The organism is Roseateles oligotrophus (genome assembly GCF_014204525.1).
GTDB classification, from domain to species: domain Bacteria; phylum Pseudomonadota; class Gammaproteobacteria; order Burkholderiales; family Burkholderiaceae_C; genus Paucibacter_A; species Paucibacter_A oligotrophus_A.
The window spans coordinates 209,668-431,320 of sequence record NZ_JACHLP010000005.1 but is presented as its reverse complement, the minus strand read 5'-3'; the positions used below and the strand labels follow the sequence as shown (position 1 = coordinate 431,320).

Annotated in this window: 210 protein-coding genes, 1 tRNA gene and 4 pseudogenes (2 of these 215 running past the window's edge); 115 read left to right on the top strand and 100 right to left on the bottom strand. The window is 65.6% G+C overall.

All coding sequences use genetic code 11. The annotated features are described in order from the left end of the window. Together HNP55_RS14490 and HNP55_RS14485 are read left to right on the top strand one after the other, a co-directional pair. On the top strand, positions 1–26 hold the end of the coding sequence (locus HNP55_RS14490; RefSeq protein ID WP_184300598.1) for a hypothetical protein. It extends 658 nt beyond the left edge of the window; only the last 26 of its 684 coding nucleotides appear in the window; the start codon falls outside the window, past its left edge; it ends in the stop codon at positions 24–26. Further along, the gene (locus tag HNP55_RS14485; RefSeq protein WP_184300595.1) at positions 10–744 is read left to right on the top strand and encodes a Fic/DOC family protein; all 735 of its coding nucleotides are present in this window, start codon (positions 10–12) and stop codon (positions 742–744) included. Before HNP55_RS14490 ends, HNP55_RS14485 begins: the two co-directional genes overlap by 17 nt. A 457-nt stretch (positions 745–1,201) precedes the next feature. Here HNP55_RS14485 and radC read toward each other — a convergent pair whose 3' ends face one another. The 5 genes from radC to HNP55_RS14460 form a co-directional block, all read right to left on the bottom strand. Next, the gene (gene radC, locus HNP55_RS14480; protein ID WP_184300592.1) at positions 1,202–1,930 is read right to left on the bottom strand and encodes a RadC family protein; all 729 of its coding nucleotides are present in this window, start codon (positions 1,928–1,930) and stop codon (positions 1,202–1,204) included. 323 nt (positions 1,931–2,253) lie between these two features. Further along, entirely contained in the window at positions 2,254–2,925 is a 672-nt protein-coding gene (locus HNP55_RS14475) for a hypothetical protein (RefSeq protein ID WP_184300589.1), read from the bottom strand. A gap of 8 nt (positions 2,926–2,933) precedes the next feature. Continuing rightward, positions 2,934–4,160: a hypothetical protein gene (locus HNP55_RS14470; protein WP_004355082.1), complete on the bottom strand. Its 1,227-nt coding sequence runs from the start codon at positions 4,158–4,160 to the stop codon at positions 2,934–2,936. A 112-nt stretch (positions 4,161–4,272) separates the two neighbouring features. Next, the gene (locus HNP55_RS14465; protein WP_004355083.1) at positions 4,273–4,854 is read right to left on the bottom strand and encodes a hypothetical protein; all 582 of its coding nucleotides are present in this window, start codon (positions 4,852–4,854) and stop codon (positions 4,273–4,275) included. Positions 4,855–5,046: 192 nt separating this feature from the next. After that, on the bottom strand, positions 5,047–5,553 hold the full coding sequence (locus HNP55_RS14460; RefSeq protein WP_184300586.1) for a hypothetical protein: 507 nt from the start codon (positions 5,551–5,553) through the stop codon (positions 5,047–5,049). A gap of 125 nt (positions 5,554–5,678) precedes the next feature. Here HNP55_RS14460 and HNP55_RS14455 point away from each other — a divergent pair, with 125 nt between their 5' ends. After that, on the top strand, positions 5,679–5,936 hold the full coding sequence (locus HNP55_RS14455; protein ID WP_082437282.1) for a hypothetical protein: 258 nt from the start codon (positions 5,679–5,681) through the stop codon (positions 5,934–5,936). On the opposite strand, the gene HNP55_RS14450 is transcribed toward HNP55_RS14455, so the two are convergent. After that, positions 5,893–6,093: a hypothetical protein gene (locus HNP55_RS14450; RefSeq protein WP_004355089.1), complete on the bottom strand. Its 201-nt coding sequence runs from the start codon at positions 6,091–6,093 to the stop codon at positions 5,893–5,895. The two genes, HNP55_RS14455 and HNP55_RS14450, sit on opposite strands and share 44 nt — an antisense overlap. A gap of 796 nt (positions 6,094–6,889) precedes the next feature. Next, on the bottom strand, positions 6,890–7,486 hold the full coding sequence (locus tag HNP55_RS14445; protein ID WP_004355091.1) for a Crp/Fnr family transcriptional regulator: 597 nt from the start codon (positions 7,484–7,486) through the stop codon (positions 6,890–6,892). Positions 7,487–7,506: 20 nt separating this feature from the next. Between HNP55_RS14445 and HNP55_RS14440 the strand changes: the two genes are divergently transcribed. Next, positions 7,507–8,007, top strand: coding sequence for a methyltransferase family protein (locus HNP55_RS14440; protein WP_082437283.1), 501 nt, complete (start codon positions 7,507–7,509; stop codon positions 8,005–8,007). 61 nt (positions 8,008–8,068) lie between these two features. On the opposite strand, the gene HNP55_RS14435 is transcribed toward HNP55_RS14440, so the two are convergent. Together HNP55_RS14435 and HNP55_RS14430 are read right to left on the bottom strand one after the other, a co-directional pair. Continuing rightward, positions 8,069–9,760, bottom strand: coding sequence for a phospholipase D-like domain-containing protein (locus tag HNP55_RS14435; RefSeq protein WP_004355096.1), 1,692 nt, complete (start codon positions 9,758–9,760; stop codon positions 8,069–8,071). Between the two features lie 22 nt (positions 9,761–9,782). After that, positions 9,783–10,559, bottom strand: coding sequence for a ribonuclease T2 family protein (locus HNP55_RS14430; protein ID WP_184300583.1), 777 nt, complete (start codon positions 10,557–10,559; stop codon positions 9,783–9,785). A gap of 409 nt (positions 10,560–10,968) precedes the next feature. On the opposite strand from HNP55_RS14430, the gene HNP55_RS14425 reads away from it, so the two are divergent. Further along, positions 10,969–11,523, top strand: a complete 555-nt coding sequence (locus tag HNP55_RS14425) for a hypothetical protein (protein WP_157302052.1) — start codon at positions 10,969–10,971, stop codon at positions 11,521–11,523. Between the two features lie 187 nt (positions 11,524–11,710). Here the strand turns inward: HNP55_RS14425 and HNP55_RS14420 are convergent, their stop codons facing one another. Next, a complete protein-coding gene (locus tag HNP55_RS14420; protein WP_157302055.1) occupies positions 11,711–12,061 on the bottom strand; it encodes a hypothetical protein in 351 nt (116 codons plus the stop codon). A 118-nt stretch (positions 12,062–12,179) separates the two neighbouring features. Here HNP55_RS14420 and HNP55_RS14415 point away from each other — a divergent pair, with 118 nt between their 5' ends. Beyond that, positions 12,180–12,434, top strand: a complete 255-nt coding sequence (locus HNP55_RS14415) for a helix-turn-helix domain-containing protein (RefSeq protein WP_004355102.1) — start codon at positions 12,180–12,182, stop codon at positions 12,432–12,434. Here HNP55_RS14415 and HNP55_RS14410 read toward each other — a convergent pair. Further along, complete coding sequence (locus HNP55_RS14410) at positions 12,365–13,021, bottom strand: GGDEF domain-containing protein (protein WP_157302057.1); 657 nt, start codon at positions 13,019–13,021, stop codon at positions 12,365–12,367. The two genes, HNP55_RS14415 and HNP55_RS14410, sit on opposite strands and share 70 nt — an antisense overlap. A 223-nt stretch (positions 13,022–13,244) precedes the next feature. On the opposite strand from HNP55_RS14410, the gene HNP55_RS14405 reads away from it, so the two are divergent. Next, complete coding sequence (locus HNP55_RS14405) at positions 13,245–13,889, top strand: DUF2325 domain-containing protein (RefSeq protein WP_004355106.1); 645 nt, start codon at positions 13,245–13,247, stop codon at positions 13,887–13,889. 29 nt (positions 13,890–13,918) lie between these two features. Here the strand turns inward: HNP55_RS14405 and HNP55_RS14400 are convergent, their stop codons facing one another. Next, complete coding sequence (locus tag HNP55_RS14400; protein ID WP_184300577.1) at positions 13,919–14,689, bottom strand: hypothetical protein; 771 nt, start codon at positions 14,687–14,689, stop codon at positions 13,919–13,921. A gap of 559 nt (positions 14,690–15,248) precedes the next feature. After that, complete coding sequence (locus tag HNP55_RS14395) at positions 15,249–16,061, bottom strand: helix-turn-helix domain-containing protein (protein WP_221439592.1); 813 nt, start codon at positions 16,059–16,061, stop codon at positions 15,249–15,251. 132 nt (positions 16,062–16,193) lie between these two features. On the opposite strand from HNP55_RS14395, the gene HNP55_RS14390 reads away from it, so the two are divergent. Both HNP55_RS14390 and HNP55_RS14385 read left to right on the top strand, forming a co-directional pair. Beyond that, positions 16,194–17,258 (top strand): alpha/beta hydrolase, encoded by a 1,065-nt coding sequence (locus HNP55_RS14390; RefSeq protein WP_157302063.1) that lies wholly within the window; start codon positions 16,194–16,196, stop codon positions 17,256–17,258. Positions 17,259–17,505: 247 nt separating this feature from the next. Beyond that, positions 17,506–18,468: an IS5 family transposase gene (locus tag HNP55_RS14385; RefSeq protein ID WP_184300570.1), complete on the top strand. Its 963-nt coding sequence runs from the start codon at positions 17,506–17,508 to the stop codon at positions 18,466–18,468. Positions 18,469–18,797: 329 nt separating this feature from the next. Here HNP55_RS14385 and HNP55_RS24795 read toward each other — a convergent pair whose 3' ends face one another. The 3 genes from HNP55_RS24795 to HNP55_RS14370 all read right to left on the bottom strand — a co-directional run bounded on the left by HNP55_RS24795 (position 18,798) and on the right by HNP55_RS14370 (position 20,863). After that, entirely contained in the window at positions 18,798–19,325 is a 528-nt protein-coding gene (locus tag HNP55_RS24795) for a hypothetical protein (RefSeq protein WP_184300567.1), read from the bottom strand. A 139-nt stretch (positions 19,326–19,464) separates the two neighbouring features. After that, positions 19,465–19,779: a hypothetical protein gene (locus HNP55_RS14375; RefSeq protein WP_039920423.1), complete on the bottom strand. Its 315-nt coding sequence runs from the start codon at positions 19,777–19,779 to the stop codon at positions 19,465–19,467. A gap of 91 nt (positions 19,780–19,870) precedes the next feature. Continuing rightward, positions 19,871–20,863, bottom strand: a complete 993-nt coding sequence (locus HNP55_RS14370) for a hypothetical protein (RefSeq protein WP_004355129.1) — start codon at positions 20,861–20,863, stop codon at positions 19,871–19,873. A gap of 176 nt (positions 20,864–21,039) precedes the next feature. Between HNP55_RS14370 and HNP55_RS14365 the strand changes: the two genes are divergently transcribed. The 11 genes from HNP55_RS14365 (at position 21,040) to HNP55_RS14315 (ending at position 28,629) form a co-directional block, all read left to right on the top strand. Then, positions 21,040–21,615 (top strand): hypothetical protein, encoded by a 576-nt coding sequence (locus HNP55_RS14365; RefSeq protein ID WP_004355131.1) that lies wholly within the window; start codon positions 21,040–21,042, stop codon positions 21,613–21,615. Between the two features lie 2 nt (positions 21,616–21,617). Next, positions 21,618–21,854: a hypothetical protein gene (locus HNP55_RS14360; RefSeq protein ID WP_004355133.1), complete on the top strand. Its 237-nt coding sequence runs from the start codon at positions 21,618–21,620 to the stop codon at positions 21,852–21,854. Between the two features lie 110 nt (positions 21,855–21,964). After that, positions 21,965–23,749, top strand: coding sequence for a PRTRC system ParB family protein (locus HNP55_RS14355; RefSeq protein WP_184300563.1), 1,785 nt, complete (start codon positions 21,965–21,967; stop codon positions 23,747–23,749). A 74-nt stretch (positions 23,750–23,823) separates the two neighbouring features. After that, entirely contained in the window at positions 23,824–24,309 is a 486-nt protein-coding gene (locus tag HNP55_RS14350) for a PRTRC system protein E (protein ID WP_004355137.1), read from the top strand. A gap of 87 nt (positions 24,310–24,396) precedes the next feature. Further along, complete coding sequence (locus HNP55_RS14345) at positions 24,397–24,831, top strand: PRTRC system protein C (RefSeq protein ID WP_004355139.1); 435 nt, start codon at positions 24,397–24,399, stop codon at positions 24,829–24,831. Next, positions 24,828–25,859, top strand: coding sequence for a PRTRC system protein F (locus tag HNP55_RS14340; RefSeq protein WP_004355141.1), 1,032 nt, complete (start codon positions 24,828–24,830; stop codon positions 25,857–25,859). Before HNP55_RS14345 ends, HNP55_RS14340 begins: the two co-directional genes overlap by 4 nt. Positions 25,860–25,873: 14 nt before the next feature. Continuing rightward, on the top strand, positions 25,874–26,614 hold the full coding sequence (locus tag HNP55_RS14335) for a PRTRC system protein B (RefSeq protein WP_039920498.1): 741 nt from the start codon (positions 25,874–25,876) through the stop codon (positions 26,612–26,614). Then, positions 26,614–27,312, top strand: a complete 699-nt coding sequence (locus HNP55_RS14330; protein ID WP_004355144.1) for a PRTRC system protein A — start codon at positions 26,614–26,616, stop codon at positions 27,310–27,312. The genes HNP55_RS14335 and HNP55_RS14330 overlap by 1 nt, the downstream gene beginning before the upstream one ends. Then, the gene (locus tag HNP55_RS14325) at positions 27,300–28,148 is read left to right on the top strand and encodes a PRTRC system ThiF family protein (protein WP_004355145.1); all 849 of its coding nucleotides are present in this window, start codon (positions 27,300–27,302) and stop codon (positions 28,146–28,148) included. The genes HNP55_RS14330 and HNP55_RS14325 overlap by 13 nt, the downstream gene beginning before the upstream one ends. A gap of 101 nt (positions 28,149–28,249) precedes the next feature. Next, positions 28,250–28,417: a hypothetical protein gene (locus tag HNP55_RS14320; RefSeq protein ID WP_184300560.1), complete on the top strand. Its 168-nt coding sequence runs from the start codon at positions 28,250–28,252 to the stop codon at positions 28,415–28,417. Next, positions 28,414–28,629 (top strand): hypothetical protein, encoded by a 216-nt coding sequence (locus HNP55_RS14315; RefSeq protein ID WP_004355146.1) that lies wholly within the window; start codon positions 28,414–28,416, stop codon positions 28,627–28,629. Before HNP55_RS14320 ends, HNP55_RS14315 begins: the two co-directional genes overlap by 4 nt. A gap of 66 nt (positions 28,630–28,695) precedes the next feature. Here the strand turns inward: HNP55_RS14315 and HNP55_RS14310 are convergent, their stop codons facing one another. Beyond that, on the bottom strand, positions 28,696–29,895 hold the full coding sequence (locus HNP55_RS14310; RefSeq protein ID WP_004355147.1) for an integrase domain-containing protein: 1,200 nt from the start codon (positions 29,893–29,895) through the stop codon (positions 28,696–28,698). A gap of 1,203 nt (positions 29,896–31,098) precedes the next feature. Here HNP55_RS14310 and HNP55_RS14305 point away from each other — a divergent pair. From HNP55_RS14305 to HNP55_RS14280, 6 genes are all read left to right on the top strand, one after another. Further along, positions 31,099–32,127: a PRTRC system protein D gene (locus HNP55_RS14305; protein WP_004355148.1), complete on the top strand. Its 1,029-nt coding sequence runs from the start codon at positions 31,099–31,101 to the stop codon at positions 32,125–32,127. Beyond that, complete coding sequence (locus tag HNP55_RS14300) at positions 32,127–32,429, top strand: hypothetical protein (RefSeq protein ID WP_004355149.1); 303 nt, start codon at positions 32,127–32,129, stop codon at positions 32,427–32,429. Before HNP55_RS14305 ends, HNP55_RS14300 begins: the two co-directional genes overlap by 1 nt. A 20-nt stretch (positions 32,430–32,449) precedes the next feature. Next, a complete protein-coding gene (locus HNP55_RS14295) occupies positions 32,450–32,947 on the top strand; it encodes a hypothetical protein (protein ID WP_184300558.1) in 498 nt (165 codons plus the stop codon). Positions 32,948–33,012: 65 nt separating this feature from the next. After that, complete coding sequence (locus HNP55_RS14290; protein WP_221439591.1) at positions 33,013–33,402, top strand: CFI-box-CTERM domain-containing protein; 390 nt, start codon at positions 33,013–33,015, stop codon at positions 33,400–33,402. Between the two features lie 11 nt (positions 33,403–33,413). Then, positions 33,414–33,956 (top strand): PD-(D/E)XK nuclease family protein, encoded by a 543-nt coding sequence (locus HNP55_RS14285; RefSeq protein WP_157302067.1) that lies wholly within the window; start codon positions 33,414–33,416, stop codon positions 33,954–33,956. Positions 33,957–34,018: 62 nt separating this feature from the next. After that, the gene (locus tag HNP55_RS14280; protein ID WP_083881232.1) at positions 34,019–34,258 is read left to right on the top strand and encodes a hypothetical protein; all 240 of its coding nucleotides are present in this window, start codon (positions 34,019–34,021) and stop codon (positions 34,256–34,258) included. A gap of 42 nt (positions 34,259–34,300) precedes the next feature. On the opposite strand, the gene HNP55_RS14275 is transcribed toward HNP55_RS14280, so the two are convergent. The 5 genes from HNP55_RS14275 to HNP55_RS14255 form a co-directional block, all read right to left on the bottom strand. Continuing rightward, positions 34,301–34,936, bottom strand: coding sequence for a hypothetical protein (locus HNP55_RS14275; protein ID WP_157302069.1), 636 nt, complete (start codon positions 34,934–34,936; stop codon positions 34,301–34,303). 63 nt (positions 34,937–34,999) lie between these two features. Further along, positions 35,000–36,304, bottom strand: coding sequence for a tyrosine-type recombinase/integrase (locus tag HNP55_RS14270; protein WP_004355156.1), 1,305 nt, complete (start codon positions 36,302–36,304; stop codon positions 35,000–35,002). A 262-nt stretch (positions 36,305–36,566) separates the two neighbouring features. Next, the gene (locus HNP55_RS14265; RefSeq protein WP_184300552.1) at positions 36,567–37,145 is read right to left on the bottom strand and encodes a DUF4337 domain-containing protein; all 579 of its coding nucleotides are present in this window, start codon (positions 37,143–37,145) and stop codon (positions 36,567–36,569) included. Positions 37,146–37,184: 39 nt separating this feature from the next. Then, positions 37,185–37,694, bottom strand: a complete 510-nt coding sequence (locus tag HNP55_RS14260; protein ID WP_184300549.1) for a dihydrofolate reductase — start codon at positions 37,692–37,694, stop codon at positions 37,185–37,187. Further along, positions 37,691–38,524: a thymidylate synthase gene (locus HNP55_RS14255; protein WP_184300546.1), complete on the bottom strand. Its 834-nt coding sequence runs from the start codon at positions 38,522–38,524 to the stop codon at positions 37,691–37,693. The genes HNP55_RS14260 and HNP55_RS14255 overlap by 4 nt, the downstream gene beginning before the upstream one ends. A gap of 238 nt (positions 38,525–38,762) precedes the next feature. Between HNP55_RS14255 and HNP55_RS14250 the strand changes: the two genes are divergently transcribed. The 3 genes from HNP55_RS14250 (at position 38,763) to HNP55_RS14240 (ending at position 41,868) form a co-directional block, all read left to right on the top strand. Then, positions 38,763–40,400 (top strand): sensor histidine kinase, encoded by a 1,638-nt coding sequence (locus HNP55_RS14250; RefSeq protein WP_184300543.1) that lies wholly within the window; start codon positions 38,763–38,765, stop codon positions 40,398–40,400. Between the two features lie 89 nt (positions 40,401–40,489). After that, the gene (locus HNP55_RS14245) at positions 40,490–41,389 is read left to right on the top strand and encodes an ABC transporter substrate-binding protein (protein WP_184300540.1); all 900 of its coding nucleotides are present in this window, start codon (positions 40,490–40,492) and stop codon (positions 41,387–41,389) included. A 68-nt stretch (positions 41,390–41,457) separates the two neighbouring features. Next, positions 41,458–41,868, top strand: coding sequence for an RT0821/Lpp0805 family surface protein (locus HNP55_RS14240; RefSeq protein ID WP_184300537.1), 411 nt, complete (start codon positions 41,458–41,460; stop codon positions 41,866–41,868). A gap of 2 nt (positions 41,869–41,870) precedes the next feature. Here HNP55_RS14240 and HNP55_RS14235 read toward each other — a convergent pair whose 3' ends face one another. From HNP55_RS14235 to HNP55_RS14225, 3 genes are read right to left on the bottom strand one after another with little or no spacing between them, the layout of a single operon-like run. Beyond that, entirely contained in the window at positions 41,871–43,280 is a 1,410-nt protein-coding gene (locus tag HNP55_RS14235) for an efflux transporter outer membrane subunit (protein WP_184300535.1), read from the bottom strand. Further along, positions 43,277–46,411, bottom strand: a complete 3,135-nt coding sequence (locus HNP55_RS14230; protein ID WP_184300532.1) for an efflux RND transporter permease subunit — start codon at positions 46,409–46,411, stop codon at positions 43,277–43,279. The genes HNP55_RS14235 and HNP55_RS14230 overlap by 4 nt, the downstream gene beginning before the upstream one ends. A gap of 15 nt (positions 46,412–46,426) precedes the next feature. Next, complete coding sequence (locus HNP55_RS14225; RefSeq protein WP_184300528.1) at positions 46,427–47,596, bottom strand: efflux RND transporter periplasmic adaptor subunit; 1,170 nt, start codon at positions 47,594–47,596, stop codon at positions 46,427–46,429. A 459-nt stretch (positions 47,597–48,055) separates the two neighbouring features. Here HNP55_RS14225 and HNP55_RS14220 point away from each other — a divergent pair, with 459 nt between their 5' ends. The 4 genes from HNP55_RS14220 (at position 48,056) to HNP55_RS14205 (ending at position 51,561) form a co-directional block, all read left to right on the top strand. After that, positions 48,056–49,654: a YbaY family lipoprotein gene (locus HNP55_RS14220; protein ID WP_184300526.1), complete on the top strand. Its 1,599-nt coding sequence runs from the start codon at positions 48,056–48,058 to the stop codon at positions 49,652–49,654. Positions 49,655–49,724: 70 nt separating this feature from the next. Then, complete coding sequence (locus HNP55_RS14215; protein ID WP_184300522.1) at positions 49,725–50,339, top strand: hypothetical protein; 615 nt, start codon at positions 49,725–49,727, stop codon at positions 50,337–50,339. Between the two features lie 44 nt (positions 50,340–50,383). After that, on the top strand, positions 50,384–50,992 hold the full coding sequence (locus tag HNP55_RS14210) for a DUF4136 domain-containing protein (protein WP_184300520.1): 609 nt from the start codon (positions 50,384–50,386) through the stop codon (positions 50,990–50,992). Positions 50,993–51,114: 122 nt separating this feature from the next. Continuing rightward, positions 51,115–51,561, top strand: a complete 447-nt coding sequence (locus HNP55_RS14205) for a hypothetical protein (protein WP_221439590.1) — start codon at positions 51,115–51,117, stop codon at positions 51,559–51,561. Here HNP55_RS14205 and HNP55_RS14200 read toward each other — a convergent pair whose 3' ends face one another. Next, entirely contained in the window at positions 51,562–53,409 is a 1,848-nt protein-coding gene (locus tag HNP55_RS14200) for an ABC transporter transmembrane domain-containing protein (RefSeq protein WP_184300517.1), read from the bottom strand. Positions 53,410–53,591: 182 nt separating this feature from the next. Here HNP55_RS14200 and HNP55_RS14195 point away from each other — a divergent pair, with 182 nt between their 5' ends. From HNP55_RS14195 to HNP55_RS14180, 4 genes are read left to right on the top strand one after another with little or no spacing between them, the layout of a single operon-like run. Further along, the gene (locus HNP55_RS14195; RefSeq protein WP_184300514.1) at positions 53,592–54,176 is read left to right on the top strand and encodes a MarR family transcriptional regulator; all 585 of its coding nucleotides are present in this window, start codon (positions 53,592–53,594) and stop codon (positions 54,174–54,176) included. Positions 54,177–54,236: 60 nt separating this feature from the next. Then, positions 54,237–55,703: an efflux transporter outer membrane subunit gene (locus tag HNP55_RS14190; protein WP_221439589.1), complete on the top strand. Its 1,467-nt coding sequence runs from the start codon at positions 54,237–54,239 to the stop codon at positions 55,701–55,703. Positions 55,704–55,752: 49 nt separating this feature from the next. Next, complete coding sequence (locus tag HNP55_RS14185; RefSeq protein WP_184300509.1) at positions 55,753–57,006, top strand: efflux RND transporter periplasmic adaptor subunit; 1,254 nt, start codon at positions 55,753–55,755, stop codon at positions 57,004–57,006. 8 nt (positions 57,007–57,014) lie between these two features. After that, positions 57,015–58,583, top strand: a complete 1,569-nt coding sequence (locus tag HNP55_RS14180; RefSeq protein WP_348648707.1) for a DHA2 family efflux MFS transporter permease subunit — start codon at positions 57,015–57,017, stop codon at positions 58,581–58,583. Between the two features lie 4 nt (positions 58,584–58,587). Here HNP55_RS14180 and HNP55_RS14175 read toward each other — a convergent pair whose 3' ends face one another. Beyond that, the gene (locus HNP55_RS14175) at positions 58,588–59,634 is read right to left on the bottom strand and encodes a helix-turn-helix transcriptional regulator (RefSeq protein WP_184300506.1); all 1,047 of its coding nucleotides are present in this window, start codon (positions 59,632–59,634) and stop codon (positions 58,588–58,590) included. A 207-nt stretch (positions 59,635–59,841) separates the two neighbouring features. Between HNP55_RS14175 and HNP55_RS14170 the strand changes: the two genes are divergently transcribed. From HNP55_RS14170 to HNP55_RS14160, 3 genes are all read left to right on the top strand, one after another. After that, the gene (locus HNP55_RS14170) at positions 59,842–61,191 is read left to right on the top strand and encodes a PEP-CTERM sorting domain-containing protein (RefSeq protein WP_184300503.1); all 1,350 of its coding nucleotides are present in this window, start codon (positions 59,842–59,844) and stop codon (positions 61,189–61,191) included. Further along, on the top strand, positions 61,188–62,393 hold the full coding sequence (locus HNP55_RS14165) for a PEP-CTERM sorting domain-containing protein (protein WP_184300500.1): 1,206 nt from the start codon (positions 61,188–61,190) through the stop codon (positions 62,391–62,393). Before HNP55_RS14170 ends, HNP55_RS14165 begins: the two co-directional genes overlap by 4 nt. A 90-nt stretch (positions 62,394–62,483) precedes the next feature. Further along, positions 62,484–63,290, top strand: coding sequence for a GGDEF domain-containing protein (locus HNP55_RS14160; protein WP_184300497.1), 807 nt, complete (start codon positions 62,484–62,486; stop codon positions 63,288–63,290). An 18-nt stretch (positions 63,291–63,308) separates the two neighbouring features. On the opposite strand, the gene HNP55_RS14155 is transcribed toward HNP55_RS14160, so the two are convergent. From HNP55_RS14155 to HNP55_RS14125, 7 genes are all read right to left on the bottom strand, one after another. Then, positions 63,309–64,409, bottom strand: a complete 1,101-nt coding sequence (locus HNP55_RS14155; protein ID WP_184300494.1) for a lipocalin-like domain-containing protein — start codon at positions 64,407–64,409, stop codon at positions 63,309–63,311. Further along, positions 64,409–66,988, bottom strand: a complete 2,580-nt coding sequence (locus HNP55_RS14150) for an FtsX-like permease family protein (protein ID WP_184300491.1) — start codon at positions 66,986–66,988, stop codon at positions 64,409–64,411. Before HNP55_RS14150 ends, HNP55_RS14155 begins: the two co-directional genes overlap by 1 nt. Beyond that, positions 66,967–67,638 carry an ABC transporter ATP-binding protein gene (locus HNP55_RS14145; protein ID WP_184300488.1) on the bottom strand — a complete coding sequence of 224 codons (672 nt, stop codon included), beginning with the start codon at positions 67,636–67,638 and terminating at the stop codon, positions 66,967–66,969. Before HNP55_RS14145 ends, HNP55_RS14150 begins: the two co-directional genes overlap by 22 nt. Beyond that, complete coding sequence (gene miaA / locus HNP55_RS14140) at positions 67,635–68,570, bottom strand: tRNA (adenosine(37)-N6)-dimethylallyltransferase MiaA (RefSeq protein ID WP_246448412.1); 936 nt, start codon at positions 68,568–68,570, stop codon at positions 67,635–67,637. The genes HNP55_RS14145 and miaA overlap by 4 nt, the downstream gene beginning before the upstream one ends. Positions 68,571–68,581: 11 nt before the next feature. Further along, positions 68,582–70,309, bottom strand: a complete 1,728-nt coding sequence (locus tag HNP55_RS14135; RefSeq protein WP_221439588.1) for a pseudouridine synthase — start codon at positions 70,307–70,309, stop codon at positions 68,582–68,584. Positions 70,310–70,374: 65 nt separating this feature from the next. Further along, entirely contained in the window at positions 70,375–72,336 is a 1,962-nt protein-coding gene (gene mutL / locus HNP55_RS14130; RefSeq protein ID WP_184300486.1) for a DNA mismatch repair endonuclease MutL, read from the bottom strand. 50 nt (positions 72,337–72,386) lie between these two features. Beyond that, a complete protein-coding gene (locus tag HNP55_RS14125) occupies positions 72,387–74,801 on the bottom strand; it encodes a hypothetical protein (protein ID WP_184300483.1) in 2,415 nt (804 codons plus the stop codon). A gap of 222 nt (positions 74,802–75,023) precedes the next feature. On the opposite strand from HNP55_RS14125, the gene HNP55_RS14120 reads away from it, so the two are divergent. From HNP55_RS14120 to HNP55_RS14110, 3 genes are read left to right on the top strand one after another with little or no spacing between them, the layout of a single operon-like run. Continuing rightward, positions 75,024–75,692 carry a DedA family protein gene (locus tag HNP55_RS14120; RefSeq protein WP_184300481.1) on the top strand — a complete coding sequence of 223 codons (669 nt, stop codon included), beginning with the start codon at positions 75,024–75,026 and terminating at the stop codon, positions 75,690–75,692. A 47-nt stretch (positions 75,693–75,739) separates the two neighbouring features. Further along, the gene (locus tag HNP55_RS14115; RefSeq protein ID WP_184300478.1) at positions 75,740–76,393 is read left to right on the top strand and encodes a VTT domain-containing protein; all 654 of its coding nucleotides are present in this window, start codon (positions 75,740–75,742) and stop codon (positions 76,391–76,393) included. Further along, on the top strand, positions 76,390–79,725 hold the full coding sequence (locus tag HNP55_RS14110; protein ID WP_184300475.1) for a S41 family peptidase: 3,336 nt from the start codon (positions 76,390–76,392) through the stop codon (positions 79,723–79,725). The genes HNP55_RS14115 and HNP55_RS14110 overlap by 4 nt, the downstream gene beginning before the upstream one ends. Positions 79,726–79,741: 16 nt before the next feature. Here HNP55_RS14110 and HNP55_RS24860 read toward each other — a convergent pair. After that, positions 79,742–79,975 (bottom strand): annotated as a pseudogene (locus tag HNP55_RS24860) (DUF6265 family protein); the annotation flags it as partial. An 81-nt stretch (positions 79,976–80,056) separates the two neighbouring features. On the opposite strand from HNP55_RS24860, the gene HNP55_RS14105 reads away from it, so the two are divergent. Together HNP55_RS14105 and HNP55_RS14100 are read left to right on the top strand one after the other, a co-directional pair. Continuing rightward, positions 80,057–80,317 carry a hypothetical protein gene (locus tag HNP55_RS14105; RefSeq protein WP_246448410.1) on the top strand — a complete coding sequence of 87 codons (261 nt, stop codon included), beginning with the start codon at positions 80,057–80,059 and terminating at the stop codon, positions 80,315–80,317. Continuing rightward, positions 80,283–81,113 (top strand): zeta toxin family protein, encoded by an 831-nt coding sequence (locus HNP55_RS14100; protein ID WP_348648706.1) that lies wholly within the window; start codon positions 80,283–80,285, stop codon positions 81,111–81,113. The genes HNP55_RS14105 and HNP55_RS14100 overlap by 35 nt, the downstream gene beginning before the upstream one ends. Here the strand turns inward: HNP55_RS14100 and HNP55_RS14095 are convergent. Both HNP55_RS14095 and HNP55_RS14090 read right to left on the bottom strand, forming a co-directional pair. After that, entirely contained in the window at positions 81,053–81,550 is a 498-nt protein-coding gene (locus HNP55_RS14095) for a transposase (RefSeq protein WP_184300471.1), read from the bottom strand. The genes HNP55_RS14100 and HNP55_RS14095 overlap by 61 nt on opposite strands. A gap of 10 nt (positions 81,551–81,560) precedes the next feature. Next, positions 81,561–81,737, bottom strand: coding sequence for a hypothetical protein (locus HNP55_RS14090; RefSeq protein ID WP_184300468.1), 177 nt, complete (start codon positions 81,735–81,737; stop codon positions 81,561–81,563). A gap of 198 nt (positions 81,738–81,935) precedes the next feature. On the opposite strand from HNP55_RS14090, the gene HNP55_RS14085 reads away from it, so the two are divergent. After that, positions 81,936–83,119, top strand: a protein-coding gene (locus HNP55_RS14085) for an IS3 family transposase (RefSeq protein WP_221439587.1) whose coding sequence is annotated in 2 segments (ribosomal slippage) — positions 81,936–82,206 and positions 82,206–83,119 — 1,185 coding nt in all. Because the reading frame shifts where the segments join, the coding sequence is not laid out codon by codon here. A 372-nt stretch (positions 83,120–83,491) separates the two neighbouring features. Here HNP55_RS14085 and HNP55_RS14080 read toward each other — a convergent pair. Further along, on the bottom strand, positions 83,492–84,109 hold the full coding sequence (locus HNP55_RS14080) for a DUF6756 family protein (RefSeq protein ID WP_184300465.1): 618 nt from the start codon (positions 84,107–84,109) through the stop codon (positions 83,492–83,494). A gap of 90 nt (positions 84,110–84,199) precedes the next feature. After that, on the bottom strand, positions 84,200–84,652 hold the full coding sequence (locus HNP55_RS14075; protein WP_184300462.1) for a hypothetical protein: 453 nt from the start codon (positions 84,650–84,652) through the stop codon (positions 84,200–84,202). A 215-nt stretch (positions 84,653–84,867) separates the two neighbouring features. Here HNP55_RS14075 and HNP55_RS14070 point away from each other — a divergent pair, with 215 nt between their 5' ends. Beyond that, complete coding sequence (locus HNP55_RS14070; RefSeq protein ID WP_184300459.1) at positions 84,868–85,938, top strand: integron integrase; 1,071 nt, start codon at positions 84,868–84,870, stop codon at positions 85,936–85,938. Positions 85,939–85,985: 47 nt separating this feature from the next. Here the strand turns inward: HNP55_RS14070 and HNP55_RS14065 are convergent, their stop codons facing one another. Both HNP55_RS14065 and tsaE read right to left on the bottom strand, forming a co-directional pair. Then, a complete protein-coding gene (locus HNP55_RS14065; RefSeq protein ID WP_246448409.1) occupies positions 85,986–87,581 on the bottom strand; it encodes an N-acetylmuramoyl-L-alanine amidase in 1,596 nt (531 codons plus the stop codon). Beyond that, positions 87,578–88,075 carry a tRNA (adenosine(37)-N6)-threonylcarbamoyltransferase complex ATPase subunit type 1 TsaE gene (gene tsaE / locus HNP55_RS14060; RefSeq protein WP_281385255.1) on the bottom strand — a complete coding sequence of 166 codons (498 nt, stop codon included), beginning with the start codon at positions 88,073–88,075 and terminating at the stop codon, positions 87,578–87,580. The genes HNP55_RS14065 and tsaE overlap by 4 nt, the downstream gene beginning before the upstream one ends. On the opposite strand from tsaE, the gene queG reads away from it, so the two are divergent. The 6 genes and pseudogenes from queG to HNP55_RS24330 all read left to right on the top strand — a co-directional run. Beyond that, on the top strand, positions 88,076–89,182 hold the full coding sequence (queG, locus tag HNP55_RS14055) for a tRNA epoxyqueuosine(34) reductase QueG (RefSeq protein ID WP_184300441.1): 1,107 nt from the start codon (positions 88,076–88,078) through the stop codon (positions 89,180–89,182). Positions 89,183–89,244: 62 nt separating this feature from the next. Beyond that, positions 89,245–90,207, top strand: a complete 963-nt coding sequence (locus tag HNP55_RS14050; RefSeq protein WP_184300769.1) for a tripartite tricarboxylate transporter substrate binding protein BugE — start codon at positions 89,245–89,247, stop codon at positions 90,205–90,207. Continuing rightward, positions 90,161–91,132 carry a site-specific tyrosine recombinase XerD gene (gene xerD / locus HNP55_RS14045; RefSeq protein ID WP_184300438.1) on the top strand — a complete coding sequence of 324 codons (972 nt, stop codon included), beginning with the start codon at positions 90,161–90,163 and terminating at the stop codon, positions 91,130–91,132. Before HNP55_RS14050 ends, xerD begins: the two co-directional genes overlap by 47 nt. A gap of 56 nt (positions 91,133–91,188) precedes the next feature. Beyond that, the gene (locus tag HNP55_RS14040; RefSeq protein WP_184300435.1) at positions 91,189–91,791 is read left to right on the top strand and encodes a MarC family protein; all 603 of its coding nucleotides are present in this window, start codon (positions 91,189–91,191) and stop codon (positions 91,789–91,791) included. Between the two features lie 536 nt (positions 91,792–92,327). Then, a complete protein-coding gene (gene aceA, locus HNP55_RS14035) occupies positions 92,328–93,629 on the top strand; it encodes an isocitrate lyase (protein ID WP_409993746.1) in 1,302 nt (433 codons plus the stop codon). 109 nt (positions 93,630–93,738) lie between these two features. Then, a pseudogene (locus HNP55_RS24330) lies at positions 93,739–93,837 on the top strand (type II toxin-antitoxin system VapB family antitoxin); the annotation flags it as partial. Between the two features lie 210 nt (positions 93,838–94,047). On the opposite strand, the gene HNP55_RS24855 reads toward HNP55_RS24330, so the two are convergent. The 4 genes and pseudogenes from HNP55_RS24855 to HNP55_RS14020 all read right to left on the bottom strand — a co-directional run bounded on the left by HNP55_RS24855 (position 94,048) and on the right by HNP55_RS14020 (position 97,379). Further along, positions 94,048–94,224 carry an RES family NAD+ phosphorylase gene (locus HNP55_RS24855; protein ID WP_409993745.1) on the bottom strand — a complete coding sequence of 59 codons (177 nt, stop codon included), beginning with the start codon at positions 94,222–94,224 and terminating at the stop codon, positions 94,048–94,050. Between the two features lie 77 nt (positions 94,225–94,301). After that, positions 94,302–94,394: pseudogene (locus HNP55_RS24850) on the bottom strand (RES domain-containing protein); the annotation flags it as partial. Further along, complete coding sequence (locus HNP55_RS14025; protein ID WP_184300432.1) at positions 94,391–94,762, bottom strand: DNA-binding protein; 372 nt, start codon at positions 94,760–94,762, stop codon at positions 94,391–94,393. The gene HNP55_RS14025 and the pseudogene HNP55_RS24850, both read right to left, overlap by 4 nt. 211 nt (positions 94,763–94,973) lie before the next feature. Next, entirely contained in the window at positions 94,974–97,379 is a 2,406-nt protein-coding gene (locus tag HNP55_RS14020) for a TonB-dependent siderophore receptor (protein WP_184300429.1), read from the bottom strand. 224 nt (positions 97,380–97,603) lie between these two features. On the opposite strand from HNP55_RS14020, the gene HNP55_RS14015 reads away from it, so the two are divergent. Together HNP55_RS14015 and HNP55_RS14010 are read left to right on the top strand one after the other, a co-directional pair. Beyond that, positions 97,604–97,978 carry a type II toxin-antitoxin system RelE/ParE family toxin gene (locus HNP55_RS14015; protein WP_184300426.1) on the top strand — a complete coding sequence of 125 codons (375 nt, stop codon included), beginning with the start codon at positions 97,604–97,606 and terminating at the stop codon, positions 97,976–97,978. After that, positions 97,971–98,285, top strand: coding sequence for a helix-turn-helix domain-containing protein (locus HNP55_RS14010; protein ID WP_184300423.1), 315 nt, complete (start codon positions 97,971–97,973; stop codon positions 98,283–98,285). The genes HNP55_RS14015 and HNP55_RS14010 overlap by 8 nt, the downstream gene beginning before the upstream one ends. Before the next feature lie 11 nt (positions 98,286–98,296). Here HNP55_RS14010 and HNP55_RS14005 read toward each other — a convergent pair whose 3' ends face one another. The 4 genes from HNP55_RS14005 to HNP55_RS13990 all read right to left on the bottom strand — a co-directional run bounded on the left by HNP55_RS14005 (position 98,297) and on the right by HNP55_RS13990 (position 101,735). Beyond that, complete coding sequence (locus tag HNP55_RS14005; protein WP_184300420.1) at positions 98,297–99,250, bottom strand: FecR domain-containing protein; 954 nt, start codon at positions 99,248–99,250, stop codon at positions 98,297–98,299. Beyond that, positions 99,247–99,756, bottom strand: a complete 510-nt coding sequence (locus HNP55_RS14000; protein ID WP_184300417.1) for a sigma-70 family RNA polymerase sigma factor — start codon at positions 99,754–99,756, stop codon at positions 99,247–99,249. Before HNP55_RS14000 ends, HNP55_RS14005 begins: the two co-directional genes overlap by 4 nt. A 132-nt stretch (positions 99,757–99,888) precedes the next feature. Further along, on the bottom strand, positions 99,889–100,443 hold the full coding sequence (locus HNP55_RS13995) for an FxDxF family PEP-CTERM protein (RefSeq protein WP_184300414.1): 555 nt from the start codon (positions 100,441–100,443) through the stop codon (positions 99,889–99,891). A gap of 143 nt (positions 100,444–100,586) precedes the next feature. Continuing rightward, on the bottom strand, positions 100,587–101,735 hold the full coding sequence (locus HNP55_RS13990) for an iron-containing alcohol dehydrogenase (RefSeq protein WP_184300411.1): 1,149 nt from the start codon (positions 101,733–101,735) through the stop codon (positions 100,587–100,589). A 105-nt stretch (positions 101,736–101,840) separates the two neighbouring features. Here HNP55_RS13990 and HNP55_RS13985 point away from each other — a divergent pair, with 105 nt between their 5' ends. Further along, positions 101,841–102,749 carry an alpha/beta hydrolase gene (locus HNP55_RS13985; RefSeq protein WP_184300763.1) on the top strand — a complete coding sequence of 303 codons (909 nt, stop codon included), beginning with the start codon at positions 101,841–101,843 and terminating at the stop codon, positions 102,747–102,749. After that, positions 102,746–103,621 carry a YbgC/FadM family acyl-CoA thioesterase gene (locus HNP55_RS13980; RefSeq protein ID WP_184300408.1) on the top strand — a complete coding sequence of 292 codons (876 nt, stop codon included), beginning with the start codon at positions 102,746–102,748 and terminating at the stop codon, positions 103,619–103,621. The genes HNP55_RS13985 and HNP55_RS13980 overlap by 4 nt, the downstream gene beginning before the upstream one ends. On the opposite strand, the gene HNP55_RS13975 is transcribed toward HNP55_RS13980, so the two are convergent. Together HNP55_RS13975 and HNP55_RS13970 are read right to left on the bottom strand one after the other, a co-directional pair. Then, the gene (locus HNP55_RS13975) at positions 103,608–103,907 is read right to left on the bottom strand and encodes a DUF4936 family protein (protein ID WP_184300405.1); all 300 of its coding nucleotides are present in this window, start codon (positions 103,905–103,907) and stop codon (positions 103,608–103,610) included. The genes HNP55_RS13980 and HNP55_RS13975 overlap by 14 nt on opposite strands. Then, positions 103,904–104,863, bottom strand: a complete 960-nt coding sequence (locus tag HNP55_RS13970) for a YgfZ/GcvT domain-containing protein (RefSeq protein ID WP_184300403.1) — start codon at positions 104,861–104,863, stop codon at positions 103,904–103,906. Before HNP55_RS13970 ends, HNP55_RS13975 begins: the two co-directional genes overlap by 4 nt. 81 nt (positions 104,864–104,944) lie before the next feature. Here HNP55_RS13970 and mltG point away from each other — a divergent pair, with 81 nt between their 5' ends. Genes mltG through HNP55_RS13955 form a run of 3 tightly spaced genes read left to right on the top strand, consistent with a single transcriptional unit; the run spans position 104,945 to position 107,630 of the window. After that, on the top strand, positions 104,945–105,970 hold the full coding sequence (gene mltG / locus HNP55_RS13965; RefSeq protein ID WP_184300400.1) for an endolytic transglycosylase MltG: 1,026 nt from the start codon (positions 104,945–104,947) through the stop codon (positions 105,968–105,970). Beyond that, entirely contained in the window at positions 105,967–106,584 is a 618-nt protein-coding gene (gene tmk, locus HNP55_RS13960) for a dTMP kinase (RefSeq protein WP_184300397.1), read from the top strand. The genes mltG and tmk overlap by 4 nt, the downstream gene beginning before the upstream one ends. Beyond that, positions 106,578–107,630: a DNA polymerase III subunit delta' gene (locus HNP55_RS13955; RefSeq protein ID WP_184300394.1), complete on the top strand. Its 1,053-nt coding sequence runs from the start codon at positions 106,578–106,580 to the stop codon at positions 107,628–107,630. Before tmk ends, HNP55_RS13955 begins: the two co-directional genes overlap by 7 nt. Here HNP55_RS13955 and HNP55_RS13950 read toward each other — a convergent pair whose 3' ends face one another. Next, on the bottom strand, positions 107,631–108,338 hold the full coding sequence (locus HNP55_RS13950; RefSeq protein WP_221439584.1) for a DUF4344 domain-containing metallopeptidase: 708 nt from the start codon (positions 108,336–108,338) through the stop codon (positions 107,631–107,633). Between the two features lie 248 nt (positions 108,339–108,586). Here HNP55_RS13950 and HNP55_RS13945 point away from each other — a divergent pair, with 248 nt between their 5' ends. The 4 genes from HNP55_RS13945 to HNP55_RS13930 all read left to right on the top strand — a co-directional run bounded on the left by HNP55_RS13945 (position 108,587) and on the right by HNP55_RS13930 (position 110,845). Then, positions 108,587–108,988 carry a PilZ domain-containing protein gene (locus HNP55_RS13945; RefSeq protein WP_221439583.1) on the top strand — a complete coding sequence of 134 codons (402 nt, stop codon included), beginning with the start codon at positions 108,587–108,589 and terminating at the stop codon, positions 108,986–108,988. Positions 108,989–109,023: 35 nt separating this feature from the next. Beyond that, a complete protein-coding gene (locus tag HNP55_RS13940) occupies positions 109,024–109,800 on the top strand; it encodes a TatD family hydrolase (protein ID WP_184300386.1) in 777 nt (258 codons plus the stop codon). Between the two features lie 17 nt (positions 109,801–109,817). Next, a complete protein-coding gene (locus HNP55_RS13935; RefSeq protein ID WP_184300384.1) occupies positions 109,818–110,456 on the top strand; it encodes an ankyrin repeat domain-containing protein in 639 nt (212 codons plus the stop codon). 137 nt (positions 110,457–110,593) lie between these two features. Beyond that, positions 110,594–110,845: a hypothetical protein gene (locus tag HNP55_RS13930; protein ID WP_184300379.1), complete on the top strand. Its 252-nt coding sequence runs from the start codon at positions 110,594–110,596 to the stop codon at positions 110,843–110,845. 1 nt (position 110,846) lies between these two features. Here HNP55_RS13930 and HNP55_RS13925 read toward each other — a convergent pair whose 3' ends face one another. From HNP55_RS13925 to HNP55_RS13915, 3 genes are all read right to left on the bottom strand, one after another. Next, on the bottom strand, positions 110,847–112,025 hold the full coding sequence (locus tag HNP55_RS13925) for a hypothetical protein (protein WP_184300376.1): 1,179 nt from the start codon (positions 112,023–112,025) through the stop codon (positions 110,847–110,849). Between the two features lie 30 nt (positions 112,026–112,055). Continuing rightward, a complete protein-coding gene (locus tag HNP55_RS13920) occupies positions 112,056–112,823 on the bottom strand; it encodes a transferase (RefSeq protein WP_184300373.1) in 768 nt (255 codons plus the stop codon). 72 nt (positions 112,824–112,895) lie between these two features. Then, positions 112,896–114,068 carry a tyrosine-type recombinase/integrase gene (locus tag HNP55_RS13915; RefSeq protein WP_348648705.1) on the bottom strand — a complete coding sequence of 391 codons (1,173 nt, stop codon included), beginning with the start codon at positions 114,066–114,068 and terminating at the stop codon, positions 112,896–112,898. A gap of 111 nt (positions 114,069–114,179) precedes the next feature. Here HNP55_RS13915 and HNP55_RS13910 point away from each other — a divergent pair, with 111 nt between their 5' ends. Beyond that, complete coding sequence (locus HNP55_RS13910; RefSeq protein ID WP_184300370.1) at positions 114,180–115,190, top strand: DNA-binding protein; 1,011 nt, start codon at positions 114,180–114,182, stop codon at positions 115,188–115,190. A 129-nt stretch (positions 115,191–115,319) separates the two neighbouring features. Here the strand turns inward: HNP55_RS13910 and HNP55_RS13905 are convergent, their stop codons facing one another. From HNP55_RS13905 to HNP55_RS13895, 3 genes are read right to left on the bottom strand one after another with little or no spacing between them, the layout of a single operon-like run. Further along, the gene (locus HNP55_RS13905; protein WP_184300367.1) at positions 115,320–116,561 is read right to left on the bottom strand and encodes an MFS transporter; all 1,242 of its coding nucleotides are present in this window, start codon (positions 116,559–116,561) and stop codon (positions 115,320–115,322) included. After that, positions 116,558–117,592 carry a class I SAM-dependent methyltransferase gene (locus tag HNP55_RS13900; RefSeq protein ID WP_184300364.1) on the bottom strand — a complete coding sequence of 345 codons (1,035 nt, stop codon included), beginning with the start codon at positions 117,590–117,592 and terminating at the stop codon, positions 116,558–116,560. The genes HNP55_RS13905 and HNP55_RS13900 overlap by 4 nt, the downstream gene beginning before the upstream one ends. A gap of 34 nt (positions 117,593–117,626) precedes the next feature. Then, positions 117,627–119,693: a TonB-dependent receptor gene (locus HNP55_RS13895; protein WP_184300361.1), complete on the bottom strand. Its 2,067-nt coding sequence runs from the start codon at positions 119,691–119,693 to the stop codon at positions 117,627–117,629. Positions 119,694–119,823: 130 nt separating this feature from the next. Here HNP55_RS13895 and HNP55_RS13890 point away from each other — a divergent pair, with 130 nt between their 5' ends. The 21 genes from HNP55_RS13890 (at position 119,824) to HNP55_RS13790 (ending at position 141,940) form a co-directional block, all read left to right on the top strand. After that, positions 119,824–120,768 (top strand): helix-turn-helix transcriptional regulator, encoded by a 945-nt coding sequence (locus HNP55_RS13890; RefSeq protein ID WP_184300358.1) that lies wholly within the window; start codon positions 119,824–119,826, stop codon positions 120,766–120,768. A 71-nt stretch (positions 120,769–120,839) separates the two neighbouring features. Beyond that, entirely contained in the window at positions 120,840–121,418 is a 579-nt protein-coding gene (locus tag HNP55_RS13885) for an ANTAR domain-containing response regulator (RefSeq protein ID WP_221439582.1), read from the top strand. 305 nt (positions 121,419–121,723) lie between these two features. Beyond that, positions 121,724–122,944 (top strand): CmpA/NrtA family ABC transporter substrate-binding protein, encoded by a 1,221-nt coding sequence (locus HNP55_RS13880; RefSeq protein ID WP_184300352.1) that lies wholly within the window; start codon positions 121,724–121,726, stop codon positions 122,942–122,944. Between the two features lie 16 nt (positions 122,945–122,960). Next, positions 122,961–123,866 carry a nitrate ABC transporter permease gene (gene ntrB / locus HNP55_RS13875; RefSeq protein WP_184300350.1) on the top strand — a complete coding sequence of 302 codons (906 nt, stop codon included), beginning with the start codon at positions 122,961–122,963 and terminating at the stop codon, positions 123,864–123,866. Positions 123,867–123,870: 4 nt separating this feature from the next. Beyond that, positions 123,871–124,677 (top strand): ABC transporter ATP-binding protein, encoded by an 807-nt coding sequence (locus tag HNP55_RS13870; protein WP_246448406.1) that lies wholly within the window; start codon positions 123,871–123,873, stop codon positions 124,675–124,677. Next, complete coding sequence (nirB, locus tag HNP55_RS13865; RefSeq protein WP_184300347.1) at positions 124,674–127,124, top strand: nitrite reductase large subunit NirB; 2,451 nt, start codon at positions 124,674–124,676, stop codon at positions 127,122–127,124. Before HNP55_RS13870 ends, nirB begins: the two co-directional genes overlap by 4 nt. A gap of 14 nt (positions 127,125–127,138) precedes the next feature. Further along, on the top strand, positions 127,139–127,516 hold the full coding sequence (nirD, locus tag HNP55_RS13860) for a nitrite reductase small subunit NirD (protein ID WP_184300344.1): 378 nt from the start codon (positions 127,139–127,141) through the stop codon (positions 127,514–127,516). After that, positions 127,509–130,331, top strand: coding sequence for a nitrate reductase (locus tag HNP55_RS13855; RefSeq protein WP_184300341.1), 2,823 nt, complete (start codon positions 127,509–127,511; stop codon positions 130,329–130,331). Before nirD ends, HNP55_RS13855 begins: the two co-directional genes overlap by 8 nt. After that, a complete protein-coding gene (cobA, locus tag HNP55_RS13850) occupies positions 130,328–131,125 on the top strand; it encodes a uroporphyrinogen-III C-methyltransferase (protein ID WP_184300337.1) in 798 nt (265 codons plus the stop codon). Before HNP55_RS13855 ends, cobA (HNP55_RS13850) begins: the two co-directional genes overlap by 4 nt. Before the next feature lie 193 nt (positions 131,126–131,318). After that, a complete protein-coding gene (locus HNP55_RS13845; RefSeq protein WP_246448405.1) occupies positions 131,319–132,560 on the top strand; it encodes a cytochrome-c peroxidase in 1,242 nt (413 codons plus the stop codon). Between the two features lie 44 nt (positions 132,561–132,604). Then, complete coding sequence (locus tag HNP55_RS13840; protein WP_184300333.1) at positions 132,605–133,906, top strand: hypothetical protein; 1,302 nt, start codon at positions 132,605–132,607, stop codon at positions 133,904–133,906. Then, positions 133,906–134,451, top strand: a complete 546-nt coding sequence (locus HNP55_RS13835) for an FMN-binding protein (protein WP_184300330.1) — start codon at positions 133,906–133,908, stop codon at positions 134,449–134,451. The genes HNP55_RS13840 and HNP55_RS13835 overlap by 1 nt, the downstream gene beginning before the upstream one ends. A gap of 152 nt (positions 134,452–134,603) precedes the next feature. Continuing rightward, positions 134,604–135,350, top strand: coding sequence for an FAD:protein FMN transferase (locus HNP55_RS13830; protein ID WP_184300327.1), 747 nt, complete (start codon positions 134,604–134,606; stop codon positions 135,348–135,350). After that, positions 135,347–135,802 (top strand): hypothetical protein, encoded by a 456-nt coding sequence (locus HNP55_RS13825; protein ID WP_184300324.1) that lies wholly within the window; start codon positions 135,347–135,349, stop codon positions 135,800–135,802. Before HNP55_RS13830 ends, HNP55_RS13825 begins: the two co-directional genes overlap by 4 nt. Before the next feature lie 122 nt (positions 135,803–135,924). Continuing rightward, complete coding sequence (locus tag HNP55_RS13820) at positions 135,925–136,212, top strand: DUF2249 domain-containing protein (protein ID WP_184300321.1); 288 nt, start codon at positions 135,925–135,927, stop codon at positions 136,210–136,212. Between the two features lie 24 nt (positions 136,213–136,236). After that, complete coding sequence (locus HNP55_RS13815; protein ID WP_184300318.1) at positions 136,237–137,448, top strand: NnrS family protein; 1,212 nt, start codon at positions 136,237–136,239, stop codon at positions 137,446–137,448. A 12-nt stretch (positions 137,449–137,460) separates the two neighbouring features. Further along, positions 137,461–137,928, top strand: a complete 468-nt coding sequence (locus tag HNP55_RS13810) for an RrF2 family transcriptional regulator (protein WP_184300316.1) — start codon at positions 137,461–137,463, stop codon at positions 137,926–137,928. Beyond that, on the top strand, positions 137,915–139,336 hold the full coding sequence (ccoG, locus tag HNP55_RS13805; RefSeq protein ID WP_184300313.1) for a cytochrome c oxidase accessory protein CcoG: 1,422 nt from the start codon (positions 137,915–137,917) through the stop codon (positions 139,334–139,336). The genes HNP55_RS13810 and ccoG overlap by 14 nt, the downstream gene beginning before the upstream one ends. Positions 139,337–139,350: 14 nt before the next feature. Further along, positions 139,351–140,544 carry an NnrS family protein gene (locus HNP55_RS13800; protein ID WP_184300310.1) on the top strand — a complete coding sequence of 398 codons (1,194 nt, stop codon included), beginning with the start codon at positions 139,351–139,353 and terminating at the stop codon, positions 140,542–140,544. Next, positions 140,541–140,870, top strand: a complete 330-nt coding sequence (locus HNP55_RS13795; protein WP_221439581.1) for a metal-sulfur cluster assembly factor — start codon at positions 140,541–140,543, stop codon at positions 140,868–140,870. The genes HNP55_RS13800 and HNP55_RS13795 overlap by 4 nt, the downstream gene beginning before the upstream one ends. Beyond that, on the top strand, positions 140,867–141,940 hold the full coding sequence (locus HNP55_RS13790; RefSeq protein WP_184300307.1) for a hypothetical protein: 1,074 nt from the start codon (positions 140,867–140,869) through the stop codon (positions 141,938–141,940). The genes HNP55_RS13795 and HNP55_RS13790 overlap by 4 nt, the downstream gene beginning before the upstream one ends. A gap of 128 nt (positions 141,941–142,068) precedes the next feature. On the opposite strand, the gene HNP55_RS13785 is transcribed toward HNP55_RS13790, so the two are convergent. Both HNP55_RS13785 and HNP55_RS13780 read right to left on the bottom strand, forming a co-directional pair. Continuing rightward, positions 142,069–142,881: a PEP-CTERM sorting domain-containing protein gene (locus HNP55_RS13785; RefSeq protein WP_246448403.1), complete on the bottom strand. Its 813-nt coding sequence runs from the start codon at positions 142,879–142,881 to the stop codon at positions 142,069–142,071. A gap of 112 nt (positions 142,882–142,993) precedes the next feature. Continuing rightward, entirely contained in the window at positions 142,994–143,752 is a 759-nt protein-coding gene (locus HNP55_RS13780) for a Crp/Fnr family transcriptional regulator (RefSeq protein ID WP_184300304.1), read from the bottom strand. Positions 143,753–144,201: 449 nt separating this feature from the next. Between HNP55_RS13780 and HNP55_RS13775 the strand changes: the two genes are divergently transcribed. The 4 genes from HNP55_RS13775 (at position 144,202) to HNP55_RS13760 (ending at position 147,711) form a co-directional block, all read left to right on the top strand. Continuing rightward, positions 144,202–145,920, top strand: coding sequence for a cytochrome D1 domain-containing protein (locus HNP55_RS13775; protein WP_184300744.1), 1,719 nt, complete (start codon positions 144,202–144,204; stop codon positions 145,918–145,920). 52 nt (positions 145,921–145,972) lie between these two features. Continuing rightward, positions 145,973–146,281, top strand: a complete 309-nt coding sequence (locus HNP55_RS13770; RefSeq protein WP_184300301.1) for a c-type cytochrome — start codon at positions 145,973–145,975, stop codon at positions 146,279–146,281. 269 nt (positions 146,282–146,550) lie between these two features. Next, positions 146,551–147,057: a hypothetical protein gene (locus HNP55_RS13765; protein ID WP_184300298.1), complete on the top strand. Its 507-nt coding sequence runs from the start codon at positions 146,551–146,553 to the stop codon at positions 147,055–147,057. A gap of 99 nt (positions 147,058–147,156) precedes the next feature. Then, a complete protein-coding gene (locus HNP55_RS13760) occupies positions 147,157–147,711 on the top strand; it encodes a hypothetical protein (protein ID WP_184300295.1) in 555 nt (184 codons plus the stop codon). Between the two features lie 158 nt (positions 147,712–147,869). On the opposite strand, the gene HNP55_RS13755 is transcribed toward HNP55_RS13760, so the two are convergent. The 7 genes from HNP55_RS13755 to HNP55_RS13725 are packed head-to-tail and all read right to left on the bottom strand — an operon-like array spanning position 147,870 to position 154,469. Next, entirely contained in the window at positions 147,870–149,459 is a 1,590-nt protein-coding gene (locus HNP55_RS13755; RefSeq protein WP_184300292.1) for a nitrite reductase, read from the bottom strand. Next, entirely contained in the window at positions 149,459–150,745 is a 1,287-nt protein-coding gene (gene nirJ / locus HNP55_RS13750) for a heme d1 biosynthesis radical SAM protein NirJ (protein WP_184300289.1), read from the bottom strand. The genes HNP55_RS13755 and nirJ overlap by 1 nt, the downstream gene beginning before the upstream one ends. Before the next feature lie 25 nt (positions 150,746–150,770). Further along, the gene (locus HNP55_RS13745) at positions 150,771–151,286 is read right to left on the bottom strand and encodes an Lrp/AsnC family transcriptional regulator (RefSeq protein WP_184300286.1); all 516 of its coding nucleotides are present in this window, start codon (positions 151,284–151,286) and stop codon (positions 150,771–150,773) included. Beyond that, entirely contained in the window at positions 151,279–151,827 is a 549-nt protein-coding gene (locus tag HNP55_RS13740; RefSeq protein ID WP_184300283.1) for an AsnC family transcriptional regulator, read from the bottom strand. The genes HNP55_RS13745 and HNP55_RS13740 overlap by 8 nt, the downstream gene beginning before the upstream one ends. After that, positions 151,820–152,854 carry an Lrp/AsnC family transcriptional regulator gene (locus tag HNP55_RS13735; protein WP_184300281.1) on the bottom strand — a complete coding sequence of 345 codons (1,035 nt, stop codon included), beginning with the start codon at positions 152,852–152,854 and terminating at the stop codon, positions 151,820–151,822. The genes HNP55_RS13740 and HNP55_RS13735 overlap by 8 nt, the downstream gene beginning before the upstream one ends. 5 nt (positions 152,855–152,859) lie before the next feature. After that, positions 152,860–154,074, bottom strand: coding sequence for a cytochrome D1 domain-containing protein (locus HNP55_RS13730; RefSeq protein ID WP_184300278.1), 1,215 nt, complete (start codon positions 154,072–154,074; stop codon positions 152,860–152,862). Then, complete coding sequence (locus HNP55_RS13725; protein WP_184300275.1) at positions 154,071–154,469, bottom strand: c-type cytochrome; 399 nt, start codon at positions 154,467–154,469, stop codon at positions 154,071–154,073. The genes HNP55_RS13730 and HNP55_RS13725 overlap by 4 nt, the downstream gene beginning before the upstream one ends. A 110-nt stretch (positions 154,470–154,579) precedes the next feature. On the opposite strand from HNP55_RS13725, the gene cobA (HNP55_RS13720) reads away from it, so the two are divergent. After that, positions 154,580–155,440 carry a uroporphyrinogen-III C-methyltransferase gene (gene cobA, locus HNP55_RS13720; RefSeq protein WP_184300272.1) on the top strand — a complete coding sequence of 287 codons (861 nt, stop codon included), beginning with the start codon at positions 154,580–154,582 and terminating at the stop codon, positions 155,438–155,440. Here the strand turns inward: cobA (HNP55_RS13720) and HNP55_RS13715 are convergent. Then, entirely contained in the window at positions 155,425–156,117 is a 693-nt protein-coding gene (locus HNP55_RS13715) for a Crp/Fnr family transcriptional regulator (protein WP_184300269.1), read from the bottom strand. The genes cobA (HNP55_RS13720) and HNP55_RS13715 overlap by 16 nt on opposite strands. A 381-nt stretch (positions 156,118–156,498) precedes the next feature. Here HNP55_RS13715 and HNP55_RS13710 point away from each other — a divergent pair, with 381 nt between their 5' ends. Beyond that, complete coding sequence (locus tag HNP55_RS13710) at positions 156,499–158,052, top strand: arylsulfatase (RefSeq protein WP_246448401.1); 1,554 nt, start codon at positions 156,499–156,501, stop codon at positions 158,050–158,052. Positions 158,053–158,160: 108 nt separating this feature from the next. Here the strand turns inward: HNP55_RS13710 and HNP55_RS13705 are convergent, their stop codons facing one another. The 9 genes and pseudogenes from HNP55_RS13705 to HNP55_RS24325 form a co-directional block, all read right to left on the bottom strand. Next, positions 158,161–158,859 carry a Crp/Fnr family transcriptional regulator gene (locus tag HNP55_RS13705; protein WP_184300266.1) on the bottom strand — a complete coding sequence of 233 codons (699 nt, stop codon included), beginning with the start codon at positions 158,857–158,859 and terminating at the stop codon, positions 158,161–158,163. A 138-nt stretch (positions 158,860–158,997) separates the two neighbouring features. After that, positions 158,998–160,857 carry a nitric oxide reductase activation protein NorD gene (locus tag HNP55_RS13700; RefSeq protein WP_184300263.1) on the bottom strand — a complete coding sequence of 620 codons (1,860 nt, stop codon included), beginning with the start codon at positions 160,855–160,857 and terminating at the stop codon, positions 158,998–159,000. A gap of 2 nt (positions 160,858–160,859) precedes the next feature. Continuing rightward, positions 160,860–161,864, bottom strand: a complete 1,005-nt coding sequence (locus tag HNP55_RS13695; RefSeq protein WP_184300260.1) for a 4Fe-4S binding protein — start codon at positions 161,862–161,864, stop codon at positions 160,860–160,862. After that, a complete protein-coding gene (locus HNP55_RS13690) occupies positions 161,857–162,675 on the bottom strand; it encodes a CbbQ/NirQ/NorQ/GpvN family protein (protein ID WP_184300257.1) in 819 nt (272 codons plus the stop codon). The genes HNP55_RS13695 and HNP55_RS13690 overlap by 8 nt, the downstream gene beginning before the upstream one ends. Then, a complete protein-coding gene (locus tag HNP55_RS13685) occupies positions 162,675–164,099 on the bottom strand; it encodes a cbb3-type cytochrome c oxidase subunit I (protein WP_184300255.1) in 1,425 nt (474 codons plus the stop codon). Before HNP55_RS13685 ends, HNP55_RS13690 begins: the two co-directional genes overlap by 1 nt. Positions 164,100–164,114: 15 nt before the next feature. After that, positions 164,115–164,540, bottom strand: a complete 426-nt coding sequence (locus HNP55_RS13680; protein WP_184300252.1) for a c-type cytochrome — start codon at positions 164,538–164,540, stop codon at positions 164,115–164,117. 118 nt (positions 164,541–164,658) lie between these two features. Next, the gene (locus HNP55_RS13675; protein WP_184300249.1) at positions 164,659–165,879 is read right to left on the bottom strand and encodes a type II toxin-antitoxin system HipA family toxin; all 1,221 of its coding nucleotides are present in this window, start codon (positions 165,877–165,879) and stop codon (positions 164,659–164,661) included. After that, positions 165,863–166,159, bottom strand: a complete 297-nt coding sequence (locus HNP55_RS13670; protein ID WP_184300245.1) for a helix-turn-helix domain-containing protein — start codon at positions 166,157–166,159, stop codon at positions 165,863–165,865. Before HNP55_RS13670 ends, HNP55_RS13675 begins: the two co-directional genes overlap by 17 nt. A 620-nt stretch (positions 166,160–166,779) precedes the next feature. Next, a pseudogene (locus HNP55_RS24325) lies at positions 166,780–167,674 on the bottom strand (IS3 family transposase); the annotation flags it as partial. Positions 167,675–168,007: 333 nt separating this feature from the next. Between HNP55_RS24325 and HNP55_RS13650 the strand changes: the two are divergent. Next, on the top strand, positions 168,008–169,243 hold the full coding sequence (locus HNP55_RS13650; protein ID WP_184300237.1) for an HNH endonuclease signature motif containing protein: 1,236 nt from the start codon (positions 168,008–168,010) through the stop codon (positions 169,241–169,243). A gap of 37 nt (positions 169,244–169,280) precedes the next feature. Here the strand turns inward: HNP55_RS13650 and HNP55_RS13645 are convergent, their stop codons facing one another. The 8 genes from HNP55_RS13645 to HNP55_RS13610 form a co-directional block, all read right to left on the bottom strand. After that, a complete protein-coding gene (locus HNP55_RS13645) occupies positions 169,281–169,919 on the bottom strand; it encodes a nitrous oxide reductase accessory protein NosL (protein WP_184300234.1) in 639 nt (212 codons plus the stop codon). A 13-nt stretch (positions 169,920–169,932) separates the two neighbouring features. Continuing rightward, on the bottom strand, positions 169,933–170,478 hold the full coding sequence (locus HNP55_RS13640; RefSeq protein WP_221439580.1) for a nitrous oxide reductase accessory protein NosL: 546 nt from the start codon (positions 170,476–170,478) through the stop codon (positions 169,933–169,935). After that, complete coding sequence (locus HNP55_RS13635; protein ID WP_184300231.1) at positions 170,475–171,287, bottom strand: ABC transporter permease; 813 nt, start codon at positions 171,285–171,287, stop codon at positions 170,475–170,477. The genes HNP55_RS13640 and HNP55_RS13635 overlap by 4 nt, the downstream gene beginning before the upstream one ends. Before the next feature lie 2 nt (positions 171,288–171,289). Further along, positions 171,290–172,264 carry an ATP-binding cassette domain-containing protein gene (locus HNP55_RS13630; protein WP_184300228.1) on the bottom strand — a complete coding sequence of 325 codons (975 nt, stop codon included), beginning with the start codon at positions 172,262–172,264 and terminating at the stop codon, positions 171,290–171,292. Then, entirely contained in the window at positions 172,239–173,591 is a 1,353-nt protein-coding gene (locus HNP55_RS13625) for a nitrous oxide reductase family maturation protein NosD (protein ID WP_184300225.1), read from the bottom strand. The genes HNP55_RS13630 and HNP55_RS13625 overlap by 26 nt, the downstream gene beginning before the upstream one ends. A gap of 169 nt (positions 173,592–173,760) precedes the next feature. Beyond that, positions 173,761–176,391 carry a NosR/NirI family protein gene (locus HNP55_RS13620; RefSeq protein ID WP_184300222.1) on the bottom strand — a complete coding sequence of 877 codons (2,631 nt, stop codon included), beginning with the start codon at positions 176,389–176,391 and terminating at the stop codon, positions 173,761–173,763. Positions 176,392–176,493: 102 nt separating this feature from the next. Further along, the gene (nosZ, locus tag HNP55_RS13615; protein WP_184300219.1) at positions 176,494–178,428 is read right to left on the bottom strand and encodes a TAT-dependent nitrous-oxide reductase; all 1,935 of its coding nucleotides are present in this window, start codon (positions 178,426–178,428) and stop codon (positions 176,494–176,496) included. 11 nt (positions 178,429–178,439) lie between these two features. Next, positions 178,440–178,817, bottom strand: coding sequence for a hypothetical protein (locus HNP55_RS13610; RefSeq protein ID WP_184300216.1), 378 nt, complete (start codon positions 178,815–178,817; stop codon positions 178,440–178,442). Between the two features lie 186 nt (positions 178,818–179,003). Between HNP55_RS13610 and HNP55_RS13605 the strand changes: the two genes are divergently transcribed. The 11 genes from HNP55_RS13605 to HNP55_RS13555 all read left to right on the top strand — a co-directional run bounded on the left by HNP55_RS13605 (position 179,004) and on the right by HNP55_RS13555 (position 189,720). Next, the gene (locus HNP55_RS13605) at positions 179,004–179,432 is read left to right on the top strand and encodes a c-type cytochrome (RefSeq protein ID WP_409993744.1); all 429 of its coding nucleotides are present in this window, start codon (positions 179,004–179,006) and stop codon (positions 179,430–179,432) included. Positions 179,433–179,442: 10 nt separating this feature from the next. Further along, positions 179,443–180,486 carry an FAD:protein FMN transferase gene (locus HNP55_RS13600; RefSeq protein ID WP_348648704.1) on the top strand — a complete coding sequence of 348 codons (1,044 nt, stop codon included), beginning with the start codon at positions 179,443–179,445 and terminating at the stop codon, positions 180,484–180,486. Between the two features lie 265 nt (positions 180,487–180,751). Continuing rightward, positions 180,752–182,956: a TonB-dependent hemoglobin/transferrin/lactoferrin family receptor gene (locus HNP55_RS13595; protein ID WP_184300213.1), complete on the top strand. Its 2,205-nt coding sequence runs from the start codon at positions 180,752–180,754 to the stop codon at positions 182,954–182,956. Between the two features lie 23 nt (positions 182,957–182,979). Then, positions 182,980–184,065, top strand: a complete 1,086-nt coding sequence (locus HNP55_RS13590) for a hemin-degrading factor (protein ID WP_184300210.1) — start codon at positions 182,980–182,982, stop codon at positions 184,063–184,065. After that, a complete protein-coding gene (locus tag HNP55_RS13585) occupies positions 184,056–184,928 on the top strand; it encodes a hemin ABC transporter substrate-binding protein (RefSeq protein WP_184300207.1) in 873 nt (290 codons plus the stop codon). The genes HNP55_RS13590 and HNP55_RS13585 overlap by 10 nt, the downstream gene beginning before the upstream one ends. 12 nt (positions 184,929–184,940) lie before the next feature. Further along, complete coding sequence (locus HNP55_RS13580; RefSeq protein ID WP_184300204.1) at positions 184,941–186,008, top strand: FecCD family ABC transporter permease; 1,068 nt, start codon at positions 184,941–184,943, stop codon at positions 186,006–186,008. A 2-nt stretch (positions 186,009–186,010) separates the two neighbouring features. After that, positions 186,011–186,793, top strand: coding sequence for an ATP-binding cassette domain-containing protein (locus HNP55_RS13575; protein WP_184300201.1), 783 nt, complete (start codon positions 186,011–186,013; stop codon positions 186,791–186,793). After that, the gene (locus HNP55_RS13570) at positions 186,790–187,512 is read left to right on the top strand and encodes an energy transducer TonB (protein WP_184300197.1); all 723 of its coding nucleotides are present in this window, start codon (positions 186,790–186,792) and stop codon (positions 187,510–187,512) included. The genes HNP55_RS13575 and HNP55_RS13570 overlap by 4 nt, the downstream gene beginning before the upstream one ends. A 41-nt stretch (positions 187,513–187,553) precedes the next feature. Next, positions 187,554–187,991 carry a ferric iron uptake transcriptional regulator gene (gene fur / locus HNP55_RS13565; RefSeq protein WP_184300729.1) on the top strand — a complete coding sequence of 146 codons (438 nt, stop codon included), beginning with the start codon at positions 187,554–187,556 and terminating at the stop codon, positions 187,989–187,991. A 13-nt stretch (positions 187,992–188,004) separates the two neighbouring features. Further along, a complete protein-coding gene (locus HNP55_RS13560) occupies positions 188,005–188,907 on the top strand; it encodes a ChaN family lipoprotein (protein ID WP_184300194.1) in 903 nt (300 codons plus the stop codon). A 123-nt stretch (positions 188,908–189,030) separates the two neighbouring features. Further along, positions 189,031–189,720: a substrate-binding periplasmic protein gene (locus HNP55_RS13555; protein WP_246448399.1), complete on the top strand. Its 690-nt coding sequence runs from the start codon at positions 189,031–189,033 to the stop codon at positions 189,718–189,720. A 63-nt stretch (positions 189,721–189,783) separates the two neighbouring features. Here HNP55_RS13555 and HNP55_RS13550 read toward each other — a convergent pair whose 3' ends face one another. From HNP55_RS13550 to rimP, 11 genes are all read right to left on the bottom strand, one after another. Next, the gene (locus tag HNP55_RS13550) at positions 189,784–190,299 is read right to left on the bottom strand and encodes a hypothetical protein (RefSeq protein WP_221439579.1); all 516 of its coding nucleotides are present in this window, start codon (positions 190,297–190,299) and stop codon (positions 189,784–189,786) included. Positions 190,300–190,402: 103 nt separating this feature from the next. Next, entirely contained in the window at positions 190,403–191,692 is a 1,290-nt protein-coding gene (locus HNP55_RS13545; RefSeq protein WP_184300187.1) for an MFS transporter, read from the bottom strand. Between the two features lie 8 nt (positions 191,693–191,700). After that, complete coding sequence (locus HNP55_RS13540; RefSeq protein WP_184300184.1) at positions 191,701–193,359, bottom strand: formate--tetrahydrofolate ligase; 1,659 nt, start codon at positions 193,357–193,359, stop codon at positions 191,701–191,703. A gap of 78 nt (positions 193,360–193,437) precedes the next feature. Beyond that, positions 193,438–194,562, bottom strand: a complete 1,125-nt coding sequence (locus tag HNP55_RS13535; protein WP_184300181.1) for an enoyl-CoA hydratase/isomerase family protein — start codon at positions 194,560–194,562, stop codon at positions 193,438–193,440. Then, entirely contained in the window at positions 194,559–195,458 is a 900-nt protein-coding gene (locus HNP55_RS13530) for a DMT family transporter (RefSeq protein WP_184300177.1), read from the bottom strand. Before HNP55_RS13530 ends, HNP55_RS13535 begins: the two co-directional genes overlap by 4 nt. A 109-nt stretch (positions 195,459–195,567) precedes the next feature. Beyond that, the gene (typA, locus tag HNP55_RS13525; RefSeq protein WP_184300175.1) at positions 195,568–197,391 is read right to left on the bottom strand and encodes a translational GTPase TypA; all 1,824 of its coding nucleotides are present in this window, start codon (positions 197,389–197,391) and stop codon (positions 195,568–195,570) included. After that, positions 197,388–198,359 carry a tRNA pseudouridine(55) synthase TruB gene (gene truB, locus HNP55_RS13520; RefSeq protein ID WP_184300172.1) on the bottom strand — a complete coding sequence of 324 codons (972 nt, stop codon included), beginning with the start codon at positions 198,357–198,359 and terminating at the stop codon, positions 197,388–197,390. Before truB ends, typA begins: the two co-directional genes overlap by 4 nt. A 34-nt stretch (positions 198,360–198,393) precedes the next feature. After that, complete coding sequence (rbfA, locus tag HNP55_RS13515; protein WP_184300169.1) at positions 198,394–198,807, bottom strand: 30S ribosome-binding factor RbfA; 414 nt, start codon at positions 198,805–198,807, stop codon at positions 198,394–198,396. An 88-nt stretch (positions 198,808–198,895) separates the two neighbouring features. Continuing rightward, positions 198,896–201,940, bottom strand: coding sequence for a translation initiation factor IF-2 (gene infB / locus HNP55_RS13510; protein WP_184300166.1), 3,045 nt, complete (start codon positions 201,938–201,940; stop codon positions 198,896–198,898). A 75-nt stretch (positions 201,941–202,015) separates the two neighbouring features. Next, positions 202,016–203,494, bottom strand: coding sequence for a transcription termination factor NusA (gene nusA / locus HNP55_RS13505; protein ID WP_124450788.1), 1,479 nt, complete (start codon positions 203,492–203,494; stop codon positions 202,016–202,018). Then, on the bottom strand, positions 203,491–204,105 hold the full coding sequence (gene rimP / locus HNP55_RS13500; protein WP_184300163.1) for a ribosome maturation factor RimP: 615 nt from the start codon (positions 204,103–204,105) through the stop codon (positions 203,491–203,493). Before rimP ends, nusA begins: the two co-directional genes overlap by 4 nt. Positions 204,106–204,474: 369 nt before the next feature. Between rimP and fabI the strand changes: the two genes are divergently transcribed. After that, entirely contained in the window at positions 204,475–205,254 is a 780-nt protein-coding gene (fabI, locus tag HNP55_RS13495; protein ID WP_184300160.1) for an enoyl-ACP reductase FabI, read from the top strand. An 80-nt stretch (positions 205,255–205,334) separates the two neighbouring features. Here fabI and HNP55_RS13490 read toward each other — a convergent pair whose 3' ends face one another. Beyond that, positions 205,335–207,593, bottom strand: coding sequence for an arginine/lysine/ornithine decarboxylase (locus HNP55_RS13490; protein WP_184300157.1), 2,259 nt, complete (start codon positions 207,591–207,593; stop codon positions 205,335–205,337). 169 nt (positions 207,594–207,762) lie between these two features. On the opposite strand from HNP55_RS13490, the gene HNP55_RS13485 reads away from it, so the two are divergent. The 8 genes from HNP55_RS13485 (at position 207,763) to HNP55_RS13450 (ending at position 219,168) form a co-directional block, all read left to right on the top strand. Continuing rightward, a complete protein-coding gene (locus HNP55_RS13485) occupies positions 207,763–208,191 on the top strand; it encodes an NfeD family protein (protein WP_184300154.1) in 429 nt (142 codons plus the stop codon). A gap of 67 nt (positions 208,192–208,258) precedes the next feature. Continuing rightward, positions 208,259–209,173 carry an SPFH domain-containing protein gene (locus HNP55_RS13480; protein WP_184300151.1) on the top strand — a complete coding sequence of 305 codons (915 nt, stop codon included), beginning with the start codon at positions 208,259–208,261 and terminating at the stop codon, positions 209,171–209,173. Between the two features lie 381 nt (positions 209,174–209,554). Continuing rightward, positions 209,555–211,897 (top strand): TonB-dependent receptor, encoded by a 2,343-nt coding sequence (locus HNP55_RS13475; RefSeq protein ID WP_184300148.1) that lies wholly within the window; start codon positions 209,555–209,557, stop codon positions 211,895–211,897. 15 nt (positions 211,898–211,912) lie between these two features. Beyond that, positions 211,913–212,620 carry an ABC transporter ATP-binding protein gene (locus tag HNP55_RS13470; RefSeq protein ID WP_184300145.1) on the top strand — a complete coding sequence of 236 codons (708 nt, stop codon included), beginning with the start codon at positions 211,913–211,915 and terminating at the stop codon, positions 212,618–212,620. After that, positions 212,617–214,074, top strand: a complete 1,458-nt coding sequence (locus tag HNP55_RS13465) for a DUF3526 domain-containing protein (RefSeq protein WP_184300142.1) — start codon at positions 212,617–212,619, stop codon at positions 214,072–214,074. The genes HNP55_RS13470 and HNP55_RS13465 overlap by 4 nt, the downstream gene beginning before the upstream one ends. An 8-nt stretch (positions 214,075–214,082) precedes the next feature. Then, a complete protein-coding gene (locus HNP55_RS13460) occupies positions 214,083–215,606 on the top strand; it encodes a DUF3526 domain-containing protein (RefSeq protein ID WP_184300139.1) in 1,524 nt (507 codons plus the stop codon). Positions 215,607–215,680: 74 nt separating this feature from the next. Then, positions 215,681–217,894 (top strand): TonB-dependent receptor, encoded by a 2,214-nt coding sequence (locus tag HNP55_RS13455; RefSeq protein WP_184300136.1) that lies wholly within the window; start codon positions 215,681–215,683, stop codon positions 217,892–217,894. Positions 217,895–217,935: 41 nt separating this feature from the next. Further along, on the top strand, positions 217,936–219,168 hold the full coding sequence (locus tag HNP55_RS13450) for a GTP-binding protein (RefSeq protein WP_184300133.1): 1,233 nt from the start codon (positions 217,936–217,938) through the stop codon (positions 219,166–219,168). A gap of 249 nt (positions 219,169–219,417) precedes the next feature. On the opposite strand, the gene HNP55_RS13445 is transcribed toward HNP55_RS13450, so the two are convergent. Continuing rightward, positions 219,418–219,507 (bottom strand) — tRNA-Ser (locus tag HNP55_RS13445). Positions 219,508–219,708: 201 nt separating this feature from the next. Here HNP55_RS13445 and HNP55_RS13440 point away from each other — a divergent pair. After that, positions 219,709–220,344: an ATP-binding cassette domain-containing protein gene (locus HNP55_RS13440; protein ID WP_281385254.1), complete on the top strand. Its 636-nt coding sequence runs from the start codon at positions 219,709–219,711 to the stop codon at positions 220,342–220,344. A gap of 8 nt (positions 220,345–220,352) precedes the next feature. On the opposite strand, the gene HNP55_RS13435 is transcribed toward HNP55_RS13440, so the two are convergent. Continuing rightward, positions 220,353–220,562: an SDR family oxidoreductase gene (locus HNP55_RS13435; protein WP_348648710.1), complete on the bottom strand. Its 210-nt coding sequence runs from the start codon at positions 220,560–220,562 to the stop codon at positions 220,353–220,355. A 384-nt stretch (positions 220,563–220,946) separates the two neighbouring features. On the opposite strand from HNP55_RS13435, the gene HNP55_RS13430 reads away from it, so the two are divergent. Then, positions 220,947–221,384 (top strand): LapA family protein, encoded by a 438-nt coding sequence (locus HNP55_RS13430; RefSeq protein ID WP_184300124.1) that lies wholly within the window; start codon positions 220,947–220,949, stop codon positions 221,382–221,384. Here HNP55_RS13430 and HNP55_RS13425 read toward each other — a convergent pair. Continuing rightward, positions 221,381–221,653 carry the final stretch of a pyridoxal-dependent decarboxylase, exosortase A system-associated gene (locus HNP55_RS13425; RefSeq protein ID WP_221439578.1) on the bottom strand. Its footprint extends 993 nt past the window's final position, so the window shows 273 of its 1,266 coding nt (coding positions 994–1,266); its start codon lies beyond the right edge, outside the window — the gene reads right to left on this strand; it ends in the stop codon at positions 221,381–221,383. The two genes, HNP55_RS13430 and HNP55_RS13425, sit on opposite strands and share 4 nt — an antisense overlap.

The window sequence follows — 221,653 nt, the reverse complement described above, 5'->3', positions numbered from 1 at the left end:
GTAAACAGCATGTTCGACCCGTTTAAGGACTTTGACCGGGCCGGCTACCTTCGAAACCTGTATGGCGAGAAGGATCCTCAGATCGTGCGGGAACTGGAGCACACCTTGTTTCGAACTGGGTTGGACGAGGCGCTCGCCCATGTTGCGAAGCGCCGGACGCTCGGATACGCAGACTTCCTTGCCGTTCATCGAATCCTGTTTTCGGCGTTTTATCCTTGGGCCGGGCAGGATCGTGCTGCGACTGTGCCCAACATCGCGGTTTCCAAAGGCAACACCGTGTTTGCCCATCCTCTTGATGCTCGACGAGCGGTTGAGGAAGGATTGCGCATCGGGCAAGACAAGGCTGCCTTGCGGCAGCACCCGGGCGAGGTCATGGGATGGTTCGCCTTCGGTCACCCCTTTCTCGATGGCAATGGTCGGACGATGCTGATCATCCACAGCGAACTCTGCCATCGAGCTGGTTTTTGCATTGAGTGGCAGCGCACTCGCAAAACGGAGTACCTTGCGGCGCTGAGCGCGGAGATCGCATCCCCCGGGCAAGGCCTCTTGGACGGTTACCTGTTGAGCTTTGTCGGTGCCGCACGCGAACGCCAACTGTGGGGTGGGGCCATCGACGGCATCCGAGGGCTGGATGGGCGGAGTATCGAGGACGCGGTCGATGGCGAGTACACCGACGTGCGTGTCATGCAGAAGTACCAAGCGTTTGAAATGAGCCGAGCCATGTCCAAGGCCGACCGGCGTTGATCGTCCGGCTGGCTGGAGTCCCGTTGGCACCATGTCCATTGCGGATAGCGCAGCCTTTCATGCCAGGGCGCAGGCCCTCTCTACTTCTCGTTGATTCCCGGACATCGCTGTTGAACGGAAAAAGAAAACCGCCTTGGCGAACCAAGGCGGTGAAAGGTCTGCTTGCTACAGGGAGGAGATAGCAGGGAGGTGCAGACCTAGCCGTCGAATTATCACCTTGATTCCGCGACGCACAGACTGGGAGTCCCTTGTCGTGGGGGCATCATGGTTGATGCTCCGTGCGTGTCAGAGGAGGGGGGTGATGAACCTCGGCTCGCCTGGGTTTGCACCGAGCGGTCTTGCTGAAGTCCATGCCGCAATCCCGGCAGCGGAACCAGCGCAGGTTGCCGAGCTGGCCCAGCGCGACGCCGGGGCCTGCGCACATAGGGCAGGAGGGAGGAAGGCGTGTGCTCATCGCTCAGATCAACCCGTGTTCGGCAAACGAGTAGTGCCCCTCAGCGGCCACGATGAAGTGGTCGATGACGCGGACGTCGATGAGCGCCAAGCTGGTCTTCAACTGCTGGGTGATCCGCTGATCCGCCATGCTGGGTTCCAGGCCGCCGCTGGGGTGGTTGTGCGCCAGGGCCAGGGCCGCAGCCCCGTGGGCAAGTGCCTGTTTCAGGACCTCTCGGGGATACACGCTGACCTGGGTGAGCGTCCCCCGAAAGAGCTGTTCGACGGTGATCAGCCGATTTTGGGAATCCAGGTAAATGACGAGGAAGACCTCGTAGTCCAACCCGGCGCAATGCAGGCGCAACCATTCGGCCAGTCGCTTGGGTGAATCCATCACCGGACGTCCCTGCAGGTCAGTCAGCATGTCGCGGCACAGCAGTTCCCGTGCAGCGAGCAGGCGCCGGGCGATCCCGGCTTCCAGGGCGGCCGGCAAGGCCAGTGGGAGACTTGCGTCGCAGGCTTGGCTCAGCTCACCTGATCCGATGGGAGGCATGGGGGCGAGGAGTTCGCCCAGCAGCCTGGCGCGGCTGAGTTGTCGTGGGTCGAAGCCGGTGCCTGCGGTGGGTGCGTCTGTCGGTGTGGCGACGCAGGCTGTTGCTGCGGGTTTCGGCGCGGTTCGGCCGATCACCGCCTTGATGGCGTTGCGGATCGATGCGGCCAGCACGGTCCAACGATCCATGCGAAAGGTGCTCATGGTGTTCTCCTGATGGACGGAACACCAGACCTCCCTCGGGATCGGTGTCCCGAATGGATGGGAGGAACCAGCCGCGTGTGCGGCCGGTGCGAAAGGGCAGGTGACGACTGCGACGCCGGGCGTACCCGGAATGGCTCCGCGATGGAGCGCGAGTGGTGAGGCATTGTCTCGCGGCGAGGGTGGGTTCGTGATGGGGGAGGGCGAAACGCCATCCGCAATGCGTGGCAAGTGAAGACGCTTGCGGCTGACGTGACCATCGTTTTCAGGAGCCTCATCTTTCCGCACAAAAAGCGGCCCCGACCACCCGTGTAAAGTGAGGGCAGCTACTGGAAGATGCGCGGCTCGACCGTCTCGCCGCGCATGAAGGCGACGTAGGCGCCGGCCTTGCCAATGTCCGGGAAGCACGCCACGACCTGTTCGTCATGGAGCACCTCCCAGGGACGGTCCGCGTCCTCGCCCGGCCGGATCAGCAGGTCCGGCGCGCGGTACCGGGGATGGCGGAAGAGGAATTCCCCGCTCTCCCAATCGATGATCGCCAGCAGGTAAGCCGTGAGGATGGCGATGCCACCGTCGGCGCCCGGCTCGATCAGCAGCGGCACCTTGAGCGTTCCCGTCGATCGGCCGATCCGGCCGACGACGTCATGCTCGTCGAGCCAGGTCCGGGCTGTCGCGGTGTCGCCCAGGATCAGGCGGACCTTCGCGTTTGCTTCCCGGCACCGTTCCAGGACCCGGGCGGCCTTGGGATCGGTTGCCGGGTCGAAGTAGGTCTTGCGGCTCAAGAGGGACTTCCCCCAGGCCTCCACCGCGGCCAGGTATTTCTGGTAGCCACTGAGGGTGCCGAAGTCCGCTTCACCGAAGGCGAGATCCGGACGCTTCAGGCGCTCGGCCATCTGGTTTGCGTGATCATGCGCGTTGGCGAAGCCGAAGCACGAGTAGCCGCGGCCATGATCGAGCACGTAGAGCTGCTGCTCGGTATTGAGGGTGACGTTGACCATGGCACACCTCACCCCTTCCGCCCGGCTCGGCGACCCGAGGGGGCACCCTCGACCGGTTTCACGGCCCGCAGGCGCAGGACGGAGACATTCGTTCCCGCCGCCTTGAAGGTCCCGGCCGGCAGGGCTTCGACCTCGGCGCCGATGTTGTCCACGAAGGCGCGGAAATTGCGTTGTGCTTTCGTGCGTCCGGTACGCCAGCCCGGCGAGGTCAGGCTCACCAGCACGCCCCCTGGACGCAGGAAACGCCACATGTGGATCACGTGGGCGATGTCCTGGTCCTTGGTGAACGGCGGATTGGCGATGACCACATCGAAGAGGCCGATGTCGGCCAGGCTCAGGGACAGAAAATCCCGCTCCACCACCTCGAAGCCCTTGTTGCGCAGGATCTGCGCGCTCGGGCCATGGTTTTCCACGGTGAGCACCTTGGCGCCGGCGGCGCGGGCGGGCTCGGCCAGGGCACCTTCTCCGGCCGAGGGTTCGAGCATCCGCTTGCCAGCGAGGTCACCCAGGTATTCAGCGGCCCAGGCCACCGTCTCGGCGGCCAGATCCTCTGGGGTGAAGAAGGCTTGCCGCGCCTTCTTAGGGTTGGGCTTCTCGCCACCCCGTAATCGGGTCAGCACCTCCTTGACGTCGATGGCCGCGCCGAACTGGAAGCCGTTGCGGCTGTAGACGCCTCCAGCCGCCAGGATCAGTGCCTTGATGCGGGCGTAGTGCTGAAGCCGCCGGGCGGGCAGCTCGATGCGTTGCCCCTTCGCGCGCAGCAGGGCCATCTCGCCTTGCAGCGACGAGGTGTCGATCTCGGCTTCCGAGTCGGCGTCCTTGTCCGGTTCGGGCGCTCGCAGTTGCCGGGCCGTCTTCTCGAACAGCGCGGCTTGCTCCTCGGTCATCTGGATCAGCAGGCGCGAACCGAGGATCTGCTGATACTTCAGCCACAGGCAGCGCTGCGCCGGGAGGTACTCGATGTAGAAATCGTCGGCGACCCGAACAGTGCGCAGCGAATAGACCACCCCGCTCGCGAGAACTGCCTCGATCAGCCGCTCATAGAGCTTCAGGGCGATCTGCGGCCGGGGACTTGGCTTGTGGGTGGCATCGGACCCGGCGGACTCGGGGATGCCGAAGATCCTCAGGACACTGCGGTCGTGGGGCTCCGCCGCGATCACGCCGGCGAGGATGCGCGGGAACTGCTCGGTCGCGAGGACCGGGGTGGGCGCGTCGGCCCAGAATGTGGAGGGCATGCTCAACTCCTGATGAAGACGTGAGATGCCCTCGCCCGTAGGGGGAAGGCTCCCCCGTCGGGTGGATGAAAAGACCGGGTGGTCTGGGATCAGTGACGAGCGGCTCAGGGACTCAGGCGACCTGCCGCAGCGCGGTGAAGAGTTGCTGTGCCGGCGCCGGCTCCCCGTTCTCGAGGGCCTGGCAGGCGCGGGCGACGTGCGCTTGCACGACAGGCATCGGTTTCTCGATGGCCTCGATGCGCAGCAGCACCGTGCCGTAGTGCGAGCGCACGGTGAGCGTGCCCCGGCCATCGGCCCAGCCGGCTTCGGTCAGATCGGCCGGATCGGCCTTATGCCGATCGGCGGCTACCTGGACGGCCAGTGGGAAGCTCTCGACGACAGTCACGTCCTCGAGGTCGCCATAGTCGCGGTCGAAGAAGCGGACTTCGTAGTCGCTCGGGCCGGGCGGCCACAGGCCGTCCAGGTCCGGCAGCGGCGGCATGGGTGGCATCGTGCCGGTGTCGATTGGCCGGACAACCTGATCGTCGATCAGGCGGTCGAGCTTGAGCAGCAAGGCATCGGCATGGGCGCGATCGTCCAGGATCAGGGCCGTCCGCAGGCCCAGCACCTGCTGAATCATCTGATGCAGCTCCTGGGCAATGGCGCGTTCGGCGCGCTGTTCGATCGAACGCAGGATGTCTGTGGCGGTACTCATGGTGGTGGGCTCCTTTCGAGTGAGCGAAATTTGTGGAGGTCACCGTGCGGGCACGGCGATGGGGGGTGAAAGCCCGCGGCGGGAGCCGGGGCCGGGAAATTGGGGAAATACGCGAGGGGAGGGCGCGGAGCGGCGATGCGCGCCGCACGGACCGGCGTCGGAGGACGCCAGGTCGCGTGGGCACATCGCAGCTCAGGAGGAAGCCGGGTCGGCTTTCTCCGCGCCTGCCTCTGCGGGTGCAGTGGCATCGGGCCGGGCCTTGCGGCTGCGGCGGGGTGGCGTGGTGATGCCGGACGGGGAAGGGGGCAGGGCGGCGGCCGTTTCAAGGGCGCGCGGTGTCTGCCGGGGCGAACGGTCGGCTTCGGGCAGCATCTCGATCGCGATGTCGCGGCCTTCGCTGCCGAACTCCCGCAGGGCCTGCCACGGCATGACGAACAGGGTGTACGCCAGCCAGCGAACGAAGAAGCCGATGCGCTTGTGGCGGGCCTGTCGCGCCTTATCGCGCCGCAAGGCTTCCTTGCAGGACAGGTACAGCGCCAGGTGGCTGCGCTTCATCTCGACATCACGTTCGAGTTGGGCGAGCACTTCGGCGGCCAGCGCAGGATCGCTGCGCACGCGCCGGTAGAACTCGACCCAGGTCCGTTCTTCCTCGGTTTCGATGCCCGAACGCTTCGGGCGGGGACGTTTCTCAGGGGACATGGTTTCTCCTCGGAAAACAGGGAGGCACCGTCCCCGGCCGGGAGACGACTGAGTCTCCCCGGGGTTGCATGGCTGTGCGGCGTGGCTATGCTGGTCGACAACCCCTATCGAGGAGAGCGACGAACATGCTGCGCGCAGGCGATTCACTCCGGTTCACAGCCGCCGAAATCGAGGAGTTCCGATCGCTCGGAATCGATTTTGACGGCGTGCGAACACAGGCCGATGTCGAGGCGGCGCTGGCCAGATGGACCCACGTGCTCGGCGAAGAACGGCCGGATCTGCTGGAGAAGATTGCCTTGGAAATGGCAAAGGCCAAGGAGGTGTCGCTACCCCCGCGACTCAGCGTCGTTGGCCCCGCACCTGATTCTCCTGAGCAATCCTGATCCAGCGGTCGGCGATCCTGTCCAGATAGACGAGATCGTCGGCTTCGATGTCGCCCGCTTCGCGAAGACGGGCGATGACCTCCTTGACCAGTTGCGGGTCATCCTTGGCGAGTTGGATCGCCATGGCTGCAATGCGCTTGCGGTAGTTGCCGAGCATGCTCAGCTCCTGTCAAAGCGCGGTTCGACGGCGCCGCTGGCCGCTCCCGAAGGAGACGGCTGGGGACGCAGCAGTGCGGCCACAGGACGCGACTGCACGGTGGGCGGCCGGCTGTGGCCGGAACCGCCCAACAGCACGCAGGTGCGTGCGACGGATCGGGTTGCGATCGATGCGAACATGGTGTTCTCCTTCGGGTAAAGGGAACACCCATCCCCGGACGGGAAACAGTGTTCCCGTTCGGGTGTGCTCTGCCCGGAAAGGGCGAAGCGGCTCGGTGGCGGCACCTTGCGGTGCGCCGGGGTGGTGGTCCACCGTGCTTGCGCACGGGGACCAGCGCTCCTGCCTGGCGGCAAAAGCTCGGCATCGATGCGATGCGAAGGACACGCATCCGGCGGGCCGGATGCAGGGCATGAAGCCCAGCTACTGGGTCAGCCGTCGAAGCGGCGGACCGACCAGGAAGACCTGGCGACCAGAGGGCGGGTAACGACCGCGACGCCAGCGAAGCTGGACTTCAAGCCACCCGCGATGGGCGGTGTTGAAGGCTGCGCAGACACGATGTCCGCAGGAAGCACACTCAGTGTGATCCGGGAAATGATCGTCTTCAAGGGCGAGTAAAGCCCTTCGAATGCACGCCACCCCCAACTCCCTGCTGATGACGGCTCTTGTGCATTGCGCCTTGAAAGGTGGCGGTCACACTTGCCCAAGGGGCGTGGGGCGTTTCAAGTGCCTGTTGCGCTCCTGGTGTCCTTGGTCCCGCTTGCCGACTGGGCAACGAAGTCCTTTTTCAGTGACAACATCACTGATCGCCTTGCTTGCCGAGCCTTGACTTGATGCGACTCAGCGCCACGGGTGTCACCCGGATGTAGCTTGCAATATCGCTTTGTCGCAAGGCGGCGACCAATTCGGGGTTGTCGTGCATGAACCGTATGTAGCGGTCTTCGGGTGAGAGCGTGAGAAGTTCCATTTCCCGCCGCTCCTTGCGCTGTCCGTAGAACTTCAGAGCGTTGGCGATGGCACGCTGCCAAGCAATATGCTGGCCTGCCAGACGAAGTAACACACGATAGTCGATTTGATGAATGCACGATTCGACAACGGCGTAACTGGAGAAACTTGTCAGTCCATCTTCTTCGAGCGCGGCGACGCTTGCGAAGCAAACGCCGGACTCCGCAAAGCCCTTTACCCACGAATCACCGTTGGGCGTTTCGTAAACCATCTTCACGATCCCCTCATTGACGACGAAGACGAACGGCTTTCTCTCGCCAGCAAGGAATAGCGCTTCCCCGGGCCGGAGTCGCCGTTCGCACGCCGCGCCTTCGACGACGGACCACTCCGGGAGAGCCGACCCGGCGAGGCGCTGAAACGCATCGCTTGTGGAAGAGCGAGTTCTGCGCATGTCATTAACCAGGGTTATCGATGTCGCTCGCCGAAGCGGAGATACTGGATTGGTCTCTTCGATCAGCAGCCATCATGAAACCTCTCTTGCTCCCGCCCGTTGTTTGGCTTGTGTCCGTTGTCTGCATGTTGGTCCTCCATTGGAAGAGCCCCATCGCGGTGTGGCTGCCACAGCCATACAACTGGCTTGGGCTCGCGCTGATCATGGCCGGTCTCGGAATCGCCAATTGGCATGCTCGTCTCTTTCGTCGTCTCGGCACAAACATCAACACGTTCGGCGAGCCGGGCGAACTGACGATGGAAGGACTCTTTCGTCGAACCAGGAATCCCATGTATCTCGGGATGTTTATCTCCCTTTTCGGAGTCGCGTGTGTATTGGGCTCGACTTCCGCACTTGCAGGGCCAGTTGCGTTCTTCGCACTCGCGCAATTCTGGTACATACGCAGCGAAGAAGAGGCGATGACATTGAAGTTCGGGGACAAGTACATCGAGTACCAGCGATCGGTTCCGCGTTGGCTGTAGTTGCGCTTCTTTGGTGCCGGGATTGGCTCAGGCGATGGGAGGCTGGCCCGGGCTGCTCCTGTCAGCCCGCAAAGTAACTGCGCCGCTTCGCGCGATAGTTCGACGGGTCGAGGTGTGGCGGCAGCCATTGATCGGCTCGCTCCTTCAGATAGTTGCCGGAGCTCTTGGGCTTGCGCTGGTACTTGGCCGCCAGGTAGCGCGCGTAGTGATGGTCGAACAGGCGCATGAACTCGCCGAAATAGATGTCCGCCACGCGGGTGTCACCGCGGATCACGAGCATGTTCTCGTCGTTCTGGACCTGGGATGAGCTGCTGAAGTTTGCCGAGCCGGTCACGACGGTGGGCGTGTCGCTCAGCGGATCGACCAGCATGTACTTGGTGTGGATGTAGTCGTTGCTGTTGAGCGGGTTGTCGCGCTCCTTGAGCGCGTTCACCAGAGTGCTTTCTTCCTCGAGATAGCTGCCCGCGGCGAAGATGACGTCGCCGTCGGTGCCGATGTTCTCGGTCTTCTTGAGGGGATCGTCCTTGACGATGTAGCGCAACACGTCGTTCTGCTTCTGAAAGACCGCCTGGAACTCCGGCGCGATATCGAACGCGGCGGTGAAGCACACCAGTTGCTCCGCGGCATCGGCCAGGTTCGCATACCACTGCAGCGTCTTCTGCGCCTGTGGCGTCTCCTTTGCCTCACGAGGACTGAACAGAGGGTAGGTGCCGGGCTGTAGCGGTAGCGGCGGAACCGGGCTTTCCTGGGCATTGGGCTCGCGCAACTTGGTCGCCGTGAGATTGCGCTGGAGGCGCTCCCAGTAGGCAAGATACTGGCGGGCGATTTCCGGGTCATGAACCACGTGGCCGACGTTCGAGTGGCCGAAGATTCCGCCGGCCGAGATATTGGTCGAGCCCGTCCACACGCTGATCGGCTTGTCGTCCTTCAAGAGAACGATGAACTTGTTGTGCCGGATGCCCGCCGTGACGGTTCGGGGATGGACAAAGTCGCCAAGGCCTGCTTTTTCGATCGTGGCTTCGTTCTCCGCCTTGTAGCTGCTCTCCGCGTCATAGACGATCTGCACATCGCCTTTGTCCGCGGCCTTGCGCAGTGCCTGGGCGACAGGCAGGTAGTGAAATTCGTAGAAGGCCGCCCGCAATCCCATGCCCTTCTTGGCGCCGCGCTTGATGAACGCGAGCAGGGCCTCGTACAGGCCGCGCGAGAGCCACTTCATCGGCTTGGATGAGGGGGCATCCGGATCGGGTTCGACGTTGCCGAACTCCCGCGCGTATGCCTGGGAGCCGATCACGCCCCGGTTGAAGTGAATGTCATGCCGGGAGCCTTTCCCGTGAGGTGCTGCGGTCGTTTCGCAGCGAACGCGGACCGAAACCCCCTTGGCTTCGTCGAGCCGGAGCTTCTTGGGCTCGCCGAAGACGGGGCTAACCGCGTATTCGTATTCCACGCCGGCCGTAGCCGTGTAGTCTGCCCACAGAAAGCTCTGAACAGGATGCTCGCTGGTCGGCACCAGCGTTCCCGGGGGCAGCCCTTTGTCTTTGCTTTCGAAGCGCTTGATACCCCGCAGGTAGTAGCTGGTTTCGATCTGCCCGGAGGTGTTGAATTTCTTGCGGTGTATCGCGAAACCGAGAAGGTTGTTGTCGTCGGTGAAGTCGGCAAGGTTTGGCGGTTTCGCGAAATCCCAGGCCAAGACGACGACATGGGTTCCCGCGATGGCACGCAGGCGCAGGTATTCTCCGTTGATGGATGCTCGCATGAACATGCTCCTCCCGAGTTGGCTATTGATGGGGTGTTCGGATTCGGATTTGCTGTGTGTCCGGTGTTCCGCCTGCTGGGCAGGACATGGGTTTCAAGTCCTTGGTCAGGCACACCCATAGTTCCTTGAGCCGGTTGCCGGAAGCCACGTTGACGCGCAGGCTGGCGTCTGGCAGTGCAGGGTTGAGTTTCAGAAACGCTCGCTTGACGTCGATCGCCTGGACGTCCACCAGTTGCCCGGAGCCGGGGCTGATGCCGCTGGTCATCATTTCGCGCATGGTGGGGCGTCGCAGCGACATGTAGACGCTCTGGATGTCAGAGAAATAGCGCTCCGGTGAAGACCATCCGCATGTGCCGTGGGCTTGCCACTCGTTCTGCATCAAATCCTCTCCCGGCACCATGCAGAGGTGCTGCTTGATCAAAGGGACGGAAAGCGATCCGACGGTCTGGCAGTTGCGCGGATGGTCTCGGCTGGATCGGGCCCGACCGTTCTGGGCCCAGAGGCCGTGAACCACCCATTCGAACCTATTGTCGGAGAAGCACTGAAACGCGTGCTTCTTTCGCTGATCCTTGGGCTTGTTCCGCTGCGCTTCACAGTGCTCTGGCGACCAGGAGAGGACCAGTACCAGGTAATCCGTTGGAAGATCTTTGTTGACGTAGTCGACAGGCTTGGGAGGCGCCGCTTCGACAGACGCGGGTAAGGTGCAGACTTCCTGCGCGAAGCCTTGGGCGAGCGAAGTTGACAGCAGCACGAAGAGCAGTGCGTGTATTCCTGCGCGATACCGTGGACTGGTGGCCATGAGAATCTCCCGGTGGGGGGGGCTGCGCGCGCCGCGTACGACTCCTGGTGGCACGAGCACAAAGCCCACATTTTGCTGCTGGAATGTGGCATGGAGTCAACCAAGTGGCATGGTTCCGCCGAAAACGCTGGAGCCGCTCCGCCGCAGCCCCGCTCAGACTGTGACGACTTCATTCAGGGCCACACCACGTACCCAGAAGAGTTGGATACCTGTCCGACATTGCTTCCGGATTTCATGGAATGCTCTCCACAATCCAATGTCGCTCGCGTTGGACGTTGATGGCTCGTGGCCTTGCTCTGGGGGCTGAACGTGAAGATCACGTCTGGGCACTCCGGTGAGTGGGGGTGGGTTGCATGCGTCGGCTCCGAGACGATCATTGTCTTGGAGGTATCGACCTATGTCCTTTCGCATGAAACTCGCTTCGCTGCCAGCCGATGCGGCCACATACGAGGCTTTGCGGTTCCACGTTGATGGCGTCGAGCCACACGGGCAGGTGGTGCGCCGTGTCGATCGGGTGCTCGGCCCGCTGGTTGGCGATGAACTGGATTACGGCGCCTTGTTTGCCTACCTGTTTCGGCGCTTTGGGTTTCCGAATGCGCCGTGGGATGCCGGTCGGCTGGCGCGATACGTCCTCGCAACCCCTTGTGCCGATATGTTTCTGGTCATCGAGCCGCGCCTCAACGGCACGGCGACTGAGGTGTTCGGCTTCCATGCTCCGAAGGCGGTGGGAGTGGCCGCTGCAGCCTATTCGGGATCACGCCTTCCCCGCTCGCCAGAGGATTGGGATGGGGCGGATCCCCTTAAGCCCTACGCCATGGCCGCAGCCAAAACCCTGAAAGGTCTGCTGCGTCCGGTGTGCCTGGAAAGCGATGGGGCGATTGATATCTTCGGGGCGGTTCCACGTACTCGGCGTGCGCTCCATCCTGCGCCTTGGGCTCAGCCAGCCGTGTTGAGTCGCACCTGACTTTGTCCTGCAAGCTCTTGTTCAGACGGAGGTTGCCTATTTTTTGTGCGGTACCGAAACTGGGCGCGCCTGGTTCGGTGGCCGTGGGCCTCCCGGTGTCACCGGGATGTAATGTCCCCAAGGTTGTCCACAGAAACTGTGGATATGTTCGGCTGCAGGTGTGCAGCCCAGGGGCGGGCAGCTTGCATCACGAGAAGCTGATGGCAAAGCCATGTTCCTGAAAGTAGGTCCGTGCCGCTGCCAGTTCCTCCTTGGTTGCGGACAGGATGACGGTGCTGGCCGTGCTTTGCCACATGTCGATCACCAGCTTGTGATCGCCGATGACAATCTGCAGCGCTTCGGGCGTCAGGGCTGAACTGAGTTGGGTCATGGCGCCGTTCTCAATGAGCAGGACGCCATCGTGGAAGGCGATTCTGAAGCAGCCGATGCTGAGCCGGTTGGCGGGAGAGCCCAAAGGCGTCTTCTTGAGGCCATCGAGGACTCGGAACGTCTGCGGATCGAGACAGCGCAATGGTTTGTCTGGTGCGGGCGCTTTCATTCTTGTGTTCAAGGTCAAGCAAGCGGGCTTGTGTGTATGTTACTCATAGAGCGTGCTCGTATAAAGCGTAGATTCATGGGGCGTGCGCCGTTAGTGTCCAGTTCAGAGCAAAAAAACCATGGAACTGGACTACGACCCCCTCAAACGCTTCGGCGGACATCTCGCTGCGCTGCGACGCGCCAAAGGCATATCGCAGGAGCGTCTCGCGCTGGAAAGCGGCCTGGCGCGCAGCTACTTGAGCGGAATCGAACGCGGCGTGCGTAACCTGTCACTGATGAATATCTGCATCCTCGCGCAGACCCTTCAGCTTCCTCCCGCACGCCTGCTCGAGTTTTCAATCGATCCAGAGCCGGAATCAACCGCGCCTGGCTGATCTGCCCGAGAAGTGCTCGCGCGGACGATGCAACCCTTGCCGCGGCGCTTGGCTTCCAACAGGGCCTCATCGGCGCGTGCAAGTGCCCGTGCCAGCGATTCGCCCGGGGTTCGCTCAGCGATGCCGGCCGAGAATTTCAGCGACCACGCCTGGGCCGGCATTGTTGTGCAAGCGCTGGATCGAAGGGTGTGCTGGATGCGCAGCAGGATGTGTTCCATGTCCACGTCGGCCGCCCCGGCCAGCATGACCGCGAACTCATCGCCGCCCAGGCGCGCCACTGTGTCGACGGGTCGAAGGCCCTGACGCAGTGCGGCCGCAAAGTACCGCAATACCGCGTCTCCGGCGGCGTGGCCATGGGTGTCGTTGATCCCTTTGAAGTCATCCAGATCGATCATCGCGCAGGAGAGCGCCGACGAGGGGCAATCACGGGGCAGATCACAGGCGCGTCGGAGTCCTCGGCGGTTGAGTAGCGCCGTCAGATCGTCATGGTGAAGAGCCCGCTGCGCTTCTGCAAGCGCCATTTGCAGCTCGACGATGCGGTTCGTGAGCTTGGCGCGGCGACGACGGCGAAACAGGGCTGGCAACACGGGTTGGAGGCGGGCGGAGTGGGCGAACCATCACCGTAGGTTCTCCACCCATCGTGGGCGAGGAGCAATTCGCGGCGGAACAAGTCGTTTTCCACATCGGCGGGGTGTTGCAGTCGCTCACAGTCCTGCGGTTCGCCGACTAAACATCCCTGCGCTTCATCCGTCTTCAGAAAGAAGGTCCTGGATTTGGGCGTGGATGTCCTTTGTGCCTGGAGGTGAAGGCATGGCGAGTTTGTGGTGTGCGCTCGATCGCAAACCGGCTCGGTCAGAGTTGGCCGTGCTGGTGTCCCAGTACGGCAAGGCGCAGATACGCTGCAGCAGCGTGATCGCCGAGCAGGCTGCGCTGATTGATGCCTTGCAGGCCGAGCAGGTGTGCCTGCGTGCCGAACTGGTGATCCGGGTGACCGCCTTGCAGTTCGAGCGTGAGGATCGGATGCGCCTGGAAGCCATGGCGCCTGGGTTGCCCCGCCGGGCTGTGCTCGCGCGCCAGATCGAATACCTGATGGGACGAATCGAGGCGCTGCTGCGGGAGCAAACCCGCTGGCGTTGGGGGCGGGAGCCCCGGCGCGAAGCGCGTCCGTCCTCATCGCCGAAAGTCGAGTCTCCGACATGCGACGGCGGCGGCGGGATGGTTGAAGGCGGCGCGTTCGCCCCCCAGGAGGAGGCATCGACAGGGCCGGCAGAGCAGGAGGCAGAACTGTTGATCTGCCGCACCGGCTGCATCAGCCACGGAGATTATTGGCGCGTGCAGGATCAATGTCGCCGAACCGGCAAGCCCTGCATCCTCATCGACGAACATCAGGCCATTCACGCCATGCGTCAGGGTGACGGCATCGTGATTCAGGCGTGTCCCGTGCGCAGTCTCTGACGGCGGTTTTTCCCGGGCGGCAAGATCCTTCAGCCGCCGTTGCCCAGGGCGCGCGCGGCGAAGCAGCCGTGTTCCAGTATGCGCTCCCGCTGGGGCTGAGGAAGGCAATAGCCCATCGTCGCGTCGTACAGGGCGAGTGCGATCTGCAATGAGTGCTTGATGTCCGTTGCACGCGCATGGCGACCGAACTTGCACTGGAGCGCGAACTGGTTTTCAGGGTCCACCTCGTTCGCGAAATAGAGCTCAAGTTCCTCGAACGTCGAAACGTACTCGGCCGCCTCGACGTTCTTGAAGGGGCAGGAGGTGAACAGCGCCGCACCGGAGCGGGTGACAAGCATCTCGATCAGATAGCGGTGATCGCGCAGCAGCCTGGCGAAGCAGGCGCGTTCGTGCGCGCCCCAGACTTCGAAGTCCAGGGCCACGAACGGTGGGGTGCCGCTGTCTTGTCCGGCGAACCCCCGGCACAGTGCCATCGAGACGGCAAGGCCTGTGGCGTCGAAGCCGTGTGGATCCTCGGGACGTGGCAGTCGGCGGTTGAGCTTGGCGTAGTAACCGTTCGCCGGGCGCAAGCGGAACTCGGCCACCGAGACAGTCGGCTTCCTGCTGCAAAGTACCTCGCGCTTGGACTCTGCCATGACACGGCGGGTGAGATCGCCGGGAAGCGATGCCAGGAGTTCATCCGCCAGCGTATGGATTCGCCCGGAAAACTCTGCCGTGACGGAGGCCCAGCGCTGCTCGTCGTCGGAGTAGGACCGGAATGGCAGCGTTTGCGCCATCCGCTGCAAGGTTTCAGTGAGCATAGGAGCGCCAAAACGAAAGGTCGAGATTCATGCGTGTCCCTTTTGGTTGGGTTCGCCCCATGCCTGTTCGTGGAACCGGCCGTAGCCCCTCACCAAGCATGGGGCGCAAGGTCGCGGCTGACCCGTGCGACTATGGTACCGATTGAACAGCGCCATCGCACGTGGGAGAGATGCACATCGACCGCACGCCGATGAGGCCAGGCAACTTGCCGTAGCTTCGTTGATGCATCAACCTGCGCGAGCGCAACGCCGGGGCCTCCACCGGGCAGGAAAGCATGGGCGCGTGGTCCGGAACGCGGCGTGCCACCTTGAAAACCCACGGGGCCAGGGGATGCTGCAGTTCGACGATGCAGCATACGAGTTGGGCACGACGGCGGCGGCGAAACAGTCCGGGCAATGTCACTATGCAAAGCGCAGTCGAGTTGGATGGACAGTCACCATAGGTTGGCCAGGAAGTTCCGGCGAGCGCAAATTCCGGGGTAATCGGGGTGATTTCGCCACCGGCGCCATCCCGGCTGGCCTTCTCGACAGGAGCAACACGAACTGTCCCGAAGCTCGGTCAGCCCCGGCGCCCAAGTTCTCCGGCCATCAAGCGGTAGTACCAGAAAGCCTCGTCCTTCTCCAGCCGTTCGCCCAGGCACGCTGGCGACAGGCCGGTGACCCGGCGGATTTCGCGCCCCATGTGCGACTGGTCGGCAAAGCCAGCGTCGGCGGCGATGGCGGCGAGGTCCGGGGTCCTGCTGTCCCGCGCCTCGATGCGGCGAAGAAACGCCTCCTCGGCACGGATAAAAAGCTGCAGGTCGCGGTAGCTCTGGCCGGTCCACTCGCGGATTCGGCGCTGCAGCTGGCGCAGACTCCGCCCGGCGGCCGAATGCGCGGCGCGTGTGGCGACGGACCGCACCCAGTCGCTGAGATATGGTGCCGGGCTGGCTTGGCCCGGTCCGGGCCATAGAGGCCGAAACTGCGTCTCCAGCACTGCGAATGGTTCATCGCCACTGGCGTTGAGAACGGCCAGGCAAGCCTGCAGGAGAGCCGGGGGTGCGACCGCCTCCAGCGGCACGTTCTGGTCGAGGTAGGGTTCGATGGGCCGGCCGACAAGGCGGCTGAGGGCTTCGGGATAGAAACCGACCGAAAGCGCATGCACGGGTCCCGGAGACCAACTGACGGAAGGGTAGCGCTGCGGCCCGGAAAAAACGAGCCGTGGCAAGGCCGGACCGAGCGTCGGTCGCGTGCTCGGCCCGCCTTCTTCCACCATGTGCAGTGTTCCCTCGAAGATCCAGGAGATCACCGCCATCGGTGTTGCCGGGTAGTAGTTGAAGCGTTCCGTATCGGTCAGGACGCAGCCGCGCGTATCGCGCTCGACGCCGGCCATCAGGCAAGCTCCGAGGGCGGGCGATGGGATATGCATGATCGCGGCGGGGCGGGACATTCGATGTCGTTTCCGTTCTAGCGGCGAAAACACGACGTCAGCATCATGGCAGTTGTACCAACGTCGGAACGTGAAATGAAGAAAACAATAATTCAGGGCCGTTTTTCACACAAGCTGCGCAGCATGGCGATTTCCGGGTGGATCGCGACCAGGGTCCTGGTCCGACGGGCGCTGAGCCGGCCGCTCGTGGCGGAATGGCCCTTCCTGGTCGAATACGGGACGCTGTATATCCGTGCCCAGTTCAACCACGCCTTTCGTCTGAGCAGCGATATCGCGGAAAGCCGGGCCTATTTCGACAGCGTCTATGCGCTGCTCGAGACCTATCCCGATGTCGATATCCGCCCCACCGGCCAAGGCGAGCCGCGCGGCCACTGGTTCCTGCCCCGGGTGCGCCACAGTGACGCCACCTTGCTTCATTTCCACGGCGGTGGCTACACCTTCTATGCCGGTGTCTCGCATCATTTCGCCGCCTGCCTTGCCAACACGCTGGGGGTTGCGGTATTCGCGCCGGACTATCGATTGACGCCGGAGCACCCCCATCCGGCACAACTCGAAGACGGGCTGGCGGCCTACGCCCATGTGCTCGAATGCGGCGTCGACCCGGCGACCCTGGTGCTCTGCGGCGATTCGGCCGGAGGCCACCTGGCCCTGATGACCCTGGCCAGGCTGAGGCAGGCCGGTTTGCCGAAACCCGCCCTGACACTGGGCCTGAGCCCGTGGACCGATATCGGCCGCCGCGGCAGGAGTCAGTTCGGCAACGACCCCTACGATCTCGTCCAGGGCTACATGACCCTGCAGTTCGCGGCCTGGCTCAAGGGAGGCCAAGCCCTGAGCGATGCCGAGCTGTCGCCGATCTGCCAGGATTTCAGCGACCTGGGGCCGATTTACCTGCAGGCTGGCGGCAAGGAGATCCTCGTCGACATGATCCGCGATTTCGCGACGACGGTTGCCGCCCAGTGCGGCCAGGTGCGGCTGGATGTCTGGGAGCACATGGTGCATGAGTTCCACGGCTATGGGGACTATCTGCCGGAGAGCCGCGATGCGCTGGCCCGGCTGCGCGAGGCCATCGCCTGGGCGCTCGGCCGTCCGAACCGATTTGCAGCCGACGCCTGCACGGAATGCGATCACATGGGAGGGTGACTTATGGATTTCCAAATTGCCTCCCGCCGGAGCGTGCCGGTGCCGCGCCCTGCTCGAAGCTGCCGCCCGGGAAGGCTGGCTCGACTCCGATCCAATGGAGCGAACATGACATGAACCGACTGCTTGTCACCGCCGCCATTCTTGCCGCTGTCACCACTGCGGTCCATGTGCTAGGGCAACGCTGATTAAGTCCCCACGAGGCGCGGCGCTTGCTTGCTAATGCAACGAGCAAGCGAGGCGCACAACGATGAAGCAGCAGACCCTGGCAATGGCGGCCGATCAAGGCGAAGGATTCGAGCGCTACCGCAAGGCGACGAGGCGAGACGAGTTCCTGGCGACGATGGAACAGATCGTGCCTTGGCAGGAACTGTGCGCGGTGGTCGAGCCGTACTACCCGAAGGCCGGCAATGGTCGGCCGCCGGTGCCGCTGCCGTCGATGCTGCGGATGTACTTCGTGCAGCACTGGTTCAACCTGGCCGACCAGGCGTGCGAGGAGGCGCTGCTGGACAGCACGTCGCTGCGGCGCTTTGTGGGAATCGACCTGGGACGCGAGCGCGTGCCGGACGGCACGACGCTGTTGAAGTTCAGGCACCTGCTGGAAGAGAAGAAGCTGGGCGCGGCGCTGTTCTCCAAGGTCGGCGAGTTGCTGCAGGCCAAGGGCATGAAGGTGGGCACGGGCACCATCGTCGATGCGACGATCATCAGCGCGCCGAGTTCGACCAAGAACGAGGACAAGGCCCGTGACCCCGAGATGCACCAGACCCAGAAGGGCAATCAGTGGTACTTCGGGATGAAACTGCACATCGGCGTGGACAGCCAGACGGGGCTTGCGCACAGCGCGGTGGTGACGGCCGCGAACGTGCACGACAAGCACCCGATGCCCGATCTGCTGCACGGGGGCGAGGACAAGGTCTGGGGCGACAGCGCGTATGTATCCCAGCAGGCGCTGATCGCCAAGAAGGCGCCGCGGGCCCAGGACTGTACGAATCAGCGTGTGCGGCCGAGCAGCCCGACGGCCGATCTCGAAAGGATCGTCAACCGCATCAAGTCGAAGGTGCGCCCCAAGGTCGAGCGTGTCTTCGCCGTGATCAAGAAACTGTGGGGCTTCGCCAAGGTGCGCTACCGGGGCCTGGAGAAGAACGCCAACCGGGCATTCGTGGCGCTGGGCCTGGCCAACATCTACCTGGCGCGCAAGCGCCTGGTGGCATAGGTGCGTCCGCCGGGCGCCAAAGCGGCGCCGCGGAGGGTGATTTCAGGGCCGCAGGGCCTCAATTGCCGTCGAAAACGTCAACTCATCCCGCATGACGAGAAGGGGGAGCAGACGCTGCGATTTTCGAGGGGTTGTTCAGCGTTGCCCTAGCTGGCGGCCCGGATGTTGCCGCTCCACTATTGGCATCGTCCATGGCCGTAGAACCGAAGCTCACGCTTTATGCGGTCTGGCACATGGCGTCGGTGGTGCTAGCCATCTCCGTGCCGGCATTGATCGTTGGCAGTTTGCCCCGCCATGCGCGCCCAGCCCGCTATCTCGTACTGTTCGTTTCAGCCCTGTGGTGCGCTTTCGGCCTGGTTTTTCTTGGACTTGCTGCCATTCAGCCCGAGAGCGCTTGGCTCTTCAAGCTGCCGCAGTGGATCTTGCTGCTGCCTGTCGGTCTGCTGGGACTGTGGGGAGGCTCCAACACTGCGCGCCAGGGGACGCGCGCCAAGGAGGGTGTCCCTGAGCAATAACGTGTAGCCCTTTACTGTAAGCAACGCCGTCCCCCGTGCTACATTTCGCCGACTTCTTCCTCGGCGCCAAGTGGTTCCGCTGGTCGCATTACCGTGGTCGAGCCTGAGTCCGTGTGTGACGGCGAAGCCGCGAGCCACAGTGAGCAGGAGGTTGAACTCCTGATCTGTCGCACCGGTTGCATCAGCCACGGTGATTACTGGCGGGTGCAGGATCACTGCCGCCGCACGGGCAAACCGTGCATTCTCATCGACGAGCATCGAGCGATCCATGTGGCTCGCCAGGGTGATGGCGTTGTGATCCAGCCATGCCCGGTGCGCGCGCTGAAAGCGTAGGTCGCGCATGCCGCCATTCCGGGGGGTAGTGGCAGTGCATCAACTCTGTTGTCCGGCGTCTGGGTGCCAGCCTCACAGGGCGACGACATCGCAGGTCGTGGACAGGCCGCGCCGCTCTCCAGCCTTCGGGCAGGAGGCTGGTGAAGGGTCAGCTGAGGTGTAGTTCCAGGAAGCTGCGCGATGGTTGCGGAAGTTTGCCAACGTGAACGCGGCTCAGCGTGTCGATCCGGCCGTTCGACCAGCGCAGTTCACCAGCATATCCCGCGAGGTGCAACTCGCCTTCCTCAAAATCGAGGCCGCCGCGTTCAGGAAGCGACTGAAGGGTCATGACATGACGCTCTTCGATCCATACCCATTCGTCCACCCAGGTCCCGCGGTCGGGGCGCACCATCCGGGAAATCTCGGCGAGGTGGCCGCGCGGTGATTCGAAGAGTTTCAAGACGGTATAGCGCAGCAACGACATCAGAACAGCGGGACAGGCGAGAGGCGAGAGGCGAGAGGCGAAAAGCCTCTCACCTTACCACTCAACATCGCTCAAGCGAGGCCCTTGATCGTCAGGAGACGATGACGATCTGCTTCTTGAACTTCGGAGTGAGCGTCAGATTGTGGGCCTCGTAGGTGATGGTCCGCGTCCGGTCGCGCTTGTCGGGGGCGGAGTTCTCGATGGGGCCGCTTGCCTTCCAGAGACCGAACATGACGATCTCGGCATCGGGCGGGAAGCCGCCGAGCCAGGAAGCATCGGGGTGCGCGATGCTGACCTCGAACGACTCAATACGTTGGGGATCGTCTGTCTTGCGATACAGCGGCCGGCAGTTGAGGAAACTGCTCTTGTACTTGGCGCCGGCGGGGGGCTGATGGAAAGACCGCACCGAGCCGACCAGGGCAACCGGGTAGGGGTTGTTGCCGCTCTTGGTGACCAGTTCCCAAGCTTCATCGAAGCGGTCATGCTCGAAGAAGAACTGTTTCCAGGGGAGTCGCTTGGGGCCCAAGCGCAACACCAGTTCGGCGGCAAGCAATGAATCGGATTCGCACATCGCGCGCAGGACCAGGAGGTCGGCCGTGGTGCGCAGATAGCTGTCGAGCCTCTTGTCCGAGGCGATCACCTCGGTTGCCATCTTGGTCGTTCCGGCGGCGGAGGCGCTGCCATTGACCGTTGGCGCATTTCCCGACAGTCCGTGCTTGCGCAGTCCATTGTGCAACGCGAGCAAGCGCAGTTCCCGCCTCCCATCTTCCAAGGCGTTCAGGAACTGTGGGTCGGATTGGGCTGCAATGATCTTCAAGCGGCCCGATGCGTCGTAGCGGCAGCCGGCAGCATGTTCCGATCCTCGGGTCAGGCCGATGTAGGCCGGGACATCGACGGGCTCGATGCGGTTGGCTCGGTTCTGCTGGTAGCGCGGGACGAACCTGACACTGCACCCGCACGAGGGATCGTCGCAAGCCAGGTCGGGCGCGGTGCCGCCTCCATCGGTCAGCTGTTGCAGTTCCTCCACTGTGTAGGAGCGTCCGTGGCGATCCCTCGCCGAACGCATCTTGATGCCTTTGCTCATGCCACTGTTATGCCTTTTGGTGTTATCGATTATTGAAAGTGTGCCATGCGATGAATTTCGGCGACACCATCTCGGAGTATGCACAGCACCCTGGGCAGGCTTCATGCCGCTGAGAGGGCGCGGTGTGGCAAGCGATCGGTCTTGAATCAAAAGGGGCGGGTGCGACGCTTGTTCGCATGGATGCCCCGACGACACCCGCCAACCGCCCCCTCTATCACGGCACCCGCGATGCCGCCGCCCGCGCCATCCTGCGCGAGGGTTTCCGGCGTTCCCGTTCCCGCAGCTACACCGGCACCGGAATCTGCCTGAGCGAGTCGCTGACCGTCGCCTACGAGTACGGGATGTACGAGGCCGGAGGCTGCATCCTGGAGGCAAGGTTGTCGCCGACGGCCCGCTGGACGGATCGGTTCGATGACAAGGCGAACGGCAAGGATGCCTGGGACGACTTCTTTGTCTGTTCGGGCATGGATGCCATACGCGCCTTCGGCGGCAACGTGTGGGTGGTCTGGAGCCCAGGCGTGCTGGTTTCGCTGCGCCGGCTCAGCCACCGCGAGGCGATCCAGCGGCTGTGCGCGGAGTTCGACGAGGACGGGCCGGCGTGCGGTTATAACGCGCTCGTCTCCGACTACGCCAGCATCTGGTGGAAGCAGGACGCCAGCGACCCGAACCTCATCCGTTTCCCCGATCACCACCGGCAGCTCATGGCGCGCCTGAAGCGCTTCATGGGCCGTGCTCACTCGATGAGGGCCTGACCATGCTGCTCGATCCACGGCTACTGGAGCGGATCACGCCGGACGACCGGGAGGCCTTGGTCGAGGTCGCCCATTTCCTGCGCAAGGCCGAACATGCCTGGAACCGGATCGATGGGGGGAAGCAGTGCGAACTCAACGCCCAGCACCACGACGGCGGTTCGCTCGCGCTCTGTCTGCGCCGGGCCATGCAGGCGGCGGACGAGTTGATCGAAGCGAGCGAGGGCGCGGACAATCGGTAACGCGGTGGCCGGCGGACCGGCCAAGTGCGGGCAGCCCCTCCGGCCCGACGCACGCCCTTGAAGAAGACCCGCCCTGCGAGAGCATGGAGACATCCCATCAGGAGGTCTTCATGGACGCACCCGCCAACCCCACCTTGCCCCTGCGCCGCATCGTGCAGGGCAGGAACCCTCGCACCTACTTCGACCCGGCCGAAATGGCCGACCTCAGGGCCGGCCTGAAAGCCGCCGGGCGCGTCGTTCAACCCATCATCGTTCGCCCTATCCCCAACTCCAACCTCTTCGAGATCGTGGCGGGCGAACGCCGCTGGCGCGCAGCCAAGGAGGTCTTCGGCGAAGACTACGACATGCCCGTCGTGATCGAGGCCCTGAACGACGAGGAGGCCGAGGCCATCGCCGTCATCGAGAACCACCACCGGGCGCCCATGTCGCATGCCGAGGAAGCCCACGCGGCCAGGCGCATGCTGATCCGTTACAAGGGCGACAAGGACGAAGCGGCGGCGACACTGGGCTGGAAGCCCGATCTATTGGAACGGCGGCTGGCGCTGCTGACCTGCACCCCGGCCGTCCTGGAGGCGCTGACCCACCGCCAGATTCAACTCGGCCACGCCGAGTTGCTGGCTGGTGTGCCCCCCGACAAACAAGACACGGTGCTGGCGGGCGTACTGGCGCACAAGGTGCCGGTAGGCGCCCTCAAGGAACAGTTGGGCCGCTTCGCCCGGCGTCTGGCCGATGCCATCTTCGACACCGCCCAGTGCTCGGCCTGTCCGCATAACTCGGCCCGCCAATCCGGCCTCTTCGACGAAAGCCTGGGCGAAGGCTATTGCCAGCATCCCACGCACTACGACGAACTCACCACGCAGGCCATCGAGGCGAAGGCGCAGGGGCTGCGCGAACAGTACCCCATGGTGCGCATCGTCAGGGCCTCCGACGGCTTCACCCCGCTGCCCGTGACCGAAGACGGCGCGCTCGGCGTCGGCCCGCAGCAGTATGGATCGTGCAAGGGGTGCGCCGCGTTCGGTTGCGCGGTATCGGCCCTGCCGGGCAGCCTGGGGGAGGTCACCGCCTCTCTGTGCTTCGATGCCGGGTGCAACAGCCAGAAGGTCGCTGCCTGGCGCAAGGCACGGCGCGACGACATGCCGCAAGCGCCGGAGAAGGCGCCCAAGACGATCGGCAAGGCATCGGCCCGCAAAGCGGCTGCGCCAGCGCCGGCCAGGACCGCGCCGGCGCCCAGCAACCAGACGCCGCAGCGGGTGAAGGACTTCCGGGTAGCCCAATGGCGCAAGTGGGCGGCGAGGGAACTGATGGCCCAACCCGAGCGCAACCGGCGCGTGATGATCGCGCTGGCCCGCTGCGGCCGTACCGGCGACGTGCGTACCCGCGAGTTCGGTGCAGCCGCCAAACGCATCGCCGGGCCGTGGGTGCTCGAACGGCTGGACTTCGCGGCGGCCCTGCCCGAGGCGGACGCCATCGGCGCACAGCACGTAGAGCAACTGATGCTCGCGGTCACCGCCTCGGCGGCCTTCGGAGTGAATCCGCGCGACCTGGAAGCCATGCTGAGCTATCTCGACGTTGACGAGCGAAAGCACTTCAAATGGAACGCCGAGTTCCTCGAACTCTTCACCATGAGCGAGTTGGAGTCGCTGGCCGGGGAGGTGGGGCTGAAACAGAAGATGGGCGCCGCCTTCAAGCTGGCACGGGCGAAGAAGAAGGGCGACTTCATCCAATCGCTGCTCGCCGTGCCGGGCTTCGCGTACGACGGCACCGTGCCTGCCGTCATGCAGTACCCCAGGAAGCCCACCGCCTCCGGGCTGATCGCCGAGACGAGCGAGGCATCCGTCAGCCCCGCCGTCGAAGCATCCGACGACAGCGTCGAGGACGAGCTCCTCGCAGCCTGAGCCGCGCCCACTGGAAAACCCCCAATGCCTTCGTAGCATGGTCTCGAAGGCATTTCTCTTTGAAGGAGCGTGACATGACGATGTTCGAGGAACTCTATGCGCTGGCCGCCAGCGCCACCCTGACGATGGTGATCAGCGCCGACAACAAGAGCGGACGCATGACGATCAATGTGATCCCCAAGCCCAAGAAGGACGTGGACGAACCGGCCCTGACCAAGGCCTTGAGCCTCACCGCGACGCCGGAAGAGTTCGATGCCGAGTTCGTGGGGGTGTTGAAGGGCTACCGGGAGGTTCGCCAGAGCCTCTCGGCGCAGGCTGAGGCCACCCAGGAAGTGCTGCAGGCAGCCAAGGCGGCCTCCGCCAAGAAGGCCGGCGAAGCGATGACGAAGGCGGCGAAACCCGCTGCCGCCGCCACCCCGGCCAAGGCTCCGAGCGTGGCGAAGGCCGCGATGCCGGAACCCGCCGACGAGGGCGAGGAGGGCGGGGATGGCGCTGCCGGCGCGGCACAGCCAGCCGCCTCGGCAGCGGCCGGCGGCGGCTCCTACGACCTGTTCGGCTAAGGCGTGGCCTTGAAAGCGGGCAGGGTGGCGAGAGACTGATCGCAAGGGGCCTTCCGGTGGGAGGCACCAGACGACAGGAGCCGAATCATGACGATTGCGATCAACGAAATCCAGCGGGTCTTCCGCTACAACGGCGTGGCGTTGCCGGACGTGCCGGGCATGACGCCCCGCGAGGTCCGCGACCTCTACAGCGCCCAGTACCCCGAACTCATCAGCGCCGAGATCGAGGCCGGCGAGGTGGCGGGCGGTGTGCAGGAATACACCTTCCGCAAGGCCGTGGGCACCAAGGGCTGCACCAGCGGCGAGGGAAGCCGCCTTGCTGCCCTCAAGGCCGATGTCGAGGCCGAGGCCAAAGGCGCGACCGACGTGCGCGGCAAGCTCGCCCGTGCGCTTGCCCGCCCCGGCTCGCAGCAGCGCGGCGGCGCGTGGGGCGCCTTCGTGCTGCAATCCATGCGCCATAGGGGCGAACGCCAAGCGGCCCGCGTGCTGCCGGACAGCGACATGCTGGCGCCGCTGCCATGACGGCGCTTGCCCTGCCGCGCATCGGCGCCCTTGTGCCCCGTACTATCGCGCCGGGGCCGCTGCTCGCGGCCAATGCGACCGTGTCGCGCTTCCTGATCGAGGCCGAGGCCTTCGACGAAGCGGACATCCCGGCCACGTGGTCGGATTCCCTCAGTGCCTGCCAGCAGGCCCTCGACCGCTGGATCAAGCGCCAGATCGGGCCGCTGCACTGCCTGAACCCCCGCTTCGGCCTGCATCTGCTCTCCCGCGATGGCGACTGCTACAGCACCTTCACCAACCACCCGAAACGCCAATTCGACGTGGGGGCCGTCGAGGCTTCCTGGGGCGAGTACCACGAGCAGGAGTGGGTGGTGGGCGAGGGGCTGGCGGCGCTGAGCCGGCGGGTGCCGGGCCTTGGCCCCGTGGTCCTGCATGTGCTGCGCCGCCAGAGTGCCTGGGTCTATCCGCTCTTCACCCCGGACATCGCCTGCGACGTAGTGACCTACCTCTACTGGTGCGGCGAGGACGACGAGGAAACTGCCCTCGATATGAACTGCGGTGAGGACGAGGAGGCCCGCGCAGCGATGCGCGAGGAGATGGTCAGCAAGGCCAGCCTCGAAGCTGCTTACCCGGCTTGGGCGCGGCGCTGGCCGCGCGGGCTGGAACTGCCGCTGTGCGCCCGCTTCCTGCGCCGGGCGGTCAAGCGTTTGCGCGCCCCCGGCGACCAGACCGTCAGGGCGGTGGCCGAGGACGCGCTGGCGCTGGCGAGCCTGGACCTCGACGACACCTTCCGGCCGGACACCGATGGCGAGTTCGTCGGCTTCGGCGCGGTGCTGTCCTGGACCGAGGGCGACGTGACGACACGCATCTACGACGACCTCCTGAACCTCGCCCACCAGGGCGAATACTGCGAGACGATGGGGGAGTTCCAGGTGCAGCTGGGCGACCCCGGCGCCTTCGCCGCATGGCAGCGGGCGATGGCGGGTCGCTTCGAGGCCATCCGGCGCATCGACGCCTTGATTCATCGGCTCTCGGCGGGAGACTGGTGATGGAGGCAACGACCATGAACGAAGCCGAGTTTTTCATCCAGGCGCCCACTACCGGCACCGTCCATCTGCGCCGAGCGGTCCTGATCTACGACGGCCAGCAGGGCAGTGCGCTGGCTACGGTCCACGACATCGAGGAAGTCGACGGCGAGCCGGTCATCGGTGCCGGTCAGGCCATGACGCCCCGCGCGGCGATGGAACTGGCCCGCGCCCTGCTGAAGCGCGCCGCCCATGGCGGCTTGCTTCCCGAAACCGTGCTCTACATGGAGGGCGACCTGATCGTCTGGTGGGTGCCGCCAGCCCGTCGCCACATCGCATTCCGCGTCGACAGGGAGCATGCCGAGGGCTTTGGCGGTCTTGAGCGCGGCGAAACCGTCGCCCATCCAGGGCTGGTCTTCGCGGCGTCGAGCCGGGTCTGGAAGGTGTGGGCCGTCAAGGGCGCCCGCCGTCCAACCCCGACGACCGCGCTATTTCAGGCCCCGTACTTCAACGTGAACGCGCAAGGCAGTATTTGCCAAGGGAACGCGCCGGTGCCCGAGGGCACCACCGTGGAGAAGATCGCCACCTGGAACGATGCCTTCATGCGCTCCTACTTCACCCACCCGAACGGCGCAGGAAAGCTGGTCCGCTACCGGGGCGGCGCCTACGCCTTCTGGAAGGACATGCTCGATGGACGGTTCCGGCGCTTTCCCGAGCGGGTGCTGGTGGACGTGAAAACCACCCTGGGCGGGCTGCTGGGCATGAAGGAGGGCGCGTGATGGACGTGCGCGACCTCGCCCTGCAAGCGGCCTGCCCAGTACTCGCCGCCCCGCGCTTCGGCCCTTTGCCCGACATGGCGAACGGGCAGCGGATCATCCTCGCGGCCAACGGCGTGTTCGTGCAGGCCAAGCTCGACTGGCTGGATTGCATCCAGCGGCTGTCGCCCGCCTTGCCGATTCCCTTGCCTTACGGGGCTGTCGACGAGCGGCTCACGTTCGGCTTCGGCGTGTTGCCGATCAAGCTGATCGAGGACTTCATCGAAGCAGGGCGGCGTGGCCTGCCCAACGAAGTCGCGGGGGCGCTCATCTACTCGCGGCGCACCCGGCGCCTGCGGATGGCGCTGTGCGAACCTGCCGCCGCGTCACCCGACCGCATCGACTACCGCGTCCCGGCGATGGAAGCCGACGAGACGCTGGCCGTCGACCTGCACACCCACGGCTACGGCAGGCCCTTCTGGTCCGCTGTGGACGACCGCGACGATGTGGGCATCAAGGTGGCCGGTGTCTTTGGCTACCTGCATCACCCCGCGCCCCGCGCCGAGTTCCGGCTGGTGGTCAATGGCCGCTTCCGTGCCTTGCCCCATCCGTGGCAGGCCGCTGTCGCGCCAACGGGTAACGATCCCGACCTTGAACCGGGCTTCCTGCGCCGGATACTGGCTTTCTGCCAGGAAAGGAGGCTCGGACCGTGGAACACCTGATCGATCCCGAACTGCTCGACCGTCGTGTCGGCGTTCATCTGGTGGGCGTGGGCGGCAACGGCGCCCAGATGGCAGCCTGTCTCGCCCGCCTCGACATTGCGATAAAGGCCCTCGGCCACCCCCACGGCCTGCACGTCGCCGCCTTCGACGACGACCGGGTGAGCGAGGCCAACGTGGGCCGGCAACTCTACAGCCGTGCCGACATCGGGCGCCACAAGGCTATCGTGACCATCCATCGCCTCAACCAGTTCTACGGACTGGACTGGATCGCGCATCCGATGCGCTACGAGGTATTCCGGCCGAATCGCTATTCGCCGCCGAGCGCCGACATCCTGGTGAGTTGCGTCGACAGCCGGTCGGCACGGCGGACGTTGCACGAAGCGGTGTTCGATGGGGGCGGCCGCTACCGCTACTGGCTCGACCTTGGCAACACGGAGGCCAGTGCCCAGGTGGTGCTCGGGCAAGGACTGCACCGGACGAAAGGCGAAAATGCCCCGCGCCTGCCTTGTGTCACCGAACTGTTCCCGGAATTGCTGGACGCCAGCGTCCCCGACGACAACCGCCCCTCCTGCTCTGTCCGCATGTCGCTCGCTTCTCAAGGGCTGTTCATCAACGACGTGGCCGTGCGTTTCGCCGCGCAGTTGCTCTACGAACTGTTCTCCAAAGGGCGGCTCGGCCAGCACGGCGTGGTGGTCAATCTGGACAGCAAGCGGGCCGGTCCCATCGAGGTCGATCCGAAGACCTGGGCGCGTTTCGGTTGCGTGATGGCCGATGCACACGGGGCCGGAGAAGCGGGGCAGGAACCGGAGGAGGCCGAAGGGGAGGGCACGGCATGAGGACCTGGAACGTGAAGGAAGCGGATAGCGTCACTTCCTCACCCTCGCATTCAGGGGTATGCTGAATCGGTATCGCATTAACCTCGAAGAAGGGGGAGGCTATGGGCCGTTTGAAAGACCTCTCGGCAGGTACCATCCCGCAGCATTTGCTGGAAGGCATCGAGCGGGATGTCCTGTCGGGTATTCGCGAGTATGCCGCCTCACGGGCTCGGGACGTGGCGTGCGGCGCCGAAGCGCCCGAGTTGGCCGCACTGCGGGTGGCAGATTGACGCAAGACCACCCCATCATCAAGCAATTCGAGGCGCACGCCGAGTTGCTGGACATCGTCGGCAGTGCCGAAGCGATTGACGATGCCATCGTTCAACTGGCCATCTGGATGGACAGTTTCGAACTCTCCGAGGACGATGAAGCGCTGCTCTGCCGCATCGGTGCGATCCTCTACCGCGAGGGACTACGCCGCCGCACGGATGGGGCCCGGTGATCCGTAGCGAAAAAGACAGGGCCGCGAAGCCCCGTCTTCGTTGTGGGCGGACCATACCGACCTGACTCAACGCTCCTCGGGCAGCCCTTCGTCACCGGATGCGCCGGGCATCTTGCCCTGCGTCTGTGACCTCGGCGCCGCTCGCTGCGCCAGTAGCCCACCTAAATAGGCGCCAGACGCCCTGACCCGGTTGTGCCCGGCCAGGCGGGCGACCGAGAGGCGCGCAGCCGCGTCCACCTCGTCAGATGCGTCACCGCCACCGCGCACCGGCGGCTCGACGCCGGCCTTGCCGCTGTAGTGATCGATCATCGCTTCATGGCGCAGCCCATGCGCCGTCGCTCCCAGTCCTTCCGCCGTGATGCCGAATCGAGCCATCACGTAGTCGAAACGCCGCAGATTGCGTTTAAGACTGTGCCGAGGGTCGCCCAGGTGCGCATCGCTGCTCTGGACGACCGCCTGGGCGAACGCCAGTGCCGCAATGCGCTGCTCGGTGTCCACCGGAACGAAACGCAGCCTTCCCCCCTTCGCTCCTTCCTTGATCCGCACATAGTGCTCGGCCTGTCTTTCTTCGGTCGGGAGCCCGGTGGCTTCGAACGGCACCACGCCAAGGTGGGGGCGGAACATCACCGATTCCTTGCGGCGCAGGCCGAATGCGCGGATCAGGCGCAGCGACGCACCGACGTAGCGGTCATACGCGCTGACCCGCTCGACCAGTGCGTCGATGTCGATCCCGGCAGCGGTCCAGCTCCTGTCACGTTGCGCATACTCATGGCGCTGATACTCGGCCGGCGCCAGGCCGTAGTAGGCCGGCTTGCGGATGAAACCCGGCTTGCCCAGCCAGCGGGCAAGGCCACGCAGGAAGCTGAGGTAGGTCTGGATGGTGGCGGGGGCGAGCCTTTCCCGCTGCCAGACCTCGACCATCGCCCGGACATGGCGGTCACCCAGGTTGCGTGGATCGGGCACGGTGGCGAAGTTGGCCTTGTTCCTGAGGTCGCGGAAGAAGCGGCGCAGGAAGTCGGCGCGTTCCTGCCGCGTCTTGTGCGACACGGTTTTTTCCAGCGCCGTGTGTTCCGCGTTGAACAACTCGATCAGCAGATCGAGCACCCGCAGCGGGTCGGTCCGTCCCGGCCGATGGCGTTGGAGGATCTCGGCGGGCGTTCGCGCGGCCTGTTCCTGGCGGCGTGGCGGCTGGTGGTGGGCATCGCGCCACGCGCCGGGGGAACCCTGAACGCGGCGGGGGGCGTGGTGTGCATTGAAACTGGACATGGCAATTCTCCGGTGAAGGAGCCGTGTGCCGTCCCGGCGGCGCACAGCGCAAATGGGGAGGAATCCGTTCGCTCATCGCCCGCGCGGATTCCGTTGCGCTGGCGATGCGTGGTCAACTGCCATGGGCGGGATGTGCGGCCACGAGCACGCCACGCCTACCTCAAGGGTTTGCCGGTCAGCGCAATCGGCGCTCCGGCTCGGTCAGTCTTAAAAATGAACACGGTGATCCGTCCCGCATCCGCATTTCTGCGTTCGTCGGGGGTTGGGATGAGGTCCGGCCTCAGGGGGCACGGGCAACATCAGCGCGAAGGTCTTGCCTTGAGCGCCACTGGGGGATCAGTCCTCGGTACGTAGCGCCATCCACCTGCATGAGGTCCACCCCTGACCGAAAGTCCAGGGCGGTGTCAGGTTCACGAGCGGGGGCACACGGGGAATCCAACGAGGGATCAACACAGCCGTGTGCTGCGCGAAGTGCGCATGCTCGAAGGGATGACGGGAACAGTGGCGCGGCATCGGGTGCCGGCCGGGTGAACTGCTCGAATGCAGGGCTCGTTCTCGGGGAACGTCTGGCAGACGACTGCCAGCAATGCCATGCGTTGCTCTACGGGTTGAACTGCTTCGGGCGTGGACTCAAGGGACCATGCCGAGCCCGACTCGGAGGTCGGGACTTGAAGAGGCGGGTAACGACCGCAACGCCTTTCGCTCCGCGATGGAGCAGGCCAGGAGGCCTCGGGAGCCTGTAGTTCACACCCTGGCCCCGCTCGCGTCAACGGCGGCCACTTCCCAACCACCCACTTCGCGCCGAAACAGCCGGGTTTGCGGGTGGCGCTTGAAATTGCAACGTGAGGGGCGCTTATTTTTCGAAAGACCGCCTGATCAAGGTGGCGCAAGGGCTTGACATCGCTTTGCCTGGCCTCTGGTTGCCACCGTGAGGGTTTCGAGGCTCTGCGGCCGGACGTGGCCGCCTCGCCGCTGAAAATGCGGTCTTGACCACGACAACTCCAATGAGACCGTAGTCCGACACGGAGCCCGTGGGACTGCACGGTCGGATGCGTTCGACTGGGGCTGAGGCTCAACCCGAACCGGTTGCGAGCACAGTCCGAGCTGATTGCGAGAACGGAGCTTTCCCCCGCGATTTCCGTGTGGAACGCCGGCATCGCTGAACCGATGCTGGCCAGTCTCGAACCCACATAGGAGCTCTTCATGGACTTTGTCGTCAGAGCCGTCGACGTCGGCTTCGGTAACACCAAGTACGTCACCAGCGTGTCCGGCAACGAAATTCGCTGCGCCAGCTTCCCGTCGGTCGCCTATCCGAGCATGCGCGAGCCATCCGTCCAGCCGGGCTACGAACGGCGCAAGACGGTGGCGGTCCCGATCAATGGCCTCTTCTACGAGGTGGGGCCGGAAGTCGAACTGGCGGCAGACACCTTTCGTGCGACCCAGATGCATGACCGCTACACGGAAACGCCCGAGTACATGGCGCTTCTGCGAGGAGCGCTCGCGCTGATGAAGCAGCCATCGATCGACCTGCTGGTCGTGGGGCTGCCGGTGGCGGCGCTGACCGCCAAGAAGGCTGCGCTCGAGAAGGCGGTGACCGGAACGCACGACATCGGCAATGGCAAGACCGTGGTGGTCCGCAAGGCCCTGGCGGTCGCGCAACCGCAGGGTGCCCTGGTGGACTTCGCCGTCCAGCACGGGAAGAGCGGCGCCATCGAGCGGGAGCAGAGCCTGATCCTCGATCCGGGGTCGCGGACCTTCGACTGGCTGGTCGCGCGGGGCATGCGCCTGGTGCAAGCCAAGAGCCACTCGGTGAACCGGGGCGTCTTCGACATCCTGCAGGCGATTGCCGCGGAGATCGGCCACGACATCGGTACGCCCTACAGCGACATCGAAGCCATCGACCTGGCCCTGCGCACGGGGAAGAATCCGGTGATCTACCAGAAGCCGTACGACATCTCCCGGGCCATGCCCATGGCCCACTCGATCGCCCAGCAGGCCGTCGCATCGATGCTGCGTTGGATCGACGCGAGCTACAGCTTCCAGAACATCATCCTGGTGGGCGGGGGCGCCTACTTGTTCAAGAAGGCGGTGAAGGAAGCCTTCCCGAAGCACAAGATCCTGGAGGTCAAGGATCCCTTGCATGCCAACGTTCGCGGGTTCCAGATTGCCGGCATGAATCACGCGCCCAAACTCTTCGGGGTCGCCGCCACTGCTTCTCAAGGAGGTGTGTGATGGACGATGCCGTGAGCCCCAAGCTGGAGACGATCCGGATGCTGTTCGAGCTGGATCGGGAAGACGATCCGCGGCTTTACGACGACCTGATCCGCTTCAAGAAAGGCACCAAGCGCATTAACCGCCTGCGCCTGTTGGCGCATGAGGCGGTGCTTGGGCAGTTCAGCGCGGGCGCAGGCGCGGTGGTCGCGCGGCTGGCGTCTGTGCCACCAGTCGTGAGTGCTGTCGCAGGCGGACCGTCCGGAGCCGCCTTCGAGATGCCGGCGGCGGCCGACGTCTTTGGCGCGCCCCTTGAGAAGTGAACTCGGGCTGGAGAACGTCGATGAACGAATCGAACTACCTGTTCATCCACGGCTGGGTGGACGATGTGGTGAGGGATGCCACCGTCCCGGAAGCTCATCGCATTCGGTTGCGGCTGGCGGATGGGCGGATCGAGGATCTTTCCCTCGGGCGAATCGAAAGCCCGGTCAGGCTCGGCGACGAGGTCAGCGTCGTCGTCGAGCGTGCTCGCCATGGCCGTGCGCTGGTCCTCATGGATCACACCACGGGGGAGGGCACGAACGTCCTGCGTCGGGAAGGACGCCGCTGGCCGGCCGAATCGGATGTCCTCATCATCGCGGCAACGGTGGGGTCGTTTGCGGTCCCACTCGGGTGGGGCGCTGTGCCGACCACCCTGGTGTTCGCGCTGCTGTTCTGGCTGGTGACCGCCAAGCTGCCGCAAACGCGGCGCCATCGGATGGCTGCGGTGGTCGACTATCTGATGGACCGCGAGTACTGCCGCTGGCGTGCGGGTCACAGCCGTGAAGGAGCCGTGCGATGACTCGCGGTCGCTCCCGAGCCCATTGCGGCGGACGTCCCAGCGTCAGTGCGTCCGAGCTCGCCCAGATGGGCGTCTGCGAACAACTGGTGCAGTTCGAGCACCGATACGGTTGGCGCCACTCGCCGCAGCAGCATGCCGACATGATGCGCGGTGACCGCGAGCATCGCCGTTTCTTCCTGGAGGGCAGGATGGAGCGCAAGGGGCGTTGCTTCATCGCCACCTTGGTCTACGGGGAGGGAGCAGAGGTGGCCGTGCTCAGGTCGTTCCGCGATCGGGTGCTGCGCGCCACACTCATCGGGCGTGCGTTTATCTTCGGCTACTACCGGATGGCGCCGGGCGTGTGTCGCTTGCTTCAGGGGCACCTGCATCTGTTGCGAATCACGCGGGCGCTGCTCAGGCCGGTGGTGTGGATGGCGGCGAGGGTGCTCGCAAGCCGGGGGAGGGCGGGGCGGTGATTGAATCTGCCTTGGCCGTCCTGGTCTTGGCGGCCTTTCTGGGCTGGTTGCTACTGCAGTGGCGGCGCCGAGGGGAGAAGGCATGGATGCCCTTGGAACTTCGACGCGCCACGCTTGCGTACGCCGAGAAGTTGTTTCGCGGTGTCGGTCCGGTTGCCTTGACGGCAAAGGTTGACCGCGCATACCGCGTCGAAGGCAAGACGCTCATCCTGGTTGAGCTGAAAACCCGCCGATCCAATCGTCCTTACCATTCGGATGTGATTGAGTTGTCCGCACAACGCGTCGCCCTCATGAGGCAGACCGGGGATGAGGTGGCGCTGCATGGGTACGTGGTCGTGCGAACCGAGGACGGCAATCGTACGGCGCACAGGGTGAGCTTGTTGAGTCCGGCCGAGGTTGACGCGCTGATTGATCGTCGAGCCGCGATCCTGGATGGGAGCATCCAGCCCCGGCTTGCATGCGCCTCAAAGCTCTGCAATCAGTGCGGATTCGAGAAAAAGTGCACGAGTCGCCGAGTAGAGGGTAACCAAGCGTATAAACGCTGGACAACCTGAATCGTCTTAGTGGGCAGGGAGCACGTCAAAAAGTGATGACGACTACAGGATTGGACTCAGACATGCCAGACATTGCTCGCAAGTCTTGCGATCCGGACTTCGACGACGCGTGGCGTCTCTTCACGGCGATGCATGACGCCCCTTCAAGCTCGACGGCGCAGGATCTTGTCGAGTGGCTCGCCAAGTGTCCGCGGCATGTTCAGGCTTTTGACGATGTACTGACCTTGTGGGCTTTGGCGGGAGGTGGCTTGATCAGGCGCGTCAACGCTGCCGTGCTGCATGCGCCATGCAATGTGCAGTGATGGCTGTCCTGGGGCGCGGCCGTCTCCGGTGCCGTGAGATTCTCATTCCATGTATCGAATGGGCGGCCTATTTTCTACCTGCATTCCCCATAGTTGCTTCCGTGACATGCGAACGCCGGGGCGGTTGATCTCGCCGTCGTTGGCCATCCGCAGTGCCTTGGCGAGGTTCACCGAGATGTTGTCCAGCGTACAAGGCGTCTTCTCAAGATAGCTGTGGAGGCTGATGCTGTTCGCCACGTCATTTTCCCAAGTCCTGACCTGGTGAATGCCAGCCTGGAAGCCGCTGGACGGCGGAATGAGGCCGACGCCTAATTGTTCCAGCCAGCCTCGCACCTCGGGGTACTTGCTAGACACAGCAGTCGGTACGATTACGTGCTCTGGTACGCCATGGAAGAAGAAGTCGGATTTCTTTTTCCACGCACGCATCAGAAACTCAATGGGCGTCATCAGCGTCTTGTTGGTCCTCATTTCCGCATAGAACGCCGCAGAGGTATGGTCGGCCACGATGTAGTGGACGACATGTTCTTTGTCTGCCCCCTCGATCTTGTCGAGCTTTACCTCCATCGCTTTGTCCTGCCACTTCAGCCGCCGATCTTTTAGGGCGTAGAGATGCTTGGATGGCGTTATGAAAAGCTGATGGATGTAGTTGGGATAGGGCGATCGGTAGCGGTTGATCATGTCGGAGCCCAATGGATGTGAGGATGTGGCTTTCCCCGCGAGGAGGGGCGGTTTACGATCCAATCAAGCAACGCGCCGAAGGGGGACAACTGTCCAGGGTAGACCTTGTTCGCATGCCACAAGGAACGCAGCCCACAACTCGAGCGCAGCCTGCCGTTCTGGGAGGTAGTCGTACTGGTCATAGATCTCTTCCATGCCCTTCAGCACATGGTTCAGTGCTCTCTCGGAGACCTCGTTGGACACCCCCATCGCCTTCATGTGCGATTTCGCGGTGCTCCGGGTGTCGTGCGGCGTAAACCGGCGTATGTCCAGTCCGCCTCTTTCGAATCTGCGGGTCAAGGCCGCCCAGAGAGTGCTGTTGCCGACGTGCGTATCGCCACCGAGCCTGGCTCGTCGGTGACCACGACGAGCGGGGAGTACCCAGCGCGAGTCTCCCGCGCACGTCTTCAATTCGCGGAACCACGACACCACCGTCGGGCAAAGGGGAACCACGTAGCCGCGCCGAGTCTTTACCGTGTCCTCAGTGACAATCCAGATGCCCTTTTCCAGGTCCACGTTGACCCACTGCGCTTTGACGAGCTCGATCGTCCGTACGCACGTCGCAAGCAAGATTCTGAAGGCCAGAGCGTTCTCTGCGCCAATCGACTTGATGTCGGGCAGCAGGGTTCTCAACTCGGTTTCGGACAACATCAGCCTGCGGCGCACGGGCGGGCGCTGACCAATGACGGAGACCAAATCGATGCCTACTGTAGGGTTGATGTGAATCAGCCGCTTCCCTAGTGCATGAGCGAACAGCCGATTGCAGGTCGAGCGTAGCCGTTTGCACATCGTCCAGGTGCGCCCCGAGTCGGCGATCAAGCCCACGATGTCTGCTGACGTCACGCTGGTAACCAGCATCGCACCGAGTTTCGGGATGATGACTTGGTCGAGATCTGCGTTGCGGGCCTCTTGGGTGCTCTCCGCCAATGCTGCAACGATCTTTTCCCGGTAGTCCACAGCCAACTCGCGAACGCTCCAAGTCGCCCGAACGCGGACCTTCTCCTGTTTCTTGGTGATGGCTGGGTCGCCGCCCTTGTCGATTTCGACGCGCTTCTCCCGCGCCAATTGACGGGCGGTTGGAAGGCTGATGTCGGGATAGTTACCGAGCGTTAGCTCGCGAGCCCGTCCGCCGAACTGATAGCGGAGAACCCAGGTGGCGGTGCCTGCTGCCGAGAGCGTGAAGGTGAGTCCGTCGCCGTCAGTTCGCGCGATGGGTTGGCGAGCGCGAATCCAGTGCTGGATCTGCACTGGTGTCAGAAGGTTCTTGCCTCTCTTTGCCACCTTGAAGTCCTCCGTACAGAACCTCTGGTGACGATCGACCGAGGCCATGTCTACGACAGCTCATCTACTTCGAGCGGAGGCGCAACATCAATTTCCTAGCTACGTCTCTGGCTACAGATTCTAGCTACAAACCTGGCTACAAATCCAGTCCGACATGCCCTGAAACGGAGTGGTACGTAGTGGCAAAAAGTTATGCGGTGACAACGGCTTATCTAGTTGTCGACTGGGATGCCTTGATACGTGTTGATGTTGCAGTAGGCATTGCAGGTGGCGAGTTTCATGGTCATGTTCTCAATATCTGTTCGGTCCATCACAGATGGAACCAGGCGGCCACGCCCACGGCAATACCGACCGAGCCCACCGCCAGCGTGCCCCAGGCCATCCACTTCTTCTTGGTCAGCAGGGCGATCGCCGCCAGGGCGATGGAGACCTGCAAGGCCGTCGTGGCCTGGGCCCAGCGGTGATGCTCATGCATCTGCGCTTCACTCTTTCGGTCCCAGGCCAGCGACTCGGCCTCCAGGGCCTCGGCCTTGTGCTTGATCTCCGCCTTCTCGGTCTTGTAGCGTTCGATCTCGTCCTGGTACTTGCTCTTCTTGGCTTCGTCGCTCACCAGCACCGCGGCCAGCTCGGCCAGATTCTGCTTGCCGCTCTTGGACTGGTAGAAGGCCCATTGGTTGGAGGCCTCGGTCTTCTTGATCGCCGCCTCGTTCTTGTACAGGCCGGCATTGGCCTGCGTGGCGCCGCCCATATAGCCAAACATGGCGCCGAAGGTGGCCAGCACGGCCGTCACCACGGCCAGGCGGCCGGCCAGGCCCTGGGGCTCGTGCTGAGCCGCATGCTCCAGTTCGTGATCATGGGGGCCGTGAACGTGAAATCCAGCTCCGGACATTGTGTGTTCCTGTGTTGGGGAAAAGAAGGGGGAAGGGGCTCAGCGACGCTGGTAGCTGACGAAGTCAAAGCGCAGGCCCTCGGGGCTGCTGTGTGCCTCGCGGCTGATCTCGCTGAACTGCTCGCGGGGCCAGGCCGGGAAAAAGCTGTCGGCCGCATAGTCGGCCATCACCTCGGTCAGCTCCAGGCGCTGGGCAAAGGGCAGGGCCAGGGCATAGATCTCGGCACCGCCGATGACGCTGACACGGGGCGCGTCTGCGCAGGCCGCCAGCGCAGATTCCAGCGTCGTGAAGCACTCGGCCCCCGCCAGCTGCAAGCCGCTTTGGCGCGACAGCACCAGATTACGGCGGCCGGGCAGGGGGCGGAACCTGGCCGGCAGCGAGTCCCAGGTCTTGCGGCCCATGATGACGGGTGCGCCCAGGGTCAGGGCCTTGAAGCGGGCCATGTCTGCGGGCAAGCGCCAAAGCAGCTCGTTGTTGAGGCCGATTGCCCGGTTGCTGGCCACGCCGGCCACCAGGCTGATTTGCGGCTGGGTCAGGGGCGTGCTCATACGGCCACCGGCGCCTTGATGGCGGGGTGGTGTTGATAGTCTTGCAGCTCGAAATCCTCGTACTCGTAGTCGAAGATGGAGGGCGGCCTGCGCTTGATATGCATCGTCGGGTAGGCAAAAGGCTGGCGGGCCAGCTGGGTTTTGACCTGCTCGGTGTGATTGCTGTAGAGGTGGCAGTCGCCGCCGGTCCAGATGAAGTCGCCCAGGGCCAGCCCGCATTGCTGGGCCAGCATCTGGGTCAGCAAGGCATAGCTGGCGATATTGAAGGGCACGCCGAGAAAGATGTCGGCGCTGCGCTGGTAGAGCTGGCAGGACAGCCGGCCCTCGGCCACATAGAACTGGAAGAAGGCATGGCAGGGCATCAAGGCCATCTGGTCCAGCTCGGCCACATTCCAGGCGCTGACGATGATGCGGCGTGAGTCTGGGTTATGTTTGAGTTGTTTCACCACCTCGGCGATCTGGTCCACATGGCCGCCGTCGGCCTTGGGCCAGGAGCGCCATTGCACGCCGTAGACGGGGCCGAGGCTGCCGTCCGCGCGCGCCCATTCGTCCCAGATCGTGCAGCCGCGCTCTTGCAGCCAGGCCACATTGCTGTCGCCGCGCAAAAACCACAGCAGTTCCAGGATGATGGACTTGAGGTGCACCTTCTTGGTGGTCACCAGGGGAAAGCCTTCGTTCAGGTCGAAGCGCATCTGGTGGCCAAACACCGAGCGGGTGCCGGTGCCGGTGCGGTCGGTCTTGGCGACGCCGTGGCTGTGCACATGGCGCATCAGGTCTTCGAACTGGCTGCGCACAGGGCGCGGATGGGGCGGGAGGAGGGGGCTGCTCATGGCGGGGATTTTAGTTGCGAACTTCAGCGGGGCCGATCTGTAGATGCCCTCGCGCGCCGGCAGCTTTGTTGGCCACGCCGGGGCGCGGAGAACGTACGATCGGGCGTGGCGCTCCTGGTGCTTTTCCGCTCAAGTTTGCGAGAGACCGGGCGAAAGGCTAACTGAATCGCTCGTAGGAAGCGCCCGGCTGTTTGTCACTTTCCCCTCCATATGCGAGCCATGAAGCGACTCTGGAACGATGAAATCCATCTCTAACAGTTTGCTGCGACGGGTGATGTCGATCTATCTGCTGTCCACCTTCGCCATCTTCGGTTTTGAGATCGCCCTGCAGTTCAATCATGGAAGGGCCGGCATTGCCGAGGAGCTGGGGATGTTTCAGAACATCTTTCACGGCAATATCAGCCATGGCATGTGGCATATGGACCCCCAGGAGGTGGATGCCACCGTGGCCGGCTTGTTGCAGATGCCCAGCGTCAGCCGGGTCATCATTTCCTTGCCCAATGGCGATGTGTTTCGCGATGCGGCGGCCAAGGACAAGGAAAAAACGGCCGGGCTGGGCTCCTCGCGAATCTTCAGAAGCCTGGGGGCGATACGGTATCGGGACAGCCGCAGCACCGAGGTCTTGCTCGGCCGTCTGGAGATCCAGTCGAACGGGGGGGTGATTCTGAGCCGCTTGCGGCCCTGGATTGCGACGGCCTTGCTGGCGGCGGCCCTGAAGACCCTTATCTTGATTTTTCTGGTGCGGCTGTTTTTCAGCCGCATCCTGTCTCGCCCCTTGTTCACCATCGCCCGCCTGGCCAGTGAGATCGACCCCAAGGATGCCCGGCTGCAAGCCCTGCCCGTCAAGCCGGGCACGCCCGACGAGTTGGACGTCATCAGCATCGCAATCAACGGCTTGCTGACCGAGGTCGGCAACACGGTGGGGGCTTTGGACCAGCTGAACAAGGGGCTGGAGGCACAGGTGGCCGACCGCACCGCCAAGCTGCAAAGTGCGAATGTGGAATTGGCCAGACAGCAGGAGGATCTGCGCTCCGAGGTGAGTTTGCGCCGGCAAAAAGAGCTGGATCTTCAGCATGTCAACAGCAGCCTGGCCGAATCGCTGGACAAGCTGCAACTGGCTCAGCAAAGCCTGGTGGAGGCGGGGAAGATGGCCGCCTTGGGTGCGCTTGTGGCTGGCGTTGCCCACGAAATCAATACCCCGGTGGGCCTGAGCCTGACGGGTTCGTCTCATTTCAAATACATGGTGGAACAGCTGGAGGAGCAGCTGAACGCCGGTCAGCTGAGCGAAACCGACTTGGCCAGCTTTCTGCAAGACGCCAAGGAGCTGGCCCGCACCATCTGTGCCAGCCTGGAAAAGGCGGCGGCCCTGGTCGGCAGCTTCAAGCTGCTGGCCGTCGACCAGGTCAATGACGAAATTCGGGAGTTTGAGCCACGCGAGTACATCGAGGATGTGCTGCTGACCCATCAACAACTGCTGAAGCGCGCACGCGTCAGCGTAGCGATAGATTGCGAGGCCTCGCTCACGGTGCGGAGCTATGCGGGCGCATGGTCGCAAATCCTCTCCAACCTCATCAGCAATTCAATCAACCATGGTCTGACGCCAGAGCAGGCCGATCCCCGCATTGAAATCTCGGTTTGCGAGACGGCGCAGGAACTGACGCTGGTGTATCAAGACAATGGCCAGGGCATGTCGGAAGAGACGGCAAAAAAAATCTATGACCCCTTCTTCACCACCAATCGTCAAGCCGGCGGAAGCGGGCTGGGCATGCACATCGTCTACAACCTGGTTGTGCAGAAGCTGCACGGCCAAATCCGGCTCGTGACCGCAATGGGCGAGGGCGTGAAATTTACGATTCAGCTGAGCAAGAGCGGCTGACAAAGCCCAGCATGGCGGTGCTGGCAAGGCCATGATGGGCTTGCAGCCCCGAACTCCGGCGTGACGCCAAACCGTGAAAGGAAGCCGATATGTCCAGGACAGCTTTGCCAGCCGGCTCGCAAGAGCCGGTTCAGCAGCGGCGAGAACTTCTGCTCACCGCCCTGGCCCTTGGGCTAGGGCTTGAAGCCTGCTCCCCGGAGTCGCCACCCTCGGCCAAGGACGAGGGGCAGGGGGCTGCGGAGCTTGCAGCCAGCGCCGCCTCCACACCGCGGACCGCCGCCGCGGTGGGGCCGGTGGCGGTCGATGCGCCCGATATTTCGGTCAACGCCATGCTGCTGCCCGGCTTGGTGAATTCGGCCGATGAGGGCACTTTCATCGACTTGATCAAGGCCGTCGCCAGCGTCTACAAAGGGGGCAAGTTCAGCATCAGCGTGGCGCCAGTGGCAAGAGTCACCGACAACGTCACGCGCGGCATCGTGGACCTGGGCTTCCCAACGCTGCGGATGAATCCGGCCAAGGATGCGGCCTTGCCTTACCGCCTGACCACCGCCGCATTTGGCCGCGTCAATTTTGTGCTGTACAGCAATAAGGCGCGGCCGCTGACCAAAGCGATGCTGGAGCAGGCGCAAAGAGAGCATAAATCCGGGGACTTCAAGTACCGCATCGAGGCACCCAGGCTGGCCTGGGATTTCCCGGTGCAGCATTTCACCAATTTCGAAAGCGCGCTTCGCAAGGTGGATGCCGGGCGACTCGATGCCTTGCTTTGGGCGCAGGAAGAGGCCGACCTGGAGTTGCGCCGGCTGGGTCTGAAGAGCATACGGCGGGAGCTGTATACCGACTACGAAGACGTCATGATGCTGCCACGCGGGCCACGCGGCGATTTCGTCGACAAGATCATCTCGGCCGCCGTCGAGAACTTGCAACGCAGCGGCCGGCTGCAGGCCCTGTACAGAAAGGTCCACCTGCCCTATGACGCCTGGCAGCCCTGAGCGAAGTCTTGGTTTAATGCCATGCCGGTTCGTGTCTTTGCCCCTAACTGTTTTTTCTCAAACACCTCATGAATAAAACGCAAATCCTCCCTGCGGCCCTGCGCCTGCCCTTGTTTCAGCTCATGGCCTTGTTCCTGAGCCTGGCTGCGGGCTCCGCCCTGGCCGCCGGTGAGATGGCGATCCTGAAGAACACCGTGGTGACCCGCTTCAACGCGGCCGACAACGCCTTGCTGAAAAAAGCCGTCGACCAGGCCTTGGCCGCCGAGCAAGACGGTGCCGTCATCAGCTGGAGCAATGAAAAAACCCGCGCCGCCGGCCAGGTCACGGCTCTGGCGCGCTACGAGGCCGCCGGCCTGGCCTGCCGCAAGCTGCGCATCCGTAACGAGTTCGGCAAGCGCATGGACCAGGCGGACTACAAATTCTGCGAGAAACCGGCCGGCCAGTGGAAGCTGGTGGGCCCGGACCTGGACCGGGATTAGATTCAGGACTTGGGCGCGGCCTCCCAACCGCCGCCCAGGGCGCGGTAGAGCTCGATCACGCTGGCATAGGTGCCGCTGCTGAGCTGGGCTTGCTGCAGCTCGGCGTCGAAGAGCTGGCGTTGCGAGTCCAGCACCTCAAAGTAGCTGGAGATGCCGTTTTTGTAGCGCAGCTCCACCAGGCGCAGACGCTCACGGCTGGCGGCGACGATGCGCTCCATGGCCAGGCCTTGCTGGCGCAGTTGCTGGAAGCTGAGCAAGGCGTCTTCCACCTCACGCAGCGCCGTCTGGGCGGTGCGGGCATAGTCTTCCAGGGCCAGGCCTTGCTGGGCCTCGGCGACCGCCAGCCCGCTTTGCAGGGCGCCGCCGGTGAACAGGGGCAGGCTCAGGCTGGGTGAGACGGTGTAGGCCGAGCGCTCGCTCTGCAGCAAGGCGCTCAGCTGCGGGCTGACAAAGCCCAGAAAGCCGCTCAGCGAGATGCTGGGCAGATAGGCCTTGCGAGCCGCGCTGACGCTGGCCCGGCTGGCCGCCACGCTCATCTCGGCGGCGCGCACATCGGGGCGGCGCAGCAGCAAGTCGCTGGGCAGGCCGGCCGGCAGCGCCTCGGGCAAGGTGAAGGAGGCCAGGCCGCGGCTGGGGCGTATCGGGCCCGGGTTGCGGCCCACCAGCAGCGACAAGGCGTTCTCCTGCAAGCCACGGCGCTGCAGCAGCTGGGCCTTGGCAGCCTGGGCCTGGGCCAGCGAGGTCTCGGCCTGGCTGACATCGACCATGGACACCACACCCGCCTTGAAGCGTAGATTCATGATGCGCAGGGAGTCGGCGCGGGACTGTTCGGTGCGGGTCGAGATGGCCAGCGATTGGTCGATCTCCAGCAGCGTCAACCAGCCGGCCGTGATGCGGCTGATCAAGCCCACCTGCACGAATTGCCGCAGGGCCGCGCTGGCCTCCACGCTGAGCTGGGCGGCCGCGGACAGATCGCCCAGGCGCCCCCACAGATCGATCTCCCAGGCCGGCAGGGCCAGGCCGGTGTTGTAGACCGTGGACGTGGTGTTCTCGCTGGCGCTCAGGCCCGAAGGCGCTCTTTGCCGCGTGCCGCCCGCGCCCAGGCCCAGATGCGGCCAGCGGGCCGAGTCCTGCAGGCCTAGCTGAGCCTGCGCCAGCTGGACGCGCCGGGCCGCCGTGCGCAGCTCGCGGTTATTGCGCAAGCCTTCCTGGATCAGTTGCTCCAGCTCGGCATCCTTGAACAGATCGGCGTGGCGCTGCTCGGCCAGATTGCCATCGGTGCGCGCCGGCGCCAGCCAATGCGAGGGCAGGGCGGGCAGTTCGGCCGCTTCCTGCAGCGTGGCCGGCTGCGGTCCTGCGCAGGCGGCCAGCAGCAGGGCGGCGGCCAGCAGACTGAGGCGGGCGGGCATCATGGCTGCACCTCCTGGTTTGCCGAGGGCGCTGCTGGCGGCGCGGGCTTGTCCTTCTTCTTTTTGCTGAACAAACTCATCATCAGCACATAGAACAGCGGGGTGAAGAAGACGCCGATCAAGGTGGCGGCCAGCATGCCGCCCAGGATGCCGGTGCCCACCGAATGCTGGGTGGCCGCACCTGCCCCCGAGGCCTTGACCAAGGGCATCACGCCCAGGATGAAGGCCAGCGAGGTCATCACGATGGGCCGCAGGCGCTGACGGCCGGCCTCGATCGCCGCCTCCAGCACCCCCATGCCGGCCTCGTACTGCTGCTTGGCAAACTCCACGATCAGGATGCCGTTCTTGCCCGCCAGGCCCACCAGGGTGATCAGGCTGACCTGGAAGAACACATCGTTGGGCGAGCCGCGCAGCAGGAGCGCAATCAAGGCGCCCAGGATGGCGATGGGCACGATCAGGAACACGGCCACGGGCAGGGACCAGCTCTCGTACAAAGCGGCCAGGAAGAGGAAGACAAAGACCAGGGACAGCAGGAAGATGCCCCCCGCCTGCGAGCCGCCCACCCGTTCTTGCAGCGACTGGCCCGACCATTCAAATGAGGTGCCCTGAGGCAGGTGCTGGGCCGAGATGGCTTCCATCGCGTCCAGGGCCTCGCCCGAGCTGCGGCCGGCGGCCGCGGCGCCGTTGAGCTGGATGGAGGGGTAGCCGTTGTAGCGGGTCAGCGCGATCGGGGCGGAACGCCATTCGCTGCGTACCAGGGCGGCCAGTGGCACCAGCTCGTTCTGGGCATTGCGGATCTGAAAGCGCTGCAGGGCGGCCGGGTCGGAACGGTAGCTTTGCTCGGCCTGCATCTTGACCTTGAGATTGGTGCCGAAGGCGGTGAACTGATTGACGAAGCTGGAGCCCAGCAAGCTGCCCACGGTGGCATACAGCTCCTGCAGCGGCACGCCCAGGGACTTGGCCTTGTTGCGATCCACATCGAGGAAGAGGGTCTGCACCTCGGGTGCGGCCACGCTGCGCACACCTTGCAGCACCGGGTCTTTGGCGGCCTCGCCGATGACGGCGCGCGCCGCTGTCGCCAGCGTGGCACGGTCGCCGTCCAGGGACAGCAGGCGGTAATCAAAGCCCGCGGTGGCCCCCATGCCCGAGATGGGCGGCTCGTTCAGGGCAAACACCCGGGCCTCACCGATGCTGGCGAGTTGCTGGTTGAGCCGCTTGAGCACGCCAAAGACATGGGTCTCGGGCGTTGCGCGTTCGTCCCAGGGCTTGAGGGTGGCGAAGATGAAGGCCTGGTTGGCATAGCGGTAGAAGATGGAGAAGCCCAGGATGGCGGTGGCGTCTTGCACCGTGTCTTCCTTGGCCAGAATCGCCTCGGCTTTTTTGAGCGCCTCGCGGGTGCGTTCGGCCGAGGCGCCGGCCGGCAGGTCCACCACCACATAGATGGTGCCCTTGTCCTCCTCCGGCACAAAGCCGCCGGGGATGATCTTGAACAAAAATGCCATGCCCGCGATCAGCAGGGCGTAGGCCAGGGCCGCCACGATCTTGCGGCCCAGCAGCAGTTTGACGCCGCCCACATAACCCCCCACCACTTTTTCGAACCAGCGGTCAAAGGCCTGGATGGGGCGGATCTTCTGCATGCCCGGCTTGAGGATGAGGGCGCACAGGGCCGGCGTCAGCGTCAGGGCGGTGATGGCCGAGAGCAGGGTGGCGAAGGTGATGGTGATGGCGAACTGCTTGTACAGCGTGCCGGTGACGCCGCCCAGAAAGGCGATGGGCACGAAGACGGCGCAGATCACCGCCGTCACGCCGACGATGGCGCCGCCTATGCCCTGCATGGCCTTGATGGCGGCCGAGGTGGCGTCCAGATGCTCCTCGTGCATGATTTTCTCGACCGCCTCCACCACCACGATGGCGTCGTCCACCACGATGCCTATTGCCAGCACCAGGCCGAACAGCGTCAGCATATTGATCGAAAAGCCCGCCAGCAGCAGGCCGGCCATGGTGCCGATGATGGACACCGGTATGGCCAGCAGCGGGATCAGGGTGGCCCGCATGCTGCCCAGAAAGAGGTAGACCACGATCAGCACCAGCACAAAGGCTTCGATGAAGGTGTGCTTGACCAGTTCCACCGAGGCGTGGACGAATTTGGTCGTGTCATAGGTGACCGACCATTTGATCTCGCGCGGGAAGGCGGCCGTCAGCTCATTCATGCGTTTTTTGAGCGCATCGGCCAGCACCAGGGCGTTGGCGCCCGGCCGCAGATAGACGCCCAGGGCCACGGCGTCCTTGCCATTGAGGCGGGATTCGAACTGGTAGTCGTCCGCCCCCAGCTCCACCCGCGCCACATCGCGCACCCGCAGCACCGAGCCATCGGCCAGGGCGCGGATGACGATGTTGCGGAACTCCTCCACCTCGGTCAGGCCGCCGCCGGTCTGCACCGGAAAGGTCAGGGTCTGGCCCCGGTCGGCCGGCGCCTGGCCGATCTCGCCGACCGCGAAATTCTGGTTCTGCTCACGCACCGCATTGGCCACATCGGTGACCGTCAACCGGTACTTGGCCAGGCGGTCGGGATCCAGCCACAAGCGCATGGCATAGGGGGCGGCGAACAGGGTTACATCGCCGGCGCCGGGCAGGCGCTTGAGCTCGTTGATGACCTGGCTATTGGCCAGATTGGCGATATAGGTGCGGTCGAAACGCGGGTCGTCCGAGCGCATCACCAGCACCTGCAGGATCTGCGGATTGGTCTTGTCCACCCGCAGGCCGTTGCGCAAAACCTCTTGCGGCAGCAGGGACTCGACCCGCTTGCTGCGGTTGTTCACCTCGACGGCGGCCAGGTCCAGATCGGTGCCTGGTTCGAAATAGACCTGCAACTGCATCAGGCCGCTGGCCGAGCTGGTGGACTGCATATAGAGCAGGCCGGCAATGCCATTCATCTCGCGCTCCAGCGGCGCGGCCACGGTGGTCTCCAGCGTTTCGGGGCTGGCACCGGGGTAGACGGCGGTGATCTGCACCTGGGGCGGGGCGACACTGGGGTACTGCTCCACCGCCAGCTTGGAGCTGGCCAGCACGCCGATCAGGACGAAGAGCAGGGCGATGACGGTCGCGAGGACCGGGCGCTTGACGAAGAATCCCATCTTGAACTCCTCGCCTCAGTGTGAAGCGGCGGAGGCCGGCGCCTGCGCCGCGCCACTCTGCCAGGGGCTGGGTGCCACCGTCATGCCCTGCTGCAGGCGTTGCAGGCCCTCGACCACCACGGTCTCGCCGCTGCCCAGGCCGCGCTCGATGATCCAGTCGTTCTTGAACCACTCGCCCACCACCAGGTCGCGCCGCTCCACCTTGTTGTCCTTGCCCAGCACCCAGGCCACATGGCCGGTCGGTGTCTTGCTGACGGCTTTCTGCGGGATCAGCACCGTGTTCGGCCGGGAGCCCGCGGTATAGACCACCCGCACATACATGCCGGGCAGCAGCTTCTGACCGGCATTGGGCATGACGACGCGCAGCGCGATGGTGCCGGTGCCGGGGTTGACCTGGGACTCGGCGAAGTCCAGCTTGCCGCTGCGCTCGAACTCGCTGCCATCGGGCAGGTAGACGCGGGCCTGCGAGCCGCCCGCACCCGCCTTGACGGCGCCGCTGCTCAGCTCCCGGCGCAGGATCAGGGCGTCTCGGTCGGCGACCGAGAAGCTGACGTAGATCGGGTCCAGGCGGTCGATGGTGCTCAAGTGGGTGGCCTCGCCCTTGCCGACCAAGCGGCCCTCGGGTACCAGGGTGGCACCGATCTTGCCACTCTCGGTGGCTTGCACGCGGGTGTAACCCAGATCGGTCTGGCTGCGTTCGAGCTTGGCTTGCGAGACCGCCAGCAAGGCCTCATTTTGCTTGACCGCCGTCAGTGCATCGTCGTAGTCCTGCTGGCTGATGGCGTTCTCTTTCACCAAGGGGGCGAGCCTGGACTCGCGCGATCTGGCGCTGGCCAGATTGGCCTTGGCCCGGGCCAGATCGGCCTGGGCATCGTTGAGGGCGATACGGTAGGGCGTGGCGTCGATGGTGTAGAGCAGCTGGCCTTTCTTGACCTCGGCACCTTCGACGAAATGGCGCTGCTCCAGAATGCCTTCGACCCGGGCCCTGACCTCCACCGAACGGTAGGCCGCGACCCGGCCAACAAACTCGTTAACGACCGGCACCGTCTCGGCGTGCGAGGCGACCACCTTGACCGGCACCGGCGGCGGCGCCGCGGCCGGCGCTGCCGCCTGCTTCTGGCAGGCCGCGAGCAAGAGGCTCAAGCTGCACCACAAGAACCAGCCCGGGCGGCTGGGCGGGTGCATCGTCAGAGTCGAAGACGCCCTGGGGCTGGATGGCTGCGACATGGCTGGTATCCATTCTTTCTGAGGTAATCGCGCACCCCGACAAGGTGCGAATGGGCCGGCCCGACAGCGGCTTGACCCACGGCAAGTACGGCGCCGCGCCATTCACCCATCATGAGCATGGCGCCGAGAAAACACATCAAAACCGAATCGGCGTGAAAACCAGGATGGCGACACCATATGTTTTTTTTCGGAATGTTTGTCTGCTGCAAAACCCTTGGGTGGCAAGACCTGACCCCCGACGGCCCGGCGGCGGGTTTGTCGGCAAGCCTAAGGCCTGCGATCCTTCCTGTTTGAGAAACCGAGAAGGTTCCATATCCAAGAATCTAGGGGGGTCTTGACACAGCATCGCTGGCTGTTCCTGCCCCGTCTTGAACTTGGGCTATAAACAGGAAACTCTTGCCAAGAGGAAGGCTCACCATGACTCAAACGCCCCATCACCGCTTCGCCCTGGCACCTTGGGCCGGTATCCCGTCCTGCTTGGGCCTGGGCTTGGTGGGCGCGCTGCTGCTTGGCCTTGCCGGCCAGGCTCAGGCCCAGGCCCAGGCCCAGGGCACGGCGCCCGCTGCCAAGCAATCCAGTGACCAGGGCATGCTGACGGTGGAAGGCACGGTGGCCTATCGCCAGCGCATCGCCATGCCACCCCAGGCGGTCTTGCAGGTGCAGGTCGCCGATGTCTCCTTGATGGACGCGCCCGCCAAGGTGCTGGCCGAGAGCCGGGAGGAATTCGCGGGCCGCCAAGTGCCCCTGCGCTTCAGCCTGCAAGTGCCCAGGAGCGCGATCGACGAGCGCCACCGCTACGCCGTCAGCGCCCGCATCATGATGGGCGATCGCCTGGCCTTCATCAGCACCGAGCACCATGCCGTGTTGACCCAGGGTTATGGCAACAAGACCGATCTGATGCTGCAGGCCGTGGGCGCGGCGCCCGAGGTCGCCAAGCCCGCCCCCGCCCAAGCCAAGGCCGATCGCACCCCACCAGCGCTGATACCGACCCAGCCTTCCTTCGCCCTGCCGGCCAGCTTCACCGGCGTCCTGCCCTGTGCCGATTGCGCAGGCATTGCGCAAACCCTGACCCTGCGCGCCGACGGCCTCTACCGCATGCGCAGCGTCTACCTGGGCAAGGACGGCGCGCCCCGGTCCGAGCAGGGCCGCTGGATGGCCGAGGCCGGTGGCGGCAAGCTGGTCTTGCAAGGCGCGAGCACGCAGCAGATGTGGGCCGTCGGCCCAGACAAGCAGGACAAGTCCGGGGCCGCCCTGCGCCTGCTGGACCTGGCGGGCAAGCCCATCGTGTCCCGACTCAATTACGAGCTGCGTCGCACCGCCCAGGTGGACGAAATCAGCGAGCCGCTGAACTGGCAGGGCGAGTTTGTGCTCCAGGCCGGGGCGGCCCGTTTCAGCGACTGTGTCAGCGGCCTGTCCTGGCCCCTGGCCATGGGTGGGGATCTGGCCAATCTGCAGCGCAGCCATGGCCAGTTCGCCAAGGCGCCGGGCGCGCCGGTCCTGGTCAAGCTGCAAGGGCGCTTGCTCACAAGCCCTGGCCCGGACGGCAAGGCGCAGGAGCAGTTGCAGGTCGACAAATTCATGGCCGCCGAGGCCAGCGGCGCACGCTGCGAGGCCCTCAAGCCCGGGGCCGAGCCCAGGCCTGGCGCCGCGGCCGGCCAGGCCAGCCTGACCGAGACCTATTGGAAACTGATCGAGCTGGACGGGCAAAAACCGCCCGCGCCGGCGGCCCAGCAGCGCGAGGTGCAGATCACCCTGCACAAGCAGAACCAGCGGGTCAGCGGCAGCTCCGGCTGCAATCGCCTGATGGGCAGCTTCAAGCAGGAAGGCGCGGCCGGGCTGAGCTTTTCCCGCATGGCCGGCACCATGATGGCTTGCAGCCCGCAGGCCATGGACACCGAGCAGAAAGTGCATGCCATGCTGGCCGCCACCAGCGCCTACCGCATCGAAGGCGAGCATTTGGTCTTGCTGTCCGGCCGGCGCGTGCTGGCCAGGTTTGAGTCCGTCTATCTGCGCTGATACACCTCGGCGTAGCTATTTTTTCTATCGTTTATTGGCTTTATTGACCCGTCGAAAAAGGGAGTTCGCGATGAGAAAGTTTCCAGGTTCGCTCAAGTCCGTGCTGCTGGCCTCTGGTCTGGTGTTGGCACCCGCGCTGGCCTTGGCCCAGCAGCCGCCCAGCACGGCCGTGCTGAGCGCCAGCGCGTCCAATGCCCGCGTGAAGGCGGCCGAGGTCGTGCTGCATGCCAAGGTGGTGGAGCTGGACCCGGTCAATCGCGTGGCGGTGCTGCGCAATGCCAAGGGGCAGTTGGTGACGGTGGATGTGCCGGCCAGCATCGGCAACTTCGACCAGGTGCGGGTGGGCGACGAGCTGGCCATCCGCTACGCCGCCGCCGTGGCCCTGGAGCTGGAGCCGGTGGCCAAGGAGAGCGGCATCCGCGAAAAGGTGGAGTCGGTCAGCAATAGCAGCGGCACGGTGGGCGGCCTGCCCTCGGCGACCTCGGGTCGCAAGGTGCAGGCCCTGGCCGTGGTCGAGGCGATTGACCGCAAGGCGCGTACCGTCAAGCTGCGCGGCGTCAAGCGCAGCTTTATCGTTGCGGCGCCCGACAATGTGGATCTGGCCAAGATCAAGGTCGGCCAGGAAGTGCGTGCGGTGTTTGTGGAGGCTGCGGCCGTCAGCGTCGAGCAGCGCGCCCGCAAATAAATCGGCCCCCTCGCACCACCTCATTCAATGATTGGAGATTGACCATGAGCCAGCGTTTCTTGCCTTCCAAGTCCTTGCTACGCCTGAGCCTGTCCCTGGGCTTGTTGGCTGGCCTGGCGGCCTGCGCCACCGGCCCCGATGTACGGACCGATTACGACCAGGCCACCAATTTCAGCGCCTACAAGAGCTTTGCCTTCGCCAGCCCCCTGGGCACCGACCGGAACGGCTACCAAAGCATGGTTTCCCAGTACCTGAAGGCGGCGACCCAGCGCGAGCTGGAAGCGCGCGGCCTCAAGCTGGATGCCGCCAAGCCCGATCTGCTGATCAATTTCAATGCGGCCTTGAACGACAAGACCCGCGTCACCACCAACTCGGTGCCGACCATGGGTGTCGGCTACTACGGCTACCGCGTCGGCATGTACAGCACCTGGCCGCTGTACCGCGACCAGACCACGGTCACCCAGTACAAGGAGGGCACGCTGAACATCGACGTCATCGATGCGGCGCGCCGGCAGATGGTCTGGGAGGCGGTGGTCTCCGACTCGGTCACACCCAAGGAGATCGAGCAGGCCAGACCCGGCATCGATGCGGCGATTGCCGCGGCCTTTGCCAAATTCCCCTTGCCGGCCCCCGCCGCCAAGCCCGCAAAATAAAACCCTGCTCGCGCCGCGGCCCTCGGGCCGCTTTTTTTCGCCTGTCGCGCCATGACGGGGCGGGCGCCAAGGGAAAACTCGGTTCCAATGCGCACAGTTCCCGACTGCCTTCAAGCCCCTCTATGACCTTCAAACGCATCTTCCTGGCCCTGCTGATCCTGCTGCTCCTGATCTGGGCCTATTTCGCCGCCGCGCTGAACTGGAGCTATTCCACCGGCGAGCGGGCCGGCTGGATCCAGAAGCTCTCGCGCAAGGGCTGGGTCTGCAAGACCTGGGAGGGCGAGGTGGCCCTGGTGTCCCTGCCCGGCACCTCGACGGTGGAGAAGTTCAATTTCACCGTGCTCGATGACCAGGTGGCCGAACAGCTGACCCAGCTGATGGGCAAGCGCGTCAGCCTGCATTACGAGCAAAAGGTCGGCCTGCCCACCTCCTGTTTTGGCGAGACCCGCTACTACGTCACCAAGGTCACGCAGACCAGCGAGGTCTCGCTGACCCCCGGCGTCGTCGTGCAGACCGGGCCGGGCGCGGACGCGCCGGCCTCGGCCCCGGCTTCCCAGCCGGGCTATTGATCAGCTCTTCAGCTCGAACTGCAGGGCCGCCAAGCGGGCGTAGAGCCCGTTCTGCGCGGCCAGTTCCGCGTGCGTGCCCATCTCGGCGATGCGGCCATGCTCCATCACCACGATGCGGTCGGCGCGCTGCACCGTGGCCAGACGGTGGGCGATGACCAGGGTCGTGCGGTCCTGCATGGCCGCTTCCAGCGCCGCCTGCACCATGCGCTCGCTCTCGGCGTCCAGCGCGCTGGTGGCCTCGTCCAGCAAGAGCAGGGGCGGGTTCTTCAGCATGGCGCGGGCGATGCTGATGCGCTGCCGCTGTCCGCCCGAGAGCCGCACACCGCGCTCGCCCAGAAAGGTCTGATAGCCCTCGGGCAGGGCGCGAATGAAGTCGTCGGCAAAGGCCGCCTTGGCCGCGGCCACCACCTCCGCGTCGCTCGCTTCGGGCCGGCCGTAACGAATATTCTCCAGGGCGCTGCTGGAGAAGATCACGCTGTCCTGCGGCACCAGGCCGATGCTGGCGCGCAAATCGTGCAGGCTTAAGTCCCGCGTGTTCACCCCGTTCAGCAGGATGCTGCCCGACTGCGGGTCGTAAAAGCGCAGCAGCAGCTGGAATACCGTGCTCTTGCCCGCACCGCTGGGGCCGACCAGGGCGACGGTCTCGCCGGCCTTGATCACCAGATTGAAATCGCTCAGGGCCGCCTGCGAGGGGCGCGAGGGGTAGTTGAACTGCAAGCCCTGCAAGCTCAGGGCGCTGCCACCCGCCACGCGGGGCAAGGCCTGGGGCTGCGCCGCTTCGGCCACCGGTGAGCGGCTGGCCAGCAACTCCATCAAACGCTCGGTCGCACCGGCGGCGCGCAAGACATCGCCGTAGACCTCGGCCAACACCGTCACGCTGCTGACCAGCAGGATCACGTAGACCACGGTCTGGCCCAGATGGCCGGCCGTGATATGCCCGGCCAGCACCGCCTGCGTGCCCTGGTACAAGCCCCAGAGCAGGGCGCCAAAGGTGGCGGTGATGATGAAGGCCACCAGGCCGGCCCGCAGCTTGCTGCGCTTGCGGGCGGTCTCAAAAGCGCTTTCGCTGGCCTGGGCGAAGCGGCGGGTCTCACCCGCTTCCTGCGTATAACTCTGCACCACCGGCACGGCATTCAGCACCTCGGCTGCGATGGCGCTGGTGTCGGCCACCCGGTCCTGGCTGGCCCGGCTGAGCTTGCGCACCCGGCGGCCAAAGTAGATGGCCGGCGAGACCACGACGATCAGCACGCCCAGCACCTGGGTCATCACCAGCGGGTTGGTGGCGATCAGCATCAACATCGCGCCCAAGCCCATCACCGCGCTGCGCAAACCCATGCTGAGGCTGGAGCCGACGACGCCCTGCACCACCGTGGTGTCGGTGGTGATGCGGCTGAGCACCTCGCCGGTCTGGGTGGTCTCAAAAAATTCGGGGCTTTGCCTCAGCACATGGCGGTAGACCGCGTTGCGCAAGTCCGCCGTGACCCGCTCGCCCAGCCAGGTCACCATGTAAAAGCGCAGGGCCGAGAACAGCCCCAGGGCCGCACCGACGGCAAACAGGGCTAGGAAATGCTCGCGCATGGCCATCAGCCTCTCCCCCGCCTGGCCGCCGGCCAGGCCCTGATCCACCAGGCCGCGCAAGGCCTGGGGGAAGGCCAGCGTGGCCAGGGCCGCCAGGGTCAGGAAGACGAGGGCGGCGGCGACGCGCAGGCGGTAGGGCCGCAGAAAAGGCCAGAGCCCGCTGAGCGAGCGCGGATGGCCCTTGGCCGGCTCCTTGCCGCTGGACGCCGGGGCGGCTGCGCCGGTGGGCAGGGGATTGAGTGCGGGCGCGGGTCTCGTGTTTGCTTGCATAGGGTTGAGTTAGCTGTGGTCGGGAGCGCAAAAACCAAGCCTTTGCCAAGGCTCGCGAGCGGGTCAATTATTTATTGCCTTGACAATCATTGCCTAGGCAAATAAATTGCCTGTTCCGAAAAACGACGGCCTTCGCCCGAAAGTGCGAGGGTCGGCCGCCCATCTTCGCGAGTGAAGCCGCCGTGCCCCAGTCCAAATCCGCCAAGTCTTCCACGCCCCCAGCCCAGCCGCCCGGCGCGGCCGATGGCGACATCCAGTTCTACCGCCCGGAAAGCTACCAGCGCAGCGAGAGCGTGGGCTGGATGCTGCGCAAGCTCAAGCAGACCATCACCCGCCAGGTCGATCTGCGCCTGCAGGACGCCGGCCTGACCCATGCGCAGTGGGGCACCCTGATCACCCTGCGCCATAGCGGTGCCAGCAGCACGGCCCAGCTGGTGCGCGAACTCGATGTCGACGCCGGCGCCTTCACCCGCTTGCTGGACCGGCTGGAGGCCAAGGGCCTGATCCGGCGCGAACGCTCGGCGCAGGACCGCCGCGTCGTGATGGTCGATCTGAGCGAGCCGGGCCTGCAGGTCACCGCCGAGCTGCACACCGTCTTGTCCGATGTGTTAAATGCCCATTTGAGCGGATTCAGCCACGCCGAATGGCGGCTTTTGCTGAGCCTGCTGCAAAGAATGATTGACAACGGCGAGGCCTTGCTGGAGGCCTCGGGCGGCGCCAGCGGCCCGCGCAGCGATCCCCTGTGTGAGGACGATTGCGAGGATTGAAGCGGCCAGCCCGGCCATGCCTCCCGAACAAAACACCTGCCATCCCTGATGAACCCAGCCATGACCACCACCGCCGCACCACGACCCCTTCTCAAACTGCCCCTGCTGATGCTGCTGCTCGGCCTGCTGGGGCTGTCGGCCTGCGCGCCGGTGCCCACGCTCAAGCCGGCCGCCAGCCTCTTGCCGCCCGAGCAAGTGGGCCTGCAGCGGGCGCAAGGCGAGTACCCGCCGTTTGCCGCCGCGGCGGGCAAGAGCTGGTGGACCCGTTTCAATGATCCGCAGCTGGACGCCTTGATCGACCGCGCGCTGGCGCAATCCCCCGGTCTGGCCCAGGTGCGGGCCCGGGTGGAGCGCGCCAGCGCCCTGGTGGAGAACGCCCGCGCCAGCGACAAGCCCCTGGTCGGCGCCGGCGTGGACGCCACTTACCAACGCTATCCCGAGCACAGCCTCTACCCGCCGCCCATCGCCGGCAGCCTGCGCACCATGGCCACGCTGCAGGCCGGCATCAGCTATGACTGGGACTTTTTTGGCCGCCACGAGGCCGAGCTGAAGGCCGCCCTGGGCCAGGCCCGTGCCGCCGAGGCCGAGGGCGAGGCAGCCCAGCTGATGCTGGCGGCCCAGCTGACGCGCAGCTATCTGTCCCTGGCCCGCGTGCTGGCCCAGCAGGAATTGCTGGCTCAGCAGCTGAGCCAGCGCGAGCAAAGCCTGGCCCTGGTGCGCCAGCGCGTCGCCGCCGGTCTGGACAGCAGCCTGGAGCAGCGCACGGCCGAGGCCCCGCTGCCCGAGCTGCGCCGCCAGGCCTGGGTGCTGGACGAGCAGGCCGCCTTGCTGCGCCAGCAACTGGCCAGCCTGAGCGCCCAGAGCGCCGAGCAACTGGCGGGCTTGCGGCCCCAGCTGCCCCAGGTCTTGCCCTTGCAAACCCCCTCGAACGAGGCTACGGCCCTGGGCCTGGACCTGCTGGGCCGGCGCCCGGACGTGGTGGCCGCCCGCTGGCGGGTGGAGGCCAGCACCCAGCATTTGGCCCTGGCGCGCTCGCAGTTCTATCCGAACCTGAACCTCACGGCCTTTGCCGGTTTCGGCTCGATTGGTCTGGATCAGTTGCTCAAGGCGGGCAGCCTGCAGTACGGCTTCGGCCCTTCGCTGCGCCTGCCTTTGTTCGACACCGGCCGCCTGCGGGCACAGCTCAAGGGCTCGGCGGCCGACCTGGATGCCTCGGTCGCGGCCTATAACGGCACGCTGCTGGAGGCCGTGCGCGAGGCCAGCGGCCAGCTCAGCAGCCTGCAGTCCCTGCAGCGCCAGCAGCAGGAGCAAGAGGCCTTGCTGGGCAATGCCCGTGCCTCGCGCGATCTGGCGGCCCAGCGCTTCGGCGCCGGCCTGGGCTCCAAGCTGGCCTGGCTGAATGCGCAAGGCGGCGTCCTGCAGCAGGAGCGCCAAAGCCTGGAGCTGCGCGGCCAGGCCCTGGAGGCGCAAGTCGGCTTGATCCGCGCCCTGGGCGGTGGCTGGCAGGAAGCCACGGCGGCCCGCTGAGCCCAGCCCTCAAAAAATCATTCAAAAACACTCTCGACGAAAGCAGGCCATGAGCGCTTCTGAAACCAATGCCCCGACCGCCGCCAAGAGCCGTCCCCCCCGTAAAAAAGCCCTGAGCCTGATCAGCCTGGCCGTCTTGCTAGGCCTGGGTGCTTACGGTGTCTACCAGTGGGCGGTGAGCAGCCGGGTCGAGCAGACCGACAACGCCTACGTCAACGCCAATGTCGTGCAGATCACGCCCCTGGTGGGCGGCACGGTGCGCGCCATCCATGTGGACGACACCGACTTCGTCAAGGCCGGCCAGCCCCTGGTGAGCCTGGACCCGGCCGACGCCCGCGTGGCCCTGGAGCAGGCCGAGAGCCAGCTGGCCCAGACCGTGCGTGAGGTGCGCACCCTGTACGCCAACAACGCCACCCTGGCCGCCCAGATCCGCAGCCGCGAGGCCGATGTGCAGCGCGTCCAAAGCGAGTTGGCCCGGCTGAACGCCGATGTGCAACGCCGCTCACCCCTGCTGGCCAGTGGCGCCGTCGGCCGCGAGGAGTTCGATCACGCCAATGCCCAGGCCACGGCGGCCAAGTCGGCCCTCGGCGCCGCGCAATCCACCCTGCAGGCGGCGCAGCAGCAGCTCTCGTCCAACCAGGTCCTGACCGATGGCACCAGCGTGGCCGAGCACCCGAATGTGCAGCGCGCCGCCGCCCGCGTGCGCGAGGCCTTTCTGGCCCAGCAGCGCACCGAGCTGCCCGCGCCGGTGGACGGCTGGGTGGCCCGCCGCAGCGTGCAGTTAGGCCAGCGCGTCGCGGCCGGCGCGCCCCTGATGGCGGTGGTGGGCCTGCAGCAGGCCTGGGTGGATGCCAATTTCAAGGAAGGCCAGGTCGCCAAGCTCCGCATCGGTCAAAAGGCCAAGCTGGTGGCCGATGTCTACGGCAACAAGGTCGAGTTCCAGGGCCAGATCGTCGGCCTGTCGGCCGGCACGGGCGCGGCCTTTGCGCTGCTGCCGGCGCAGAACGCCACCGGCAACTGGATCAAGGTGGTGCAGCGCGTGCCGGTGCGCATCGCGCTGGACGCAGGCCAGGTGGCCGCGCATCCGCTGCGCGTGGGCCTGTCCATGAATGTCACGGTCGATGTGCAGGACCAGAGCGGCAAGAGCCTGGTGGAGGCCCAGCGCAAGGAGCCGGCCGCCCAGACCGCGGTCTATGACCAGGCCAATGCGGCCGCGGACGCCGATGTGGCGCGCATCATCCGCGCCAATCTGGGCAGCCAGGCCAAGGCCATGAGCAAGGCTGCGACCAAGCCGCGCGCCTGAGCCCCGCCGTGAGCGCCGCGTCGAAAAACTTCGCCCCGCCCGAGTTGCCCGCCCCCTTGCAGGGCGGCCAACTGGTGCTGGGCACGGTGGCCCTGTCCCTGGCCACCTTCATGAATGTGCTGGACTCCTCCATCGCCAATGTGTCGCTGCCGGCCATCTCGGGCGATCTGGGCGTGAGCCCGGTGCAGGGCACCTGGGTCATCACCAGTTTTGGCGTGGCCAATGCCATCTCGGTGCCGCTGACCGGCTGGCTGACCCAGCGCTTCGGCGCGGTGCGCCTGTTCACCACCAGCGTGCTGCTCTTCGTGCTGGCCTCCTGGCTGTGCGGCTTCGCCCATTCGCTGGAGATGCTGGTGGCCTGCCGGGTGCTGCAAGGCCTGGTGGCGGGGCCCATGATTCCGCTTTCGCAGACCCTGTTGCTGGCCAGTTATTCGCGCGCCAAGGCGGGCACGGCCTTGGCGCTGTGGGGCATGACCACGCTGGTGGCGCCGGTGGTGGGGCCGCTGCTGGGCGGCTGGATCACCGACAACGTGTCCTGGCCCTGGATCTTCTACATCAATGTGCCGGTGGGCTTGTTCGCCGCCTTGCTGACCTGGAGCATCTACCGCGAACGCGAGACGGCCATCCGCAAGCTGCCCATCGACGGCGTGGGCCTGGCCTTGCTGGTGATCTGGGTGGGTGCCCTGCAAATCATGCTGGACAAGGGCAAGGAGCTGGACTGGTTTGCCAGCGGCGAGATCCAGCTCCTGGCCCTGACGGCGGCCGTGGGCTTCGCCTTCTTCCTGGCCTGGGAGCTGACCGACGAGCATCCGGTGGTGGACCTGCGCTTGTTCGCGCGCCGCAACTTCGTCTTCGGCGCGGCCACGCTATCGCTGGCCTACGGCCTGTTCTTCGGCAATGTGGTCTTGCTGCCGCTGTGGTTGCAGCAGTACATGGGCTATACCGCCACCGATGCGGGCATGGCGCTGGCGCCGGTCGGCCTGCTGGCGATTCTGCTGTCACCCGTGGTGGGCAAGAACGTCAGCCGTTTTGACCCGCGCATGATGGCCAGCTTCGCCTTTGTGATGTTCGCCGTCGTGCTGGGCATGCGGGCCAACTTCACGACCCAGACCGACTTCGCGACCATCATGGTCCCGACGATTCTGCAAGGCGCGGCCCTGGCCTTTTTCTTCATCCCACTGACCACCTTGACGCTCAGCGGCATCACGCCCGAGCGTTTGCCGGCGGCGGCCGGCCTGTCCAACTTCGTGCGCATCACCGCCGGGGCCATGGGCACCTCCATCGCCACCACGCTGTGGGAGAGCCGCGCCACCCTGCATCACCAGCATATGGCGGAGCAGCTGAGCCTGGGCAATCCGGTGGCCGGCGAAACCGTGGCCGGGCTCAGGGCGGCGGGCTTTAGCCAGGAGCAGGCCTGGGCCCAGATCAACCGCCTGATCGACCAGCAGGCCTTCACCCGCGCGGCGGACGATATCTTTCTGGCCTCGGCCTGTATCTTCCTCCTGCTGATCGCCACGATCTGGCTGACCCGCCGGCCGGCCGCGGTGGGGGCCAGCGTCAGCGTCGACGCGCATTGACGGGCTAGCGGATCCTTGGCGAGCGCGTTTCCCCCGGTGACTCGCCGAAGCGTGCTCGATAGGCCTGGCTGAATTTGCCGGGGTTCTGGAAGCCCCAGCGCTGCGCCAGCGCCCGCACCGTCGGGGCGTCGCCGCGCTTCAGTTCGGCGCGGGCCTGGTCCAGCCGGACCTGGCGCAGATAGGCGCCGGGCGACTGGCCCAGATGCTCGCGGAACAGGCGCAACAGGCTGCGCGCGCTGACGCAGGCGGCGGCCGCGATATCGGCCAGCAAGATGTCTTCGCGGGCATGGGCGGCGATGAAGTCCAGCGCTCGCTTCAGACCGGGCGGTGGGCTGCCCATGGCCCGGCCGCTGTCGGCGAGCAGATGCTCATCCAGCAGGGTCAGGCTGATCAGCTCGGCCCAGCGCTTGAACATCACCTGCCGGGCCGCATCGGCGCGGCCGGGCAGCAGGCATTTGCCGGCCTCCACGGCCATCAGGCGCAGGCGCTCGGCCAGCGGGCCGCGCAGCAAGGGCTCGAACAGGGGCGCGCCGCCCCAGCGGCCCGGCGCCAGTTCGGCGCCCAGGCTCAGAAAACCGGCCTTGGGCAGATTGAATTCGATGAAGTGGGTGGCGGCACCGACCTGGGTCAGCTCCACGCCGGCCGGGTCGATGATCAGGGCCTCGCCGGCCACGGCCTGGTACTCGCCCGAGTGCAGGCGCAGGCGGAACTCGCCGCTCAGCGGCATGCAGATCGAGAGGGCCTCGGGGGCCGTGGAGGCGTCCAGGGTGTGCACATCGAGCGCCATCGGGAAATAGGCCTCGACCAGAAAGGTCGCGCCGCCCGCACGCGCATGCTCGGGCATGGCCAGGGCCGCCACCGGCAGGGCATCGCCCGCACGCAAAGGAGTGGCGCCGAGCTGGCGCCGGGCCGCGCGCGTGTGCGCATTCAGGCGCTCGAAATGCTCGTGGATGGCCGCCGGGCCCTGCAGGCACAGGCCGGGGCTGGCCAGCAGGAAGTCCGGCCTGGAAAAACTGGCCATGGGTGAGGGGGCGGTTTGCGGCAAGGGCATGGGGCGAGGTCTCTTCACTGCGCAGCCTTGCAAGAATGGTAGCCGAACCAGTGGCACCCGATTCATGGGGGGTGAGGGGTGCAAACCCTGCCCGATCTGGCCATGGCGGCTCCACCAACGCCAATCTGCGGCCGGCTCGGGGCTTGCCCCAGCAAGGCCTGGCGCCGGTTTGCCTACGCTGAGGGCATGACTACCTGGAGCCCCTTCATGTCCCAACCCTTTCATCTGCCCAAGCTCGCGGCCTTGCTGGCCGCGGGTGTCTCGAGCTCGGTGCTGGCCAGCAGCTACCAACTGGATGTTTATGCCCCGCCGAATAACGCCCCCATCACCGGCCTGAGCAATCAAGGGGCCTGGGGCGTCACCAGCCGCAGCAGCGGCGAGTACATCCTCGATGGCTCGAACCAGAGCGCCCAGACCTTGCCGGGCGCCAATGCCCTGCGCCTGGGCTATGGCAATACGCTGAGCCTCTCGGGCGACGGCCGCTATATCTCGGGCGGCAGCACGGTGCCTGGCGCCACGGCCGCCTGCACCAGTGGCAACAAGATCTGCAATGTCAGCCAGGCGGCGCTGTACGACCGCCATACCGGCAGCTGGACCACGCTGGGCAACCTGGGCGGCACGACGACGCTGTCGGTCAACGGTCAGCAGACGGTGGAGCTGAGCCAGGCCTGGGGCATCTCGGCCAGCGGCAATGCCGTGGTCGGCCAGTCCTGGGCGACGGTGAACGGCGTCTCCCGCCTCCATCCCTTCGTCTATCGCAACGGCCAGATGGTGGATCTGGCGCCCACCGTGGCGGGCAATGGCCGCGCCATCTCGGTCAGCGGCGATGGCTCGGTGGTGTCGGGCTACAAGTCCAGCTCGGCCGTGGGCACGATCTGGAAATGGAATGGCAGCAGCTATGCAGAGACCGTGGCACCGACCGCCCACAACCCCAAGAGCAATGCTCTTGTGGCCGTCGCGGCCGACAAGCTGAGCGAGAACGGCATCTGGGCCGCCGGCAGCTCGGTCAACGCCATGGCCGTGCAATACGGCAGCTTCCCCGGTGACGTCGTCTACTTCCCCACCACGCTGTGGAACACCCAGACCAATACCGCCATCGTCATCCCCTACGACCATGTCATCGACCCCACGCCCGGCAGCCTCGACCCGGTGCGCAATGTCAAGGGCACGGTGGTCGGCGTCTCCAATAGCGGCGTCGTGATCGGCATGTACAACGGCCCGGTGACCGGCGCCACCGTCGGCACCCTGAGCCAGGACACCTGGATCTACAACGCCTACGGCGATGGTGCGACCATGAGCTTCGACAGCTATCTGGCCAGCATGGGCCAGCCGCTCACGGCGACCCAGCATGTCTGGCAGCTCAACGCCATGTCGGCCGATGGCAGCGCCATCTCGGGCATGTATTACGACACCGCCACCGGCGTCTCTTCGGCCTTTGTGCTGCACCCGACCCTGGCCGTGCCCGAGCCCGCCACCTGGGCCCAGCTGGGCCTGGGCTTGCTGGCCGTCGGCGGCCTGCTGCGCAAGCGCGCTCTGGCAAGCAAGGAGCTGGCATGAAGACCGCAGCATTTTTCCGCCACGCCGCACTGGCCGGCGCCGCCAGCCTCTGCCTGGCCGGCACGGGCTGGGCCCAGCAACTGGATGTTTTCAACTCGCCCGGTGTGGGGTACGGCGTGTCGGCGGACGGCCGTTACGCCGTGTTCGGCAGCGCCGGGCCCGGCGGCGGCACCCATGCCTATCTGTGGTCGGCCGCCACCCACACGCTGACCGATATCGGCGGCTTCGCGGGCACCGCCGGCGCCCTGGAGATCAGCCGCGACGGCCGCTACGTCGCCGGCCAGATCCAGGACGCCCAGGGCAAGTTCCAGGCCGCCGTCTACAGCCGCGACACCGGCGCCTGGAGCCAGGTGCCGGCCCTCGGCGGCCTGAACTCGGCGGGCACGACGGGCTCGGTCGTCTGGGCCATGAGCGGCGATGGCCGCTACGTGGGCGGCAGCTCCTACGTTCCGGGCAGCACGGTGTCACGCGGCTTCGTGACCGACCGCCTGAGCGGCACCGTGGTCAGCCTGGGCAGCACCGAGGCCCGCGTCGAGGCCATGAACCTGGACGCCAGCGTGCTGGTGGGCTACACCACCAACTCGCGCCGCGCCGCCGTCTGGACCCGCAACGCCAGCGGTGAGTACGATATGACGACGCCCGGCCGGCCGGAGTCGCCCACGCTGGGCCTCTACCAGCTCTCGGCCATGTCCAGCAACGGCAGCTGGGCGGCCGGCACCAGTTTCAACAACGCGCTGCCCTACCGCTACGACGTGGCGACTGGCCAGGTGCTGTACTACGACAAGCTGCCCTTTCTGAGCCCCACCGGCCGGGGCACGGCCTCGACCTCGGCGATCTCCGACGACGGCCTCACCATGGTCGGCATCCACAGCCCGCAAGGCGCTTTGTTGAGCGGCTCCTACGCCTTCATCTGGCGTGGCGATGGCACGGTCAACGGCAATCAGCTGGGCGGCAGCGTGCAGACGCTGGACGACTATCTGGCCGGCTACGGCATCGACACGGCCAACCACTACGACTTCAAGTCCGTCGTGGGCATGAGCGCCGACGGCCACACCTTCACCGGCATCGCGGCGGACAATCTGACTGGCAACCAGGTCTCCTTCGTGGTCAGCATCCCCTCGGCCGTGCCGGAGCCTGGCCAATATCTCTTGCTGCTCGGCGGGCTGGCGGCCCTGCTGTTGCGCCGGCGCAGCTTGGTCTGAACTTGCTGTCCCCGCTTTGGGGGGGATGCCGCCAAGCCGGCTCCCTGCATGGTGCAATAGGCCCGGAATAAGTCTTGGGGTTGTTGCCGAATGCGTGAAGAGTTGGATCCGCCGCGCTGGCTGCAGCGTGCGAATGAATGGGTGCAGAAACTGGGGGCCAAGCCGACCCTGCTGCTGTTCTGCCTGGCCAATCTATTGATCTCGCTGGCCTTGTCGCAGTTTGTGATTTCCCTGCTGGGGCAGGGCAATCGCTGGGTGGCTGCCGCCTGTGCCACCGTCTGCGCCCTGGCTTTTGGCATTACCCTGGGACAACTCAGTCTCAGCGCGCTGGACTATGCCCAGCGTCTGCAGCGCAGCCTGAGCCGCTACGGCACCCAGGACGAAGCCACCGGCGTCTTCAACCAACGCCATTTTCTGAGCCTGGTGGAGCGCGAATGCTCGCTGGCCCGCCGCTACGAGATGGACTGCGCCCTGGTGCTGATCGATGTCGACCATTTCCGCCGGGTCGGCCAGGCCTTTGGCCGTTCCTGTGCCGAGCTGCTGCTGCGCCAGGTCGCCGAGGCGATTGCCGAAACCCTGCGCCAGGCCGATGTGCTGGCGCGTTATGGCGGTCAGGAATTCATCCTCTTCCTGCCTCACACCGACCCGCTGGGTGCTCTCGATGTGGCGGATCGCATCCGCGAGCGGGTGGAAGGCCTGAATTTCGCCTGGAACGGTTTCTTCATCCCGGTCAGCTGCAGCCTGGGCGTGGCGGCTTTGCGCCCGGTCGAGCTGAGCCTGAATCAGCTCATCAAACAGGCCGAGATCGCCCTGGACAAGGCCCGCAAGGCCGGCCGCAACTGTGTGCGCGCGGCCGAGAGTTCGGAGCCCGGCAAACCCAGGCACTTCAATCTTTGAAGTGGCCGCCGTGGCGGCTCAAGCCAGGCGCATGGCGCCGGCATAACCCGTCATTTCCAGATAACCCAAGCCCAGCCTTGGCGCCACAGGGTCCGTCGAACGCAGCTCGGCCGCGCCCTCCCAGTAGCGCATGCCGGTGCTCAGGCGGGCGTCCACCTCCTGGGCGTCCATCAAGGCCTGCAGCTTGAACTCGCCCACCGGCGTGCTGAGCAACCAGACCACCGGATAGCGGGCCTGGCTGGCCGGGCTCTGCCACAGGCGCAGGGGCTGCATCTGCAGCTCATGCGACGCAAAGTTGCGCGTGCCGCCCTGGGGGGAGCGCCAGCTGCCGCCGCTCCACAGCACCGAGCCGTCCGCGCGGCGCAGGCGGAACAGGGTCAGCGCGCTACCGTCCTGCCAGTTGATGCCGGCCCAGTCCCAGCCCACGGCCTGATCCTGCGGCGCGGCCGGGCTGCCCAGCAACTGCTCGCTCCACTCCTGGTCCAGCCAGGACAGGCCGCGCAGGCGCAGCTCCTGCCTGTCCCGCCGCAGCCTGGCCTGGGTCAGCATTTGCACCTGGCTGTAGTAATGGCTGTACTGGGCGGCGCCCGGGCCTTTTTTCGACAGGCCGCCGTCGCCTTGCAAGAGCGGCGGCTGCTGGCTTTGCAGCTGCAAATCCAGGGCAAACGACGGGGCATTGAAGCGAGCCTGGTAGCGGCTGGCCCGGGCCGGGTCGCCCGGCTCGCGCCGCAGCCACCAGTCGCGCAGCTGCAAGCGGCAATCGTTCTCGCCGGCCTCGGCCAGGCCCGGCAGCACGCGCGCCAGGCGTTGCTCGTGCAAGAGCCGGCCTTGGCGCAGATCGCTCAGCGCCACATGGCCAATCATCACTTGCCGGGCGGCCAGGGTGCTGGGGTGATCGCTGGCGGCCGGGCCCTTGAGGCGGAAGAAGGTCAGCTGGTAGCCGAACAAGGGTTCTGCCGGCCTGGCCTCGGCAAACAAGATCCCGGTCAGATACCACCACTCCAGCTTGCTTTGCGGATGGGCGCCGAAATCGCGCGGGAAGCGCAGGCGCGCGGGGTCGGCGGCGAGGGCCGGACTTGCGGGCAGGGCCGCCAGGGCTAACAGGCTGCGGCGACGCATCACCAGTCCTCCTTCACCGATTGCACGGCGGCAAAGCCGGCGGCGCGGCGCCCGGCCAGCAAGGCCGCCAGCACACCGGCGGCAAACACGGCCAGCAGCAGGGCCAGCAAACGCGGCCAGGGCAGGCTCATGTCCATGCTCCAGTGAAAGCTCTGCGGGTTTACCACCCAGATCAGCACGGCGCTCAAACCCAGGCCCAGGCCCAGGCCGGCCAGGCAGCCCACGCCGCAGAGCAGGGCGGCCTCCAGCGTCAGCAGGCGCAACACGCCGGCGCGGCTAAAACCCAGATGCAGCAGCAGGCCGAACTCGCGCCGGCGCGCCAGCACCTGGGCCGACTGGCTGGCCGCGATGCCGAACAGGCCGATGGCCAGGGTCACACCCTGCAGCCAGACGGTGACGGCAAAGCTGCGGTCGAAAATCTTCATGGACAGGGCACGCAAGTCTTCGCTGGCGGCGATCTCCACATCGTCCCCCTGGACCGCCAGGGCGCGCAGGGCACGGTTGGCGGCATCGCTGCTCTGGCCGGGGGCCAGCCAGAGCTGCAATTCGGTGACGCGCTCGTCCTGGGTCCAGGCCTGATAAGCCGCCAGTGGCATCAGGACGGCGCCGCTTTGGCGGGCGTAGTCGCGCCAGACGCCGCGCACGAGGACCTTGAGCGGCGGCGCCGCGGCGCGCAGGCGCAGCTCGCTGGTGTCGCCCGGCTTGAGCCGCAAGGCATCGCGCAAGGCCTCGCTGATGTAGATGGGGGTCAGGTCTTGCCTGTGGCTCGCTGCGCTCAGGGGCTCGGCCAGGGGCAGCTGGGCCTCGTCCACGGCGCGGGCCAGCAAGGCATAGCGCTGGCCCTGCATCCAAACCTCGTCGCTGCGCTGAGGCGCGATGCGCTGGGCCAGGCCGCTGGCCTGCACGGCCCGGAGGAAGGCGGGTGGCAGCGGCGCGGACAGGCCGTCCACGCCGCCCGCGCTGCTGACCCGCAGGCTGGAGCGCAGATAGAGATCGGCCGGCAGCATCTGCGTCAACCAGAGATTGAGCGAGTCCCGGAAGCTGCCCACCATCACCAGCATGGCCACCGACAAGGCCAGGCTGACCAGCACGCCGGCCAGGGCGCGGCTGGCCTCGCCGGCCTGGTCGCGGGCGCGCTCATCCACCAGCACAATGAGTGCCTGGCGATGCGCACCCGGCCACAGGCGCAGCAGGCCCAGGCAAGCCCGCAGCAGCTGGGGCACGCAGGCAATGCCGCCCAGCAGCAGGCAGAGCATGCCGGCATAGGCCGCCAGCGGCAGCTCCGCACCCGGCCAGCCCGGCGGCAGCGGCGGCAGCAAGGCCAGACCCAGGCCGGCCAATAGCAGCACCGGCCCCAGCCAGGCCGGGAGCTGCAAGCCGCTATCGGCCCCCAGACCCTTGAGCACCTGGGCCACCGGCATGCGCCGCAGGGTCAGGGCGGGCAGGACGGCGCTGGCCAGACTGAGCAGCAGGCCCAGGCCGCCAAACACCAAGGCCGCGCCCCAGGGCAGGGGCTGCAAAGCCAGGCCGGCGCTCAGCTGCCCCAGGCCCAGATTGGCGCCCAGCCAATGCAGGGCGGCTTGCGCCAGGCCCCAGCCCAGGGCCAGGCCCAGCAGGCTGCCCAGGGCGCCCAGCAAGGCGGCCTCCAGCAGCAGCAGGCGGGCGCGCTCGGCCGCCGTCATGCCCAGCACGCCCAGCAAAGCCCATTGCGGCAGGCGCTGGGCCACCGACAAGGACATCACCGCGAACACCAGCAAGCTGCCGGTGAACAAGGCCATCAGCGAGAGCACGCCCAGATTGACGCGGTAAGCCTGGCTGATCTGGCTCAGGCGCTGGCCCTCATCGGGCGGCGGGGCGGCGCCGAAACCCGGTGGCAGGGCCTGGCCGGCCAGCCACTGCTTGGCTTGAAGCCCGGCGGCCAGGCGGATGTCCACCCGGTCCAGCCGCCCCAGCTTGCCGAGCAAGGCCTGGGCCGCCGCCACGTCCAGCACCGCCAGCGGCGTGCCGGCCGCCGCATTGCCGGGGCCGATCTGAAAGAGCTGGCTTTGCGCCTGGCCCGAGCCCGCGCTGGCGGCGCGCAGGCGAAGCTGGCTCGCCGGGCCGGCCAGTTTTTGCTGCGCCGCCGGGTTGAGCGAGAGCTGGGCCGGGTCCAGACCGGCCAGCAGGCTGGAACCGGCCGCCTGCGGCAGCAGGGCGGGATTGAGGGCCGCGCCCTGCAGCAGATCCCAGCCGATCAGGCGCAGGCTGAAGGGCTTGCCCTGGGCGTCTTGCGCCAGGGCCTGGCCCTCGACGATGGGCGAGGCCAAGGCCACGCCAGGGTCGGCGGCCACTTTGAAATAAAGCGCCTCCGGCACACTCTCGGCCGTATCGCCGCGCAAGACCAGATCGGGCTTGCCTTGCAGGCTGGCCGCCGCGCTGCCGAACTCGGCCAGGGCCGTGCTATTGAGCAGATGGACGGCAAAGCCCAGCGCCACGCCCAGCACAATCGCCAACAAGGCCAGCAGCTGGCGCCCGGCCTGGTGGCGCAGGGCCGGCCAGGACAGCTGGGCAAACCAGCTCAGTGAGCGTGCAACTGCCACGGCCGCAGGCCTTGCTCGTCCAGGCGCAGGGCGCGGTCGGCGCGGGCCGCGGCCAGTTCGGAATGGGTGACCAGCAGGCAGGCCGTGCCCTCGGCGCGCACCTGGGCCAGCAGCAGATCGAGCACCTCGCGGGCATGGCGGGCGTCCAGATTGCCGGTGGGCTCGTCGGCCAGGATCAGGGCGGGGCGGTGCACCAGGGCGCGGGCGATGGCCACGCGCTGCAGCTGGCCGCCCGAAAGCTGGCGCGGCATGCGTTCTCCCAAACTCCCCAGACCGACGGCGTCCAGCATGGCTTGCACGCGAGCCGGATCGGGTCGCTGCAACAGCAGCAAGGGCAGGGCGACGTTTTGCGCCACGCTCAGATGCGGCAGCACGTGGAAGGCCTGGAAGACAAAGCCCAGCTTGGCCCGCCGCAGTCTGGCGCGGCCGGCCTCCGGCAGGCCACGCAAGGCCTGGCCTGCGATCTCGACCGTGCCGCTGTCGGCCTCGTCCAGGCCGGCCAGGCAGTTGAGCAAGGTGGACTTGCCGCTGCCCGACTCGCCCAGCAAGGCGACCAGCTCGCCAGGCCTCAGCTCAAGATCGACGCCCTGGAACACGGGCGTCTCGCCGTAGGCCTTGCTCAGATCGCGCGCCCGCAGCAGCACAGTCATGCCTGCAGCAGCCTTTGCACGGCGGCCAGCAGATGCAGCTGGGCCTGGGGGTGGTCGCAGGCGATCACCCGGCGCTGCGGCATGCTGCGCAACCAAGTCAGCTGGCGTTTGGCCAACTGGCGGGTGGCGGCGGCACCGCGTGCCTGCAGGGGCTTTAAATCACCGCTGTCCAGCGCCTCCCAGGCCTGGCGATAACCGACGCAGCGCATGGAGGGCAGGTCCGGGTGCAAATCGCCGCGGGCGCGCAAGCCTTGGACTTCTTCGAGCAGGCCGGCCGTCAGCATCTGCGCAAAACGCTGATCCAGCCGGTCGTGCAGCCAGGCGCGGTCCTGCGGCTCCAGCGAGAGCAGGGGCCAGTCCACACCCTCGCTGCGGCTTTGGTGCAGCTCGCTCATGGGCCGGCCGCTCAGCAGGCAGACCTCCAAGGCGCGCTGGATGCGCTGCGAATCGCCGGGCGCCAAACGGGCCGCGGTCAGGGGGTCAAGTCTTGCCAGCTCGGCATGCATGGCGGGCCAACCGATCTCGGCGGCCTGAGCATCGAGCTTGTCGCGCAAGGCCTCGTCGGCCTGGGGCATCTCGCTCAGGCCTTCAAACAAGGCCTTGAAATAAAGCATGGTGCCGCCCACCAGCAGGGGCAGGCGGCCACGCGCCAGGATCTCCGCCGCCAGCCGGCGGGCCGAGGCCACGAACTGCGCGGCCGAGTAGGCCTCAAGCGGGTCGATGATGTCGATCAGGTGGTGGGGCACGGCGGCCAGCTCCGCCGCCGTGGGCTTGGCCGTGCCGATGTCCATGCCCCGGTAGACCAGGGCCGAATCCACGCTGATGATCTCCACCGGCAGCAACTCGGCCAAGGCCAGGGCCGCCGCCGTCTTGCCCGTGCCGGTCGGCCCGGCCAGGCAGATCGGCCCGCGAAACAATGGGGTCAGAGTCAATTCTTTTGGGCTCAATCAAAGCGCTCCCAAGGCGTCAGGAAGCGCCATTGGCCGACCGGCAGATTGCCCAGATTGATGCGGCCTATGCGCACGCGCTTCAGGCCCACGACCTTCAGGCCGACCTGCTCGCACATGCGGCGGATCTGGCGCTTGCGGCCCTCGCGCAGCACAAAGCGCAGTTGGTCGTCGTTCTGCCAGCCCACCTTGGCGGGCTTGAGCTGCACGCCGTCCAGGGCCAGGCCGTGGTTGAGCAGGGCCAGATCGGCGGCCGGCAGCTGGGCGCTGGTCGGGCCGTCTTTCAGCTCGGGCGCGGGGCCCTGGCCCTCGCGGCCGTGGTACTCGACCCGCACCAGGTATTCCTTCTCGACCGCAGAGTCCTCGCCGATCAAGACCTTGGCGATGCGGCCGTCCTGGGTCAGCACCAGCAGGCCGGTGGAGTCGATGTCCAGGCGCCCGGCGGGCGCCAGGCCGCGGCTGTGGCCGATGTGGTACTTGATGCCGGACGTGTCTTCGGCCCAATGGTTGTCACTGCGGATCAGCACGGAGGCGGGCTCATAGCCGTCCTCGGCCTGGCCGGAGACATAGCCTATGGGCTTGTTGAGCAAGATGGTGACGCGCTTGGCCTGCTCCTTGTGGGCCAGGGGATCGACCTCGATCCGGGCCTCGGGCGAGACGCGCTGGCCCAGTACGGCTAATTTGCCGTCCACACGCACCCAGCCGGCCGCGATCCACTCGTCGGCTTCGCGCCGCGAGGCCAGGCCCAGCACGCCCATTTGCTTGGACAGACGCACGCCCTCGGCATTGGCATTGCTGCCGAAGCCGTGGCCATAACCGTGCTTCACATCGTCTTCGTCATCATCGTGCTCGTCGCCCAGTTGACGGGCCAGCTTGGCGGCGGCTTCACGCAGATGGGCCGGCAGGTTCTGGCCGGCTTGTTCGGCGGCACGATTGAAGGCCGGGCCGCGCGCATCGCGCGGGCCTTGATTCGGGTAGGGGCGGGGGGAGGAGGCGCGGCGCTGATCCTGGCGCTGGTCGCGGTAGGCGTCCTGGCGTGGCTGGCCCTGGCCTTGCCAACGTTCCTGGCCGCCGCGCTCATCGGGCGCGCGGCGCGGGCCTTGCTGCTGGCCATGGGCCGGGCGGCGATCCTCTCCGCGCGGGCCATAGCCTGCGGGGCCACCGTGGCCGGGGCCGCGGGAATCACGCGCAAAGCGAGGGTCGCGAGGGTCTCGCGTGGGTTGCTGTGCATGCGATCGGGCTGGATAGCCCTCTTGATCGCGACGGGGCTCGTAGCCACCACGGCCTTCATTGCGCCCCTCGAAGCGAGGCTCTTGATGGCGACCGTCCGGGCGGCCGTCTTGCCGACCTTCGTAGCGCGGGCCATCCTGGCGCCAGCCCTCACGACCCCCATCGCGACCATAGGCCGGCCGCGGGCCGCGTGAATCCGGGCGCGCGCCGCGCGCATCGCCGCGAGGGCCGCCGGCAAAGCCAGGGCCGCGGCCATCGCCACGCTCATCAATACGGCCTGGACCGCGTTCCCCCGCGGCAGCACCACGCGCCGGGCGGCGCTGCTCGTACTGGGCCTGGCGTTGCTCGCGCTCGGCCTTGGCCGCTTCCAGGCTCTGGCGGGGGCGCGACACCCCCTTGCCGCGGATGGGCGCGCGGCGCTCACCCTCGGCATTGCGATTGCTGGAGGCGGGCGGGCCTGCATTCTTCTTTTTGTTCAATTTCAAAGTGGCCATCGTGCCTCCGGGGATTCCATTCACCAAGATCAAAAAACAAGCCGTGGGACGCTGAGTAAAAAGCCTCAACGCCCACGCAAAAACAGCGCGTCCAGCTCACGCATGCTGAGCTGGCGCCAGGTCGGCCGACCATGATTGCATTGGTCGGCGCGTTCGGTGCGCTCCATATCGCGCAAGAGCGCATTCATTTCATCCAGGCTCAGCTGGCGGTTGGCCCGCACGGCGCCGTGGCAGGCCATGGTGGCCAGGATCTCGTGCTGGGCCCGCTCGATGGCCTGGCTGGCCTCGAACTGCGAGAGCTCGGCCAGCACCTGGCGGGCCAACTCCACCACATCGCCACCGGCCAAGGCAGCGGGCCGGGCGCGCACGGCCAGCACCTTGGCCGACAGCGGCGCCACGTCCAGGCCCAGGCGGGCCAGGGTCTCGGCATGGGCCTCGGCCGCGGCGATCTCCTGCGCCGTGGCGGCGAAGGTGACCGGGATCAGCAGGGGCTGGGACTCGATGGCCTTGGCGGCCAGATTGGCCTTCAGACGCTCGTAGACCACGCGCTCGTGGGCGGCATGCATGTCCACAATGATCAGGCCCAGGGCGTTCTCGGCCAGCACATAAACACCCTGGATCTGGGCGATGGCGCGGCCCAGCGGCCAGTCGTGCTGGGGCAGGGTCTGGTTCGGCAGCGCCGGGGCGCTTTGCTCTGCCTGGGCCTGCGCGCTGCTCAGCAGGCTGCCGCTGTAGTCGCGTCCGCCGTAAAGCGTGGCCACCTCGGCCAGGCCTAGCGAGGCCTGCTGAGTGTTGGGGATGGGGGCTTGCCAGTTATTGCTGGCGGCATAGCTCGGCGCAGTGCGCTCGGCCACGGTGCCGGCCTGGAACCAGGCCGGTGGATTGCCGGGCGAGGGGCGGCTGCCGGCCACCTGGGCGGCGGCTTGCTGGGCCTCCTGCAGGGGCGTCAGCCCGCTTGGCGCCGGGGCCTCGGCCGCCGCGGAGCGCGACAGGGCCAGCGCGTCCTGCACCGCATAACGCACTTTCTGGTGGATCTCGCGGCCGTCGCGGAAGCGCACCTCGATCTTGGTCGGGTGCACATTCACGTCCACCCGGTCGGGCGCGATCTCGATGAAGAGCACATAGCAGGGCTGGCGGTGGCCGTGCAGCACGTCTTCATAAGCCGAGCGTATGCCGTGGGCGATCAGCTTGTCGCGCACATAACGGCCGTTGACGTAGACATATTGCATGTCCGCGCGGCTGCGCGCCGCCTCGGGCAGGCCGGCGCGGCCGTAGATGCGCAGCGGGCCGCTCTCGGCAAAGACCGGGCGGCTCTCGGCCATGAAGTCCTCGCCCAGCACGTCCTTGAGGCGGGCTTCGGAGCTGGCGGCGCGCCATTGCTCGACCAGCTTGCCCTCGTGCCAGATGGTGAAACCCACATCGGGCCGGGCCAGGGCGTGGCGGCGCACGGCCTCGACGCAATGGGCCAGCTCGGTGGCGTCGGTCTTCAAGAATTTGCGCCGGGCCGGGGTGCTGAAGAAGAGCTCGCGCACCTCCACGCTGGTGCCGCGCGCACGGGCGGCGGGCTGCAGCTCGCCGGAGCGGGCGTCCAGGCGGTGGGCGTGGGGGGCTCCGTCGAAGCGGCTGAGCACGGCCATCTCGGCCACCGAGGAGATGGCGGCCAGGGCCTCGCCCCGGAAACCCATGGTGGCGACCGACTCCAACTCGTCCAGCGAGCGGATCTTGCTGGTGGCATGGCGCTTCAGGGCCAGGGGCAGCTCTTCCAGCGGGATGCCCAGGCCGTCGTCCTCCACCACGATGGCGCGCACGCCGCCGGCCATCAGCTTGAGCTGGATCTGCGTGGCACCGGCGTCCAGGGCGTTGTCCACCAACTCACGCACCACCGAGGCCGGGCGCTCCACCACCTCGCCGGCGGCGATCTGACTGATCAACTCATCGGGCAGCTCGCGGATGGCGCGGCGCCCGGGCGACGGCACGGCGGGGCTGGGGGAAATCGGCGCGGAATTCGCCGCAGAGGAAAGGTCCATGTGCGTATTGTAAGAAGGCCGGCGGAGCCGTTTCAGGCGGGCGACTCGCCCTAGCTCCTTTTCTCGCGCGCTCGTCTGCGACGCTCGAACGCTGCGTGCCAGTCCTCTTGCCACGACGACAACCCGAGGTATATCTGCTGGCTGGCATTGCAGTGCTCCATCAGTGAATCCACGTTCTGGAATCGCTTTTGCAGCTCTTCATTCCAGCAATGAGGCGGGTGTTCCCAGGTCAGTAGCTCTGCGCCAGTGAGGATCAGCACGGGATTCCTGGGGCGATTCGCCTTCCAGTACTTGCGTCCGAACTTTGCGAGGCGCGTAAGTGCCGCGATCTCCTCCTTGGTGAAACTCTCGCGCAACGTACTGAAGACCAGGACCGCCCCGGGAAACGTCTCGGCCAGGTAACGCATGCGCTGAAAGTCCTTGGTTTTGAAGAGCCCATAGCTCTTGCATTCACCGAACAAGATCCCCGCGGTGTCATCGCCATAGCTTCCGTCACGCCAGAACATGGCGAGATCTGCCTCGAGGTTCACCTTGCCCGGCGCCGTCGCCTCAAAACTCGGGACTGACGTACTCCGGCGCCCAGAGGTAATGCGTCCGGCAAGGGCCTCCAGCGTCAGTAGGACCGAGAACGCGCCGTCCGCAAAGTTCGGCACGCTGAATGGACCGGCCGTCCGATAGAACCAGCCGCTTCGACCCTGGTCAATATTGCCTGCGGCAGGGAACGTGTTCAAGCACTTCGGGCAGTCAAGCTCTTCTTTTAGCGTCGCCATGGCAAACCAGCTGTTCCGCTGGCAACTGGGACACTTCGTCTGCAGTCCGAGTTTGAAAATACCTTTTTGAATGAACCATTCGTAGCGATGGGCGTTCAACTTTCTCTTGACCTCGGCAACGGAGGCTTCCCTCTCGACAATCACCCTGTCATCTTTCTGCGCACCGCCCCTGGTGACCATTCCGCCATTCATGTGCTCGATCAAGGCGAGGACATCCTTGTCTGCAAGCATGCTGACCATACCGCCAAGCCGCTTGTAAATCTGCTTGGCCAAAATGCCAGGACTCGAGAGCTTCGCCTCCCAGCCGCGATCCTTCAGCCAAGCGAATAAGATCTCCTCTGACTTGGGAGCCTTGCGCGACTCGCCCGACAAGCGGCGAACGATCCGGACCAAGCCATGGTGTCCTACACGCCACTCGCCGTAGCCGCCGATGTTGCCGGTAATGGCTTGCAGTAGGTGGTTTCCTTCGACCTTCGGATAGACCTCGGCCAGGTGCTCATCGGCGCCATACAAGCGTAAGTCGAACTCGTTCACGCATCGACCTTTGCTCCTGTACCAGTTCTCGCGGCCAAACGAAGGGACGAGGGATTTCAGTCGCATCGACAGATGCTCCTCGCCCTCGATGTCGGTTATTTCCTCATCCTCACCGTATACATCCGCTATGCCGTCACCGTTGCCGCGTGCCCATTCGTCCCATAGCCTTGGGTACCAATGCTGAAGAGACATTCGCTGAGTCGTGGAGCCCGGCTTATCGTCCAGTGATGAAAGAGCCAGGGACTTCGCAAAGGCTTGCATCTCGTCCATCGTGCTGTGGCGACTTGGAATCAAGCTGGCGAGATCGAAGCTACTGCCGTCCTTCCCCCAAGGACGACGATGCTCATCAAGAAATTCAACGACGACCTGTCTGAAGGAGGCCTCATCCAGGAACTGCTTCGGCAGCGGGAGCACTGGACGTCCCGACGCCCTGAGGTTCCAAAAGTCGATGACATCCTCGATTTTCGAGGCGTCCATAAAGAAGACCGATGCTTTCCGGAGAAAGCCGCCCCCGCCTTGCACGCGTGTCGCCCATTGAGTGATTCGTCTTGGAAAGAGCACGTCCTCTTCTGTCAGCTCGCGAAAATTGGTCGGGCGCACTTCAGGCTTCGAAAGATCCAAGGCGTCTGCAAACTCCTTGTCGATAGCCTCGGCAATGTGCTCGGGGTACTCACCGAAGACGCTGGCCCAGAACAGGCCCAACCCCTTGGGTATGACGGGGACGATAGCCTTGAGCGGGTATCTCGGCTTGAACTTGAAATGCTCCCGAAAGATGTCCAGCAGGACATCGAGTACGCCGATACCGTAGGTGGGTTCGTTCGCATCTTGGTCTCGACCGCCGCTCCAGAAACTTTCTGGTTTGAGAACCTTCAGCTTCGAGTCGAGGACGTACTTGGGTAGCTCCTTCCCGAATTGGACCAAGATGTCTGGATCAAATCCGTCGAGGTAACCCTTCACCACGTCGTGTGCTGGAGGAGCTTTCAACGACCCCTTTCGCCAACTGGCAGGCATGCGCTTATGCACGGGAATGATCGGGAAGAACATACCGCCCCACTGCGTGCAGGCCAAGCGGATGGCCTCGCGCACCTGTGACGCACTGCTCGGGTCAACCATGAGCGCCAGCTTGAGCGGCCGGACTTTGATGTCTGCGGAACCTAGCATTTCTACCTCTGTCTTTCTTGTCAGATTCAGTCTAATCGGCAAGCGCTGGACTCAGACACCGAGCGAGTGTTCCTGGGCGCTTGGACGGGTGGGGCGACGGGCAGAGGATGGTCGTCTCTTGCCTGATACGTGTGGACAAGTCGTTACAGGCGGCTTACGGGTAGCCAAGCAAGAGTTCAAAAGCTCATCAGCCGCTGCGCACAGCGGCCATAATCCACCGCCATGGAACTCATCAGCTTCTTCATCGACTTCATCGTCCACGTCGACCGGCATATCGCCGATTTTGTGCAGGCCTATGGCATGTGGGTCTATGCCCTGCTGTTCCTGATCGTGTTTGTGGAGACCGGCCTGGTGGTCATGCCTTTTTTGCCGGGCGACTCTCTGCTCTTCGTCGTCGGCACGCTGTGCGGCGCCGGGCTGATGAATCTGCCGCTGGCGATTGCCGTGCTGCTGGTGGCCGCCATCCTGGGCGACCAGTGCAATTACGGCATCGGTCGCTATTTCGGGCCCAAGGTCTTCCAGTGGGAGCAGTCGCGCTTTTTCAACCGCCGCGCCTTCTACACCGCCCATGAGTTCTACGAGCGCAACGGCGCCGTCACCATCATCATTGCCCGCTTCATGCCCTTTGTGCGCACCTTCGCCCCCTTTGTGGCCGGGGTGGCGGAGATGGACCGCAAGAAGTTCACCACCTACAACATCGTCGGCGCCCTGCTGTGGGTGGTGGGCATCACGGTGATAGGTTATGCCTTCGGCAATCTGCCCTGGGTGAAGGACAATCTGGAGAAGATCATCTGGGCCATGATCATCGTCCCGGGCCTGATCGCCATCATCGGCGGCTGGCGGGCCGGGCGGCAGCAGGCCAAGCGGGCAGAGCAGCAGCAGGCACGCTGAGCCTGGTCTACAGTCGGGCCTTGTTGTTCAGCTAACTCGCAGCCCGCATGGAATATCTGGCCAGCTTCTTCGAGATCATCTTGCACGCGGACCGGCATCTGGCCGACTTCGTGGCGCTCTATGGCAATGCCATCTACGCCCTGCTGTTCCTGATCATCTTCATCGAAACCGGCCTGGTGCTGATGCCCTTCCTGCCGGGTGACTCCCTGCTTTTCATCGTCGGCACGCTGTGTGGCACGGGGCTTTTGCACCTGGGCACGGCGCTGACGGTGATGCTGCTGGCGGCGGTGGCAGGCAACCAGACCAATTACGCCATCGGCCGCTTCTTCGGCCCCAAGGTCTTTCAGTGGGAGAGCTCGCGCTGGTTCAACCGCGCGGCCTTTGACCGCGCCCATGACTTTTACGAGCGGCGCGGCGGCATCGCCCTGGTGCTGGCCCGCTTCATCCCCTTTGCCCGCACGTTCGCGCCTTTTGTGGCGGGGGTGACGGCCATGACCCGGCGCAAATTCACCTTCTACGATGTCAGCGGCGCCTTGCTGTGGATAGGCAGCGTGACGCTGACGGGTTATGTGTTCGGCAATGCCAATGTCGTCAAAACGCATTTGCCGCTGATTTTCTGGACCATGATCGCCATCCCCGGCCTTTTGCTGCTGCTGGGTTTTGTGCGCACAAGAAGGAATAAGGGAGACGATTCGAGATGAGCAAGTACAAGAAATTATTGGGCCTGGCCACCGGGCTTGGCCTGGCCACGGTGGGCGCCTGGGCCCAGCCGGCAGCCGGCAGCCAGTTGCTGCGCCAGCCCTCGGTCTCGGCCCAGCACCTGGCTTTTGTCTACGGCGGCGATATCTGGGTCAGCGACCGTAATGGCCAGAACGCGCGCCAACTGACCCAGCACGCCGCGGCCGAGTTCGCCCCGGCCATCTCGCCGGACGGGCGCTGGATCGCCTTCTCCGCCGCCTACGAGGGCAATACCGATGTGTATCTGATGCCCATCAACGGCGGCCAGGCGCGTCGCCTGACCTGGCATCCGGCCGCCGATGTGGTCAATGGCTGGAGCCCGGACGGCAAGAAGATCCTGTTCGCCTCCAACCGCGAGGTGGCCAATAACCGCAGCAACCAGCTCTACGAGGTGAGCGCCGAAGCGGGCGCGGCCTCGGTGTTCGAGCAGAAGGTGATGGAGGCCGTGGCCTACGAGGGCGCCTGGTCGCCCGACGGCAAGCGCCTGGCTTACCGGCCCTATAAGCAGGCCTATAACGGCCCCTCGGGCTGGCGCCAGCACCGCGGCGGCACCACGCCGCCGATCTGGATCATTGACCCGGCCACGCAAAAGCTGGAGGCCGTGCCCCATGTCAATGCCAGCGACATCAACCCGCTGTGGGTGGGGCAGGAGCTGGTCTTCATCTCCGACCGGGCCGACGGCGCCGCCAATCTCTTCGCCTACAACAGCGCCACCCAGGCCCTGCGCCAGCTGACTCCCCAGACGCAGTGGGACGTCAGGAGTGCCGCCGCCCATGGCAGCCAGATCGTTTACGAATCCGCCGGCCTCTTGCATGAGCTGGACCTGGCCAGCGGCCAGAGCCGCAGGCTCAACATCCAGCTCAGCCCTAACGCCCCGCAAGCGCGCACGCAGTGGAAGGAGGTGTCGCGCCAGATCGACTCGGCCCAGCTCTCGGCCACCGGCAAACGGGTGATCGTCGGCGCGCGTGGCGATGTTTTCATGTTGCCGGTCAAGGACGGCTCGCTGCGCAATCTGACCGAGAGCTCGGGCGTGCGTGAAAAGGACGCGCTGGGCAGCCCCGACGGCCTGCGCGTGGCCTATATCTCCGACGAAGCCGAGCGCAAGCAAAACCCAGCCGACGGCGCCGGCCGCCAGCACCACATCGTGCTGCGCGACCAGGCCGGCCTGGAAAAACCCAAGCGCTTCGCCCTGGGCAAGAGCGGCTACTTCACGCTGCTGGCCTGGTCGCCCGATGGCCAACGCCTGATCTACCAGGACAACCACCTCAATCTCTACAGCCTGAGCCTCAGCCCCGCCGTGGGCGCCAGCGGCTTCGGCACGGCCCAGCGCATCGCCAGCAGCCCCAGGCGCGGGCCTTTCGATGTGGCCTTCTCGCCCGACAGCCGCTGGCTGGCCTACACCCTGCGGGGCGAGAACCACTTCAGCCAGATCCGCCTGCATGAATTCGCCAGCGGCAAGGAAGTGGCGGTGGGCGACGGCCTGGCCCATGCCGGCAACCCGGTCTTCTCCAGCAATGGTGAGGCCTTGTATTTCACCGCCTCCACCAACTCCGGCATCACCCAGGTCGGCCTGGACATGTCCACCCGCGAGCGCCCGCAACGTCTGGGCATCTATGCCGCCGTGCTGGCGGCCGACGGCAAATCGCCCTTGCTGCCCAAGAACGGCGATGAGGGCGAGCCCAAGAAGGCGCAGGACAAGAAAGACGAGGTCAAGCCCCCCATCAAGCCGACTCGCGTCGATGCTAGCGGCCTGAATGAGCGCATCGTCGGCCTGCCGGTGCCGGAGCGCAATTACGCGGCCCTGAGCGTGGCGGCCGATGGCGCCCTGTTCTATCTGGACCGCCGCCAGGCCGGTGCCAGCCTGGACGCGCCGGACAAGCGCGGCCAGGAGGGTGCCGAGCTCTACCGCTTTGATTTCGAGGAGCGTGAGGCCAAGTCCCTGCGCCAGGGCCTGGAGGGCTATGAGATCAGCCCCGACGGCAAAAAGCTCTTGCTGCGCGGCGCCAAGGCCAGCCTGGAGATTGCCGATGCAGGGCCCAAGCTCGACGCCAAGCCCGTGGACACGGCGGCCCTGCGCATGCGGGTCAATCCGCGCGAGGAATGGCGCCAGATCTTTGACGAAACCTGGTGGATGCAGAAGGAGTACTTCTACGACCCCAAGCTGCACGGCCTGGACTGGGATGCTGTTTACGCCCGCTACCTGCCCCTGCTGGACCATGTGCAGACGCGCGAGGACCTGAACGAGTTGCTGGTCGAGATGATTGCCGAGCTGCAGGTCGGACATAACCGCGTCTCCGGTGGTGACGTGCACCAGGAGGCCAAGGTGGCGGTCGGCCTGCTGGGCGCCGACTTCCGTGTCGAAGGCGGCTACTACCGCATCGCCAAGATCTACGGCGGCGACCGTTGGAGCCCCTTTATGAAGGCGCCGCTGGCCGCGCCCGGCCTGGGTGTGAAGGTGGGCGACTACCTGATGGCCATCAACGGCCGGCCGCTGGACGCCCGGCAAAACCTGTTTGCCCTGTTGGAGAACACGGTGGGCAAGCAGCTGAGCCTGAGCATTGCCAGCGACCCGGCCGCCAAGGCGCCGCGCCAGGCCGTGGTGGTGCCGGTGGCCAATGAAGCGGGCTTGCGCCGCTGGGACTGGATCGAAGGCAACCGCCAGTATGTGGAGCGCCAGAGTGGCGGCCGCCTGGCCTATGTCTATCTGCCCGACACGGCGGACGAGGGCTTCACCTTCTTCAACCGCATGTTCTTTGCCCAGATCGGCCGCGATGGCCTGATCGTGGACGACCGCCGCAACGGCGGCGGCCAGGCCGCCAACTATGTGCTGGACGTGCTGAGCCGGCCCTATCTGTCCAGTTGGAAGGACCGCGACGGCCTGATCTACGACACCCCCGGTGGCGCCATCTACGGCCCCAAGGCCATGCTGATCGACCAGGACGCCGGCTCCGGCGGCGACTTCCTGCCCTATGGCTTCAAGCGCCTGGGCCTGGGCCCGCTGATCGGCAAGCGCACCTGGGGCGGGCTGATCGGCATCTCGGCCAACCCCTCGCTGATCGATGGCGGCCAGTTGGTCGTGCCCTTCTTCCGCTTCTTCACGCCTGAGGGCGAGTGGCGGGTGGAAAACGAAGGCGTGGCCCCGGACATCGAGGTCGAACTGGACCCGCTGCAGGTCAACCAGGGCCGCGACAGCCAGCTCGACGCCGCGATTGCAAACGTGCTGGAGCGGCTGAAGACCTACAAGCCGGTGCAGCGCAAGACGGCGCCGGCGATGCCGACGGAGCTTGGGAAGTAGGGCGGGTGTCGCGATGCAGGCCCAGCATCAGACCGCCACGCGGCGCCTGCCACAGCTCTTCTTCCTGCGCGCCGTCCTGGCCCGTGCCGCACCAGCTGCCTTGCAACCAGGCCAGATCGGGGTCGGCCGCAGCGGCGGCAGGCTCAGCAGGGCGAGCAGGGCGGCTATCAGGGTTTGTGTGGGCATGGTCGCTCCGTGTGTGGCCGTAATCATCGTCGGATCTTGCAACTCTTCTGGCAAAGTTTCGCATGGGCGCGAGGCTGGGGTGCAGGCGACCCCGGCTATCCCGGCGATGGGTAGAATCAAGGCCCCGCAGCCGATTGGAACTGTCATGTCGTCCCGAACCAGCCAGCCTTTGTCTGAACGCGCGATGCTGATCGCCGAACAGACCTTCCCTGAGCTTGCAGCCAGGTCTGGGCGGGAGGCCTACAAGTCCACGCTCAGCCGCACCGGCGCGGTCGTTGTGAAGACGAGCGAGGGCCAGATGGTGGAGCGACGCTCCGATGGCACGACCGTCCTCATCAAGCATCTGCCCGTGGGCAAGCGCGTGAAACTCGGTGCCGTTCTCAAGCGTGCAAAGTCAGGCGTCTGACGACGATCCGGCCGACGCAAAGCCTGTCAAACCTGCCCAGGCCGCCCGGCCACGGCTGCGGGTGCTGGCCGGCCCCAATGGATCGGGGAAAAGCACCATTCAGGGTGAACTCAAGCCAGAGTGGCTGGGTGCCTTCGTCAACGCGGATGAAATCGAACGTGCGCTAAGAAGCTCAGCGGGTGAGCTGAGTTTGGCGAAGCTCGGTATCAAGGCAAAACCTGTGGTTGTGCGGCGTCGGCTCGAAAAATACATCCGGCAATCCAAGTTCGCCGAAGGGCTGGGGCTGCATTCACTGCTCGGGACCATGAGCGTCGACAGCTCGCTGACCCTGAGGCTGCCGGGCCCATTTGACTCCTACCTGGCCTCGGTGCTGGCGGATGCCATTCGCCGAGAGTTGCTGGACGAGGGGAAAACCTTCACCTTCGAGACGGTGATGTCCTCCCGGGACAAGATTGATTTCATGCGAGAAGCGAGGGAACGAGGTTACCGCGTCTATCTCTACTTTGTGGCCACGGACGACCCGGAGATCAACTTGGACCGTGTGCAGCGCCGGGTCATGCTGGGCGGCCATCCCGTCCCGGAAGAGAAGGTCAGGAAGCGCTATCGTGAATCGATCCAGTTGATGACGGAAGCTTGCGAGGTCGCCCACCGTGCCTACATCTTTGACAACTCGGGCTCCAAGCACAAGCTGCTGGTCGAGGTTGAAGACTTGCCAGACGGAGTCACCGTCACGCTTCACACCAGCCGGCTCAATCCCTGGTTTGTTGACACACAGCTTTGGCGCTCTTTCTCCTGACGCGATTGTTCAGTCTTCAAAACAGCGGGCCCGGCCTCGTCTTGCAGGCCTGACTCAGCTTGAGCAAAAGTCACCCGGGAACCCGTTTGCGGGCGGTTCGCGCTGACCGGGAAGCAGGCGCTGTGTCGTAAATCCACAAGGCGGCGGATCATGCGCTGATATTGGGTGTTGTGTTTTGCCGCCTCGGACTTGAAGAGCTCGACGCTTTTCTTGCTCAGGACCAGCGTGACCTTGACCCCCTCTTGACGAAAAGCCAGTTGCTCGGGAGGGGGGGAGAAAATCGCTGACAACCTTGACCTCGCCCAGCGGCTCATCGGTGTACTGGGCTGGCTGTCGCCACTGAGGGCGATGAACTGGACGTTGCGCGTGCAGGCGGCAGCGATGCTTCGGCTGGAGATCAAGCCTTGGCTGTAGGCCAGCAAGACAATCTTGAGCATCACACGCGGGTCATAGGCGCTGGCCCCCCACCTCGTCGTTCTTGAAGCGCGCATCCAAGGCGTTCAAGTCCAACTCGTGATCGATCAGGTAGTTCAACGCAAAGGCGAAGCTGCCCGGCACGATCTGCCCCGACAGCACCACCGGCAGCATCAGCGCGTGGCAATCACTGGGTTTGTAGCGTGGCATTGTGGCCTCCTCAACGCGTGGGTGGATTTGATGCGTCGGGGGCCTAACAATGAATCGGGGCTGACCCGATTGGGAGGTTATTTTACAGCTTCAACGTTTGAGCTGAGCGGCCGAAACCGGCTGGTCGCGCGAAGCGGAAATGTGCTGGTCTAATTTCCCCGGACACCTCGATAGGTGGAATCCACCTGGACGGGAACCATGAGCAAGAGAGAACGAAGGACATTCACGGCGGAGTTCAAGCTGCAAGTTGTGCAGATGATTCGTGAGCAAGGCTTGAGCGTGGGCGAAGTCTGCCGCGACATGAAGCTCGGCGAGACGGCCGTGCGGCGATGGCTGACGCAGGCCGATGAAGAGGCTGCAGGCCGCCCCGGTATCGGCAAACCGCTGACCGCCGAGCAGCAACGCATCCGCCAGCTTGAAGCCGAGAACAAGCAATTGCGCGGCGACGTCGATATCCTAAAAAAAGCATCGGCCTTCTTTGCCCGCGAGCTTCGATGAGCTACCAGTTCGTCGAGCAGTTGCACAAGAAGGCCGTCACCGTCGAGCGGCTCTGCCGCGTGCTGGGCGTCAGCCGTTCGGGCTACTACGGTGCCCGTCAGCGCACCAAGCGCACGCCCAAGGCCTGTTTGGTCAGCACGCAATTGAAGGCCGAGTTCGCAGCCAGCGGCCGCGTCTATGGCAGCCGTCGCCTTGGTGCGGTGCTGCGAGCTCAGGGGCTGCGCATCGGGCGCCACCGAGTGCGACGTTTGATGCGCGAAAATAGGCTGCGAGCCTTGTGGCGGCGCAAGTTCATCCACACCACTGACAGCGGGCATGCGCTGCCGGTCTCAGACAACGTGCTGGCGCGGCGCTTCAACCCGAATGGCCCCAACCAAGCCTGGGTGAGCGACATCACCTATATCCGCACGCGCAGCGGCTGGCTGTACTTGGCGGTGGTACTGGACCTGTACGCCCGCAAAGTCGTGGGCTGGGCGATGGCACCGACCATGCACGCCGAGCTGGTGTGCTCGGCGCTGCAATTGGCCATCGCGCAGCGCCAGCCGCCGCCGGGGCTGATAGTTCATTCCGACAGAGGCAGCCAGTACGCCAGCACGCTGCACCAGGAGCTGCTGGCGCGCCACGGCCTGGTCGGTAGCATGAGTCGCAAGGGCAACTGCTGGGACAACGCGGTGATGGAACGATTCTTCCTGAGCCTCAAGACGGAGCGCGTTTGGCAGCGCGACTACGCTAACCATGCCGAGGCCATGACGGACATCGCCGACTACATCGTGGGCTTCTACAACAGCACGCGACTGCATTCCAAACTGGGCAACTTGCCACCCAATGCCTTCGAGCAGCAATCGGCAATCAAACAACCTATCGCTGTGTCCGAAAAAACTTGACCAGCACACTCATGTGTAGGTGGCTCGCAGAGAAAGCGATCAGCTGGCACAGAGGTGCCGCTGGCTACGTTGTAGATGTATTCGCTGTACCACTGACCTGAATACGAAGTATGGCGCCCATTGATAACGAGACGGGCGAACTCCCCCGGCGCAAGAGTGAGGGCCTCACTGACCGGATGGCGATGTGGCTGACCACCAGAAGGGTTCCCAACTAACCCAAGACGAAAGGCTCCTGACTCGGCTGAGCGAATGGCAAGGCCGCCTTCGACCCGTGGGGGCGACGCCTTCGACTCAGACTTGACACGGCGAGGACTGAAGCTTTCCCACTCTGCCATACGGACATGGTGAAAGACATATTGGGCATCCAGCAGCTCAACAGCGAAGGCTCGCGGGAGCTGAGCGCGTGTAGTCGACTCCGGTGCGCCGCGGCTGGCCTTGGACCAGAGGATTTCGACGACCTGGACGACGAGCATTCAAGACACCTAACGTGCAAGCTCGGCGGACGGCGAAGCCGTCCGCTGGAGCGAAGGGTTGAACCGCATGCTCAAGCAGCCTGCCCTCCACGGCAGCGCCGATGGCACAGACGACGTTGTGATGCGTTTCGCAAACCAGCCAACTCAGATCCTTCGCGACAAGGTAGTACTCGAAACCATAGCACTCGCCGATGATTTTTGCAGCGACCTCCGCTGACATTTCGAACACCGGATATTGGGGCAATTGATCGTCTTCAGCGATGAACCATACAGGGTCTGACGCGCTCGGGACAATGCTCGGCAACTTGCGCCAACCATCCCCATCAACGAAGGTCAGCGAAACTCCAGGCTCGCGGAATGCCTCCCACCACCATCGTCGGTCTTCGGGCCCGACGAACCGTTGGAGCGCAGACCAGTAGATGCGCTCACTGTCTTCTTGCGCAAGAACGACAACCGCAGAACGATCAAGGCACAGCCGCTCGGCGGCACTAGCGATTTCCTGGACGATCGATTGCATGGCAGTGCCGTGACGATGCTGTTCAACGTTGAAGCTGAGCCGCGAGCGGCGGCTTGCCGACGCGAGTCGGCTCGAGCGACTGGTTAGGTATCACCAGCCCCTCCACCACGGCCTTGCTTTGGCCTGGCTCTTGGTCAGGATGCCGCTCGCGAGGCGTGAGTCCAAAATGGCCGAGAACTTTGAAAAGTCATGTGAAGATTCTGGAGCCACGTACATCAGTGACTCGAAACCTTCTGCGTAGTCACTCAAGTACAGACCGTCGTCGCCGTAGTAGCGCTCCGCGAATGCATTGCCGGCATCGTTAAATGATTCGTCAGTAAGCTTGCCGTCGCAATACCTGAAGAAGAACTCTGTCGCCGGCATCGCCCCAGAAATCACTGCTTCCACGGCGCTTGGTTCTTCGTCAAGGTGAAGATGGCCTGCCCATCCCTTGGAAAAGCACCACTTCAAGAAAAGCGCAATGTGCGTACCGCCATGCTCATCAGGTTGCCCCTGCGGGAAGTTTCCGCCGTAGTGCCAGCTGGCATCGTCGTACTTGGCCATGTTGTCCTTGATACCTAACGTGTTGTAGGGCGACAACCCATGCGCCCTACCATCGGAGCGTGCGCCCTACCATCGGACGCGGATCGGACTTTAAGTGCCTGGTGCATAGGGCGTTTCGCTCGCTTGACTGTATTTCCATACAGTATTAAATTTGCTGCCAAACCCGGCAGCTTGTTACATCGACTTCTGCGTCTTGCCGGGGCTCAGGAGGCTCTATGTTGCCACACCCGGCCGGCACTTCTTCCAACCGCAACACCCTGCGTCCGCGAGGCTCAGTGGCCCTACCTGCCTTGCAGTCGGTCAAGTTGTTGGATCAGCTCCGCGAGCGCATTCGCTACCTGCATTACAGCCTGCGCACCGAGGAGGCCTATGTGTTTTGGTATCGAGCTTTTGTGCGCTGGCATGGTTTGCGCCATCCGGCAGAGATGGGCGGGCCAGAGGTGGAAGCGTTTTTGTCCTACCTGGCGGCTGACCGGGGCTTGGCACCTTCCAGCCACCGGCAAGCCCTGTCGGCCTTGCTATTTCTTTACGGCAAGGTGCTGGGCCATGACTTGCCTTGGATGACGGACATCGGGCGGCCACAGGCGCCACGGCGTTTGCCGGTTGTGCTGTCGCAGGAGGAGGTTGCCGCAATTTTTCCCCATCTTGAGGGCGACGCGTCGCTTTTAGGCAGGCTGCTATATGGCACCGGCTTGCGCATCTCCGAAGCGCTGCAGTTGCGAGTCAAGGATGTTGACTTCGCTCATCAGGCGCTGATCGTGCGGGTGGGGAAGGGCGGCAAGGACCGCGTTGTAATGCTGCCGCAATCCTTGCATGCGGATCTGCGGTCCCAATTGGGGCGATGCCGCTTGGTTTGGGCGGCAGACATTGAGACGAGTCAGGCGGGTGTCGAGATGCCGCATGCCTTGGAGCACAAATACCCTCGCGCAGGTCAGTCTTGGGCCTGGTTCTGGCTCTTTCCGCAAGATCATTTGTCCACGGACCCGCGCAGCGGCGTGATCCGGCGCCATCATCTGTATGACCAAACTTTTCAGCGGGCGTTCAAGCGAGCATTGGGGCGCGCCGGCATTGCCAAGCCCGCTACACCCCACACGCTGCGGCATTGTTTTGCCACTCATTTGCTACAAAACGGCAGTGACATTCGAACAGTTCAAGAGTTGCTGGGGCATGCCGACCTCGCAACCACCATGATTTACACGCATGTCTTGAAACTCGGCGGCGCAGCTGTGCGCAGCCCACTGGATTCGCTGGCCTTGCTGCCATCACCGCAAGGCGGTTTGCCGTGATGGCCGCAAAGGCAGGGGACTTCCCGCAGTACGCCAAGCGCCCCGGCTCAAGACAGCGGCCTATGCCTCGCCAACGGCGGGTTCTTGGCGAAGTAACGCGCAATCCCGGTGGCGAGTGCGGCGACCAGCTTGGCCTGGTAGTCAGGGTCGCGCAGCTTGGCTTCTTCCTCGGGGTTGGAGATGAAGGCTGTTTCCACCAGGATGGAGGGCACGTCGGGAGCCTTGAGCACGGCAAAGCCGGCCTGCTCCACGCCGCGCTTGTGCAGATTGCCGACGCGGCCGATCTGACCCAGCACCTCGGAGCCCAGCTTGAGGCTGTCGCGGATCTGGGCCGTGGTGCTCATGTCCAGCATGGCTTTGAGCACATTGGCGTCCTTGACGGCGATGTCCTTGTTGACCCCGCCCACCAGGTCGGCGGCGTTTTCCTTGTTGGCGATCCAGCGGGCGGTCTGGCTGCTGGCCGCACCGTCGCTGAGCGCAAACACCGAGGCGCCGCGGGCCTTGGGGGTGATGAAGGCATCGGCATGGATGGAGACGAACAGATCGGCCTGCACCCGGCGCGCCTTGCGCACCCGCTCGTGCAGGGGCACGAAGAAGTCGGCGTCGCGGGTCATCATCACGCGGATATTGGGGTTGCTGTTGAGCCGGTCGCGCAATTGCAGGGCCACGGCCAAGACCACGTCTTTTTCCTTCAGCCCGCTGGGGCCGATGGCGCCGGGGTCTTCGCCGCCATGGCCGGGGTCCAGGGCGATGACGATCAGGCGGTCCAGCTTGGCCTGGGCCAGGCCGGCCTCGGATGGGGTCGGGGCAGGGCGGGATAGCGGGGGGAGTGGGGGCGGCGGCACGGGGGTCTGCACCGCCGAGGCGGCGGCTGGGCCCGGTGCTGGTGGAATAGGCACTGGCGCGGGCACGGGCAGTTTGCGGGCGGGCGGCGGCATGGAGGTCGCTGGCAGGGCGGGCTTGTCGATGCGGGCAATCATCTCGCCCAGCGCGTCCTGCACCGATTTGGCGGCCTCGGTCTCGGCTTTTTCCTTCTCGCGGATCAGGGTCAGCAAGGGGTCGACCTCGACCTTGGGGTAGAGGTCGAACACCAGGCGGTTCTGATAGGCCGCCACCGGCGCCAGCGTGAAGATCTGCGGCGCCACCGGCTGCTTCAGGTCCAGCACCAGGCGCACCACGCGGGGCCGGTTCTGGCCCACACGCACGCCGGCGATGAAGGGGTCGTCGGCATGCACCTTGCCTAGCAGCTCGCGCAGGCCGGGGCTGAGTTCCAGGCCCTCGATATCGATCACCAGCCGGTCCGGGCCCTCGACCAGAAAGTGCTGGGCGGCCAGGGGCTTGTCGGACTCCAGCGTGACCCGGGTGTATTCATCGGCCGGCCAGACGCGCACGGCGACGATATTGCTATTGGTCTGGGCCGTCGGGGCTGGCGCCGGGCTTGCGGCGGCCGCGGGTTTTTTCTGCGCAGGCAGGGGCTGCAAGGCGCCCGAGCCGTCGCCCACTGACTTGCTGCTTTTGCCCACGGGGGCCGGGGCGGCGACGACCTGGGGGGCTTTCAATACCAGGGCCAGGGCGCCCATGGCGCGCAAGGCCTGGCGGCGTTGCAATCTGAACTGATGCGGCAAGCGGCGCTCGACTGTCAAGACCTGACCCCTTCCAGAATTTGAAGCAAGGCGACACCCCCTTCGGTGCCGGCCACGAGTTTGACGCTGCGGCTCTCGTCCGCCTGCGTTGCTATCCAGATTTGCAGATCGGGCGTGGGCAGCATGCCCGCGGCCTTCTCGGGCCATTCGCTGAGCTTGAGGCCGGAGGCGGCGAACACATCGCGAAAGCCGGCGTCCTCCCACTCGCGCGGGTCGTCAAAGCGGTAGAAATCAAAATGGCTGACGAGGCCCAGCGGCAGCTCATAACTCTCCATCACCGCGTAGCTGGGGCTTTTGATGCGGCCCTCTACGCCCAGGGCGCGCAGCAGATGGCGGACCCAGCTGGTCTTGCCGGCGCCCAGGCTGCCATGCAGTTCGATGCTGGCATTCATCAGCGAGGGATGGGTTTGCAGGACGAGCGCCAGCCTTGCGCAAAAAGCCTGGGTGGCGGCCTCATCGGGCCACTGCAGAACGCGGGTTTCTAGAATGCGCAAATGACGCAAGCTCCGAAGGAATTGAAGGAAGACCAAGGCCTGGCCCTGCTGGACCAGTTGCGCGCTTGGGCGCTTGAGTTGGGATTCTCACAGATTGGCGTGGCCGATATCGATTTGTCCCGCGCCGAGCCTGGTTTGCTGGCCTGGCTGGAGGCTGGTTTCCACGGCTCCATGCACTATATGGCGGCGCATGGCCTCAAGCGTGCCCGGCCGGCCGAGCTGGTGCCTGGCACCGTCAGGGTGCTGACGGCGCGCATGGACTATCTGCCACGCGCCAGCAGCGGCGATTGGCAGGCGATTGAATGGGCCGGGCTGAAGAATCCGCAGCACGCACAGCTATCGATTTATGCCCGCGGCCGCGACTATCACAAGGTCTTGCGCGCCCGTTTGCAAAAACTGGCCGAGCGCCTGGCCGAGGCCGTCGGGCCGCTGGGTTACCGCGCCTTCACCGATTCCGCCCCGGTGCTGGAGGTGGAGCTGGCCTCGCGCTCGGGCCTGGGCTGGCGCGGCAGGCACACGTTGACGCTGCACCGCGAGGCCGGCTCGATGTTCTTCCTGGGCGAAATCTATCTGGACCTGCCCTTGCCGCTGAGCGAGCCCGTCACGGCGCATTGCGGCCAGTGCCGCGCCTGCCTGGACATCTGCCCCACCCAGGCCATCGTCGCGCCCTATCGGGTGGATGCACGGCGCTGCGTGTCCTATCTGACCATCGAGCATGAGGGCCCTATTCCGCTGGAGCTGCGGCCGCTGATGGGCAATCGCATCTATGGCTGTGACGACTGCCAGCTGATCTGCCCCTGGAACAAGTTTGCGAAAAAGGCTTTGCTGCCCGATTTCGACGTCAGGCCAGCACTGGCCGCCGCCAGCCTGATGCAGCTCTGGGCCTGGGACGAGGCGACGTTTCTGCGCCAGACCGAGGGCTCGGCGATACGCCGCATCGGCCACGCGCGCTGGCAGCGCAATCTGGCCGTGGCCCTGGGCAATGCCTTGCGGGTGCAAGACTCGGCCGAGATCCGTGCCGCCCTGCAAGCCCAGCGCGCGGGCGCCTCGGAGCTGCTGGCCGAGCACATCGACTGGGCGTTAGCCCGCTCCCCGGAGCCGCCCTGAAGGCCTTATCGTTGCTTGCACTTTCACCCTGGAGTCTTGCCATGGCCTACGGACGCATCTGCATGATCAAAACCCTGCTGTTGGGCTTGGTGGCTTGGGGCCCCGCCGGGGCCTGGGCGCAGCAGCCCTATCCGAGCAAGCCGGTTCGTCTGGTCGTGCCTTTTGCGCCGGGTGGCACGACGGACATCGTGGCCCGGGTGCTGGCCGAGCGCATGCATCTGGCCCTGGGCCAGACGGTGGTGGTGGAGAACAAGGCCGGTGGCGGCGGCCTGATCGGCGCCAATGACACGGCCAAGTCCGCGCCCGATGGCTATTCCCTGGGCATGGCCACGGTCTCGACCACGGCAGCCAATCCGGCCATCAATGCCAAGATCCCCTACAACCCCATCACCGATTTCACCCCCATCATCAATCTGGCGGCCACGCCCAATGTGATCGCGGTCCACCCCTCGTTTCCGGCGCGCGATTACAAGGGCTTTGTGGCCGAGCTGAAGAAAAACCCGGGCAAGTACAGCTACGCCAGCTCGGGCACCGGCGGCATCGGCCATCTGCAGATGGAGCTGTACAAAAGCCTGGCCGGGGTCTTCGTGCTGCACATCCCTTACCGCGGCGCCGGCCCGGCGCTGAACGACACGGTGGCCGGCCAGGTGCCGATGATTTTTGACAATCTGCCCTCGGCCCTGCCTTTCATCAAGGACGGCCGCCTGATCCCCATCGTCGTGGCCGCGCCGCAGCGCCTGGCCCAGCTGCCCAATGTGCCGACCTTCAAGGAAGTCGGGCTGGCGCCGGTCAACCGCATGGCTTACTACGGCCTCTACGGCCCCAAGGGCTTGCCCAGGGAGGTGGTGGACAAGATCCACAATGCGGCGCGCAAGACCTTGGAAATCCCCGAGGTCAAAAAACGCATCGAGGACACCGGCTCCCTGATCGTTGCCAACAGCCCGGAACAGTTTGCGGCCCAGATCAAGGCCGAATTCGATGTCTACAAATCCGTCGTCCAACAACAAAAACTCAAGCTCGATTGATGCGGCGGAGCGCCTGGCCCACTCGCAGCCACGCCAGCAAAGCCAGCAGCTGATCGACCAATTTGTCGAGGCGCTGTGGCTGGAAGATGGCTTGGCCCGCAACACCCTGGAGGCCTATGGGCGCGATCTAGGCTTGCTGGCCGATTGGCTGGCGCTTGAGGCCGAGCGCAATCTGGACCAATGCAGCGAGGACGATCTGGAGGCCTACGCGTGCAGCCGCTTTGAGGGCGGCAAGACCACCAGCGCCAACCGCCGCCTGAGCGTGTTCAAGCGCTTTTTCCGCTGGGCCTTGCGGGAGCAGCGCATCCAGCAAGACCCGAGCCTGCGGCTGGCGAACTCCAAAGCCCAGCCGCGCAATATCAAGCTGCTCAGTCAGGCCCAGGTCGAGGCCTTGCTGAATGCACCCGATACCGACACTGCCCTGGGCCTGCGCGACCGCGCCATGCTGGAGCTGATGTATGCCAGCGGCTTGCGGGTGACGGAGCTGGTGACCCTCAAAAGCGTGCATGTGGGCTTCAAGGAAACGGTCTTGCGCATCACCGGCAAGGGCTCGAAAGAGCGGCTCGTGCCCTTTGGCGAGATCGCCCATGGCTGGCTGATGCGCTATTTGCAGCAGGCGCGCGGCGAGTTGCTCAAAGGCATGCGCTGCGATGAGCTCTTCGTCACGGTGCGTGGCGAGTGCATGACGCGCCAGATGTTCTGGACCCTGGTGAAAAAGCATGCGCTGGCGGCCGGCATCAGCAGCCCGCTCTCGCCCCATACCTTGCGCCATGCTTTTGCCACCCATCTGCTCAACCATGGCGCCGATCTGCGGGTGGTGCAGCTGCTGTTGGGGCATGCCGATCTGTCCACCACCCAGATCTACACCCATGTGGCGCGCGAGCGTCTCAAGGCCATCCACGCGGCTCACCACCCCCGTGCCTGAGTTTTCGGCCTTGTTTTCCGGACCAAGTGGGGGCGGGCGCGCGACAATCGCGCCCCATGGACCATAGCTTTCTCTCCGCCTTCATCCTGCTTTTGCTGGTTTTGGACCCGCTGGGCAGCCTCCCCATCTTCATCCCCATCATGCGCGCCGTGCCCGAGAAGCGCCGCCGCTGGGTGGCTTTCCGCGAGGTGGGCATCGCCTTTGTCGTGCTGTTTGCCTTTATGTTCCTGGGCGACAGCTTTTTGCGCGTCATGCATCTGTCCGAGCGCTCGCTGGAGGTGGCCGGCGGCGTGATCCTGCTGATCATCGCCATCCGCATGATCTTCGGCACCTCCAGCGAGTCGGCCTACGGCCTGGAGCCGGGCCGCGAGCCGCTGATCTTCCCGCTGGCCGTGCCCTTGCTGGCGGGGCCCTCGGCCATGGCCACGGTGTTGCTGCTGGCCTCGCGCCAGCCCGAGCGCATCCTGGAGTGGATTGCCGCGCTGACGGCCGCCATGCTGGTCTCCGGCCTGATGCTGTTGATGGCCGACCGCATCCGCCGCTTGCTGGGCGACTCGGTGATCTCCGCGCTGGAGAAGCTGATGGGCCTGGTGCTGACCGCCATCGCGGTGGAGATGTGCCTAGCCGGCCTGAAGCGCTACTTCATCGGCGGGCTTTGAGCTTGCGCGGGCTGGAAAACTTATCCACCCACTTCCACCTTGCCTCGGCCCACCTCGGTGGGCTTTTTTTCGTCTGTGCGCCGCGCGATTCCGCTGCAAGAGCACCGATCAAGAGGAGGGCAGCGGCTGGATTTTTGGCCTTGCCAGCAAAATTCCACGATACGAAACGGTGATTCCACATCGTGATTTCATCTGATGCTGCGCTGCGACATTTTTTCTCATTATGGTGAATGACATTTCATGATCAGAAATTTTGTTTTTAAGTTGTTGATTTGCATGAATATTAAATTGAGTCTTATATAAGACATAAGTCTTCACAAGACTTGGAGAGAGGGCTAATCTTGAGTCACAGCGCCGGAACACGGAAGCCGTAGAAACAAGCCCAGACGCGCTGTTTCAACAGCCCGGAGTTCGCCCCAGCCGGCGCGCCTGTTTTGCAGAAAGTTTGCTTGCCGTTTTTTGATTGCCTGATTGATTGATTGATTGATTGATCGCTTCTTTCCTTTCCTCTCTCTACCCTTGCAGGAGTACACACCATGACAACGAATCTGAGCCGTGAACAGCAAATCGCCGCCCTCGAGAAAGACTGGGCCGAGAACCCCCGTTGGAAGGGCATCAAGCGCGGCTACACGGCCGCCGACGTGGTGCGCCTGCGCGGCTCGCTGAAGGTCGAGCACACCCTGGCCCAGCGCGGCGCCGAGAAGCTGTGGAACCTGGTCAACACCGAGCCCTTCGTCAACTCTCTGGGCGCGCTGACCGGCAACCAGGCCATGCAGCAGGTCAAGGCCGGCCTGAAGGCCATCTATCTGTCCGGCTGGCAGGTGGCGGGCGACGCCAATAGCAATGGCGAGATGTACCCCGACCAGTCCCTGTACTCGGTGGACTCGGTGCCCAAGGTCGTCAAAAAGATCAACGCCACCTTCGCCCGTGCCGACCAGATCCAGTGGAGCGAGGGCAAGAACGACATCGACTACTTCGCCCCCATCGTGGCCGATGCCGAAGCCGGTTTCGGCGGCGTGCTGAACGCCTTCGAGCTGATGAAGGCCATGATCGAAGCCGGCGCCGCCGGCGTCCACTTCGAGGACCAACTGGCCGCCGCCAAGAAGTGCGGCCATATGGGTGGCAAGGTGCTGGTGCCCACCCGCGAGGCCGTGGCCAAGCTGGTGGCGGCCCGTCTGGCGGCCGATGTGATGGGCACGCCCACCGTCTTGCTGGCCCGCACCGATGCCGAGGCCGGCGACCTGGTCACCAGCGATATCGACGACAACGACAAGCCCTTCTGCACCGGCGAGCGCACCGTCGAAGGCTTCTTCCGCACCCGCAACGGCCTGGAGCAAGCCATCAGCCGCGGCCTGGCCTATGCCGAGTACGCCGACATGATCTGGTGCGAAACCGGCAAGCCCGACCTGGCCTTCGCCAAGGCCTTTGCCGACGCCATCCATGCCAAGTTCCCCGGCAAGCTGCTGGCTTACAACTGCTCGCCCTCCTTCAACTGGAAGAAGAACCTGGATGACGCGACGATCGCCAAGTTCCAGCGCGAGCTGGGCGCCATGGGCTACAAATTCCAGTTCATCACCCTGGCCGGCTTCCACAGCCTGAACTACTCGATGTTCAACCTGGCCTACGGCTATGCCCGCAACAATATGAGCGCCTTCGTGGAGCTGCAGGAAGCCGAGTTCGCCGCCGCCGAGCGTGGCTTCACGGCCGTCAAGCACCAGCGCGAGGTGGGTACGGGTTACTTCGACGCCGTCACCACCACCATCGAGCGCGAAGCCTCCACCGCCGCGCTGAAGGGCTCGACCGAGGACGAGCAGTTCTTTGACGCCAAGCATGGTTGAGGACGTGGACCCGGGCTGCCCGGGCTTGTGAGCAGAGCCGGCCTCCACCAGAGGCCGGTTTTGTTGTGCCCTCCATGACGGCCATGGGTTCATGGCGTGTTGTCAGGACCGTGAAGCCGTCAAGACCTTTGTGCGCATCCAGACGGCGAAACGCTTGGCCGCATTGGGCGGGGCCGCAGCTGATATGCCGGAGATTCCCCGCCGCCGAGATGACATGCCGCGATCGATGAAAGAGGTGCTGGTTGACACCTCGGTGTGGGTTGACCACTTCCGGCGACACAGCGAGCGCCTGTACGGCCTGGGTTGCGGACGGATGGACATGCAACTGCTCGCCTCCACCCTGATGACACCGGGCGCCGAGTTGTGGACCCTGGACAAGCTCAGTGCCAGGTTCATCGGCCCTTGCTGCAGGCCTTGCTCAGCGCCGCCAACTGGAGCGGTCCCTGGGGAGATCGCCATTGGGATCGTTGGCTTCGACCGAAGCGCCGTCCTTGAGCCTGTCCACATACACCACCACATTGCTCCCGCCGGCATGAACCTGGCTGGGAAACAAGATGCCCTTGTGTCCCTGGGCCAGCACCATATCGCCAAGCACCCAGGTGGGCGGTTCAATTCGTCCAGCGACAGATACAGCGCGGCGACACCTTCGCGGTTGAAGCGTCCGCCCTTGCGTGCAGCACCGGCGCCACTGGTGGGTCGGCTCGCCCACTGCGGCACATGCGCGCGAAACAGCGGCGTGCCGGGAGGCAGGTCGCAAAGAATCATCCGGTGAAACCGGCGCTGACGGACTCCAGATAGTCCACCGCATCATCCGTGCGACCTTCCTGCACCAACTGCAACAAGGTCTTGTGGCGAAACACCGGGATGGGCTCGTTCTTGACCATGAAGAAGGCTCGTGCGGTATCCGGCTGCAGCGTCCTGGCGGCCGACAGCACCCGCACCAGATCTCGCAGCGCCGCCTGCAGCCGCGGCAATTCGGGGTGGGTGCGCAAGGTGTTGCGATGCACCCCGGCCAGCGAGGCCAGATCCTGGTACTGCAGGCCGAGCGCATCGGCGAGGTAGGTGGCTGAGAAGCGGGAGGTGCCCGCTTCGCGTGCCGCTTCAAGCACTTCCGCGAAGGCCGTGGTGTCCATGGGTCACTCCCGAAGGCAGGCGGTTGGTAGGCACATTTTGTGCACTGTGCATGCATGGTGCCAAGCCATGTGAAAAAATGGGGTCGGAGTCAATTAATTGACTCCGACCCCAAACTATTCACAGCAGCGGAATCAGATCCTGGTACCGCTGGCCCAGCGCATCGGCGAGCTGGGTGATGGAGAGGCGGGCGGCGCCCGCCTCGCGTGCCGCTCAGAACTGGTAGCGCAGGCTGGCCGTTAGCGCACGTTTGACGCCGGGCCAGTACACGCCCCATGCGTAGCTGCCTTGTTCCTGGTCGAACAGATTGCTGCCGTTCAGCGCCAAGCGCCAGGGGCCGCTCGTGTAATGCAGCGTGGCATCGACCAGGGTGATGCTGCGATTGCTCACCGAGTTCTTGTCGTCGCCATAGAAGCCCTCCCGGTAGCGCGCGCCGGCACCGAAGCCCAGGCCGCTCAGCTCACCGCTCTGGATTGTGTAATCCAGCCAGACCGATGCCAGGTGCCGGGACACGCCGACCGGGCGCTTGCCGATCAGGCCAGGGTTGCTGTCGCGGGTGGTCGCTACATTGTTGAACGAATACTGGGCCGTCAGATCAAGCCCGTTAACCAGCGAAGCCTTGGCCTCCAGTTCCAGGCCGCGCGTGCATATCTCGCCGCGCTGGTGGCCCGCAAAGGTTACCGGGTCGTAGCTGACGACATGGGTCTTGCTCAGCTCGTACACCGCCGCCGTCAGCAGAGTGCGGGCGCCGGATGGCTGGTATTTGACGCCCAGCTCGACCTGCTGCCCCCGGGTGGGCTTGAAGGGCTCGCCCTGGCCGTCCTTTCCGGTCGTGGGCAGGAAGGACTCGGAATAGCTGAGATACGGCGCCAGCCCCGAGCTGGCGAGGTAGCTCAGCCCGGCGCGGCCGGTGAAGGCCTGATCGTTGGCACCGGTCTTTTCGCCGTTCAGGCGGTTGTTTTGCCGGCTCTTCACCCAGTCTTGCCTGCCACCCAAGGTAAGCTGCCAATGCGGGCCGAATTTGATCTGGTCTTGCAGGTAGAGACCGGCCAGATGTTGGATCTCGCTGTAATCACTGCTGCGCTCCGCGGCACCCGGCCGGCTGACGCCGACGCCATAGACCGGTTTGTGAATATCGAGGCTGGGCGCCTTGGGCGAGTAGGTATTCTCCACGTCGGAGTGGCTGCGCAGCCCATCGACACCGACGAGCAGGTGATGCTCGACGGCGCCGGTGACAAAGCTGCCTAGCAAACGCGTGTCCACTGCGGTGGAGCGTAGCAACTCATCAACCAGTACATTGGTGCGGGGCAATATGCCGCTGACCGGGTCGGCCCGGCCGTAGGCGGACAGGGTGGTGTGATCCGGGATGGCTTGGGAGGCGGTGCGCAGATCCTGTTGCAAGCGCCAGCCGGAATCGAAGCGGTGCTCGAGTTTGTAGCCGATGCCCCATTGTTTTTGTTCGAAATGGGTGTAGCCGGGTTCGTCGGTCAGCACGCCGCTACGGCCTCCTTGATCGTAGACATACTCAGCAAAGTTCCCTGGACTGCGGTGTTGCAAATAGCTGCCGTGCAGGGTCAGGCGGGTGGCCGGGGAGAGCAGCCAGGTCAGCGACGGCGCCAGGTATTGGCGACTGGCACCCAAGGGCTTGAAACCAGGGAAATCGTGTTGAGAATTGCGCTCCTGGCTGAGGCCGACAAATCGCCACAGCAGGCGCCCCTCGGCATCGGCGCTGCCACCGAGGTCGATGCCAAGCTGGCGCAAGGCATTGCCGCCAAGCTGCAGTTCCACCTCGTTCACCGCCTGCTGCCGGGGTAGCTTGCTGACCCAGTTGACCAAGCCGCCAACATCGCCTTGGCCGAACAGCACCGAGGACGGCCCACGCAGCACCTCGACCCGCTCCAGGCCGTAGGATTCGCTTGAGCCGAATGTCCAGCCACTCGGGGAACTCGGCAGGCGCAGCCCGTCGAGGTAGGAGGCTGGGTCGAACCCGCGGATTGTGGCGTACTGGTAGGGACGGTCGTCGATACCCCAGGGTTCGGTCTGCACCCCGGCCGTGTAGCGCAAGGCCTCGCGCGTGCTAAGAAAGCCATGCGATTCGATCTCATCGCGGCCTATGACCGACAGCGATTGGGGAATTTCCAGCAGCGTGCTGTCCGTCTTGGTTGCCGTGGCGCTGCGCGTGGCCACAAAGCCCAGCACCGGCCCGGTCGCCGTCTCGCGCTCCACCTTGGCCTTGGCCCGCACCACCGGCAGCGTGGCCTCTTCCAGAGTCAGGGCTGCTTTTTGCAGCGTGTAGCTGCCGTCGCTACGCAGCACCAGGCTGAGGCCGCTGCCGGCCAGCAGCCGGGTGGCGGCTTCGCGAGCGCTGAAACGGCCCTGCAGAGGCGGGCTGCGCAGGCCTTCGGTGAGCGCGGGCTCGAAGGACAGGGCAATGCCCGCCTGGACGGCAAAGCCGGCCAGCGTGCGCCCCAACGGGCCGGCGGGCAGTTCATAACTTTGCACCGCCACGGCATCCAGGGGCTGCGGACTGGCCGCCCGGGCGGCCGGGCTGGCGCCCAGGGCGGCGACCAAGGCCATGCCCAGCAGTGCCAGTTGCACGGCCTGGGCGAGGGGGTTCAAGACAGGGGCGGCATAAAGGGCAGGGGGCTGGGGCCGCGAAGAGGCAAAAGGCATGGGATGGCTGCTTTCGGTCAAGGAAGAAGGGAATGAATGAGAGGTCTCATCCCCTTGCCAGCCGAGAACGAAAAAAGTGTCAGCCTTTGCGATCAATCCTGGCCGGGTAGCTAAATAGGGGCCTGTGGAAGGCTTAAATTAATAGCACTTAGTGCTATAAAATGCAGGGCATGGCGATTTACAAAACCCGCTGGTTCGACCGCTGGTCGCGCAAGCAGGGCTTGGCGCCCTCAAGCCTCTGTGCGGCTGTGCGTGAAATGCTGGACGGTTTGTTCGATGCAGACCTCGGCGGCGGTCTGTTCAAGAAGCGGGTGGCGCGCCCTGGACAAGGGAAGAGCAGTGGTTTCCGCACCTTGGTCGCCACCAACAAGGGTGATCGCTGGGTCTTTGTTTATGGCTTCGCGAAAAATGAGCGCAGCAATATCGACAAGGACGAGGAGGCCGCGTTGAAGGCGATGGCGGCACATCTGCTGTCGCTGACCGGGCCAGCGCTTGCGAAGGCCGAACAGGCGGGTGAATTGATTGAGGTGTTCTGTGATGCGTAAGACCAAATCTGCCATTCTCGAAGCCATGCACGAGACGGCGCGGGGCCTGCATGAGGCGGGTGCGATGGACAGGATCACGCTGCGCGAGTTTGACCGGCTGTGCCTGCCGCCAATCGAGCCGCTGCGGCCGGAGGAGATCAAGAAGATTCGCGAGGCCTCGCAGGTCAGCCAGGCTGTTTTTGCCCGGCTTCTGAACACCAGCCTGTCTACCGTCCAGAAGTGGGAGATCGGACAAAAGCGACCCACGGGCACGGCCTTGAAGCTGCTGCGGCTGGTCCAGGAACGAGGTCTGGCGATCGTCGTTTAGCGGCTGCGCCACTAGCGCGCCGCCAAGCTCACCCACAGCCCGCGCAGCCGCAGCTTGGCCTCGACCGGGTAGGTGGAGACCAGCATGGTTAGCGCGCGGTCGGTGGCCTGGCTGTCGCCGACGGGGAAGGCGCCCGAGACGGGCAGGCCGGCGATGGCTGGCTCGCAGTGGATGATGCCGCGGCGGTAACGCGCCAGCTCGGCGGCCAGCACGGCCAGCGGCATCTTGTCGGCCAGCAGCATGCCGCGTGTCCAGGCCGTGCTGGCCGCGTCGAGGTGGCTGACGGGGCCGACGGCCTGGGCGCTGAACGTCGCCTGTTCGCCCGCTTTCAGCAACTGCGGGGCGCCGCTCAAGGGTTCGATGCGCACCATGCCTTCCAGCACCGTCAGCTGTGTGCGGCCATTGGCGATGCGCACGCCAAAGCGCGTGCCCAGGGCCTGCATGCGGCCCTGCGACGTGGCAACGCGAAAGGGTGCGGTTTGTGTTGCGGTTTCCACCAGAATCTGGCCGGCACGCAGTTGCAGCAGGCGCTGGGTGGCGTCATAACGCACATCGACGGCGGTGGCCGTGTCCAGCCTGAGGCGGCTGCCATCGGCCAGCAGCAGCTCGCGGCCTTCGCCAGCGGCGCTGCGGTGCTCGGCCGCCCAGCCATGGTCCTCGGCCAGCCGCCAGCCGGCCCAGCCGCCGGGCAGCACCAGCAGCAGCGCGGCGAGCTTGGCCAGCGCAGCGCGGCGGCCCACCTTGGCTGGCCGGTTCAGCGCAGGCATGGCCAGGCCGGGGGGCAGGGAGCCCAGCTTGTCGAGCAGGGCCTGGGCGCGCGCCCAGGCGCGGGCATGCTCGGGGCTGCGCTGGCGCCAGCGCTCGCAGGCGGCGCGGTCGGCATCGCTGGCGTCATCGGCAGCCAGGCGGCTCAGCCAATCGGCGGCTTCATCGAGGATGCGGGGCGGGATGGCATTGCCGCTCATGTTTCGACCAGCTCCAGGCATTGCCGGAAGGCCAGCTTCATATGGCGCTTGACGGTGGATAGCGAGACGCCCAGCTGCTGCGCGATGTCTTCATAGCCCAGGCCCTCGATCTGCGAGAGCAGGAAGGTGCGCCGGACCTGTGCCGGCAGCGCGTCCAGCATGGCGTCTACCGCATGCAGGGTTTCGAGGATGAGGGCGCGCTGCTCTTCCGACGGGGCCAGCGGCTCGGGCAGCAGGGCCAGCGCCTCCAGATAGGCACGCTCCAGCGCCTGGCGCCGGTACCAGTTGATCAGCAAGCCCTTGGCGACCGTGCTCAGATAGGCGCGCGGCTCTTCGATGATGGCCGGGGTACCCGTTGCGAGCAGGCGAACAAAAGTATCCTGTGCCAGATCGGCCGCCCGGTGGCTGCAGCCCAGCTTCCTGCGCAGGAAGCCCAACAACCAGCCGTGGTGCTCGCTGCAAAGGAGATGAATTTGGCCGTGAAGCGGGGCGGTATGGGTGGTCACGGGAAGATGCAGCGGGCTGGGCAAGGAGCAAATGAGAATAATTCTCACTATAACGCTGCATCTAAGCGGACCCCGTCGGAAACCGAAGAGCCCGGCATCACCGGGCTCTTTTCATTGGCGGTCAGCGGGCCATCAAGCCTTGGCTTGGCGGCGGCGCGAAACCCAGGCCAGCAAGCCCAGGCCGGCGCCCATCAAGGCATAGCTTTCGGGCTCGGGCACGGCGACTACATTGCCGGGGCCGGTGATGGTGTCGGTGTAGGCGCCAAAATGATTATTGCCAAAGCCGGTGGTCACCAGGATGTACTGCGTCCCTGAGCTCAGGTTGGTCGTGAACGCGGACGAACCAACACTCGGCGAATCATCGTTGGCGATGACCGCATTGGACAAGGCCGCAGCGGGATTGAAGCTGGTGTGGTACAGGATCAGGAAGTTGTCCCAGGTGGGCGAGGCCAGGCTGGTGAAGCTGTAGCTGCCTGAGGTGTCGACGCTGAAGGAAAAGGTCTGGTAATGCACGGCCGTGCCCACGCCCGACAAGGAGCCGAGCCCCTGCACGGGCCGGTTGAAGGTGGGGGCGCCGGTGGTGTCGCCGGTCATCGTATAGGTGGCCGCCTGGACATGGCCGGTGATCGCCAGCAGGCTGAAAGTCGCCGTAGCCGCGAGCAGACGAAATGGTGTACGCAATGCCATAACAAAACTCCCATCGGTTGCGAAGCGATCGCCGACATTGACTTTCATCTTCGACGACTTGAATTTATCGGCCCAGCTTGCGCTCGGCTCATGGCCCCCCCACGTTTGAATCCTAGGAAAATCCCGCAGCTCAAGCGGAGCGATCAGAGCGACTGTTCGAGCAAGGTTTGGTAGTCCGCCCGCGTCGCCAGGCGCGGATTGCTCTTGTGGCAGTGGTCGGCCATGGCGCCGTCGATGATGCGCTCGAACAGCTCTGGCCCCACGCCCAGGGCGGCCAGGCCGCTGGGCAGGCCCAGTGCGGCGTTCAGCGTGCGAATGGCCTGTGCAATCGCCTCGCCGTCGGCGCCGCAGCCGCTCAGGCCCATGGCATGGGCCATGCGGGCCAGGCGGTCTTCGGCCGCCATGCTGGGCGCGGCGGCATTGAAGCGCACGACGGCCGGCAGGAAGAGGGCGTTCAGCGTGCCGTGATGCAGGCGCGGGTTGAGGCCGCCCAGGCTGTGGCTGAGCGAATGCACGCAGCCCAGGCCTTTCTGAAAAGCCATGGCGCCCTGCATGCTGCAACTCATCATCTGCCAGCGGGCCTCGCGGTCCTGGCCATCGCGGGTGGCGCGCAGGATATGGGCCCAGCCGCGGCGCAGGCCGTCCAGGGCGATGCCGTCGGCGGGTGGGTTCACGGCGGCCGACATAAAGGTCTCCATGCAATGGGCGATGGCGTCCATGCCGGTGGCCGCCGTCAGGCCGGGTGGCAGGCCCAGGGTCAGGGCGGGGTCGCAGAGGGCCAGCTTGGGCATCAGCTCCCAGCTGTGGAAGCCCAGCTTGCGGCCATCGTCGACGATCAGGATGGCGCCGCGCGCTACCTCGCTGCCGGTGCCGGCCGTGGTGGGCACGGCCACCATGGGCAGCACGTTGGAGCTGATCAGGCCGCTGCCGCCCTCGATGGTGGCATAGCGCCGCAACGGGCCTTCGTGGGTGGCGGCCAGGGCCACGCCCTTGGCCAGGTCCATGCTGGAGCCGCCGCCTATGGCCACCAGGCCATCGCAGTGCTCGCGCTGGCATAGCGCCACCGCCTCGCGCACGGCCGCCTCGGTGGGGTTGGCGGGTGTGGCGTCGAAGACCGGCGGGCGCGGCGTCAGCCAGCCGGCCATGGCTTGGTCCAGCACACCGGCGGCGCGCACGCCGGCGTCGCTGATGATCAGCGGCCGCAACATGCCCAGACGCAGGCATTCCTGGGGCAGCAGGGCGCTGGCGCCGAAGTCCAAATGGATCTGGGTCAGGTACTGGATCATGGCCATGCTTTGTGCTTTCAAGGCTCTGGCAAACTGCCGGGCTGGCTTGCCGACCTGTGCGAGCGTAGTGGATGGAGAGCATTCTTGGGTAGCAGCTTGTTGACACCGCGCATGGCCGGTGTGTTGGAACGGATACAGCGGGCGCATCGCCGCCCCTTCCACAGCCTGAGCCCCAGCGAGGCGCGCATCGCCTATTTGATGGGTGCCGAGATCCTGGACCTGCCGCGCGCCCCCCTGGCCCGGGTGGAGGATGTGCAGATCCCCGGCCCGGCCGGCCCGCTGCCGGCGCGCCTCTACGCCAGTTCGGCAGAGCGCCTGCCGGTGCTGCTTTATCTGCACGGCGGAGGCTTCACCATAGGCAGCATCGAGACCCACGACAGCCTGTGCCGGCAACTGGCCTTGCGCAGCGGCGTGGCGGTGGTGTCGCTGGATTACCGGCTGGCGCCCGAGCACCCCTTCCCGGCGGCGGTGGACGATAGCTGGGCCGCCATGCGCTGGCTGGCCGAGCAGGGCGGTCAGTGGGGGCTGGACGCTAGCCGCCTGGCCGTGGGTGGCGATAGCGCGGGCGGCACGCTGGCGGCGGTGGCGGCCCTGCATGCGCGCGATATCCAGCTGCCCCTGGCCCTGCAATTGCTGATCACCCCCGGCACCGGCGCCCATGCCGACACGCCCTCGCACAAGCTGTTTGCCAACGGCTTCTTGCTGGAGGCGGCGTCTATAGCCTGGTTCTTCAACCACTACATTCCCAGAAACCACCGGCGTGACTGGCGTTTCGCCCCGCAGGAGGCGGCCGAGCACAGCGATCTGGCGCCCGCCTTCTTGCTGCTGGCCGAATGCGATCCGCTGGTGGACGAGGGTATTGTTTACGCCGATACCCTGCGCGCCAGCGGTAATACTGTGAGCCTGGAACTGGTGCGTGGCGTCACGCACGATTTCATCAAAATGGGCCGCGCCATTCCCGAGGCTTTGACTGCCTTGGACGATTGCGCAAAGGCCCTCAAGGAGGCTCTCAAACCATGACCGAGAAAAAAGGCCTGCGCCGGCAGGACTTCCGCTTTGCCGAGCGCCTGCGCGTGCGCTGGGTCGAGGTCGATGCCCAGCAAATCGTCTTCAACGGCCATTACCTGAGTTATTTCGACACCGCCGCCAGCGCCTACTGGCGCGCCATGGCCATGCCTTATGCCGAGACCATGGCGGAGCTGGGCGGCGATCTATTCGTGCGCAAGTCCACGCTGGAGTACCTGGGTTCGGCGCGTTATGACGAGTTGCTGGACGTCGCCATCCGCTGCGAGCGCATCGGCAACAGCTCCATCCAGATGAGGGCCGCCGTCTTCCGCGGCGAGCAGTTGCTGGTGCATGGCGAGCTGATTTATGTTTTTGCCGATGGCAAGACTCAGAGCCCCAAGCCGGTGCCGCTGGAACTGCGCAAGCTGCTGGAGGGTTTTGAGGCGGGCGAGTCTGTCGTCGAGGTCCGGCTGGGCCCGTGGAGCGATCTGGGTCCGCATGCCCGCGCCATCCGTCAGGAAGTCTTTGTGCAAGAGCAGCAGATCCCCGCCGAGATGGAATGGGACGCCGCCGATGAAAGCTGCTTGCACGCCGTCGCCTTCAACCGTTTTGGCAAGGCCCTGGCTACCGGTCGTTTGCTGGAACATGTGCCCGGCGTCGCCAAGGTCGGCCGCATGGCCGTGCTGCGCAATATGCGCGGCAGCCGGGTGGGCCGCGAGGTGCTGGAGGCCTTGCTGCAGCGCGGCCGCGAGATGGGCTATCGCGAGATCATCCTGCACGCGCAGATCTCGGCCGCGGGCTTTTACACCCGCGCCGGTTTTGTGCAGCGCGGCCCCGTCTTTGAAGAGGCCGGCATCGGCCATGTGGAGATGGTCAGGCGCTTGTGAGCGGGCTCAGCGGCACAAATCTTTCGATATGCCGCTGACCACCCTGAACAAAGGGCGCCAGGGCCGTGGCCAAGGCGGCCTCGGTCTGCTCGGCCCGCGGCCCCGTGTGGATCTCCATCCAGGTCTCCAGGGCTGTTGCCGGATCCTCATCCTGCCGCAGCAGCAGGCGTGGCCGGGGCTCGCTCAGGCCTTGGCAGGCGGCTGCAAACGCGGCCAGGGCCGCCTGCCGCTGCGCGCCGGCGAGCTTGTAGTAGACGTAGAGCTCCACCTCGGCCGGCTCGCTCAAACCTCGGAATTGAGCGGGATGGCGTAGGGCAGGGCGCGGGCCTGCAGGGCCGGGCCGTCGGCCGCGCCCAGATGCAGGCTGCCGGACTCCAGCGCGGCGATCTTGACCTCGGCCAGCAAGAGGCCCTGGCCCTCGCGCTGGGCCGCGGCGGCGACCAGGCCGGCGGGTTGCTCGGGGTCCTCGCTGTGGAAGATTTCCTGGCCGATCTGGGCCGCACCCGCCAGCTCAAACAGATGGGTGCGGCGCTTCAGCGTGCCGCGGTACTGGCTGCGGGCGACGATCTCCTGGCCGGGGTAGCAGCCTTTTTTGAAGTTCACGCCCTCCAGCAGTTCCAGATTCAGCATCTGCGGCACAAAGGCCTCGCTGGTGGCGGCGCGCACCCAGGCCAGGCCGGCCTGCACCTCCTGCCATTGCCAGTCGGCGGCCGACAACTCGGGCAGGGCCGGGGCGGCGGCCTCGGGGGCTTGGGCCAGCAAAAAGCGCGGCAGGGCGCCGGCCTCGCTCGTGCCGTCCGGCAGGCGCACAACGGTGGCGCCGGCGGCCGTGACCTGGCGGCCCCAGCGCTGGGCGGGTGCGGCCTCGGCCAGCCAGGCCTGGGCGGCCGCGCCGCTCAAGCCCCACAGGCTTTGCTCGGCCGTGGCGTCGCGCAGCTTGCATTTGGCGCGCAGCACAAACATGGACAGGCGCTTCAGAATGCCGGGCAGCAGCTCCAGCGGCAGGGCCAGATCGATGCTCTCGGGGCCGTTTTTCCAGGCGATCAGCGTGGCCAGCAAGCGGCCCTTGGCGGTGCAGAAACCGGCCAGGCGGGCCTGGCCCGGGCCCAGCAGCTCAAAGTCCTGGGTCAGCTGGCCGTGCAGGAATTTGGCGGCCTCCGGCCCTTCGGCGCGGATCAGGCCCCAGTCCGTCAGACGCAGGGCGCCGGAAATAGTCGTGGTGTTGGGAGTTGAAGTGCTCATGACCTGATTATCATCAGCGCCCGATTCCACCCGGACTCGGAAGGGCAAAGAATTGGGATTTGAGGGCTTTGAGGATTGGGAATGAAGAAACAGCGCGGCAGATCCCTGCTCGGCGGCTTGCTGCTGTGGGTCTTGGTGTTGGCGGTCCTGGCGGCGGCCGCCGCGGCAGGTGCTGCCTGGTGGTGGTTGCAGGCGCCGCTGCGCCTGGGCGCGTCGGCGGTGGAGTTGTCGGTGGAGGCCGGCACGCCGCCGCGCGAGGTGGCCCAGGCCTGGGTCAACGCCGGGGTGCAGGAGGACGCCCGCCTGCTCTACCAATGGTTCCGCTGGTCCGGCCAGTCGCGCCAGATCCGCGCCGGCAGCTATGAGATCCATCAGGGTGCCACGCCACGCGATCTGCTGGCCAAGATGGTGCGTGGCGACGAGGTGCTGGAGCAGCTGCGCCTGATCGAGGGCTGGAGCTTCCGCCAGGTGCGCGCCGCCCTGGCCAGGCAGCCCGCGCTCAAGCCCAGCACGGCTGCGATGAGCGATGCCGAGTTGATGGCCGCCATCGGCGCACCGGGCCTGGCGCCCGAGGGCCGCTTCTTCCCCGACACCTATGCGTACAGCAAGGGCGTTAGCGATGTGACCGTGCTCAGGCGCGCCTTCAAGGCCATGAATACCCAGCTGGACATTGCCTGGCAAGGCCGCAGCGAGGGCCTGCCGCTGAAGTCGCCCGAGGAGGCGCTGATCCTCGCCTCCATCATCGAGAAGGAAACCGGCACGGCGGCCGACCGCGGTCTGGTGGCCTCGGTCTTCATCAACCGGCTCAAGATCGGCATGCCTTTGCAGACCGACCCGACCGTCATCTACGGCCTGGGCGCCAGTTTCGACGGCAATCTGCGCAAGCGCGATCTGCAGGCCGACACCCCCTTCAACACCTATACCCGCGGCGGCTTGCCGCCCACGCCCATCGCCATGCCGGGCAAGGCCTCTTTGCAGGCGGCCCTGCATCCGGCGCGCAGCAAGGCCCTGTACTTTGTGGCGCGTGGCGATGGCAGCAGCCAGTTCAGCGAAGATCTCGCCGCGCATAATCGCGCGGTCAACAAATACCAGCGCGGTGGCCAGTGAGCAGTAGCAGCAGATTCATCACCTTTGAAGGCATAGACGGAGCCGGCAAGTCCACCCATATCGCCAGCGTGAGCCAACGCCTGCGCGAGCGCGGCGCCGAGGTCCTGAACACCCGCGAGCCCGGCGGCACGCCGCTGGCCGAGTCCCTGCGCGCCCTGTTCCTGCACAGCAGCATGGACGGGCTGACCGAGGCCTTGCTGGTTTTCGCTGGCCGCCGTGACCATCTGCGCCAGGTGATTGTGCCGGCGCTGGCGGCCGGCAAGACCGTGGTCTGCGACCGCTTCACCGATGCCAGCTTTGCCTACCAGGGCGCCGGGCGTGGTATGGACCTGGCCGTGCTCGCGACGCTGGAGCAATGGGTACAGGAAGGCCGCCAACCCGACCTGACCTTCTGGTTCGACCTGCCCGCCGAAGTGGCCGCCCAGCGCCGCGCCGCCGCCCGCGAGGCCGACCGTTTCGAGCAGCAAGACCTGGAATTCTTCGAGCGCGTGCGCGCCGGCTATGCCGCCCGCGCCGCCGCCGCCCCGCAGCGCTTTGCCCGCATCGATGCCAGCCTCAGCGTGGCCGAGGTGGCGGCCCAGATCGCCGCCCATCTGGAGGCGCGCGGATGCTAGGCCCCGATCAAAAGCTACCCCTGCCCTGGCTGGCTCAGCCCCTGAGCCAGGCGCTGGCGACGGCGCGCTCCCACGCCCTGGTCGTGCAGGGGCCGGCCGGTGTGGGCCAGTTCGATCTGGCCCTGCTGCTGGCCCAGGCTTATTTGTGCGAAGCGCCGCTGCAAGACCCCGAGCGCCCGCGCTGGGCCTGCGGCAATTGCGCCAGCTGCCATCTCTTCCAGTCCCACACCCACCCCGACTTTCTGCTGCTCTTGCCCGATGCCTTGCGCGAACCCCTGGGCTGGGCGCAGGAGAGCGAGACGCCGGCCAAGGAAAGCAAGAGCAAGCCCAGCCGTGAGATCAAGATCGAGGCGGTGCGCGGCATGCTGGGCTTTGCTCAGGCGACTTCGGCGCGGGGCCGGGCCAAGGTGGTGGTGGTTTACCCGGCCGAGGCGCTCAACACGGTGGCGGCCAACGCCCTGCTCAAGACCCTGGAGGAACCGGCCGGGCTCTTGCGCTTTGTGCTGGCCAGCAGCGAGCCCGCCGCCTTGCTGCCCACCATACGCAGCCGCTGCCAGCCTTTGCCCCTGGGCCTGCCCGCGCATGCGCCCAGCCTGCAGTGGCTGAAGGAGCAGGGCGTGGAAGGTGCCGAGGTCTTGCTGGCCGCTGCCGGTGGCCGGCCACAAGAAGCGCGTGACTGGTTTGAGGCCGGTCTGCGCGCGGCCGCCTGGCAGCAACTGCCGCAACGCCTGGCGCGTGGCGAGGCGGCGGCCTTGTCGGACTGGTCGCAGCCCCGCGCCATCGACGCCTTGCAGCGCCTTTGCCATGATTTGTTGCGCGTGGCGCACGGCGCTGCACCCAGTTTCTTCCCGGCGGCCAGCCTGCCGGCTCCGAAACTGGCCGCGCCCTTGCAGGCCTGGGAGGCCGCCTTGCGCCGCGCCGCCCGCCATGCCGAACACCCCTTGAATGCCGGCTTGCTGATGGAGTCCTTGTTCGCGCAAGGCCAGCAAGCCTTGCGCGAGGCTTCCAATCGGCAGAGCCAGGAAGTTCAGCGTCGAAACGGATAGTTATTGCTTGAGCAGCGGCGCGCCTTTTTTGAGAAAGGGCTCAAGCAGGGCCAGCCAGCTATCGTCCAGAATGACGAATTCTTCTTCGCAGCCCTCGCGCCGGTCTTGTGTGAAGCCAGCTTTTTTAGCGAGCCAGGCATAAGGCCCAGGATCGCTGCCATAGACTTGGCACAGCATGCTGTAGTGACGTTGAATGTCTAGGCTGTGGGCATCGAAGTAGTCTTCTTTTTCCGGCGTGGTGTCACGGCTCTCGATTTCATACAAGTCGGCCGCGCTGATGGCCAACTCGCGCCCTTTGGGGTACAGGCGGATCAAGGCGACGACGGCCAAGCCATCGGCAGCGTCTTCTTCCTTGCCCACAATGGGCAAACCGTAGGCGTCAATGAGGGCATGAGCCAGTTCATGGAATAAGACGGCGGTGATCGCATGCTGGATCGCCTCTTTACGACTCACGCCTGGGCGCTGATAGCGTGCTTTGGAAAAATTGTCGTCGACTTCTTGGATGAAGCCATAAGGCATGTGGATCGTGCTGGCCTCAGGGTCGTAGTGCGGGCCATCCTCGCCGCCAAAGTGCAGCGTTAGCGCCCGCTCCAATACAAAGTTATCTTTTACATGCTGCGCAAATTGATCGATCGTGCGAGCGTCTTTCATGGCCTGCAGGGCGGCCTTGTCTTCAGCATTTCTAGGCGGGTCGATCACCACCTGCATGCTGAGTTTATTGGGTTTGCTGGGTTGTGCGACCCCGCTCAGGGGCAGAAAAAAGCACAGACTGCAGACAAACGAATTTAATAATTTATTCATTCTCTTCCGAGTTATCTTTTTTATCAGAAAATCTTAACCTAGCAATTTTTGCCTGGCGAGAGAGTCTCCAGCGAATCGGAAAATTGCGCAAGGCGGCTTGCTGCTGCCGAGCGCGGAAGCAAATGGGCTTGCCCAGCCTGGCTACACTCGGACCCATGAGCGAATCCAAACCTCCTATTGCTCCGACCACTCCTCCCGCGCCCGCCCTTGTCGGGGGCGCGCGGCCCAGCGTGATCCAACTGGTGTTCCGCGAAAAGGGCGCGCTCTACGCGGCCTATATGCCGGTGTTTGCCGATGGCGGCCTGTTTGTGCCCACCACAAGGGATTACCGCCTGGGCGAGGACGTCTATCTGCTGCTGGCCTTGCCCGAGGACACCCAGCGCTACCCGGTGGCCGGCAAGGTGGCTTGGCTGACGCCACCCAATGCCTCGGGTGGCCGCACCCAGGGCATAGGCGTGCGTTTCCCGGCCGACGAGAAGAGCCGCCTGATCAAGCTGAGGATAGAAGAAATTCTGGGCACCCTGATCGCCTCGTCCAAGCCCACCCAGACCATTTGACCGGCGCCGCCACATTGGCGCCCCAGGCCTCTTGCATGTTCATTGATTCCCATTGCCATCTGAGCTTTCCCGAGCTCAAAGCCCGCTTGCCGCAAATCCTGGCCGAGATGAGCCAGGCCCAGGTGGAGCAGGCCATCTGCATCTGCACCACGATGGAGGAGTTCCCCGAGGTCCATGGCCTGGCCCTGGCTCACCCGCAGCTCTGGGCCTCGGTCGGCGTACACCCCGACAACGAGGACGTCCACGAACCCACGGTCGAAGAGTTGGTGCAGGCGGCCCAGGGCGAAAAAATCGTCGCCATCGGCGAGACCGGCCTGGACTATTACCGGCTGAATGGCCGCAGCATGGCCGATATGGAATGGCAGCGCGAGCGCTTCCGCAGCCATATCCGCGCCGCCAAGCGGGTGGCCAAGCCCCTGGTCATCCATACCCGCAGCAGCGCGGCCGACACCTTGAGGGTGCTGGACGAGGAGGGCGGTGAGCAGGCCGGCGGCGTCTTCCATTGCTTCACCGAGACGGTGGAGATCGCGCTGGCCGCGATCGAGCGGGGCTTTTACGTCTCCTTCTCCGGCATCCTGAGTTTTCGCAATGCGCAGGACTTGCGCGATGTGGCCGCGGCCCTGCCGCTGGAGCGCCTGCTGATCGAGACCGACAGCCCCTATCTGGCCCCCGTGCCCCATCGCGGCCGGACCAACAGCCCCGCCTATGTGCCCCATGTGGCCACGGCCCTGGCCCAGGTCAAGGGTGTCAGCGTGGAAGAGTTGGCCGCCCAGACCACGGCCAATTGCCGGCGCTTGTTCGGCCTGAGCTGAGTACGGAGGGCCTTGCCATGCAGTCGCGTCGTTATGTCCTGCTTTTGCTGACGTTGACGGCCCTGCCTCTGAGCGGGCGGGCGGCGGACATCGACGATCTGCTGATGGCGGCCGAGATGGACGACGGCCGCAGCGTGCTCAAGCTGCTGCTGCGCGGCGTCGACCCGAATGCCCTCGACGCGCGCGGCCGCCAGGCCCTGGCCACGGCGATGAAGGAAGATTCGGAGCGTGCCTTCGATGCCTTGCTGAGCCATCCCGGCCTGGAGATCAAGGCCCGCAATGCCAAGGGCGAGACACCGCTGATGCTGGCCGCCATCAAGGGCCGGCTGGACTGGGTCAAGAAGCTGGTGGCCAAGGGCGCCGAGATCAATCAAAGCGGCTGGACCCCGCTGCACTACGCCTGCAGCGGGCCCGACAACGGCGTGGCCCAGTGGCTGATCTCACAAGGCGCCGACATCGAGGCCCGCGCGCCCAATGGCACGACGCCGTTGATGATGGCCGCCGGCTACGGCGCCCTGGACCTGACGCCGCTGCTGATCAAGGCCGGTGCGCTGCTCACGCCCCGCAATGCCCAGGGCCTGAGTGCCGAAGATTTCGCCCGCCGCGCTGGTCGCGAGCGGCCGCAAAAACAGCTGGCCGAAGCCGCCGCACGCTGACAAAAACCTGCGCCAGCAACAGCAATCGCCTAGGACTTTGCCTGACAAAGCCTTTGGCAGCGGGCCGACTACGCCAAGGCCATCGCCCTGCCTACATTGTTTACATCTTGTTTTGTAAACCCCTGAGGAGAGTGAATATGTTGAGCCCGGCACTAGTCAGTCCCTTCGCCATGCTCTTGAACCCCGAGAGCGTGATTCAAGCCATGGTGCATTCGGAGCGCCTGGCCCATCTGCACAGCCGCGTCTACCGCCCGCTGGACAAGCCCCTGATCCCCAAGGGCTTGGCGGTGGATCTGGCCGAGTTCGACCATCTGGTGGACGAGGCCGTCGAGCTGCTGGAGGCCCTGGACGAGGACGCTGCCGAGGGCGACGCGCCCCTGGTCTGCTGAATCAGGCCTGCTCTTTCTGAATGGCCCGCACGATGCGCGATCTGGCCTTGGCGTGGGCGATGAACTCGGGCGCCTGCGCCGAGCGTTTGAGCCAGTCGAAGAAGCGTTGCACCGCGTAGCGGCTGGAGCTGGCATCGCGGCAATTGGCCAGCAAGATCAGCTGAACCCGCTGCACCGGGTCCAGCACATAGACACCAAAGCCGGTGCTGACCACCGTGGCATCGGGGAAGCCCAGCATATCGGTGGCCTGCTTCTCGGTCACGCCGCGGTGGCAGGCGATCAGATGCACCGGGCCATGGAATTTCAGCGCCTTGCCGAGCGGGGTCTTTGGCCGCTCGGCCTCGTCCACCTGCAGGACCTTGTGGTCGCTCAAAAAAGGCCGGCCCACCATCTCGCGCGCGGCCGCCGTCGTCATCGGCGCAGGGATGGCATGCACCGTCATCAGCAAGACCTGAGTCTCGAACTGCAGGAGCAGCCTGAGCCCACCGGCATTGAACTCGCCTAGCGAGCGGGGGCTGGTCGACGCAAAGCGCTCCAGCAAGGCCTGGCCGACCGTTTTTTCCATTTCCCGCTTGCGCTCTGCAAAGCTCATCCGACTCCAGGCCAGGGCCTGGCCCAGGGCATAGCTGCTTTTGCGCAATTGGCTGCTGCCCTCGCGTGCCAGCAGGGCTACCGCTTCGGCCACGGTCTGTTTCAACTTGGCCAAGGCGTTGGTATCGTCTGTGGCGGCTGGGCCGTTGAAGCTCAGCTCCTGTCGAACGAATTCCTGAAAACGCCGGTCGGTGGCCTCGCCGCATTCGGCTGCTAGCGGCAGGTTCAGCATGAAGACCCGGTCGCGCCCCGTTTGCAAGGCGGTGCTGAGTTCGGCATGGCAGATACCCAACTCGCCCCCGTCGCCGCCCTCGGCGCACCAGCCGGCGTCGCCGTTGTATAGCGCGATGACGATCTGGGCTTGGCGCACAGCCTTCATGCATTCGTCCCAGACGTCCAGGGTGGCCGGCTTGGCAGGCTCTTGCTCATTGATCCAGCATTCGAACAAGGGCTGGCCCAATAAATGGGCGGCGTCCAATTCGTCTTTGATGCTCTGGCGCAGCCGATCCAGGGGGAAGGTCTCGCCCGCCTCGGTCTGATAAGGCTTGCAGCGGCTGGAAATCATCACCCTCAGCTTGTCCGTGCTCATGCGCGCTCCTTTTTGCGAAGTGCAGGCATCTTATTGAGCTTCGGCCTGCTTATTCCTGATGGCGGCAGCGAGCTTGGCGAAGGCGGGCATCATGTCGGCCCAGGTCTGGGCATCAAAGCTGGGCGCTTGGCACAGCGGCGCGGGTTTGAAGGCCTGCAACTCCACGCCCTTGCAAGCCAGGACCACCGCATTGGAGCCCTCGCTGTCCTTGAGGGACAAGACCTTGTCGGCGCCAAAGCTGCGCTCGATGCGAGCCAGATGGGCGTCGAAGTGGCGGTGGCCGGCGTGGAGATTGGCCACCATCAGGCCTTCATCGTCCAGCGCCGCAAGGCAATCATCGTAAAAACGCTGCGAACACAGGGCCGGTGGCTGGCCCTGATCATCGAAACCATCCACCAACAAGACATCTTGGGGGCAGGGTGGCTGGCGGACGAACTCGGCGCCATCGGCCTGATGGACGGTGAAGCGCTCGTCATCCGCGGGCACCTCAAATGCCTCGCGCAGGGCGATGACATGGGGATTGATCTCCAGCACCTGGATCCGCGTCTGCGGCAGAAAGCGGTGGCAAAACTTGGCCATGGAGCCGCCGCCCAGGCCAATCATCGCCAGTGTGGCGGGCGCCGGCTTCAGCAGCAGGAAGGCCATCATGGCCCGCGTGTACTCCAGTTCCAGCGCAAAAGGCCGCGCCGTCTGCATGCGGCTCTGGATCTCGTGGATGGAGAAGTGCAAGGCCTTGAGCCCATGGGCCTCGTACACATAGGGTTTGACGTGCAAGGCGCTGTCGGCTGAGTCGGGCATGGCTGTTTTCCGGTATTTGCTGCGCCCAAATCCTGGCTTGTGCGGAGCAAACACTCATTGTAGGCAGGCGGCTTATCGCGGCGTCCAGCCGGCCTTGTGGGCGCCGGCGGTGGCATCGTGGCGGCTGTCGTCCTCGGCGTGCACATAGGTGTTGGTGGTCGAAATATTGGCGTGGCCCAGGTTGTCGCGCACCACTTTCAGGTCCACCTGATTGCTCAGGTGGCTGCCCGCCGTGTGGCGCATCCAGTGGGTCGAGGCTTGCTCGATATGGGCGGCGGCCGCCGCGGCCTCGGGTGTACCGCTGAGGCGCAGCCGTGCCGCCGTGGCTTCCATGACGGATTTGACGATCTCGTGCACGGCCGTCCTGGCCATGGCCTTGGGCGGGCCGATCAAGGGCAGCAGCAGAGGCGTGGTTTCATCGTGGGCGGCGAGGGGGCTCAGGCCTCTGGAGCGGCGGTAGTCCATCAACTCCTTGACCAATTCGGTGGTGGCCGGGATCAGCCGGGTTTTTTCGCCCTTGCCGGTCACCTCCATCCACCAGCGGTCCTTGCCATCGGCGCCGGGGCGGCAGAAAAAACCCGCCATCCGCCCATCGCAAACCTCGCTGACCCGCAGCCCGCCGATATAGAGCAGGGAAAACAACCAGCGCACCCGCGCCGCATGGGCGCGCTGTCTCTCGGTTTCCTGGGGCAGGGACTCGATGGTGATGCGCACCTGCGCCCATTGGTCCATGGACAGAAAACGGGTGACACGCGGCGAGCGCTGCTTGGTCTTGCGCCGTGCCAGGGCGAGGGGATTGCCCGCCAGATAGCCGGCGGCCACCAGCCAGCTGAACAAGCTATTGATGATGGAGAGCGCCTGGCGCACGCTTTGCGGGCTCAAGGGTCCGGCAAAAGGGCGCCACAGCGGCGAGCTGCGCGCCGGCTTCTGCCCGGGCGCCATCACCCAGATATGCGCAGGGTAGGGGTCGGCCAGAAAGTGCTGGTAGGCCAGCATGTCTTCATGCCGCAGGCTGGAGAGGGCGGTCTCGCGCTGCATCACGCACCACAGCAGCAGGCGCTCGGACTCCTTGCGATAGCTGCTCAGCGTTGCCGGCGAATCGGCAAACCGGGCCAGCCAGGCCAGGATGGCCGATCGGTCGTCCCGCGCATCGATTTGCATGGGGCCGCTGCCGCGGTTCAGGCCCTGGCTGCCGTCCAGGGCGGAAGAGGGCTTCAGGGCTTCGAGAGAGACGATTTCTGACACTGGATGGATTCCAAAGAGGACTTTTTGCCGATTCTGGACATTATGATAATTATGTCCAAAGACTAATCTGAATATCTTTGAATTATACTTTTTACGTTGTAATATTTATCAATGAGCACAGAAACAGAGATCCAGGCCGAGGTCGAGGCCCTGAAAGCCCGATTCAGCGAAACCAAGGCCCTGTACCGCGAGGTTTGCGCCTTGCTGTTCTTTCGCCACGGCATCGCACCCACGGCCTCCAAGCTCTACCAGTACGTGCGCAAAGGCTCGATGAGCGTGCCGGCCGAGGCCCTGGCCAGGTTTTGGGAGGAGTTGAGGGGCAAGGCCAAGGTGCAGATCGACCATCCCGATCTGCCGGAGGCCCTCAAGCAAGCCGCAGCCGATGCGGTGCAGACGCTCTGGACCCAGGCGACGGACTTGGCCCGCGAGGAATTGGCGGCGTTGCGGCTGGAGGCGCAGGCCAGCGCCGATCAGGCCCTGGCGGACTTGGCGCGGCAAGAGGCCAGCAATCAAGGTCTGCAAGCCCAGATCCTTGAGTCGCGTACCGCCGCGTCAGATTTGCGGGCGGAACATAGGCAGCTCAATGATGAGTTGCAGAGCGAAAGGCGCTCGCACGCCGCCAGCCTGGCGCGCGCCGATGAGTTGCAGCGTCAGGTGAATGAGTTGCTGTTCCAGCAAGAGCGCGTTCGCGCCGATTTCGCGGCCGAACTGGAAAAAAGCCGTACAGCCGTCCAAGCCAGCGAAGAACGCGCCCTGGGCTCCGAGCGCCGCGCCTTGCTGGAGATAGACCGCGAGCGCGTCGCCCGCGCCAACGCCGAAAAACAGCTGGAAGCCTTGCGTGCCAAACAGCTTGAGGCTGAACGACACACCCAGGCCAGGGCTCTGGACCTGGCCGCCCAGCATTCCCGCATCAGCACCGAGTTTGAGGCCGCGCAACTCAGCCTCGGCCGGCTACAGGCCAACTTTGCGGAGCAAACCCAGCAATTGCTGCTGTCCCAGGAGCAAGCCACGCAGTTCAAGAGCGAAGCGCAAACCCTGCGCGCCTTGCTGGAGCAGTTCAAGCCCGTTCCAGCGCCTGCACCCAGTCCCAAGTCCGGCAGAACCAAACGCGGGCAGGCTTGACGCTGAGTGATGACGGTGATGCGTTCGAACTCTTGTGGGCGGTGACGGCGCCTTCTTTTGTTTTTCTGTGATTTTACATAATACACATTGTCGAACTTTCAAGGAGACGGAGAAAACCGCCTCCTAAGCTCAGCGATGAGCCCCGCTCGGCTTGCCCGAAGTCCCCATCCCCGAGGCCAGCAGCAACGCAAATCCTGTTCCGGCAAGCAACCCGACCAACATCCCGGCATAACCGAAACGGTCCAGCAATACGCCGGCGGCAAACGGCACCAGCGTACGCGCAAGAACAAAGAGGCTGGATTGCAGGCCGTAGTCCAGCGCGGCAAGTCCCGGACGAATATGGAACATCATGGCGCCGAACACCAGCCCGGCGCTTGCGCCCATCGCCACCGCAACCATCAGTGCGGCCAGCATGAAGACAGGCGCTGACGTCGCCAAGACCGTGGCCGCGAGCAAGACGCTCAATGCGATCACATTGAACACGGCAAAGCCCGGCAAGGTCCTGGCCAGCCCCAGGACGCGCGTCAGGTAGGCACCCGCTAGGCTGGAGACCGCCCCGACCAAACCGCCGGCAAGGCCCACGAGCATCGCGATCCGCTGCGGCTCGAAGCCCTGATCGAGCAGCAAGGGCTTCAGATAGACCCAGGCGGCCCCCACAAAGGGGAAGTAGCACAGCATCAGCAAGCACCAGCGCCGACGCTGCGGCAGGCCAAAGTAGCCGATCCACTCCCGCCACCCTGCTTTCACTGCCACGGGGACGGGTGCCCGCCCTGCCCGCTTCGCCGGCAAGGCAAATATCAGTGCAGCGCCCAACACCACGGGGGCGGTCAGCGCCATGAAGGTGCCGGCCCAGCCAAAACGCCCATGGATCAAGAGTGCGAGGCCGCCGCCCACGATGGCGCCCAGCGAGGTCGCGGCCGACCGAATGGCGCCGGCGCGAACACGCTCAGATTCCGGCAGGATTTCAATGGCGAGCGCATTGGTCGGCACATCGACCCAGGTTCCCAGCAGATTGACCGCCATGGCCAGGCCAAACAGCAGCCAGCGCGGGCTGTGCGCCAGATCATGGAGCGCGAGCAAAGCCAGCGCTGCGGCATAGGCCAAGCCCAGCAGGGCGGCCCAGTTGCGGTAATTGGCCTGGCCCAGACGGAGGCGTTCGATGGGCAGGGCCAGCACGAATTTCAGCATGGCCGGCAAGCCGGCCAACTGCAGCAAGCCGATCGAGGTGCCACTCCAACCCTGCTGGCGCAGCAGCAGCGGCAGCCCGAGGTACAGATAGATGAGCGGCGCCGACAACGCCAGGTGGAGCCAAGCCAGAACCAAGTGCTGCGGCCACCACGATGCAGCCCCGCGCTGTGCGCTGACGCTCATGGGCGCCTGCCGATATAGACCCAGGCTGGCGCCATCGGGAAGCACGCCGGCTCCAGCGCATCGACCGGCTCAAAGCCTGCATCGATCATGGCGCTTGCGAGCTCGCCCTGCTCCGGCAGATACCGACCTCGCATCCGCATCGGCGTGTAAAAAGGCAGCACCCGTGCGCATATTTCGGCATCCTCGCGCTGCTCGGCATGCGCCAGAAGCAGTCGCCCGCCCGGCTTCAATGCCTGGAACATCTTGCGCAACACGGCGTCGATGTCTTGCACGAAGTGCAGCACGGATGAGCACCAGATCAGATCGTAGCCACTGCCTATCGGGTCCCGGTCAAGATTGGCGCCCAGCGTGGCGATGCGGGACGACAGCCCTGCTTCATCGATATTCGCTTGCGCGATCTGGGCCGCCTCTGGCAGATCGCAGACCGTGCCCTGCCAGGCGGCATAGGTCGTGGCCAGGGCAATGGCCACGAGGCCGGGGCCGCCGCCAAGATCGAGAAAACGGCAGCATGCCGGAAGAGCGGGCAGATTGCGCAGCAGTTGCAAAGCGGCCGGCACGGTCACGGCGCGTTGCTCCTGGGCAATCTGCGCCTGGGCGGCGCGGGCCCAGGCCGCTGGATTCGCCGGCTCGGCCGGCGGCGCCGCCTCGGCTTGCGCAATGAAATCGCCCATCTGCCCGGCAAAGCCGCGCAGAAAGCCGGCACGGTACAGCCAGGCCTGCGAGCAGTCCTCGGCGGAGGCCGGTGAAAAAAACCGCCGCGCCAGGGGCGAAGCGACGTACATCGTGGCGTAAGCGCCCATGGGCCGAATGCGCGAGAGCATGCCCATGCTCCACAGCAGCTCCAGCCAAACGGCGGTGTTACGCGGATGCAATGCAAATCTTTCGGCCACCTCGTCGATCGTTGCGTGATGTTCCAGCGCATTCAGCAAACCCTTCGCGAGTGCCAGCTCCAAGGCCTGCGTCTGGATGGGGGCTGCAACCAATTGCCAGAATGGCTGCAGCGCATGGTCTTCTTTGAAGTTCATCGTCATCAGAATGTTCCTTGTCCTTGTTTCAGGCTCGCCCTCACTGGCGCCAGCTCAGCCGTGCGCCCAACTCACGCGGCGGGCTGAATACCGTCACGAAACCGTTCTGGTAGCCCACGGCGTCGTAGCGTTTGTTGGCAGCGTTGTTCGCGTAGGCCGCGAACTCCCATGCGCCTCGCGCATAGCCGCCGAGAAGGTTCAGCAAACCATGGCCCTGGCGTGCGTAGCGGTTCGCGGCGTCGAGATAGACCTTGCCCATGCCCACCAAGCCCGCCTGCGCATACCAGCCCGAAGGCGCCTCGTAGCGCAGGCCGATGTGGCCACTCCAATCGGGAGCGAAGGGATTGTGTTTGCCGGCATAGTCGGCGGCAGCGTCGCGGAAGCGCTCGAAACGGGTGTGGTTCCAGCTCAGCCCGCTCTTGATCTGCCAGCCGCCGCCGGGCAGATAGTCAAGCTCCAGCTCCAGGCCCTTGGACCGTGCCGCCGCGGCGCTGGTGATATAGGCCAGGCCGGGCGCGGGCATCTGCATGACCTGCATATCACGGACCTCCATCAGGTAAGCCGCGAGGGAGTGGCGCAACCGTCGGTCGGCCGCCCTGCCCTTGATGCCCACCTCGTAGGACCAGACCTTCTCGGGCTCGTAAGGCAGGTAATGCACGGCCGGCGAAAGCACGTTGAAGCCCCCGGCGCGCACGCCACGGCTTGCGCTGAGATACCACTGCTGATCGCGGGCGAAGCGGGACTGCAGCGCGAGCCTGGGCGAGACCTGGGTCCAGCCGGCCTGCCGCCGCGCATCGCCCTCTGGCAGGATCTCCACCGTGTTGCGTTCGACGCGGGCGCCGGCCGACAGGGACCACGCCGAGCTCAAAGGCTGGTTCCAGTTCGTGAACAAGGCGAAGGTATTCCCCTGCCTGGCCACCCGCAGATCGCTGGCGCCCATCGGTGACTTCGCCAGATTGTGTAAAGCGTCGTCCTGCCGATCGGCGTAGATGCCGGCCAGCCAGTCGGCCGTGCCAAGCCGCCCTTCCAGCCTCAGCTCCTGCGATAGATTGCGCAGATGATGGTCGCGGCCGATATGCAGCAGGTCGGCCGGCCTGAAGTCGGTGTCTTGTTGCACGCGGTCAAGCAAGGCGCTGTAGGCGGTGATCGCCTGCAAGCGCAAGCCCGCAGCCAAGCCCTGCGTGGCATTGAGCGACAAGGTCTGGCCGCGCGAGCGATTCCAGCTCGGCGTGCCCGAGGCGACCTGGGCCCGCGACGACGCAGGGCTGCCCCAGAGTGCTGCACCGTCGTCGTACTGCTGCCGCGTGTAGCGCAGTACCAGCTCGGTCGCCGCCGTTGGTGTCCAGCGCAGGCCCAGATTGAGGTGCAGCTGCTCGCGCTCGTCCTCCCGCCGCCCGGTATACAGATTGTCGATAAAGCCCTGTTGCCCGGACCAGCCTCCGGCGATGCTGGCCGCCAGCGTGTCCGGAAGCAGTGCGCGGCCGAGCGAGAAGCGCAGCCATCGCTTGTTACGGCTGCCGGCCTCCGCGGACATGCTGGCTCGCGGCGCACCGTCCATCGGCAGGCTATGGACCGCAATCACGCCCGCCTCCGCATTGCGCCCATACAGCGTCGACTGCGGCCCGCGCAAGACCTCGATCCGGTCGAGGTCGAGAAAGTCGTATTCAAAGCCCTGCGCCGTCAACATCGGCACACCGTCCACCAATAGCAGGGCGGCGGTCGAGAAGCTGCTGAAATTGGCCGTCAGGCCGCGCATCACCGGTGCGTTCAGGCCGGCCTGCCCAAAGGGTTGGAAGGACAAGCCGGGAACGCGCCCCTCCAGCTGCGCCAGGCTGGAGAAGCCCGCCCGCTCGCTCTCCTGGCCCTCAAGTACGGTGAGACTGGCCGGCACCTTCTCCAAGGCTTGCACCAGCTTCTCGGCACGCACCGTCACCGCCGGCAGCGCGGCCGTTGGCGGCCCCGCCTCCGCAGCCCCGGCCGAGCTGCACACACCCAAGGCAGCGCCGCAGGCGCCGGCCAGCAGATGGCGCCGTAGCAGCCCCAGCCACAGCCGCCGCGCAGGTGTCCGTAAGGCGAGGCGCTGCTCGCCACATATTGCATCGTTCATAGGAATTTGCCGTCGATGAAGCAGCTTTGCTGCCGATTGACGAGCACTCTAATTCCTGTATGAGAATGATTATCATTTGATATTTATGCATTCCGGATTGTTTCGTATGCATTCCGGTTGGGAGGATTCCATGAGCTATCGACTCTCGAGCACCGACCTCATCAGCACGAAGGAGCACGGCGGCTTGGCTTGGGAGCGCTCCCGCATCCCCGCCGAACTCGGCATCGGATATGCCGACCGCCTGCGCCTGGACGAGGGCCTGACCCTGGCCATCTCCCGCTACCGGCCGCAACGGGATCTGCTGGAGGAAAGTGTGATCGAACGCGACACGCCTTCGCTGACCGTCACGATCGCGCTGGCCGGCGCCTCCAGCTACCAAAGCTCGGCCGGCGCCGTGCTCGACTTCCTGGCGGGCCACACCACGGTGACCGCCGCGCGCGCGACGCGCGGCCTGCGGCGTTACCGGGCCGGGGACGATGTATGCCAGCTGCGGCTGATTGTGGACACCGTGGCACTAAGGCGGTATTCGCTGGAAGCGCTGGCTCTTGCGCCCGCACAGAGCGCCGGAAGCGCTTGCCAGGTGTTTCATGGCGCCAGCAAGCCGGTGCTCAGCCGTCTCGCGCAGAGGCTGCTGCAAGGCCATGCCAGGCCAGACGCTTCTTTGCTGGAGATTCAGATCGCCGCGCTCAGCCTGCTGGCGGAGCAAGGCCGCTGCATGGCGCCGCCCGCCAAGCCAGCGGCCTGGCGGCCGGACGAGTACCGCCGCATCTGCGCGGCCCGCGAGCTCATTCACCAGCATTTCGACCAGGCGCTGACGGTGGCTTGGCTGTGCGCGCAAGTCGGCAGCAACGAGTTCACATTGAAACAAGGCTTTCGCGAGCTGTTCGGCAGCACACCGTATCGCATGCTGACGGAGGTGCGCATGCAAGCCGCGCTGGACCTGCTGGCTGCAGGCGAGCGTGTGTCCAGCGTCGCTTACCGGACGGGCTTCCAGCATCCGTCCAACTTCAGCGCGGCATTCCGGCGCTATTTCGGCTATGCGCCCAAGTCGGTGCCAGATCGCAGCGTCGAATAGCGGCGGGTCGCCCGTGGCGGCACGGAAATTGCGGGCCTCGCCCTGCCATGCCCAAACCACCACCTTCACCCTTGCGCGTTCTGCTGATCAATGATGGCGCCCACCACCTCCAGCTGATCCAGCAGGAGCTGGCCCGCCAAGGCTGCGAGGTAGTGGGCGTGATCGAGCAGGCCACGCTGATCCACGATTGCGTGCTGCGCCTGCGGCCCGATGTGGTCATCGTGGACAGCAACTCGCCCTCCCGCGACACGCTGGAGAATCTCGCCGCGCTGAATGAAGCAAGCCCCAAACCGGTGGTGGTGTTTGCCGAGGACGGCAGCGACGCACCCATGCGTGGGGCCTTGAAGGCAGGCGTCAGCGCCTATGTGGTCGCCGGACTGCAGCCGCAGCGGCTGGCCGCGGTGATGCAGCTTGCCATTGCCCGCTTCGAGCAAGACCTGGCCCTGCGGCAGAAGCTGGACCGCAGCGAGGCCCAGTTGGCGGCCCGCAAGCGCATCGAGCGCGCCAAAGGCATTCTGATGGCCGAACTGGGCCTGGACGAAGACGCCGCCTACCAACGCCTGCGCCGCCTGGCCATGGACCGCGGCGCGGCGCTGGCGGAGGTGGCCGAACGCATCATTGAAGCGCAGTCCCTGCTTCGCCCCACATGACTCCGCCGCCGCACCAAGATGGCGCTCAGCCGAGAGGAATTGCGCGCAAAGCGTGCAGGCGGCGGGCAAACAAGGCCTGAACAAGCTGGCACGCATTGTGCTGATACCTGAGCAGGACCCACAAAGGCGTGGGTTAGGGATTGTTGGATCGGGCAAAGGCGTCCGACTCTTTTCGCAGGCCGGCCGGCATGGATTGCCGATCGGCCTGGGGAAGCGTCGAGACGCCTTTTTTCATTTCTGCCGCTGAAATCACAGATTGAGGAGTCGCTTCCATGCGCAAGGTTGCCGAGATCAATAGAGGTTTGATGAGTGAGCAAAGACGCCAATGGGTGGCTGGCGCGGCGAGCGCCGCACTGGGGGCCGCGCTGCCGGGCGGCGCCTGGGCCGCCGGCTCGGACAAGCCGGAGAAGGACGAGGTCCGTATCGGCTTTATTCCACTGACCGATTGCGCCTCGCTGGTGATGGCCTCGGTGCTGGGCTTTGACAAGAAGTACGGCATCAAGATCGTCGCCAGCAAGGAGGCCTCCTGGGCCGGTGTGCGCGACAAGCTGGTCAATGGCGAACTGGACATGGCCCATGCCTTGTACGGCATGGTGTATGGCGTGCATCTGGGCATCGCCGGCCCCAAGAAAGACATGGCCGTCCTGATGACGCTGAACCAGAACGGTCAGGCCATCACCTTGTCAAAAAAGCTGGCAGACAAGGGGGCCGTGGATGGCCCCAGCCTGGCCAAGCTGATGAGCAAGGAAAAGCGGGAATATGTATTCGCGCAGACCTTTCCGACCGGCACCCACGCCATGTGGCTTTACTACTGGCTGGCGGCCCAGGGCATCCATCCCTTGCAGGACAGCAAGGTCATCACCGTGCCCCCGCCCCAGATGGTGGCCAATATGCGGGTGGGCAATATGGACGGCTATTGCGTCGGCGAGCCCTGGAACCACCGCGCCATCATGGACGGCATCGGCATCACCGCGACGACCACGCAAGACATCTGGAGGGACCACCCCGAGAAAGTGCTGGCCAGCAGCGGCGATTTCGCCAAGAAATACCCCAACACGGCCCGCGCCGTCATCATGGCCGTGCTGGAAGCCGGCCGCTGGATAGACGCCAGCCTGCAGAACAAGCTGAAGATGGCCGAGGTGATCGCCGACAAGGCCTATGTCAACACCAGCGTCGACGCCATCAGCCAGCGCATTCTGGGCCGCTACCAGAACGGCCTGGGCAAGACCTGGGACGAGCCCCATGCCATGAAGTTCTTCGCCGATGGCGCGGTCAACTTCCCCTATCTGAGCGATGGCATGTGGTTCCTGACCCAGCACAAGCGCTGGGGCTTGCTGAAGAGCCACCCGGACTATCTGGCCCTGGCCCAGCAGATCAACCAGATCGAGCTCTACAAACAGGCCGCCGCCCAACTCAAGATCGCCGTGCCCAAGGATCCCATGCGCAGCGCCAGGCTGGTCGACGGCACGCTATGGGACGGCAAGGCCCCCGCCGCCTATGCCGACGCTTTCAAACTCAAGGCTTGAACAACAAGGAGCTGTAATGGTCAGTGCCGTGTTCCACTCCCCCCGCGGCGAGGCAGAGGCCCCCTCTTCCTCGCTCTCCCCGCTCTCTCCTCCCTCAGCCACGGCGCCCGCGCAGCCCGCGGCGAATGCCGGCCCGGCCGCCGCACGCTTCGACTGGCAAGGCCTGTGGATGCGCCTGCTGCCTCCGCTGCTCGGCCTGGCCTTGGCGATAGGTTTGTGGGGCCTGTTCACGCAGAAAGGCGGCGCCTTCCCGACGCCGGGGCAGACCTGGGCCTCGGCCCTGCAGCTCTTCGCCGAGCCCTTCTACAGCAAGGGGCCCAATGACCAGGGCATAGGCTGGAACATCCTGGCCTCGCTGCAGCGCGTGGCCCTGGGTTTTGGCCTGGCGGCGGCCGTGGGCATCCCGCTGGGCTTTGTGATCGGGCGCTTCGAGTTCATCGGCCGCATGCTCTCGCCCCTGATCAGCCTGCTCAAACCGGTCTCGCCGCTGGCCTGGCTGCCGATCGGGCTGCTGGTGTTCAAGAGCGCCAATCCGGCCGCCATCTGGACGCTCTTCATCTGCTCCATCTGGCCCATGGTCGTCAACACCGCCGTGGGCGTGCAGCGGGTGCCGCAGGACTATCTCAATGTGGCCCGGGTGCTGCGCCTGAGCGAGTGGAAGCTGATCACCCAGATCTATCTGCCCGCCATCCTGCCCTATGTGCTGACCGGCGTGCGCCTGAGCGTGGGCACGGCTTGGCTGGTGATCGTGGCGGCCGAGATGCTGACCGGCGGCGTAGGCATAGGTTTCTGGGTCTGGGACGAGTGGAACAACCTCAATGTCGCCCACATCATCATCGCCATCTTCGTCATCGGCATCGTCGGCATGGCGCTGGAGCAGGCCCTGGTGAGCCTGGCCGAACGCTTTTCTTTTACGGAGTGAGCTGATGCAAAAGCACAAAGCCTTCATCGATGTGCAGGCGGTCGAGATGGAGTTCAAGACCCGCAAAGCCAGCTTCCACGCCCTGCGCGATATTCATCTGCAGGTCGAGCGCGGCGAGTTCATCACCTTGATCGGCCACTCGGGCTGCGGCAAGTCCACCTTGCTCAATCTGATGGCGGGCCTGCTGCAGGCCAGCAGCGGCGTGCTGCTGTGCGAGGAGCGCGAGATCCATGCCCCCGGCCCGGAGCGCGCCGTGGTGTTCCAGAACCACTCCCTGTTGCCCTGGTTGAGCTGTTTCGACAACGTCTATCTGGGCGTGGAGTCGGTGTTCGGCGCGCAGGAAAGCAGGTCGCAGCTGCGGGCCCGCACCGAGCAGGCCCTGCACTTGGTGGGCATGGCGCATGCCTTGAACAAGAAGCCGGGCGAGATCTCGGGCGGCATGAAGCAGCGCGTGGGCATTGCCCGCGCCCTGGCCATGGAGCCCAAGGTCTTGCTGATGGACGAGCCTTTTGGCGCGCTCGACGCGCTGACGCGCGCCCATCTGCAGGATGCGTTGCTGCAGATCGTGGCGCGCACCCAGAGCACGGTGGTGATGGTGACCCACGATGTGGACGAGGCCGTGCTGCTGAGCGACCGCATCGTGATGATGAGCAATGGCCCCGCCGCGACGATTGGCGAGATCCTCAAGGTCAACCTGCCGCGCCCGCGCGAGCGGGTGGCCCTGGCGGAAGACCCGGGCTATATCGCCGCCCGCAAGGCGGTGATCGATTTCCTCTACACCCGCCATGCGCGGACGGAGCTGGCCGCATGAACACAGACGCAAAGCCCAAACAAAAGCTGGTGCTGATCGGCAATGGCATGGCCGGGGTCCGCGCCCTGGAGGAATTGCTGAAGATCGCGCCCGAGCTCTACGACATCACCGTCTTCGGCGCCGAGCCGCACCCCAATTACAACCGCATCCTGCTCAGCCCCGTGCTGGCCGGCGAGATGCAGATCGAGGACATCATCCTCAACCCCCTGGACTGGTATGCCGGCCACGGCATCACCCTGCACCTGGGCAAGAAAGTGCAGCAGATCGACCGCATCAAGCGCCGCGTCGTGGCCGAGGACGGCACAAAGGCCGACTACGACCGCCTGCTGATCGCCACCGGCTCCAGCCCCTTCATCCTGCCCGTGCCGGGCAAGGAGCTGGACGGCGTGGTGGCCTACCGCGACATCGCCGACACCCAGGCCATGCTGGCCGCCGCCGCGCGCTACCAGCACGCGGTGGTGATAGGCGGCGGCCTGCTGGGCCTGGAGGCCGCTAACGGCCTGATGCTGCGGGGCATGCAGGTGACGGTGGTGCATATCGCGGGCTGGCTGATGGAGCGCCAGCTGGACGATGTGGCCGGCGATATGCTGCGCCAATCCCTGCAGGCGCGCGGCCTGCGCTTCCTGCTGGGCGCGCAGACCGAGGCCCTGATCCCCGACCCGCAAGGCCGCGTGATGGCCGTCCGCTTCAAGGACGGCCAGGAGATCCCCGCCGACCTGGTCGTGATGGCCGCCGGCATACGCCCCAATACCGCGCTGGCCGAAAGCGCCGGCCTGCACTGCAGCCGCGGCATCGTCGTCAGCGACACCTTGCAGACCGTCACCGATCCGCGCATCTACTCGGTGGGCGAATGCGCCGCCCACCGCGGCGTGGCCTACGGCCTGGTGGCGCCGCTGTTCGAGCAGGCCAAGGTCTGCGCCACCCATCTGGCGCAGTTCGGCATCGGCCGCTACGGCGGCTCGCAGACCTCGACCAAGCTCAAGGTGACCGGCATCGACCTGTTCTCGGCGGGTAATTTCATGGGCGGCGAGGGCACCGAGGAGATCGTGCTCAGCGACCCCTTCTCCAAGAGCGGCGGCGTCTACAAAAAGCTGGTGCTGCGCGATGACAGGCTGATCGGCGCCTGCCTCTACGGCGACACGGTGGACGGCAGCTGGTATTTCAAGCTGCTGCGCGAAGGGCGCAAGCTCAGCGATATCCGCGACAAGCTGATGTTCGGCGAATCGAATATCGGCGATGTCGGCCACCAAGGCCATAGCAAGGCGGCCGCCATGGCCGATAGCGACGAGGTCTGCGGCTGCAACGGGGTCAGCAAGGGCAGCATCTGCAAGGCCATCAAGGACAAGGGCTTGTTCACGCTGGAAGAGGTGCGCAAGCACACCAAGGCCAGCGCCTCTTGCGGCTCCTGCACCGGCCTGGTCGAGCAGTTGCTGATGTTCACGGCCGGCGGCGACTACTCCGCCAGCCCGAAGAAAAAGGCTTTGTGCGCCTGCACCGAGCTGAGCCACCAGGATGTGCGCGAGGCCATACGCAAAGAGCATCTGACCCGCCTGCCCCAGCTCTACGAGGCCCTGAGCTGGCGCACGCCCAATGGCTGCCCCAGCTGCCGCCCTGCCCTCAACTACTACCTGCTCTCCACCTGGCCCAAGGAGGCGGTGGACGACCCGCAGTCCCGCCCCATCAACGAGCGGGCCCACGCCAATATCCAGAAGGACGGCACGTACTCGGTGATCCCGCGCATGTGGGGCGGCGAGACCACGGCCGACGAGCTGCGCCGCATCGCCAATGCGGTGGACAAATACAAGATTCCCACCGTCAAGGTCACCGGCGGCCAGCGCATCGACCTGCTGGGCGTCAAGAAGCAAGACCTGCCCCAGGTCTGGGCCGATATCGGCATGCCCTCGGGCCATGCCTATGCCAAGGCCTTGCGCACGGTGAAGACCTGCGTGGGTTCGGAGTGGTGTCGCATGGGCACCCAGGACAGCACCCGCATGGGCAAGGACCTGGAGCGCGCCATGTGGCGCATGTATGCCCCGCACAAGGTCAAGTTCGCCGTCAGCGGCTGCCCGCGCAACTGCGCCGAGGCCGGCATCAAGGACGTGGGCATCATCGGCGTGGACAGCGGCTGGGAGCTTTACATCGGCGGCAACGGCGGCATCAAGACCGAGGTGGCGCAGTTCTTCTGCAAGGTCAAGACGGCCGAGGAGGTGATGGAAATCACCGGCGCCTTCATGCAGCTCTATCGAAGCGAGGGCTGGTATCTGGAACGCACCGTGCACTATCTGGCGCGCGTGGGCATGGACCATGTGAAGGCGCGCGTGCTGGACGACCTGGAAGGCCGCCGCGCCCTCTGGGCCGAACTGCAGTTCGCCCTCTCCGGCGAGCCCGATCCCTGGTTCGAGCACGCCAAGGCGCAGCTGGATCTGCGCCAGTTTGTCCCCGTCTGAAGCAAAGGTGCCCCATGAGCAAGAGCAACTGGCGCCATATCTGCGCCCTCGCCGACATCCCCTTGCTGGGCGCCCGCCGCGTCCAGCGCGCCCGCGGCCCCGATGTGGCCCTGTTCCGCGTCGCCGGCGATCGGGTCTACGCCCTGCTGGACCGCTGCCCGCACAAGGGCGGGCCCTTGAGCCAGGGCCTGGTGTTTGGCGAGGCCGTGGCCTGCCCCCTGCATGGTTGGACCATCGCGCTGGACAGCGGCCAGGCCCTGGCGCCCGACGAGGGCTGTGCGGCCCGCTTCGAGGTCAGGGTCGAGGCCGGCGAGGTCTATCTGGACCAGGCCCAGCTGGACAGCCAGGGCCTAGAGTTCCAGCCCCTGCGCGCCGGGCCCTGCCATGCGTAAGGAAACGGCGTCGACCTGCCCTTACTGCGGGGTGGGCTGCGGCGTGATCATCGAAAGCGAGGCCGGCGAGATCTGCGGCGTGCGCGGCGACCCCGCCCATCCGGCCAACCGGGGCCGGCTGTGCAGCAAGGGCCAGACCCTGCATCTGACCGCCACGCCGCTGATCCGCCGCACGCAGCGCCTCTTGCAGCCCGCCTGGCGGCCCTCGCGCGCCGAGCCGCCGCAGGCGCTGGACTGGCCCACGATGAACCAGCGCCTGGCCGAGCGCCTGGCCGCGCTGCATGCCCAGCATGGCCCGCAAGCCTTCGGCCTCTACATCTCCGGCCAATTGCTGAGCGAGGACTACCACGCCTTCAATAAATTCGCCCGCGGCGTGCTGGGCACGAACAATATCGACAGCAACTCCCGGCTCTGCATGAGCTCCGCCGTGGCCGGCTACAAGCAAAGCCTGGGCGCCGACGCGCCGCCGACCTGCTACGAAGACCTGGACCTGGCCGACTGCATCCTCATCACCGGCGCCAACCCGGCCTGGGCCCACCCCATCCTGTTCCGGCGCCTGGAGGCGGCCAGGCAGCGCAGGCCCGAGCAGAAGCTCATCGTCGTCGACCCGCGCCGCACCGAGACGGCCGAGCTGGCCGATCTGCATCTGCAGATCCTGCCCGGCACCGATGTCATTCTTTGCCACGGGCTTTTGCACGCCTGCATCTGGGAGGGCTGGCTGGACGCCCGTTTCATCGCCGAGCACACCCAGGGCTTTGCCGAGCTCAAAAACCTTGTGCGCGAGCTGCCGCCGCCAGAAGCGGCGCGGCTGTGCGGCATCAAGGAGGCCGATCTGCTGCAGGCGGCGCGCTGGTTTGCGCAGTCGCCGGCCAGCCTGTCGCTGTACTGCCAGGGCCTCAACCAGAGCAGCAGCGGCACGGCCAAGAACAGCGCCCTGATCAATCTGCACCTGGCTTGCGGCCAGATCGCCCGGCCCGGCGCCGGGCCTTTTTCGCTCACCGGCCAGCCCAATGCCATGGGCGGGCGCGAGGTGGGCGGCATGGCCACGCTGCTGCCCGGCCACCGCGACCCGGGCTCGGCCCAGGACCGCGCCGAGGTGGCCGCGCTCTGGGGCCAGGCCGAGCTGCCCGAGGCGCCGGCCAAGACGGCGGTGGAGATGTTCGAGGCCGCGGCCCGCGGCGAGATCAAGGTCTTGTGGATAGCCTGCACCAACCCGGCCCAGTCCATGCCCGACCAGGCCCTGGTGCGCCGCGCCCTGGCGCGCTGCGAGCTGGTCATCCTGCAGGAAGCCTTTGCCGACACCGCCACGGCGGCCTTTGCCGACGTGCTGCTGCCGGCCGCCAGCTGGGGCGAAAAAGAGGGCACGGTGACGAACTCCGAACGCTGCATCAGCCGCGTCCGCGCGGCCATCGCGCCGCCCGGCGAGGCGCGGGCCGACTGGCGCATCGTGCGCGATGTGGGCCTGGCCCTGCTGCCCCTGCTCAAGTCGGGCCCCGGGCCCGCGCTGCTGGCGGCGGCCACGCCCGAGGCGCTTTGGCTGGAGCACCGCGCCGCCACGGCCGGCCGCGACCTGGACATCAGCGGCCTCAGCTATGCCTTGCTGGACAGCTTGGGCCCGCAGCAATGGCCCTTCCCGGCGGGCGCCAGCCAGGGCCAGGCGCGCCTCTACCAGGACCGGCGCTTCGCCACCGCCGATGGCCGTGCCCGCTTCATCGCCCAGCCCTACCAGCCCCCCCACGACCGCCTGGACGCCCGCTACCCCCTGGCCCTGACGAGCGGCCGTTTGCGCGAGCAATGGCATGGCATGAGCCGCAGCGGCCTGGTGCCGCGCCTGTTTGGCCACACGGCGCAGCCGGCCCTGCATATGCATGCGCAGGACCTGCACTCGCGCGGGCTCAGAACGGGCGAGCTGGCGCGCATCAGCTCCCGCCACGGCGAGCTGATCCTGCCCGTGCTGGCCGACGCCAGCCTGCGCCCCGCCCAGGCCTATCTGCCCATGCACTGGGGCGAGGAGTTTGTGTCCGGGCAGGAGGCCGAGGCCGCGCCCTTCAGCGGCGTCAACGCCTTGAGCAACCGCGCTTTTTGCCCCAGCTCGCAGCAGCCCGAGCTGAAGTTCGCCGCCGTGCAGGTGCAGGCGGCCCAGCTGCCCTGGCGGCTGTGCGCGGCGGTCTGGTGCCCGCCGGAGCAAGGCCAGTCCCTGCGCGCCGCGCTGCGCGGCTTGATGCGCGAGTTCAGCTTTGCCCAATGCCTGCCGGTGGCCGCGGCCGGCGATGTGCCGGAGCTGGGCTGGCGCTTTGACGCCGCCGCGGCCCTGGCGCCGCGCGCCGAGGTATTGCAGCACCTGAAAACCCTGCTGGCGCTCAACAGCGCCCAAGTGCTGCGTTATGCCGACGGCCAGAAAGGCCGCAGCCGCCTGCTGGCTCTGAGCCAGCCCGGCGAGACGGCAAGGCTGCGCGCCCTGCTGCTGATGGGCGAGCCGGCTCAAGCAGGCGAGCAAGAGGCCTGGGCCTATCTGCTCGATCTGTGGCGGCTGCGCAGCGGGCTGGCCGGCCTGGGCGCCCGCCTGCTCTCGCCGCGGCCGCAGAACGAGGCAGGCGCCGGCCCGGCCAGCGATCGCAGCCCCCAGGTCTGCAACTGCCTGGGCGTCTCCGAGGCCGCCATCTGCCAGGCCCTGACCCGCCTGCCGGGCTCAAGCACGGCGCGTCTGCAAGCCCTGCAGGGCACGCTGGGCTGTGGTGGCCAATGCGGTTCCTGCCTGCCGGCCCTGCGCCGGCTCGAAACCCAACACCCTTATCGCGAGGAGATGAAAGCATGAACAGCAGCAGCCCGAGCCTGTTTCCCCTCAGCCTTGTCGGCGCCGGCCCCGGTGATCCCGACTTGCTGACCCTGGGGGCCTTGCGCCGCCTGCAACAAGCCGATGTCCTGCTCTGCGACGAGTTGGTGGACGCGCGGGTGCTGGCCCTGGCCAATCCCCGCGCCCGGCGGATCTTTGTGGGCAAGCGCGGCGGCCGGCCCTCGACCGAGCAGCGCTTCATCCATGAGTTGATGATCCGGGAGGCACGGGCCGGGCTGCGGGTCGTCCGGCTCAAAGGCGGCGATCCCTTTGTGTTCGGCCGCGGTGGCGAGGAGGTGGACGCGCTGCGCGCCGCGGGCATTGCGGTCGAGGTCCTCAGCGGCATCACCGCCGGCATCGCCGCACCCGCCAGCCTGGGCATCCCGGTGACGGACCGCCGCCACGCGCCGGGTGTCGCCTTTGTGACCGGGCAATGCCGAAACAATGCCGATCAGGACGGCGGGCCTAGCGGGCCCAACTGGCCGGCCCTGGTTCAGAGTGGCTTGACCCTGGTCATTTACATGGGCTTGCGCCAAGTAGACCAATTGGTTCAAACCTTGATCGAGGCAGGCATGGCGCCCCAGACCCAGGCCGCGGCCATCGCCTCGGCCCACACCCCGCAGCAGCAGTCCCTGATCTGCACGCTCGAAAACCTGGGCCACAGCATCCGCACGCAAGGCCTGCGCAGCCCCGCCATCCTGGTGCTGGGCAGCGTGGTCGCCCAGGCCAATCACGTCGATCTGGCGCTCCAGCATCCGCGGCTTCAGCAGGCCTGATCGGCGGGCTTTGGCGGCCCGCAACCGTTGGGCAGCCACGAGACGCTTGAACCTTGCGCCAGATCAAATCAGGCGCGAGCAAAAACGTCTTGTGTTGCTAATTCATCAACTCAAACCTAAATCTAAGTGCGAATAGTTATCATCTTAAGGAGTTAGCAAACACCAAGAATTTTTCCAAAAAAGAAGTCCGATCTTGAACCAGCAGCTGTACGTCCTCCCCCGCGTTTCGCCCTGCCCCAAGCCCCAACGGTCCATCTTCCGCCCCCTGCCTGCCGCTCTCGTGCTCGGCCTGAGCCTGGCCTTGACGGCCTGCGGCGGCGGCAGCAGCGACCAAGGCAGCAACCCGCCCGCCGCCACAATCAGCCGCGCGGAGTTGGGCGAAAAAATCTTCAACGACATCTCCTTGTCGGCCTCCGGCCAGCAGGCTTGCGCCAGCTGCCATGCAACGGCCACCGGCCATGCCGGCCCCAACGATTTGCCGACGCAGCTGGGCGGGCCCTCGCTGGATCAGCAAGGCGGGCGCAACTCGCCGGGCATACGCTATCTGGCCAGCAACACCCCCTTCCACTTCGACGCCGAGGGCAAGGCGGCCGGCGGCTTCTTCTGGGACGGCCGCGCCACATCCTTGCAGGACCAGGCCGGCAAGCCCTTCTTCAATCCCAAGGAGATGGCCAATGAGAGCGTCGAGGCGCTGATCGCCAAGCTGGCGCGCGCCAGCTACGCGGCGGAGTTCGCCGCCATGTTCGGTGCCGACATCTTCAGCCGGCCGCAAGACGCTTTGAACCGCATGACCCTGGTCTTGCAAGCCTATGAGCAGAGCCCGGAGTTCCAGCCCTTCGACAGCAAGTACGACGAGTTCCTGCGCGGTAAGCTAGCCCTGAATCCGCAGGAACTGCGCGGCCTGGCGCTCTTCAACGCCAAGGACAAGGGCAATTGCGCCGCCTGCCACCCCTCCGCCAAGGGCGCCGACGGCAGCCACCCGCTGTTCACCGACTTCAGCTACGACAATCTGGGCGTGCCCCGCAACGCCAAGCTGAGCCAGAACGCCGACCCCGCCTTCTTCGACCTGGGCCTGTGCGCCCGGGAAGGCGGCGATCTGACGGCGCGCCAAGAGCTCTGCGGCGCCTTCAAGGTGCCCAGCCTGCGCAATGTGACGCAGCGCCTGAGCTACTTCCATAACGGCCGTTTCACCAGCCTGCGCGAAGTGCTGCAGTTTTATGTGCAGCGTGATACCGACCCGCAGAAGTGGTACTCGCTGACGGCCGACGGCCGGGTCAACAAGTTCGACGACCTGCCCGCCGAGCTGCACAAAAACGTCAACACCAGCGAAGGCCCTTACAACCGCAAGCCCGGTGAGGCCCCGGCGCTGAGCGAGCAGGAAATCGACGATGTGCTGGCCTTCCTGGCCACGCTCAGCGACGGCTTCAAGAAGTAAGCGACGCCCACCATCCATCCGCAAATCAAAACAAAGAGCAGTCCATGTCCCTCCTCTCTCCCCGTCTCTCTCCGCTGGCCCTGGCCCTTTCACTGGCCCTGGGCGCTAGCGCCAGCCAGGCTCAAACCAGCACCGAGCTGGAACTGATGCGCCGGCTCGACCAGCTCAGCACCGAGCTCGCCAAGCTCAAAACCGAGTTGCAGACCCTGCAGCAAAAGCAGGCCGCCGCGCCGGCACCGGCACCGGCCGCCGCGCCGGCCACCAGCAGCGCCGCGGCCGAAGCCGCCACACGCGGCAATGGCGAACCCAGCACCGTCATCAGCGGCTATGCCGAGATCAATTACAACCGCCCCAGCAATAGCAAGGACGCCCAGGCCGATCTGCGCCGGGTCGTGCTGGGCTACCAGCATCGCTTCGACGAGAAGACCAAGGTGGTCACCGAGATCGAGATCGAACACGGCATCGCGTCGGCCAGCGACGGCGGCGAAGTCGCCATCGAGCAGGCCTATATCGAACACCAGATCAACCCCTTGTTCACGCTGCGCGGCGGCCTGTTCCTGATGCCTGTGGGCTTGCTCAACGAGAACCACGAGCCGCCCAATTACTACGGCGTCGAGCGCAATTTCGTCGAGACCGCCATCATCCCCAGCACCTGGCGCGAAGGCGGCTTCCAACTGGTCAGCAATCTGGGCAGTGGCCTGAGCCTGCAGGCCGGCATCAGCACCGGCTTCAATCTGAACAAATGGGACGCCGCCAGCAGCGAGGGCCGCGAGTCGCCCCTGGGCGCCATCCACCAGGAAATGGCCCAGGCCAAGGCCCACGATCTGGCCCTGTTCGGCGCCGCCAACTGGCGCGGCCTGCCCGGCCTCCTGCTGGGCGCCAGCGTCTTCAGCGGCAAGGCCACGCAGCGCCAGACCGAGCTGGAGTCCCGCATCAGCCTGTGGGACGTGCACGCCCGCTGGACGCCGGGCCGCTGGGACCTGAGCGCCGTCTACGCCAAGGGCACCATCTCCAATACCGCCGCCCTCAACGCCCCGCTGGTGGGTGGTGACAACCTGATCCCGGCCAGCTTCGACGGCTGGTATGCCCAGGCCGCCTACAAGCTGTGGGAACAGGGCAGCTACCGCCTGTCGCCCTTTGCCCGCTGGGAGCAGGTCAACACCGCGCGCAGCTATGCCGATCTGGGCCAGGGCCTGACCCCGGCCGCCGCGCCCACCGAACGCATCTTCACCGTCGGCGCCAACTTCCGCCTGACGGATGGCGTGGTGTTCAAGGCCGATCTGCAGCGCTTCCGCGAGAACAAGGACATGGATCGCTTCAACCTCGGCGTCGGCTGGAGCTTCTGATGCGCTTGCAGCTCAGCGCGGCCCTGGGTCTGGCCGCGCTGGCCCCGGTCAGCAGCTTTGCGGTGGACTATCTGAGTGCCGAGCAAGCCGCCAAGCTGCTGTTCCAGGAGGCCGACCGCTTCGAGGCGCGCGACCTCTTGCTGGAGCCGGCCCTGCTGCAAAAGCTGGCCGAGAAAGGCTTCAAGCCGCGCAGCGCCCATCTGCAGCTGCGCCTGGCCTGGCGCGGCAAGGACTTGCTGGGCGTGCTGGCCAGCGACCAGGTGCTGGGCAAGTTTGAGCAAATCGGCTATGCCACCGCCGTCGGGCTGGACGGGCGCATCCGGGGCGTGGAAATCCTCAGCTACCGCGAGAGCCATGGGGCCGAGATCCGCCTGCCGGCCTGGCGCAAGCAATTCATCGGCAAGAACAGCGCCGCGCCCCTGCAGGTGGGCGAGGACATCGCCAATATCTCCGGCGCCACACTCAGCTGCAGCCATGTGACGGAGGGCGTCAAACGCCTGCTGGCCACGTTGGAGCTTGCCCAGAAGGCCGGCCTGCTGAGCTGAGACAAAACCCCAAATTCAAATGCGACCACAGAGTCACAGAGACACAGAGGAATTCAAAGCTTGCTTTCTCTGTGTCTCTGTGACTCTGTGGTTGACTTTTTGTACTTGGTTTCATGCCTTGCGGGTGGCGCGCAGCGCTATGGATAACTGATATGAGCCCCACCTTGCTGCGCCGTGCCCGCCCCCTGCTGGGCACCTTGCTGGAGATCGCCCTACCCGAGCAGGCCGTGCCGGTCCAGTTCGAGGCCGGCTTTGCGGCGGTGCAGGCGGTGCAGGCCTGCTTGTCGCGCTTCGAGGCCGGCAGCGATATCGCCCGCTTCAACGCCCTGCCCGCCGGCCACAGCCTGGTGCTGGCGCCCTTGAGCGCCCGCTTGCTGCGCGCGGCGGCCCTGCTGCAGCTGGCGAGCGAAGGCCGTTTCGACATCAGCCAGGGCACGGGCCCGCAAGCCTGGCGCCTGCAAGGCCGACGCTTGCACAAGCTGGGCGACACGGTCCGCCTGGACCTGGGCGGCATCGCCAAAGGCTTTGCGGTGGACCGAGCGGTGGCCGCGCTGCGACGCGCCGGCTGCGCGCTGGGCAGCGTCAATGCGGGCGGCGATCTGCGGGTCTTCGGTGCGCTGAGCCTGCGCCTGCAGCTGCGCGATGAGGAGACCGGTGGCGTGCGCGAGTTCGGCCAATTGGCCGAGGGCAGCTTTGCCACCAGCTATTTCGCCGCCCACAGCCGCAGCGCCGCCTACCCGGCCGCGGCCGCCCAGGCGGGCCATGTGAGTGTGGCGGCCCCACGCTGCCTCTGGGCCGATGCCCTGACCAAGCTGGTCGCCTGCAGCGGCAATCCGCAGCATCCTTTGCTGCTACGCTTCGGCGCCCGTGCTTTCCTGCACACACAATTTTCCGCATGAGACATCACCGCCCCCGCCTGAAGCTGAGCCCCTGGCTGAAGCGCTGGATCTACTCCTCGGCCCTGCTGCTCCTGCTCAGCGGCGGCGCTTGGTTGTGGCTGCACTACGGCCCCGGCGGCAGCGCCGATGGCCTGGAAGGCCTACCCTCGCCCTGGGAGCCCTGGGCCATGCGCTTGCACGGCCTGGGCAGCTTTGCCGCCCTGCTGGGCCTGGGCGCGGTGGCCGGCCAACACATCCCGCCGGGTTGGCGCATGACGCGGGAGCCCAGCCGTGCCACCCAGCGAAAAACCGGCCTGGTCCTCAGCGGCCTGGCGGCCTGCACCGTGCTGACGGCCTATGGGCTGTACTACCTGGTGCCGGAATCCCTGCACGCCGGTTTCGGCCTGTTCCACACGGGCCTGGGCCTGCTCATCCTCGCCGCCTGGCACTGGCATCGCCCCAGCAAGGACTGATGCGCCCGCACTGTGGGGGCCAGACGCGGCGTCTTTTTCTTTAATCTATATTTAAAATATTGCTTTTGGCGAGAGTTCTCGGGACAATAGCTGCATCCAAAATGCAACTTATAGGAGCCCGCATGAATACCGTCCCCGCCGGCACTGTGGCCGCCACCATCGATGTGCGCCAGATTCCGCCCGCCCAGCGTCACGGCCTGATCTTTCAGCACTTTGAGAGCCTGCCCGTCGGTGCATGGTTTGAGTTGCACAGCGACCACGAGCCGCTGCCGCTGAAGCAGCAATTCCAATCGCTTTGGCCGGGGCAGTTTGATTGGGAGGTGCTGGAGGCCGGGCCGCAGCAGTGGCGCTTGCGCATCGGCCGCCGCCCGGCGGGCAAGAGCTGCTGCGGCTGCTGCAGCGGGAACTGAGCCCAGCCAGGCAGAGAGGTCGCGATGAGTCAAGTTTTCGTGCAATTGCAAGAGCCCCCTGTGCGGCGCCGGCCTGGCGAAGGCCTGGCGCTGTGGGACTTGGGCTTTCGCCCCTTCTATCTGCTGGCGGCCTTGCTGGCCCTGCTGTCCGTGCCCTTGTGGGCGCTGCAATTCAGCGGCCTGCTGGGCAGCGGCGGCCTGCGCGGCCCGGCCTGGCATGCTCATGAAATGGTGTTCGGCTACGCCCTGGCCATCGTCATCGGCTTTCTTTTCACGGCCGGGCGCAATTGGTCGGGCCAGCCCACGCCCACCGGCCGGCCGCTGATGGCCTTGGCCGCCCTCTGGCTGCTGGCCCGCGTGCTGGTGCTGTCGCCCTGGCTTTGGGCCTCGCTGATCGTCAATCTGGCCGTGCCCTGGCTGGCCGCCTGGGGCTTGTGGCGGGCCTTGCACGCCGGCGGCAACCGGCGCAACTACTTCTTCGTCGGCCTCTTGCTGGCCATGGGCCTGGCCACGGCGGCCCTGCATCTGAACCAGGCGGGCCGGCTGCCCCTGCCCGGCGCCCTGGCCAGCGGCCTGGGCCTGCCGCTGGCGCTCGACGTTTTGCTGTTCATGATTGCCGTGATGGCCGGCCGCGTCGTGCCCATGTTCTCCAACAACGGCGTGCCGGGCATGAATGCGCGGCGCGAACCCCGGGTGGAGCAGGCCGCACTCGGCAGCGTCTTGCTGCTGGCTGCCTGCGACGGCCTGGGCCTGAGCGGCTCGCTGACGCTGCTGGTGCTGCTGCCGGCCCTGCTGGCACACAGTTGGCGCTTCGCCCTCTGGCAGCCCTGGAAGACGCGGGGCAATCCGCTGGTCTGGGTGCTGCACGCGGCCTATGCCTGGCTGCTGATTCACCTGGCCTTGCGTGCAGCATCGGCCCTGGGATGGGTGCCGCCCTCGCTGGCCACCCACGCGCTAACGGTGGGTTTGATCGGCCTCATCACCCTGGGCATGATCACCCGCACGGCCCTGGGCCATACCGGCCGGCCGCTCAAGGCCGGCCCCATCGAGACCGCCGCCTACCTGGCCGTGCTGGCCGCCGCCCTGCTGCGGGTGTTTGTGCCCCTGCTGTGGCCGGCCGCCTTGCTGGAGGCGGTGTGGCTGTCGTCGGCGCTCTGGGCCCTGGCTTTTGCCCTCTACCTGTGGCGTTACGTCCCCATGCTGATGCGCCCCCGGGTGGACGGCCTGCCTGGCTGAGAAGGACTCGATATGCGCCTGACCACCATGACCGACTATGCCCTGCGCATGCTGCTCTATCTGGGCCAACACCCGGAGCGGCTCTGCACCACCGCGGAAATCGCGCAGGCCTATGGCATCTCCGAAGCCCATCTGACCAAGATCACCCACCAGCTGGGCCTGGGCGGCTGGATCAGCACGGTGCGCGGCAAGGGCGGCGGCATGCGTCTGGCACTGGCCCCGAGCGAGATCATGCTGGGCGAGCTGGTGCGGGCCATCGAGACGGACTTCTACCTGGTCGAATGCCTGGGCACGGGCAATGCCTGCAATCTCACCGGCCGCTGCCGGCTGACCGGCATCTTCAACGAGGCCCTGGCGGCCTTTCTGGAGCAACTGGACCGCCACAGCCTGGCCGATCTGCTCAGCCCCCTGCCGGCCAGGGCCAAGCAAGGGCTGCTGGAAATCAAGCTGCACAAAAAGGGCAAGCATGAGCCCGTCTGACAAGCCGGCTGCGCCGCAGCGGGTGATCCCGCTCTACGTGGCCGAAGCCAAGGTCTACCCCCGCTCGGTCAGCGGTCGCTTTGCCAACTGGCGTTGGCTGATGGTGGCGCTGACCCAGCTCTTCTTCTACGGCATGCCCTGGCTGCAGTGGAACGGCCGCCAGGCCCTGTTGTTCGATCTGGAGGCCGGCCGCTTCTACGTGCTGGGCCTGCTGCTCTACCCGCAGGACTTCATCTATCTGGCGGCCCTGCTGGTGCTCAGCGCTCTGGCGCTGTTCTTCTTCACGGCCGTGGCCGGGCGCCTGTGGTGCGGCTATAGCTGCCCGCAAACGGTGTACACCGAGATGTTCCTCTGGATCGAGCGCCACACCGAGGGCGATCGCCAGGCCCGTATGCGCCTGGACCGCGAACCCTGGTCCTGGCACAAGCTGGCGCGCAAAGCCGCCAAGCACGGCGGCTGGCTGGCCCTGTCGCTGCTGACCGGCTTCAGCTTTGTGGCCTATTTCATCCCGGTGCGTGAACTGGCCGACCAGGTGCTGAGCCTGGAGCTGCAGGCCTGGCCGCTGTTCTGGGTGCTGTTTTACGCCGGCGCCACCTATGGCAATGCCGGCTTTCTGCGCGAGCAGATGTGCAAATACATCTGCCCCTATGCGCGCTTTCAGAGCGCCCTGATCGATGCCGACTCGCTCATCATCAGCTACGACGCCCAGCGCGGCGAACCGCGCGGCGCACGCTCGCGCAAGCAGGCCTTAACGTCACAGGTCAGCGGCGCCGCGGACTGCGTGGACTGCACCCTGTGCGTGCAGGTCTGCCCCACCGGCATCGACATCCGCAACGGCCTGCAGAACGAGTGCATAGGCTGCGCCGCCTGCATCGACGTCTGCGACCAGGTGATGGACAAGGTTGGCGCCCCGCGCGGCCTGATCCGCTATGCCACCGAGAACGGCATCCGCGGCCACTGGAGCCGCCGGCAGATGCTGGCGCGCGTGCTGCGGCCACGGGTGCTGCTCTACGGCACGGCCTTGGCGGCACTCAGCCTGGCCTTCGTCCTCAGCGTGTCTCAGCGCAAAGCGCTCTTGATCGATGTGATCAAGGACCGCCAGCTCATGGCGCGCCAGGTGGAGGACGGCGAAATTGAAAACGTCTACCGCCTGCAGCTGATCAACCGCAGCGAAGCGCCGCTGCAACTGCGCCTGCGGGCCGAGGGCCTGCCCGGCCTGCGCCTGCTGGCCCAGGGCGCGCAGAGCTTCAAGGTGCCGGCCTCCGGCATCGCCACCCTGCCCATGCAATTGCGCTTGCAGCCCGCCGCCGGCTTGCCGGCCGGCGCCCACCCCGTGCAGATCGAGGCCCAGGAACTGGGCGGCGGCAGGATCTTCACGGCCAAGGCCGTGTTCTTCGTGCCACGCTAGATTGGGCCCTGGTCTTGGCCTCGCCACACCGCCCCTTCTTCAGCGCCGCAGCCGCGGTCTGGCTGGGCGCCGCTGGCTTCTGGGCCTGGCAGCTGCTGCCCGCTGCACCTCATACCGAGCTGCTGCTGCCCGCAAACCTGCTGCATGGCTGGAGCATGGGCCTGGGCTTTATGCCGCTCTTCATCGCCGGCTTTGCCTTGACCACGGTGCCGCGCTGGCTGGGCTTGGCCGCGCCGCCGGCCTGGCCTTCTTTTTGGCCCAGGGCATGGCTTGCCGTGTTGGGCTGGGCCTTGCTGCTGGCAGGTGCGGCGCTGGGCGAACGCGGCATGGCCGTGCTGGGCGCGGCCCTGCCGGCCCTGGTGCTTGGCAATGCCAGCCTGCTCATCTGGGCCGCCTGCCGCCAGCCCGGCGCCAGGCGCTCGGGCCATGCGCGGGGCCTGGCCCTGGGCTTGCTCGTGCTGGCCCTGTGCCAGGCCCTGGCGGCCCTGGCCTTGCTTGCCGAGCAACGCCTGCCGCTGCGCCTGGCCATCCATGCCGGCCTGAGCCTGGGCGTGGCCGGCGTATTTGCCCTGGCCTTGCAGCGGCTCACGCCCTTTTTGCACCAGGACGGGCGCCGCCAGCCCCTGCTCCTGCTGGCCCTGCTGAGTGGCCTGGGCTTGCGCGCGGCACTGGGCTTGGCCGCCCTGCTAGGCTACCCGCCGCCTATGCTTTTGGCCTGGCCCGCTGCGGCGGCCTTGCTGGGCCTGGGCCTCTGGCTCTGGCGTGATGCCTGGGCGCCGGAGCTGGCGGCGGCCAGGCGCACGCCGCTGGTGGCCCAGCTGCATCTGGGCTATCTCTGGCTGGGCCTGAGCTTTTTGCTCGAAGCCGCGGCCCTGGCCGCCGCGGCCAGCGGCCGGCCCGGCCTGCTCGGCCTGGCGCCCCTGCACGCGATGAGCCTGGGCTTTATGTGCACGACCTTGCTGGCCATGGCCAGCCGGGTCAGCGCCGTGCAGCAGGGCCGCAGTGTGGCGGTGGACCGCCCGCTCTGGGCCATGCAAGCACTTCTGCAAGCCACCATCCTGATCCGCCTGGCGGCCGATGTCGGTGCCCAACGCGGCCCGCTGCTGGCCCTGGCCGGCGCCGTTTTTGCGCTGCTGGCCCTGTGCTGGGCGGGGCGCTATGGCCCCTGGCTGCTGAACCCGCCTCAACCAAAAGAAAGCAATCGATGAACGAATCCGATATGGCCGCCCTGCGCCAGCGCATCATGGACGCCTTGGCCCAGGTCATGGACCCCGAGATCGGCGAGAGCATCGTCGCCCTGGGCCTGCTGGAGTCGCTGAGCTTGAGCCCCGGTCTGGCCGAGTTGCTGCTCATCCCCACCAGCGCCACCTGCCCGATGGCGGACCAGCTGATGGAAGAAGCCGGCCGCGCCATCGAAGCCCAGTGCCCGCCCGATTGGCGGGTCGAGGTCGATATGGACTGGGGCCTGCCCTGGTCGCCCGCACGCATGACGCCGGCCTTGCGCGCCCGCCTGGGCTGGAGTGAGGCGCCATGAGACCGAGCCAGCCGGCGGCCCTGGCCCGCCACTGGCTGCTGTTGAGCCTGCTGCTGGCGATGCTGAACCTGCTGGCCGGCCTCTCCGGCGGCCTGCAGCGTCTGGGGCTGCCCCTCGCCGCGGGCAGCCAAACCCTGGCCGGCCATGGCGTGTTCATGATGGCCGGCTTCTTCGCCACGCTGATCAGCCTGGAGCGAGCCGTCGCCTTGCGGCGCGGCGTCTGGGTGCCGCTGGCTTCGGGGGCGGCCGGCCTGCTGGCTTGGGCTGGCCTGTGGCCCTGGGCGGCCGGGCTGTGGGTGTTCAGCGCCCTGGGTCTGCTGGGCCTGTACCTGTGGGCGGGGCGTTATCGCGCCGTCTCGCTGCCCTTGGCTGTGGAGGCCACGGGCGCCCTGGCCCTGCTGTGGGCGGCGCTGGCTTTTGCGCTGGGTGCGGCCGGCCAGGCGCGCTGGGGCTGGAGCCTGTTTCTGGTGCTGACCATCGTGGGCGAGCGGCGCGAGCTGATGCGCTTGCGGCCCCTGCCGCGCTGGGCCGCCCAGGCCTTTCTGTGCGCCTGGGCCTTGCTGGTGGCGGTGGCGCTGTTGATGGGCGTCTGGCCCGAGCAGGCGGCGCGTTTGGGCTGGGCGGTGCTGGGCCTGCTGGCCCTGTGGCTTTTGCGCTTCGATCTGGCGCGCTTGCAGTGGCGCCTGCCCGGCTGGGCCGGCCACACGGCGATCTGCCTGCTGCTGGGCTATGTCTGGCTTTTGGCGGCGGCGGTGGCCGGGCTGCTGGGCCAGGGCGCTGCCGGCGGCGTGGCCTGGCATCTGCTGTGGCTGGGTTTTGTGTTCGCCATGGTGTTCGGCCATGCGCCGCTGATGCTGCCGCCCTTGGCCGGCCTGCGGCCACGCCCCAGCCGCTGGGCGCTTGTGCCGCTGGCCCTGATGGGCGCCAGCCTGCTCTTGCGCACCCTGGCCTGGCTGGGCGGCTGGGCCGATGGGCTGGCCCTGGCCGGCGTGGGCCATGGGCTGGCCTTGCTGTTGTTTGCTTTGACGATGGCTTGGTTGCTGCGGCCCGAGCCAAGGGCAAACGCATGAAATAAAAAAGACGCGAACGCTGTGCCGCCGAGGCGGCCCAAAAACAATCGGCTGGGCCACGATATCCGTGGCCCAGCCGACGCGTCGCCAGCCACAAACACCTGCAGGTGTTTGTGTGCAAGGCCTTATCAGGCCTGCTGATCCGCTTCGCCCTTCTTGCGGCGGCTGGCCATCCAGCCCACCAGGCCGAGACCGCCCAGCATCAGGGCGTAGGTCTGGGGTTCGGGGACGGCGGTGACGCTGCCGAGGGTCAGATTGCTGACGCCAATGGCCCCCAGAGGAATGCCAGCATCTTGTTGAATTTGCAGCTTTAGTTCGCTCAGGCCGCTAGTGGAAACAAAGCCCAGGAAGGTGTTAGTTTCGTTGGCGAGTCTCAGTTGGGCGAAGCTGCCATCCTTGCCCCAAACAACCAAATCCGTCTTGGTTGTCGGTTTATTGTCGGATGGTTGAGAGAAGAAATTTCCTCCAACAGCCTGTACGCCAGAAGAGAATTTATCCAACGATAGCCAGGGAATGCTGTTGCCATTGCCCCAACCGACCAGCCAAGTAGCATTCTGAAAGCCATTCGCGACATACAGTTCGGAGCCGGACCCAAACGTACTGGCGTTGTAGCTATGAACACCCGCCGTGCGATTCAGGGGTGAGCCAAGATTGGTCCAGTTGGGAAGCCCTTCGAAGTGATCGACCCCCTTGTTGCTGATGGCCGCCAGGAATTCGGCTTCGTTGGTATAGACCTTCACCTCGGCCTGTGCGCCCATCGAGGCAGCAAGGAGGGAGGCGGCCATTGCGATCGGGGCCAGCAGCGTTGTCTTGAATTTCATCTGAATTTGATAGGTATCGGGTTGAAATTTGGTCAGCCCATGTCGATAAACATAACTAACAAATTGAGTGTCATGGCGCCGATGATTGGCGCCTATCCCGTGAATCAGGGGGCGGCGCATTGTCTGTGCGATAGGCAGTTATCACTGCAGATGATGGCCGTCGATCCGGCCCGGGTGCTACTGGGCCAATCAGCTTTGCGCGGATCGCCGCCGGCTTGTGCAAAGCCGAGGTTCAAGCGGCGCTGCCGGCCCGGCAAAAACTGCGCAAGCGCTGGGCATCGGGGATCCAGACCTCGCTGTGCTGCATCGTGATCAAGCCACTCTCCTGAAACTGGCGCAAGGTGCGTGACAAGGTCTCGGGTGTGGCGCCCAGCTGTGCGGCGAGATCGCGTTTGAGCTCCTTGATGAGCAGGTGGTCGGGGCTGTCCGACAGCTGCAACTGCTCCAGCAGCCACTCGGCCAGGCGCACCGGGAAGTCCTTGGTCGTCAGCGCCTGGCGGGCCGCGATGGCCTCGCAGCTGCAACGGGCCAGGCTGGCCAGCAAAGCGCCCAACAGCACCGGCTCCTCACGACTCAGTCGCAGCACCTCGTTGGCGGGGAACTCATGCGCCAGCACCGCCGTCGTGGCGATGGCGGTCTCCGGGTAGAGCGACTGGCTCCAGGCACTCGACAAGTCCAGCCATTGGCCGGCGGCCAGCGAGTGGCTCTGCCACCATTTGCCCTTGTCCGAACGTTTGCCCATGCTGACCTTGCCGCGCAGCAGCAACCACAGGCTGCCCTTGTTGGCGAGGCCTTCATTCAACACCCGGCCGCGGGCGCGCACGCGATGCGTGCGGCCCAGGCCGGCAAGCTCGTTCAGGGTCTGAGGCACATCGGCCAGCGCCGGCCAGGCCTGCTCAAGCGCCTGACGCACCTGCCGGGCTTGCAACTGGGCCGGGCTGAGTTGCGGGCCGCTGTAGGGGCTGGTTTCTGTGTGAATCGAAGCATTCATGAGGCGCTGCTTTCTGTGTGGATGCGGGCGTCAATTCCTGAATCCGTAGTCGACCATCGAAGGCCTGCGCTCGACATTGACCTGGCATAAGAATCCGAGCATTTCTGTCGGGCAAAAGGCCAGCCAGGGCTTCGCTGAGATCCGGTCAAATTCCGCGCTATGCCTCTGCGGCCCGGTGCAGGCGAGGCCCGAGAAGCGCGGCCTAGCGCGCCGGCCGGCGCCATGGCTTGTGTTGCCACAAGGCTTTGACTTGCGCTGGCTCAAGCGTGGCGTCTATGCCGAGCGGCATGCCGCGTCCTTAACCCAGTTCAAGGACGCGGCCGGGGTGCAGCGGGAGGATCACCGCAGTTCTCAGGACTTTCAACCCGCACTCCGAGTTTCATTCAGAAGAAAAGAGGTATGACATGAAGCAAGACAGAACAGCCCATAAACACCCGACTCGCAGCGCCATGCTGCGGCTCAGCCTGATGGGCCAGCTGGCCTTGTTGGCCGCATTGCCCCTGAGCGCCGTGGCCCAGGAAGGCAAGAAGGACGTCAGTGCGGGGGATGTGAAGTACCACGCCGCCCCCTCCGCCCTGACCGATGTGCCCATGGTGCAAAGCAGCAACCCCAAGGCGCCGCCGATGACGCAGGCCGAGTTCGACGTCGCCCGCAAGATCTACTTCGAGCGCTGCGCCGGCTGCCACGGCGTGCTGCGCAAAGGTGCCACCGGCAAGCCGTTGACCCCCGACATCACGCTGGGCAAGGGCACCGACTATCTGAAGGTCTTCATCGCCTACGGCTCGCCCGCCGGCATGCCCAATTGGCAGACCTCGGGCGAGATGAGCGAGCAGCAGGTGGACCTGATGGCGCGCTACATCCAGCACGACGCGCCGACGCCGCCCGAATTCGGCATGGCCGATATGAAGGCAACCTGGAAGGTCGTGATACCGCCCGAGAAGCGGCCGACCAAGAAGATGAACAAGTACAACATCGAGAACATCTTCTCCACCACCTTGCGCGACACCGGCGAAGTGGCGCTGATCGACGGCGACACCAAGCAGATCATCAATATCGTCAAGACCGGCTACGCGGTGCACATCTCGCGCACCTCGGCCTCGGGCCGCTATCTCTTCGTGATCGGCCGCGATGCCAAGATCAATATGATCGATCTGTGGATGGAGAAGCCCGACAACGTGGCCGAGATCCGCATGGGCCTGGAGGCCCGCTCGGTCGAGGCCAGCAAGTACAAGGGCTTCGAGGACAAGCTGGTGATCGCCGGCTCCTACTGGCCGCCGCAATACGTCATCATGAAGGGCGACACGCTGGAGCCGCTGAAGATCGTCTCCACCCGCGGCAACACGGTGGACAAGCAGGAATACCACCCCGAGCCGCGTGTCGCCTCCATCGTGGCCAGCCACTTCCGGCCCGAGTTCATCGTCAACGTCAAGGAAACCGGCAAGACCTTGATGGTCGACTACTCGGACCTCAACGCGCTCAAGACCACCGAGATCGGCACCGCCCGCTTCCTGCACGACGGCGGCTGGGACAGCAGCAAGCGCTACTTCATGGTGGCCGCCAACCAGAGCAACAAGATCGCCGTGGTGGACGCCAAGGAAGACAAGCTGGTCAAGCTGGTGGACGTCAGCAAGATCCCCCACCCAGGTCGCGGCGCCAACTTTGTGCACCCCAAGTTCGGCCCGGTCTGGAGCACCGGCCACCTGGGTGACGAGGCCATCTCCCTGGTGGCGACCGACCCCATCAAGCACAAGCAATACGCCTTCAAGGAAGTGGCGCAGATCAAGGGCCAGGGCGGCGGCGCCTTGTTCATCAAGACGCACCCGAAATCCAACCATCTGTACTCCGACACACCGCTCAACCCCGACGCCGCCATCTCCCAGTCGGTCGCCGTGTTTGACATCAATGCCCTGGACAAGGGCTACAAGGTCCTGCCCATCGCCGAATGGGCCGGCCTGAAGGATGACGGCGCCAAACGCGTGGTTCAACCGGAGTACAACAAGGCCGGCGACGAAGTCTGGTTCTCCGTCTGGTCCGCCAAGGACAAGGAAAGCGCCATCGTCGTGGTGGACGACAAGACGCTCAAGCTCAAGGCCGTGATCAAGGACCCGCGCCTGATCACGCCGACCGGCAAGTTCAACGTCTACAACACCCAGCACGACGTGTATTGATCGCTCGGGGGGCGGCCTACCCGCCCCCTGTTTTTCAAAGGAGAAATGACAGATGCGCGCACTTCCATTTTTGCTGGCCGCGACTGCCTTGCTGGCCGCCCCCGCCGCTCAAGCCAATGAAGAAGCCTTGAACAAGGCCGGCTGCATGGCCTGCCACACCAAGGACAAGAAACTGGTCGGCCCGTCCTTCAAGGACATCGCCGCCAAGTACAAAGGCCAGGACGCCACCGTGGCCCTGATGCAGAAAGTCCGCAGCGGCGGCAAGGGCGTCTACGGCCCCATCCCGATGCCGCCCAACCCAGCCGAGAAAATCGGCGATGCGGAGCTCAAGAGCGGGGTGGAGTGGATCCTCAAGCAATAGCGAAGTAGCAAGCCGAATCAGAGCAAGAGGCGCCTGCGGGCGCCGCTTTTCCTTGTGCGCCCTGCATGGGCGCGGGCTTGGAGCGAACAGCGGGTGGCTGGCGTGATTGAGGTCGGAGTCGCAAAGCCACGCTGCAAATCGGTCAGAATGGGTCGAAAGGACACAGACGGCACCGTCAAGTCTGCGATGGAAAAACTACCCACACGACCAAACAACTCGTTCTGCATGCCATGCAGAAAACAAGTTATTTCCCAGCCTCCTTCTTCCTCATGAAACACACCGCCGCAGCGCTCGCTGTCTTGCTCCTCTGTCCCTTGATCAGTTCCGCAGACGACGCTTGGCGGATCACGACGCGTGGATACGGGCCGATCCGGGCTGGGATGACGCCGTCCGAAGCAACCGGCCTGATGGGCACACGCTTGAGGACCTTCGAGGGCCGAGCGCTCGACCCCTCCTGCGACCACCTGTACCCGGAGAAGGGCTTCGAAGGCCTGAGCCTCATGGTCCAGAACGGCAAGATCACTCGCATTGTGATTTCAAACCCAAATATCCAGACGCTCTCGGGCATCAAGGTCGGAGATTCGACCGCCCGACTCAAACAGGTATTTGGCAGCCGACTGGAGATCGAACAGCACAAGTACGACGACCACGGCTTCTATTACTTCGTCTGGGAACAGGGCAAGCGCTTCGGCGTGAAGTTCGAGATTGGCGGGGACCGAGTGACCGAGATCTACGCCGGCGATGAGAGCATCCAGTACGTGGAAGGCTGCGCTTGATCGCCGGAGCGATGCCCGCAAGAGGCCTACCCTCTCGCCCGAGCCGACTCGCGTCGGCAGGCCGCCGCGAGTCGGCTCGACTTCAACGGTAGACCTCATATGCAGAAGTTGTCTCACGCCATCGCCGATAGCTGGGTTCCGTACTCCCACAAAGCAGTCTTCAGCGTTTCCGCGAACGACCTGAGCGAACGAATTCTGGCCGGCGTTCCAGGCGGTGACCCGACTCCGTTTGTCCATCTGGTCTCATGCCTAGAGCCTCCCTACTTCTTGCTCTACGTGCTGCATACGCCTCGGGGCGAAGGCGAACCAGGTCGCTACCAAAGTCCGGCGATGTCGCAGCAACAATTTCATGAATTCGTGCAGCGGTTTGGCAATTTCCTATCGTCAGACGCCAGGTTTGACATTTGGGCTCATTCTTCGAGCGATCAAGCCACGGTGGTATGGGATCGCCATAACCAGATCTTCGCCTACGGCCCGATCGACCGGTACTCATCGGAACTTCGAGCGCTCGGCTTTGTTCACGGCGATGCAAGCATTTCGTTCGCGCATCAGCACCACTATCGGCACGAGTGCGACGCTGACGCCAGCGCGCTACTGAACAGCATGAATTGGTCCCACTCACCGCTTCGGCCCGAGGACGAGCAGCGACTCTGATTTCTAACCTGTTATTACAGCGGATTATCAACGGCGACGTTGAATTGCAATATTGAACGACCGCAATTTGATAGCGCGCCAAGCGCTGGGAGTGACAGATTCAGGTTCCTCAACTGCCTGGTTGGGGCGGAGTCCAGGCCATCCCGCGGCCAGCCCCCTCAATGCGACGTCCCCTCCTCCCTGCTGATCTTGTTCCAGACGTTGTATTTGCCGACCGGCTTGCTCATGGGGAGGCGCTTCACTTCCTTGAAGCTGGCGGCGTCGTAGACGACCAAGGCGCCATCGAGCTCCCAGACGCTGGCCAGGGCATAACGGCCATCCTTTGTGAATTCGATATGGGCCAGGGTCTTGCCCGGCTCCCTGACCTGGGCCACCACCTCCAGGCTTTGCTTGTCGATGATGCTCAGGGTGTCTTTGGCCTCTTTGCCGCCCATCATGGAGTCGGTCCAGGCATAGCGGCTCCTGGCATGGCTGCGCATGAAGAAGCCCGGACCGGGCGTGGCGATCTCGCGGACCAGCTCCCAGCTCTTGAGGTCGATCACGCTGATACGCCCGTCCTTGAGGTTAGGGCTGGCCATCACGCGGCGGCCCTGCCAGTCGAAGCTGATGCCCGAGCCCAGATGGGGCATGCCGGCAATGGGCAGGCTGCTGACCTTGCGCCGGGCATCCAGATTGACCACCTGGCCCAGGTTGGACGCGCTGGCAGTACCCGGCCGGGCCGAGCCCAGCACATGTCTGTAGCTGTCGTCGAAGAAGAAGTCGTCCAGCGGCTCCTCCAGCGGCGTGCGGCGCGCATTCAGATAGCCGGGGCGCGCAATGGCCTCGCCCATGCGGTAGTCATGCACCAGGCCGTCGTGGATGGGCTCGGCCTTGGGGTCGTAGGAGATCTCCCACAGCTCGGCCATGTCCTTGAGTGCCACAACAAAGCTCTTGCGCGGCGCGGCGTCGTAGACGGCCGAGACGCGCGAGCCCTGCTTGCCGTCCAGGCTCCTGGCCTCGAACTGCTTGACCAGGTTCAGGTCGGCATCAAACAGCAGCAGCTCCTGCGGCAGGTAGTTGGCCGCCATGACCCAGCGGCCGTCGCTGCTGACGGCGACGTTGCGCATATTCAGGCCGGCCCGCACCTCGGCCACCTGCTTGAGGTTCCAGAGGTCGTATTTGCTGATCCAGCCGTCGCGTGAACCGAAGTAGACATAACGGCCATCCGGCGTGAACTTGGGGCCACCGTGCAGGGCGTAGCGGCTGGGGAAGCGGTGGATGACTTCGAAGCGGTCGCCGTCGAGCAGGCTGATGTGATGATCGCCGCCCTCCACCACCACGAAGAGATTCATGGGGTCGGCCTGCCACTGCGGGCGGGCCGGCCATTGGCGGCTGCCCGCATCAAAGCTGCGCGAGCGCCGGATATCGGCCGCCGTCCATTGCGGGGCGGGCAGCTGCGGCTGGTAGATATAGGCGGCCAGGGCCTGGATCTCGGCCTCGCCGAGCTGGGTGCCAAAGCCCGGCATCTGGGTGGCGGGCCGGCCCTCGCGGATCAGCTTCAGGGCCTCGGGGCGGCGCAGGCGCTCCAGGCTTTCCGGCAGCAGGGCCGGGCCCATCGAGCCCAGCCGCTGCTCGCCATGGCAGGCGGCGCAATGCTGCTGGTACAGGGCGCGGGCGTCCACGGTCTGCGCGCGGGCGTAGTCCCAGGCCAGGCCGAACAGGCCCAGCGCCAGGGCGAGCTTGCACAAGGTCTTCAGCGATTCTTTCATCATGGCTCTTGCTTCTCGGCGATAGGGATGCTGCGGCGCTGCGCGCGAAAGGGCTGGGCCTGCCCGTCCCGTCCCTCGGGGTTGAGGCGGGCACTGGCCTCGGCGGACAGGCCGATTTCAAGATCCTCCAGATAGCAGCCCGGGTCCTCGGCCCAGAGGTCGCCGCGGGTCTGCTGGGCGCGCACGCGGGTGTTGCCGCCACACAGGGCCAGGTGCAGGCACTCGGCGCAGCGGCCCTTCACCGGCCGCGGCCTGGCCTTCAGGCCGTCCATCAGCGGGTCGCTGCGGTCTTGCCAGATGGCCGAGAAGGGGCGCTGGCGCACATTGCCCAGGCGGTAATGCCACCACATGGTGTCGGGGTGGACCTCGCCCAGATTGTCGATATTGGCCACCCCCACGCCGGAGGCATTGCCGCCCCAGGCCACCAGGCGCCGGCGCAAATCGCCCGCCCACTGCGGCCAGCGCGCACCGACCCAGGCCAGCAGATAGGCGGCGTCGGCATCGTTATTGCCGGTGACGTAGTCGCGCGGCTGCGGCGTGCCCGTGCGCACATCCTCCTGCGCGTCGCGCCAGGCGGTTTCGAACAGCAGTTCCAGCGCGGCGCGCGTCGCCTTGAAATGCGCGTCGCGGCCGCGGTGGATATTGCCGCGGCCGGCGTAATTGAGGTGGGAGAAGTAGAACTTGTCGACCCGCTCCGCATGCATCAGTTCCAGCAGGGCCGGGAAGTCCTGCTGGTTCAAGTCGGTGAAGGTGTAGCGCAGCCCGGTCCTAACTCCATTTTCACGCAGCAGTCGCAGCGCGGCCAGGGAGGCATCGAAGGCACCGGCCAGGCGGCGGAAGCGGTCATGCGTCTCGCGCAAGCCGTCGATGCTGATGCCCACATAGTCGAAGTTCTGCTGCGCGATGCGCTCGGCCATGGCGGCGTCGATCAAGGTGCCGTTGGTGGACAGCGCGGTGTAAAAGCCCATGGCCTGGGCGCGCGAGGCGATCTCGAACAGGTCCGGCCGCAGCAGGGGCTCGCCGCCGGAGAGGATCAGCACCGGCACGCCCGCCAGTTTGAGGTCATCCATGACGGTGCAGACCTCGGCAAAGCTCAGCTCGCCCGGGTAGTCATGGTCGGCCGACAAGGCGTAGCAATGTTTGCAGGTCAGATTGCAGCGCCGGGTCAGGTTCCAGATCAGCACCGGGCCAGGGGCCTGGGCCCGGCGGCGCCCTGGCGGGCTGGGGTAGTGGCCGTCTTGCTCGGCCCGCGCGACTTCGCGCAGGTATTGGCTGATACGCAACATGCTGCGGCCTTTCTCTTCTTGGGTCTCATTCGGGCTGCAAGCGCAGGCCGGTCTTTTTGAGGATGGCACTGCTGTAAAGAATGTCATGGGCCCGGCAGGCGGGGCCCAGCAACTCGCGCAAGGCCCCGGCTTGCGCCTCGACCTCCGCGCGGCTGCGGCCATGCAACATGGCGAACAGGTTGTAAGGCCATTGCGGCAGGCGGCGCGGCCGGCGGTAGCAGTGGCTGACGCCCTCGAAGGCGGCCACCCGCGGGCCCAGGGTGTCGATCTGCGCATCGTCGACATCCCACACCGTCATGCCATTGGCCACATAACCCAGGCGGTAGTGATTGGGCACGGCCGCGATGCGGCGTATCAGGCCCGAGGCCTGCATCTGCGCCAATTCCTCGCACACCTGCGCCTCGCTGATGCCCAGCATGGCGCCCAGTGCCTCGAAGGGCCGCTCCAGCAGGGGCAGGCCGCTCTGCGTGGCCAGCATCAGCGCGCGCTGCAGCGGGCTCAGTGCCGCCGCGGGTGCCGGCGGTGTCGTGCTGTCAGTCATCGCCCTGCCCTCCCTGCGGCTCATAGGCTTCGGCGTCGGGCCTGGCCTCAAGGCGCAGGCCGACAAAGTACTCGCGCTCCTTGGGGAAGGCCAGCACCTGCAGCCCCGTCAAGGCCTCGATCTGCGCGCACACTGCGGCGCTTTCTTCCGGCTTTTCGGTCGCCAGCACAAACCACATATTCAGCGCGTGTTCGCGGCGATAGTTGTGCGCCACGGCGGGGATGGCGTTCAGCTGGGCCGTTACCGCCGCGTACTGCGACTCGGGCACCTGCATGGCCGCCAGCACAAAAAGCCCACCCGCGCGCTCGATCTGGAACAAGGGGCCGACGCGGGTCAGCACGCCCTCGGACAAGAGCCGGCGCAGGCGCAGCAAGACCAGGGACTCGCTGCAGCCCAGCTCCCGGCCGAGCTGCTCGAAGGGGCGCGGCAGCAGCGGCAAGGCGGTCTGCAGGCGATTGATCAGGGCGGCGTCGAGCGCGTCGATGCTGGCCACATCCTGGCGCGGCCGCTGCGAAGGTGAGTCGATGCTTGGCTCATGCATGCTGAGCTGCCTCGCTGTAAAGCGCCGCCGCCGGCTGGCGGAAGTAGCTGGGACCGCATTGCTTGAAGCGCCGTCGGCTGAACAGCACGGCTTGCGGGAAGGCCTGCAAGCCCGCCGCGTCGCGCGCCTGGCCCAGCCACTGCAGCACCTCGGCCCGGCTGCGCCCATGCACCATGCAGTAGAGCTTGTAAGGCCATTGCTCCGCACGAGATCGGCGGTAGCAAAGCGTGACGCCAGGCTGGCGGGCCAGCAGGGCGGCGTGCGCGTCCACCCCTTCGTCGGGCACATCGAACACGCACATGGCATTGGCCGCAAAGCCCAGCTCGTGATGCCGAACAATCAGGCCGAAGCGACGCAGCACGCCCTGCTCCAGCCAGCTGCGCAGGCAGTCCATGACGCGCGGCTCGGGCCAGCCCAGCGCCTGGGCCCAAGCCGCATAAGGCCGGGCCAGCAGAGGCAGGCCTTGCTCGACACAGGCCGCCAGGCCGCGCTCCTCGGCCGCCACGGGGCTTGGCTGCTGCGCAGGCAGGCCCGCGCCGCGCGCCGCGCAGCCCTGGCCATGCGGATCCTTCAGGTCGAAGCCCAGATTGATGCGGTAGGCCCGCTCCATGGGCAGGCGCAGCGTTGCAAGGCCGCAGTGCTGCTCCAGCGCCGTCAGCTCCTGCGCCAGGCAGTCCATGTCCGGGCCGGTGATGACGAACCACAGATTGAAATGATGCTCGCGTTCGTAGTTATGGTTGACGCCCGGCATGGCGTTGACCCGCTGGGCCAGCGCCTCCAGTTGCCGCGGCGGCACCGCCATCGCGCAAAGCAGGGCCGCCCCTGCCGCCCGCGCGCCCCAGACACCGCCGATGCGCGACAGCGCGCCCTGCTCACGCAGGCGCTGCAGCCGCGCCATCACGGCCTCGGCATCGCCATGGCCCCAGGCCTTGGCCAGCTCAGCAAACGGCTGCTCGCAGAGCGGAAAGCGCTGCTGCCAGGGGTTCAGCAGGTCCTGGTCCTGGGCGCGGCCGAGCAGGCTTGGCATGGCGATCAGAACCCGCTGCGCTGGGCGCGGCTGGTGAAGAAGATGCCGCTGGGCGCCGCCGCCTTGAGCGTGGCCTGGCGGGCGAAGCTGCGGGTGTCAAAGACATTGACGGTGTCATCGTCCCGGCTCGAAATCCAGACCGATTCGCCCCGCGGGGTGAACTCCATATGCAGCACCGCCTTGCCGGGGCTGAGGGTCTGGATCACCTGCCGGCTCTGGGTGTCGATGACCTGCACCTGGTTGTAGTCGGGCACGGCGAAATTCACCCAGACCTGGCGCCCGTCCGGCCTGGCCATGACGAAGACCGGCTGGCCGGCCACCGCGATGCGGCCCAACTCCTGCCAGCTGTCCATGTCCACCACCAGCACCTCGTGCCGGCCGATGGCGGGCAGATAGGCCTGACGGCCCGCGATGGCCCAGCCGCGCAGATGCGGCATCTTGAACACCGGCAAGGGCTGCTGGCCGCGGCCATAGCCGGCCAGGATGCGCTCGGCCTTGGGCTGGGCGGCCCAGAGGTCGATCTTGACCAGGCCGTCCTCGCCGAAGAGGCCGGCGATGTAGTAGCGGCCATCGGGGGTCAGCAAGGCGTCATAAGGCTGCAGCCCCACGTTCTTGAACTTCTGCAGCTGGGGTGGCTGGCCCGCGGCCACGCCGGACACATCGGCGATCCAGATCTCGTTGGCATCGAACAAGGCATACATGAAACGCTGGCCCGGCAGCTCCACCAGGCCAACGACGCGCGACAGCTTGCCCGGCTCGTACTCGGCGGGAATATCGGCCACCAGGCGCAGCGTCTGCGCATCAAACACGCGGATGCCGCCGGGCTGGTAGTTCTGCGCCGCCACCAGAGTGCCGTCCTGGGAGATGGCGCCGCCTATCGAATTGCCGCTTTGCTGCACCCGGCCCACCAGGCTGCGGCTGGGCAGATGGACCTTGCTGAGCGCGCCGTCGCGGCCGAACACAAAGGCGTAAGCGCCATCGCGGGAGTAGACCAGGGAGGCATGTGACAAGTCCCCCAGACCCTGGATAGGCCCCAGCAGCTCGCGGCGGCTGGTGTTGAGCACTTGCAGGCTGCCGCTGGCCCGCTCCACCACCAGGCCCAGATCGCCGGTGCCGGCGGCAAGCGCTGGCGCGGGCGGCGCGCTGACGCAAGCGGCCAGCGAGAGGCACAGGCCCGACGCGGCCAGGATCTTGAATGAAGAGCGGGTGAAAATTTTCATGGCCTGGGGTCTTGCGAAACAAGCGCTGGTTTTGTTGCGGAGGGCCGCTGCATATAGGCCGCCAGCCAATCGGCTTCGGCCTCGCTGATCATGCTTTTCCAGGCCGGCATGGGGGTGCCCGGCCGGCCGTGAAAAATCGTCGCGGCAATCGCCGCCTGCGGCAGCTGCTGCATGGCCTCGGCATGAATGGCGGGGCCCAGCCCGCCGGTCAAACGCAGGCCGTGGCAGGAGCCGCAATCATGCTCAAGCATGCGCCGCAGCTGCTGCTGGCGGGCCGGCGCGGGCTGGGTGGCGGCGAGCGAGGTATCCGCCGGCTGGTTTTGCGCCGCCGCGCCGAGGCCGCAGAAGCCGCTCAACAACACAGTTAGCACAAGGAAGTGATTGCGAATCAACATGCCGCCATGCTCCTCCGCAAGCCCCTGGCTGTCCTTGAACTGCATCAAGGACGAAGAGAGAGCGCGGTCTTCACAATCGGGCCATGCACCGCAGGCAGGAGCCCCAAAAAATGAGTCCACGTATCGAGCCCCGCCACTTCTCCCGGCCCCAGGGCCGCCCGCAGTGGGCGCCCGTGACCCTGGTCGGCGCCGGCCCCGGCGACCCCGAACTGCTGACGCTCAAGGCCGCGCGTGCGCTGGCCGAGGCCGAGCTGCTGCTTTACGACAATCTGGTCTCGGCCGAGGTGATGGCCATGGCCAATCCCGCGGCGGAGAAGATCTTCGTTGGCAAGAAATGCGGGCAGCACGCCCTCAGCCAGGAAGGCATCATCGCCTTGATGATCGAGCTGGTGCGCGGCGGGCGCCGCGTGCTGCGCCTCAAGGGCGGCGACCCCTATATCTTCGGCCGCGGCGGCGAAGAGGCCGAGGCCCTGGCGGCGGCGGGCATCGCGTTTGAAACCATCCCTGGCATCAGCGCCGCGCAGGCGGCCGGCGCCGCGGCAGGCATCCCGCTGACGCACCGCGCCCATGCCGGCAGCTTGATCTACACCACCGGCCATCTGCGTGCCGCCCAGGGCGCAGGCGCTGGCGACGAGCAGGCCCTGCCCCTGGACTGGCCCATGCTGGCCCGTCCGCATCAAACCCTGGTGATCTATATGGGGCTGAACAGCCTGCCCCTGATCAGCCGCCAGCTGATCCTGCACGGCCTGCCCGCCGAGACCCCGGCCGCGCTGATCGAAAACGCCAGCCTGCCGCAGCAGCGCTGCGTGCGCGGCAGCCTGGCCGAGCTGCCGCAACTGGCCCTCAGCCACGGCCTCAAGTCACCCACCCTGCTGATGATTGGCGAGGTGACTGCCCTGCACGAGCGGCTGGGCCCGGCTCTGTACCAGCAAGCGGAGCTGGCGCAGGCCGGCGATCACTGCAAGGTGTAGCTGGCCAGCTCGCGGGGTTGCAGGATGTGGATGTCGCGCCGCGAGATCTGAATCAGGCCCTCGTCCTCCAGCTCGCGCAGCACGCGGGAGAAGTACTCCGGAGTCAGGCTCAGCCGCGAGGCGATGGTGGCCTTGCTGACCGGCAGCGAAATCGTATGGGGCCGTGCCGGCGCAGGGCTCTGCTCCGCCTGGGCATTGAGCAAAAAGCCCACCACTCTTTGCAGGCCGCTGTGCAGGCAGTAACTCTCCACATCGTGCAGCAGACTCTGGATGCGCTGCGAGGCCTGGGCCAGCAGGCGCAGCGAGAAGCCGGGGTCGCGGCCGATCTGCGCGAGCAAGGCCGCCTTGGGGATGCGCAGCAACAAGGCCTCGCTGAGGGCGAGCGCGCTGAAGCCATGGCGCTGCTCGTTGAAGACGGCCGACTCACCCAGGCTTTGCCCCGGCCCGACCAGCTCCAGCACCTTCTCGCCGCCATTGGCGGCCAGGGCGAACACCTTGATGCGGCCGGTGACGACGATGTGCAGGGCCTCGCAGCGATCGCCCGCGCTGTACAGCTTGCCGCCACGAGGCAGGCGCACAAGGCTGCAGCCCTGCTCAACAATGTGCGCCAGGTCCTCGTCGCTGACGTCACGGAATAGCGGCTGCACAATCATGTAACGAACTATTTCAGTGGACATGAAATTCCTGGGGATGTTCATCGGGTGGGGATCCTTGTTGCGGGGCGGGAGTCAGAAGGCGCTGCGGGCGCGATTCTGTTCGGCCGCCCATCGCACGGTTTGACGAACATCAAGCCAAGCGCGGCAGTAGTTCTTTGGAACTATCCCGCTAACGCAAAAGAGCGACAGACGAACCCTAGCCCCACCGTTGCAGGGGCAAGAACAAAATGGTTGCTCGGCGACGGCCCAAAACTTGTCGTTTGAAGATCTGGCTCAAGTGATCCGGCTCTTACCGGCTACCTTCCCTAGCCGGTTCTGTGCTGGCAAGTGGATATTCCGACAGGATGGGCCTGCGCTGACCCGGACCGTTTACATCGACTATTCATATTCCAGGAGGTAGTGATGATGGTGACGAAGAAGAATTTCTTGCGAGACTTGGCCATCATGGTCATGGCATGTCTGTGGCTCGTCGCCTCCGCGGCGGCACAAAACAAGAAACCACCCAATATCTTGGTCATCTGGGGCGATGACGTCGGCATGTGGAATCTCAGCGCCTACCATCGCGGCATGATGGGCGGCAGCACGCCCCATATCGACCGGATTGCCAAGGAAGGCATGATGTTCATGGACCATTACGCGCAGGCCTCCTGCACGGCGGGTCGAGCCGCCTTCATCACCGGCCAGAACCCCATCCGTGTGGGCCTGGCCTCGGTAGGCTTGCCAGGCGCCGCCCAGGGCCTGAGCACCAAGGACCCCACCATCGCATCCCTGCTCAAACCGATGGGCTACGCCACCGGCCAGTTCGGCAAGAACCATCTGGGCGATCGCGATGAACACCTGCCCACCAACAATGGCTTTGACGAATTCTTCGGCATCCTCTACCACCTGAATGCCGGTGAGTACGTGGAGCTGTATGACTACCCCAAAGACCCGGCCATGGTCGAAAAATTAGGGCTCAAGCAACGCGGGGTGATCCATTCCTGGGCACAAAACGACGGCAAGCAAAAAATCGTGGACACCGGCCCCTTCGGCAAGGAACGCCAGCGTAACCTGGAGTGGGAGGTGCTCAAGGAGTCCAAACGCTTCATCACCGACGCAGCAAAGGCAGACAAGCCCTTCTTCGTATGGCACAACTTGACCCGCACCCATATGCACACCCATCTGAGCAAGAAATACGACGGTGCGACCGGCTACGGCCTCTATGCCGACGGTGTGAAGGAAATGGACGATGTGGTGGGAGAGTTGCTCAAGCTCATCGACGATTTGGGCGTGGCAGACAACACCATGATTCTTTTTTCCACCGATAACGGCGCCTATGTCCGCACTTGGCCCGACGGCGGCAACCACCCCTTCCACGGAGAAAAAGGCGTGGGCGGCTGGGAAGGAGGATTTCGCGTACCCGCCATGGTCAAGTGGCCGGGCGTCGTTCCCGCCGGCAGCACCTCGGGCGAGATGATGGCCATGGAGGATTGGCTGCCCACCATCATGGCGCAACTGGGCCAGCCCGATGTGAAAAAGCAGTTGCTGAGCAGCTACAAGGCCGGCAAGCGCAGCTACGACAAGATCCACCTGGACGGTTATGACCAGACCCAGGCCATCACCGGCAAGGGCAAGAGCCAACGCAAAGAGTTCTTCTACATGACCGAGTCCGTCATGCACGGCGTGCGCATCGGTGACTACAAGTTCTTGTTCAAGAAGCAGGACAAATGGTTCCAGGGCACGCAGCAAAATCTGGTGATCCCCTACATCATCAACCTCAAGCTCGACCCCTTCGAGCGCTTCCTCGAGTCCGACGGTTATATGACCTGGATGGAGGACCGCTCATTCATTCTGCCGCTTGCTGCAGGCGCTATTGCCGAGTACGCCAAGTCGCTCAAGGACTACCCACCGCGCATGCAGAGCGCGGAGTTCAATATCGATGAGATGCTGCGGGCATCGCAGCCCAAGGGGCAATAGCGACTGACGCAAACTCTTGGCGGTACCACCACCCGGCTGCGCGATCGAAGGATCGTGCAGCCGGCTCCAAGTGGGCCCGAACAGGCTGGCCACAAGCCCCCCCCGTGATCAGACCCCGGTGTAATTCGCCAGGCTGGCGGCATCGCGGATACGGATGTCGCGCCGGTCCACCTCGATCAGCCCGGCCGCCTCCAGCTCGTGCAGCACGCGCGAGAAGTACTCGGGGGTGAGGCTCAAGCGGGAGGCGATGGTGGCCTTGCTGACCGGCAGCGACACCGTGATGACCTCGCCATTCACACAGTCTTCCGCCACCTGGTCGCGCAGCAGATAGCCGATCACCCGCTGCACGCCGCTGTGCAGTGCATAGGCCTGGACGTCGTGCACCAGGCCGTGCAGGCGGCGCGAGATGCCCGCCAGCATGCGCAGGGCGAAGCGGCTGTCCTGCTCGATTTCGGTCAGCACGGCCTGCTTGGAAACGGACAGCAGCAAGCTGTCCGACAAGGCCTGGGCATTGATGATGTAGGGCTTGCCGGTGAACATCAGCGCCTCGGCAAAGCTGTGGCCGGGGCCGACCAGCTCGATCACCTTCTCCTGCCCGGAGGGCGAGATGGCGAAGAGTTTGACCTGGCCCGTCACCGTCACATGAAACTCTTCGCAGGGCTGGCCGACCCGAAAGACGGTGTCCCCGCGGCTCAGACGGCGCAGGCTGCAGCCCATGGCCAGGCGCTCCAGCTCGGCCGCGCTCAGATCGGTGAACAGGGGCAGCACCGAGAGGTAGCGGGGTAAATCAAATGCGCGCATGTCCATGGCGGTCTCCCTGATGATGTCGGTGTGTGCGGGCTGCATTGTCGAGAGCGCGCGAACAGCCCTCCTTGATATGCCTCAAGTCCGCGGCAAGGGCGCCAATAAAGCGACAGCCGCTGAACGGATCAGCGGATCAGCGGATCAGCGGGTCAGCTGGGCGTAGACGCCGGCCAGGCGCATGGGCAACTCGCTCGGGCGCACGACGCGCGCCCAACCCTGGCGGCCGAAGATATGCGGCAGATAGTCGGGGGCCTCGGCGTCTATGCTCAGGCAAAAAGGCTGGAGGCCGGCGCGGCGGGCCTCCAGCACGGCCTCGCGCGTGTCCTCCACGCCCCAGCGGCCTTCGTACACATCCAGGTCATTGGGCTTGCCATCGGTCAGCAGCAGGAGCAGGCGCTGCCGCTCCGGCCTTTGTTCGAGGCGCTTGCTGGCCAGGCGTATGGCCGCCCCCATGCGGGTGTAGTAACCCGGCTTGATCGCGCCCAGCCGGGCCGTCACCGGGCCCGACCAGTTTTCCTCAAAGCTCTTCAGATGCTGGATGCGGACCTGGCTGCGCCGCACCGAGCTGAAGCCCAGCATGGCGAAGGGGTCGCCACAGGCATGCAAGGCCTCGCCAAAGACGAACAAGGCATCGCGGATCACCTCGATCACCCGCGCGTCGTTATTGGCATAGGCATCGGTGGACAGGGACAGATCGGCCAGCAGCAAGGTGGCCAGGCTGCGCTCGCCGCGCTGCCGGCGTGCGTAGACCTGGGGCTCGGGCTCGCCGCCCGCCTGGACGGCGCCCAGATGGCGCACCCAGGCGTCGAGGTCCAGGGTCTCGCCCTCGCTGCAGCCGCGCTGCCATTTGGGCGCCGCGCGCAAGAGCTCCAGCCGGCGCCTGACCTGGCGCGCCGTGCGGCGCAGGGCCGCGCTCGGCTGCAGCGGGCTGGCCCCGGGCCGCGTGACCAGGGTCTGCACCTGGCAATGCCCGGGCAGCAGGCGCTGTCGCTTCCAGTCCCATTCCGGCAGCAACTCGCCCTCGCCCAGCGGCAGGTCGTCGGCGCTGGCGCTGGGCAGGTCCAGATCGAACTTGACCCGCGCGGCCACGGCGCTGCCGTCGCGCGACAGGGTCAGCTGCTCCATATCGTCGGCCGCCGCCTGGGCCTGCTCGTCATCGGGCTCATCGTCCTGGCCGCGGTCCAGCGGGATGTGCTCGCTCCAGCTCTGCAGGGACTCGGCCTTGGAGGACAGCAGCAGCGGCGCGCGTTCGCTGGCGGGCTTGGCCTGCCGGGTACGGCGGCGCTTTTGAGCCTGCGCCAGATCGGCATCCGGCGGCTGCGGCGGCGCCGCGTGACCGGCGCGGGGTTGGTGCTTGGCCGAATGGGCCGCCACCGCCAACTCGGGTGGCAAGGCCTGCAACCACAGCCAGACGGGCGCGAGGCCGGCGGCCTCTTGTGCCGACAGGGCTGACTCAGCAGCCTCATCGCCCGCCAGCAACAAGGCTTGCAGCCGCTGCTCGGCCGCCTGTTGCTGCATGGGCAACTTCAGCGCATCGGCGCGGCGCTGCGCCAGATGGGCCTCGCGCAGGCGCTCCCAGCGAGGCCGCAGGCCCGGGCAACGCTGCAAGGCCAGGCGCGTGGCGGCCAGATTGTCGGCCGCCCAGTGGCCGCTGGGCACGAAGGCGGCGGCCAGGGCGGCCAGCCAGAGATAGAGGTCGCGGTTCAGCGCACGGTCGGCGAACAGGGCGATGCGCGGCGGCAGGGCCAGGGTCTCCTCGTCCAACCTGGGCAAGGCGGCGCGCAAGCCACTGCCCGCCAGACGCTGCAGCCAGCTGCGCGGGCCGCCGATGCGCATATCGGCCGCCGGCACGACGCGTGTGCCCGCGGCACCGCCCGCAGCGCGGTAGAGCAAGGCCACGGCCTCGCTGACCTCGGGCAGCGCGACAGCGGCCGCGGCAAAGCTGCGGTCCGCCGCGCCCTTGATGAATCGATGCCAGCGTTCGCCGACCCACTCTTCCATAACTAGTTCTTTCGCTGGGTTTGAGATTGCTGCTGCTGTTGTTGTTGCTGCTGCCTCAAGGTCTCACGCAGGGCCTCGACGCCCACGGTCCATTCCAGTTGCGGCTGCGGTAACTGCGGCTGCTGTTCCTTGGACTCGGCGCATTCGTCCAGGCAGCGGCCGCATTGCACGCAGGAGAACATCTGCCGCTTGATCTGGCGCGGCCGCAGCCGCATCGGGCAGACGCTGTCGCAAGCGCTGCCCTCGGGCGCGCGGGCGGTGCTGCATTGGCGGCAGTCGCTGGCGCGCTCGCGCTTGAAGGCGACGACCAGGGCACGCGGATTGGCCATCCAGGCCAGGCTTTGGAACAGGCCCACGGCGCAGCCGAAGCGGCAAAACAGATGGCGGGCGAACAGCAGCTCCAGCGTGAACACGCTGCTGCCGATCAGGATGAAGCGGGCCTGGTTGGGCGTCAGGTTGCCGCTCAGCAGGCCGGCCCAGATCTGGCGCGGCGGCAGCAGATAGCTCAGCAAGGTGATGGCCCACAGAAAACCGAACAGCGCGCAGCTGAGCGCGAACACCGGCCACCAGTGCCGCTGCGCCTGCTGGCCGGGGCGCAGGCTCGGCCGCTCGTCCCACAGGCTGAACTTGCCGCAAGCCCTGTGCAGCAAGGCATTGAGCCCCTCCACCAGGGAGAAATGCGGGCACAGCCAGCCGCAGTAAAGCCGCCCCCAGCGCCAGGCCACGCCCAGGAACAAGAGCACCAGCAGTAAAGCCGGCAGAATGCCACGCAAGATCAGCGTTAGCGCGGCGGCATTGGCGCTGACCTGGCCCTGGGCCAGTGCGTCTATCCCCAGGCTCCAGCGCATGCCCAGCACCCAGAGCTGGGTTTCGTTCAGATCGAAGCGCAGCAGATTGAGCGCCGGCGCCAGCAGAAAGAGCGCGAAGAAGCCTAGCTGCGTGGCACGCCGCCGCCGCTGCAGGCCCTGGCTGCGCGCGTGGGCCGTGGGGGCGGCGGGTTCAGCCATCGCCGATCACCGCGCGCAGCACCTCGTGCAGGGCGGCGCCGGTGTCGGCATCGTCGGTCAAGGCGTCCACGATGGCGGCGCGGCAGCTGGCCAGCAGAGGCAGGCCGGCCACATGCAGGCGGGCGGCCATCACCAGCAAGCGGGTGCTGGCGGTTTCCTCCAGGTCCTGCTCGGTCAGGCGACGTAAGGCTTGCGCCAGGCGCACCAGCTGGGCCGCCACGGCCGGCGTGCAGCCGCTCTCGGTCGTGACGATGGCCTGCTCCACCGCCGGCGCCGGGTAGTCCAGGCCCAGGGCGACGAAGCGCTGCCGGGTGCTGGGCTTGAGCCCCTTGAGCAGGTTCTGGTAGCCGGGGTTGTAGCTGATCACCAGCATGAAGCCGGGCGCCGCCGCCAGCAGCTCGCCGGTACGCTCGATCGGCAGCACGCGCCGGTCGTCGGCCAGCGGGTGCAGCACCACGGTGGTGTCCTTGCGGGCCTCCACCACCTCGTCCAGATAGCAGATGGCGCCCTCGCGCACCGCGCGGGTGAGCGGCCCGTCCAGCCAGCGGGTGTCGCCGCCCTGGATCAGATGCCGCCCCACCAGGTCGGCGGCGCTGAGATCGTCGTGGCAGCTGACCGTGATCAGCGGCCGCGCAAGGCGCGCCGCCATATGCTCGACCAGGCGGGTCTTGCCGCAGCCGGTGGGGCCCTTGATCAGCAAGGGCAGGCGGCTGGCATGGGCATGCTCGAACAGGCGGCATTCCTCGCCCTGCTCGGCATAAAAAGGCGGCTCGCCCAAGGCCTCAAGCCGCCGTGCGCTGTGCATTTCCATCAGACCGCCCGGCTCAAGGCGCCCGCCGGCAAGGCTTCCTCGGCCCGGCCGGCGCCGATGAAGAAGCTGCTCAGATAGGTCAGCAGACCGACCAGGAAGCCGACGCCGCCGGCCACACGCAGCCAGTAGAAGAAGCGCAGCTGGTCTTGTGTGGCCATAAAGCCCATCGCGCCTTCGCTGGGCATGCGCTGCAGCCAGATCTGCAGGATGCCGGCGCCGGTCAGGGCCAGCACCATCACGCCCATGCCTATGGTCATGATCCAGAAGCTCCACATCTCCACGCTCTGGGCACGGCGCGGGTTGGCCTCACGGCCGCGCAGAATGGGCATGGCGTAGCTGATCATCGCGATCACCACCAGCACATAAGCGCCGTAGAAGGCCAGATGGCCGTGGGCCGCGGTGATCTGGCTGCCGTGGGTGTAGTAGTTGACCGGGCTCAGCGTGTGGATGAAGCCCCACAGGCCGGCGCCCAGAAAGCCCATCACCGCGCAACCGACGGCCCACAGCACGGCGGCCTGATTCGGATGCTCGCGACGGCGGCGCTGCACCATATTGAAGGCGAACAGCGTCATCATGAAGAAGGGGATGGGCTCCAGCGCGCTGAACACGCTGCCCACCCAGTGCCAGTAGCCCGGCAGGCCAATGAAGAAGAAGTGGTGGCCGGTGCCCAGGATGCCGGTGACCAGGGCCATGGTGACGATCAGGTAGAGCCATTTGTCGATCACCTCGCGGTCGACGCCGGTGGTCTTGATCAGCACAAAGGCCAGCAGCGCGCCGAGGATCAGCTCCCAAGTGCCCTCCACCCAGAGGTGGACGACGAACCACCAGTACATCTTGTCGCGCACCAGATTGCTCGGGTTGACGAAGCTGAACAGAAACATCAGGGCCAGGCCCCACAAGCCCATCAGCAGCACCAGGGTGATGGCCGTCTTGCGGCCCTTCAACACCGTCATGCTGATGTTGAAGAGGAAGGCCAGCGCGACGATGACGATGCCGACCTTGGTGGGCAGGGGCTGCTCCAGGAACTCGCGCCCCATGGTGGCGAGCAGATTATTGCCCGTCATCTCGGCCAGCGTGGCATAGGGCACCAGCAGATAGCCCAGGATGGTGGCACCGCCGGCGGCCAGAAAGACCCAGAACAGGATCTTGGCCAGCAGCGGGCTGAAGAGCTCGGTCTCGGTCTCTTCCGGCACCAGATAGTAGGCACTGCCCATAAAGCCCATCAGCAGCCACACAATCAGCAGATTGGTGTGCACCATGCGGGCGATATTGAAGGGAATGGCCGGGAACACCAGATCGCCGATCAGGTATTGCAGGCCCAGCGTGATGCCGAACACGATCTGGCCGACAAACAGCACCAGTGCGCCAATGAAGTAGAGCTTGGCGACGGCCTGCGATTTGTATTTGAGGGTGATGGGTTTCATAGCGTCTTCTCCTCCTCAGCCTTCCACATTCGGGGGCCATTTTTCGGCGTCGACGCCGTTGGTCCACTTGAGGAACTCGACCATATCGTCGAGCTGCTGATCGTTCAGATGGAAATTGGGCATCTGGCGGCGCCCGGGGATGCCGGTCGGCTGCGACTTGATCCAGGCCTTGATGAAATCGGGGCCGCGGCGGGTGTAGACATTGCCCAGCTCGGGCGCGAAATAAGCGCCCTCGCCCAGCAAGGTGTGGCAGCCGATGCAGTTGCGGGTTTCCCAGATGTGCTTGCCGCGCACCACGGCGGGCGTGATCTCGGCGGCCTTGGAACGTTCGGGGATGCGTTGCTCGGTATCAAAAATCAGCGCGGCAAACAGCAGCACGAAAAAAGCCGTGCCGCCGTAGAAGATATTGCGCGCCATCTGGCTGGTGAAGCCTCGGCTCATGATGGTCCTCGGAGTCTGTTGGAGATGCCGCAAGACTAGGGAAAAGTGCGCACCACTTCCTTGAACAGGAATAAGGAAAACCGCTAATCGCCCGGATGGGGCTGGCGATGCCTAGGGCCTATCTCTGCGTCAACCCGCCCTCCCAGGCCCCTCGCATTTGGGCCAGCAGCGCCCTCGGTATGCGTTCATCGGACTCGGCTTCCCGCAGTGTTTGCGTCATCGCCTCGGCGATTCGCTGCAGTACCTGCTCCGGCCGCTTGACCCCGCAAACCTCTCGTCCAAACTTTTGCAAGTCCTGCGGGCTCGGATAGGCCTTGGTCTGCCCTCGCCCCGCAAAAAGCTTGAGTGCGAGCGTGCGATCTTCCAGATCCGGCCCGCCCATATATTGCTGATAGCGGTAGATGGAGGTGGTCACCACGTCAAACATGGGCGCCAGCCAAGCATCAGCTGCCGAACGGTAGAGCAGGCCAAAATTCTTCAGATGGCCATCACCATTGCGCACCATCACCGTGAAGGCGACTTGCTCGAAGAAGCGGCGAAGGTTCTCGCTGCTCAGTTGGAGGTACTTGAACAAGTCTGCGACCATCTGATAGCTGCCACGGTACTTCCGATCAGACAGGACATCACGGACACGCAGACCCAGCAAAGCGGCCACATCCTCAAAGCCTAGCCGCGTGCCGTCAGGCTCGACATCAAAGCGATCCAGCACCAGCATCTGACCGTCATATGACAAGTCGAATCCAGGCGTCAGAATGCCCGCCTTCGAAGCAGCAGTCAGGCACATGAACTCATTGGCTGCCAAGCCAGGGTAGGCGTTTGATGCCGTCTTGATGATCAGCGTAGGAATTGGAATCGTTGGCCGATCCGGCACCATGATCTTGGGCTGCATGCCGGCAATGCCTGCACCCGTGCTGAGGTAGGCTCGCACAAGTTGATCAAACACCTCGGGGGTGTAGCTTGTGCTCAGCAAGGCCTTGCGGTCCATCACCGTTGCCCGAGCCGCTGCCGGTCTATCAGGCAACTGGTAACCAAGGCGACCAATGCCGTTGGAGCCCACCAGCGCCAATAAATGCATAGGCGTCAGCGGCTGTTTGGGAAACAGTGCGCGCAGCCGCATGAACAGATCGCCCTCCGGCAGATGCTGATCCATCACAGCAAACAGATCGCCGTCTCGATAGGTCGGGGTGCTGGGCGGCATCAGCAGGCCAAGGGCCGGCTGATCTTCCAAAGCCCCGTCAAGATAGCGGAACTCGTAAATCGAGTGCTTGAGAAGTTGGCCGCGCAGAGCGCCGCCAATCTCGACCTCCAACTGCTTGATTTTTTCAGGGAGGGGCTGCATCGTCCCCGTCCTCGTCGACTGAGCCAAAACGCCGCTGAACTTCTTCGAGCGTGGGCATGCCTGCGCGTTCAAGACGAATAGTCAGGCCCATGGCCCCCAGGATGGCCATCAGCGAGCTGAGGGTGACATCCTCACCCTGCTCCAGCCGATAGAGCACGTCACGCGCTCGGCCCGCGCGCAGCGCAATGTCGGTCGCCTTCATCTTGCGGGCTTTGCGCTCCAGCATGAGGGCACGACCCAAATCACTTGGCAAGCGAATTACGTCTTTCATAAAGGACATATTACGTACTTCTTGTTATTTTGTCTTTTAATTAAGACAAAATTCCTGTGCCATGCTGGGCATAGGAGCCTGTCGGGCTTGGGTCGCCGATAGCGGAATCGGCCCCTGCCAGGCCAGTTTTTGCCGGATTTGCAGCCCCATAGCCCGGCTATGAGGCAAAAAGCCGGTGAACACGAAGTGACGCGAAGCCAAAAATGGACGGCTGCGGCCGATTTTCCGCCGGCGATTCCCAAGTCCGACAGGCTCCTAGCTGCGGCTGATGAAGTTTTCAGTCAGGCGTTTGTCGGCGCGCTGGCTTCCAGGCGGTCGGCTGCGTCATCAGGCTAGTGCAGTGTTTTATTCTTGCGTGAACTTATCGGCGCCTCGTTCTTGGAGTGGGTGACGCTGATTGTTTGCAGCCTCACCCTCTGCCTAGGCCCAGCCGGAAGTTCGCCACGGCAGACGACCTCCTTTGGCTACGCCGAAACTTCGTTTTCTTGGGCGCCCAAGAAAAGAGGCAAAGATACCGCCCCGAATGCCTGGCCCTTGCGGGGTCCGCTGCAGCACTCGTCTTTGCCGGGCCGCGCCCAACTTGTCGTGGTCAAGTCTTTTCGGACAACCTGATGAGGGGAATATGAAATTCAAAGGGCAGCGGCTTGCTGTTGCTCGAATTGGCTGAGGGACTGATAGCCCAGCGTCGAATGCAGCCGCACGGGGTTGTAGAAGTTGGTGATGTAGTCGGCGATGTCGGCCTGCGCTTCGGCGTGATTGGCATAGTCGCGTTGCCAGACGCGCTCCATCTTCAGGTTCAGGAAAAAGCGCTCCATGACCGCGTTATCCCAGCAGTTGCCCTTGCGGCTCATGCTGCACACCAAGCCATGGCGCGCAAGCAGTTCTGTGTGGGCTTGACTGGCTACCCCGGTCCGAGTGCACCAGCAAGCCCGCAGCGGGCCTGCGACTGGCGATGGCCAGATTCAGCGCAGCACACACCAACTCGGCGGGCATGCTCGGCGCCATCGCCCAGCCCACAATCTTGCGCGAGGACAAATCCAGCACCACCGCCAGGTACAGCCAGCCGCTGCGCGTGCGGATATAGGTCATGTCGCACACCCAGGCTTCATTGGCGCGAGCGGGCTTGAACCGGCGGGCCAGCACATTGCCTGCAATGGGCAAGCCATGACGGCTGTCCGTGGTGTGAACGAACTTGCGCCGCCAACGCGTTTGCAGCCCGTTGCTGCGAATCAACTGACGCGCCCGATAGCGGCCCACCTTCAAGCCCTGGGCTCTCAAGGCGGCACTCAATCGACGGCTGCCGTAGTTGCGTCCGCTGGCCTCGAACGCCGCCTTGGCGTGAACGGCCTAGGGACTCACTTGCTCGGGCTTGCGCAGACGTTGGCGCGCCGCGTAGAAGCCTGATCGACTCACGCCCAGCACCCGGCACCATTGACTCACCGTGGCCTTCTTCGCGTTGATGGCGCTCTCCGTCAAATGATGGGTCACTTCATCTCCCGGGCGAAGAAGGCCGAGGCTATTTTCATGTGTCTGCTGACACTGGCGTGCGAGTGTGCGGGCGCAGGCTGTACGGGGTCAGGTCTTGCCTGGGATCGAGGGGGGCCTACCGCGCGAGAATTCACGCCGTTTGCCCGAGCAACGTCGGACAGAAACCCAGTTCCACCGTGCCCCTACTCGCGCACGTAGCCCCGGCAGCTCAATAGTCAACTCGCCAAGCAGCTGGTCACGATGGCGTAAGCACTAAAACCAACTGAGTTCCTCAAATCTGAACGGATCTCTTGAAATTCGTCCAATTTCTTGGAGTCAGTTCAAACTCATGGCGATACTGACGTAAACGCATATGGGAGAACTGTCGCCATGACGCCAAACGAGGACGTAGCCTTCACTGAATTTCTAAGGCAGAAAACTGCAGAGGCTGAGACTTTGGGCTATCGGCCCAAGCTATTCAAGCAGATGCTCGGTGCGCAAGGTGGCGAGGCCACAGTGCGGCAACTGCTTGCAAAGGGTAAGCCTTCAGAGGGCTTCACGCGTCTGTGGGAGTTGGGTCGCCTGGATCTGACTGTTGAAGCACTTGTCGTCGAAACGAAGTGGCGTCTGTTCGTCGATCCAATCCTGGTACAGCATGCAGAACGCCTGCTGACACAGTCCAAGTACCGTTTCTCTCCGTTCAACGACCCATCATCGGCAGACGGCACAACCCAGGCGCCGGCGAGCGCAGTCACGTCAGCAGCGGAACAGAAACCAAAACCTCAAGACCTCATGCGATCGTCGCGCCGGAAAAACACTCGATCATTCTCTGACTTCTGCGCCTCATTAGGAGCGCCACTAGCTAACCGCGCGGACCGATGGTGCGGATACAACCAAGAACGAGGCTTTGCTGTCTTCACGATTTGGGCTGACCGCCTACGGGGAGATCGTTATGTCCTATGGGATGCAGCCCTGCGGATCAATGATCGGCGCGTCGGCGCGATCGAAATGAGTCGAGTGCTTCGTCAGGTGATTGCCGCCGGACACGCCGCCTACGGCATACGTTGCGAGCCCCACGACGCGAACGCGACGCCGCGCGAGCGTGGCTACTTCGACGATGAACATCTCCTAGTGCTAACCCTCTCAGAAGAAGCCTCGAACGTATTAGCCAAGGTGGAAGGCGAAACCCCGGCTGCTGACGTCGTGGCGAACCGACGCGGGCCTATGGTGCCGTTCCAGAGCGCGATTGATGATCTCGGCGCGCCCCCGAGTGGCAATGCTGTACCCAGTAGAACAGCCAAAAATGTCGGCTCGGGGTACCGGCGCGACAACGCGGTTAGGGACTATGTTGTCCGCCGTGCTCAAGGGCACTGCGAGCACTGTGGTGCACGTGGTTTCGAAATGGTCGACGGGACGTACTACTTAGAGGCGCACCACGTCATCGCGTTATCAGCCGAGGGGCCGGACACTGTGGAGAACGTAATCGCGTTATGTCCCGAGCACCATCGGGAGGCGCACTATGGAAAGGATGCAGAAGGATTGGAAAGAGCGTTCCTAGCCAAACTTCGGGGGAGACTGTCAGAATCTCCGTGTCTGAGGTCTATTGAACCCTCATCGAATTTGTGAAGCCTCTCTAAGCTGCGAAGGCAGACCGGCCTAGCCCTCAATGCCCCGCATGCGCCCGCGTATCCAGCCGCCGCAGCAAGTCGGGGCCGATGTCGGCCGCCCGCAGCAAGCGGCCACCGTGCGCGTGCATGAAGCGCTGGGCCGCCTCGGCCGTGGCGAAGGCGGGCAGATTGCCGGCGCGCATGGGGCCGCCGAGCCTGGAGCCCTGCACATAGACGGCGGCCTCGGCCGCCAGCCAGGCGCCGCCGTCGAGCTCGGTCACATAGCGGGCGGCGATCTCGCCGGCGTCGCGGCCGCGGCTGTAGCGGCCGACGTCTTGCTGATAGAGGAAGAGCGATAGCGGCGAGTCGAAGAACTGGGCGTCGCCGTTGGCAAAGATCAGCTGGGCCGCCCAGCGCCTGGCCTCGGGCGTGCGCGCCGGGAACATGCCGCAAACCGGGCAGCGCGCGTCGGCCGGCACCGGGCGTGGGGCCAGCAGGGCCAGGCCCGAGGCGGGATCGTAGGGGCTAGGCGGCGCCACCAGGCAGACCTCGGCCAGCGGGTCCAAGGGGGGGCTCGCGTCGCTGCCCGGCAGCCATTGCAGGCTGCCGGCCAAGGCCAGGCCGACGAATGCCGCCCAGGCCCAGCGGCTCGCCCGGCTCAGTGGCCCGTGCAGCGGAACAGAGATGGGCAGCATCGCGGCGCTGCGCCTACATCTTGCTGTCGTGCAACGCGCCGCCGCTCAGGTCCACCATATCGCGCGTGATCTCGGCAAAGCGCAGCGGCTTGCCGCCCCATTTGGCGGCAAAGGCCTTGGCATCGGCCTCCTTGGAGAAGGAGGCGACGGTGGGGCCCATCGAGCCATGGCGCGAGCTGCCCAGCACATAGATGGCGGTCTTGGCATCGATCCAGTTGCCGCGCGGCTGATCCCAGTCGGCGCTGCCCATGTCCTGCACATAGGCGATCTTGACGGCCCTGACCTGCTCGGGGGCCAGCAAGGTGTTGAGCAGCTCCACCGTGTCGCAGAAGAAGCTGGGCGCGGCCTGGCCGGCATAGTGGATCTGCGCCTTGGGGCCGGGGTAATCGGCCAGCAGCATGCCGTCGAGCTCGCAGCTCGTGGCGCCGTCGATCTCGGCCGCCGCAGCGACCTTGGCCTCGTCCGGGCGGCCGCAGGCCAACAGGCCTAGCGTGAACAGCGCGCACAGCAAGGCGTTGCGCAGGGCCGAGGGGTTAGCGTTGAGAGTGCGCCTCATCATTTGAATCTCCAGCGGGCAATTAGTAGGGGCACAAGAATCCAGGCGCCCATGACCAGGGCCATCAAGCCCGGTTTGGCCAGGGCCGGCGGCACGATGCTGGTCAGGCCGTAGAGCGTGCGCATATCGTCGAGTGAAAAAATATTGAGGATGCGGAACACATCGGCCGGATTGAGCAGCAGCAGATAGGCCAGCGCCTCACCCCCGAATTCCGCGCTGCCGGCCACCAGGGCGCCGAGCAGCAGCAGGTCAAAGACCAGCACGAAAAAGAACCACAGGGCGATGGCCAGGCCCGAGGCCCGCGTGCGTTCGCGGCTCAGCACCGACAGCAGCAGGGCCAGGCTCAGAAAGGCCAGGCCCAGCAGCGTGCTGCTGAGCATGAAGCCCAGGTAGTGGTAGAGGCCGGCCCAGCCGAACTGCCGGAACAGCAAGGCCGCCACCAGGGCAAAACCGCCCAGCGTGGACAGGGTCAGCGCGGCGGCCAGGCCCAGGTATTTGCCCAGCAGCAGCTCCAGCCTGGTGATGGGCAGGGCCAGCAGCAGGTCGAGCGAGCCACGTTCGCGCTCGCCGACGATGGCATCAAAGCCCAGCAGCAAGGCGATCAGCGGGATCAGATAGATCACCAGGCTGACCAGGCTGGCGATGATGAACTCGATCGAGCGCGGCCCGAGCTGGCCGCTGCTGGCGCCGCCGAAATAGGTGATGCTCAGCGAGAAGGCGGTGAACACCAGGGCCACGGCCAGCACCCAGCGGTTGCGCATGCGGTCGCGGAACTCCTTGCCGGCCAGCGTGAGGATTTGTTGCAGTTCCATATTCAACGGCCTCCCGCCGCGGCTTCATTCGCCGGCTGGCCGACGCCAAAGAACACGTCTTCCAGCGAACTCTCGTGCAGGCTCAGGTCGCGCAGGCGCGAGCCCAGGCCGGCGGCCAGGCCCAGCACGGCCATCTTGGCCTCGCGCGGGCAGCTCAGGCTGAGGCCTTGCGGCGTGCCACGGCAGACGATGGCCTCGGTGCCCAGCAGGCTCAGCGCCTGCCGGGCCGCGCCCACATCCTGCTCGCTCAGATGCAGCTCGATGCGCAGCGGCGCCTGCTGCTGCTCGCGTAGCGCTTGCACGGTGCCCAGGGCCTGGATGCGGCCGGCCGCCATGATGGCCAGGCGGTCCACCCGCTGCTGCAACTCGGCCAGGATGTGCGAGGTGATCAGCACCGTCACGCCCTTGGCCTGCAGCTCTTGCAGCACGCTGTAGAAGTCGCGGATGGCCTGTGGGTCCAGGCCATTGGTGGGCTCGTCCAGGAACAGCACCCGCGGCTCGCCCAGCAGCGCCTGCGCGAAACCCAGCCTTTGCCGCATACCCTTGGAGTACTCGCGCAGCGGGCGCGCGCCGGCATGGGCCAGCCCCACCCGCTCCAGCGTGGGCGCGCATTGGCGCAGATCGGCGCCCTTCAGCTTGGCAAAAAAGCGCAGCGTCTCCAGGCCGCTGAGGTTGTCGTAGAGCACCACGTTTTCGGGCAGATAGCCCAGGCGGCGCCGGGTGGCGCGAAAGCCGCTGCCGCGCACCGAGCCACCGGCGATCAGGATCTCGCCGCTGCCGAGCGGCGTTAGCCCCAGCATCAGCTTGAACAAGGTGCTCTTGCCGGCGCCGTTATGGCCGATCAGGCCGAAGATTTCACCGCCTTCGACCCGCAGATCGACGCCATCCACCGCGTGGACGGCCCCGTAATGCTTGCTCACGCCGCGCACCTCGATGGCGGGCGTTGGGCCCTTATGGGCCGGGATAGTGCTTGTCACGCCATTCACTCCATTGCTTGTTGGCGGGCTGCATGCGCGGGGCCGGATCGACCACGCTGGGCACTCGCAGCACCGGAAATTGTTGGCCGACCAGGCGCAGTGCCTGCACGGCGGGGCTGGCCAGCAGCAGCTTGACTTCGGGGTGGCGCCAGCTCAGCCGGTCCACCATGTCATTGGCCTCATAGGCCACGTCACCGACACCATCGCCGTTGCGGTCCCAGCCCAGGTAATTGCTCCAATGGTTTCCCTGGCCCCCAAGGTCGCCACAAAGTGGCGCCCGCCCCCCCGAGGGGGAACAATCAAGCTTGGGGCGGCCCGGCGCTTGATTGCCGCCAGACTTTTTGTCCTTGCCGCCCCAGACCTCATCACGCGCGCCGACATAGCGCACCTGCTCGCGGTTGGCGATGAAGTCATTGCCCTCCACCACATTGCGGGTGGAGCCGGCCGAGAGGTGCACGCCGACCTGGTTGTCGACCACCAGATTGCTCTTCAGCGTGGCGTATTCGACGTCGTAGATGAAGAGGCCACGCGCATTGCCGGCGATGATGTTGTTCTCGATCAGCGAGTCCTGCAGCGTGCGCAGCATGATGCCGTGATCGCTATTGCCCCAGGTGCGGTTGCCCCGCACTACCTGGTTGCGCACCTCCATCAAGGCCAGGCCGCCGCGGTTGTAATAGCTCTCGTTGTCCTCCCACAGGTTGTAGTAGGAGTTCATATAGTGGCTGCCGTAGCGGCTGTGGTGCAGCTTATTGCCCCTGAAGATGGCGTGATGGCTAACGTCCACATAAAGCGCATCACGGACAAAGCCGATGTTGTTGCCGATGATGCGGGCACCCTGGGTGTTGTAGAGCTGGACGCCGTTGCCGCGCTGCGAGCTGTTCAGGTCGCGCTTGCCGGTGATCAGGTTGTGCTCGATGCGCACATCGTTGGCCTTCTCTATCCACAGGCCGAACAGGTTGTACGTCAGGTCGCAGCGCTGCACCCGGGCCCGGTGGGCGCCGGGGCGGATATAGATGCCGGCGTTCTGCTCTTTCAGGCTGCTGCCGGAGTCGCGCACGATCAGGCCCTCGATCGTCACATCGGCGGCCGTCACGCGCAGGGTGTCGCCCTGCCCCGCGCCGCTCAGCGTCGGGCGATTGATGCCGCTCAGCGTCAGCGCCTTGTCGATCAGGAAGTTGCCGGTGTAGAGGCCGCGCTCGATCTCGATCCGGTCGCCCGGCTGCGCCTTGGCGATGGCCGCCTGCAGCGATTCGCCCGGCCGCACCCGCAGGGTGGCGGCCTGCGCGCCCAGCGCGACGCCGAGCACAAGAAAAAGCAAGCACCTCATGAGAAACAAAACTCCGAAAGACGACCACAGAGACACGGAGACACAGAGAAAAACACAGAGGAATACCAGGAACTCAATGGAATGACCTCTGTGTCTCTGTGTCTCTGTGGTTGAATTTGAATTCCATGTTTCTCCGCGAACGCCGGACGCCGCCAGGGGGCTGGGATACTCACAGCAGCAGGCCCAATGACTTCAAGCTCAGGAACAGCGCCGCGCCTATCAGCAGGTTTTTGAAGCCGACATAGCTGAGCATGTCCATCACGCTGGCGCGGCGGTAGCGGGCCTGCCACCAGGGGCCGTCCTTGACGTAGCGCTTGCCGGCCAGGCGGATCAAGACCTCGTAGACGCTCCAGCCGAACCACCAGGCAATGATGGCGCTTTGCGACAAGCGGCCGCTGCCGGCCAGCACCCAGGCCAGGCTGGCGGCGATGGCCAGGGAGAAGCCGGCGATCTGCAGCGCCTTCTGGCTCTTCCAATTGCTGTGGTTCCAGGGCCAGAGGTGGTCGACCAGCTCCCGCCACAGCCAGCCCAGGCCTTGGGCGCCGGCCTTGTGGGCGGGGGCGACCGGATCGCTCGGCATGCGAGGGTCGGGGCCGTTAGCGACCTTGGCGCTCATCGGGGGCTCGGTGCTGGGTTCGATGGGAATGAAGTAGCCGTCGCCTCCGATAGGCGTGACAAGCAAGCCATCGCGCTCGCGCCGCTTGCGCTCCTTGGCCAGGGGCGGACAGCCCTTCACATCGGTGTAGAGAATCATGCAGTCCAGGCAGTGCAGGCATTCGCGGTGGTCGATGCGGCCGGCCGCGTCGATGGCCAGCGAGCCGCAGCCGACCGCACAGGCCTTGCAACTATTGCAGTCCTGCTTGCGCTTGAGGCCGAACCAGCGGAAGGTGCTGGGCATGGCCAGGGCCGCGCCCAGCGGGCAGATGTATTTGCAATAAGGCCTCTCGATGAAGAGCGACAGGCCCAGCAGCGTGGCCACAAAAAGGCCGTAAGGCCAGGCCCGGTTCGTGATCCCGACCAGGAAGGTGGTCTTGAAGGGCTCCACCTCGGCCAGCTTCTCGGCCAGGCCCATGGAAAACATCGAGATCGCCAGCAGGCCGAAGAAGATCGCGTACTTGAGCCACTTCAGGCGATGGTGCCAGGCCAGCGGCAGATGGCCCTGGAAGCGCTTCAGGCCGATCTTCTCGCCGAGCTTGTAAATCGCCTCGGACAGCGAGCCAAACGGGCACATCCAGCCGCAGAACAGGCCGCGTCCGAACAGGAAGACGGTGGCGATGATGAAGATCCAGAACACGAAGATGAAGGGGTCGGACAGGAAGAGCGACCAGGTCCACTGGAACAGCAGGGCATGGAACCAGGTCAGCACCTGGGTGATGGAGGGCTGGGCCATGGCGCCGAAGCCGACAAAGCCAATGCTCAGCGCCCAGGCCGTGTACTTGAAGGCATTGACCGGCCATTTGTTCTTGTGGGTCGAAAGACGCGTCAGCTTCTCGCGCAAGGCGTAGACCACGGTGACGCCAACAAGCAGGGCGACGAAGAGCGCGATCTCGACGGCGCGCGTCTTCCACACCCGCAGCCAGGGCGCGTCGGCCTCCGGCACCACCGGGCGCCCGCCTTCCAGCAACTCATCGGCCAGCCAGTATTTGCGGTCGAAGTTGGCGAAGCTGCGCGTGCCGGTGGCGCGGTCCACCCGGTTGCCCAGAAAGGCCAATTGCCAGGGGTAGGCGGCCGAGAAGGACGGCGAGCGGATGATGAAGATGGCCGACTCATTGAACTCCGGCGCGCCGGGCGCCGCCAGGCCGTAGAGGTTCAGATAGTCCAGATCGCGGAAGGTGAAGGAGTCGGCCCCCTGCTTGACCTGCACCCGGTCGTAAATGCCGCCGCGCACAAAGCCCGAGCCCTTGAAGGATTCGCTGCCGGCCGTGCGGATGACGAAGAAGGCATGCTCGCCCTCCTTCATGCGCGAACGCAGATTGGCCCAGTTGCCCTCCCCCATCAGGCTGGCGCCGAGCGCGGGGTGGTTCAAGTCGCCAAACCAGAGCTCGATAAAAGGCTCGGGGCCACGCTCCAGCCCGACCTGTTCGGGCTGCACCCGCAGGCGCTGCACGGCACCCAGCTTGACCATCTGCGCCCAGTCGAAGCGCCGCTCGGTCTGGGCATAACGAGCCGGCTCGCGCAGCGTCGGCGCCAGGATGCCGACCTGCTTGGCCACCGCCTGGCCCGAGGCCATCAAGACCTGGTTCTGCGCGATCACGGTGACGGTGGCGCCGGAGATGGCGTCGACGCCCAGCACGTTCTCCTCCGGCCGCGTCTGGCCGACCTCGATCTTGTCGGCCACCGACTTGCCAATGTATTGGGCATTGAAGTTCAGCAAGGCCGATTCCGGGATGCCCAGCAGCAGGATGGGCTCCGAATGCTTGAGCACCTTGATGCCGACGAAATGGCCCTTCAGGTCCATGCCTATCAGGGTCACGACCGGCTTGCCGGAATAGGCCGGCGTGTCGGTGATGTCGGTGGACAGCATCACATAACCGAGCACTTGATCGGCCGCGCCCAGCGCCTTCACATAGGGCGGCGAGCCCAGCCGCTCGGAGAAGCGCTCGGCGCCGGGAAAAACCTCCTTGCAGGGCAGCAAGGCGCACATATCCTTGGCCGTGGCCAACTCGGCCGGCAAGGCGGCCTCGTAAGCGCCGCTGGCGGCCCATGCGCTGTGCATGCCAAGGCTCAGCAGCAGAAAAAATGCGGCCAGCTGGAGAAACCTCTCCAGCTTGGCCGCCAATCGTTGGCAATGCAATTTCATCTACTCTTCCTGTCGGCCGGACGAGCGCCGCATGGCGCCCGTCCGCAAGGTGGCAGCGGGGCTCGAGTCCGCAGGCCACCGGAGGCTTTTTGAGCCTGGAACTTAAGCTTCCACAATCATCCGCGTGCGCATTTCCAGATGCAGCGCATGGCAGAAGTGGGTGCAATAGCACCAGTAAACGCCCGGCTTGTCGGCAATAAAGGTCACCGAGGCGGTTTCCAGCGGATTGACGATGAAGTTGACGTTGTACTTGGGGATGGCAAAGCCGTGCGTCAGGTCTTCGATCTTGTCCAGATTGGTCAGGATCAGGGTGACCTCGTCGCCCTTCTTCACCTTGAACTCGCGCAGGCTGAAGGACGGGGCCTGCGAGGTCAGGCGCACGGTCACCTTCTTGCCATTGCGTACCACGCCGGAGTCCTTGGGGTCCTTGGTGGCGAGCGGGAACTCGTCGAGGTTGTAGACCTGCTTGGGCTTGAGCAGATCGCGCTTGAAGATGATGAAGTCATGCGGCTCGCCGCGCACCGGGTGGTCGGCCAGCAAGACCATCTTGTCGCCCGAGATGTCGATGAACTGCTCGTTCTCCGGGTGCAGCGGGCCCACCGGCAGGAAGCGGTCCTTGGAGAACTTGCAACCCACGGCCAGGTATTTGCCGTCGGCGGCGCGCGTCTCCGACTGGCTGGCGTTCAGGTGGCCCGGCTGGTACTGCACATCGATGCGGTCGACCACGTATTTGGCGCTCTTGTCGCCGGCATGGAACTTGATGGCGGCCTCGACGTTCCACTTCACCACCTGACTGTCCAGGAACAAGGTGGTGTAGGCATTGCCACGGCCGTCGAAGGCGGTGTGCAAGGGGCCCAGGCCCAGCTCGACCTCGGCGACGATGGCCTTGTCGGGCGAATCCAGCTTGCCGTCGAAGTAATCCAGCACCTTGGCGAGTTCGATCACGGTGCCGGTGGGCGAGAGCTTGCCGGCGCAGATGAAGTACTTGGCATCCGGGCTGGCGTTGACGCCGTGCGGGTTCTTGGGCACCGAGACATAGGCGGTCAGCGCGGTCTTGGGGTCTTTGTTGGCGGCGTGCGTGCCGTCCACCACCGGCACCTTGGAGTCGCCATAGGTCTTGAACTTGCCGGCCTTGACGGCCTCCTCGATGCGGGCGATGTTGAAGAACAGGCAAGCATCGCGCTCGGCGGACATCATGTCCTCGTAGTGCGCGCCCATCTCGGTGTTGTACTGGTTGGTGGCGGCCAGCTTGCCGTCATACGAGGTGGCGGTAAGGTCGCAGTTACCGTCGATCAGCACCTGCCAGCGCACCTCCATGCTCTCGGCGTCCACGCAGGTGAACAGCGAGTGGTATTTCGTGCTGTCTTCGGTGCCCACGGTATTGGGCAGGGGCACGGCGAACTCGCCGCCGCAGAACACCCGCGTCGTGTAATTGATCTTGGGGTCCACCGGGTCGGCCTTGTCCGGGAAGATGCCGTGGAAGCCCTGCACATTGGGCAGCTCGGTGATCTTGTCGCAGACGAAGTAGTCGAGGCGGATGCGGGCGATGCGGCTGTTGATCTTGTCGTTGATCCAGGCGTAGCGGCCGTCGTAATTGCCGTCCTTGTAGGAGGCATGGGTGTGGTGGGTGTCGGCGACGGTGTACTTGAGGCTGCCGTCGGCCTTGGTGCCCATCACCTTCTTCGATTCATTGGTGATGCCCCAGCCGACCAGGGCGTCGGGCACAAAGCAGGGGATGCGGGTGATTTCGCGGCCGGAAGGCAGGCCCAGCACGCGCATATCGCCGGTATGGCCGCCGCTCCACAGGCCGTAATAGGTGTCCAGCTCGCCCGGCTTCAGATGGCTGGCATTGGCGGCAGCAGCGCCATGGGCGGGAGCGGCGCCGGAGGCCGCCGGGGCCGCGGCACTGCTGGCGGACTTGTCGGTACAGGCAATCGCCCCAAGGCTCAGACCGGCCAGGGCGGCGCTGTTCATGAAGCGGCGACGTGCCAACACGCCTCCGCCATTGCTTTCATTCTTCTTGTCTTGCTCACTCATGATGTTCCTCTTCAGGCTGGGATGGACGTAGGTGGACCGCGCGCCGGAGGCGGCACGGTGGTGAACTGGGCTGGGTTGGCATCGCTGCCGCGCAGAGGCAGGCGAGCGGCTATCGGGGGAGCTTGGGGCGAGGCCGCCGCGCAGCTTGGCGGCGCTCCGCTCAGCAGGCAGTCGGGGCACTCCAGGGTGCCGGAGGCATGCCGCGCCGCGCCGGATGACCCATCGGCACTGCCCTCGGCCTGCAGGCTTGCGGGCTTGCCGCTGGCGGAGCAAACCCAATCGAATTGGCCCGCATGCATCAGGGGCGCCGCGCTGGCAATGCCCAGGGCCGCCAGCAGCCATGCCAGCACCCAGGCTCGCAGGCAGCGACTGAATGGGTAGTTAGGCATGGGGAGCAGAAGGAGCGGAGGCTGTGGAGAAGTTGCCGGATTCTTTCCACTCGCCGCGCCCCCCGCCTTGAACCAAATCAAGGAAATCAAATAAGCCCGCGAAGATCGCAAATATGCAGATTTGCCTCTATCAGAGCCGCTATCCGCTTCCTAGAATCGCGCCGAAAACAACTGCTGGAAAGCGATATGAAAACCATGCGACTCGCCTACAAATCACTGGCACTCAGCCTCAGCGTCGGCGCCCTGCTGGCCTTGTCGGCCTGCGGAAAAAAAGACGGCGAAGCCCCCGCCAACAGCACGGCGCCCGCCGCCAGCACGACGGTGGCCGCCGCACCCGCGCCCGCCCCCGCCGCGCCCGAGAACGCGCTTGGCAAATCGGTGTATGGCAAGACCTGCGCCCTGTGCCATGGCGCTGGCGTGGCCGGCGCCCCCAAGCCGGGCGACAAGGCCGACTGGGGTCCGCGCATCGCGCAAGGCAATGAGACCTTGTACAAGCACGCGATCGAAGGCTTCACCGGCGCCAAGGGCATGATGCCCGCGCGAGGTGGCGGCAGCACTTTGAAGGACGACGAGGTCAAGGCCGCCGTCGACCATATGGTGTCACTCTCCAAGTAAAAGCAAGACCGTGAGCACAAAGCCATCCCATGCCGCAGGCCTGACCCGACGCCGCCTGGCCTCGCTCGTTCCATTGCTGGGCTTGTGCGCCCTGGGGAGCAGCCGGGCCGGCCCCGGGATGGCGGCTCACCGGCGCGACTCGCGCCTGCTGCTGGGCACCCGCGTCGATATGCTGGTCGAGGGCCCGGATGCCGGGCAATTGGTCCACGCGGTCGAACTGGCTTTTGCGGAGATGGGCCGCCTCAGCGCGATGATGAGCCGCTACGAGCCGGCCAGCGCGCTCAGCGCCATCAACCGCGCAGCCGGCCAGCACGCGGTGGCGGTCCCGCCCGAGCTGATGACGGTGCTGCAAACCGGCAAGGCCCTGCACAGGCAGACGGGCGGCCTGTTCGATATGACGGTCGGCGGCCTCAAGAGCTGGCATTTCGAAGCGGGCTCGCAAGCCCGGGTCCCGCTGCCGGAGCAGCTGGCTCATGAGTTGAGCCAGGTGGGGAGCCAGGGCCTGAGGCTCGACCCAGCCGCGGGCAGCGCGCAACTCTTGAAGCAAGGCGCGGCGCTCGATCTGGGTGGCGTGGCCAAACTCCCCATCTTGGCGGCCGGCCTGCGCCGCCTGCAGGACGAGGGCGTCCGCCATGCGCTGATCAACGGCGGCGGCGACGTGCTGTACTGCGGCAGCTGGCAGGGCCGGCCCTGGCGCATCGGTTTGCGCGACCCTCGGCGGGCCGATCGCCTGCTGGCCGTGCTGCCCCTCAGCGGCCAGGGCGTGCTGGCGGCCAGCGGCGACTACGAGCGTTTCTTCCTGCAGAACGGCGAGCGCCATCACCACATCCTGGACCCCCGAACCGGCCGCTCCAGTCAGGGGCCGATCAGCGTTCATCTGCTGGCCCGCGATGTCGAAACCGTCAACGGCCTGGGCTCGGCCATCATGCTTGCCGGCCTGCCCCTGGCCCAGCAACTGGCCTCGACCCATGCCGGCCTGGATCTGCTGGTGCTCAGGCCCGACCAGAGCCGCTGGGCCTCGCCCGGCATGAAGGCCTTGTTGCAGAAGGTTTGAGCGGGCGGCCGGCCGGGCCGCCGCGCGCCCCGGCCCCAAGGGCAAGTGATCGCCATCAAGACCTGCCCAAGCCATGCACCGGCGCAAGCGCAGCGCCATCGCTTGCTATTGCGAATGAATCTCATTTAAAATTCTTCGCAAGTGCTGGCCCTCCAGCACGGCCTTATTCCCGTCGACCTGTTTGCCAGGTCCTCCACCCAGACCCCAAGCACCAGCCAGCTTGCTCTTGCCAGCCCGTGCCAGTTCCTCTCAGGACTCTCACCTCATGCTGCGCAAGACCCCTGTCGCACTGGCGCTTTCCGCGCTCGGCCTTTGCCTCTCCATGCCCAGCGCCCAGGCGCAGGCCCCGCAAGCGGCGCTCGGCCCCGCCGCCTCCGCCGAGCCCGCGACCCGCCTGGCCGAGATCACGGTCAGCAGCACCCGCACCGAGCGCAGCACCGAGGCCGTGCCCAATACCGTCACGGTCTACGGCAAGAAAAAGCTGGCCCAGCGCGATGCCCGCGACCTGAAAGACCTGCTGGAGGGTGAGGTGGACATCGCCGTCCGGGCGGTGGCGCCCCGCTTCACGGCGGCCGGCGCCTCGACCGGCCGCGGCGGCAACGAAGGCGTCAATATCCGCGGCCTGGAAGGCAATCAGGTGCTGATGATGGTGGACGGCATCCGCCTGCCCCAGAGCTTCAGCTTCGGCGCCTTCGCCAGCGGCCGGCTCGACTATCTGGATGTGGACACCCTGGCCAGCGCCGAGGTCTTGCGCGGGCCGGCCTCCGCCCAGTTTGGCAGTGAGGGCCTGGCCGGCGCGCTGAGCCTGCGCACCCTCTCGCCCGAGGACTTGCTGGTCGATGGCAAGACCAGGGCCGGTTTCCTGAAATCCAGCCTGCTGTCGGCCGACAACTCGAAAAGACTGGCCGCCGCCCTGGCCGGCCGCAGCGGCGACTGGGAGGGTTTGCTGCTGCTGAGCGCCCGCAGCGGGCACGAGACCAAGAGCCAGGGCGAGAACACCTCAAGCAACGCCAGCCGCACCGCCGCCAACCCCAGCGACACCCGCAGCCAGACCTTGCTGGCCAAGGTCGGCCTCAGGCTCAATGCCGAGCACCGCCTGCAGCTGGCCCTGGAAGGCCGGCAGCGCCGGGTCGATACCGAAGTGCTGTCGGCCCGCGCCGTGACGGTGTCCGACAAGACGCCTAACGCCGTCATCGATCTGGACGCCGAAGACAAGCTGCAACGCCAGCGCCTGTCGCTGGAGCATCGCTACGAAGACTTGAACGCCCCCTGGTTGCAGTCGCTGCGCACGCAAATCTATCTGCAGAACAGCGACACCCGCCAGTACGCGGCCGAAGACCGTCACATCTCGCCGGACCGCACACGCGAGGGCCGCTACAAAGAGGCCTTGATCGGCCTGAGCAGCCAGGCGCAGACCCAGCTGGACGGCCAGCGCCTGAGCTATGGCCTGGAGCTGAGCCGCAACCGCATCTCCGGCCTGCGCGACGGCAGCGTGCCGCCGGCCGGCGAGACCTTCCCCAGCAAGCCCTTCCCCGACACCGACTACAGCCAGATCGGCGCCTTTGTGCAAAGCGAGATCGAGGGCGGCAGCTTCAGCCTGATCCCCGGCCTGCGCTACGAGCGTTACCAGCTCAAGCCCAGGGCCGAGGGCTATAGCGGCCGTACCGTCGAGCTGAGCGACCAGGCCTTCACCCCGCGCCTGGGCCTGGTCTGGCGCGCCAGCGAGTTCTTGCAACCCTATGCCCAATGGGCGCTGGGCTTCCGCGCGCCCACGCCCGACCAAGTCAATAACGGCTTCGCCAACCCGGCCCAGGGCTATACCAGCATTGGCAATCCCGAGCTGAAGCCCGAGCATGCCAACAGCATCGAGATCGGCCTGCGCGGCAAGCCGGGCCAGCACTGGCGCTGGCAGCTGAGCGCCTACGACAACCGCTACAAGGACTTCATCAAGCAAGAGCTGGTCGGCGGCACGGGTGCACCCAAGGACCCGCTGGTGTTCCAGTCCATCAATCTGAACCAGGCCCGCATCCGCGGCCTGGAAGCTCGGCTGATGTGGCAGGCCCTGCCCGGCCTGGACCTCAGCGCGGCGCTGGCCCATGCCCGCGGCCACAGCTTGCTGAACGGCAAACAGACCCCGCTGGACACGGTGCAACCCACCCGCGCCAGCCTCAGCGCCCGTTACGAAACGGGGCCCTGGAACCTGCAGATGAGCTGGCTGCACAGCGAGGCCAAGAAGGCCAGCGCCGCAGAAGACCCCAGCAAATTCCTGCCACCGCGCTACGACGTGATCGACCTCGGCGCCGGCTACCGCATCAACCCGGTCTGGCAGATCGCCGCCTTCGTCACCAATCTGAGCGACCAGAAGTACTGGCGCTGGTCCGATATGCGCGGCATCGCCGACAACGCCCTGGTGGACGCCTACACCGCCCCCGGCCGCGCCCTGCAGCTGTCGCTGCGCGCCGATTTCTGAGCCCGCCTGAAAGGACAAGCCTTATGCAAGCCCGTCACAGCCCAACACGCCAGGCCTTCGCCACCGCCCGCCAGCAGGGCCGCCGCCACCGCGACATCGCCCAGGCCCTGGCCTTGAGCGAAGGCGAGCTGATCGCCGCCCATCTGGGGCCGGTCGCCGAGCAGGAATCGCCCTTGCAGGCCCAGCGCCTGCGGGCCGAATGGCCCGAGATCATCACCGCCCTGGAGAGCCTGGGCGATGTGATGGCGCTGACCCGCAACGAGTCCTGCGTGCACGAGAAGATTGGCACTTACCGCGCCAGCAGCCACCAGCGCGGCATCGGCCTGGTGCTGGGCGGGGCCATCGACCTGCGCCTGTTCTATGCCGCCTGGGCGCACGGTTATGCGGTGTGCGAACGCCTGGCCGACGGCGCGCTGCAGCGCAGCCTGCAGTTCTTCGATGCCGCCGGCGTCGCCATCCACAAGGTGTTTCTGCGGCCACAAAGCCAGCTCGCCGCCTACGAGCAATTGCTGGTGCAGTTCCGCGCCGAGGACCAGACGCCGGGCCTCATCCTGGCCGAAGGCCCGGCCGAGCCGCAGGAACAAGCCGATGCGCTGATCGACGTGGCCGGCCTGCGCAGCGCCTGGGCTTCGCTGCGCGACACCCATGAATTCTTCGGCCTGCTCAAGCGCTTCGGCGTCAGCCGCAGCCAGGCCCTGCGCCTGGCCGCCCCCGGCTATGCCCAGGCCCTGCCCGCCGGCAGCGCCCATGAATTGATCAGCCGGGCGGCCCAGGACGGGGTCTCCATCATGGTCTTCGTCGGCAACCCCGGCATGATCCAGATCCACAGCGGGCCGGTGCAGAAGGTGGTCGTGATGGGGCCCTGGCTCAACATCATGGATGCCGCCTTCAATCTGCATCTGCGCGAAGACCAGATCGCCAGCGCCTGGCTGGTACGCAAGCCCACGGTGGACGGTCTGGTCAGCTCGCTGGAGCTGTTCGACGCCCAGGGCCGCACCATCGCCATGCTGTTCGGCGAACGCAAGCCCGGCCAGGCCGAGCGCTGCGACTGGCGCTCGCTGCTGGACAGCCTGGCCGAGACCCCTCGGGAGGTGGCCACATGCGCCTGAGCCTGCTTTCACGCCGCCAATTATTGCTGGCCGGCGGCGCCGCTGCCCTGCCCGGCCTGGCCACGGCGCAGGCCACGCCCCCCCGCCTCATCAGCATCGGCGGTGCCCTGACCGAGCTGGTCTACGAGCTGGGTCTGCAGCAATTGCTGGTCGGCGTGGACAGCACCTCGCTCTTTCCCGCCGCCGCCACCCGCCTGCCCCAGGTCGGCTATGCCCGCAGCCTGGCCGCCGAGGGTCTGCTCTCGCTCAAGCCCAGCCTGATCGTCGCCACCGAGGACGCCGGCCCGCCGGCCGTGCTGCGCCAGCTGGAGGCCGCGCGCGTGCCCCTGCATGTGCTGCGCGCCGAGCACCGCTTCGAGGGCTTGATCGAGCGCTGCCGCCAATTGGGCCAGCTGCTGCAACGCCAGGCCGCGGCCCAGGCCTTGGCGGAGCGCTTGACGGCGCAGTGGCAGCAAAGCCAGACGCAGATCCAGGCGTTACGCCAGCAGCGCAAGCCGCCGCGGGTGATGTTTGTGCTCTCGCACGGCATGAACCAGGTGCGCATCGCCGGCCAGGACACGGCGGCCGACGCCATGCTGGGCTACGCCGGCGCCGTCAACGCCGTCCAGGGCTTTACCGGGTACAAGCTGCTGACGCCCGAGGCGGCGATTGCCGCCGCCCCGGATGTGCTGCTGTTCACCGACCAGGGCGTGGCGGCGGCCGGCGGCATCCAGGCGCTGCTCAAGCTGCCCGGCCTGGCACAGACCCCGGCCGGCCGCGCCCAGCGCGTCCTGTCCTTCGAGGCCCTGGAGCTGCTGGGCTTCGGCCCGCGCCTGCCGCAGGCCGTGCTGCGCCTGGCCCAGGCCTTGTACCCGGTCGGCTGAGGAGTTAGCGCGATGAGCAGCCTCTACCCCCCTTTGGGCCTGCACCCCAGCCGGGCGGCCAGGCGCTGGCGGCCCTCGGCCTGGCTGCTGCTGGCCTTGCTGGCCACGCTGCTGCTCACCAGCCAGCTGGGCGCCGTGCAGATCGCCGCCGCCGACTGGCTGGCCGGCCCCTGGAGCGGCGAGGCCGGCAGCGCCGGCGCCCATGTGCTGTGGCAGCTGCGCCTGCCGCGTCTGCTGCTGGCGGCCGCGGCCGGCGCGGCCCTGGGCCTGGCCGGGGCGCTCAGCCAGGCCTTGTTCCGCAACCCCATGGCCGACCCGGCCCTGCTGGGCGTCACCAGCGGCGCCGCCGCCGCCGTGGCGCTGAGCCTGACCGTGTTCGCCGGCCTGCAGCTCGCCCTGCCGGCCGAATGGCGGCTGTGGTTGCTGCCCATGGTCGGCTTTGCCGGTGCGCTCTCGGTCTGCTTCGGGCTGGAGCGGCTGGCGCGCTGGCTGGCGCCGGGCTCCATCGCCGCCCTGCTGCTCAGCGGCCTGGCCATCCAGGCCCTGGCCTTTGCCGTGGTGGGCCTGTGCAGCCATCTGGCCAGCGACGAGCAGCTGCGCTCGCTCAGCTTCTGGACCCTGGGCTCAGTGGCCGGCGCCAACTGGACCATGTTCGTCATCACGGCCCTTGCCCTGCTTGGCATCGCTGGCCTGGCCCGGCGCCTGGCCCCCCAGCTCAATGCGCTGGCACTGGGCGAGTCGGCGGCCGGCCATGTCGGGGTCAATGTGCAGCGGCTGCGCGGGATTGCGATTGCCTGTGTCGCCCTGCTCAGCGCGCTCTGCGTCGCCTGGTGCGGCAGCATAGGCTTTATCGGCCTGATGGCGCCGCATCTGGCGCGGCAATGGGTGGGTGCGGACCAGCGGCAGCTGATGCCCTGCGCCATGCTGGTCGGCGCCCTGCTGCTGCTGCTGGCCGACACGCTGGCGCGCACCCTGGCCGTGCCGGCCGAGATCCCGGTGGGCATCTTCACCGCCCTGATCGGCGCGCCCTGGTTCCTGCTATTGCTGCGTGGCTCCGTTCGGCGCATGGGGAGCGCCTGAGCATGCTTCTTCATCTGCAGCAAGCCACGCTTCGCCTCGGCGCCCGCTCCCTCGGGCCCTTCAGCCTGCGGCTGGCCGCCGGCGAGCGCATGGCCATCCTGGGGCCCAGTGGCGCCGGCAAGTCCAGCCTGCTCAAGCTGATGGCGCGCGAGCTGCCGCCCAGCTCGGGCAGCCTGCGGCTGGACGGTGTCGAACTCAAGGCCTGGACGGCGGCCGATCTGGCGCGGCGGCGTGCCGTCCTGCCTCAGCAGCATGCGGTGGCCTTCGGCCTGCCGGTCGAACTGGTCGTGGCGCTCGGGCGGGTGGCCCGGCCCGCCGACAAGGAGCAAGCCAGGATTGTGCAGAGCGCCTTGCTGCAGGCACAGGCGGGCCATCTCCTCGGGCGCCGCTTCGACACCCTCTCCGGCGGCGAGCAGGCTCGGGTTCAGCTGGCACGGGTGTTCGCCCAGCTCTGGGACGAAGGCGGGGGCCTGCTGCTGGTGGACGAGCCGCTGGCGGCCATGGACCCTGGCCTGAGCCTGGACCTGATGCAGGCCATCGCCAATTTCGCCCAGGAACGCGGGCATGCGCTGGTGGCGGTCCTGCACGACCTGAACCTGGCCATGAACCATTTCGAGCGCCTCTGCATGGTCAAGGACGGCGGCCTGCTGGCCGATTGCGATGCCATCCCCGCCGTCCTGCCCTTGCTGGAGCAGCTCTACGGCATGCGCTTGCGCCTGCTGCAGGACGCTGAAGGGCTGGCGGTGCTGGCCAGCCGGCCCCGGGCCATGGCGCAAGCCCGATGAAGCGGCAGCACTCGGCCGCCCTGTTCGGCAGCGCCCTGCTTCATCTCGCCGCCCTCGGCATGCTGCTGAATTGGACGGGCAGTCCGCACACGCCAAGCGCGCTTGCCAAGGGCCGCCTGATCAGCTTGAGCATCCTGCCGGCGCCACCGGCGGCCGTGGCGCCCAAGCACGCAAAAGCCCTGCCCCTGCAAGCCCCGCCCCTGCAAGCCGCGGCCCGCCCAACAGCCCCGCCCCAGCCTCCGGGCTTGCCAAGCGAACAAGCCAGAGCGCAGGCCAAGGAGGCGGCCAGACCGGCTGAGCCTCTTGAGGCCGAGGCATCTGCCCAGGCCAGCCGCCCCGCGCCTCCCGCCGCAAGCCAGGGCCGCGAGCCCGCGCCCCCAAGAGCCAGCGCGGCCCCCAGCCCGAGTTCGACTTTGATCCAGGCCTCGCTGCCACCGGAACACCAGCCCTGCCTGGCGCAAATCACCGAACGCTTCTACCCCAGCTTGCTGCGCGAGCGAGGCTTGCAGGCCTTGGTGACCCTGCTGGTGCAGGTCGACGAACAAGGCCGTGCCGCGGAAATCAAGCTCAAGCAAGGCAGCGGCCTGCGGCTCTTCGACGAGGCCGCCCACAAGGTGGCCAGGGCTTGCCGCTTCACGCCCGCCCGGCTGGGCGAGCAAGCCGTCAGCAGCTGGGTGGAATACCCCGTACGCTTCGCCTTGCAGGCCAGCCCACCATGAACCCAAACCACCGACTCCTGCACCGACCCAGCGCCAAGCCCATGTCCAAGACCATTCCCGACAACATCCAGGAACTCAAGACCAATGGTCTGAAAGCGACCATTCCCCGCATCAAGGTGCTGCAGCTCTTCCAGCAGTCCGAGCAGCGCCATCTGTCCGCCGAAGACCTGTTCAAACTGCTGTTGAGCAATGGGTCCGAGATCGGCCTGGCCACGGTCTATCGCGTGCTGCTGCAGCTGGAACAAGCGGGGCTGCTTGAGCGGCATCATTTCGAAGGCGGCAGGTCGGTCTTCGAGCTCAATGAAGGCCAGCACCACGACCATCTGGTCTGCATCAAATGCGGCCGCGTCGAGGAGTTCTACGACGAGGACATCGAGCGCCGCCAGAAAACCGTCGCCGAAGGCCGGGGCTTCCAGCTGCAAGCACATGAACTCGCGCTCTACGGCATTTGCGCCAAGCCCGAGTGCCAGGCCCGCTGACGCCCACACATCCATGCAAAAACAAAACGCTTTTCGCGGGGCCCTGGCCGCCCTGCTCTGCCTTGGCCTGCAGGCCTGCGCGACGCCTGAGCCCGCAGCGCAAGCGTCGGGCCCGGCGGCAGACATTGTCGAGGTCGCCAGCGGGCGGCGCATCAGCCGGGATGAGCTGCTGCAGCGGATGCGGCGCAGCGACTTCGTGCTGCTTGGCGAGCAGCACGACAACCCCGATCACCACCGGGCACGGGGCGCCCTGCTGCGCGAGCTGGGCCAGCCGGCCCGGGTCGTCGCGGAGCATCTGCCCAGCCCGGCCGAGCTGCGGCTCAAACCCGGCGACGAGCTGCTGAGCGAACTCAGCCAGGCCGGCTTTGCCGCCAAACAATGGCAATGGCCTATGCACCAGCCTCTTTTCACCGGCCTGGCACAGGCGGACCAGGTTTTGCTGGGCGGCAATATCCCGCTGGAACTGGCGCGCCGGCTGGCGCGCGAAGGCCGGCCTGCGATGCCGGCCGAGCTGCTGGCCCTGAGCGATCCGGCCCCGCTCGGCAGCTCCTCGCAAGCCAGGCTGGAGGCGGACTTGATCCAGGGCCACTGCGGCCAGCTGCCGGGCTCGAGGCTGGCCGGCATGGTTTGGGCGCAGCGAGGACGCGACGCCGCCATGGCCTTGCGCATGCTGCAAGCCGCCGAGCAAGGCGCCAAGCCGGCCGTCTTGCTGGCCGGCAACGGGCATGTGCGGCTGGACTACGGCGTCCCCCAGCTCTTGGCTGAACAGCAGCGGCAAAGCAGGCTGCTCAGCATCGGCTTCGTCGAGCCGGGCGCCCCCACGGCCGGGGCGCCCTATCACTATCTGTGGATCAGCCCCGCGCCTCGTCGCGAGGACCCCTGCGCAGGTTTTACGATGCCCGCCAAGCCCAAGTAATCAGCCATGCAAGCGGTATCTGCGAGCGCGCCATGGACATCGAGCAAGCGCATGAAAAAGGCATATGCTGCTGAGCAGGCTTGGGAGCGAATACCGATGCTGAATCGCAGACAAACGGCATTCTTGGGCGCATACAGCCTGCTGGGCTTGTTGCCGCAGTCGGCCCGGGCGCAGCCCCTCATGCGCATCTCCACCTTGCTCGAAGGCGATCCCGCGACCTTGATCGCGGAGCGCGTGATGCGCGAAGCCTATCTGCGGCTGGGCATAGCGCTTGAAGTGCAGGCCATGCCGGGCGAGCGCTCCCTGATCAGCGCCAACTCGGGCGAGACGGACGGCGAGCTTTACCGCAAGATGGGTATCGACAAGAGCTACCCGCAGCTGATCAGGGTGCCGGTCCCGCTGCAAACCTATGAGATCGTCGTTTTCACCAAGCTCGAACCCTTCAAGGTGGAGGGCTGGGAGAGCCTCAGGCCTTACAAAATTGGCTTTGTGAAAGGCATCAAGATCATCGAGGAAAAGACGCTCGGCATGCAGGCCGAATCCGTCGCGACCATGCACCAGGCCTTCACCAAGCTGGACCGCGGCCGCAGCGAGCTGGTGCTGGCCAATCGCGTCACCGGCCTGGCCTCCTTGCGCGCGCACCAGTTCCAGGGCGTCAAAGTCCTGCTGCCGCCGCTGGCCTCCTTCTTTGTCTACCACTACCTCAACAAAAAGCACGCGGCCTTGGTACCCAAGCTCAGCGAGGTCCTCAAGCACATGGAGCAGGAGCGGACCTTGCAACGCATCAAGGAAGACGTGCTGGCGGGTTTCTAGCCAGGCAGGCCTGGGAGCGCGTGCGGCAGAAAAGACGTCGGCTGCCGCTGGGTCCGCTGCGGTTCAGGAACAGCTCTTGCCCAGATGCACGCCACGCAAAAATGCCCGGCGCGACTGGCCGGCCACCAGGGCCGCCGCCACCTCACCCGAATGCCGCTCGGCACCGGTCAGCTTGCGCACCCAGCCCCGGAAGGGCAGCAGGTTTTCGCTGGCGCTGCGCAAGGCGCCGAAAGCCGCGTCGCCGGCGGCCACGCCGCCCTTGGCCAGCAGGTCCAGCTGCTCCTTGCGCTTGGGCGAATCGATGTCCGGGCCCAGGGCCTGCTCCAGCGCGGCCAACTCGGTGTTCAAGGCAGCGCAAGCGCCATCACCGGGCAATTGATAAGGCGCTTCGTGGGCGTGCTGCAGGATCTCGGGGATCTTGGTCCTGACCAGATTCAAGTCTTGCAGGGGCGCGGTGACGGCGTCAGCCACACGCTCCTCGGTGCCCGGTTTGGCCCCGCCGGCTTCCGGCGTGGCGCAGCCTGCGATCAGCAGGAGCGAGCAGGTGGACAAGAGCAAGACTGAAGGGGAAAGACGCATGGTTCCGGATCTCCTTGGAAGCAAAAGTGCGGGTTGGGGGCCGCCACGGGCTCCTTGCCGGAGCGCGCCGCGCGGCTTCAGTTTGCCAGAGAAGCAGGGGCGCTCAGCGCTGGATGGCGTCGGTAAAAAGATGCGGATGCTTGTGCCCGTACCAGCCGCGCACCTGTTCATGATCTTGCGCAAACATTTCGCGCAGGCCCGGCACCCAGAAGAAGCCCAGGCTGCTGAGTGCCGCCGCCAGGCCTATGCCCATATACACCTGGCTAACCGTGTACTTGCTCAGAGCCAGGCCGGTCAAGGCCGGCCCCAAGCTGGCGGCCAGTTGCAAGCTCATCATGCTGACCGCATTGAGCCGGGAGCGAAACTCTGGGGGAATGGCCAGCATGCGGTGCGACTGGCCGACCAGCACGCCGCAGGAATTGGCCACGCCCACCAGGGCGAGCGCCGCAACCAGCAGCAGGCCCTGCTCCGTCCAGCCCGCCAGCAGCAGGCCCAGGCCTTGCACGACCGTGGCCGCAATACGGATGGTGTAGCGCCCGATATGCCGGCTCACCCAAGCCGCCACGCCCAAGGCCCCGAGCAACATGCCCAGGGCCAGGCCGGCTTCGGCCGCGCCCAGCCAGGCGCCGGACAAGCCCATGGCCTTGATCTTCAGCGGTACCAGCAGGGTGATGCCGGGCAGCAGACAACAGGTGGAGAGCAGGCTCACCAGGGTCCAGGCTCTTTCGGTCGGGATCTGCCAGGCAGCGCGCAGACCCTGGCTCAAATCACCCAGCCAACTCTTGCGCGAAGCGCGGTGCTGCTCCGCAGAAATAGCCGGGATGGCCGAGACCGCCCAGATGGCGCCGGCGATCAGGCCGCACTGCAGCCACAGAGCCCAAGCCGTCCCCAGGCTCAGGGCCGCGCCGGCCAGGGCCGGGCCCAGGATGCGACCCAGGCTCTGGGCGCTGCGCTGCAGGCTCAGGGCCTGGGGCAAGTCGGGCGCAGGCACCAGCTCGGCGGCGATGCTCATCGAGGCCGGCGCCATCAAGGCCCCGCCCAGCGCGCCCAGCACGCTCACCAGCAAGATCCAGTGCAGCTGATACAGCCCGCTGCTCGCCAGCAAGGCCAGGCACAAAGCCAGACCGAGCTGCAGCCCCAAACCCAGGCGGATCAGCCGCGGCTTGGGCAGGCGATCACCCAGGGGCGAGAGCAAGGGCGTGAAGCACAGGGCCGAGATCGCCGCCACCACGCCGTACAAGGCCAGGTGGGCGGCACCGCCATGGCCGACGATCCACCAGGGCAGGGCCACATGGCCCACCATCATGGCCAGGATGGTCATGGCCTCGCTGAGGAGCAGCCCTCGAAAGGGCAGGCCCAGGCTGCGAGTTTTGGCGTCCAGGCTTTTGAGCATGAGGGGGGTTAGAACAGGCCGGTGATGCGGCCTTGCGCATCGACCGCGATGCGCTCCGCGGCCGGCTGCTTGGGCAGGCCGGGCATGGTCATGATCTCACCGCAGATGGCCACCACAAACTCGGCGCCGGCCGCCAGGCGCAGCTCGCGCACCTTGAGCACATGGCCGCTGGCGGCACCACGCAGGCTGGCATCGCTGCTGAAGGAGTAAGGTGTCTTGGCGATGCAGACCGGCAGATGGCCCCAGCCGGCGGCCTGCCAGTCTTGCAACTGGGCCTGGGCCTTGGGCTCGAATTGCACTTCGACGGCGCGGTAAATCTTGCTGGCCACGGCGCGGATCTTGTCGGCCAGGGGCGCCTCGTCCGGGTAGAGTTGGGCCGCGGGTTTGGCCGCCCTCGCCTCGCACAAGGCCACCACTTCGCGCGCCAGGGCCGCGGCACCGGCCCCGCCCTCGGCCCAATGCGTGGCCAGCACGCAGGCCACGCCCAGGGCCTCGCAGGCCTGGCGAATCATGGCAATCTCTTCCGCCGTATCGCTATCAAAACGGTTGATGGAGACCACCACCGGCAGCGCGTAATGCTGCTGGATGTTCTCCACATGGCGACGCAGATTGGCCAGGCCGTCTTGCAGGCTGTTCAAACCCTCACCGCCACCGTGGAACTTGAGCGCACGCACCGTGGCCACCAGCACGGCACAAGCGGGCTTGAGGCCGGCCTTGCGGCATTTGATGTCGATGAATTTTTCGGCCCCCAGATCGGCGCCAAAACCGGCCTCGGTGACCACATAGTCGGCCAGCTTGAGCGCCGTCTGGGTGGCGATGACCGAGTTGCAGCCATGGGCGATATTGGCAAAGGGACCGCCATGCACGAAGGCCAGATTGCCCTCCAGGGTCTGCACCAGATTGGGCGCCAGCGCGTCTTTCAACAAGGCCGTCATCGCGCCGTCGGCCTTGAGTTCGCGGGCCGTGACCGGCTGTTTGGCCGCCGTAAAGCCCACGACGATATTGCCCAGGCGGCGCTGCAGATCGGCCATATTGGTGGCCAGGCACAGGATCGCCATCACCTCGGAGGCGACGACGATGTCAAAGCCGTCCTGGCGCGGATAGCCATTGGCCGGGCCACCCAGGCCCACGGTGATCTCGCGCAGGGCACGGTCGTTCATGTCCACCACCCGGCGCCAGCTGATGCGGCGCACATCAAGACCTAATGCGTTACCGTGATGGATATGGTTGTCGATCAACGCGGCCAGCAAGTTGTTGGCCAGGGCGATGGCGTGGAAGTCGCCGGTGAAGTGCAGATTGATGTCTTCCATCGGCACGACCTGGGCGTGGCCGCCGCCGGCCGCGCCACCCTTCATGCCAAAACAGGGGCCTAGCGAAGGCTCGCGCAGGCAGATGATGGCTTGTTTGCCGATGTGGTTCAGCGCGTCGCCCAGGCCCACCGTGGTGGTGGTCTTGCCCTCGCCGGGCGGTGTGGGCGAAATCGCCGTTACCAGCACCAGATGACCGTTTTTTTCGCCCTGCAAGGCCTCGACCTGGGCCAGGCTGAGCTTGGCCTTGTAATGCCCGATGGGGCTGAGCGCATCTTCGGGCAGGCCGAGTTTTTGATGCGCGAGGGGCAGGATTTTGTGCAGGGTGGCGGCTTGGGCGATCTCGATGTCGGTAGGCATCTGGGCGGGTCCTGGTGAGAACAAAAAAAGGCGAGATCCCGGGTGGGGATTCGCCTTGATTATCTATGCCGGCAGGGGCTATTTCAGATCGCGCAAGGGATGTTGATCGGCAGACCAGGGCGACTCGAAAAAGGCCAGCACGGCCTCGCGGCTGACGTCTTCGATGCGGGCCGGCTGCCAGCGTGGCGCATGGTCCTTGTCCACCGCCAGAGCGCGTATGCCTTCGACCGTTTCGCTGCCCGCCCCCGGACGCAGATGGAAGCAGCGCTGCACCATATCGCGCTCCATGCGCAGGTCCTCGGCCAGGCTCAGGGTCTTGGCGCGTGTCAGCTGTTCAAACGTCACCGCCATCATCAGGGGTGAACGCTTGAGCAAGGTGGCATGGGTCTGCTGCGCCCAGGCCTCCTCGCTGGCGGCCAGCGAGGCCATGATGGCCGCCACATCGGGCAGGGAGAAATGCTGATCCACCCGGGCCCGCAGGGCCGGCAGATCGGCGGCGGGCGCCAGGTCAACCCGCTCCATCACGGTGGCAACCACATGCTCGGCGCTGCTCTGGGGCTTGAACTTGAAGGCCTCGACGATGGCCGGCAAGGCCGCGCTTTGCACGAACACATCACCCAGGCCAAGCTCGATGGCGTCGCCCGCAGCCAGGGCCTGGCCGGTCAGGGCCAGCCATTTGCCCAGTTGCCCGGGGCATTGGTTGAGGAAGTAGCCGCCGCCCACATCGGGGAAGAGGCCGATATTGGTTTCGGGCATGGCCAGGCGGCTGTGCTCGGTCAGCACACGTAATTTGCAACCCTGGCTGATGCCCATGCCGCCGCCCATGACGATGCCGTCCATCAGCGCGATGGAGGGCTTGGGGAATTGGTGGATCAGGTGGTTGAGCGCGTACTCTTCGGTGAAGAAGTCTTCCAGGCTGGTGTCGCCTTCCAGGGCGGCGCGGTGGAAGAAACGGATGTCGCCGCCGGCGCAAAAGGCCGCGGGCTTGCCCGGGCGGCCGGCCGCCATCAAGACCACGGCCTCGATCTCGGGCGCTTGGGCCCAGGCACGGAACAGCGTCGTCAAGTCCCGGATCATGGCCAGGGAAAGGGCGTTCAGCGCCTCGGGGCGGTTCAGGGTGATCAGGCCCAGGCAACCATTGACCTCGGCCAGGATCTGGCCCTCGGACTGCAGGACGGGAATGGAGTCAAGGGTGGCGTTCATGCCTCTCCTTTTTGAGGCCGGCTGCGCCAGGCCACGAATTCGTTGACGAACAAGGCGGACAGCACCATGGCCCCGCCCCATAAAGCAGCCGCGGATGGTACTTCAGCCGCCCAGACCCAGGCCCAGAGCACGCCGAAAACCACTTCCAGCTGGCCCAGCAAGGCGATCTCGGGCCCGGCCAGCACGCGGCTGATGCCCACCACCAGCAAGCAGGGCAAGGCCAGCTGGAACACCCCGAGGCCGGCCAGCAAGGCGAGGTCATGGCCGGAAGCCTGCATGGGCCAGGCCAGGGGCAGGACCGCCAGGCTGGAGATCAGGGCACCGATGAGGATGGCGGGCAGCATGTCCGGCGCCTCACTGGCATCGCTATGGCCCACATGCTGCAGCACCGACCAGTTCACCGCCGCCGCCAGGGGCACGGCCAGGGCCACGGCAATGCCAAGCCCGCCCGAGGCTGCCGCGCCGCCCTGCATCTCATGGCCAAACATCCAGGCAATGCCCGCACTGGCCACGGCAATGGCCAGCCAGGTGCGCAGCGGCAGGCGGTGCTGCAAGACCAGGCGCGCCAGCAAGGCCGTGATGAGGGGCCCCAGGGCCATGGTGACCAGCACATTGGCCACCGAGGTGAGGCTTAGCGCCACCATAAAGGCCGTGAACATCACTGCCCAGCACAGGCCCGACAGCCACACCAGCCGCGGCGCGCCCAGCACCGCCCGCCACCAGCCCGGCCCGCGCCTCCAGCGCAGCGCCAGGGCCAAGGCCAGCACCGTGAAGCCGCTGCGCCAGAAAGTCAGCTCAAAGCCCCTGGCGGCCTCCAGCTGCCGCGCCACCACCCCTGCTGTGCTCCACAGCAAGGTCACGAACAGCATCAACAAGACAGCACGACGGTGGGTCATGAATGTAGAGCGCCCCTGGAAGGGGCGCGGGCGTCTATCTGACTGGAGCCCCCTCACGGAGGGGGCTTGGGGGAGCTAACTTTAACGCGCAGCGTAATGCTTGCAGCGATCAGCTGCGGGCATTACGTTTGCGTTCGTTTTCGGTCAGGAAACGCTTGCGCAGGCGCACGCTCTTGGGGGTGATCTCGACCAGCTCGTCGTCGTCGATGAAGTCCACACCGTATTCCAGCGTCAGGTCGATGGGCGGGGTGATCTTGATCGCGTCTTCCTTGCCGCTGACGCGGAAGTTGGTCAGCTGCTTGGTACGGGTGGCGTTGACGACCAGATCGTTGTCGCGGCTGTGGATGCCGACGATCATGCCCTCGTACACCGGGTCATTGGGCTTGACGAACATGCGGCCGCGGTCGTCCAGCTTGCCCAGTGCGTAGGTGAAGATTTCGCCTTCGTCCATGGAGATCAGCACGCCGTTCTTGCGGCCACCGATCTCGCCCTTGTGGGCTTCGTAGCCGTCGAAGATCGAGGAGATCAGGCCCGAGCCACGGGTCAAATTCATGAACTCGTTGGAGAAGCCGATCAGGCCACGGGCCGGGATGCGGTATTCCAGGCGCACGCGGCCATGGCCGTCCGGCTCCATATTCAGCATCTCGCCCTTGCGCAGGCCCAGGGCCTGCATGACGCCGCCTTGGTGGGTTTCTTCGACGTCGGCGGTCACCAGCTCCATCGGCTCGCTCTTCACACCGTCGATGTCCTTGAACATCACGCGGGGCTTGGAGACGGCCAGCTCATAGCCTTCGCGGCGCATGTTTTCCAGCAGGATGGTCAGGTGCAATTCACCGCGGCCGCAGACTTCAAAGATGCCGTCTTCGTCGGTTTCCTTGACGCGCAGGGCGACGTTGTGCTGCAGCTCTTTCTGCAGGCGGTCCCAGATCTGGCGGCTGGTGACGAACTTGCCTTCGCGGCCGGCCAGGGGGCTGGTGTTGACGCAGAAGTTCATGGTCAGCGTGGGCTCGTCCACCTTCAGCATGGGCAGAGGGCTGGGGTTGGCCTGGTCGGTCACGGTGACGCCGATGCCGATGTCTTCGATGCCGTTGATCAGCACGATATTGCCGGGGCCGGCTTCGGTCACTTGCACGCGATCCAGGCCCTGGAAGGTCAGCACCTGGTTGACGCGGCCGTTGACGCTCTTGCCGCCGGGGCCTTCCATCACGGCCACCTGCATGCCAGGCTTGATCGTGCCCTGGCTGATGCGGCCCACGCCGATGCGGCCGACAAAGGTGGAAAAGTCCAGCGCCGAGATCTGCAGCTGCAGCGGCGCGGCGGCGTCGCCGGATTGGGCGGGCACATGCTTGAGCACGGTGTTGAACAGGGCCGACATATCGGGGCCCCACTGCGCGCCGGGTGCGCCTTCTTCCAGCGAGGTCCAGCCATTGATGCCCGAGGCGTAGACGACGGGGAAGTCCAGCTGCTCATCGGTGGCACCGAGCTTGTCGAACAGGTCGAAAGCAGCGTTGATGACGGCATCGGGCTTGGCACCGGGCTTGTCCACCTTGTTGACCACGACGATGGGCTTCAGACCCAGGGCCAGGGCCTTCTTGGTGACGAAGCGGGTCTGGGGCATCGGGCCTTCTTGCGCGTCGATCAGCAGCACCACGCCGTCCACCATGGACAGGGCGCGCTCGACCTCACCACCGAAGTCCGCGTGTCCGGGGGTGTCGACGATATTGATGTGGGTGCCTTCCCAGGACACGGCGCAGTTCTTGGCCAGGATGGTGATGCCGCGCTCGCGTTCGATGGCGTTGTTGTCCATCACGGTGTCGACGACTTTTTCGTGGTCGGCGAAGGTGCCGCTCTGGCGCAGCAATTGGTCAACCATGGTGGTCTTGCCATGGTCAACGTGGGCGATGATGGCGATGTTGCGAATCTGCTTACTCATACGACGCTTTCAAAAAATTCTGATTTCTGCTCAGTGCTCACAAGGCTTGCGACCTCTTGAGGACTCAATAACCGGTCCGGGATCAGTTCGCCGCCCTGGATATGGGCGCCCCCGAGAAAGGCCCGCGGATGCTGGCCATAGACCCGCACATGGGGCTGGTCCGGGGCATTCAAGCGGCGACGCAGGCCGGTGAGGAAGCGGGCGGCCTCGTCCTGGCTCAGCCGGACGGCGGGCCAATCCGCCAACAAGGCGTCGGGGGGGCGCAGCAGCGCTTCGCGCTCGGCCTCGGTCAGGGCCGCCAAAGCGTCCAGGCTGATGGCGTTCTCGACCGATACCGGGCCCGAGGCCGTGCGGCGCAAGGCCGTCAGATGCGCGCCGCAGCCCAGCGCCCGGCCTAAGTCTTCGGCCAGGGTGCGCACATAAGTGCCCTTGCTGCAACGCACCGACAGGGTGAGCTTGTCATCCTGCCAGTCCATGATTTCAAGCGCGTGAATCGTCACCTGGCGCGAGGGGCGCTCGATCGCAATGCCCGCACGGGCGTATTCGTACAGCGGCCGGCCCTCAAACTTCAGCGCCGAATACATCGGCGGCACCTGGCTGATCTCACCGCGCAAGGCGGCCACGGCGGCATTCAGCTGCTCGGGGCTGAAGTTCACCGGCAGGCGCTCCAGCACCTCGCCTTCCAGATCGCCGGTCGTCGTCGTCACCCCCATTTGCAGGGTGGCGGTATAGGCTTTGTCGGCGTCCAGGCTGATCTGGCTGAACTTGGTGCCCGCGCCAAAACACAGGGGTAGCAAGCCGGTGGCCAGGGGATCGAGCGTGCCGGTATGGCCGGCTTTTTCGGCGCGCAGCAGCCACTTCGCCTTTTGCAAGGCGTCGTTGCTGGACCAGCCCAGAGGCTTGTCCAAGAGCAGCACACCGTGGATGGCACGGCGCACCGTCTTGATGCGTTGAGGACGTTCGGTCATGCGAGTCTTGTTGGGGCTAGCGGCGGGGGCGAACTTATTCGCCCGCCTTGTCGTCGGCCGCTGCCGCGTCGGCGGCGGGCGGCTCGTCATCCAGCGCGCGGCTGGCATTGGCTTTGCTGATCAGCGCGCTCATCTCGGCCGCACGTTCGATCGTGCGGTCGAAATGGAAGTGCAGGCTGGGCACGGTGTGAATCTGCAGACGCTTGAACAAGCCGTTACGCAAGAAGCCGGCGGCCTCGTTCAAGGCTTCGCCCGTCTCGGTCGGGTCGCCCACCAACACCGAGAAAAAGACCTTGGCGTGGGCATAGTCGGGCGTGACCTCGACGGCATTGACCGTGGCCATGCCGATGCGCGGGTCTTTGAGCTCGCGGATCAACTCGGCCAGATCGCGCTGGATCTGGTCGGCCACGCGGAAGCTGCGGTTGGGGATGACTCGTTTATGTCGCATATTCGTTTCTCCTGGGCTACTCGCCTCAGCAAGAACAAACCCCGCCACTCTGGGAGGGCGGGGTTTGCTGCTGGAGGGCAACGCCGCCTTAGAGGCTTCGAGCCACTTCCTTGACCTCGAAGAATTCGAGCTGATCGCCCTCGGCGATGTCGCTGTAGTTCTTCAGCTTGATACCGCACTCGAAGCCTTCGCGGACTTCGCGCACATCGTCCTTCATGCGCTTCAAGGTGTCGATCTCGCCGGTGTAGATCACCACATTGTCACGCAGCAGGCGGAACTTGGCCGAGCGGTTGACGATGCCCGAGGTGACCATACAGCCGGCAATGGTGCCGATCTTGGTCGCCACGAAGACGGTGCGGATCTCGGCCATGCCGATGACTTCCTCGCGCTGCTCGGGCGCCAGCATGCCGGTCATCGCTGCCTTCACCTCATCGACGGCGTCGTAGATGATGTTGTAGTAGCGCAGATCAACCGCATTGCCTTCGGCAAGCTTGCGAGCGCCGGCATCGGCACGCACATTGAAGCCGATGATGACGGCCTTGGAGGCGATCGCCAGATTGACGTCCGACTCGCTGATGCCACCGACGGCCGCGTGCACGATCTGCACCTTGACTTCGGCGGTCGAGAGCTTGAGCAGCGAAGAAGCCAGGGCTTCCTGCGAGCCTTGCACATCGCTCTTGATGATGATGCCCAGGGTCTGCACATCGCCGGCACCCATGTTCTCGAACATATTCTCCAGCTTGGCGGCCTGCTGGCGCGAGAGCTTGACGTCACGGTACTTGCCGGAGCGGAAGGTGGCGATTTCACGGGCGCGGCGCTCGTCGGCCAGCACCATGAACTCATCACCGGCTTGCGGCACCTCGGTCAGGCCCTGGATTTCCACCGGGATGGAAGGACCGGCCTCGGTACAGGCCTTGCCGTCTTCGTCCAGCATGGCACGCACGCGGCCATAGGTGGAACCGGCCAGCACGACGTCGCCGCGTTTCAGGGTGCCGGACTGCACCAGCACCGTGGCCACGGGGCCGCGGCCCTTGTCCAGCTTGGCTTCGATCACCAGGCCCTTGGCCATGGAGGCGGCGGGTGCCTTGAGTTCCAGCACTTCGGCCTGCAGCAGCACTTGCTCCAGCAGGTTGTCCATGCCCTCGCCCGTCTTGGCCGAGACCGGCACAAAGGGGGTGTCGCCACCGAAGTCCTCGGGCACGACGCCTTCGGCCACCAACTCGCCCTTCAGGCGTTCGATATTGGCGCCCTGCTTGTCGATCTTGTTCATCGCCACGACCATGGGCACACCGGCCGCCTTGGCGTGGTGGATGGCTTCCTTGGTCTGGGGCATCACGCCGTCGTCCGCCGCCACCACCAGGATGACGATGTCGGTGGCCGTGGCGCCACGGGCACGCATGGCCGTGAAGGCGGCGTGACCCGGGGTGTCCAGGAAGGTGATCATGCCGCGCGGCGTTTCGACGTGGTAAGCGCCGATATGCTGCGTAATGCCGCCGGCTTCGCCCGCGGCCACACGGGCACGGCGGACATAGTCCAGCAGCGAGGTCTTGCCGTGGTCGACGTGACCCATGACGGTGACCACCGGCGCACGCGGCAAAGCCTCGTGCTGCTCGGCACCGGCGCCTTCTTCTTCCAGGAAGGCATCGGGATCGTCCAGCTTGGCAGCGAAGGCCTTGTGGCCCATTTCTTCCACCAAGATCATGGCGGTTTCCTGGTCCAGCTGCTGGTTGATGGTGACCATCTGGCCCAGCTTCATCAGATGCTTGATGACCTCGGAAGCCTTGACCGACATCTTGTGGGCCAGGTCCGCCACCGAGATGGTCTCGGGGATGTGCACCTCCTGCACCACCTGCTCCACCGGAGCGACGAAGGTGGACTGGGTATTGCCACGATCGTTGCGGTCATTGCCGCGGCGTCCACCCGCGCCACCGCGGGTGGGCGCGCGCCAGCCACCGGCGGCCGGTCGGGCACCGCCAGGCGCTGCCGTCGTGCCGGGCTTGGCGCCGCGCTTCTTGGCATCGTCGGCCCAGCTGCTGGACAGCTTCTCGGACTTGACGGACTTCTTGTCACCCGGCTTGGCCGCGGTGGCAGCACCCGGCGCGGCCGGGGCGCCCGGCGTGCCGGCCTTTTTGTGGATGGTGCCCTTGATGCCTTCCTTGGCGGCTTCGACCGGCTTGGGCTCTTCCTTTTTCGCGACCATCACCTTCTTCGGTGCATTCATCATCGCGCGGATGGCCGCAGCCTCGGCCTCGGCGGCCTTGCGGCGGCGCTCCAGGTCGACTTGTTTTTGCTTCTCTTCGGCACCCACATCCACGGCCTTGACCACGCGCAGAGCGGGCTTGGCGGCTTCAGCAGGAGCGGCGGCCACCGGGGCGGCGGCAGCGGCTGCCACGGGAGCGGCGGCCACGGGTGCAGCAGCGGGCGCGGCAGCCACCGGGGCGGCGGGAGCCGGCGCGGCCACCACGGGCGCAGGCGCCGGGGCCCGTGCAGCAGCAGCGGCCTTGTTGATGGCAGCGGCTTCGCGGGCCGCGGCTTCAGCCGTTTGGCGCGGCTTCTTCGCGGCCTTGGCTGCGGCGGCTTCTTCGGCAGCGCGGGCGGCGGCCTCAAGCGCGGCCTTGGCTTCCGCAGCCAGTTTTTCCTGGCGGCGCTGCTCTTCGGCGGCACGGGCGGCCTTCTCGGCTTCCTCACGCTCACGCACACGCTCGGCCAGCTCGGCCTCCTGGCGGCGCAGGGCCTCGGCCTGGGCATGGGCCTCGACCTCGCGGCGCTGCAGCTCGGCTTCTTCGGCCGCGGCGGCGGCGGCCACCGTGGCTTCGTCGGCCGGGCTGTTTTCGTCCATCTTGACGAAGGTGCGCTTTTTGCGCACTTCCACCTGGATGGTGCGCGCCTTGCCGCTGGCATCGGCCTGCTTGATCTCGCTGGTCGACTTGCGGGTCAGCGTGATCTTCTTGCGATCGGCGCCGCCGGTACCGTGCGCGGTGCGCAGATAGTCCAGCAGACGTTCTTTGTCGGCTTCGTTGAGGGCGTCTTCGGGAGACGCCGTTTTGACGCCCGCAGCTTGAAGCTGCTCAAGCAGCGTGCTCGCAGGCCTTTGTAGCTCTGCGGCAAACTGGGCGACGGTGGTCACAGCCATTGTTGGATCCTTAACTTATGCGTACTTTGCTGGGCGATTCTTGGTGCTTGACTGAGGGTGGCGCGCTGCGCTGCCTCAAGCCGTGAACCAATGTTCGCGAGCCTTCATGATCATGGTGCGGGCCGCGGCCTCGTCCATGCCAGACAGTTCAACGAGTTCGTCGACGGCCAGATCGGCCAGGTCGTCGCGGGTATGGATATCGCCATCGGAAAGCTTGGCCACCAGGTCGGGCGTCATGCCCTCCAGGTCGCGCAGGTCTTGGGACACTTCCTCAACCTTTTCTTCCCGTGCGATTTCCATGGTCAACAGCGCATCCTTGGCGCGGGTGCGCAATTCATTGACCGTGTCTTCGTCGAAGGCCTCAACTTCCAGCATTTCCTGCATAGGCACGTAGGCCACTTCTTCCAAGCTGGTGAACCCTTCAGCGATCAGGATGTCGGCGACTTCGGCATCCACATCGAGTTTCTCGATGAAGAGCTTGCGCACCGTTTCCGATTCCTGCTCATGCTTCACGGCCGATTCCTCGGCCGACATGATGTTGATACGCCAGCCGGTCAGCTCGGAAGCGAGCCGCACGTTCTGGCCGCCGCGACCGATGGCGATGGCGAGGTTTTCCTCATCCACCACGACATCCATCGCATGACGCTCTTCGTCCACAACAATGGACTGCACATTGGCCGGCGCCAATGCACCGATCACAAACTGAGCCGGGTCTTCCGACCACAGCACGATGTCCACACGCTCGCCGGCCAGCTCATTGGTCACGCCGTTGACGCGCGAACCCCGCACGCCAACGCAGGTGCCGATGGGGTCGACCCGCTTATCGTGCGAGAGCACGGCCAGCTTGGCACGCGAGCCGGCGTCACGCGCGCAGCTCTTGATTTCCAGCAGGCCTTGCTCGATCTCGGGCACTTCCTGAGCGAACAGCTCGGTCATGAACTGGGGCGCGCTGCGCGACAGCATGATTTGCGGGCCACGCTGGGTCGGATCCACACCCAGGATCACGGCGCGGACGCGGTCGCCGGTGCGCAGGTTTTCCTTGGGGATCATTTCCGAGCGCTTCAGCCGGCCTTCGATGCGACCGGACTCGGCAATGATGTCGCCCTTGTCCAGACGCTTGACGGTGCCGACGAAAATCTGCTCGCCGCGGGCCAGGAAGTCGTTGAGCAGCTGCTCACGCTCGGCATCACGGATTTTCTGCAGAATGACCTGCTTGGCCGCTTGCGCACCGATACGACCGATGGGCACCGACTCGATGGGCTCTTCGATATGGTCTTCCACCTCGATGTCAGGAATTTGCTCCTGCGCTTCGAACAGCAGAATTTCCGCATCCGGGTTTTGCAGACCGGCCTCGTTGGGCACGACGTGCCAGCGGCGGAAGGTCTCGTAAGCACCGGAGTCGCGATCCACGGACACGCGAATATCAGCCTCGCCACCACACAACTTCTTGGTGGCCGAAGCCAACGCTGCCTCGACAGCGCCAAACACCACATCGAGCTCCACGCTCTTTTCGCGCGAAATCGCGTCCACCAGCATCAACAGTTCGCGGTTCATTGATCAGGACCTCCGTCAACCTTGTCATCTGTTTTCGCAGCCTTGGCCTTGGACGGCTTCTTGCCATCCGCAGGCTTGGCGCCACGGCCCTTGAAATTGACCACGGGGACCAAACGGGCCTCGCGAACTTCTTCAAGAGAAAAATCTAGGGCCTGGTCGGCCTTGCCATCGTTGAAGACCACGCGCCAGGCGGGCGCGGGCGCCACTTCGGCGGGCGCAGCAGGAGCCACAGGCTCGACCGCTGCCGCCGCAACATCCAGCGCGGACAACAAACCCCGATACCTCTTGCGACCCTGGAAGGGCATGCGCAAGGTGATCTCGATTTCTTCACCCACAAAGCGCTGGTAGTCGAACGCTTTTTTCAGCGGCCTGTCCAGGCCAGGGGAAGAAACTTCGAGGCGCTCGTATGCGCAGTTCTCAACTTCCAGCAGATATTGCAACTGCCGCGTCACGCGCTCGCAGTCTTCCACATTGATCAGCGCGCCGGCCAGGGCTTCTTCGGGCAGTTTGTCGATGTACACGCGCAGCAAGCCAGCCGGACTGCGCTCGCAGTCCACCAGGTCGTAACCCAATCCGGCCACAGTTTTTTCAACAGCTTCTTGCCAATTCATGCGTGGTGCAATTCAACTTTTCTAAGTTTCGATCTACGGCCCGGCTTTTCAGCCCGGCGCAAACCAAGGGTGACCAAATTTTATGCAAAGAGCGATCGAGCAAAAAAAATGGGCTGGATGAATCCGCCCAACTTGCAAACCCAGGATCGCTCCCGGGCTTCAAACAAACACATCAAACAATGAATCGACGATTGAACAAGCTGAACAATCCGACCCATGCATTTGAACGCATTTGAAATTACGCTCGCCTCATCTCTTCAGCGAAGCCGGGATTGTACTATGCAAGCACAGCAGCGGCAAGCTTGACGCTCGTCATTCCACTCAAGCCATGCGAAAATCTCGGGTTGATTCAATACAAAAGGAGCCACCATGGGATTTCTCGCAGGCAAGCGATTGCTGATCACGGGCGTTCTGTCCAACCGGTCCATCGCTTACGGCATTGCAAAAGCCTGCCACCGGGAAGGTGCGGAACTGGCCTTCAGCTATCAGGGCGAACGCTTCAAGGACCGTATCACCGAATTTGCGGCCGAGTTCGATTCCAAGCTGGTGTTTGACTGCGATGTGTCGGACGACGCGCAGCTGGAAGCCCTGTTCACGAACCTGGGCGAAGCCTGGCCCGAGTTTGACGGCTTTGTGCATTCCATCGGCTTTGCGCCGCGCGAAGCGATTGCCGGCGACTTCCTTGACGGCCTGAGCCGCGAGAATTTCCGCATCGCCCACGATATCTCGGCCTACAGCTTTCCTGCCATGGCCAAGCTGGCCGCCCCGCGCCTGCGCCCCGGCGCGGCGCTGCTGACCCTGTCCTATCTGGGTGCCGCCCGCTACGTGCCGAACTACAACACCATGGGCCTGGCCAAGGCCTCGCTGGAAGCCAGCGTGCGCTACCTGGCCCAGTCCCTGGGTGCCAAGGGTGTGCGGGTGAACGGCATTTCCGCCGGCCCCATCAAGACCCTGGCCGCCTCGGGCATCAAGGACTTCGGCAAGCTGCTGACCCAGTTCGCTGCATCGACCCCGATTCGCCGCAATGTGACGATCGAAGACGTGGGCAATGTGGCCGCCTTCTTGCTGTCCGACCTGGCCGGCGGCGTCAGCGCCGAAATCACCTATGTGGACGGCGGCTTCAGCCACGTTGCGCTGTCCGAAGGCTGAACAAAACACCCTGCCTTCAAGCAAAAGGGGTTCGCGCGATGCGAACCCCTTTTTCATTGGCTCAACTCAGCAAGCAAGAGTCAAGCCGCCACGCAGTCCACGAAGTAACGCGAACGGCCATCGTCACCCTTCTCTTCCACCAGGCCATGCACATCGGTGGCAAAGCCGGGATAAAGCGCATTGAAGTCACGGGTGAACTTGAGATAGTCCACGATCTTCTTATTGAAGCGCTCACCCGGGATCAGCAAGGGAATGCCCGGGGGATAAGGCGTCAGCAGCACGGTGGTGACGCGGCCCTCCAGATCGTCGATGGGCACCCGCTCGGTGCGGCGCTGCGCAATATGGGCGTAGGCGTCGCTGGGCTTCATGGCGGGATGCAGATCCGAGAGATAGACATCCGTGGTCAGGCGCGCGATATCGCCCTTGGCATACATGCCATGGATGCTTTGGCACAGATCCTTCAGGCCCATGCGCTCGTAACGCGGATGGGCAGCGCAGAACTCCGGCAGGATGCGCCACAGCGGGGCATTCTTGTCGTAGTCATCCTTGAACTGCTGCAAGGCCGTCAACAGCGTGTTCCAGCGGCCCTTGGTGATGCCGATGGTGAACAGGATGAAGAAGGAGTACAGGCCGGTCTTCTCCACCACCACCCCGTGCTCGGCCAGGAATTTGGTGACGATGGAGGCCGGGATGCCGGTCTCGGCAAACTTGCCGCTCATGTCCAGCCCCGGCGTGATGACGGTGCACTTGATCGGATCCAGCATATTGAAGCCGGGCGCGATATTGCCGAAGCCATGCCACTGTTCGTCGGCGCCCAGCATCCAGTCGGCGGGCTTGCCATAGCCCTGCGGGGTCAGCCCGTCCGGGCCCCAGACCTTGAACCACCAGTCCTCCTCGTACTCGGCGTCCACCTTGCGCATGGCGCGGCGGAAGTCCATGGCCTCGGAGATGCTCTCCTCCACCAGGGCCGTGCCGCCGGGAGGTTCCATCATGGCCGCCGCCACATCGCAACTGGCGATGATGGAGTATTGCGGGCTGGTGGAGGTGTGCATCAGATAGGCCTCGTTGAACAGATGCTTGTCCAGCTTGACGTCTTGCGAGTCCTGCACCAGCACCTGCGAGGCCTGGCTTAGGCCGGCCAGCAGCTTGTGCGTGGACTGGGTGGCGTAAACCATGGCCGTCTTGGGCCGCGGGCGGTTCTTGCCCATGGCGTGGTAGGAGCCGTAGAAGGGATGGAAGGCCGCATGCGGCAACCAGGCCTCGTCGAAATGCAAGGTGTCGATCCAGCCGTCCAGCTTGGCCTTGATGGTCTCGGTGTTGTAGAGCACGCCGTCGTAAGTGCTTTGCGTCAGCGTCATGATGCGCGGTTTGACCGAAGCCACATCAACGCCTTGCAACAGCGGGTTGGCGGCGATCTTCTTGCGGATCGCCTCGGGCGAGAACTCGCTCTCGGGAATGGGGCCGATAATGCCGTAGTGATTACGCGTTGGCGTCATGAAGACGGGCACGGCCCCCGTCATGATGATGCTGTGCAGAATGCTTTTGTGGCAGTTGCGGTCCACCACCACCACGTCGCCGGGCGCCACCGTGTGGTGCCAGACCATTTTGTTGGAGGTGCTGGTGCCGTTGGTGACGAAGAAGCAATGGTCGGCATTGAAGATGCGCGCGGCATTCTTCTCCGAGGCCGCCACCGGGCCGGTGTGGTCCAGCAGCTGACCGAGTTCCTCGACGGCATTGCAGACGTCGGCCCGCAGCATGTTCTCGCCAAAGAACTGGTGGAACATCTGGCCCACCGGGCTCTTCAGAAAGGCCACGCCGCCGGAGTGGCCGGGGCAGTGCCAGCTGTAGGAGCCATCTTGCGCATAGTCCATCAGCGCCTTGAAGAAAGGCGGGGCCAGGCCGTCCAGATAGCTCTTGGCCTCGCGGATGATGTGGCGAGCCACGAACTCCGGCGTGTCCTCGAACATATGGATGAAGCCGTGCAGCTCACGCAAGATGTCGTTAGGCAGATGCTGGGAGGTGCGCGTCTCACCGTAGATGTAAATGGGAATGTCAGCGTTCTTGAAGCGGATCTCTTCAATGAATTTGCGCAGATTCACCACCGCCGGATCCAGCTCCGGGCCGGAGGTGAACTCCTCATCGTCGATCGAGAGAATGAAGGCGCTGGCCCGGCTTTGCTGCTGGGCAAACTGGCTCAGATCGCCGTAGCTGGTGGCCCCCAGCACCTCGAAGCCCTCTTTCTGAATCGCATCAGCCAAGGCACGGATACCCAAACCCGAGGTGTTCTCGGAGCGATAGTCCTCGTCGATGATGACGATGGGAAAGCGTAAGCGAAGCATCTTTGGGCCTCCAGCGGGCGGGTCAGAAAAACAAGAGGCGCGAAGTGTAGGGCCAAGCATCGGTTTTAACCCGAAGCCATCGGGCCTTTTTACAAAAACGACACAGCAAAAGCCCACGAAGGCCCGCCGTACACTCGGCGCCAATACAGATGCGACGGGAGCTCGTGCAATGGAGATCAATCACGCCACCACCTGGTGGATTGTCTGCGGCCTGCTGGTCGCCGTCGAATTGGGCACCGGCAGCTTTTATCTGCTGATGCTGGCCCTGGGCTGCGCTGCCGGTGCGCTGGCCGCCCATCTGGGCCTGGGTGGCACGGCCCAGACCGTTGCGGCCGCCTTGGTGGGCGGCACGGCCGTTGCGCTTTGGCACCTCAAGCGTCAGCGCGGCGGCAGGCCTGCGCCCGCCCAAAGCAATCCCGACGTCAGCCTGGACATTGGTCAAAGAGTGTTTGTCGAACATTGGCGCGCCGACGGCAGTGCCCAGGTGCGCTACCGCGGCGCGGATTGGCAGGCCCGGTTTCAGGGCCAAGGCAGGCCCGAGCCCGGCGCATTTGTGATCCAGGCCATCGAAGGCAGCCAATTGCTGCTGGACCGCTGACGCCAAGGCATTGCGGACGCAAACCATCAATTCAACAGGCCAAACTCAAGAGGGATAGGAAAACATCATGGAAATCGCACTGGTCTTGCTGCTCATCGCCATCGTCTTCATCGTGCAATCGATCAAGGTCGTGCCGCAACAGAATGCCTGGGTGGTGGAGCGCCTGGGCAAGTACCACGCCACGCTGACGCCCGGACTCAATATTCTTGTGCCCTTCGTCGACCGCCTGGCCTACAAGCATTCGCTGAAAGAAATCCCGCTGGACGTGCCCAGCCAGGTCTGCATCACCAAGGACAACACCCAGCTGACGGTGGACGGCATCCTCTACTTCCAGGTCACCGACGCCATGCGCGCCAGCTATGGCTCCAGCAACTACATCGTCGCCATCACCCAGCTGGCGCAAACCACGCTGCGCAGCGTGATCGGCCGCATGGAGCTGGACCGCACCTTCGAGGAGCGCGCCCTCATCAACACCTCGGTGGTCGAGGCCCTGGACGAAGCCGCGCTGAACTGGGGCGTCAAGGTCTTGCGTTATGAGATCAAGGACCTGACCCCGCCGCCCGCCATCCTGCACTCCATGCAGGCCCAGATCACGGCCGAGCGCGAGAAGCGCGCCCTGATCGCCGCCTCCGAAGGCCGCCGCCAGGAGCAGATCAATATCGCCACCGGCGAGCGCGAGGCCGCCATCGCCCGCTCCGAAGGCGAGAAACAAGCCGAGATCAACAAGGCCGCCGGCGAAGCCGCCGCCATCACGGCCGTGGCCGATGCCACCGCCGACGCCATCGGCAAGATCGCCGCCGCCATCCAGCGCCCGGGCGGCGACCAGGCCGTGCAACTCAAGGTGGCCGAAAAGGCCGTCGATGCCTACGCCCAGCTGGCCCAGAAGAACAACACCATGATCGTGCCCGGCAATATGAGCGAAGTCTCCGGCCTGATCGGCACCGCCATGGCCATGATGCGGGCAGGCGGCAAGACCGGCTGACAAAGAGTCAGGGCAAGCCCGAGCCAGATCGTCGGGCACGGACACATCACTCACAGCAAGCCAGGCCGATTCATGGCGCGGCTTGCCGCCCGGCAATGGCAGGGCACTGATCTCGCCAGATCGTGCGAGGCCTTGATGTCGCGAAAGTCTGCTTGGACCGCGGCCATCGACAAGGCCTGCACCCCGCGCTGGGCAACGCCCCCCCTAACCTTCTGCACCACCTGCACCATCTGTCGCGATAGCGGACGCCCCGCGGCCTCGACGGCGGCGCCTTGGGGGGTGGATCGCTCCAGGAGCTAGGCGACTCGGGCAGGACGCTGCCGGGGAGGTCTGCATGCTATATTATTGATAACGCATTATCATTATCAATAAAAGGCAGCCATGGCATCGCGTGACGCGACGGACTTTCTACCCTCCATTTCACCCGTCTATGCGGCGGCATTGATGGTTCTTGTTCAGGGGTCAAACGCTTGCGCCCAAGGCGTCGGCACCGAACAGCAACTCGGCACGGTGATCGTCAAGGGCACGGCCCTGCGCTCGACCCTGGACCCGAACCTGCCCATGACCACGGCCAGCAAAACGGCCGAGCAGCTGCGCGAGCAGCAGAACATCTTCAACCCGGAGGATGCCCTGCGCAATATGCCCAACACCACGGTGCGCAAGCGCTACAGCGGCGACCGCAATGCCTTGATCGCCGGCCGCAGCTTTGCCAGCTCGCAGGCACCGCGCGGCCTGGTGCTGATGGATGGCTACCTGATCTCCAACTTCCTCGGCCGCTTCGACGCGCCGCGCTGGAATATGGTGGCCCCCGAGGAAATTGCCCGTGTCGATATGTTGTACGGCCCCTTCTCGGCCTTGTATCCGGGCAATTCGATCGGCACCACGGTGGCCATCAGCACCCGCAAGCCACAGGGCTTCGAGGGCTCGATACGGCTGGCGGCACAGAGCCAAAACTCCGACCTGTACGGCCTGAAAGAGAACTACAACAACACCCAAGCCTCGGCCGTGCTGGGCGACAAGCTGGCTGCGGGCGGCTGGTACCGCCTGGTGCTGAACCGGCAGGACTCGACCAGCCAGCCCATGCAGTATTTCGCGCTCAACGCCAATGCGTCCGGCGAGTTCGTCCCTCCCAGCACGGCCGGCGCGGCCACGCCGGTCGAGGGGGTGGTCTATGACATCGCACCCAATGGCCGCCGCCGTGCGGTGTTCGGTGCCCATGCCGGCGCCATCGACCACACCTTGCAGCACACCGCCAAGCTCAGTGCCGGGCTGGATATTTCGCCCAGCTTCAGCGCCGAAGGCTTTGTCGCCTGGTGGCGCAATGACACGGCCACCCGCAATGTCAGCTTCCTCAAGAACGCCAGCGGCAGCACCGTCTGGGCGGGCCGTGTCAGCCATGCAGGCAATGTGTTCGACATCCCGAAGTCGGCCTTCGCGCCCTCCAGCCGCGACGAGACCCATGCCCAAGCGGGCGTGACGCTGAAGACCCGCCACAAGACCGGCTGGAACGCCTCGCTGGTGGCCAGCGCCTATCGAATCCTCGACGATCAGCAGCGCACCGCGGCCAACCCCGATCCCGTCGCTGCCGGCGGCGGCGCGGGTAGCGGCGTGCGGCGAGACGGCACGGGTTTCCGCACTTTTGAGGTGCAATCGACCTACACCCCCAGCCGGGGCGACTGGGGCGCTGGCGCCCATGCGCTGGTGCTGGGCCTGCATGCCAATGACTACGAGCTGAAGCAGTCCACCGCCAGCCTCGCCGACTGGAAGACCGGCGCATTCGGCGGCGAAACCCATTTCGTCGGCGGCAAGACCCGTCTGGTGGCACTCTACGCTCAGGATGCCTGGCGCTTTGCGCCTGATTGGCAGCTCACCTCGGGCCTGCGCGCCGAGTCCTGGGCGGCCTTCCAGGGTGCGCAGCGCGTCGCCGGCATTGCGCCGCTGGCCTACCCCGAGCGCAGCATCACGGCGCTCTCGCCCAAGCTGTCGCTGGCCTGGGAGGCCCAGCAAGACCTGACCCTGCGCGCCTCGATTGGCCGCGGCACCCGCTTCGCCACGGTCACCGAGCTCTTCCAGGGCACGCAGTCGGGCAGCCGGATCGAGGTCAACGACCCGCAGCTGAGGCCCGAGAAATCCAAGGCGCTGGAACTCTTCGCCGAGCAACGCTTCGAACAAGGCGCGCTGCGCGCCTCGCTGTTCCAGGACGATGTGCGCGACACCATCTGGAGCCAGAACAACCCGCTGGTCTTCCCCAACGTGACGACGACGCAGAACGTCGGCCGGGTGCGCACACGCGGCATCGAGCTGGCCGGCGACTGGCAGGACCTGGGCTTAAAGGGCCTGAGCCTAGACGCCAATATCGCCTTCAATCACGCCAGGATTCTGGAGAACGCGAACGTGCCGGCTTCGGTCGGCAAGACCTGGGTGCGCATCCCGCGCGTGCGCTCGGCCCTCACGCTGAGCTACCAGCCGGAGCGCGCCTGGACCTTCTCCAGCACCTACCGCTACAGCGGCCGCCAGTTCAACGAGATCGACAACAGCGACATCCTCCCCGACACCTACGGCGGCACATCGAGGCTGAAGCAGCTCGACGTCCGGGTGCTGTGGCGCGCGCTGGCCAAGACCGAGCTGGCCTTCGGTGTCGACAACCTCGGCAATAACCGCGCCTATCAATCCCACCCCTTCCCCGGCCGCACTCTGTTCGCCGAACTGCGCCACGCCATCTGAACCGGAGCCTCTCCCATGTTGAAAATCGACGGTCTGGTCAAACGCTATGGCGAACGCGTCGTCGTCGACCATCTGCATCTGCAGGTCTCGGGCGGCGAGATCTATGCCTTGCTGGGCCCCAACGGGGCAGGCAAGTCCAGCACCCTCGCCTGCGTGCTGGGCTTTGCCCAGCCCGACGCGGGCAGCATCCGGCTGGCCCACTCCGAGCTACCCATCGCCGAGGCGGCCACCCGGCATGCGGCCTATATCTCCGAGAACGTGGCGCTGTACGAGCGGCTGAGCGGCGTCGAGAACGTCGAGTTCTTCATGCGCCTGTCCGGCCGCAAGCCGCGCCGGCAGGAGATCGAGGCCTTGCTGGAGCGCGCCGGCCTGCCGCCGGAGGCCTGGGGCCGCCAGGCACACAGCTACTCAAAAGGCATGCGGCAGAAGGTGGGCATCGTGATGGCGCTGGCCAAGCAAGCCTCGCTGCTGGTGCTGGACGAGCCGACCTCGGGGCTGGACCCCGAGGCCAGCGTCGCCTTTGGCGGGCTGATCCGTGAACTGGCAAACCAGGGCACGGCCGTGCTGATGGCCACGCACGACCTGTTCCGCGCCCAGGAACTGGCCCATCGCTGCGGCATGCTGGTGGCCGGGCATCTGGTCGGCGAATGGGTGGTTGATGCACTGCATGCGGGGGAGCTGGAACGCAACTACCTGGCCACGCTGGCGGGGCGGCCCGCATGAGCGCGCCGCAGCTCTCCAAAGGCCAGCACTGGCGTGCCGCCTTCTTCGCCGCCTGGCAGGCCGACTGGCGTGAGCGCCGGCGCGACTGGCGGGTCTGGTTGGTGCTGGGCCTGGGGCTAGGCCTGGCCCTGGCCGCGGCCCTGCTCACCACCCTGGACCTGCGTGAGCGGGCCGCAGGCCGCGCGGTGGCGGCACAGGCCGAGCAGCAGCGCTGGCTCGGCCAGGGCAAGAAAAATCCCCACTCGGCCGCGCATTACGGTGTTTACGCCTTCAAGCCGGTGGCCGCGCTGGCGGCCGTCGATCCCGGCGTGGAGCGCTACGTCGGTTCCAGCGTCTGGCTCGAAGCCCACAAGCAGAACGAGTTCGTCTATCGGCCGGTCAACGACGCCCCCGGCGCGGTGCGCCAGTTCAGCCTGAGCCCCGCCTTTGTCTTGCAGGTGCTGGTGCCGCTGGCCATCGTCTTCCTCGGCTTCGGCGTGCTGGCCGGCGAGCGCGAGCGCGGCAGCCTGGCCGCCCTGCGCATCAGTGCGGCACCGCTGGGCGCGGTGGCCGCAGCGCGCGGCAGCGTCTTGTTCAGCCTGGCACTGCTGATCGCGCTGCCGGCCTGCGCGGCGGTGCTGCTCGCGCAAGCGCAGTTCGATGCGGCTGCCCCAGCCTATGCAGATGGCATGACGCGTACCCTGGCAATGGCCTTCGGCTACGCGGCCTACCTGGCCCTGTGGTGCCTTCTGGTGGTCGCGGTTTCGGCCGCCTCGGCGACGCTGCTGCGCAGCCTGGCCGTCCTGATGGGCTTGTGGGCTATCACCACCCTGCTGCTGCCGCGCGCCGCACTGGATCTGGCGCAAGCCCTGGCCCCCTTGCCCAGTGGCGCGGCCTTCCGCCAGCAGATGGAGCAGGCACTGGGCGAACCACATGACCCCGCTGAAGAGGCCCGGCAGAAACAAGCCCTGCTGCTGAAGTACGGCGTTACCGAGCTGAAGGACCTGCCGGTCAACTGGTCCGGCATCAGCCTGCAGCGCGGCGAAGAACATGGCAACGAGGTCTTCGACGCGCACTACGGCCGGCTGTTCCGCACCCTGCAGGCGCAGAGCGATGCGGCCGCCTGGCTGGGCTGGCTGTCGCCGACGGTGGCCGTGGCGGGGCTGTCCGCCGCCGCCGCGGCCAGCGACACCGCCCATCACCTGCAGTTTGTGCGGGGTGCCGAGGCGCACCGGCGCTTGATCCAGCAGACCCTGAACGACGCGATCACGGCCACGCCGGACCGCGATGGCCAGCGCGTTGACGGCGACGCCAAGCTCTGGTCCACGGTGCCGCCGCTGCGCTTTCAGTTCCAGCCCTGGCGGCAATCCGGCAGCGCCTGGCAGCACGCCTTGCCGCTGTTGTGCCTGCTCGGCCTGGCCGGCTGGGCCTGCCAGCGTTCGCTGCACCGTCTCAAGCAAGGAGCCCTCAAGTGAGCGCCGCAATGCATCAAATCTTCTGGCTGATCCGCTATGACCTGCGCCAACTGCGCCGCGAGCGGGGCTTCGTCCTGCTGCTGGCCCTGGCCCTGTTGCTGGCCCTGTGGGGCTTGTTCCAGGGCGCGGGTTTCCAGGCCGACGCGGCGCGGGCCACGCAAGCCGCGGCAACTCGGCAGGCGGATGCCCGCCTGGCCGCGCAAGACCTGGCAAGGCGCTACTTTGCGGCCCCCGATGCGGCGGAGTTCGCCGGCATGAAGTGGTGGCGCAGCCCGGTCGACATCCGCGGCTACGCCTTTTACGAGCATGTCGGCTTCGCGCTCAAGCCCGCCCTGCCCGGCGCGGCGCTGGCCGTGGGCCAGGCCGACGTTCTGCCCTCCGTCGTGCGGGTCAAGGCAGAAACCCTGGAAGCGGCGCGCAACGCCTACGACATCGAGCATCCGGCCCGGCTGGCCGTGGGCCGTTTCGACCTGATGTTCTTCCTCGTCTATCTGTGGCCGCTGCTATTGCTGGCACTCGGCGCCTCGGTGCTGACCCAGGAGCGCGAGAGCCGGCGCCTGCCGGCGCTGCGCCTGCAAGGCCTGTCGCCACGCCGCCTGCTGCTGGCCCAGACCCTGGCGCGCACCCTGCTCGCCACCTTGCTGCTGGGCGGCGGCGTGGCGGCGGCAGCCCTGCTCGGCGCGGCGCTGCCGCCCGACGCCGCGGGCGCCCTGGCGCTGGCGCAATGGGCCGGCCTGCTGCTGCTCTGGTCGCTGTTTTGGGGCGCGGTATCGGCGCTGATCTGTTCCGTCTGCCAAAGCCGTATGACGGCGGCCTTTGCCGGCTTTGGGGCCTGGGTCGGCCTGACGATTCTGTTGCCGGCCCTGCTGGTGGCAGGGGTCAACACCGCCGTGCCGCTGCCCAGCCGCGAGCTCTACGTCGAGGCCATGCGCGATGCCGGCGATCAGTTGCAGGCCCAGCGCAGCCAGATGCTGATGCGCTTCTACGACGAGCACCCGCAATGGCGGCCGACCAAGACCGGGCTGGACAAGATCTCCAGCAGCGTGGCCCGGATCCCGCGCATGCTGGAGCTGGAACGGCTGCTGGCCCCGGTGGAGCAAGGCTTCGACGCCGCCCGTGCCGGCCGGGAGGCCCTGTTCGCGCGCTGGCTGTGGCTGAGCCCGGCCAGCCTGGCCAGCGAGGGCTTTGCCCGCCTGGCCGGCAACGACGCCGCCCGCCACCGCCTGTTCGAGCAGGAGTTGCAAGCCCATCACACCGTGCTGCGCCAGTTCTTCCACGAACGCATCCAGCAGGCCGCCCTGCGCGACGAGCAGAGCGCCTGCGCGCAGACCTGTCTGGCCGGCTATGGCTTCAGCGCTTTCGATGCCGTGCCGAGTTTTGTGCCCTCCGCCGGGCTTGAGCGGACGCAGCATCTGAGCGCCTGGCCGCTGCCGGCCTGGGCCGGGCTGCTGCTGGCGGCGGCGCTGCTGACCCTGCGGGAACGCCGCCTGAACGCCCGGCAGGAGCTCGAGACAACAGCCCCCAAGGTCTGACGCAAACCCCGTGCCGATGCTGCATCGCCAGCACCGGCAGGCCGACTTTCTCGGTTTCCCCCCAATTGCCGTTCATGCAACAAGCTCAAGCACTCCGTCCCCTGATTCTTGCAATGGCCGCCGGCTTTGCCGCCCAGGCCCAGGCCCAAGCCCAATCCACCCCGGCGGCACATAACGCCTTGCCGGCCGTCAAGATCGAAGGCAAGTCCGAGCAGCGCCGCCTCGGGCTGGACGGCGCCTCGCAGACCGGCTCGCGCCTGGGCCTGAGCCTGCGCGAGACGCCGGCCTCGGTCGAGGTGATCGACCAGGAGCAGATGGAGCGGCGTGGCGCGCGCACGCTGGAGGAGGCGCTGCGCGGCGCCGCCGGCCTGACGGTCGGCGGCAGCCCCGGCTCGCCCGGCGTGGCCTCGACGCGCGGCTTCACCGGCGGCTTCATCACCTATCTATTCGACGGCGGGCGCGTCTCCACGCCGACCATGTCGAACCGGCCGCAGGACAGCTGGAACTATGAGCGCATCGAGGTGCTCAAAGGCCCGGCCTCGGTGCTCTACGGCGAAGGCGGCATCGGCGGGGCGGTCAACTTCGTGCCCAAGCAGCCGGATCGCCAGGCGCCGGGAGCGCAGGCGCTGCTGTCCTACGGCAGCCATGGCGCGCTGCGCGCCGCCGTGGGCTTGGGCGGCGCGCTGGGTGACAGCGGTGCCTACCGGGTCGACTACAGCCGCAACCAGAGCGATGGCTGGCGGCCCCGCAGTGGCTCGCGCATGGATCATCTGACCGGCGCCCTGGCCTTCAGGCCCGCAGCGGACCTCAGGCTGGACCTGTCGGCCGACTGGATGCGCGACGCGCTGGAGGCCGACTACGGCGTGCCACTGGTATCGGCCGCCTTCGCGACGGAGCCGACCGGCGTGGTCAGCGACGGTGCCGGCCGGGTGATCGACCGCCGCCTCACGCGCCTGAACTACAACGTCAGCGACGGCCGCATGGACTCGGACAGCCTCTGGCTGCGCGCCCGGCTGGCCTGGCAGATCACGCCGCAATGGCTGCTGCGCAACGAGCTGAGCCACTACAAGGCCGATCGCATGTGGCGCAACTCGGAGAGCTACACCTTTGTCGCGCCGGACCGCATCAAGCGCACGCTGAGCCTGGTCAGCCACGCGCACCAGGTGTTGAGCAATCGCCTGGACCTGAGCCATCAGGGCCTGCTGGCCGGCCTGGCAAACCGCTTCGTGATAGGCATGGAACTCAGCCGCACCGACTTCGCCAGCCAGCGCCGCTTCTCCGACGACTCCGCCGCCACCAACGCGGCGCTGCAGGTCAGCGCCTTGCAGCCGCAAGCGGGTGTCTACCTCGACAACCCGGCTCTGTTCACCGGCGCCGGCAACCGCACGGACGTCAGCACCGACGTATCCACCACCGCGCTGTTTGCCGAGGATTCGATCAAGCTCGGCGAAGCGCTGACCCTGGTGGCCGGACTGCGCAGCGAGCGCATCAAGCTGGAGCGCCGTGTCGAGGACCTCAATACCGCCGCCGTCGGCAGCTTCGGCGGCCGCTACCGGCCCGACTCGCTGCGCCTGGGCGCGGTCTACGACTGGTCGCCCCGCAGCGCGCTGTACGCCCAGGCGGTCAACGCAGCCGCGCCGGTGGGCTCGTCCAATCTGCTGCTGCAGTCGGCCGCCAACGCGGCATTCCCACTGACACGCGGCCAGCAGTATGAGCTGGGCATCAAGCAAAGCCTGCCGGACAGCCTGCTGGACTGGACGCTGGCCCTGTACCGGATCGAGCAGCGCAATGTGCTGTCGCGTGACCCGTCCAAGCCGGCACTGACCGTCAACAACGGCCAGATTTCCTCCCAGGGCATCGAGCTGTCGGCCGCCTGGCGCGCCACGGCCGGCCTGACCCTGTCCGGCAATCTGGCCCTGGTGGATGCGCAGTTCGACACCCTGGTCGAAACCGGTGGCGTCTCCCGCGTCGGCAAGCGGCCCACCAATGTGCCCAAGCAAACCGCGCGGCTGTGGGCGGACTACCGGCTGGCAGGCCTGCCGCTCAGTGTGGGCGCCAGCCTGGCGCACACCGGCGCGATGTACACCGACAACGCCAACCTGACCCGCATCAATGGCCACACCTTGCTGGACCTCTACGCCAGCTGGCGCACCCAGGCGGCGCTGCTGAGCCTGCGCGTACGCAATGCCGGCGACAAGCTCTATGCGAGCTGGACCGCCGCCAACACCTCGCAGCTCATCCTCGGCGCGCCGCGCTCGGTCGAGCTGTCGGCGAAGTTCGATTTCTGAGCGGGCCCGCCGCCCCCTGTTGATTCAACCCGGAGTCCTGCATGTCTGAACCCAAACGCCTGCCCACCACCGTCCTGTCCGGCTTCCTCGGCGCCGGCAAGACCACGCTGCTCAACCACATCCTGCGCAACCGCGAGGGCAAGCGGGTGGCGGTGATCGTCAATGACATGAGCGAGGTCAATATCGACGCCTCGCTGATACGCGACGCCACCGATGCGGCCGGCGTCGGCCTCTCGCGCACCGAGGAAAAGATGGTCGAGATGAGCAATGGCTGCATCTGCTGCACCCTGCGCGACGACCTGCTGCTGGAGGTGCGCCGGCTGGCCGCCGAGGGCCGCTTCGACTATCTGCTGATCGAATCGACCGGCATCTCGGAGCCTATGCCCATTGCCGCCACCTTCGACTTCAGCACCGAAGCGGGCGACTGCCTCAACGACGTGGCCTATATCGACACCATGGTGACCGTCGTCGATGCCGTCAATCTGTTGAAGGACTACAGCAGTGCGGAGTTCCTGGCCGACCGGGGGCTGGCGGCCGGCGACGAAGACAATCGCCGCCTGGTGCATCTGCTGGTTGAGCAGATCGAATTCGCCAATGTGATCGTGGTCAGCAAGACCGATCTGGTCAGCGTCGATCAGCTGGATCAGGTTCACGCGCTCATCCAGGCGCTGAATGCCGAGGCCGCGATCATCGACGCGCGCCAGGGTGCGGTCGATCTGGACCAGGTGCTGGGCACCGGCAGCTTTGATCTGGAAAAGGCCTCGGCGATGCCGCGCTGGGCGCAGGCGCTGGAGGGCGAGCAGGCCTCCGAGAGCGACACCTATGGCATCGGCAGCTTCGTCTACCGCAGTTGCAAACCCTTCCACCCGCAACGCCTGCAAGCCCTGTTCGCCGAACCCATCCCTGGCGTGATCCGCTACAAAGGCTATTTCTGGCTGGCCAGCCGACCCAACTGGGTGGTCTCGGTCTCCGGCGCCGGGTTGATGGCCGATGTCGAGCCGGTGGGGCAATGGTGGGCCGTCGCGCCCAGAAGCCGCTGGCCGAGCGACCCCGAGACCCTTGCCGCCATCCAGGCCAACTGGAGCGAGCCCTATGGTGACCGCAAGCAGGAACTGGTCTTCATCGGCCAGAACCTCGACCAGGCGGCCATTACGGCCCGGCTCGATGCCTGCCTGCTGAACTTCACCGAAACTCGCAAAGGCATGGCCGGCTGGCGCGAACTGGCCGACCCCTTCCCGAACTGGGAACCCAGGGCGGAGCTTGCCGAATCCTGAGCAAGGCAAGCCTGCCTTCCGCCAAAAAAGCTGTCTACGCCCGCTTCAAACCGGCCGCGAGCGCGCTTTGGCGCGAGTCCGCTGGTTAGGGCGACGAGATGAGCTGCTCGATCCCTGGCGGAAGCCGTTTCTCCGCTTCTTTGACGCAGCCTGCCCCCTACCGCGCGCGGGCACTGCGTGAGGGCAATAGAAAAAGCCCTGAAACACCAAGTCACTAATTTGACAGGCATTTCAGGGCTTCTAATCCACTGGCGGAGAGGGCGGGATTCGAACCCGCGGTGGGGATTAGCCCACACACGCTTTCCAGGCGTGCGACTTAAACCGCTCATCCACCTCTCCGAAGCCCGCTATGATAGCGTACTTTTCCAGGGTGCCAGGGAAGTTCAGCAAGATTTCTGCAAATCTTTTGCTGCCCAGCTTCCCCGAGCGATGTAGCCATCCCGTCGATCCCACGGCGAGGCCTGCCGATACCACCCTGAAGCGCGCGCGACAATGCGGCCTTTCTTTTTCAGGGGCCGCAAGGCGGCCTGAATCGCGAACATGCCCAAGCGCTTTCCAAAAGAATCGGTCCTGCTGTTGGCCCAGGGCCTAGGCCTTGATCTCGGCGGCAAGCCCTTGCTGAATGGATTGAACTTTTCCTTGCACCCGGGCTTGAATCTCCTGCTTGGCGGAGAAGGACGTGGCAAGACCAGCTTGCTGAGGCTGATCGCGGGCACGCTCAAGCCCAGCCGCGGGCAAATCACCCTGCCCGGCCCCGACGGACTCGGCACGCCCAGGATTTTCTACGCCTGCCCAGAGGCGGCCGAACATGACGATTGCCTGGCGCAAGATTGGTTGAACCAGCAGCGCAGCCAATTTCCGGATTGGCAGATGCCCGTCCAGGAAGCCCTGGCCGAGGCTTTTGCCCTGTGCGAGCATCTGGGCAAGTCCATGCGGATGTTGTCCACCGGCAGCCGGCGCAAGATCGGCCTGCTTGCCGCCGCCGCCAGCGCTGCCGAGCTAACCCTGCTGGACCAGCCTTTTGCCGCACTGGACGGCCGCTCCAGCCGCGTCCTGCGCGAATTGCTGCTGGAGGCCGCGGCCCAGCGCGAGCGGGCCTGGCTGCTGGCCGACTACCAATTGCCAGACGGCCTGGCCGATGCGCTATTGCAGACCCAGGTGGATCTGGGCGACTGAAAGCTTGTTCACTGAGCCCTGGCCGCCGCCGCGCTGCGCGCACCGCCATCGGCCACCAGCACCGCGCCGTTGACAAAGCTGGCGTCGTCGCTGGCCAGAAAAGCACAGCAAGTGGCCATTTCGGAGGCAGAAGCCATGCGACCCAGGACGATGCTAGCGTTAGTGCAGCGGCGATGGCTGGGATGGGTGTCCATGCGGTAGCTCTTGTTCTGTCGAATCAGCCGCAGCTGGCTCGCGGAGAGCTTGTCCGTATTCTGTAGAGCGGCATATCGGCCTTGTTGGCGGCCGCCTCGGCGCCGACGCCGGTCAGTTCACGCCCAGGCAGGGCGCGCCTGCAAAGTCCCACGACTTCCGCCAAGAGGCTGCGCCCCCCCCCCCACTCACCCACGCCGCCCTCCTACATCTAGTTTTAAGCCAGCCCGAGCAAGCTCCCCTCCATGCTGCAGGTCTGCAGCAAGCTGGAGTACTGCTTCCGGGCAGTTCGGCGAGCTGCCCTCGGCCACGCAGCGGCGCGCCCGCGAGAGCTGCGCACAGGGGATGGGCACAGGCGTCACACCGGTGTAGAAGGGCGGCATCCTTCCTCCCGCACTTGAAAGCAACTCATGCGCTTCCGCACCCTTGCCCTGCTGCTCCTGCTCGCCCTCATCACCGGCTTTGCGGCCATGAACTGGGCCTTGTTCATCGCCCCCGCCAGCCTGAATCTGGGCCTGGGCAGCATTCAGGCGCCGCTAGGCCTGGTCCTGCTCGGCCTGCTGGGCCTGCTGACGCTGGCCTTCAGCCTCTATCTGGCCTTCTGGCAAGGCACGGTGCTGCTGGAAACCCGGCGCCATGCCAAGGAGATTCAAGCCCAGCGGGAGCTGGCCGACCAGGCCGAAGCCTCCCGTTTCACCGAGCTCAAAACCGTGCTGCAGGCCGAGATGGCCGGCCTGGCCGCCAAGCTGCTGGCCAGCCAGCAAGCCCTGAGCCAGGACATGCGCGAGCACAGCAACGCCCTGGCGGCCCAGATCGCCGAACTGGACGACCGGATGAAGCAAGGCTAGACCAACACTTCGACGCAGTTCGGGTGGCTCAAAAAGCCGGCCGGGCTGGCCGAAGCACCGTAAGCGCCCGACTGGAAAATCACCACCAGATCGCCCTCCGCCGCCACCGGCAGCTCCATGCGATCGGCCAGCAGATCCAGCGGCGTGCACAGAGGCCCGACCACCGTGGCCTGCTCGGTCGGGCCGCCTTGCGGCCCCTTGGCCTTGACCAAGCTGACGGGGTAGTTCTTGCGCAAGACCTGGCCGAAATTGCCCGAGGCCGACAGATG

What these genes read in the sequence shown, in the direction of transcription:
- HNP55_RS13560 (WP_184300194.1), top strand. Translation starts at nt 188,005, where the DNA reads ATGCAAAAACAAAACGCTTTTCGCGGGGCCCTGGCCGCCCTGCTCTGC.
- cobA (WP_184300272.1), top strand. Translation starts at nt 154,580, where the DNA reads ATGAGTCCACGTATCGAGCCCCGCCACTTCTCCCGGCCCCAGGGCCGC.
- HNP55_RS14025 (WP_184300432.1), bottom strand. Translation starts at nt 94,762, where the DNA reads ATGGACACCACGGCCTTCGCGGAAGTGCTTGAAGCGGCACGCGAAGCG.
- HNP55_RS14080 (WP_184300465.1), bottom strand. Translation starts at nt 84,109, where the DNA reads ATGCAATCGATCGTCCAGGAAATCGCTAGTGCCGCCGAGCGGCTGTGC.
- HNP55_RS13815 (WP_184300318.1), top strand. Translation starts at nt 136,237, where the DNA reads ATGAGTCAAGTTTTCGTGCAATTGCAAGAGCCCCCTGTGCGGCGCCGG.
- HNP55_RS13695 (WP_184300260.1), bottom strand. Translation starts at nt 161,864, where the DNA reads ATGGCTGAACCCGCCGCCCCCACGGCCCACGCGCGCAGCCAGGGCCTG.
- HNP55_RS13900 (WP_184300364.1), bottom strand. Translation starts at nt 117,592, where the DNA reads ATGACGATGAACTTCAAAGAAGACCATGCGCTGCAGCCATTCTGGCAA.
- HNP55_RS13570 (WP_184300197.1), top strand. Translation starts at nt 186,790, where the DNA reads ATGAAGCGGCAGCACTCGGCCGCCCTGTTCGGCAGCGCCCTGCTTCAT.
- HNP55_RS14010 (WP_184300423.1), top strand. Translation starts at nt 97,971, where the DNA reads ATGCGTAAGACCAAATCTGCCATTCTCGAAGCCATGCACGAGACGGCG.
- HNP55_RS14125 (WP_184300483.1), bottom strand. Translation starts at nt 74,801, where the DNA reads ATGCTAGGTTCCGCAGACATCAAAGTCCGGCCGCTCAAGCTGGCGCTC.
- HNP55_RS13780 (WP_184300304.1), bottom strand. Translation starts at nt 143,752, where the DNA reads ATGAATGCTTCGATTCACACAGAAACCAGCCCCTACAGCGGCCCGCAA.
- nirB (WP_184300347.1), top strand. Translation starts at nt 124,674, where the DNA reads ATGAACACAGACGCAAAGCCCAAACAAAAGCTGGTGCTGATCGGCAAT.
- HNP55_RS14320 (WP_184300560.1), top strand. Translation starts at nt 28,250, where the DNA reads ATGGGCCGTTTGAAAGACCTCTCGGCAGGTACCATCCCGCAGCATTTG.
- HNP55_RS14040 (WP_184300435.1), top strand. Translation starts at nt 91,189, where the DNA reads ATGGACCATAGCTTTCTCTCCGCCTTCATCCTGCTTTTGCTGGTTTTG.
- HNP55_RS13440 (WP_281385254.1), top strand. Translation starts at nt 219,709, where the DNA reads ATGCCCAAGCGCTTTCCAAAAGAATCGGTCCTGCTGTTGGCCCAGGGC.
- queG (WP_184300441.1), top strand. Translation starts at nt 88,076, where the DNA reads ATGACGCAAGCTCCGAAGGAATTGAAGGAAGACCAAGGCCTGGCCCTG.
- HNP55_RS14355 (WP_184300563.1), top strand. Translation starts at nt 21,965, where the DNA reads ATGGACGCACCCGCCAACCCCACCTTGCCCCTGCGCCGCATCGTGCAG.
- HNP55_RS14115 (WP_184300478.1), top strand. Translation starts at nt 75,740, where the DNA reads ATGGAATATCTGGCCAGCTTCTTCGAGATCATCTTGCACGCGGACCGG.
- HNP55_RS13725 (WP_184300275.1), bottom strand. Translation starts at nt 154,469, where the DNA reads ATGTTGATTCGCAATCACTTCCTTGTGCTAACTGTGTTGTTGAGCGGC.
- fur (WP_184300729.1), top strand. Translation starts at nt 187,554, where the DNA reads ATGTCCAAGACCATTCCCGACAACATCCAGGAACTCAAGACCAATGGT.
- HNP55_RS13835 (WP_184300330.1), top strand. Translation starts at nt 133,906, where the DNA reads ATGCGCTTGCAGCTCAGCGCGGCCCTGGGTCTGGCCGCGCTGGCCCCG.
- HNP55_RS14245 (WP_184300540.1), top strand. Translation starts at nt 40,490, where the DNA reads ATGTCCAGGACAGCTTTGCCAGCCGGCTCGCAAGAGCCGGTTCAGCAG.
- HNP55_RS13955 (WP_184300394.1), top strand. Translation starts at nt 106,578, where the DNA reads ATGCTAGGCCCCGATCAAAAGCTACCCCTGCCCTGGCTGGCTCAGCCC.
- HNP55_RS13595 (WP_184300213.1), top strand. Translation starts at nt 180,752, where the DNA reads ATGCTGCGCAAGACCCCTGTCGCACTGGCGCTTTCCGCGCTCGGCCTT.
- HNP55_RS14295 (WP_184300558.1), top strand. Translation starts at nt 32,450, where the DNA reads ATGAACGAATCGAACTACCTGTTCATCCACGGCTGGGTGGACGATGTG.
- HNP55_RS14260 (WP_184300549.1), bottom strand. Translation starts at nt 37,694, where the DNA reads ATGAGCACGCCCCTGACCCAGCCGCAAATCAGCCTGGTGGCCGGCGTG.
- ntrB (WP_184300350.1), top strand. Translation starts at nt 122,961, where the DNA reads ATGGTCAGTGCCGTGTTCCACTCCCCCCGCGGCGAGGCAGAGGCCCCC.
- HNP55_RS14110 (WP_184300475.1), top strand. Translation starts at nt 76,390, where the DNA reads ATGAGCAAGTACAAGAAATTATTGGGCCTGGCCACCGGGCTTGGCCTG.
- HNP55_RS13890 (WP_184300358.1), top strand. Translation starts at nt 119,824, where the DNA reads ATGAGCTATCGACTCTCGAGCACCGACCTCATCAGCACGAAGGAGCAC.
- mutL (WP_184300486.1), bottom strand. Translation starts at nt 72,336, where the DNA reads ATGGACCTTTCCTCTGCGGCGAATTCCGCGCCGATTTCCCCCAGCCCC.
- HNP55_RS13775 (WP_184300744.1), top strand. Translation starts at nt 144,202, where the DNA reads ATGCTGCGGCTCAGCCTGATGGGCCAGCTGGCCTTGTTGGCCGCATTG.
- HNP55_RS14235 (WP_184300535.1), bottom strand. Translation starts at nt 43,280, where the DNA reads ATGATGCCCGCCCGCCTCAGTCTGCTGGCCGCCGCCCTGCTGCTGGCC.
- HNP55_RS13635 (WP_184300231.1), bottom strand. Translation starts at nt 171,287, where the DNA reads ATGGAACTGCAACAAATCCTCACGCTGGCCGGCAAGGAGTTCCGCGAC.
- rbfA (WP_184300169.1), bottom strand. Translation starts at nt 198,807, where the DNA reads ATGCGACATAAACGAGTCATCCCCAACCGCAGCTTCCGCGTGGCCGAC.
- HNP55_RS14015 (WP_184300426.1), top strand. Translation starts at nt 97,604, where the DNA reads ATGGCGATTTACAAAACCCGCTGGTTCGACCGCTGGTCGCGCAAGCAG.
- HNP55_RS13740 (WP_184300283.1), bottom strand. Translation starts at nt 151,827, where the DNA reads ATGCATGAGCCAAGCATCGACTCACCTTCGCAGCGGCCGCGCCAGGAT.
- HNP55_RS13945 (WP_221439583.1), top strand. Translation starts at nt 108,587, where the DNA reads ATGAGCGAATCCAAACCTCCTATTGCTCCGACCACTCCTCCCGCGCCC.
- HNP55_RS14310 (WP_004355147.1), bottom strand. Translation starts at nt 29,895, where the DNA reads ATGTCCAGTTTCAATGCACACCACGCCCCCCGCCGCGTTCAGGGTTCC.
- HNP55_RS13820 (WP_184300321.1), top strand. Translation starts at nt 135,925, where the DNA reads ATGAATACCGTCCCCGCCGGCACTGTGGCCGCCACCATCGATGTGCGC.
- HNP55_RS14070 (WP_184300459.1), top strand. Translation starts at nt 84,868, where the DNA reads ATGTTGCCACACCCGGCCGGCACTTCTTCCAACCGCAACACCCTGCGT.
- HNP55_RS13905 (WP_184300367.1), bottom strand. Translation starts at nt 116,561, where the DNA reads ATGAGCGTCAGCGCACAGCGCGGGGCTGCATCGTGGTGGCCGCAGCAC.
- HNP55_RS13465 (WP_184300142.1), top strand. Translation starts at nt 212,617, where the DNA reads ATGAGCGCGCCGCAGCTCTCCAAAGGCCAGCACTGGCGTGCCGCCTTC.
- HNP55_RS14395 (WP_221439592.1), bottom strand. Translation starts at nt 16,061, where the DNA reads ATGGCCGGCGTCGAGCGCGATACGCGCGGCTGCGTCCTGACCGATACG.
- HNP55_RS13990 (WP_184300411.1), bottom strand. Translation starts at nt 101,735, where the DNA reads ATGGCCATGATCCAGTACCTGACCCAGATCCATTTGGACTTCGGCGCC.
- HNP55_RS13535 (WP_184300181.1), bottom strand. Translation starts at nt 194,562, where the DNA reads ATGAACGCCACCCTTGACTCCATTCCCGTCCTGCAGTCCGAGGGCCAG.
- infB (WP_184300166.1), bottom strand. Translation starts at nt 201,940, where the DNA reads ATGGCTGTGACCACCGTCGCCCAGTTTGCCGCAGAGCTACAAAGGCCT.
- HNP55_RS13825 (WP_184300324.1), top strand. Translation starts at nt 135,347, where the DNA reads ATGAGACATCACCGCCCCCGCCTGAAGCTGAGCCCCTGGCTGAAGCGC.
- nirJ (WP_184300289.1), bottom strand. Translation starts at nt 150,745, where the DNA reads ATGTTGCGTATCAGCCAATACCTGCGCGAAGTCGCGCGGGCCGAGCAA.
- HNP55_RS13705 (WP_184300266.1), bottom strand. Translation starts at nt 158,859, where the DNA reads ATGGACATGCGCGCATTTGATTTACCCCGCTACCTCTCGGTGCTGCCC.
- HNP55_RS14345 (WP_004355139.1), top strand. Translation starts at nt 24,397, where the DNA reads ATGACGATTGCGATCAACGAAATCCAGCGGGTCTTCCGCTACAACGGC.
- HNP55_RS13710 (WP_246448401.1), top strand. Translation starts at nt 156,499, where the DNA reads ATGATGGTGACGAAGAAGAATTTCTTGCGAGACTTGGCCATCATGGTC.
- HNP55_RS14050 (WP_184300769.1), top strand. Translation starts at nt 89,245, where the DNA reads ATGATCAAAACCCTGCTGTTGGGCTTGGTGGCTTGGGGCCCCGCCGGG.
- HNP55_RS13910 (WP_184300370.1), top strand. Translation starts at nt 114,180, where the DNA reads ATGAGCACAGAAACAGAGATCCAGGCCGAGGTCGAGGCCCTGAAAGCC.
- HNP55_RS14375 (WP_039920423.1), bottom strand. Translation starts at nt 19,779, where the DNA reads ATGTCGTTGCTGCGCTATACCGTCTTGAAACTCTTCGAATCACCGCGC.
- HNP55_RS13430 (WP_184300124.1), top strand. Translation starts at nt 220,947, where the DNA reads ATGCGCTTCCGCACCCTTGCCCTGCTGCTCCTGCTCGCCCTCATCACC.
- HNP55_RS13460 (WP_184300139.1), top strand. Translation starts at nt 214,083, where the DNA reads ATGCATCAAATCTTCTGGCTGATCCGCTATGACCTGCGCCAACTGCGC.
- HNP55_RS14280 (WP_083881232.1), top strand. Translation starts at nt 34,019, where the DNA reads ATGCCAGACATTGCTCGCAAGTCTTGCGATCCGGACTTCGACGACGCG.
- HNP55_RS14370 (WP_004355129.1), bottom strand. Translation starts at nt 20,863, where the DNA reads ATGAGCAAAGGCATCAAGATGCGTTCGGCGAGGGATCGCCACGGACGC.
- typA (WP_184300175.1), bottom strand. Translation starts at nt 197,391, where the DNA reads ATGAGTAAGCAGATTCGCAACATCGCCATCATCGCCCACGTTGACCAT.
- HNP55_RS14300 (WP_004355149.1), top strand. Translation starts at nt 32,127, where the DNA reads ATGGACGATGCCGTGAGCCCCAAGCTGGAGACGATCCGGATGCTGTTC.
- HNP55_RS13650 (WP_184300237.1), top strand. Translation starts at nt 168,008, where the DNA reads ATGACGCCAAACGAGGACGTAGCCTTCACTGAATTTCTAAGGCAGAAA.
- HNP55_RS24795 (WP_184300567.1), bottom strand. Translation starts at nt 19,325, where the DNA reads ATGCGCGACCTACGCTTTCAGCGCGCGCACCGGGCATGGCTGGATCAC.
- HNP55_RS14485 (WP_184300595.1), top strand. Translation starts at nt 10, where the DNA reads ATGTTCGACCCGTTTAAGGACTTTGACCGGGCCGGCTACCTTCGAAAC.
- HNP55_RS13530 (WP_184300177.1), bottom strand. Translation starts at nt 195,458, where the DNA reads ATGACCCACCGTCGTGCTGTCTTGTTGATGCTGTTCGTGACCTTGCTG.
- HNP55_RS13730 (WP_184300278.1), bottom strand. Translation starts at nt 154,074, where the DNA reads ATGAAAATTTTCACCCGCTCTTCATTCAAGATCCTGGCCGCGTCGGGC.
- HNP55_RS13605 (WP_409993744.1), top strand. Translation starts at nt 179,004, where the DNA reads ATGAAAACCATGCGACTCGCCTACAAATCACTGGCACTCAGCCTCAGC.
- HNP55_RS13490 (WP_184300157.1), bottom strand. Translation starts at nt 207,593, where the DNA reads ATGCTTCGCTTACGCTTTCCCATCGTCATCATCGACGAGGACTATCGC.
- HNP55_RS13795 (WP_221439581.1), top strand. Translation starts at nt 140,541, where the DNA reads ATGAACGAATCCGATATGGCCGCCCTGCGCCAGCGCATCATGGACGCC.
- HNP55_RS14365 (WP_004355131.1), top strand. Translation starts at nt 21,040, where the DNA reads ATGGATGCCCCGACGACACCCGCCAACCGCCCCCTCTATCACGGCACC.
- xerD (WP_184300438.1), top strand. Translation starts at nt 90,161, where the DNA reads ATGTCTACAAATCCGTCGTCCAACAACAAAAACTCAAGCTCGATTGAT.
- HNP55_RS14335 (WP_039920498.1), top strand. Translation starts at nt 25,874, where the DNA reads ATGAACGAAGCCGAGTTTTTCATCCAGGCGCCCACTACCGGCACCGTC.
- HNP55_RS13810 (WP_184300316.1), top strand. Translation starts at nt 137,461, where the DNA reads ATGCGCCTGACCACCATGACCGACTATGCCCTGCGCATGCTGCTCTAT.
- HNP55_RS14090 (WP_184300468.1), bottom strand. Translation starts at nt 81,737, where the DNA reads ATGCCACGCTACAAACCCAGTGATTGCCACGCGCTGATGCTGCCGGTG.
- HNP55_RS13475 (WP_184300148.1), top strand. Translation starts at nt 209,555, where the DNA reads ATGGCATCGCGTGACGCGACGGACTTTCTACCCTCCATTTCACCCGTC.
- HNP55_RS14470 (WP_004355082.1), bottom strand. Translation starts at nt 4,160, where the DNA reads ATGCCCTCCACATTCTGGGCCGACGCGCCCACCCCGGTCCTCGCGACC.
- HNP55_RS13470 (WP_184300145.1), top strand. Translation starts at nt 211,913, where the DNA reads ATGTTGAAAATCGACGGTCTGGTCAAACGCTATGGCGAACGCGTCGTC.
- HNP55_RS13790 (WP_184300307.1), top strand. Translation starts at nt 140,867, where the DNA reads ATGAGACCGAGCCAGCCGGCGGCCCTGGCCCGCCACTGGCTGCTGTTG.
- HNP55_RS14200 (WP_184300517.1), bottom strand. Translation starts at nt 53,409, where the DNA reads ATGCAAGCAAACACGAGACCCGCGCCCGCACTCAATCCCCTGCCCACC.
- HNP55_RS14305 (WP_004355148.1), top strand. Translation starts at nt 31,099, where the DNA reads ATGGACTTTGTCGTCAGAGCCGTCGACGTCGGCTTCGGTAACACCAAG.
- cobA (WP_184300337.1), top strand. Translation starts at nt 130,328, where the DNA reads ATGAACAGCAGCAGCCCGAGCCTGTTTCCCCTCAGCCTTGTCGGCGCC.
- HNP55_RS14005 (WP_184300420.1), bottom strand. Translation starts at nt 99,250, where the DNA reads ATGAGCGGCAATGCCATCCCGCCCCGCATCCTCGATGAAGCCGCCGAT.
- HNP55_RS13935 (WP_184300384.1), top strand. Translation starts at nt 109,818, where the DNA reads ATGCAGTCGCGTCGTTATGTCCTGCTTTTGCTGACGTTGACGGCCCTG.
- HNP55_RS14155 (WP_184300494.1), bottom strand. Translation starts at nt 64,409, where the DNA reads ATGCGTCGCCGCAGCCTGTTAGCCCTGGCGGCCCTGCCCGCAAGTCCG.
- truB (WP_184300172.1), bottom strand. Translation starts at nt 198,359, where the DNA reads ATGACCGAACGTCCTCAACGCATCAAGACGGTGCGCCGTGCCATCCAC.
- HNP55_RS14445 (WP_004355091.1), bottom strand. Translation starts at nt 7,486, where the DNA reads ATGCGCAGAACTCGCTCTTCCACAAGCGATGCGTTTCAGCGCCTCGCC.
- HNP55_RS13755 (WP_184300292.1), bottom strand. Translation starts at nt 149,459, where the DNA reads ATGAAAGAATCGCTGAAGACCTTGTGCAAGCTCGCCCTGGCGCTGGGC.
- HNP55_RS13765 (WP_184300298.1), top strand. Translation starts at nt 146,551, where the DNA reads ATGAAACACACCGCCGCAGCGCTCGCTGTCTTGCTCCTCTGTCCCTTG.
- HNP55_RS13940 (WP_184300386.1), top strand. Translation starts at nt 109,024, where the DNA reads ATGTTCATTGATTCCCATTGCCATCTGAGCTTTCCCGAGCTCAAAGCC.
- HNP55_RS13995 (WP_184300414.1), bottom strand. Translation starts at nt 100,443, where the DNA reads ATGGCATTGCGTACACCATTTCGTCTGCTCGCGGCTACGGCGACTTTC.
- HNP55_RS13840 (WP_184300333.1), top strand. Translation starts at nt 132,605, where the DNA reads ATGTCCCTCCTCTCTCCCCGTCTCTCTCCGCTGGCCCTGGCCCTTTCA.
- HNP55_RS14430 (WP_184300583.1), bottom strand. Translation starts at nt 10,559, where the DNA reads ATGGCCACCAGTCCACGGTATCGCGCAGGAATACACGCACTGCTCTTC.
- HNP55_RS13480 (WP_184300151.1), top strand. Translation starts at nt 208,259, where the DNA reads ATGGAAATCGCACTGGTCTTGCTGCTCATCGCCATCGTCTTCATCGTG.
- HNP55_RS13950 (WP_221439584.1), bottom strand. Translation starts at nt 108,338, where the DNA reads ATGCAGGTGGTGATCGACCCGCCTAGAAATGCTGAAGACAAGGCCGCC.
- HNP55_RS13645 (WP_184300234.1), bottom strand. Translation starts at nt 169,919, where the DNA reads ATGCTGCCCATCTCTGTTCCGCTGCACGGGCCACTGAGCCGGGCGAGC.
- HNP55_RS13920 (WP_184300373.1), bottom strand. Translation starts at nt 112,823, where the DNA reads ATGCCCGACTCAGCCGACAGCGCCTTGCACGTCAAACCCTATGTGTAC.
- HNP55_RS13745 (WP_184300286.1), bottom strand. Translation starts at nt 151,286, where the DNA reads ATGACTGACAGCACGACACCGCCGGCACCCGCGGCGGCACTGAGCCCG.
- HNP55_RS13625 (WP_184300225.1), bottom strand. Translation starts at nt 173,591, where the DNA reads ATGAGGTGCTTGCTTTTTCTTGTGCTCGGCGTCGCGCTGGGCGCGCAG.
- HNP55_RS14265 (WP_184300552.1), bottom strand. Translation starts at nt 37,145, where the DNA reads ATGTCCGGAGCTGGATTTCACGTTCACGGCCCCCATGATCACGAACTG.
- fabI (WP_184300160.1), top strand. Translation starts at nt 204,475, where the DNA reads ATGGGATTTCTCGCAGGCAAGCGATTGCTGATCACGGGCGTTCTGTCC.
- HNP55_RS14210 (WP_184300520.1), top strand. Translation starts at nt 50,384, where the DNA reads ATGAGCCAGCGTTTCTTGCCTTCCAAGTCCTTGCTACGCCTGAGCCTG.
- HNP55_RS14425 (WP_157302052.1), top strand. Translation starts at nt 10,969, where the DNA reads ATGAAACTCGCTTCGCTGCCAGCCGATGCGGCCACATACGAGGCTTTG.
- HNP55_RS14360 (WP_004355133.1), top strand. Translation starts at nt 21,618, where the DNA reads ATGCTGCTCGATCCACGGCTACTGGAGCGGATCACGCCGGACGACCGG.
- HNP55_RS13770 (WP_184300301.1), top strand. Translation starts at nt 145,973, where the DNA reads ATGCGCGCACTTCCATTTTTGCTGGCCGCGACTGCCTTGCTGGCCGCC.
- HNP55_RS13575 (WP_184300201.1), top strand. Translation starts at nt 186,011, where the DNA reads ATGCTTCTTCATCTGCAGCAAGCCACGCTTCGCCTCGGCGCCCGCTCC.
- HNP55_RS13700 (WP_184300263.1), bottom strand. Translation starts at nt 160,857, where the DNA reads ATGGAAGAGTGGGTCGGCGAACGCTGGCATCGATTCATCAAGGGCGCG.
- HNP55_RS13760 (WP_184300295.1), top strand. Translation starts at nt 147,157, where the DNA reads ATGCAGAAGTTGTCTCACGCCATCGCCGATAGCTGGGTTCCGTACTCC.
- HNP55_RS14205 (WP_221439590.1), top strand. Translation starts at nt 51,115, where the DNA reads ATGACCTTCAAACGCATCTTCCTGGCCCTGCTGATCCTGCTGCTCCTG.
- HNP55_RS13585 (WP_184300207.1), top strand. Translation starts at nt 184,056, where the DNA reads ATGCGCCTGAGCCTGCTTTCACGCCGCCAATTATTGCTGGCCGGCGGC.
- HNP55_RS14215 (WP_184300522.1), top strand. Translation starts at nt 49,725, where the DNA reads ATGAGAAAGTTTCCAGGTTCGCTCAAGTCCGTGCTGCTGGCCTCTGGT.
- HNP55_RS14220 (WP_184300526.1), top strand. Translation starts at nt 48,056, where the DNA reads ATGACTCAAACGCCCCATCACCGCTTCGCCCTGGCACCTTGGGCCGGT.
- HNP55_RS14175 (WP_184300506.1), bottom strand. Translation starts at nt 59,634, where the DNA reads ATGCCCTTGCCGCAAACCGCCCCCTCACCCATGGCCAGTTTTTCCAGG.
- HNP55_RS14405 (WP_004355106.1), top strand. Translation starts at nt 13,245, where the DNA reads ATGGCGAGTTTGTGGTGTGCGCTCGATCGCAAACCGGCTCGGTCAGAG.
- HNP55_RS13590 (WP_184300210.1), top strand. Translation starts at nt 182,980, where the DNA reads ATGCAAGCCCGTCACAGCCCAACACGCCAGGCCTTCGCCACCGCCCGC.
- HNP55_RS14105 (WP_246448410.1), top strand. Translation starts at nt 80,057, where the DNA reads ATGTCGTCCCGAACCAGCCAGCCTTTGTCTGAACGCGCGATGCTGATC.
- HNP55_RS13550 (WP_221439579.1), bottom strand. Translation starts at nt 190,299, where the DNA reads ATGCGTCTTTCCCCTTCAGTCTTGCTCTTGTCCACCTGCTCGCTCCTG.
- HNP55_RS14275 (WP_157302069.1), bottom strand. Translation starts at nt 34,936, where the DNA reads ATGATCAACCGCTACCGATCGCCCTATCCCAACTACATCCATCAGCTT.
- HNP55_RS13735 (WP_184300281.1), bottom strand. Translation starts at nt 152,854, where the DNA reads ATGCCAAGCCTGCTCGGCCGCGCCCAGGACCAGGACCTGCTGAACCCC.
- HNP55_RS13870 (WP_246448406.1), top strand. Translation starts at nt 123,871, where the DNA reads ATGCAAAAGCACAAAGCCTTCATCGATGTGCAGGCGGTCGAGATGGAG.
- HNP55_RS14350 (WP_004355137.1), top strand. Translation starts at nt 23,824, where the DNA reads ATGACGATGTTCGAGGAACTCTATGCGCTGGCCGCCAGCGCCACCCTG.
- HNP55_RS13580 (WP_184300204.1), top strand. Translation starts at nt 184,941, where the DNA reads ATGAGCAGCCTCTACCCCCCTTTGGGCCTGCACCCCAGCCGGGCGGCC.
- HNP55_RS14330 (WP_004355144.1), top strand. Translation starts at nt 26,614, where the DNA reads ATGGACGTGCGCGACCTCGCCCTGCAAGCGGCCTGCCCAGTACTCGCC.
- HNP55_RS14240 (WP_184300537.1), top strand. Translation starts at nt 41,458, where the DNA reads ATGAATAAAACGCAAATCCTCCCTGCGGCCCTGCGCCTGCCCTTGTTT.
- HNP55_RS14390 (WP_157302063.1), top strand. Translation starts at nt 16,194, where the DNA reads ATGAAGAAAACAATAATTCAGGGCCGTTTTTCACACAAGCTGCGCAGC.
- radC (WP_184300592.1), bottom strand. Translation starts at nt 1,930, where the DNA reads ATGAGCACCTTTCGCATGGATCGTTGGACCGTGCTGGCCGCATCGATC.
- HNP55_RS14230 (WP_184300532.1), bottom strand. Translation starts at nt 46,411, where the DNA reads ATGGGATTCTTCGTCAAGCGCCCGGTCCTCGCGACCGTCATCGCCCTG.
- HNP55_RS13545 (WP_184300187.1), bottom strand. Translation starts at nt 191,692, where the DNA reads ATGCTCAAAAGCCTGGACGCCAAAACTCGCAGCCTGGGCCTGCCCTTT.
- HNP55_RS13610 (WP_184300216.1), bottom strand. Translation starts at nt 178,817, where the DNA reads ATGCCTAACTACCCATTCAGTCGCTGCCTGCGAGCCTGGGTGCTGGCA.
- nosZ (WP_184300219.1), bottom strand. Translation starts at nt 178,428, where the DNA reads ATGAGTGAGCAAGACAAGAAGAATGAAAGCAATGGCGGAGGCGTGTTG.
- HNP55_RS13670 (WP_184300245.1), bottom strand. Translation starts at nt 166,159, where the DNA reads ATGTCCTTTATGAAAGACGTAATTCGCTTGCCAAGTGATTTGGGTCGT.
- HNP55_RS14185 (WP_184300509.1), top strand. Translation starts at nt 55,753, where the DNA reads ATGAGCGCTTCTGAAACCAATGCCCCGACCGCCGCCAAGAGCCGTCCC.
- HNP55_RS13830 (WP_184300327.1), top strand. Translation starts at nt 134,604, where the DNA reads ATGAGCCCCACCTTGCTGCGCCGTGCCCGCCCCCTGCTGGGCACCTTG.
- HNP55_RS13690 (WP_184300257.1), bottom strand. Translation starts at nt 162,675, where the DNA reads ATGGAAATGCACAGCGCACGGCGGCTTGAGGCCTTGGGCGAGCCGCCT.
- HNP55_RS14415 (WP_004355102.1), top strand. Translation starts at nt 12,180, where the DNA reads ATGGAACTGGACTACGACCCCCTCAAACGCTTCGGCGGACATCTCGCT.
- HNP55_RS14190 (WP_221439589.1), top strand. Translation starts at nt 54,237, where the DNA reads ATGACCACCACCGCCGCACCACGACCCCTTCTCAAACTGCCCCTGCTG.
- HNP55_RS13930 (WP_184300379.1), top strand. Translation starts at nt 110,594, where the DNA reads ATGTTGAGCCCGGCACTAGTCAGTCCCTTCGCCATGCTCTTGAACCCC.
- HNP55_RS14250 (WP_184300543.1), top strand. Translation starts at nt 38,763, where the DNA reads ATGAAATCCATCTCTAACAGTTTGCTGCGACGGGTGATGTCGATCTAT.
- HNP55_RS14290 (WP_221439591.1), top strand. Translation starts at nt 33,013, where the DNA reads ATGGGCGTCTGCGAACAACTGGTGCAGTTCGAGCACCGATACGGTTGG.
- HNP55_RS14465 (WP_004355083.1), bottom strand. Translation starts at nt 4,854, where the DNA reads ATGAGTACCGCCACAGACATCCTGCGTTCGATCGAACAGCGCGCCGAA.
- HNP55_RS13855 (WP_184300341.1), top strand. Translation starts at nt 127,509, where the DNA reads ATGCGTAAGGAAACGGCGTCGACCTGCCCTTACTGCGGGGTGGGCTGC.
- HNP55_RS14420 (WP_157302055.1), bottom strand. Translation starts at nt 12,061, where the DNA reads ATGAAAGCGCCCGCACCAGACAAACCATTGCGCTGTCTCGATCCGCAG.
- HNP55_RS14460 (WP_184300586.1), bottom strand. Translation starts at nt 5,553, where the DNA reads ATGTCCCCTGAGAAACGTCCCCGCCCGAAGCGTTCGGGCATCGAAACC.
- HNP55_RS14160 (WP_184300497.1), top strand. Translation starts at nt 62,484, where the DNA reads ATGCGTGAAGAGTTGGATCCGCCGCGCTGGCTGCAGCGTGCGAATGAA.
- HNP55_RS14340 (WP_004355141.1), top strand. Translation starts at nt 24,828, where the DNA reads ATGACGGCGCTTGCCCTGCCGCGCATCGGCGCCCTTGTGCCCCGTACT.
- HNP55_RS14135 (WP_221439588.1), bottom strand. Translation starts at nt 70,309, where the DNA reads ATGGCCACTTTGAAATTGAACAAAAAGAAGAATGCAGGCCCGCCCGCC.
- HNP55_RS14145 (WP_184300488.1), bottom strand. Translation starts at nt 67,638, where the DNA reads ATGACTGTGCTGCTGCGGGCGCGCGATCTGAGCAAGGCCTACGGCGAG.
- HNP55_RS14385 (WP_184300570.1), top strand. Translation starts at nt 17,506, where the DNA reads ATGAAGCAGCAGACCCTGGCAATGGCGGCCGATCAAGGCGAAGGATTC.
- HNP55_RS13620 (WP_184300222.1), bottom strand. Translation starts at nt 176,391, where the DNA reads ATGAAATTGCATTGCCAACGATTGGCGGCCAAGCTGGAGAGGTTTCTC.
- HNP55_RS13985 (WP_184300763.1), top strand. Translation starts at nt 101,841, where the DNA reads ATGGCCGGTGTGTTGGAACGGATACAGCGGGCGCATCGCCGCCCCTTC.
- HNP55_RS13640 (WP_221439580.1), bottom strand. Translation starts at nt 170,478, where the DNA reads ATGATGAGGCGCACTCTCAACGCTAACCCCTCGGCCCTGCGCAACGCC.
- HNP55_RS14225 (WP_184300528.1), bottom strand. Translation starts at nt 47,596, where the DNA reads ATGCACCCGCCCAGCCGCCCGGGCTGGTTCTTGTGGTGCAGCTTGAGC.
- HNP55_RS14255 (WP_184300546.1), bottom strand. Translation starts at nt 38,524, where the DNA reads ATGAGCAGCCCCCTCCTCCCGCCCCATCCGCGCCCTGTGCGCAGCCAG.
- nirD (WP_184300344.1), top strand. Translation starts at nt 127,139, where the DNA reads ATGAGCAAGAGCAACTGGCGCCATATCTGCGCCCTCGCCGACATCCCC.
- HNP55_RS14095 (WP_184300471.1), bottom strand. Translation starts at nt 81,550, where the DNA reads ATGCTCAAGATTGTCTTGCTGGCCTACAGCCAAGGCTTGATCTCCAGC.
- HNP55_RS13455 (WP_184300136.1), top strand. Translation starts at nt 215,681, where the DNA reads ATGCAACAAGCTCAAGCACTCCGTCCCCTGATTCTTGCAATGGCCGCC.
- HNP55_RS13680 (WP_184300252.1), bottom strand. Translation starts at nt 164,540, where the DNA reads ATGAGCCGAGGCTTCACCAGCCAGATGGCGCGCAATATCTTCTACGGC.
- HNP55_RS14475 (WP_184300589.1), bottom strand. Translation starts at nt 2,925, where the DNA reads ATGGTCAACGTCACCCTCAATACCGAGCAGCAGCTCTACGTGCTCGAT.
- HNP55_RS13675 (WP_184300249.1), bottom strand. Translation starts at nt 165,879, where the DNA reads ATGCAGCCCCTCCCTGAAAAAATCAAGCAGTTGGAGGTCGAGATTGGC.
- aceA (WP_409993746.1), top strand. Translation starts at nt 92,328, where the DNA reads ATGACAACGAATCTGAGCCGTGAACAGCAAATCGCCGCCCTCGAGAAA.
- HNP55_RS13970 (WP_184300403.1), bottom strand. Translation starts at nt 104,863, where the DNA reads ATGAGCACTTCAACTCCCAACACCACGACTATTTCCGGCGCCCTGCGT.
- HNP55_RS13925 (WP_184300376.1), bottom strand. Translation starts at nt 112,025, where the DNA reads ATGAGCACGGACAAGCTGAGGGTGATGATTTCCAGCCGCTGCAAGCCT.
- HNP55_RS13880 (WP_184300352.1), top strand. Translation starts at nt 121,724, where the DNA reads ATGAGTGAGCAAAGACGCCAATGGGTGGCTGGCGCGGCGAGCGCCGCA.
- HNP55_RS14400 (WP_184300577.1), bottom strand. Translation starts at nt 14,689, where the DNA reads ATGCTCACTGAAACCTTGCAGCGGATGGCGCAAACGCTGCCATTCCGG.
- nusA (WP_124450788.1), bottom strand. Translation starts at nt 203,494, where the DNA reads ATGAACCGCGAACTGTTGATGCTGGTGGACGCGATTTCGCGCGAAAAG.
- HNP55_RS14165 (WP_184300500.1), top strand. Translation starts at nt 61,188, where the DNA reads ATGAAGACCGCAGCATTTTTCCGCCACGCCGCACTGGCCGGCGCCGCC.
- HNP55_RS14170 (WP_184300503.1), top strand. Translation starts at nt 59,842, where the DNA reads ATGTCCCAACCCTTTCATCTGCCCAAGCTCGCGGCCTTGCTGGCCGCG.
- HNP55_RS13450 (WP_184300133.1), top strand. Translation starts at nt 217,936, where the DNA reads ATGTCTGAACCCAAACGCCTGCCCACCACCGTCCTGTCCGGCTTCCTC.
- HNP55_RS13685 (WP_184300255.1), bottom strand. Translation starts at nt 164,099, where the DNA reads ATGAAACCCATCACCCTCAAATACAAATCGCAGGCCGTCGCCAAGCTC.
- HNP55_RS14120 (WP_184300481.1), top strand. Translation starts at nt 75,024, where the DNA reads ATGGAACTCATCAGCTTCTTCATCGACTTCATCGTCCACGTCGACCGG.
- HNP55_RS13715 (WP_184300269.1), bottom strand. Translation starts at nt 156,117, where the DNA reads ATGTCCACTGAAATAGTTCGTTACATGATTGTGCAGCCGCTATTCCGT.
- ccoG (WP_184300313.1), top strand. Translation starts at nt 137,915, where the DNA reads ATGAGCCCGTCTGACAAGCCGGCTGCGCCGCAGCGGGTGATCCCGCTC.
- HNP55_RS14435 (WP_004355096.1), bottom strand. Translation starts at nt 9,760, where the DNA reads ATGCGAGCATCCATCAACGGAGAATACCTGCGCCTGCGTGCCATCGCG.
- HNP55_RS13980 (WP_184300408.1), top strand. Translation starts at nt 102,746, where the DNA reads ATGACCGAGAAAAAAGGCCTGCGCCGGCAGGACTTCCGCTTTGCCGAG.
- rimP (WP_184300163.1), bottom strand. Translation starts at nt 204,105, where the DNA reads ATGAATTGGCAAGAAGCTGTTGAAAAAACTGTGGCCGGATTGGGTTAC.
- HNP55_RS14440 (WP_082437283.1), top strand. Translation starts at nt 7,507, where the DNA reads ATGTCGCTCGCCGAAGCGGAGATACTGGATTGGTCTCTTCGATCAGCA.
- HNP55_RS14450 (WP_004355089.1), bottom strand. Translation starts at nt 6,093, where the DNA reads ATGCTCGGCAACTACCGCAAGCGCATTGCAGCCATGGCGATCCAACTC.
- HNP55_RS13785 (WP_246448403.1), bottom strand. Translation starts at nt 142,881, where the DNA reads ATGCGCCGCCCCCTGATTCACGGGATAGGCGCCAATCATCGGCGCCAT.
- HNP55_RS13485 (WP_184300154.1), top strand. Translation starts at nt 207,763, where the DNA reads ATGGAGATCAATCACGCCACCACCTGGTGGATTGTCTGCGGCCTGCTG.
- mltG (WP_184300400.1), top strand. Translation starts at nt 104,945, where the DNA reads ATGAAGAAACAGCGCGGCAGATCCCTGCTCGGCGGCTTGCTGCTGTGG.
- HNP55_RS14455 (WP_082437282.1), top strand. Translation starts at nt 5,679, where the DNA reads ATGCTGCGCGCAGGCGATTCACTCCGGTTCACAGCCGCCGAAATCGAG.
- HNP55_RS14270 (WP_004355156.1), bottom strand. Translation starts at nt 36,304, where the DNA reads ATGGCCTCGGTCGATCGTCACCAGAGGTTCTGTACGGAGGACTTCAAG.
- HNP55_RS13895 (WP_184300361.1), bottom strand. Translation starts at nt 119,693, where the DNA reads ATGAACGATGCAATATGTGGCGAGCAGCGCCTCGCCTTACGGACACCT.
- HNP55_RS14075 (WP_184300462.1), bottom strand. Translation starts at nt 84,652, where the DNA reads ATGGCCAAGTACGACGATGCCAGCTGGCACTACGGCGGAAACTTCCCG.
- HNP55_RS13540 (WP_184300184.1), bottom strand. Translation starts at nt 193,359, where the DNA reads ATGCCTACCGACATCGAGATCGCCCAAGCCGCCACCCTGCACAAAATC.